200 protein-coding genes, 6 tRNA genes, 1 other RNA gene and 1 riboswitch (2 of these 208 cut by a window edge) are annotated in these 230686 nt (G+C 49.5%); of the genes, 61 read left to right on the top strand and 146 right to left on the bottom strand.

What is annotated here, in order from left to right; translation table 11 throughout:
• The 6 genes from CWE06_RS01630 to pspA form a co-directional block, all read right to left on the bottom strand.
• Positions 1-257 carry the 5' portion of a 4a-hydroxytetrahydrobiopterin dehydratase gene (locus CWE06_RS01630; protein WP_126790561.1) on the bottom strand. The gene continues 88 nt to the left of window position 1, outside the view, so 257 of the gene's 345 nt are visible here — the first part of the coding sequence; it begins with the start codon at positions 255-257; the stop codon falls past the left edge of the window.
• Positions 258-294: 37 nt separating this feature from the next.
• Complete coding sequence (gene phhA / locus CWE06_RS01625; protein ID WP_241972441.1) at positions 295-1092, bottom strand: phenylalanine 4-monooxygenase; 798 nt, start codon at positions 1090-1092, stop codon at positions 295-297.
• Positions 1089-2324 carry a methionine gamma-lyase gene (gene megL, locus CWE06_RS01620; protein WP_126790560.1) on the bottom strand — a complete coding sequence of 412 codons (1236 nt, stop codon included), beginning with the start codon at positions 2322-2324 and terminating at the stop codon, positions 1089-1091. The genes phhA and megL overlap by 4 nt, the downstream gene beginning before the upstream one ends.
• Positions 2325-2547: 223 nt before the next feature.
• Positions 2548-3012 carry an envelope stress response membrane protein PspC gene (gene pspC, locus CWE06_RS01615; protein ID WP_126790559.1) on the bottom strand — a complete coding sequence of 155 codons (465 nt, stop codon included), beginning with the start codon at positions 3010-3012 and terminating at the stop codon, positions 2548-2550.
• A 10-nt stretch (positions 3013-3022) separates the two neighbouring features.
• On the bottom strand, positions 3023-3265 hold the full coding sequence (gene pspB / locus CWE06_RS01610) for an envelope stress response membrane protein PspB (RefSeq protein ID WP_126791499.1): 243 nt from the start codon (positions 3263-3265) through the stop codon (positions 3023-3025).
• A gap of 144 nt (positions 3266-3409) precedes the next feature.
• A complete protein-coding gene (pspA, locus tag CWE06_RS01605; protein WP_126790558.1) occupies positions 3410-4093 on the bottom strand; it encodes a phage shock protein PspA in 684 nt (227 codons plus the stop codon).
• Between the two features lie 281 nt (positions 4094-4374).
• Here pspA and pspF point away from each other — a divergent pair, with 281 nt between their 5' ends.
• The 7 genes from pspF to putP all read left to right on the top strand — a co-directional run bounded on the left by pspF (position 4375) and on the right by putP (position 12576).
• Complete coding sequence (gene pspF, locus CWE06_RS01600) at positions 4375-5502, top strand: phage shock protein operon transcriptional activator (RefSeq protein ID WP_126790557.1); 1128 nt, start codon at positions 4375-4377, stop codon at positions 5500-5502.
• Positions 5489-7132, top strand: a complete 1644-nt coding sequence (locus CWE06_RS01595) for an ABC transporter substrate-binding protein (protein ID WP_126790556.1) — start codon at positions 5489-5491, stop codon at positions 7130-7132. Before pspF ends, CWE06_RS01595 begins: the two co-directional genes overlap by 14 nt.
• Positions 7129-8157: an ABC transporter permease gene (locus CWE06_RS01590; RefSeq protein WP_126790555.1), complete on the top strand. Its 1029-nt coding sequence runs from the start codon at positions 7129-7131 to the stop codon at positions 8155-8157. Before CWE06_RS01595 ends, CWE06_RS01590 begins: the two co-directional genes overlap by 4 nt.
• The gene (locus tag CWE06_RS01585) at positions 8144-9037 is read left to right on the top strand and encodes an ABC transporter permease subunit (RefSeq protein ID WP_126790554.1); all 894 of its coding nucleotides are present in this window, start codon (positions 8144-8146) and stop codon (positions 9035-9037) included. Before CWE06_RS01590 ends, CWE06_RS01585 begins: the two co-directional genes overlap by 14 nt.
• Positions 9038-9039: 2 nt before the next feature.
• Positions 9040-10026 carry an oligopeptide/dipeptide ABC transporter ATP-binding protein gene (locus CWE06_RS01580; protein ID WP_126790553.1) on the top strand — a complete coding sequence of 329 codons (987 nt, stop codon included), beginning with the start codon at positions 9040-9042 and terminating at the stop codon, positions 10024-10026.
• Position 10027: 1 nt separating this feature from the next.
• Complete coding sequence (locus CWE06_RS01575; protein ID WP_126790552.1) at positions 10028-10801, top strand: ATP-binding cassette domain-containing protein; 774 nt, start codon at positions 10028-10030, stop codon at positions 10799-10801.
• 218 nt (positions 10802-11019) lie between these two features.
• Positions 11020-12576 carry a sodium/proline symporter PutP gene (gene putP / locus CWE06_RS01570; RefSeq protein WP_126790551.1) on the top strand — a complete coding sequence of 519 codons (1557 nt, stop codon included), beginning with the start codon at positions 11020-11022 and terminating at the stop codon, positions 12574-12576.
• A gap of 147 nt (positions 12577-12723) precedes the next feature.
• Here putP and rssA read toward each other — a convergent pair whose 3' ends face one another.
• From rssA to CWE06_RS01550, 4 genes are all read right to left on the bottom strand, one after another.
• Positions 12724-13725 carry a patatin-like phospholipase RssA gene (rssA, locus tag CWE06_RS01565; protein ID WP_126790550.1) on the bottom strand — a complete coding sequence of 334 codons (1002 nt, stop codon included), beginning with the start codon at positions 13723-13725 and terminating at the stop codon, positions 12724-12726.
• Entirely contained in the window at positions 13712-15601 is a 1890-nt protein-coding gene (locus CWE06_RS01560) for a DUF885 domain-containing protein (protein ID WP_241972440.1), read from the bottom strand. Before CWE06_RS01560 ends, rssA begins: the two co-directional genes overlap by 14 nt.
• Before the next feature lie 178 nt (positions 15602-15779).
• On the bottom strand, positions 15780-16826 hold the full coding sequence (gene recA, locus CWE06_RS01555; RefSeq protein ID WP_126790549.1) for a recombinase RecA: 1047 nt from the start codon (positions 16824-16826) through the stop codon (positions 15780-15782).
• Between the two features lie 138 nt (positions 16827-16964).
• Positions 16965-17465 carry a CinA family protein gene (locus CWE06_RS01550; RefSeq protein WP_126790548.1) on the bottom strand — a complete coding sequence of 167 codons (501 nt, stop codon included), beginning with the start codon at positions 17463-17465 and terminating at the stop codon, positions 16965-16967.
• Between the two features lie 224 nt (positions 17466-17689).
• Here CWE06_RS01550 and mutS point away from each other — a divergent pair, with 224 nt between their 5' ends.
• Positions 17690-20284 carry a DNA mismatch repair protein MutS gene (gene mutS / locus CWE06_RS01545; RefSeq protein WP_126790547.1) on the top strand — a complete coding sequence of 865 codons (2595 nt, stop codon included), beginning with the start codon at positions 17690-17692 and terminating at the stop codon, positions 20282-20284.
• Positions 20285-20302: 18 nt separating this feature from the next.
• Here mutS and rpoS read toward each other — a convergent pair whose 3' ends face one another.
• The 25 genes from rpoS to rpoE all read right to left on the bottom strand — a co-directional run bounded on the left by rpoS (position 20303) and on the right by rpoE (position 43134).
• Positions 20303-21280 carry an RNA polymerase sigma factor RpoS gene (gene rpoS, locus CWE06_RS01540; protein ID WP_126790546.1) on the bottom strand — a complete coding sequence of 326 codons (978 nt, stop codon included), beginning with the start codon at positions 21278-21280 and terminating at the stop codon, positions 20303-20305.
• Between the two features lie 29 nt (positions 21281-21309).
• Positions 21310-22305 carry a peptidoglycan DD-metalloendopeptidase family protein gene (locus CWE06_RS01535; protein WP_241972439.1) on the bottom strand — a complete coding sequence of 332 codons (996 nt, stop codon included), beginning with the start codon at positions 22303-22305 and terminating at the stop codon, positions 21310-21312.
• 49 nt (positions 22306-22354) lie between these two features.
• Positions 22355-22933: a YqaA family protein gene (locus tag CWE06_RS01530; protein WP_126790545.1), complete on the bottom strand. Its 579-nt coding sequence runs from the start codon at positions 22931-22933 to the stop codon at positions 22355-22357.
• Positions 22930-23571 carry a protein-L-isoaspartate(D-aspartate) O-methyltransferase gene (locus CWE06_RS01525; RefSeq protein WP_126790544.1) on the bottom strand — a complete coding sequence of 214 codons (642 nt, stop codon included), beginning with the start codon at positions 23569-23571 and terminating at the stop codon, positions 22930-22932. The genes CWE06_RS01530 and CWE06_RS01525 overlap by 4 nt, the downstream gene beginning before the upstream one ends.
• Positions 23568-24317 (bottom strand): 5'/3'-nucleotidase SurE, encoded by a 750-nt coding sequence (gene surE / locus CWE06_RS01520; RefSeq protein ID WP_126790543.1) that lies wholly within the window; start codon positions 24315-24317, stop codon positions 23568-23570. Before surE ends, CWE06_RS01525 begins: the two co-directional genes overlap by 4 nt.
• 11 nt (positions 24318-24328) lie before the next feature.
• Entirely contained in the window at positions 24329-25453 is a 1125-nt protein-coding gene (gene truD, locus CWE06_RS01515) for a tRNA pseudouridine(13) synthase TruD (protein WP_126790542.1), read from the bottom strand.
• Positions 25450-25932 (bottom strand): 2-C-methyl-D-erythritol 2,4-cyclodiphosphate synthase, encoded by a 483-nt coding sequence (ispF, locus tag CWE06_RS01510; protein ID WP_126790541.1) that lies wholly within the window; start codon positions 25930-25932, stop codon positions 25450-25452. Before ispF ends, truD begins: the two co-directional genes overlap by 4 nt.
• A gap of 57 nt (positions 25933-25989) precedes the next feature.
• Positions 25990-26694, bottom strand: coding sequence for a 2-C-methyl-D-erythritol 4-phosphate cytidylyltransferase (ispD, locus tag CWE06_RS01505; protein ID WP_126790540.1), 705 nt, complete (start codon positions 26692-26694; stop codon positions 25990-25992).
• Positions 26691-26984: a cell division protein FtsB gene (gene ftsB / locus CWE06_RS01500; protein ID WP_126790539.1), complete on the bottom strand. Its 294-nt coding sequence runs from the start codon at positions 26982-26984 to the stop codon at positions 26691-26693. The genes ispD and ftsB overlap by 4 nt, the downstream gene beginning before the upstream one ends.
• Positions 26985-26991: 7 nt before the next feature.
• The gene (locus tag CWE06_RS01495; protein WP_126790538.1) at positions 26992-27660 is read right to left on the bottom strand and encodes a hypothetical protein; all 669 of its coding nucleotides are present in this window, start codon (positions 27658-27660) and stop codon (positions 26992-26994) included.
• 10 nt (positions 27661-27670) lie between these two features.
• Entirely contained in the window at positions 27671-28960 is a 1290-nt protein-coding gene (gene eno, locus CWE06_RS01490) for a phosphopyruvate hydratase (RefSeq protein ID WP_126790537.1), read from the bottom strand.
• Between the two features lie 11 nt (positions 28961-28971).
• A complete protein-coding gene (locus CWE06_RS01485; protein WP_126790536.1) occupies positions 28972-30642 on the bottom strand; it encodes a CTP synthase in 1671 nt (556 codons plus the stop codon).
• 88 nt (positions 30643-30730) lie between these two features.
• Positions 30731-31588, bottom strand: a complete 858-nt coding sequence (mazG, locus tag CWE06_RS01480) for a nucleoside triphosphate pyrophosphohydrolase (RefSeq protein WP_126790535.1) — start codon at positions 31586-31588, stop codon at positions 30731-30733.
• A gap of 50 nt (positions 31589-31638) precedes the next feature.
• Positions 31639-33828: a GTP diphosphokinase gene (relA, locus tag CWE06_RS01475; RefSeq protein ID WP_126790534.1), complete on the bottom strand. Its 2190-nt coding sequence runs from the start codon at positions 33826-33828 to the stop codon at positions 31639-31641.
• 100 nt (positions 33829-33928) lie between these two features.
• A complete protein-coding gene (gene acpS / locus CWE06_RS01470) occupies positions 33929-34309 on the bottom strand; it encodes a holo-ACP synthase (protein WP_126790533.1) in 381 nt (126 codons plus the stop codon).
• A gap of 5 nt (positions 34310-34314) precedes the next feature.
• Complete coding sequence (gene pdxJ / locus CWE06_RS01465) at positions 34315-35040, bottom strand: pyridoxine 5'-phosphate synthase (RefSeq protein WP_126790532.1); 726 nt, start codon at positions 35038-35040, stop codon at positions 34315-34317.
• A complete protein-coding gene (gene recO / locus CWE06_RS01460; protein ID WP_157981107.1) occupies positions 35037-35786 on the bottom strand; it encodes a DNA repair protein RecO in 750 nt (249 codons plus the stop codon). Before recO ends, pdxJ begins: the two co-directional genes overlap by 4 nt.
• Before the next feature lie 2 nt (positions 35787-35788).
• A complete protein-coding gene (gene era, locus CWE06_RS01455; protein WP_126790530.1) occupies positions 35789-36724 on the bottom strand; it encodes a GTPase Era in 936 nt (311 codons plus the stop codon).
• Positions 36721-37428, bottom strand: a complete 708-nt coding sequence (gene rnc / locus CWE06_RS01450; protein ID WP_126790529.1) for a ribonuclease III — start codon at positions 37426-37428, stop codon at positions 36721-36723. Before rnc ends, era begins: the two co-directional genes overlap by 4 nt.
• Positions 37425-38318, bottom strand: coding sequence for a signal peptidase I (lepB, locus tag CWE06_RS01445; RefSeq protein ID WP_126790528.1), 894 nt, complete (start codon positions 38316-38318; stop codon positions 37425-37427). Before lepB ends, rnc begins: the two co-directional genes overlap by 4 nt.
• Positions 38319-38372: 54 nt before the next feature.
• Positions 38373-40190, bottom strand: a complete 1818-nt coding sequence (gene lepA / locus CWE06_RS01440) for a translation elongation factor 4 (RefSeq protein ID WP_198679006.1) — start codon at positions 40188-40190, stop codon at positions 38373-38375.
• A gap of 135 nt (positions 40191-40325) precedes the next feature.
• Positions 40326-40772 carry a SoxR reducing system RseC family protein gene (locus CWE06_RS01435; RefSeq protein ID WP_157981106.1) on the bottom strand — a complete coding sequence of 149 codons (447 nt, stop codon included), beginning with the start codon at positions 40770-40772 and terminating at the stop codon, positions 40326-40328.
• Positions 40773-40799: 27 nt separating this feature from the next.
• Entirely contained in the window at positions 40800-41909 is a 1110-nt protein-coding gene (locus tag CWE06_RS01430) for a MucB/RseB C-terminal domain-containing protein (RefSeq protein ID WP_126790526.1), read from the bottom strand.
• A gap of 7 nt (positions 41910-41916) precedes the next feature.
• Positions 41917-42531 (bottom strand): sigma-E factor negative regulatory protein, encoded by a 615-nt coding sequence (locus tag CWE06_RS01425; protein WP_126790525.1) that lies wholly within the window; start codon positions 42529-42531, stop codon positions 41917-41919.
• Between the two features lie 21 nt (positions 42532-42552).
• Positions 42553-43134: an RNA polymerase sigma factor RpoE gene (gene rpoE / locus CWE06_RS01420; RefSeq protein ID WP_126790524.1), complete on the bottom strand. Its 582-nt coding sequence runs from the start codon at positions 43132-43134 to the stop codon at positions 42553-42555.
• 165 nt (positions 43135-43299) lie between these two features.
• Between rpoE and nadB the strand changes: the two genes are divergently transcribed.
• A complete protein-coding gene (nadB, locus tag CWE06_RS01415; RefSeq protein ID WP_126790523.1) occupies positions 43300-44910 on the top strand; it encodes an L-aspartate oxidase in 1611 nt (536 codons plus the stop codon).
• Positions 44911-44918: 8 nt separating this feature from the next.
• On the opposite strand, the gene CWE06_RS01410 is transcribed toward nadB, so the two are convergent.
• Positions 44919-45332 (bottom strand): hypothetical protein, encoded by a 414-nt coding sequence (locus CWE06_RS01410; protein ID WP_126790522.1) that lies wholly within the window; start codon positions 45330-45332, stop codon positions 44919-44921.
• Positions 45333-45382: 50 nt separating this feature from the next.
• Positions 45383-45655: an FAD assembly factor SdhE gene (locus CWE06_RS01405; protein WP_126790521.1), complete on the bottom strand. Its 273-nt coding sequence runs from the start codon at positions 45653-45655 to the stop codon at positions 45383-45385.
• A gap of 156 nt (positions 45656-45811) precedes the next feature.
• Between CWE06_RS01405 and ygfZ the strand changes: the two genes are divergently transcribed.
• The 3 genes from ygfZ to CWE06_RS01390 all read left to right on the top strand — a co-directional run bounded on the left by ygfZ (position 45812) and on the right by CWE06_RS01390 (position 48303).
• Positions 45812-46753 carry a tRNA-modifying protein YgfZ gene (gene ygfZ, locus CWE06_RS01400; protein ID WP_157981105.1) on the top strand — a complete coding sequence of 314 codons (942 nt, stop codon included), beginning with the start codon at positions 45812-45814 and terminating at the stop codon, positions 46751-46753.
• Complete coding sequence (locus tag CWE06_RS01395) at positions 46753-47238, top strand: FKBP-type peptidyl-prolyl cis-trans isomerase (protein WP_126790519.1); 486 nt, start codon at positions 46753-46755, stop codon at positions 47236-47238. Before ygfZ ends, CWE06_RS01395 begins: the two co-directional genes overlap by 1 nt.
• Before the next feature lie 240 nt (positions 47239-47478).
• Positions 47479-48303: an EAL domain-containing protein gene (locus CWE06_RS01390; RefSeq protein ID WP_126790518.1), complete on the top strand. Its 825-nt coding sequence runs from the start codon at positions 47479-47481 to the stop codon at positions 48301-48303.
• A 111-nt stretch (positions 48304-48414) separates the two neighbouring features.
• Here CWE06_RS01390 and lysS read toward each other — a convergent pair whose 3' ends face one another.
• The 20 genes from lysS to rpsB all read right to left on the bottom strand — a co-directional run bounded on the left by lysS (position 48415) and on the right by rpsB (position 70127).
• A complete protein-coding gene (gene lysS, locus CWE06_RS01385; RefSeq protein WP_126790517.1) occupies positions 48415-49929 on the bottom strand; it encodes a lysine--tRNA ligase in 1515 nt (504 codons plus the stop codon).
• A gap of 34 nt (positions 49930-49963) precedes the next feature.
• Positions 49964-51062 (bottom strand): peptide chain release factor 2 gene (prfB, locus tag CWE06_RS01380; protein ID WP_126790516.1). Its coding sequence is split into 2 segments (ribosomal slippage): positions 49964-50986 and positions 50988-51062, totalling 1098 coding nucleotides; the frame shifts between segments, so codons are not numbered across the junction.
• A gap of 170 nt (positions 51063-51232) precedes the next feature.
• Positions 51233-52966 (bottom strand): single-stranded-DNA-specific exonuclease RecJ, encoded by a 1734-nt coding sequence (gene recJ, locus CWE06_RS01375; protein WP_126790515.1) that lies wholly within the window; start codon positions 52964-52966, stop codon positions 51233-51235.
• Positions 52967-52972: 6 nt separating this feature from the next.
• A complete protein-coding gene (gene xerD / locus CWE06_RS01370) occupies positions 52973-53851 on the bottom strand; it encodes a site-specific tyrosine recombinase XerD (RefSeq protein WP_126790514.1) in 879 nt (292 codons plus the stop codon).
• Positions 53852-53937: 86 nt separating this feature from the next.
• Complete coding sequence (locus CWE06_RS01365; RefSeq protein WP_126790513.1) at positions 53938-54768, bottom strand: pirin family protein; 831 nt, start codon at positions 54766-54768, stop codon at positions 53938-53940.
• Between the two features lie 10 nt (positions 54769-54778).
• Entirely contained in the window at positions 54779-55768 is a 990-nt protein-coding gene (locus tag CWE06_RS01360; RefSeq protein ID WP_126790512.1) for a glutathione S-transferase family protein, read from the bottom strand.
• Positions 55769-55901: 133 nt separating this feature from the next.
• Complete coding sequence (gene lpxB, locus CWE06_RS01355; RefSeq protein ID WP_126791491.1) at positions 55902-57062, bottom strand: lipid-A-disaccharide synthase; 1161 nt, start codon at positions 57060-57062, stop codon at positions 55902-55904.
• An 83-nt stretch (positions 57063-57145) separates the two neighbouring features.
• Positions 57146-57913 carry an acyl-ACP--UDP-N-acetylglucosamine O-acyltransferase gene (gene lpxA, locus CWE06_RS01350; protein WP_126790511.1) on the bottom strand — a complete coding sequence of 256 codons (768 nt, stop codon included), beginning with the start codon at positions 57911-57913 and terminating at the stop codon, positions 57146-57148.
• Positions 57914-58339: a 3-hydroxyacyl-ACP dehydratase FabZ gene (gene fabZ, locus CWE06_RS01345; protein WP_241972468.1), complete on the bottom strand. Its 426-nt coding sequence runs from the start codon at positions 58337-58339 to the stop codon at positions 57914-57916.
• An 84-nt stretch (positions 58340-58423) separates the two neighbouring features.
• Positions 58424-59446, bottom strand: a complete 1023-nt coding sequence (gene lpxD, locus CWE06_RS01340) for a UDP-3-O-(3-hydroxymyristoyl)glucosamine N-acyltransferase (RefSeq protein ID WP_420808507.1) — start codon at positions 59444-59446, stop codon at positions 58424-58426.
• A gap of 34 nt (positions 59447-59480) precedes the next feature.
• Positions 59481-59993 (bottom strand): OmpH/Skp family outer membrane protein, encoded by a 513-nt coding sequence (locus CWE06_RS01335; RefSeq protein WP_126790508.1) that lies wholly within the window; start codon positions 59991-59993, stop codon positions 59481-59483.
• 117 nt (positions 59994-60110) lie between these two features.
• A complete protein-coding gene (bamA, locus tag CWE06_RS01330; protein ID WP_126790507.1) occupies positions 60111-62588 on the bottom strand; it encodes an outer membrane protein assembly factor BamA in 2478 nt (825 codons plus the stop codon).
• A gap of 29 nt (positions 62589-62617) precedes the next feature.
• Positions 62618-63964 (bottom strand): sigma E protease regulator RseP, encoded by a 1347-nt coding sequence (gene rseP / locus CWE06_RS01325; protein ID WP_126790506.1) that lies wholly within the window; start codon positions 63962-63964, stop codon positions 62618-62620.
• Entirely contained in the window at positions 63964-65187 is a 1224-nt protein-coding gene (ispC, locus tag CWE06_RS01320) for a 1-deoxy-D-xylulose-5-phosphate reductoisomerase (protein ID WP_126791489.1), read from the bottom strand. Before ispC ends, rseP begins: the two co-directional genes overlap by 1 nt.
• Positions 65188-65195: 8 nt before the next feature.
• Positions 65196-66059 (bottom strand): phosphatidate cytidylyltransferase, encoded by an 864-nt coding sequence (locus tag CWE06_RS01315; RefSeq protein WP_126790505.1) that lies wholly within the window; start codon positions 66057-66059, stop codon positions 65196-65198.
• A 2-nt stretch (positions 66060-66061) separates the two neighbouring features.
• A complete protein-coding gene (uppS, locus tag CWE06_RS01310) occupies positions 66062-66838 on the bottom strand; it encodes a polyprenyl diphosphate synthase (protein ID WP_126790504.1) in 777 nt (258 codons plus the stop codon).
• A gap of 80 nt (positions 66839-66918) precedes the next feature.
• Entirely contained in the window at positions 66919-67476 is a 558-nt protein-coding gene (frr, locus tag CWE06_RS01305; RefSeq protein ID WP_126790503.1) for a ribosome recycling factor, read from the bottom strand.
• Positions 67477-67542: 66 nt separating this feature from the next.
• Positions 67543-68286, bottom strand: a complete 744-nt coding sequence (gene pyrH / locus CWE06_RS01300; protein WP_126790502.1) for a UMP kinase — start codon at positions 68284-68286, stop codon at positions 67543-67545.
• 105 nt (positions 68287-68391) lie between these two features.
• On the bottom strand, positions 68392-69270 hold the full coding sequence (tsf, locus tag CWE06_RS01295) for a translation elongation factor Ts (protein ID WP_126790501.1): 879 nt from the start codon (positions 69268-69270) through the stop codon (positions 68392-68394).
• A gap of 113 nt (positions 69271-69383) precedes the next feature.
• A complete protein-coding gene (rpsB, locus tag CWE06_RS01290; RefSeq protein WP_126790500.1) occupies positions 69384-70127 on the bottom strand; it encodes a 30S ribosomal protein S2 in 744 nt (247 codons plus the stop codon).
• Between the two features lie 498 nt (positions 70128-70625).
• Here rpsB and map point away from each other — a divergent pair, with 498 nt between their 5' ends.
• From map to dapD, 3 genes are read left to right on the top strand one after another with little or no spacing between them, the layout of a single operon-like run.
• Positions 70626-71411, top strand: a complete 786-nt coding sequence (gene map / locus CWE06_RS01285; protein ID WP_126790499.1) for a type I methionyl aminopeptidase — start codon at positions 70626-70628, stop codon at positions 71409-71411.
• Positions 71408-74083: a [protein-PII] uridylyltransferase gene (glnD, locus tag CWE06_RS01280; RefSeq protein WP_126790498.1), complete on the top strand. Its 2676-nt coding sequence runs from the start codon at positions 71408-71410 to the stop codon at positions 74081-74083. The genes map and glnD overlap by 4 nt, the downstream gene beginning before the upstream one ends.
• 24 nt (positions 74084-74107) lie before the next feature.
• On the top strand, positions 74108-74932 hold the full coding sequence (dapD, locus tag CWE06_RS01275) for a 2,3,4,5-tetrahydropyridine-2,6-dicarboxylate N-succinyltransferase (protein ID WP_126790497.1): 825 nt from the start codon (positions 74108-74110) through the stop codon (positions 74930-74932).
• Positions 74933-75029: 97 nt separating this feature from the next.
• Here the strand turns inward: dapD and truC are convergent, their stop codons facing one another.
• Entirely contained in the window at positions 75030-75794 is a 765-nt protein-coding gene (gene truC / locus CWE06_RS01270; protein ID WP_126790496.1) for a tRNA pseudouridine(65) synthase TruC, read from the bottom strand.
• Positions 75781-76128: a YqcC family protein gene (locus tag CWE06_RS01265; RefSeq protein ID WP_126790495.1), complete on the bottom strand. Its 348-nt coding sequence runs from the start codon at positions 76126-76128 to the stop codon at positions 75781-75783. The genes truC and CWE06_RS01265 overlap by 14 nt, the downstream gene beginning before the upstream one ends.
• A gap of 77 nt (positions 76129-76205) precedes the next feature.
• Between CWE06_RS01265 and CWE06_RS01260 the strand changes: the two genes are divergently transcribed.
• Both CWE06_RS01260 and CWE06_RS01255 read left to right on the top strand, forming a co-directional pair.
• Positions 76206-77309, top strand: coding sequence for a DUF3549 family protein (locus CWE06_RS01260; RefSeq protein ID WP_126790494.1), 1104 nt, complete (start codon positions 76206-76208; stop codon positions 77307-77309).
• Positions 77306-77881, top strand: coding sequence for a DUF3301 domain-containing protein (locus tag CWE06_RS01255; protein ID WP_126790493.1), 576 nt, complete (start codon positions 77306-77308; stop codon positions 77879-77881). Before CWE06_RS01260 ends, CWE06_RS01255 begins: the two co-directional genes overlap by 4 nt.
• A 24-nt stretch (positions 77882-77905) precedes the next feature.
• Here CWE06_RS01255 and lysC read toward each other — a convergent pair whose 3' ends face one another.
• From lysC to syd, 3 genes are all read right to left on the bottom strand, one after another.
• On the bottom strand, positions 77906-79276 hold the full coding sequence (gene lysC, locus CWE06_RS01250; RefSeq protein ID WP_126790492.1) for a lysine-sensitive aspartokinase 3: 1371 nt from the start codon (positions 79274-79276) through the stop codon (positions 77906-77908).
• 68 nt (positions 79277-79344) lie between these two features.
• Positions 79345-79563, bottom strand: a riboswitch (Lysine riboswitch).
• A 77-nt stretch (positions 79564-79640) separates the two neighbouring features.
• Positions 79641-80288: a GNAT family N-acetyltransferase gene (locus CWE06_RS01245; protein WP_126790491.1), complete on the bottom strand. Its 648-nt coding sequence runs from the start codon at positions 80286-80288 to the stop codon at positions 79641-79643.
• A gap of 92 nt (positions 80289-80380) precedes the next feature.
• On the bottom strand, positions 80381-80947 hold the full coding sequence (gene syd, locus CWE06_RS01240; protein WP_126790490.1) for a SecY-interacting protein: 567 nt from the start codon (positions 80945-80947) through the stop codon (positions 80381-80383).
• A gap of 47 nt (positions 80948-80994) precedes the next feature.
• Here syd and queF point away from each other — a divergent pair, with 47 nt between their 5' ends.
• The 5 genes from queF to CWE06_RS01215 all read left to right on the top strand — a co-directional run bounded on the left by queF (position 80995) and on the right by CWE06_RS01215 (position 87707).
• On the top strand, positions 80995-81882 hold the full coding sequence (gene queF, locus CWE06_RS01235) for an NADPH-dependent 7-cyano-7-deazaguanine reductase QueF (protein ID WP_126790489.1): 888 nt from the start codon (positions 80995-80997) through the stop codon (positions 81880-81882).
• Between the two features lie 142 nt (positions 81883-82024).
• Positions 82025-83383: a nucleotide 5'-monophosphate nucleosidase PpnN gene (ppnN, locus tag CWE06_RS01230; protein ID WP_126790488.1), complete on the top strand. Its 1359-nt coding sequence runs from the start codon at positions 82025-82027 to the stop codon at positions 83381-83383.
• Positions 83384-83386: 3 nt separating this feature from the next.
• Entirely contained in the window at positions 83387-83767 is a 381-nt protein-coding gene (locus CWE06_RS01225) for a DUF3192 domain-containing protein (protein WP_126790487.1), read from the top strand.
• A 220-nt stretch (positions 83768-83987) separates the two neighbouring features.
• Positions 83988-84992, top strand: a complete 1005-nt coding sequence (locus tag CWE06_RS01220; protein ID WP_126790486.1) for an isocitrate dehydrogenase — start codon at positions 83988-83990, stop codon at positions 84990-84992.
• 180 nt (positions 84993-85172) lie between these two features.
• A complete protein-coding gene (locus CWE06_RS01215) occupies positions 85173-87707 on the top strand; it encodes a mechanosensitive ion channel domain-containing protein (RefSeq protein WP_126790485.1) in 2535 nt (844 codons plus the stop codon).
• Here CWE06_RS01215 and CWE06_RS01210 read toward each other — a convergent pair.
• The 10 genes from CWE06_RS01210 to CWE06_RS01165 all read right to left on the bottom strand — a co-directional run bounded on the left by CWE06_RS01210 (position 87704) and on the right by CWE06_RS01165 (position 94309).
• The gene (locus CWE06_RS01210) at positions 87704-88150 is read right to left on the bottom strand and encodes a YbjN domain-containing protein (RefSeq protein WP_157981104.1); all 447 of its coding nucleotides are present in this window, start codon (positions 88148-88150) and stop codon (positions 87704-87706) included. The two genes, CWE06_RS01215 and CWE06_RS01210, sit on opposite strands and share 4 nt — an antisense overlap.
• Before the next feature lie 152 nt (positions 88151-88302).
• Positions 88303-88707 carry a septal ring lytic transglycosylase RlpA family protein gene (locus CWE06_RS01205; RefSeq protein WP_126790483.1) on the bottom strand — a complete coding sequence of 135 codons (405 nt, stop codon included), beginning with the start codon at positions 88705-88707 and terminating at the stop codon, positions 88303-88305.
• Between the two features lie 130 nt (positions 88708-88837).
• Entirely contained in the window at positions 88838-89908 is a 1071-nt protein-coding gene (rlmM, locus tag CWE06_RS01200; RefSeq protein WP_126790482.1) for a 23S rRNA (cytidine(2498)-2'-O)-methyltransferase RlmM, read from the bottom strand.
• Positions 89909-89930: 22 nt separating this feature from the next.
• On the bottom strand, positions 89931-90530 hold the full coding sequence (locus tag CWE06_RS01195) for an alpha/beta family hydrolase (protein WP_126790481.1): 600 nt from the start codon (positions 90528-90530) through the stop codon (positions 89931-89933).
• Positions 90527-91450, bottom strand: a complete 924-nt coding sequence (locus CWE06_RS01190; protein ID WP_126790480.1) for a transcriptional regulator GcvA — start codon at positions 91448-91450, stop codon at positions 90527-90529. Before CWE06_RS01190 ends, CWE06_RS01195 begins: the two co-directional genes overlap by 4 nt.
• Before the next feature lie 20 nt (positions 91451-91470).
• Positions 91471-91761 carry a transcriptional regulator gene (locus CWE06_RS01185; RefSeq protein ID WP_126790479.1) on the bottom strand — a complete coding sequence of 97 codons (291 nt, stop codon included), beginning with the start codon at positions 91759-91761 and terminating at the stop codon, positions 91471-91473.
• Positions 91751-92281, bottom strand: coding sequence for a hypothetical protein (locus CWE06_RS01180; RefSeq protein ID WP_126790478.1), 531 nt, complete (start codon positions 92279-92281; stop codon positions 91751-91753). Before CWE06_RS01180 ends, CWE06_RS01185 begins: the two co-directional genes overlap by 11 nt.
• Before the next feature lie 109 nt (positions 92282-92390).
• Entirely contained in the window at positions 92391-92981 is a 591-nt protein-coding gene (locus CWE06_RS01175; RefSeq protein ID WP_126790477.1) for a hypothetical protein, read from the bottom strand.
• Between the two features lie 57 nt (positions 92982-93038).
• A complete protein-coding gene (locus tag CWE06_RS01170) occupies positions 93039-93728 on the bottom strand; it encodes a GOLPH3/VPS74 family protein (protein ID WP_126790476.1) in 690 nt (229 codons plus the stop codon).
• Positions 93725-94309: a DUF1415 domain-containing protein gene (locus CWE06_RS01165; protein WP_126790475.1), complete on the bottom strand. Its 585-nt coding sequence runs from the start codon at positions 94307-94309 to the stop codon at positions 93725-93727. The genes CWE06_RS01170 and CWE06_RS01165 overlap by 4 nt, the downstream gene beginning before the upstream one ends.
• 98 nt (positions 94310-94407) lie before the next feature.
• Between CWE06_RS01165 and CWE06_RS01160 the strand changes: the two genes are divergently transcribed.
• From CWE06_RS01160 to CWE06_RS01150, 3 genes are read left to right on the top strand one after another with little or no spacing between them, the layout of a single operon-like run.
• The gene (locus tag CWE06_RS01160) at positions 94408-97587 is read left to right on the top strand and encodes an intermembrane phospholipid transport YdbH family protein (RefSeq protein ID WP_126790474.1); all 3180 of its coding nucleotides are present in this window, start codon (positions 94408-94410) and stop codon (positions 97585-97587) included.
• Between the two features lie 25 nt (positions 97588-97612).
• On the top strand, positions 97613-97819 hold the full coding sequence (locus CWE06_RS01155) for a YnbE family lipoprotein (RefSeq protein ID WP_126790473.1): 207 nt from the start codon (positions 97613-97615) through the stop codon (positions 97817-97819).
• Between the two features lie 11 nt (positions 97820-97830).
• Entirely contained in the window at positions 97831-98229 is a 399-nt protein-coding gene (locus tag CWE06_RS01150) for a YdbL family probable chaperone protein (RefSeq protein ID WP_126790472.1), read from the top strand.
• A gap of 33 nt (positions 98230-98262) precedes the next feature.
• On the opposite strand, the gene CWE06_RS01145 is transcribed toward CWE06_RS01150, so the two are convergent.
• The 6 genes from CWE06_RS01145 to CWE06_RS01120 form a co-directional block, all read right to left on the bottom strand.
• Positions 98263-99138, bottom strand: coding sequence for a mechanosensitive ion channel domain-containing protein (locus CWE06_RS01145; protein WP_126790471.1), 876 nt, complete (start codon positions 99136-99138; stop codon positions 98263-98265).
• 63 nt (positions 99139-99201) lie between these two features.
• Positions 99202-99966, bottom strand: a complete 765-nt coding sequence (locus CWE06_RS01140) for an SDR family oxidoreductase (protein ID WP_126790470.1) — start codon at positions 99964-99966, stop codon at positions 99202-99204.
• 6 nt (positions 99967-99972) lie between these two features.
• Positions 99973-100866, bottom strand: a complete 894-nt coding sequence (mmsB, locus tag CWE06_RS01135; protein ID WP_126790469.1) for a 3-hydroxyisobutyrate dehydrogenase — start codon at positions 100864-100866, stop codon at positions 99973-99975.
• A 10-nt stretch (positions 100867-100876) separates the two neighbouring features.
• Positions 100877-102034 carry an enoyl-CoA hydratase/isomerase family protein gene (locus CWE06_RS01130; protein WP_126790468.1) on the bottom strand — a complete coding sequence of 386 codons (1158 nt, stop codon included), beginning with the start codon at positions 102032-102034 and terminating at the stop codon, positions 100877-100879.
• A gap of 56 nt (positions 102035-102090) precedes the next feature.
• Positions 102091-103248 (bottom strand): acyl-CoA dehydrogenase family protein, encoded by a 1158-nt coding sequence (locus tag CWE06_RS01125; protein WP_126790467.1) that lies wholly within the window; start codon positions 103246-103248, stop codon positions 102091-102093.
• A gap of 15 nt (positions 103249-103263) precedes the next feature.
• The gene (locus CWE06_RS01120) at positions 103264-104766 is read right to left on the bottom strand and encodes a CoA-acylating methylmalonate-semialdehyde dehydrogenase (RefSeq protein WP_126790466.1); all 1503 of its coding nucleotides are present in this window, start codon (positions 104764-104766) and stop codon (positions 103264-103266) included.
• A 146-nt stretch (positions 104767-104912) separates the two neighbouring features.
• On the opposite strand from CWE06_RS01120, the gene CWE06_RS01115 reads away from it, so the two are divergent.
• Positions 104913-105809: an AraC family transcriptional regulator gene (locus tag CWE06_RS01115; RefSeq protein WP_126790465.1), complete on the top strand. Its 897-nt coding sequence runs from the start codon at positions 104913-104915 to the stop codon at positions 105807-105809.
• Positions 105806-106108, top strand: a complete 303-nt coding sequence (locus tag CWE06_RS01110) for a DUF1289 domain-containing protein (protein ID WP_126790464.1) — start codon at positions 105806-105808, stop codon at positions 106106-106108. Before CWE06_RS01115 ends, CWE06_RS01110 begins: the two co-directional genes overlap by 4 nt.
• Before the next feature lie 44 nt (positions 106109-106152).
• On the opposite strand, the gene kdsB is transcribed toward CWE06_RS01110, so the two are convergent.
• The 5 genes from kdsB to CWE06_RS01085 are packed head-to-tail and all read right to left on the bottom strand — an operon-like array spanning position 106153 to position 112544.
• The gene (gene kdsB, locus CWE06_RS01105) at positions 106153-106914 is read right to left on the bottom strand and encodes a 3-deoxy-manno-octulosonate cytidylyltransferase (RefSeq protein ID WP_126790463.1); all 762 of its coding nucleotides are present in this window, start codon (positions 106912-106914) and stop codon (positions 106153-106155) included.
• Positions 106911-107108 (bottom strand): Trm112 family protein, encoded by a 198-nt coding sequence (locus CWE06_RS01100; RefSeq protein WP_126790462.1) that lies wholly within the window; start codon positions 107106-107108, stop codon positions 106911-106913. Before CWE06_RS01100 ends, kdsB begins: the two co-directional genes overlap by 4 nt.
• A gap of 4 nt (positions 107109-107112) precedes the next feature.
• Positions 107113-108231 (bottom strand): tetraacyldisaccharide 4'-kinase, encoded by a 1119-nt coding sequence (lpxK, locus tag CWE06_RS01095; protein WP_126790461.1) that lies wholly within the window; start codon positions 108229-108231, stop codon positions 107113-107115.
• A 23-nt stretch (positions 108232-108254) separates the two neighbouring features.
• Positions 108255-110018: a lipid A export permease/ATP-binding protein MsbA gene (gene msbA / locus CWE06_RS01090; protein ID WP_126790460.1), complete on the bottom strand. Its 1764-nt coding sequence runs from the start codon at positions 110016-110018 to the stop codon at positions 108255-108257.
• A 57-nt stretch (positions 110019-110075) separates the two neighbouring features.
• Positions 110076-112544, bottom strand: coding sequence for a DNA internalization-related competence protein ComEC/Rec2 (locus CWE06_RS01085; RefSeq protein ID WP_126790459.1), 2469 nt, complete (start codon positions 112542-112544; stop codon positions 110076-110078).
• Positions 112545-112606: 62 nt separating this feature from the next.
• Here CWE06_RS01085 and CWE06_RS01080 point away from each other — a divergent pair, with 62 nt between their 5' ends.
• Positions 112607-113188 (top strand): DUF2062 domain-containing protein, encoded by a 582-nt coding sequence (locus CWE06_RS01080; protein ID WP_126790458.1) that lies wholly within the window; start codon positions 112607-112609, stop codon positions 113186-113188.
• Here CWE06_RS01080 and CWE06_RS01075 read toward each other — a convergent pair whose 3' ends face one another.
• The 3 genes from CWE06_RS01075 to CWE06_RS01065 are packed head-to-tail and all read right to left on the bottom strand — an operon-like array spanning position 113189 to position 116356.
• The gene (locus CWE06_RS01075) at positions 113189-114427 is read right to left on the bottom strand and encodes a lipoprotein-releasing ABC transporter permease subunit (protein ID WP_126790457.1); all 1239 of its coding nucleotides are present in this window, start codon (positions 114425-114427) and stop codon (positions 113189-113191) included.
• Positions 114424-115116, bottom strand: a complete 693-nt coding sequence (gene lolD / locus CWE06_RS01070; RefSeq protein WP_126790456.1) for a lipoprotein-releasing ABC transporter ATP-binding protein LolD — start codon at positions 115114-115116, stop codon at positions 114424-114426. The genes CWE06_RS01075 and lolD overlap by 4 nt, the downstream gene beginning before the upstream one ends.
• Positions 115109-116356 carry a lipoprotein-releasing ABC transporter permease subunit gene (locus CWE06_RS01065; protein WP_126790455.1) on the bottom strand — a complete coding sequence of 416 codons (1248 nt, stop codon included), beginning with the start codon at positions 116354-116356 and terminating at the stop codon, positions 115109-115111. The genes lolD and CWE06_RS01065 overlap by 8 nt, the downstream gene beginning before the upstream one ends.
• Before the next feature lie 138 nt (positions 116357-116494).
• On the opposite strand from CWE06_RS01065, the gene mfd reads away from it, so the two are divergent.
• Positions 116495-119980 carry a transcription-repair coupling factor gene (mfd, locus tag CWE06_RS01060; RefSeq protein ID WP_126790454.1) on the top strand — a complete coding sequence of 1162 codons (3486 nt, stop codon included), beginning with the start codon at positions 116495-116497 and terminating at the stop codon, positions 119978-119980.
• A 4-nt stretch (positions 119981-119984) separates the two neighbouring features.
• On the top strand, positions 119985-121211 hold the full coding sequence (locus CWE06_RS01055; protein WP_126790453.1) for a CsiV family protein: 1227 nt from the start codon (positions 119985-119987) through the stop codon (positions 121209-121211).
• A gap of 111 nt (positions 121212-121322) precedes the next feature.
• On the opposite strand, the gene acnA is transcribed toward CWE06_RS01055, so the two are convergent.
• The gene (acnA, locus tag CWE06_RS01050; protein ID WP_126790452.1) at positions 121323-124040 is read right to left on the bottom strand and encodes an aconitate hydratase AcnA; all 2718 of its coding nucleotides are present in this window, start codon (positions 124038-124040) and stop codon (positions 121323-121325) included.
• A 374-nt stretch (positions 124041-124414) separates the two neighbouring features.
• Here acnA and tesB point away from each other — a divergent pair, with 374 nt between their 5' ends.
• The 5 genes from tesB to CWE06_RS01025 all read left to right on the top strand — a co-directional run bounded on the left by tesB (position 124415) and on the right by CWE06_RS01025 (position 130644).
• Positions 124415-125275, top strand: coding sequence for an acyl-CoA thioesterase II (tesB, locus tag CWE06_RS01045; protein ID WP_126790451.1), 861 nt, complete (start codon positions 124415-124417; stop codon positions 125273-125275).
• 63 nt (positions 125276-125338) lie between these two features.
• The gene (locus tag CWE06_RS01040) at positions 125339-126064 is read left to right on the top strand and encodes an ABC transporter ATP-binding protein (RefSeq protein WP_126790450.1); all 726 of its coding nucleotides are present in this window, start codon (positions 125339-125341) and stop codon (positions 126062-126064) included.
• On the top strand, positions 126061-128478 hold the full coding sequence (locus CWE06_RS01035; RefSeq protein ID WP_198679004.1) for an ABC transporter permease: 2418 nt from the start codon (positions 126061-126063) through the stop codon (positions 128476-128478). Before CWE06_RS01040 ends, CWE06_RS01035 begins: the two co-directional genes overlap by 4 nt.
• Positions 128479-128488: 10 nt before the next feature.
• A complete protein-coding gene (locus tag CWE06_RS01030) occupies positions 128489-129697 on the top strand; it encodes an efflux RND transporter periplasmic adaptor subunit (protein ID WP_126790449.1) in 1209 nt (402 codons plus the stop codon).
• A gap of 38 nt (positions 129698-129735) precedes the next feature.
• Complete coding sequence (locus CWE06_RS01025) at positions 129736-130644, top strand: DUF1028 domain-containing protein (protein ID WP_126790448.1); 909 nt, start codon at positions 129736-129738, stop codon at positions 130642-130644.
• 8 nt (positions 130645-130652) lie between these two features.
• Here CWE06_RS01025 and CWE06_RS01020 read toward each other — a convergent pair whose 3' ends face one another.
• Complete coding sequence (locus CWE06_RS01020) at positions 130653-131603, bottom strand: hypothetical protein (RefSeq protein WP_126790447.1); 951 nt, start codon at positions 131601-131603, stop codon at positions 130653-130655.
• 30 nt (positions 131604-131633) lie between these two features.
• On the opposite strand from CWE06_RS01020, the gene CWE06_RS01015 reads away from it, so the two are divergent.
• Positions 131634-132644 carry a phospholipase A gene (locus CWE06_RS01015; protein WP_241972438.1) on the top strand — a complete coding sequence of 337 codons (1011 nt, stop codon included), beginning with the start codon at positions 131634-131636 and terminating at the stop codon, positions 132642-132644.
• 28 nt (positions 132645-132672) lie between these two features.
• On the opposite strand, the gene CWE06_RS01010 is transcribed toward CWE06_RS01015, so the two are convergent.
• The 3 genes from CWE06_RS01010 to ppiC all read right to left on the bottom strand — a co-directional run bounded on the left by CWE06_RS01010 (position 132673) and on the right by ppiC (position 134869).
• Complete coding sequence (locus CWE06_RS01010; protein WP_126790446.1) at positions 132673-133602, bottom strand: M14 family metallopeptidase; 930 nt, start codon at positions 133600-133602, stop codon at positions 132673-132675.
• Between the two features lie 99 nt (positions 133603-133701).
• On the bottom strand, positions 133702-134469 hold the full coding sequence (locus tag CWE06_RS01005) for an SDR family NAD(P)-dependent oxidoreductase (protein ID WP_126790445.1): 768 nt from the start codon (positions 134467-134469) through the stop codon (positions 133702-133704).
• Positions 134470-134590: 121 nt separating this feature from the next.
• The gene (gene ppiC, locus CWE06_RS01000) at positions 134591-134869 is read right to left on the bottom strand and encodes a peptidylprolyl isomerase PpiC (RefSeq protein ID WP_126790444.1); all 279 of its coding nucleotides are present in this window, start codon (positions 134867-134869) and stop codon (positions 134591-134593) included.
• A gap of 214 nt (positions 134870-135083) precedes the next feature.
• On the opposite strand from ppiC, the gene CWE06_RS00995 reads away from it, so the two are divergent.
• On the top strand, positions 135084-136016 hold the full coding sequence (locus tag CWE06_RS00995) for an ATP-grasp domain-containing protein (protein ID WP_126790443.1): 933 nt from the start codon (positions 135084-135086) through the stop codon (positions 136014-136016).
• A gap of 68 nt (positions 136017-136084) precedes the next feature.
• Here the strand turns inward: CWE06_RS00995 and ssrA are convergent.
• The 5 genes from ssrA to CWE06_RS00970 all read right to left on the bottom strand — a co-directional run bounded on the left by ssrA (position 136085) and on the right by CWE06_RS00970 (position 141946).
• Positions 136085-136437, bottom strand: a transfer-messenger RNA (tmRNA) gene (gene ssrA, locus CWE06_RS00990).
• Between the two features lie 89 nt (positions 136438-136526).
• Positions 136527-136832 (bottom strand): YebG family protein, encoded by a 306-nt coding sequence (locus CWE06_RS00985; RefSeq protein WP_126790442.1) that lies wholly within the window; start codon positions 136830-136832, stop codon positions 136527-136529.
• 128 nt (positions 136833-136960) lie between these two features.
• Positions 136961-139978, bottom strand: coding sequence for an ExeM/NucH family extracellular endonuclease (locus CWE06_RS00980; RefSeq protein ID WP_126790441.1), 3018 nt, complete (start codon positions 139976-139978; stop codon positions 136961-136963).
• Between the two features lie 170 nt (positions 139979-140148).
• Positions 140149-140751: an NAD(P)H:quinone oxidoreductase gene (wrbA, locus tag CWE06_RS00975; RefSeq protein WP_126790440.1), complete on the bottom strand. Its 603-nt coding sequence runs from the start codon at positions 140749-140751 to the stop codon at positions 140149-140151.
• An 85-nt stretch (positions 140752-140836) separates the two neighbouring features.
• Positions 140837-141946: a GNAT family N-acetyltransferase/peptidase C39 family protein gene (locus tag CWE06_RS00970; protein ID WP_126790439.1), complete on the bottom strand. Its 1110-nt coding sequence runs from the start codon at positions 141944-141946 to the stop codon at positions 140837-140839.
• 195 nt (positions 141947-142141) lie between these two features.
• Here CWE06_RS00970 and purM point away from each other — a divergent pair, with 195 nt between their 5' ends.
• Together purM and purN are read left to right on the top strand one after the other, a co-directional pair.
• On the top strand, positions 142142-143182 hold the full coding sequence (gene purM, locus CWE06_RS00965) for a phosphoribosylformylglycinamidine cyclo-ligase (protein WP_126790438.1): 1041 nt from the start codon (positions 142142-142144) through the stop codon (positions 143180-143182).
• Entirely contained in the window at positions 143182-143838 is a 657-nt protein-coding gene (gene purN / locus CWE06_RS00960; RefSeq protein WP_126790437.1) for a phosphoribosylglycinamide formyltransferase, read from the top strand. The genes purM and purN overlap by 1 nt, the downstream gene beginning before the upstream one ends.
• Positions 143839-143914: 76 nt before the next feature.
• On the opposite strand, the gene CWE06_RS00955 is transcribed toward purN, so the two are convergent.
• A complete protein-coding gene (locus CWE06_RS00955; protein WP_157981102.1) occupies positions 143915-144751 on the bottom strand; it encodes a DUF3108 domain-containing protein in 837 nt (278 codons plus the stop codon).
• Positions 144752-144970: 219 nt separating this feature from the next.
• Between CWE06_RS00955 and fadE the strand changes: the two genes are divergently transcribed.
• Positions 144971-147427, top strand: coding sequence for an acyl-CoA dehydrogenase FadE (fadE, locus tag CWE06_RS00950; RefSeq protein ID WP_126790435.1), 2457 nt, complete (start codon positions 144971-144973; stop codon positions 147425-147427).
• Between the two features lie 289 nt (positions 147428-147716).
• Here the strand turns inward: fadE and CWE06_RS00945 are convergent, their stop codons facing one another.
• Together CWE06_RS00945 and CWE06_RS00940 are read right to left on the bottom strand one after the other, a co-directional pair.
• The gene (locus tag CWE06_RS00945) at positions 147717-148292 is read right to left on the bottom strand and encodes a thioesterase family protein (protein ID WP_126790434.1); all 576 of its coding nucleotides are present in this window, start codon (positions 148290-148292) and stop codon (positions 147717-147719) included.
• A 15-nt stretch (positions 148293-148307) separates the two neighbouring features.
• The gene (locus tag CWE06_RS00940) at positions 148308-149240 is read right to left on the bottom strand and encodes an isopenicillin N synthase family dioxygenase (protein ID WP_126790433.1); all 933 of its coding nucleotides are present in this window, start codon (positions 149238-149240) and stop codon (positions 148308-148310) included.
• Positions 149241-149506: 266 nt separating this feature from the next.
• Here CWE06_RS00940 and CWE06_RS12560 point away from each other — a divergent pair, with 266 nt between their 5' ends.
• The 3 genes from CWE06_RS12560 to CWE06_RS00925 all read left to right on the top strand — a co-directional run bounded on the left by CWE06_RS12560 (position 149507) and on the right by CWE06_RS00925 (position 154507).
• Positions 149507-153466, top strand: a complete 3960-nt coding sequence (locus CWE06_RS12560; RefSeq protein WP_126790432.1) for a S8 family serine peptidase — start codon at positions 149507-149509, stop codon at positions 153464-153466.
• Positions 153467-153569: 103 nt separating this feature from the next.
• Positions 153570-154013, top strand: coding sequence for a hypothetical protein (locus CWE06_RS00930; RefSeq protein WP_126790431.1), 444 nt, complete (start codon positions 153570-153572; stop codon positions 154011-154013).
• 23 nt (positions 154014-154036) lie between these two features.
• A complete protein-coding gene (locus tag CWE06_RS00925; protein ID WP_126790430.1) occupies positions 154037-154507 on the top strand; it encodes a hypothetical protein in 471 nt (156 codons plus the stop codon).
• Here CWE06_RS00925 and rrtA read toward each other — a convergent pair.
• A complete protein-coding gene (gene rrtA / locus CWE06_RS00920) occupies positions 154440-155045 on the bottom strand; it encodes a rhombosortase (RefSeq protein ID WP_126790429.1) in 606 nt (201 codons plus the stop codon). The two genes, CWE06_RS00925 and rrtA, sit on opposite strands and share 68 nt — an antisense overlap.
• A gap of 3 nt (positions 155046-155048) precedes the next feature.
• Complete coding sequence (locus CWE06_RS00915) at positions 155049-157505, bottom strand: S9 family peptidase (RefSeq protein WP_126790428.1); 2457 nt, start codon at positions 157503-157505, stop codon at positions 155049-155051.
• 315 nt (positions 157506-157820) lie between these two features.
• Between CWE06_RS00915 and CWE06_RS00910 the strand changes: the two genes are divergently transcribed.
• The 3 genes from CWE06_RS00910 (at position 157821) to rnhB (ending at position 161265) form a co-directional block, all read left to right on the top strand.
• Positions 157821-159377, top strand: a complete 1557-nt coding sequence (locus tag CWE06_RS00910) for an AbgT family transporter (RefSeq protein WP_126790427.1) — start codon at positions 157821-157823, stop codon at positions 159375-159377.
• Positions 159378-159501: 124 nt separating this feature from the next.
• Complete coding sequence (gene argE / locus CWE06_RS00905) at positions 159502-160668, top strand: acetylornithine deacetylase (protein WP_126790426.1); 1167 nt, start codon at positions 159502-159504, stop codon at positions 160666-160668.
• A gap of 18 nt (positions 160669-160686) precedes the next feature.
• A complete protein-coding gene (rnhB, locus tag CWE06_RS00900) occupies positions 160687-161265 on the top strand; it encodes a ribonuclease HII (protein WP_126790425.1) in 579 nt (192 codons plus the stop codon).
• An 80-nt stretch (positions 161266-161345) separates the two neighbouring features.
• Here rnhB and CWE06_RS00895 read toward each other — a convergent pair whose 3' ends face one another.
• The 15 genes from CWE06_RS00895 to dnaQ all read right to left on the bottom strand — a co-directional run bounded on the left by CWE06_RS00895 (position 161346) and on the right by dnaQ (position 181342).
• Positions 161346-163487 carry a prolyl oligopeptidase family serine peptidase gene (locus CWE06_RS00895; protein WP_126790424.1) on the bottom strand — a complete coding sequence of 714 codons (2142 nt, stop codon included), beginning with the start codon at positions 163485-163487 and terminating at the stop codon, positions 161346-161348.
• A gap of 236 nt (positions 163488-163723) precedes the next feature.
• Positions 163724-165340: a dihydrolipoyllysine-residue acetyltransferase gene (locus CWE06_RS00890; protein WP_126790423.1), complete on the bottom strand. Its 1617-nt coding sequence runs from the start codon at positions 165338-165340 to the stop codon at positions 163724-163726.
• Between the two features lie 11 nt (positions 165341-165351).
• On the bottom strand, positions 165352-166329 hold the full coding sequence (locus CWE06_RS00885; protein WP_126790422.1) for a transketolase C-terminal domain-containing protein: 978 nt from the start codon (positions 166327-166329) through the stop codon (positions 165352-165354).
• Entirely contained in the window at positions 166329-167522 is a 1194-nt protein-coding gene (locus CWE06_RS00880; RefSeq protein WP_420808506.1) for a thiamine pyrophosphate-dependent dehydrogenase E1 component subunit alpha, read from the bottom strand. The genes CWE06_RS00885 and CWE06_RS00880 overlap by 1 nt, the downstream gene beginning before the upstream one ends.
• A gap of 153 nt (positions 167523-167675) precedes the next feature.
• The gene (gene astE / locus CWE06_RS00875) at positions 167676-168716 is read right to left on the bottom strand and encodes a succinylglutamate desuccinylase (RefSeq protein ID WP_126790421.1); all 1041 of its coding nucleotides are present in this window, start codon (positions 168714-168716) and stop codon (positions 167676-167678) included.
• A 41-nt stretch (positions 168717-168757) separates the two neighbouring features.
• Positions 168758-169495: a DUF599 domain-containing protein gene (locus tag CWE06_RS00870; protein WP_241972437.1), complete on the bottom strand. Its 738-nt coding sequence runs from the start codon at positions 169493-169495 to the stop codon at positions 168758-168760.
• 127 nt (positions 169496-169622) lie between these two features.
• Complete coding sequence (locus CWE06_RS00865; protein ID WP_198679003.1) at positions 169623-172757, bottom strand: efflux RND transporter permease subunit; 3135 nt, start codon at positions 172755-172757, stop codon at positions 169623-169625.
• Positions 172758-172759: 2 nt separating this feature from the next.
• Positions 172760-173983 (bottom strand): efflux RND transporter periplasmic adaptor subunit, encoded by a 1224-nt coding sequence (locus tag CWE06_RS00860; RefSeq protein ID WP_126790419.1) that lies wholly within the window; start codon positions 173981-173983, stop codon positions 172760-172762.
• Positions 173984-174324: 341 nt separating this feature from the next.
• A complete protein-coding gene (tilS, locus tag CWE06_RS00855; protein WP_126790418.1) occupies positions 174325-175338 on the bottom strand; it encodes a tRNA lysidine(34) synthetase TilS in 1014 nt (337 codons plus the stop codon).
• Positions 175339-175353: 15 nt separating this feature from the next.
• On the bottom strand, positions 175354-176310 hold the full coding sequence (accA, locus tag CWE06_RS00850) for an acetyl-CoA carboxylase carboxyl transferase subunit alpha (RefSeq protein WP_126790417.1): 957 nt from the start codon (positions 176308-176310) through the stop codon (positions 175354-175356).
• A 16-nt stretch (positions 176311-176326) separates the two neighbouring features.
• Positions 176327-179875 (bottom strand): DNA polymerase III subunit alpha, encoded by a 3549-nt coding sequence (gene dnaE / locus CWE06_RS00845; RefSeq protein ID WP_126790416.1) that lies wholly within the window; start codon positions 179873-179875, stop codon positions 176327-176329.
• 172 nt (positions 179876-180047) lie between these two features.
• Positions 180048-180124, bottom strand: a tRNA-Asp gene (locus tag CWE06_RS00840).
• Between the two features lie 87 nt (positions 180125-180211).
• A tRNA-Asp gene (locus CWE06_RS00835) sits at positions 180212-180288 on the bottom strand.
• Between the two features lie 51 nt (positions 180289-180339).
• Positions 180340-180416 (bottom strand) — tRNA-Asp (locus tag CWE06_RS00830).
• Between the two features lie 173 nt (positions 180417-180589).
• Positions 180590-181342, bottom strand: coding sequence for a DNA polymerase III subunit epsilon (gene dnaQ, locus CWE06_RS00825; RefSeq protein ID WP_241972436.1), 753 nt, complete (start codon positions 181340-181342; stop codon positions 180590-180592).
• Between the two features lie 115 nt (positions 181343-181457).
• Here dnaQ and rnhA point away from each other — a divergent pair, with 115 nt between their 5' ends.
• Positions 181458-181937: a ribonuclease HI gene (gene rnhA / locus CWE06_RS00820; RefSeq protein ID WP_126790415.1), complete on the top strand. Its 480-nt coding sequence runs from the start codon at positions 181458-181460 to the stop codon at positions 181935-181937.
• Between the two features lie 10 nt (positions 181938-181947).
• Here rnhA and CWE06_RS00815 read toward each other — a convergent pair whose 3' ends face one another.
• Entirely contained in the window at positions 181948-182724 is a 777-nt protein-coding gene (locus tag CWE06_RS00815) for a class I SAM-dependent methyltransferase (protein WP_126790414.1), read from the bottom strand.
• Positions 182725-182777: 53 nt separating this feature from the next.
• Between CWE06_RS00815 and gloB the strand changes: the two genes are divergently transcribed.
• Together gloB and CWE06_RS00805 are read left to right on the top strand one after the other, a co-directional pair.
• On the top strand, positions 182778-183572 hold the full coding sequence (gloB, locus tag CWE06_RS00810; protein ID WP_126790413.1) for a hydroxyacylglutathione hydrolase: 795 nt from the start codon (positions 182778-182780) through the stop codon (positions 183570-183572).
• A 68-nt stretch (positions 183573-183640) separates the two neighbouring features.
• Positions 183641-185257: a lytic transglycosylase gene (locus tag CWE06_RS00805; RefSeq protein ID WP_126790412.1), complete on the top strand. Its 1617-nt coding sequence runs from the start codon at positions 183641-183643 to the stop codon at positions 185255-185257.
• A 60-nt stretch (positions 185258-185317) separates the two neighbouring features.
• Here CWE06_RS00805 and ligA read toward each other — a convergent pair whose 3' ends face one another.
• From ligA to smc, 3 genes are all read right to left on the bottom strand, one after another.
• Positions 185318-187399 carry an NAD-dependent DNA ligase LigA gene (gene ligA / locus CWE06_RS00800; protein ID WP_126790411.1) on the bottom strand — a complete coding sequence of 694 codons (2082 nt, stop codon included), beginning with the start codon at positions 187397-187399 and terminating at the stop codon, positions 185318-185320.
• A gap of 72 nt (positions 187400-187471) precedes the next feature.
• Complete coding sequence (zipA, locus tag CWE06_RS00795) at positions 187472-188431, bottom strand: cell division protein ZipA (RefSeq protein ID WP_126790410.1); 960 nt, start codon at positions 188429-188431, stop codon at positions 187472-187474.
• Positions 188432-188592: 161 nt separating this feature from the next.
• Positions 188593-192021 (bottom strand): chromosome segregation protein SMC, encoded by a 3429-nt coding sequence (smc, locus tag CWE06_RS00790; protein WP_126790409.1) that lies wholly within the window; start codon positions 192019-192021, stop codon positions 188593-188595.
• A 174-nt stretch (positions 192022-192195) separates the two neighbouring features.
• On the opposite strand from smc, the gene CWE06_RS00785 reads away from it, so the two are divergent.
• Positions 192196-192759, top strand: a complete 564-nt coding sequence (locus CWE06_RS00785) for a sn-glycerol-3-phosphate transporter (protein ID WP_241972435.1) — start codon at positions 192196-192198, stop codon at positions 192757-192759.
• Here CWE06_RS00785 and rmuC read toward each other — a convergent pair.
• Together rmuC and CWE06_RS00775 are read right to left on the bottom strand one after the other, a co-directional pair.
• Positions 192748-194088 (bottom strand): DNA recombination protein RmuC, encoded by a 1341-nt coding sequence (rmuC, locus tag CWE06_RS00780; protein ID WP_126790408.1) that lies wholly within the window; start codon positions 194086-194088, stop codon positions 192748-192750. The two genes, CWE06_RS00785 and rmuC, sit on opposite strands and share 12 nt — an antisense overlap.
• Positions 194089-194128: 40 nt before the next feature.
• Complete coding sequence (locus tag CWE06_RS00775) at positions 194129-195640, bottom strand: fumarate hydratase (RefSeq protein ID WP_126790407.1); 1512 nt, start codon at positions 195638-195640, stop codon at positions 194129-194131.
• A 130-nt stretch (positions 195641-195770) separates the two neighbouring features.
• On the opposite strand from CWE06_RS00775, the gene pabB reads away from it, so the two are divergent.
• From pabB to CWE06_RS00760, 3 genes are all read left to right on the top strand, one after another.
• Positions 195771-197150 (top strand): aminodeoxychorismate synthase component I, encoded by a 1380-nt coding sequence (gene pabB, locus CWE06_RS00770; protein ID WP_126790406.1) that lies wholly within the window; start codon positions 195771-195773, stop codon positions 197148-197150.
• Positions 197147-197743 (top strand): CoA pyrophosphatase, encoded by a 597-nt coding sequence (locus CWE06_RS00765; RefSeq protein WP_126790405.1) that lies wholly within the window; start codon positions 197147-197149, stop codon positions 197741-197743. Before pabB ends, CWE06_RS00765 begins: the two co-directional genes overlap by 4 nt.
• 101 nt (positions 197744-197844) lie before the next feature.
• Positions 197845-199218 carry an L-serine ammonia-lyase gene (locus CWE06_RS00760; RefSeq protein ID WP_126790404.1) on the top strand — a complete coding sequence of 458 codons (1374 nt, stop codon included), beginning with the start codon at positions 197845-197847 and terminating at the stop codon, positions 199216-199218.
• A 110-nt stretch (positions 199219-199328) separates the two neighbouring features.
• Here CWE06_RS00760 and cysB read toward each other — a convergent pair whose 3' ends face one another.
• Positions 199329-200303, bottom strand: coding sequence for an HTH-type transcriptional regulator CysB (gene cysB, locus CWE06_RS00755; protein WP_126790403.1), 975 nt, complete (start codon positions 200301-200303; stop codon positions 199329-199331).
• Positions 200304-200410: 107 nt separating this feature from the next.
• On the opposite strand from cysB, the gene yciH reads away from it, so the two are divergent.
• A complete protein-coding gene (yciH, locus tag CWE06_RS00750) occupies positions 200411-200743 on the top strand; it encodes a stress response translation initiation inhibitor YciH (protein ID WP_126790402.1) in 333 nt (110 codons plus the stop codon).
• Here the strand turns inward: yciH and CWE06_RS00745 are convergent.
• From CWE06_RS00745 to CWE06_RS00730, 4 genes are all read right to left on the bottom strand, one after another.
• Entirely contained in the window at positions 200718-202415 is a 1698-nt protein-coding gene (locus CWE06_RS00745) for an ATP-binding SpoIIE family protein phosphatase (protein WP_126790401.1), read from the bottom strand. The two genes, yciH and CWE06_RS00745, sit on opposite strands and share 26 nt — an antisense overlap.
• The gene (locus CWE06_RS00740; protein ID WP_126790400.1) at positions 202415-202720 is read right to left on the bottom strand and encodes an STAS domain-containing protein; all 306 of its coding nucleotides are present in this window, start codon (positions 202718-202720) and stop codon (positions 202415-202417) included. The genes CWE06_RS00745 and CWE06_RS00740 overlap by 1 nt, the downstream gene beginning before the upstream one ends.
• A 133-nt stretch (positions 202721-202853) precedes the next feature.
• Positions 202854-204146, bottom strand: coding sequence for an amidohydrolase family protein (locus CWE06_RS00735; RefSeq protein ID WP_126790399.1), 1293 nt, complete (start codon positions 204144-204146; stop codon positions 202854-202856).
• A complete protein-coding gene (locus CWE06_RS00730; protein ID WP_126790398.1) occupies positions 204146-207307 on the bottom strand; it encodes an amidohydrolase family protein in 3162 nt (1053 codons plus the stop codon). Before CWE06_RS00730 ends, CWE06_RS00735 begins: the two co-directional genes overlap by 1 nt.
• A 246-nt stretch (positions 207308-207553) precedes the next feature.
• Here CWE06_RS00730 and CWE06_RS00725 point away from each other — a divergent pair, with 246 nt between their 5' ends.
• The 3 genes from CWE06_RS00725 to CWE06_RS00715 all read left to right on the top strand — a co-directional run bounded on the left by CWE06_RS00725 (position 207554) and on the right by CWE06_RS00715 (position 209178).
• Entirely contained in the window at positions 207554-208024 is a 471-nt protein-coding gene (locus tag CWE06_RS00725; RefSeq protein ID WP_126790397.1) for a c-type cytochrome, read from the top strand.
• Positions 208025-208036: 12 nt separating this feature from the next.
• Positions 208037-208684 carry a cytochrome b/b6 domain-containing protein gene (locus CWE06_RS00720; RefSeq protein ID WP_126790396.1) on the top strand — a complete coding sequence of 216 codons (648 nt, stop codon included), beginning with the start codon at positions 208037-208039 and terminating at the stop codon, positions 208682-208684.
• Between the two features lie 125 nt (positions 208685-208809).
• Positions 208810-209178, top strand: a complete 369-nt coding sequence (locus CWE06_RS00715) for a response regulator (protein WP_126790395.1) — start codon at positions 208810-208812, stop codon at positions 209176-209178.
• A 20-nt stretch (positions 209179-209198) separates the two neighbouring features.
• Here the strand turns inward: CWE06_RS00715 and tyrA are convergent, their stop codons facing one another.
• The 6 genes from tyrA to ffh all read right to left on the bottom strand — a co-directional run bounded on the left by tyrA (position 209199) and on the right by ffh (position 213988).
• Positions 209199-210329, bottom strand: a complete 1131-nt coding sequence (gene tyrA, locus CWE06_RS00710) for a bifunctional chorismate mutase/prephenate dehydrogenase (protein ID WP_126790394.1) — start codon at positions 210327-210329, stop codon at positions 209199-209201.
• 178 nt (positions 210330-210507) lie between these two features.
• Positions 210508-210867, bottom strand: coding sequence for a 50S ribosomal protein L19 (rplS, locus tag CWE06_RS00705; RefSeq protein WP_126790393.1), 360 nt, complete (start codon positions 210865-210867; stop codon positions 210508-210510).
• Positions 210868-210898: 31 nt separating this feature from the next.
• The gene (gene trmD / locus CWE06_RS00700; protein WP_126790392.1) at positions 210899-211666 is read right to left on the bottom strand and encodes a tRNA (guanosine(37)-N1)-methyltransferase TrmD; all 768 of its coding nucleotides are present in this window, start codon (positions 211664-211666) and stop codon (positions 210899-210901) included.
• Entirely contained in the window at positions 211666-212208 is a 543-nt protein-coding gene (gene rimM, locus CWE06_RS00695) for a ribosome maturation factor RimM (RefSeq protein WP_126790391.1), read from the bottom strand. The genes trmD and rimM overlap by 1 nt, the downstream gene beginning before the upstream one ends.
• A gap of 46 nt (positions 212209-212254) precedes the next feature.
• On the bottom strand, positions 212255-212503 hold the full coding sequence (gene rpsP, locus CWE06_RS00690) for a 30S ribosomal protein S16 (protein ID WP_126790390.1): 249 nt from the start codon (positions 212501-212503) through the stop codon (positions 212255-212257).
• 120 nt (positions 212504-212623) lie between these two features.
• A complete protein-coding gene (gene ffh / locus CWE06_RS00685) occupies positions 212624-213988 on the bottom strand; it encodes a signal recognition particle protein (RefSeq protein WP_126790389.1) in 1365 nt (454 codons plus the stop codon).
• A 130-nt stretch (positions 213989-214118) separates the two neighbouring features.
• Here ffh and CWE06_RS00680 point away from each other — a divergent pair, with 130 nt between their 5' ends.
• Positions 214119-214910, top strand: a complete 792-nt coding sequence (locus CWE06_RS00680; protein WP_157981101.1) for a cytochrome C assembly family protein — start codon at positions 214119-214121, stop codon at positions 214908-214910.
• Between the two features lie 84 nt (positions 214911-214994).
• On the top strand, positions 214995-216272 hold the full coding sequence (locus CWE06_RS00675) for an HlyC/CorC family transporter (RefSeq protein WP_126790387.1): 1278 nt from the start codon (positions 214995-214997) through the stop codon (positions 216270-216272).
• Between the two features lie 40 nt (positions 216273-216312).
• Here CWE06_RS00675 and CWE06_RS00670 read toward each other — a convergent pair whose 3' ends face one another.
• Both CWE06_RS00670 and gshA read right to left on the bottom strand, forming a co-directional pair.
• Positions 216313-216990, bottom strand: coding sequence for a transglycosylase SLT domain-containing protein (locus tag CWE06_RS00670; RefSeq protein ID WP_241972434.1), 678 nt, complete (start codon positions 216988-216990; stop codon positions 216313-216315).
• Between the two features lie 36 nt (positions 216991-217026).
• A complete protein-coding gene (gene gshA / locus CWE06_RS00665; protein ID WP_126790386.1) occupies positions 217027-218625 on the bottom strand; it encodes a glutamate--cysteine ligase in 1599 nt (532 codons plus the stop codon).
• A gap of 84 nt (positions 218626-218709) precedes the next feature.
• Between gshA and CWE06_RS00660 the strand changes: the two genes are divergently transcribed.
• Both CWE06_RS00660 and CWE06_RS12425 read left to right on the top strand, forming a co-directional pair.
• The gene (locus CWE06_RS00660) at positions 218710-221370 is read left to right on the top strand and encodes a PAS domain-containing hybrid sensor histidine kinase/response regulator (protein WP_241972433.1); all 2661 of its coding nucleotides are present in this window, start codon (positions 218710-218712) and stop codon (positions 221368-221370) included.
• Positions 221367-221537 (top strand): hypothetical protein, encoded by a 171-nt coding sequence (locus tag CWE06_RS12425; RefSeq protein WP_198679002.1) that lies wholly within the window; start codon positions 221367-221369, stop codon positions 221535-221537. Before CWE06_RS00660 ends, CWE06_RS12425 begins: the two co-directional genes overlap by 4 nt.
• On the opposite strand, the gene CWE06_RS00655 is transcribed toward CWE06_RS12425, so the two are convergent.
• The 11 genes from CWE06_RS00655 to CWE06_RS00605 form a co-directional block, all read right to left on the bottom strand.
• Positions 221534-222664 carry a sodium ion-translocating decarboxylase subunit beta gene (locus CWE06_RS00655; RefSeq protein ID WP_126790385.1) on the bottom strand — a complete coding sequence of 377 codons (1131 nt, stop codon included), beginning with the start codon at positions 222662-222664 and terminating at the stop codon, positions 221534-221536. The two genes, CWE06_RS12425 and CWE06_RS00655, sit on opposite strands and share 4 nt — an antisense overlap.
• Positions 222665-222668: 4 nt before the next feature.
• Entirely contained in the window at positions 222669-224480 is a 1812-nt protein-coding gene (gene oadA, locus CWE06_RS00650) for a sodium-extruding oxaloacetate decarboxylase subunit alpha (RefSeq protein WP_126790384.1), read from the bottom strand.
• Positions 224481-224483: 3 nt separating this feature from the next.
• Entirely contained in the window at positions 224484-224756 is a 273-nt protein-coding gene (locus CWE06_RS00645) for an OadG family protein (protein ID WP_157981100.1), read from the bottom strand.
• A gap of 369 nt (positions 224757-225125) precedes the next feature.
• A tRNA-Arg gene (locus tag CWE06_RS00640) sits at positions 225126-225202 on the bottom strand.
• Positions 225203-225235: 33 nt separating this feature from the next.
• A tRNA-Arg gene (locus tag CWE06_RS00635) sits at positions 225236-225312 on the bottom strand.
• Positions 225313-225383: 71 nt separating this feature from the next.
• A tRNA-Ser gene (locus tag CWE06_RS00630) sits at positions 225384-225476 on the bottom strand.
• Positions 225477-225602: 126 nt separating this feature from the next.
• Complete coding sequence (csrA, locus tag CWE06_RS00625) at positions 225603-225794, bottom strand: carbon storage regulator CsrA (protein ID WP_126790382.1); 192 nt, start codon at positions 225792-225794, stop codon at positions 225603-225605.
• A gap of 210 nt (positions 225795-226004) precedes the next feature.
• A complete protein-coding gene (gene alaS, locus CWE06_RS00620) occupies positions 226005-228611 on the bottom strand; it encodes an alanine--tRNA ligase (RefSeq protein WP_126790381.1) in 2607 nt (868 codons plus the stop codon).
• A gap of 98 nt (positions 228612-228709) precedes the next feature.
• Positions 228710-229204: a regulatory protein RecX gene (locus CWE06_RS00615; RefSeq protein WP_126790380.1), complete on the bottom strand. Its 495-nt coding sequence runs from the start codon at positions 229202-229204 to the stop codon at positions 228710-228712.
• A 103-nt stretch (positions 229205-229307) separates the two neighbouring features.
• Complete coding sequence (locus tag CWE06_RS00610; protein WP_157981099.1) at positions 229308-230012, bottom strand: SIMPL domain-containing protein; 705 nt, start codon at positions 230010-230012, stop codon at positions 229308-229310.
• Between the two features lie 99 nt (positions 230013-230111).
• Positions 230112-230686, bottom strand: partial view of an agmatine deiminase family protein gene (locus tag CWE06_RS00605; protein ID WP_126790378.1) — the 3' portion only. It continues 505 nt past the right edge of the window; only the last 575 of its 1080 coding nucleotides appear in the window; its start codon lies off the right edge, out of view — the gene reads right to left on this strand; the stop codon is at positions 230112-230114.

Raw genomic sequence — 230686 nt, 5'->3', positions numbered from 1 at the left:
ACCGTTACTTTCCCCCACTCGAGGAAAATGCCTGGATGATGAAACTCAGCTTCGGCTAACTCAGCTAGCTTGTTAGTGAACGCCAGTGCCTGCTTAAAGTTCTTAAACTTATAGACACGCTCCAATTGCATAACGTCATCACGAACGATTGCAGCCCAATCCGGGATCTCACGAATTAACGCAGCAAGCTCGTCATCACTTACTTTTGGTGCATCGGCGCGACAAGCTTCACATTTCATATTTGATAATTCAGACATAACAACTTCCAGTTTCTTTATTTTCGTTAAGGGTCAATTAGGCTGCGTTTTTCGGTGGAAACTTGGGCTCAAATAAGCCAAGTTCCATTGCTTCTTGAACAAGTGCCATGATGTCCATATCGGCAATCGCAAATAAGTCGTCGACATTCTCGAGCGTATAGTAAATCGGTTGCATGATATCAATCCGATAGGGTGTACGCAGCGCATCGAGCGGCGTTAATGGCTGACGCTCAGGCTTGTCACTTTCCAGTGCATAGCGCGTTTCACCCGGTGAAGATAAAATCCCACCACCGTAAATTCGTAAACCTTCTGCCGTCTTCAGCAAGCCAAACTCAACGGTAAACCAATACAAACGCGCAAGGTAGACTCGCTCTTTCGGACTAGCTGCATACCCAAGTTTACCGTATTGGTGCGTAAAGTGCGCAAATGCCGGGTTGGTTAATAGTGGGCAGTGACCGAAAATCTCGTGAAAAATATCCGGCTCTTGTAAGTAGTCGAACTCTTCACGCGTACGAATAAAAGTTGCCACCGGGAACTGTTTGTTCGCCAACAACCGGAAAAACTCATCAAACGGAATTAACGCTGGTACCTGAGCCACTTGCCAGCCCGTGGTGGCTTGCAACACGTCATTAATTTCGTGTAATTGGGGAATGCGATCGCGCGGCATATCGAGTAGGCGCAAACCTTCCATATACTCATCACACGCTTTGCCCGGGATGATCTCAAGTTGCCGGGCAACAAGGTCATGCCAAATTTGGTTTTCTTCGTCAGTCCAAGCAATGATGCCATGCTCATCAGGTTGCTTAGAAACATACTTACTTGCTTTCTTACTCATACGTTCTCTACCTCCGTAACTTCGCTCTGCGGAGTATGCTTGGTGTGCGTTTCTAGTTGCTGTAGGCTCTGCGCTAAATCCGCAATGATATCGTCAACATGTTCGAGGCCAACGCTAATACGTATCAGACCATCGGTAATTCCAGCTTGTTCCCGCGCTTCTGGTGTAAGCGGTGAATGCGTCATCGACGCTGGGTGTTGAATTAAGGATTCGGCGTCCCCCAAACTCACAGCAACGCGAATCATTTCAAGCTGATTCAGAAGCTGCACACCAGCCTGATAACCACCCTTCAACTCAAACGCAATCACAGCGCCGGCTGATGCCATTTGACTGCCAATTAACCCATGCCCTTGATGACTTTTCAATCCTGGAAAATACACCTTCGCAACCGCATGGTGGGCAACTAGAAAATCCGCTACGACTGCAGCAGTCGCACAGTGTTTTTCCATACGCAACGCCAAGGTTTTTAGACCACGCGTAATTAACCACGCATCATGAGGCGACATAGTCGCGCCCATGTCTTTGAGCGTCGTCATTTTAATTAAATGAATATCCTCAAGGCTACCGGTAATGACACCAGCGACCACATCACCATGACCATTCAAATACTTAGTCGCGCTGTGCACCACTAGGTGTGCACCAAATTCGCCTGGACGCTGCAAAAGCGGTGTCATAAAGGTGTTATCGACAATCAACCGGACTTCCGGATGCTTTGCACACACCTGCCCCACTTTCTTGAGGTCAATAATCTTCAGGTGCGGGTTCGCTGGCGTTTCCACAAAAACGACTTTGGTATTGGCCTGAAAGGCAGAAGCAAGTGCCGCTGCATCGGTCATATCGACAAAACTAACGTGCACACCAAAGCGCTCAAATAAGTGCGAGAACAATGCGAAACTGCAACCGTAAATACAATCGGATGCAATCACATGGTCACCGGCTTTCAAAAACGCCATGGTCGCCGCTGCGACCGCGCCCATGCCTGTTGCTGCTGCAGCGCCGGCTTCCATACCTTCTAAAGCAGCAACTCGCTGTTCTAGCAAATTAACGGTCGGGTTGCCAAGGCGACTATAGATATAACCCGCTTCTTCACCAGCAAAACGTCGACCGCCTGTCTCCGCATCTGGAAAGACAAACGTTGAGGTTTGATACAACGGACTGACGAGCGCGCCGTGCGGGTCCGTTGGGCTTTCGCCGCCATGAATCACTAAAGATTCTCGATGTAATGACTTCACTGCCGCCTACCTTGTTGAACGAAGTATTTTGTTATTATTGTGTTGTCGCAAGCTTACGGCAGAGGCTGTGATCACAGCAATCTTCAGTAACTGTTCCTACCAGAAATGAGTGTAAGCTTTTCTTTCCAGACGGTAATTTGGCAGCCGCAAAAAGCACAGCCGTTAAAAACACAAAAAGCCGATACCTAAGTAGGTAATCGGCTTTATCGCAGGTGGTGCGGTGTTAGAGTTTTTTAAACTCTTGCAGCACTTGAAACTCTGAAGAAGTCACATACGTTTCCATATTGCGTAACGTTTTTTCCATCCGTGAAAACTCAAGCTCAATATCATCCATCGCTAAATGCGGTGCTTTTCCTGCTTCCCACACGCGGGTTTTAACTTCAATGGTGCGGCCATCCGAGGTGCGTTCTATCCGTGTTTCCTCGCGAATGGTCTGTTCATCCTCATCAAAGCCGGCCTTGCCATATGTCGATTTTGACTTCTTTGCTTTCGGTTCTTTATCGAGTACCACCCAAGCCACAATATAAGCGACAAAGGTCACTTTCGTTGCCAGAATCAAGGCAGTTACAGCAATAATGCGCACAACCCAGAGTTCCCAACCAAAGTAATTCGCAATACCGGCACATACACCGCCAATTTTGCCTTGCTTATCGTCGCGTAGTAATTCTCTTTTCTTCGCAGAGCTCATGATTAACTCCTTAACGGGATTCTTTCCGCCAGTTGCTGTGCTCAGCGTCGAGCAAACTTTCTAGAGTGCGAATACGATCACGCATCTCCTCGGCTTGACGAGCTAGGTCACGCACGCGATCCATATCTTCTTTGCTCATGCCTTCATTTAATTTGCGTTTACTGCGGTAATGCAAAATTACCCAAATTGGCGCAACGAAAATTAAAAAAAGCATTAACGGCGTCATTAACATGCCAACAATTGCAACGTCCATAAATGGTGCCACCTCATTCAAATCACCGAAGTGATGATTAATACTTGTCATGCTTGTCTCATTCTTATTCTTGTCTCAAGTCAGACTCTCAATGATTGTCGCTGCGGGTTGGCGTGCCCAACCCCGCCAGCGATTAACAGCATCTTATGCTTTGTCTTCTTTTTTCGCAGTATCTTTATTCAAGCGTGCTTTCAAAGCTTCTAATTCGGCATCCACTTTGTTTTCACTTTCTAATGCACGGAACTCATCTGCGAGCGTTTTCTTACCCAGGTCATAAGCTTCAACTTGTGACTCGAGATCATCAATTTTTGCTTCATAACGCTCAAACTTGTGCAGCGCATCATCAACTTTGCCGCTGTCTAGCGTCTTCTTCACATTTAAACGTGAACTGACAGTACGCTCACGCATGAGAATTGACTTCTGGCGCGCTTTTGCATCGGCAAGCTTCTCTTGTAACTGCGTAATTTCGCCGCTTAAACGCTCAACATGGTCGTCAACTCGGTCGATTTCTGCCTGTAAGCTTTCCAATGTGTCTTGAAGTTTGCTTTTTTCAAGCAATGCTTGACGAGCAAGATCTTCGCGCTCTTTGCCTAACGCGAGCTCAGCCCGACGTTCCCATTCAACAATCTCACCTTCAAGGCGGGTCAGTTGGCGAACTAAGTCTTTTTTCTCTGACAAAGTTTTAGCTGAAACTGAACGAACTTCCACTAAAGTGTCTTCCATTTCCTGAATAATCAGGCGAACCATCTTTTGTGGATCTTCGGCTTTATCAAGTAACGCATTTAAATTTGCATTTACGATATCGGTGAAGCGTGAAAAAATACCCATAACTTGTACCTCGTAACAAAAGTTTTCCTGTTTGCCCAATGCGGGCGGTATCCATTGCGGTTGGAAACAACCAAACTCTGGTCGACTGCCCCGCTACAAACTGCAAACAGTGGCGTCACTATCAATACATACAAAAACGATGCCAACTTTTTATTTTTTGTTAAACAGCTGAAAAAACGCACTTTTTGTAGTTTAATAAAAAAACGAACGAAAGTGCACTTTTGTGAAAATTAAATAATTAGACTAATAATTAGTGAAATTAGCCAACTGGGAACGCAACTATGTCTAGGTTTCGTGACAACGAAAACCTCATCGGTCAAGCCAATAGCTTCCTTGAAGTTCTTGAGCAAGTCTCACGTGCCGCACCGTTAAATAAACCGGTGTTAATTATTGGCGAGCGTGGAACTGGTAAAGAACTGATTGCCGCACGATTACATTATCTCTCCTCACGCTGGGAGCAGCCGTACTTAAAGCTCAATTGTGCCGCGCTCAACGACAATTTACTCGATAGCGAACTTTTTGGTCATGAGTCTGGTTCCTTTACCGGCGCCAGCAAACGCCACGAAGGCCGTTTCGAACGTGCGGACAAAGGTTCGCTGTTTCTCGACGAACTGGCTACTACCTCTGCTCTTGTCCAAGAAAAGCTCCTGCGGGTTATAGAATATGGTGAGTTTGAGCGTGTGGGTGGTACGCGGCCGGTAAAAGTCGATGTCCGTTTAATCGCTGCGACCAACGAAGATTTACCAACATTAGCAGCAGAAAATCGATTCCGTGCTGATCTTCTCGACCGGCTTGCCTTTGATGTCATTACACTGCCCCCTTTACGAGAGCGCCAAGAAGACATCTTATTACTTGCCGAGCACTTTGCTATTCAAATGGCCCGCGAACTAGAACTTGAGTGCTTTGCCGGCTTTACCAATAAAGCCAAAGAAACATTAATGAGCTATCACTGGCCTGGCAATGTCCGCGAACTTAAAAATGTGGTCGAACGCAGCTTATATCGCCATAACAGCGCGCATTTGCCCTTGCATGATATTATCTTGAATCCATTTAGCAGCCCTTGGCGACCGGTAAGTTCTAAGGCTGCTCATGGCCATGCGAATAAGGACACGTCGCCATCTGTGGCCGATGTTAGCGCCCAGCCAGAAGTTAACTGCGCAGATCCTGCTACAATGACAGTAACGAGCCGCCAACAAACTCAATCACCAGGCTTTGCGATTCATCTTCAACAATCGGTCGACTTTAAGCAGGTCAGCCAAGATTTTGAAATCGACTTAATTCAGCAAGCGCTGCAACACTGTCAGTTTAATCAGAAGAAAACCGCTGAGTTTTTGCAGCTGACCTATCATCAGTTGCGTGGTTATTTAAAAAAGTATCAATTACTCGAGGGCACTAATGGCGACGACTAAACGTTCGCTGATAAAGACATGCACGGCGGCGCTCTGCCTGCCCGTACTGATTGCCTGTGCGCCACAGTCGGAGCAAGAAGCAACCTTAGGGGTATTGTATTGTGCCGAAGGTAACCCGGAGTCTTTTAATCCACAACTCGTCACTTCCGGCACCACGTTAGACATGACGGCGGCACAACTTTACGATCGCCTCATCGAGTACAGTCATAAAGAAAATAACTATCAACCTGCGCTGGCTGAACGCTGGTCCATCGACGAACACGGACTTCGCTATACCTTTTATCTGCGCGACGATGTGCAGTTTCATACAACCGACTGGTTTCAGCCTTCGCGGCCATTGAACGCCAATGATGTCGTTTTTAGTTTTCGTCGCTGGTTCGACCCTAGTCACCCATTTCACTCGGTTTCAGGGCGCGGTTATCCATTTTTCACGGCCAGTGGCATTACCGAATTGATTGACTCGATGAAGGCTCTCGACGAACACACCGTCGAAATTCGCCTTAAACAGCAAGACAGTTCTTTTTTGGCAAATCTAGCCTCTGATTTTGCCATCATTCTATCTGCAGAATACGGCCATCAATTGCTTGCAGCCGGGACGCCCGAGCTCATCGATCAACGTCCCATTGGTACTGGCCCATTTCAATTTAGCGATTTTCGTAAAGACGTACTGGTGCGTTATCACCGACATCCAAACTACTGGCGTGAATTGGCAGCAAGCGAACAAATTGTGTTTCGCATTACCCAGAGCGACCATAAGCGCATGCTCATGTTACTCACCCAAGACTGCGATATTTCTCCCTATCCACCAGCGCGCGATGTCGAATGGCTTCGCCAAAAAGAAAGTATAGAATTACAAGCCACCGTTAGTCCAAATACTGCGTTTTGGGCATTCAATACCGAACGGCCACCTTTTGACGACCCGAGAGTGCGCCAAGCACTCGCCCATGCAATTGACCGGGATGCTTTATTAAGAGCCGTCTATTTTGAACATGCTGTGCGGGCGGACTCAATTCTGCCAAACACCTCGTGGGCCCATCACCCGATTCCGGACGCGTATCGTTTTGACCCGGAGCGAGCTCGCGAACTCTTAGCGGAAGCCGATTTAGCCGATGGGTTTAGCATGGATATCTGGGCCATTCCGGTGCAACGTGGCTACAACCCAAATGCCCGTCTGATGGCAGAACGCATGCAATCCGATCTCGCCCGAATTGGCGTTCGTGCGAATATCGTCAGCTATGAGTGGAGCACATTTCGTCGTCGTTTAGCCGAAGGATTGCACGACAGTGTTCTTATTGGTTGGTCCGCTGATCACGCTGACCCAGATAACTTCTTTCGGCCGTTACTAAGTTGTCGCGCTAAAGAATCTGGCAATAATCGCGCCCAATGGTGCGACCCGTTGTTTGATGACCTTCTTAATGCTGCAATTCGCACCGAACTCATGCCAACGCGGCAGAACTTTTATCAACAGGCACAAGAATACCTCGCTATTGAAGTGCCGTTACTGCCGATTGCTCATTCTGTGCGTTTCCAAGCCAGTCAGGCTGATATAGAAGGCTTGCAACTCGCTCCATTTGGTGGCATCGAGCTGCGTCGAGTCAAACATCGTGACACGCAGGAGCTACGGCCATGACACGTTACCTGCTGCGGCAAATCACCCTGCTGTTTTTTACCTTACTAGCACTCAGTTTATTCACATTCTGTTTAAGTTATTGGTTTGCTGGCTCCGCAGTCACCAATAGCAGCGGCATTTTTCCTGATGATCCAAGTTATGCCACCATTGCTACTGCACGCGGTTTTGATGGTGGCTATTTTGGGCAATATATTGCCTATTTGCGCCATCTTTTTGCCGGTGACTGGGGGCGCTCACTGTTAGACGGGGCACCTGTATTCGAGCAATTGATTGTTCGTTTTGGCGCGAGCCTCGAGATTATGCTCTTAGCGCTATTGGTCGCATGGTTTCCGGGCGTCGCTTTTGGCGTTCTTGCGGCTTTGAAACCAGGCCGGTCAGTGGACAATACCATTCTCGGCATGAGCATTTCCGGTTATTCAATTCCAGTTTTCTGGTTTGCCCAGCTCGCCATTCTTCTGGTCGCGGTGCAATGGGGACTGACACCCATTGCCGGCCAGATTAACCCTCTCTTTGACATCCCTGCCGTCACTGGTTCGATTCTCATTGATATTGCGCTAGCGCAACCAGCAAATCCGCAAGCTGCCTATTACAGCGCGTTCATGCATATGATTCTACCGGTTACTGTCTTAGCCATTATGCCGATGATGCTACTGATACGACTCACACGAAATAGCATGCTCGATGTCTTGAACAAAAACTATATTGTTTCGTCATACGCCAAGGGCATGTCGACCCGTCGTGTGCTCTGGTCACACGCCCTACCGAATGCCATGCAACAAGTTATTCGTCAACTCAGCAACCTGATCAGCTTGCTCATTGCCAATACCTTTATTTTGGAAGTTATATTTTCTTGGCCAGGTATTGGCAATTGGCTTGTACGCAGTATTTACGAACGCGACTACCCGGTCATTCAGGGCGGACTCTTAATTATTGGTAGCTTAATCTTAGTCACGCATGTTCTGCTCAATCTGTTTCATGCGTGGCGCTACCCGCAAGTCAGGAAAGACCTTTATGCCGCGCCCTAATTTATATTACGAAGAGCGAATGCCCTCACCGCTGCAACGCGTTTGGCTTGAGTTTCGACGCAATGCGTTTGCCATTGGGGCCTTGTATATTCTCATATTCATTGTCTTTATTAGCTTATTCGGTCCATTGCTAACCCCTTATGGACCGAATCAGCAGTTTATCGACGCAATCTCATTGCCGCCAGCTTGGTCAGTGAATGGCGATGTCCGATTTCTTTTAGGAACCGACGAGCTCGGTCGTGACATGATTACGCGCCTCATTTACGGTGCGCGCTATAGCTTTGCTTTACCCTTACTCGTGGTGATCATTTCTGCTCTGATTGGGGTAACATTAGGTGCTATCGCAGCAATGACGGTTGGGGTGAAAAGCTCAACGCTGAAGCATTTACTCGATGTTTTAATGTCAATTCCGTCACTGTTACTCGCCCTCGTCATTATTGCTTTAACTGGCCCGGGGCTAGGCAATGCGTTACTTGCTATTGGCCTTGTAATGATTCCTCAATTTTTGCACGTAACCCGCAACGCCATTCATGACGAACGGCGCAAACCCTATGTCACCGCTAGCCGGTTAAATGGCGTATCCGACTACTATTTATTGACGATGGTCTTTTTCCCTAACATCGTTCGCGTGCTCGTTATTCAATTTACTATTGGTTTGTCCGTTGCGATTTTTGACATCGCCGCGCTCGGCTTTCTGCGCCTCGGCGCTCAAGCACCAACGCCGGAATGGGGCTCGATGCTAGCGCAAAGCCTAGAAGTCGCTTACGTGACACCTTGGGTCATGGCACTACCCGGCTTAGCATTATTTATTACGCTGGTCAGCGTGAACTTAGTCGGTGAAACGTTGCGCCAAGCCATCCAAAAACAGTTGGAGCAATAACTATGCTCTTGGATATTCGCAATTTGACCATCCGAACCAAAACAAATATCGGCACCGTTAATGTTCTTGATAAGGTTAATTTGCAGATTCACGAAGGCGAAATTCACACCTTAGTCGGCGAATCTGGCTCAGGCAAAAGCCTAATTGCCCGCGCGATTATGGGCTTTTTAAGTGAACGCTGGGACGTCACTGCCGATCGAGTCTGGTTTGAAGGTAAAGATCTTTTAAGCCTCAGCGCTGCAGAACGACGAGACATTATCGGTGTCGACATTGCGATGATATTTCAGGATGCCAAGAGTTATCTCGACCCGAATTTAACCATCGGCGAGCAACTCAGTGAAGCCGTACTTGATCGTGACCTTGATGGGAGCTGGTGGCAACGCTCAAAACAGCGTAAAGAGCGCGTTATTTCTTTGCTTCATCGGGTTGGGATTAAAAACCACAAAGCCATGATGCAATCCTATGCGCATGAACTGTCCGAAGGTGCGGCACAGAAAATCATGATTGCTAGTGCGATTGCCCATCGGCCAAAGCTCTTGATTGCAGACGAACCGACGTCAACCATGGAGCCCGCAACGCGCCAACAAATTTATCGCCTGCTGGCACAGTTTCATGCTCGCTATGGCATGTCGATGCTGATGATCAGCCAGGATCTTGGCGCTATCATGCCGCAAACCGAACGTATCTCGATGATCTACAGTGGTCAGTTAATGGAAACCGGTCCTGCGGAACCGCTCTTACAAAAACCCTATCATCCTTATACTGAAGCGTTGTTGAATACTTCGCTCTATCGGCAAGCGGAGTCACAGCCACGCACCAAGTTACCAACGCTCCCAGGGGTTGAGCCTACTCTGCAGCATCTGCCGATTGGTTGCCGCTTGGGACCACGTTGTCCCTATGCTAAACCGGAATGCATTAAGACACCGAAGACATTGAAGCTCCGTGACCGCATGTACGCGTGCCATCACCCAGTGAACCTGGAGGATTAAGATGAAGCCATTATTAGTGGTCGAATCCTTGCGCAAGGTTTACCACAGCCGCACCGGCCTCTTTCAACAGCAAACCACAGTCGCCCTCGATGATGTCAGTTTTACCGTCAATGAAGGCCAAACCTTGGCCGTCATGGGTACTAATGGTTCTGGTAAATCGACTTTAGCGGCGCTCATCAGCGGCGCCGTTGCGCCGACTTCCGGTCGTTTAGTTTTCGCCGGAGAAGAACTAGAAGCTGGCAATTATCGGCAGCGCGCCCAAGTGATTCGGATGATTTTTCAAGACGCTGATGCGTCCTTAAATCCACATTTGACGCTAGGTCGGCAACTCGAAGAGCCTCTCCTGTTTAATACCAAGCTCAATGCCCGTCAACGCCATGAGCGGATTATGAAAACCTTACACCAAGTCGGTTTACTTGCTGAGCACATGGTGTTTTACCCGCATATGATGTCAACAGGACAAAAACAACGGGCAAGTATCGCCCGTGCAATCATTTTGCAGCCAAAATTATTGGTTGCTGACGAGGCACTCGCAACGCTTGATTCGTCGGTACGGGCTCAGATTATTAATCTGTTACTGGATCTCCAACGTGATCTTAAAATGTCCTATATCTTTATCTCGCAAAGCCCAGAAATCGTTCGGCATCTCGCTGACGAAGTGATGATTATGAAAGATGGCCAAGTCATCGAACATGGGGATGTTCAGGACGTATTTACAGCACCGAAAGAACAGTATACCGAGCTGATGTTGATGTCAGAGTTGCAGCGCAAATAGTTGAGTGAAAACTATACCAGACGTGCACCTCAGCTTGAGAACCCTGCTCGATTTTGTTAGCGTGTTGCAGTTTGTGAGACTGTGTTGAGGATTTAAAAAACGTTGTTCGGGCTGTTTAGCAAAAGTTTTGTCGCAATTCGCTTGCTAAACCTTCTGAGCTCCACATACTAACTTTAGCGATAACCATAATAAGAACGCCAAACAATAGGAGTATCATTTTGGAAACAGGAACCCTGATTTCTCTCGCCATTTATTTCATCGCCATGCTAGGGATTGGCGTCTATGGCTACTACAAGTCAACCAGTGATTTATCCGATTACATGCTCGGTGGTCGCCGCCTTGGGCCGGGCGTCACCGCTCTGTCTGCGGGTGCATCCGACATGAGTGGATGGATGCTGATGGGGTTACCAGGCGCATTCTTTGTCGCCGGCTTCTCCGAGGTTTGGATTGCCATTGGTTTAGTCGCTGGTGCCTATGTCAATTACCGCGTTGTGGCTCCAAGACTGCGTATGTATACCTACATGGCAAAAGACTCGATCACCATTCCCGACTTCTTTGAAAACCGCTTCAACGATAACTCACGTGTTCTGCGTTTAGTTTCCGCGATCGTTATTATCATCTTCTTCACACTATATACATCGTCCGGTTTAGTCGCCGGTGGCACACTGTTCGAAAATGCCTTTGGTATGGACTACCACTACGGGTTACTGTTAACCGCCGGTGTGGTTGTCGCATACACGCTCATTGGTGGCTTTTTGGCGGTCAGCATGACCGACTTTGTGCAGGGTTGTATCATGTTCATCGCTTTGGTGATGGTACCTCTGGTAGCCTTCTCGGTACTCGGTGGCAGCAGTGAAGTGGTGACCCAAGTTCGTGATTTAAACCCGGGCATGCTAAACCCATTCTACGGCGCGACATTCCTTGGTGTCGTTTCGTTACTCGCATGGGGCTTAGGTTATTTCGGTCAACCGCATATCATTGTGCGTTTTATGGCGATTAAATCGGTTCGTGACTTTAAAGTCGCGCGTCGAATTGGTATGACGTGGATGATTGTCGCGATTATTGGTGCCATGCTCACCGGTATCGCGGGCGCTGCGTATGTGCAAGTGTACGGTGGCGCACTGACCGGCAATGTCTATATGTCTGCTGATGGCTCGCTCGCTAATGCTGAGACGATTTTCATTGTCTTATCGCAGATTCTCTTCCACCCACTCGTTGGTGGTTTCCTCTTAGCCGCCATTCTCGCAGCAATTATGAGTACGATTTCGTCGCAATTGCTGGTGACGTCAAGTGCGCTAACTCAGGACTTCTATAAGAGTTTCTTGCACAAAGACGCGTCCGACAAAGTACAAGTATTAGCGGGTCGTTTATCAGTGTTAATCGTTGCCCTCATCGCCATTGCCCTTTCATGGGTTCCGCGCGACACCATTCTTGGCCTGGTCGGTAATGCTTGGGCTGGCTTCGGTGCTGCATTTGGACCACTGATTATCCTTAGCTTGTATTGGAAATATATGAATCGCTGGGGCGCCTTAGCCGGTATGGTTGTCGGGGCTGTCACCGTGTTGTTCTGGATTTACGTACCAATCAACGGTGCGCCGCTCAGCGCGCATTTATACGAAATGGTACCAGGCGTAATTCTGTCAACACTGGCGATTCTGATTGTCAGTAAGCTGACCCAAGATCCTGAAGCTGCTGTGCAAAAAACCTTTGACGACATGGAAGTTGAAATGAAGGAACATGCTGAGACGCCAGCTACAGCCGAGCAAAAAGGTTAAGCTGCTCTATTAGCAGTCATTGCAAGTCTTGCAATTAAAAAGGGGGACAACCTAGGATTGAAACTTGGTTGTCCCCCTTTGCTATTCGCTGTAAAAATAAACCGCAAACTCGCATTTCTGCCAATTTAATTTAAGTGCAAACAGTGCCTATCGAGTCGGACCGCCATTACGACGTTTCTTCATGATCCGTAATTCGTCCAGAATTAAATCCTTTAAACGAATTGTCGTCTCATAGCCGATATCAATCGCTTCGCTGCCATGGTCAAATTCAAGTAAGCCAATATCACCGAGTTTAGGTTGTAATAAAATATCTGGCGGATCCCCAGCCATTCGAGCCTTGGTTATCCGCTCTTGCATGATATCAATCGAACCCGCCATGACGCCAAGCATGCTTGGGGACTTCGGCTCCCGCGTGAATTTTTGCCGAACTTCCGCCATAAATTGCGAACTACGCGCTAAAAAGCTTTGAAAACCATTTTGCTCATCGTCAACTTTTTTACTGTCGCTCGAGGCTTTTGCCTGCTTCGCCGTCTTATCGCTATCACTTTGCGGTGCTTGAGAAGCCGCTGGTGCATGATCATCGACATGAACCTGCGAATTTAAATGCACCGCGATAACAAAGTCGGCTTCGAGTGCCCGTGCCAATGAGACTGGAACAGGGTTAACTAGGGCGCCGTCAACGAGCCAGCGACCGTCATAGGATTTAGGCGCTAACAAACCCGGCATTGCACAACTCGCTCGCGCAACAGAAAACAGATCGCCTTTCTTTAGCCAAATTTCTTTACCCGTATACAAGTCCGTCGCAATTGCGGCGTAACGGCGTTCAAGCGTACTTATTTCAAGCGCTCCAAAGCGTTCACGGGCGTGGTTAAAGACTTTTTCGCCGCCGACCATGCCACCGCTCGATAAACCAAAGTCGAGTAGATTGAACACTGCCCAGCGGTCCATGCCGCGCACCCATTTTTCTAATTCATCGAGTTTTCCAGCAGCGTATGCCCCACCGACGAGAGAACCAATGGAGGTGCCCGTGACTATTTGAATCTCGATCCCCATATCTTCCAACGCCCGAATCACGCCAATATGCGCCCAGCCGCGTGCAGCACCGGAACCTAGAGCTAGGCCGACCTTGAGCTTATTATTTGTCGCCATTGCCATCACCTCCCTCAGATAACACCCATGCATCGATTTGTTGGCTTAATAATTCGAGTGGTAATGCCCCGTGACGGAGCACTTGCCAATGAAACTCGCGGACATCGAAATCATCACCGAGTGCGGCTTCCGCCTTATCTCGCAGACCTTGAATGTGCAACTGTCCGATTTTATAAGCCAATGCTTGTCCGGGCAGCGCCATGAAGCGCTCGGCTTCGGAAACCGCTCGTGCTTCCTGCACCGGTGCATTAGCATACATATAGTCCAAGACGTCCTGACGCGACCAACCATAAGCATGAATACCCGTGTCGACGACTAACCGAATTGCCCGCCATAACTCAGCAATATACTGCCCGTAGCGGTCATAGGACTCGTAAACACCTAGCTCGTCACCCAGTGACTCAGCATACAAGCCCCAGCCTTCATTGAAAGCAGTTTCCACGCCGTAACGCCGAAATGGCGGCAGGTGTTCCATTTCCCGTTGTAACGCGAGTTGATAATGATGACCTGGAATCGCCTCATGCAAAGTCAACGCGCCTTTCGCCCACGTCGGTCGTGCCGGTAAGTCATAGGTATTGAGATAGAAAATACCGGGGCGACTGCCGTCTTCTGAAGGAACTGAATAGCTACCTGAACTTGCGCTGCGCTCACGAAACTCTTCCACTTTGCGAATTTCATATCCTGCTCTTGGTAAACGTTCAGCGAAAAATAATCGCTCGGTTCGTTCTTCAACCGCGGCTGCAAACGCTCGGTAATCCGCTAACATTTCTTCTCGTGTCGCATAATGAAACTGTGGATCATCGCGCGTGAAAGCGAAAAACTCGGCCAACGTTCCGGTAAAATCAACTTCATCCATCACTGTGCCGATAGCATCGTGCAAACGTGCAACTTCGGAGAGGCCAATGGCGTGAATCTCGTCAGCGGTTAAATTTGTCGTGGTATGGAAACGTACAGCAAATTCATACCATGCTTTCCCGTTGGGAAGAGTGCCGATCCCAAATTCATCGGTTCGCGCGGCCGGTAAATACTCAAATTCAAGAAAATCGGCAAGTGCCCTATAAGCAGGTAACACCGCTTCCTGCAACGCCGCTTGATAGCTAGCGGATAACTCGGTTCGCGACGCTTCAAGCGTCTCCGGTAATAGCAATAACGGCTGCCAAAAAATGCTCGACTGATAATCTTCTGTTGCAATGGCATGGGTTCGAACTTGGTCAATTAAGCGTTGGACAACAACCGCAGGCAGCACAACATCTTGCTCGATACCTTGGCGCATATTGCGCTCTATACCAGCGAAAAATTGCGGTATTTGCCGCATCCGCCGCTCCCATTGGGCATAATGCTCCAACTGACCAAATGGCTGAGCGCCGGTTCCCGAGCCTAGCACTGCCAATTGACTTGGCGCATTATAGAATTGATTCATCGGGATTAAATGCTCAGGAAATTGCATTTGTTCAAGAGCGACGCGGCGATCCCGTCGAAATAATTGATAGGTCAGGTAATCGGACTCACTCAGCTGCGCAGGATCGATTCGTTCGACTGCAGCTAAGTACTCTTCTTCCAACATCCGCTGGCGGTACCTATGTTCTTCACTATAGACATCCGGCAAACGGTCGTGTTGTTGCCCTTGTCCCATCAGCGTTGCTTGTAACGGATTTAGCTCTAAGTTGGCTTGAAAGTAAGCGTCATAGATTTTAGTTAAAGTAGCAGCGGTAGGACTACCTGCTGAACCGGACGGAGCCGAAGTATCTCGTGGGCTGCAGGCAACCACAAAGATCAGGGCAACAATAAAAGCAATTGGAATGAACCAAGTACTTTGGGTTGTTGTTAAACGAGAGAAACGTAATTTTTGCAACTGTAAATTTTGAACCATCGACATGTACTGTTATCCATTCCAAGCACAACGTTAATTGAGCTGAAATCATGCCATATTCACACACAACAAACTAGCAGGAAAAACCCCCATTATTGGCTCGCAACAATGGGGGTTTGAATCATCGTTCTGGAATTATGTCGGCAACAGTGTTCACGAATATACCTGCCAACTAAAACACGCTTTAATCTTCGAGTGCTTCCGGAGTTTCTGCAAGCGCTGGGTCATCAGCTGCAATGGTTGGCTTCAGTAACAACATGTCGCGTAGTTGCTTCTCAACTTCATTGGCAATCTTTGGATTATCTGCCAAGAATTTCATTGAGTTTGCTTTGCCTTGACCAATTTTATCGCCTTTATAGCTATACCAAGCACCGGCTTTATCAATCAGTTTGTGCTTCACACCTAAATCGATCAGTTCGCCTTCTTTAGAAATCCCAGCACCGTACATGATCTGGAAGTTAGCTTCTTTAAACGGCGGTGCAACTTTGTTCTTCACGACTTTCACACGCGTTTCGTTACCAACAACCTCATCGCCTTCTTTTAGCGAACCTGTCCGGCGAATGTCTAAACGTACAGACGCATAGAATTTCAGTGCATTACCACCGGTCGTTGTTTCTGGGTTACCAAACATGACACCGATTTTCATCCGAATCTGGTTAATGAAAATACACATGGTGTTTGATTTTTTAATGTTGGCGGTTAGCTTGCGCAATGCCTGTGACATTAGGCGTGCTTGCAAGCCCATGTGCGAGTCACCCATTTCACCTTCAATTTCGGCTTTCGGCGTTAATGCGGCAACCGAGTCAACGATAATCACATCAACGGCGGCGGAACGAACCAACATGTCACAGATTTCTAAGGCTTGTTCACCCGTATCTGGTTGCGACACTAATAACTCGTCAACCTTAACCCCTAATTTCTCCGCATAGACTGGATCGAGAGCGTGTTCCGCATCAACGAACGCACAAGTCTTCCCTTGCTTCTGCGCTTCGGCGATAACTTGCAACGTTAAGGTGGTTTTACCGCTTGATTCTGGACCGTAAATTTCAATCACACGTCCGCAAGGAAGACCGCCAATACCAAGAGCGATATCTAAACTTAATGAACCGGTTGAAATCGCTTCGATATCCATGGCTCGATTATCGCCTAAACGCATAATCGCACCTTTACCAAACTGCCGTTCGATCTGACCGAGCGCAGCAGCCAGCGCTTTTTGTTTGTTCTCGTTCATATTTATCGCTCCGCTATTCTTGCAAAACTGTTCGATTGGAAACTAACCTAATTGCTAACAAGTATACTGGTTATCTATACAGTATCAAGCCGATTTGGCGATTTCTTACAAAACTTTCTTAAATATTTTAATAACTACTTATTTTTCAGACAGATAAAACGACAACTTAGCTAATGCATGGGCACAAGCTTGGGCGCGAATCTGTTGGCGATCACCATTAAAGTACTGGATATCACTGTATAACTTTTTGCCAATGGCAAACCCAAAACACACCATGCCGACCGGCTTTGCTCGTGTTCCCCCATCTGGGCCAGCAACACCGGTTGTACTCACCGCCACTGCCGTTTGTAACAGCAGTTGTGCGCCGCGCGCCATGGCTTGAGCGCACTCAACAGAAACCGCGCCGTGTTGCTCCAATACAACATCGGCGACGCCAAGCACATCGGTCTTGACTTGATTACTATAACTAACCACGCTGCCCTGAAACCAAGCGGAACTACCCGGCCGATCGGTACATGCACATGCAACCCCGCCGCCAGTACAGGACTCTGCTGTGGCCAATAACCAGTCCTTGGCCTGGAGTTGTTCAGCAAGTTTTGCCACTGAATCGGTAATTGCGGGGATTTTTTGTGCAGTCATAAACGATCCTTTACGATTTAGGCTTGGATTTTTGCTGTGAAAACGTGATCATAGCGTATGCACCTGATGTGCTTCGCTCGGGTAACAAGGCACACACCGGAAAACACGAACAGTTGGTACTTGGTTTTATGTCGGCAAGCGCATCTTTCATTGAGCGATGACCTGACAAAGTACATACTAGCTCAAGCATTATTCACGTATCGACAAAATAATAACAGGGACTCATGGCAGATTCAGCAACTTCGCATACACCTATGATGCAACAGTACTTAGCGATCAAAGCACAGCATCCAGACATTTTGCTGTTTTATCGCATGGGCGATTTCTATGAGCTCTTCTACGACGACGCTGAGCGAGCCGCTGATCTACTCGACATTACCCTGACCCAACGTGGTCAATCGGCCGGTCGGCCGATCCCCATGGCCGGCGTACCCTACCATGCGGTCGAAGGCTACCTCGCGCGCCTAATCAAACTCGGCGAGTCTGTCGCAATTTGTGAACAAATCGGCGATCCGGCAACGAGCAAGGGTCCGGTGGAACGTCAAGTCGTCCGTATTATTACGCCTGGCACAGTCACTGACGAAGCCCTACTTGAACCGGCTCGGGAAAATCTCTTAGTTGCGGTCGTAGCCGGTGAGCGCACGCGTTGGGGCTTGGCCATTGTCGATATTGCCAGTGGTCGTTTTACCATCACGGAAGTTGAACATAACGACGCGTTACGCAGCGAGCTAGAACGCTTGCAACCGGCTGAACTACTTCATCCAGAATCATTATCTGTCAGCGAATTCGCACCCCATGGCAGCAAAACCCGTCGTCGACCCGACTGGGAATTTAGCCATGATAGTGCCTTTGAATTACTCTGCCGACAATTCCAAACGCAAGACCTACAAGGCTTCGGAATCGCTGCAGAACATCTTGGCATCGCTGCGGCCGGCTGCGTGCTGCAATATATTAAAGATACCCAACGCGCAAGCTTGCCGCACTTACGTGCGCTACGACAGGAGCAACGTAGTGAGGCGATTCAACTCGATGCGATTAGCCGCAAGAACCTTGAAATAAGTCAAAACTTACAAGGCGGTAAAACCCACACGCTTATCGCCGTGTTAGACCGCACCAAAACACCAATGGGCGCCCGATTATTGCAGCGTTGGCTCCATCGTCCATTACGCAGCCATGCACGGGTTAACGACCGCTTAAATAAAGTTTCGGCCCTGATCGAAACCGGTGCCTGGTTAAATTTACAGCCGCTCTTGCAGGACATCGGTGACATGGAACGCATCCTTGCACGGGTTGCCTTAGGTAGCGCACGACCGCGTGATTTAACTCGTTTACGCCAAGCCCTGACAATGCTGCCGCAGATCAATGACTATCTCCAGCAAGACGGCTTGGTGACCAACTTTGCCGCATTCGAGTGTTTTGATAATCTTGCGACTCTTCTAACAACCGCAATTGTCGACCAGCCTCCGGTATTAATCCGTGATGGTGGTGTGATTCGCTCCGGTTACCATGAAGAGCTTGATCGTTTTCGCGAACTTAGCGCCGGCGGTACCCAACAACTTGACGATCTCGAGCAACGCGAGCGTGAACGCACTGGTATCAGTAATCTTAAAATAGGCTTTAATAAAGTTCACGGCTATTACATTGAATTGAGTCGACTCGCTGCAGACAAAGTTCCGCCCGAATATCAACGTCGGCAAACACTGAAGAACGCTGAACGTTATATCATTCCTGAATTAAAAACCTTTGAAGACTTGGTCCTGCAAAGCCAGAGCCGAGCTCTGGCATTAGAAAAAGAGCTGTACCAAGACATTCTTGAGCGCTTACGTGAGCAGATAGCCAGCTTGCAGGAGACTGCTGCACAGCTTGCTCGCCTCGATGTTTTCTGTTGCTTTGCCGAACGTGCAGTGACTCTCAATTACACCCGTCCGAGCTTTCATGACGGTGAAGGTTTATCGATTCAACAAGGCCGCCACCCAGTGGTCGAAGCTGTCATTAGCCAGCCGTTTATCGCCAACGATACTGAATTCACAGACGCTCAGCGTTTACAGATAATTACCGGTCCAAATATGGGCGGTAAATCAACCTACATGCGGCAAACCGCGCTGATAGTCCTGCTCGCGCACACCGGCTGCTATGTACCGGCGCAAAGCGCTGACATCGGCTTAGTTGATCGGATCTTCACCCGCATTGGCGCCGCCGACGAACTAGCTTCCGGACGTTCGACCTTTATGGTTGAAATGACCGAAACTGCGAACATCCTACATAATGCTTCACGTCATTCGTTAGTGCTGATGGACGAAATAGGTCGCGGGACGTCAACTTACGATGGTTTATCGCTCGCATGGGCTTGTGCCGAGGCCTTAAATGACATTGGGGCAATGACGCTCTTTGCCACTCACTATTTCGAATTAACCAGCCTTGCCGACCAGCTGCCAGCAACCTGTAATCGTCACGTTGATGCTACCGAGACCAATGACCAAGTTGCGTTCTTGTATCATCTAAAAGCGGGTGCAGCGAGTCGTAGCTTTGGTATTCAAGTGGCTCGTTTAGCGGGTGTTCCGGAGCGAGTTTTAAGTCGAGCTAAGCACTACCTAGCAGAACTCGAAACACGCTATAAGCAAAGCGAGAACGACGCAACGGGTCTGCCGCAGCAGACTGCATCACCCTCAAGTCGTGGTGAACAGCAATTGGGCTTACAATTACCAATCGACACCGAACAGCACCCTTTGTGGCTGCATTTAGCGGCCATTGATCCAGACGAAGTTAGCCCAAAACAAGCTTTGGCGTTGCTGTATGAATTGAAGAAATTACAGAAATGAGACTAGCACCTTCAGGTGCTAGTCGTCTGAGAAAATAGATTCGTTTGACAGCCCTTGTTGACTCATGATGTCACGCAGCCGACGTAACGCTTCAACTTGAATTTGACGCACACGCTCGCGGGTTAAACCAATTTCACGCCCGACATCTTCAAGTGTTGCAGGTTCGTAACCCAGTAAACCAAAACGACGAGCTAAGACTTCTTTTTGTTTCGCGCTTAAGTTATCCAACCAAAGTAACAAACGCTCACGCAGGTCATCGTCTTCAAGAATGCCTTCTGGCCCGAGCTCACTCTCATCGGCAATTATATCGAGTAGACCTTTCTCGCCTTCACCAGATAGAGGTGTGTCAACCGACGCAATGCGCTCATTCAAACGCAGCATTTTGGTGACATCTTCTACCGGACATTGCAAACTACGCGCAATGTCTTCAGCGGTCGGCTCATGCTCGAGGCTCTGCGCTAATTCGCGAGCTGCGCGCAAGTAGATATTCAATTCTTTAACCACATGAATCGGTAAACGAATCGTTCGCGTTTGATTCATGATGGCACGTTCAATCGTTTGTCGAATCCACCAAGTAGCGTACGTTGAGAATCGGAAACCTCGCTCGGGGTCGAATTTCTCAACAGCTCTAATTAAACCAAGGTTGCCCTCTTCAATTAAATCGAGCAGCGCTAAACCACGGTTTTGATAACGTCGTGCAATTTTGACAACCAGACGTAAATTACTTTCGATCATGCGTTGGCGCGCTTTCATGTCGCCTTGCAATGCCTTGCGCGAGAAAAATACTTCTTCTTCGGCGGTTAACAATGGTGAGAACCCTATCTCATTGAGATACAGTTGTGTGGCATCTAACTTACGTTGATATTTAGAACTATTCGCTAATGCCTCTTCGAGCTCTGCATCGATTTCTTCGCGGCCTTCATCAACCGCGACATCGCCTGAAAACTCTAGGTCATCCGCTTCGTTGTCCTGCTCGTTCTCTGCTTCTTCTCGCATGCTCCACCCCTAAAAACGGCTGCGATTGACTATTTTTTCGGTAAGTAATTCTCTGGATTGACTGAGTTACCTCGAAAACGCAGTTCAAAGCGCAATCGTACATCTTCCCTACCACTGCTACCCATGGTTGCAATTTGCTGACCAGACTCCACCCACTGTTGCTCTTGGACGAGAATCTGATCATTGTGACCGTATGCGGTTATATAATCATCACTATGTTTCAAAATGATTAACTGTCCATAACCTCGCAGTGCAGTACCTACGTAAACCACACGTCCCGCTGCTGCGGCAAGCACTGGCTCACCCCGGCGACCGGCAAACTCCATGCCATTGCCGCCAGCTTGATTCGAAAAACGCCGCACCAACTGAGCTTGGGTCGGCCATTGCCAACGAATCTCCGCATTCGTCTGCTGACGTTGCGGTGGTGCCGACGGTCGCGATGTCGTTTGCGTTGTCGTCTGCGCTGCCGTCTGTGCTGCCGTGCCTTGAGTTGGTGAGCTAGTCCCAGTCGTCGTTGCAACCGGCGGCGCAGTAGCGACCGTTGTTGGCCGACTAGCTTCCTGTTTTGGCACTGTTTTTTGTTGGTTTACGTTACCACCATACTCGCTCTGCGAAGTTGTGGCAATAGGGTTTACTATAACATTTGACTGATTATTGTTATTTTCATTGGTGGTATTGCTGCGTGCCACGTTTTGTCGCGTATGCGCAGCAGAATCACGCAAACGTAAAGTTTGTCCAACAAAGATCGTATAGGGGTCTTGTAGATTGTTGAGACGGGCTAGCTCGCGTAAATCCATATTCGCTCGAAACGCAATGGAGTAAAGTGTTTCACCGCGCTGAACTTGATGGGTATCCCCGTGTAATGACGCTTTTTCATAATCGTGAACGCTAAAACCACGATAAACGTGGTCGACAGGAGCCGGTGTCGTGGTGCTCGAGCAACCACCGAGAGTGAAGACAAGTGCAATCACAACCACGAACTTAGCCCACACGCGTTGCGCATAAACGTGTGTGGGCTTGGTCATGATGAACATACCTGGTCGTCGCTGCACTTGGACTCCTGTCAGTGATGAGTTAGCGAACTATGAGGTAAACAATAACAGCTAACGCAACAATAGCCCAACCTATGGTGTCGAGATGTTGGCGTAAGTGTTTCTCCATAATCGGCCCACCCCAACGCATCAGCCAAGCAACTAAAAAGAACCGCATGCTGCGGCCAATAATGGAAGCAATCACGAAAGGTAAAAAGGCGATCGCTAAAACCCCCGCGGTCACGGTAAAGACCTTATAGGGTATAGGCGAGAAGCCTGCTAAAAATATGACCCAGAAACCCCACTCGGCAAACCAGTTTTGCGCAAGGACAAAGCTGTCTTGATAACCAAAATACTCAAGCGCTGGCAGCACCAGTGGTTCGAAGGCCAGCATGCCGAGGAAATAACCGGCAATGCCACCGAGAACGGAGAAAATGGATGTTAATAACGCGAAACGAAACGCTTTCTCGGGCTGAGCAATTGCCATTGGAGCCAACATCACGTCAACCGGAATCGGGAAAATGACCGATTCGGCAAAGCTAACCCCAGCTAAAATGGATGGTGCGCGACGATGCTGTGCCCAAACTAATGCTTTGTCGTATAGCGCGGTAAATACCTTCACGCTAAATCTCCCTGAATTAATGGTACAAACTTCACTGTTCCCTCACTTTTTTGTTGATAATCTTCGCCCTGGCGTTCGACCACAAGCAGTTCTTGCGACTGCCCGCCGACCGGAATAATTAATCGTCCACCAGCTGGATTGAGTTGTTCGAGTAACTTTTCTGGAATTCGTTCCGCGGCCGCAGTCACTAAAATCGCATCAAATGGCGCTTTACTCGGCCAACCTTGCCAACCGTCACCGTGGCGCAATTGCACATTATGTAAATCGAGGCGTTTCAATCGGCGCTGTGCTTGATATTGCAGAGAGCTAATGCGCTCCACCGAATAAACCTTAGTTACCAATTGTGCCAGAATCGAAGTTTGGTAACCGGATCCAGTACCAATTTCCAACACCGACTGCGGCGTTGTTTCCAGCACCAGTTCCGTCATTTTCGCAACCATATACGGTTGCGAAATGGTTTGTCCTTTACCAATTGGTAAAGCGGTATTGTCATAGGCTTGGTGGGCGAGTGATTCCGGCATAAACTCGTGACGCGGCGTGGTCGCAATTGCATTTAAAACGGCTTCATTGCTGATTCCGACACTTTGTAATTTTTGCGCGAGTTTACGCGCAACGCCTTGGAAATTACTGACTATCATAAAGGTTTATTTAACCACTCCTGAACTTGTTCTTGATCATCACGCGCTGTCATATCAACGGTTAGCGGTGTAATTGACACATAGCCATCACGGACTGCTGCGAAATCCGTCCCGGGGCCGTCATCGCGCTCCGGGCCAACAGGACCATACCAGAAGATTTCTCGGCCCCACGGGTCACTGCCACGCACCATATTTTCGGCGCGGTGGCGACGACCTAAGCGCGTGGTTTTCCACCCTTTAAGTTGCTCATAGGGCAAATACGGGACATTCACATTCAACACAAAGTCCGAACGCAACGGTTGTTTTTGTAATCGCTCTATTAAATCCGCAACAACTTGTGCCGCAGTTTCATAGTAATCATGACCATGTTCGGCCATCGATACCGCAATCGCCGGCAAGCCGACAAATCGCCCTTCCGTCGCTGCTGCAACAGTCCCCGAATAAATAACATCATCACCCATATTGGGCGCATCATTAATACCCGACACAACTAAATCGGGTTGATCACCTAACGGCGAATTAGTGCCAATATGCACACAATCAGTCGGCGTTCCATTGACCGAGAAAAAACCATTTTCAAGCTGTTCGACCCGCAACGGATTATGCAACGTCAACGAGTTACTCGCGCCTGAACAGTTGCGGTCAGGTGCGATCACGACCACCTCAGCAACTCGCACCAAAGCCTTATACAGTGCAGCTAAGCCGGGGGCGCGAACACCGTCATCATTACTCAAAAGGATTTTCATCGTCATCACCATTACTCATAACGTGGTGCAGAAAAATCACCAAGCTCTTGCAAAACACTGGTTGCGAAACTGCCCGCAGGCAACGAGAAGCGAATTTCCACTTCGTTATCGCTAATTTGTTGAAAATGAGCGTCTTGCAAGCGCAACCAAAGTTCGCGGCGATCGGGTTTCACTCGACTGGCAACTAGGCCTGCGTGTAACTCTGGAAACAGACTCGCAACTTCAGTTTCTAGAGCTAGCGCATCTGCTTGTGCCGCACTCTCGCCATCGCCAAACAATGGACCACTCGGGATGATGTCGCCACTGGCCACTCGTTGCTGAATTTCTTCATCGCAGTCAGTCGCAGTAAAAAATGAATGCGAGCCCGCTAGCAAAAACACATCACCTGCGAGTAATTTCGTTTGCACGTTCTGTATGCGTCGTTCCAGATAATGATTAAACAACCAAGAGCGTACCGATGACAACAAAATACTGCGCAGATTTCGATCTTTTATGCGCTTGCCCGCAAACATCGCCTCAGCTTGTTGAATGTTGCCCTGACCAAAACCAAAACGCTGTTCACCGTAGTAATTCGGAATCCAGCTGCTAATTGCACGAAAGCGCGCTTGCAAAGCTGCCGGATCGCTGACCGAGGTGAGACGTAAGCGAAAATGATTGCATTTGTGAACGCCGCGGCGCAGCTTTTTGCTCGACCGCACCGCATTTAATAAGGTCACTTGACCGCCAGCATAGCGCGGCGAAATCGAGCTTAACTCGACTGTGAAAATAGCCGCCCAATCGGGTTGAGTGAGCGCGGGTAGTTGCACTGAAAACCATTGTTCCGTCACCGCAAACTTATCTTTTAACCCGGAATACCCGACTTCACGAACCGGTACTCCAACCGCCTGAGCAATAAACTTTGCCACCTGCTCTGTGGTCAGTTGCGTTTTGCGAACGTGAAGCCAGTGGTGTTGACCTTTTTCGTCAGCTGTTGGCAGAAAGCCAAGCTCCTCAATGACCTCGAAATACTCAGGTTTTTCTTTGTATTGGCCACTGACTGACGTATCACCCGCTAGCCGCTGCCACTGCTTCATGGTCTTGCTTGCGGTTGCACTCGAATGCCCAGCTGATGCGTTATCTTGAATGCCTGCGCTCATGACGCTGCACCGAGCAGCACTACGGCCATCGCCGCAATGCCTTCTTTGCGGCCAGTAAAACCAAGTTCCTCAGTCGTTGTCGCTTTGATATTAATTTGCGTCGCGGCGACATCAAGTAGTTCAGCAATCCGCTGCTGAATCGCTTGCCGATGAGGATTGATCTTCGGTTTTTGACAAATGATCGTTGCATCAAGGTTGATTAAGCCGAAGCCTCGTTGCGTCACTTCCCGCCAAACTTGTTGCAGTAATACGCCACTATCGGCGCCAGCATAGGCTGGGTCATTATCTGGAAACCACACCCCAATATCACCCGCACCGATTGCCCCTAAAAGAGCATCGGCAATGGCATGTAGTAAAACGTCACCATCTGAGTGAGCCAACAGGCCTTGATCACATGGAATCACAATATTGCCGAGCGTTACCGGACCTTCCCCACCAAACTTATGGACGTCGAAGCCCTGGCCAATGCGAATATTCATCTCTTATTTCCTATCTTAACAACCATGGCAGCGCGGTATTCCTCGCGGCTTCGCTATTTAGAATGCCTGCGACGCGCGCTGCAAGTAATATTCAGCCAGTGCTAAATCTTCTGGATCAGTGACCTTAAAACCAGCACGATTACCGATAACGAGCGCCGGACTAATGCCCATGGACTCCATTGCTGAACTCTCATCAGTAACGGCAATCTTGTTGGCTTGCGCATGCGTAATCGCCGTTAATAACGGCTCTAATTGAAACACTTGTGGTGTTTGTGCCAGCCATAATTGTTCGCGGTCAACGGTTCTGGCTACATGACTACTGGCTTGTACATGGGCAAATTTCACTGTATCCCGCACGGGCAATGCCAGCAGTGCGCCGCGCTCGGGCTCACTCTCCGCAGCATCGATTACCCGAGCTAACGCATTCGTACTCAGGCCGGGACGAGCCGCATCATGAACCACCACGAGAGCATCCTTCTTGGCGTGTTGTTGCAGTAATGCGTTCAGAATTGCGACAACAGACTCGGCTCGCGTTCCGCCACCTTGGGTCGTGTGTACGCGTTGATCTTTGGCATAAAGTGATTGTGGCCACCAGCGGTCATGCTCATGCAGAGCGACCCAAACCTGTTCAATGCGGGGGTCATTAAACAATGCACAGATACTGTGATCGAGTAATGTTTTGCCGGCGACAACAAGATATTGCTTGGGGATTTCTGCTTCCATGCGCTGACCGATACCTGCAGCAGGTATAACGCCGATCATGAATCATTGTCCTCTTCTACTTTCGGTATGAGACGAAAAAAAGTCTCTTCTGGTCGAACGAAGCCGAGTTCATTGCGTGCGCGCTCTTCAACGGCTTCAAGCGCTGAACGCAAGTCACGAATGTCCGCTTCGATTAATTGATTGCGTTGGGTCAGCGTGTTGTTAATCTGTTCTTGGCGGGCCAGCTCCTGTTGCAGCTCGCGATAATCACGAACGCCATGCTGACCAAACCAAATGCGATACTGCAGAAGCAGCACAATCGCTATCATGATAACGGTTAATACACGCATGTTCGTCTCACTTTCTTAGAGTATGCACCCGTTGTGGTTGTTGCCAATCAATCGTGGTCGACAACAACAGACTTCGCAAGTCTAACTGCTGTGGTGCTAGTTTCCCACTTGGGCCCCAACGATGTCCAGCACAGGCCGCGGCTAAAATATCTTTGGTTGGTTTGAGTAACCAACACGGTTGTGTTTCAAGTGACTCACCAGCAAGCGAAAACCAACCATTATAGTTAAGATGCACTTTATCTTTCGCGAGCGCAAGCTGGTCAATGGTGTCTAGTTGCACATGGCAACATTGAGTCGCAGGCTCCAGCACTAATATCGGTAATGGCAACGCTAATTTAGCATGTTTTTCTAACCAGCTGCGCAATTGTTGTTGCGCCACTTCAGTTGCCGCTGCAGGGGCCTGTTTTTTCTGCTTATACAGCCAATTACCGCTCTGTATATCAAGCTGAAGAGGATTCTGAGGATTTTCTGCACTCTGCAGCAAAGCGTAAGCAGTCGACTTAACATAGTGTGGAATACTAGCAAGACGCCGCTGTAATGCAGCGGCGTCTTGTTGATAGCGTGGATCTTGGCTGCGCGCCAAACATGACAATTCCACCTCGTACAGCGCATTACAGAGCTCTGTATAGGATTGGCTCGCAGTCAATTGCGAGAAAATCGCCGTTTGGCTCGCCATAGGCCGAACCCTACTGCCCTTTTACTTCTTTCAAACCGCGATAAGCAACATCACCGAGTTGCGCTTCAATACGCAGCAACTGGTTATATTTTGCTACACGATCAGACCGACAAAGGCTACCGGTTTTAATCTGACCGGCAGCAGTGCCCACCGCTAAGTCTGCAATCGTGGCGTCTTCGGTTTCACCAGAACGATGTGAAATGACCGCCGTGAAGCCTGCTTCACGAGCCATGCGAATGGCATTCAAGGTCTCAGTTAAGCTGCCAATTTGATTGAACTTAATCAAAATTGAGTTACCAATACCTTCACTGATACCACGTTGCAAGATCTTGGTATTGGTGACAAACAAGTCATCGCCTACTAACTGCACGCGCTTACCAAGTTTGTCAGTTAACACTTTCCAACCTGCCCAATCACTTTCATCCAAGCCGTCTTCAATTGAAACGATCGGGTAACGATCACACAGCTCAGCTAAATAGTCAGCGAAACCTTCAGCGCTGAAGCTCTTACCTTCGCCGCTTAGGTGGTACTGCCCGTCACGGTAAAACTCAGATGCTGCGCAATCGAGCGCTAGCGTAACGTCTTTACCGAGCTGATAGCCAGCGTTTTCAACGGCTTCAGAAATAACCGCTAAGGCTTCTTCATTCGACGCTAAGTTTGGCGCAAAGCCACCTTCGTCGCCCACAGCAGTACTTAAACCGCGGGCTTTTAATACCGCTTTTAAAGCGTGGAAGATTTCGGCACCCACGCGCAAACCTTCAGCGAAGCTTTTCGCAGCCACCGGTTGCACCATAAATTCTTGAATGTCGACGTTGTTGTCTGCGTGCTCACCACCATTCAGGATGTTCATCATTGGCAATGGCATACTGTACTCACCTGAAGTACCATTCAGGTCAGCAATGTGCTCAAACAGTTCGACACCCTTGCTAACAGCCGCGGCTTTTGCCACCGCTAACGACACCGCCAAAATTGCATTAGCACCGAGTTTTTCTTTATTCTCCGTACCATCAAGCTTCAACATGGCATTATCAACAGCTTCTTGATTTAATGCCGACATACCGTTCAAAGCAGTCGCAATGGCGCCGTTAATATTCGCCACAGCGTTTAGTACACCTTTACCTAAATAACGACCAGCGTCCCCATCACGTAGTTCAAGCGCTTCACGACTACCGGTCGATGCGCCACTCGGTGCCGCGGCGCGACCCATACTGCCGTCTTCGAGGTAAACGTCTGCTTCAACCGTTGGGTTGCCGCGTGAATCCATAATTTCGCGGCCAATAATTTTAACAATCTTGCTCATTGGTTAATCCTTCAATTATTCGCTGATTGGCTATTGAGAACGTGCGCATTGCGATTTTGCTGCTGATATTCGCGCGCTGCTTCAATAAAGCTTTCAAATAAACGATGACCGTCACGCGGTGTCGACGTGAACTCCGGGTGGAATTGCACTGCAACAAACCATGGATGATCTGCAATTTCGATGGTTTCGACCAAGCGCTTATCGGCCGATAGTCCGGCAAACGTTAAGCCAGCTTCGGTCAATTGCTGCCGATAGTTGTTATTTACTTCGTAACGGTGACGATGACGCTCTTCAATGGTTTCAGCACCGTAAATTGCGCGAATTTTCGTATTTGGCAATAAATGACACTGTTGAGCGCCTAAACGCATTGTTCCACCGAGATCAGACCCAGAGTCTCGGATTTCCTTCTGACCGTTCTCGTCCATCCATTCGGTAATTAAACCAACAACTGGATGCGCTGTATGCTCGTCGAATTCGGTACTATTCGCACCTTCGAGGCCAGCGACATGACGCGCATATTCGATAAGAGCGACTTGCATACCAAGACAAATGCCCAAATAAGGGACGTTGTTTTCACGCGCCCATTGTGCGGCCATAATCTTACCTTCGATACCGCGGCCACCAAAACCACCAGGCACGAGGATGGCGTCGACACCGGCAAGTTTGGCAACACCTTTGGTTTCGACATCTTGTGAGTCGATATAACGGATATTGACGGTAACGCGATTGTGTAAACCCGCATGCGATAAGGCTTCATTAACCGATTTATACGCATCAGGTAGCTCAACATACTTACCGACAAAGCCGATCGTCACTTCACCAACAGGGTTAGATTCTAAATAAAGGACCTTTTCCCATTCGCTTAAGTCGGCTTCTGGACATTCCATGCCAAAGCGCTCAAGCACGAGGTCATCGATGCCTTGAGATTTCAATATCGCTGGAATTTTGTAAATGCTCGGCACGTCTTTCAGGGAAATAACGGCTCGCTCGGCGACATTAGTAAATAATGCGATTTTCGCCCGTTCATTCGCTGGAACAGTGCGATCGGAGCGACAGATGAGAATATCAGGTTGAATCCCCAACGAGCGTAGTTCTTTCACCGAGTGTTGTGTCGGCTTGGTTTTCACCTCGCCCGCAGCACCTAAGAAAGGCACTAAGGTTAAGTGAATAAACAATGTACGATGACGACCAACTTCTGCCGACAATTGACGAATTGCTTCGAGGAATGGTTGCGATTCAATGTCACCAACCGTGCCGCCGATCTCGATTAATGCAATATCATTGCCTTCGGCGCCGTCGATAATCCGACGTTTAATTTCGTTGGTAATGTGTGGAATAACTTGAATCGTCGCACCGAGATAGTCACCGCGGCGTTCGCGGCGAATCACGTCTTCGTAGACACGACCGGTGGTGAAATTGTTTTTCTTGGTCATACGGGCGCGAATGAAGCGTTCATAATGGCCAAGATCGAGGTCGGTTTCAGCGCCGTCAGAAGTGACGAACACTTCCCCGTGCTGAATGGGGCTCATGGTACCTGGGTCGACGTTAATGTACGGGTCCAGTTTCATGATGGTTACTTTGAGTCCGCGCGCTTCTAAAATAGAAGCTAACGAAGCCGCCGCAATACCTTTCCCCAGCGAAGAAACTACACCGCCGGTTACAAAAATATATTTAGTCGCCATGCAAAACCTGCTGCGTCAGGGTAAATGAATCGTGGAAAAGGAACTTAAGACGGGAAAACAGTATACCCGAGCATTGGCCCCGCGGCAATCACGAAAGTTCCTGTTTTGCTTGTTGCCACAGTAACTCAAGTTCATGCAACGGTTCGTTAGCAAGCTCGCGCTGCTGCGCTGCTGCGATGTGCTCAACGCGCCGAAAGCGCCGCATAAACTTCTGATTCGCGCGTCCTAGTGCAGTTTCGGGGTTAACCTTGGCATGCCGCGCAAGGTTAACGACAGCAAAAAGTAGGTCGCCGATTTCATCTTCGATGCAATCTTGCACCGCTGCTTGTTCGTCATTCAACTGTGCCTGCGGCAGTGCTTCGAGTTCAACGGCAACTTCGTCGAGCTCTTCATGGACTTTACCAATAACTTGCTCGGCATTGTCCCAGTCAAAACCAACTGCAGCGCAGCGCTTCTGAATTTTCAGTGCTTGCAATAAGCTCGGCAAATTTTGCGGAACATCGGCAAACACGCTGGTATCGGTTGCTTTCTCAGCTCGTTCTTGGCGTTTGATTTGTTCCCACTGGCGTAACACTTCACTCGCATCATCAGCCTGCCCATCGCCAAATACATGTGGATGCCGGCGCACTAATTTATCGCTCACAGCACCAGCTATGCTATCAAAGTCATAGTCACCGCTTTCTTCTGCGAGACGCGCATAAAAGACCACTTGAAAAAGTAAATCGCCGAGCTCATCACGAATCGCCTCAGAGTCCCCTGCTTGAATAGCCGCCGCGACTTCATAAGCTTCCTCAATGGTGTGCGGAATCAGGCTCTCCATGGTTTGCTCTAAGTCCCACGGGCAACCACCCTCAGGATTCCGCAGTGCTGCCATAATCGCTAACAGGCGTTGCATCTGGCTGAGCTCAGTTGCTGTATTTTGGTCATTCTCTGCTACGTCACTCATGCTTCGTCCTATTCTTACCCGTTCTACTCGATTCGCTTATTGCGCTAACCTTATTTACGCTTGGCACTGCGCACATGGCTGACCTGCTGTATTCGCGCCAGCAGACGCTGTACGTCATTGTTGTGACGAACCATAATCTCAAGCTCAATCACCACCTGCAAAGAGTCTTTGTCCATGCGCGTTGAAACCTGATTCACGTTAACCTTCTCGTGACTTAAAATGCTCGTAATGTCATGCAACAAACCGGAACGGTCATCGGCAACAATCACTAACTGTGCCGCGTAACGTGGCTGTTGTTGGTCGTCCACCCAATCCACTTCGATACCGCGAGCTGGATTTTGCTGCAGTAAGTGCTGCAATTGTTCGCAGTCTTGGTGGTGCACTGACACCCCTCGCCCCTGGGTAATGTAGCCCCGAATCGGGTCGCCAGGCAGCGGTTGACAACAGCGAGCATAGTTCATCATCAGGTTACCGATGCCAGCGACTTTTACGCCCTCACGTTGTTTACCGGCTTTGCTCGGCGAACGTTTTTTGCTGGTTAGTTTTTCCAGTTCATCCAGCGGTGTTTCGCTCGGACCGCGAACAAAATTCACCACTTGATGTAAACGCACATCGCCGGCGCCAATTGCGGCAAGCAGGTCGTCCATATGATTCATATTGAACCGCTCGACTGCACCTTGAGCGTCTTGCAGCGTTAACTTCTGCTTCTGCAGCTCTTGCTCGAGCAGTTCACGACCGGCCACAATGTTGTGTTCGCGATCAAACTTTTTAAAATAAGCGTGTACCTTACTGCGGGCGCGCGCTGATTTTAAGTAGCCCAATGCTGGGTTTACCCAATCGCGTTTCGGATTTGGTTCTTTCTGGGTCAGAATCTCAACGCGTTCACCATTTCCAAGCGCATAAGTAAATGGCACGATGCGGCCGTCGACTTTCGCACCAATACAGCGATGACCCACTTGGGAATGAATATAATAAGCAAAGTCGAGCGGTGTCGACCCCATTGGCAGGTCAATAACATCGCCTTTCGGGGTAAACACATAAACTCGATCTTCAAAGACTTGACTCCGAATTTCTTGCACCAATTCTTCGTTTTCGGCCATGTCTTCATGCCAGGCCAACAGCTTCCGCAACCACGAAATTTTCTCTTCGTAACCTTGCGAGCGCCCACTTGAGTGACCTTCCTTGTAAACCCAATGCGCGGCAACGCCGAGTTCGGCATCGTCATGCATTTGTTCTGAGCGAATTTGAATTTCGACGTTTTTTTGTTCTGGGCCAATCACGACCGTATGAATCGACTGATAGCCGTTGGCTTTCGGTGTTGCCACATAGTCATCAAACTCAGATGCTAAATGCCGCCACATGCTGTGCACTATGCCCAAAGCTGCATAACAGTCCTTTAATGACTGGGTAATAATCCGTACCGCTCGAATATCAAACAACTCGTCAAATTGCAGGTTCTTCTTCTGCATTTTCTTCCAAATGCTGAAGATATGCTTTGGCCGGCCATACACTTTTGCATTGACTTGTTGGGCGTCGAGCGCCTTTTGAAGATCACTAACAAAGGTTTCGATGTACTGTTCGCGTTGCCACCGTTTTTCGTCCAATTGGCGCGCAATTGCCATATAGATATCTGGGTGCAAATAACGAAAAGCGAGATCTTCAAGTTCCCATTTTAATTGACCAACCCCTAAACGGTTGGCTAAAGGCGCGTAAATTTCACTGCACTCTTTGGCTGTGAGCACTCGAGTTTCTTCGTCGAGGTTTTTTACCTGCCGTAAGTAGCACACCCGTTCAGCGAGCTTTAACAACACCGCTCGAACGTCTTCGACCATCGCCAAAAGCATGCGTCGAACGGCATCTATTTGCGCTTCACCCGGTTTACCATGGCGGAAGTGTTGCAGCTCACTAATGCTCTGCATTTGCTGCACGGTGACAACTAACTGCGCAATTTCGTCGTCAAGATGGCTTTGCAGCCACGCTTCATCAACCAAATTAGCTTCAAAGAAAGGAACAGCTAGAGCTGCGAGGAGGCCTTTGCGATCGAGTTTGAGTTCGGCAAGAATTTCGACCATTTCTTGCCCTTTGAGCAACAGCGTTTCACCATCGGCAGGGCACAAACTGGCCAATTGCGCTGCAAGTGATCCGAGTTCATTACGAATTTCAGGTTGCATAATGTCCTCAAGCCAATTGTCTGGCTGTGAGCCTTTACGATCGACATGTACGTTACGAACCTGAACCATAACTCCTCCCTACTATGGCTAACTCTCAATTTAGCAAGACGTTTAGGTTGCTGACGTGCCTGCTTGCATACTTTTGTATTTGTATATTTTCGTGCTGGTGCTAGCGGCCCTCTAAAATAACAAATGCTTGTGCATAATCGACTTCATCGCTCAATGACAAGTGTGTATTGATCACGCCGAGCTGGTCTGCCAGCGCCAAGGCTTGCCCACTGAAGTTCAGTTGCGGGCGTCCAAGGTCGTTGTTAGTTATTTCAATATGCTGCCAGCTTAACCCATTTTGCAACCCGGTACCGAGTGCTTTTAACGCGGCCTCTTTGGCAGCAAAGCGCTTGGCTAAGTAGCGCTCAGGCTGCTTAGCTGCCTGCATCAGCGCTTGTTCATTATGAGTCAATAAGCGCTTAGCCAATGCCGGCTGTCGCACTAGCGCTTGCCGTAAGCGTTCAATTTCAACGATATCCGTCCCAACGCCAATGATCGCCATCCGACCTAACGCGCTCCTTGCAGAATCAATTTCATTTCCCGCACTGCTTCCGCCAAGCCGCTAAAAACGGCTCGCGCAATAATCGCATGGCCAATATTCAACTCATAGATTTCCGGAATCGCAGCAATGGGCTGGGTGTTGTGATAATGCAAACCATGTCCGGCATTCACCGTTAGCCCAAGACTTGCCGCATAGGCTGCGCCTTCCTGTAACTGCTTCAATGCCTGTTGCTGCTCAGCACCACTAGTTTCTGCATAGTGACCTGTATGCAATTCAATAAACGGTGCACCGGCCGCATGCGCTGCATCAATTTGCCGTTTATCCGCATCGATAAATAAAGAAACAAGAATTCCAGCTTCGCTAAGCTCGGCGACAACGTCCTTACTGCGTGCCAGCTGGTCCGCAACGTTTAAGCCTCCCTCAGTGGTTAGCTCTTCGCGCTTTTCTGGCACCAAACAGACAAACTCCGGTTGCGTGGCTTTTGCAATCGCGATCATCTCAGAGGTCATGGCCATCTCTAAGTTCATCCGCGTTTGGATGGTTTCGGCTAACAAGCGAACGTCGCGATCCGTGATATGGCGGCGATCTTCGCGCAAGTGAATGGTAATGCCGTCCGCTCCTGCCTGCTCAGCAATAGCAGCTGCCTGCACGGGTTCTGGATACGCCACACCACGTGCATTACGCAGTGTCGCAATATGATCAATGTTCACACCTAAAAGAACAGGGTTCATTTGTCAGCCTCTTGCTTCGATGGATTGGCCTGTTGTTCAAGTACGGCGGCAATCAGTGCCCGACTCTGTAATGGCTTTGTACCTAGATAAGGTTGCAGTGCCAATCGCATTAATTTTTTCAGTTGTTGTAATAATGCCAGATCTAACTGCTGAAAGTCTGCTAATTGTCGAATTTCTTGACCAGAAAGTATCAGCTGCTGCTGTTGCTCGCTCATGCCATGCTCGCGCACAAAGCCATGCTCGCGGACAAAGCCAAGCGTTGGTACAAAGCGATAGGAATGCTGTGGTTGTATCGCTTCGCCGTATTCAGCATCTTCCCAAAAGGAAAAGTCATGACCAAGCTGTTCTAATAAAATCAGCTCAAACTTACGCAACACGGGTTCGACAAACGTTTCCCGTTGCAAAAGCTCGAGGGTATGCCGATAGGCAGCAAATAGTTCAGGCAGTTCCGTCTCACTCGGCAATAGACGCTGCAATAATTCATTCACGTATAAGCCGCTGTAGAGCGCAAGATGGGTTAACGGAATTGACTGTTGGAGGTCAGCGCGCTTGAGGGTTTTAACTTCACCACGGCCACTAATATCAATATCGATCAATTGGAATGGTTGTAAGACTGCTCGCAATTGACTTTTGCGACTGCGCGCAGAGCGGGCAATACAGCGAAATCGCCCAGCTTCTGCACTAAAAACGTCAATCAGTAATCCATGTTCCTGCCATGGCCAACGATGCAGGACAATGGCTTCCACGCTTATTCCTCGCCGTAGCCCAAGCTGCGCAATGCGCGTTCGTCGTCGGCCCAGCCAGATTTTACCTTCACCCACAATTGCAGGTTCACTTGTGCGTCGATTAGCTTTTCGATGTCGCGACGGGCATCAGCACCTATGGTTTTTAACTTACTACCTTTGTTACCAATCACCATGCGCTTTTGCCCTTCACGCTCAACTAAAATCAATGCATGAATGTGCACAATGCCGTTGTCGCCCGTTTCGTATTTTTCAATTTCAACTGTGGTGGAGTATGGTAATTCGTCACCGGTAAAGCGCATCAGTTTTTCACGGACAATTTCTGCGGCCATAAAACGTACTGACCGATCCGTCACATGATCCGCCGGATAGAAATGAATACCTGGGCTCAAATACGTCCGCACCATCTCTTTGAGCTTAGGCATTTGCTCCGGCGACAGCGCCGTTAATGGCATAATTTCTTTGAACGGGTATTCGCTATGCAAGCGTTGAATATGCGGTAACAGCTTGCCTTTGTCTTTGACTTGGTCAATTTTATTAATGATTAACATCGCTGGTCGATTCGCGCGTTTAATCTTGGTTAACACCATTTCGTCATCTTCGGTCCAGTGCGTGCCCTCAACCACAAACAAAACTAAATCAACGTCACCAATTGACGAACTTGCCGCACGATTCATTAAACGATTAATCGCGCGCTTCTCATCTTTATGTAAACCCGGGGTATCGACATAGATAGTTTGGTACGGGCCTTCGGTATCGATACCTAAAATCCGGTGACGAGTGGTCTGAGCTTTCTTGGACGTGATACTGACCTTTTGGCCAAGTAACTGATTCAACAAAGTTGATTTGCCCACGTTGGGGCGGCCGACAATGGCAACAAAGCCATTATAGGTATCATCGCTTCTACCGCTTTCTTGCGCTAAAAACTCTTCTAAATTCATCTTAATTCCTTGCCTTCTGGCAGTGCCGCAAGCTTCTGAATTGCCTCGGCTGCAGCGGCTTGTTCAGCTTTGCGGCGACTCGTTCCAACCGCCACAACGGGCTGTTCAAGCGGAGCGACCGAGCAACTCACTGAAAATTTTTGATTGTGTGCCTGACCGGTTGTGGCCAACACTTCATAAACGGGTAATTCGTATTGCCGTCCCTGCAGAAATTCTTGCAGACGGGTTTTCGGGTCTTTCTGATTATTACCCGGTTGAATCTCTTGTAGGAGCGGTTCAAACCACTCCCGAACGATGCGTTGCGCGACAGTGATATCACTGTCGAGAAAAATTGCACCGATAATGCCTTCGACGGCATCCGATAAAATCGAATCGCGACGGTAACCGCCACTTTTTAGCTCCCCTGGGCCCAATTGGAGAAATGGTCCCAGTTCAAACTGCCGCGCGATCTTTGCCAACATTTGACCACACACGAGCGTCGCTCGCATGCGGCTTAACTCGCCTTCCGGTGACTTTGGAAAGCGATGGTACAGGGCTTCTGCAATCACCACGGATAAAATCGAGTCACCCAAAAACTCAAGTCTTTCGTAGTGACTGTCGCTCGCGCTACGATGGGTTAAGGCTTGCACCAGTAAATCGCGATTTTGAAACGTATAGCCAATTCGCTTTTCAATCTTCTTAAAGTCAGTTGCGGTTAAACTCACTGAATTCTCCCTAAACGATCAAAGCGGACGCGGCTCGGCACCCAGCTCGGCAACCAACTTGTTGAACTCCGTTCAAACTCTAAACTTAACCAAACAAACACCGCTCGGCCGACTAACAAATCTTCATTCACCATGCCCCAATAACGCGAGTCCAATGAGTTGTCACGATTATCGCCAACAAAGAAATAATGTCCCTCTGGAACGTCCCATTGTATCCCCTGAGAAATAATATTCCGCGATGGGTCAACGAGAATCTCGTAGTCACCGTGACTACTGGTTTCCCGATAGCGCTGCAATGGTGTGTTCTGGCGATAAAAATCGCCACTCGTGATTAATTCCTGACTAAGTTCAATGCGTTCAACATCATCACACTGCTGATAGCACCCTGGCTGAACGTAAAACGTTTTGTCTTGATAAACAATTCGGTCGCCCGGCAAGCCGATGACACGCTTAATATAGTCAATCTCTGGATCCACTGGGTATTTAAATACCGCAACGTCACCACGATCAGGTCGTCCGGTCTGCAGAAACTCATGCCGTTTGATCGGGTCACGCAAGCCGTAACGGAATTTTTCCACCAGAATAAAGTCACCCACTAACAAAGTCGGTAGCATCGAGCCCGATGGAATACGGAATGGCTCATACACAAATGAACGTAGAATCAGAATGGCCAACAACACCGGAAAAGCGGCTTGCGAAAAGTCCGCTAGCGCCGATTGTGGCGCCAGACGTTGGGCCGCTTCTTCATCTAACTTCACCCCAGCCTGATGCTCGGCCGCCGCCACTTTTTCTTGGCGCTTTGGCTTCCAGAGCCAATGGTCTATTGCCCAAATAATGCCGGTTAGCACTGTCGCAATGACCAAAACTAAGGAGAAATAATATGTTGTCATCGACCCTTCCCTTTTTCGCGCAGCCCCAGCCAACCTTGACCGGGTAGAACGCCCTTATTTACCGGTTTTTAAAACTGCTAAAAACGCTTCTTGCGGAACTTCCACGTTGCCTAGCTGTTTCATCCGCTTCTTACCTTCTTTCTGTTTCTGTAATAGCTTTTTCTTACGGCTAACGTCACCACCGTAACACTTCGCAGTTACGTTTTTACGTAATTGTTTTACGGTACTACGCGCAATCACGTGGTTACCAATGGCTGCTTGAATCGCTATATCAAACATTTGGCGCGGAATGAGTTCACGCATTTTGTCGACCACATCACGGCCACGATACTGCGCTTGGCTGCGGTGCAGAATCATAGCTAACGCATCAACGCGCTCACCATTGATCATAATATCGACCCGCACCATGTCCGACTCTTCAAAACGTTTGAAGTGATAGTCCAGTGACGCATAACCACGGCTGGTCGACTTCAGACGGTCAAAAAAGTCCATCACCACTTCGGCCATCGGCAGCTCATAGGTCAATGCCACCTGCTTACCGTGATACACCATATTGGTTTGCACACCACGCTTTTCGATACACAGGGTAATGACATTGCCGACGTGTTCTTGCGGCACCAAAATGTGCGCTTCAACGATTGGCTCATAAATCGCTTTAATGTCGTTCACCGCCGGCAAATACGCCGGGTTGTCAACCATTCGCGTCTCGCCTTTGGTGGTTTCAACTTTGTAAACTACTGTAGGCGCCGTGGTGATCAGATCGATTCCATATTCGCGCTCTAGACGTTCCTGAACGATTTCCATGTGTAACATGCCCAAGAAACCACAGCGGAAACCAAAGCCGAGAGCACCGGAGTTTTCCGGCTCAAAGAATAACGATGCATCGTTCAAGCTCAGCTTATCGAGTGCATCACGGAAACTTTCGTAATCATCTGATGAAATTGGGAACATGCCCGCATAAACCTGCGGTTGCACCTTTTTAAAACCAGGTACAGGCTTCTCCGCCGGGCGCTTCGCGTGCGTTAAGGTATCGCCGACGGGAGCACCATGAATTTCTTTAATCCCAGCAATGACGTAACCAACTTCACCGGCACGTAATACCCCCGTGTCGACTTGTTTCGGTGTGAAGATCCCTACTTTATCAACAATATGGTCGAGACCCGTCGACATGACCCGCATTTTTTCGCCGGTACGCAACACGCCTTGCTTAATTCGAACTAACGAGACAACACCTTGGTAATTGTCAAACCAAGAATCCATAATCAAAGCTCGCAGTGGCGCCTCATCGTCTGCGTCTTCTGGTGGCGGTGGGATTTGCTTAACGATTTGTTCCAGCACATCCTCAATGCCCACGCCGGTTTTTGCTGAACAACGAACTGCGTCCATCGCTTGAATACCAACGATGTCTTCGATTTCTTGAGCGACCCGCTCAGGTTCAGCCTGCGGCAAGTCGATTTTATTGAGAACGGGTACAACTTCGAGATCCATATCGATCGCTGTGTAGCAGTTCGCTAGTGTTTGTGCTTCAACACCTTGGCCAGCGTCAACCACCAACAATGCACCTTCACAACCCGCGAGACTGCGAGAAACTTCATAAGAAAAATCCACATGACCGGGCGTATCGATAAAGTTCAACTGATAGCGTTCACCGTCTTTCGCATTGTAATAGAGTGTGACGCTTTGTGCCTTGATCGTAATCCCACGCTCACGCTCAATGTCCATGGAGTCAAGGACCTGAGCCGCCATTTCGCGATCGGCTAAGCCGCCACAGAATTGAATCAAGCGATCAGATAACGTTGATTTACCATGGTCAATGTGCGCAATAATAGAAAAGTTGCGAATATTCTTCTTCGGAATGCCAGCTTGGCTCATGTACACCTCAATTTCCGGTCAGCCAGCAACATGCTGTGACTATTTCCCGTTCATAAGCGGCGAATTTTACTTTTTTTAGCGCCGATTAACAATGAAAGCCGCTCGCTGGCGACAGAAAATAACCAAAGTGATGCGTTAACTCCCTGAATTTGGCGAAACGAGATTCACTTGTAGCAACTTTTGTACGCGCGTATCACGACCACGCAGCCAACGGCGCAACTGCCAAAAACTCAGGGCAAAGGCTAGCAACCCGAGTGCAATCGAGGCGCCTTCATGACTGGGTACGAGCCAATAACCGAACCAAGCGCCGATAAATAAGCTCAAGAGAGGAATAAGGTAAAGCAATACAGAGAACTGCATCATAGCCTTTTCAGGCAGGAGTAATTCAACTTGGCTACCTACCGTAGGCGGCTCTTGTAGCCAAACATCCAATAAGCCGCGACGATTGGGCAGCGCCTTTGCCAAGACCCCCGCTCCACAGACGTTTTGCTGCTTACAGCCGCCACAGCCAGTTTGCAGATGGGTCTGAATAGTCACCCAGTGGCCGTCAATTTTGACGACTTCGCCAAGCTCACGAATCATGATCATTCCTTCCTAGCGGTGCGAAACTTAGGGCCGCACCGACAGCGCAATACGTTGCAACATGGACATTGGCACACGCCCCACCACGGTGACAGTATAATTTTGATACTGATGACTATACAGCGAGTCAAGCCCTTCGTAGGCAAAGGAGTTAGAGGCCTTCGGATCTTCACTCACATAAATCGAGATCCGCGTCATGCCATCCGAGTACAAAAAATAGTCCGCCGGAATGCCGGTCATGGGTAGTTGATGATGGTTCGCGCGGATCTGTTTGAAGCCAACTGGCAACCAGTTCTTCTTCCACGCATGACGAACGGGATTAAGGCTGGGGTCATCGCGCACCAAAGGTGGTAAACCGATTGTTTTCACCTGCAGTAGATCCGGATTCATTTCGTCCGACAGTTCCATCGAGGTAATGTGAATTTGTTCGAGGATCTCGCCACTCGGCGATACAGTTGCGACCCGAAGTAACATCCCGCTTTCGCGGTCAATCCAAACCGAATAGCCGAATCGTTCTTGATCGCGTGGCACGAGGCGCACGTGCACGGCTGGTCGGTCAATTACTCGCGCACCGCCCATTGCCACCACATTATAGGAGTCTGCAAGTTCGGCGAAGCTATTGTAAAAACCTAATGGAATTGGGCCGAATAAACTATTTGCCCGAATGCTGTATGGCGCCATCATTGGATGGAAATACGAGACACGCTGGTTACGGCGAACGATATGAACTTCCGGACCATTTAAGCTATAGAGAATTTCTAAACTTTGGCCGTCGTCACTGACGCCATGCAGCCAGCGAAACAATTCTGTGCGTTGGCCCTGAATATGCACAAGCGACACACTAAAGTTTTGCGCTTGCAAAACCTGCTGCATGCGCTCAAACCACATCTGGCCGTCGCGGGCGACAATCTGAGCGGCAGTCATTGTGTCATCATCTTGGGCCGTTCTATTCGTGTCTTCGGTTAACGCACCAACCGTCGCAACGGTTCGCTGTTGAGTCGGTGCCACGCTATCTTCGGTCGTGGCGTCAACAGCGACTAGTAACAATCCTTGTAAGGGCATGATTGCTTGCGCAGGTATACTTACACCGACACCAATCACAACAACGAGGAACCATGCACTGACCCAATTTTTCATAATCGACTTACGGATCCTGCCTATCAATAATTTCAGTTGCTTCGACTTCTTCTTGCTGACTCAGCTTTAATTGCTGCTGATGATCAACCATAAAAGACTGTAAAAGCACTCGCTCAAAATCTGCATCGACTACACTTGTTGCCGCGCTGTCCTGCTGAGGCGTTTGCATTGTATTGAAGCTGACCGGATTGACAACACCGCCAAACGGCATCGTTTCAAACACTGGATTGGCACGGTTTTGCGTTTCCGCAGGCGTTACACCATCGTCAATTGGTTGCAGATTTTGCACGCCAATAATCGCAACAACCGCAACACTTGCCGCAACCGCAACGTTTGCTGCTGGCCGCAGCCAGTTGCCACCTGTCACCCACGCTGTCAAACGTGACCAGGCCGAACTTGGCTCTTGGGCAAACTGAGGCTCCGCTGCAATTGCAGCAGCAACTGCCGCTGAAATGTCGGCAGCATGACCAGACTGTGCCTCACCACGTATCACAGCGCTCACTAATTGGTAACGATACCAACGTTCGCGTTGTGCAGCATGCTCTACAAGACCCTCTACGGCATCCTTGTCAAGCTGTCCATCCATCAAAGCTGAGAGCTTCTCTTGCTGGTGTTCTGTCATCTGAGCGTATCCTCAATTTACTTAATATTGTTCCAAGAGCGGTTGAATAGCCTTATCAATGGCTTCCCGCGCTCGGAAAATTCGAGAACGAACTGTCCCTATGGGGCAGTCCATGGTAATTGCGATTTCTTCATACCCCATCCCGTCTAACTCACGCAGCGTAATTGCTTGCTTTAAGTCATCGGGCAGACCATCAATTGCCGCCATTACCGTTCGCTTCAACTCATCGGACAACAACATGCCTTCGGGCGAAGCTATATCCTTCAGACCATGTCCATTATCTAAAAATTCCGCATCTTGGGCATCAATATCTGCTGCCGGAGGTTTGCGTCCTTTTGCAACTAAATAATTCTTCGCGGTATTCACCGCAATGCGATACAGCCAGGTATAAAAAGCACTCTCGCCACGAAAGTTCGGTAAAGCTCGGTACGCTTTAATAAATGCTTCTTGCGCGACATCGGGTACATCGCCCGGATGCTTCACGTAGCGTGCAACAAGGCTTTGAATCTTATGCTGATATTTCTTAACCAAAATATCAAAAGCACGTTGATCGCCCTGTTGAACCCTTTCAACTAGCTGTTGATCTATATCCTGTTCGCTCATTCGAGCCCACTCTCCACTACCCTTTCTTTGCTGTAACCATGCGACTGTTTGCAGCTGGGCCCGTTGTCATTATGTAACTCTAGACCTAGCTATTTTTAAAAAGTTCGCAAATTGATAACAAACAAAGGTAAAATTCAGCAAATAATTTTACTACGATAAATGATCATGACTTCAGACGCTACGATTACCTGCGATGTATTAGTGATTGGCAGTGGAGCTGCAGGGCTCTCTTTAGCGCTACAATTGGCCAAAACCATGCGCGTGATTGTGCTCAGCAAAGGGCCTCTAGCCGAGGGCTCGACTTATTATGCACAAGGTGGCATTGCCGCAGTGTTTGATGAAAATGACAGTATTGACTCACACATCCAAGACACGCTTGTCGCAGGTGCTGGTCTGTGTGACAACGAAGTTGTCCGCTTTACCGCCGAGCATGCTAAAGCCAGTTTAAATTGGCTTATCGAACTCGGTGTTGCCTTTGATCAAGAAGCCGATAGTGATGGCAACACCCGTTTCCATCTTACCCGCGAAGGTGGTCATAGCCACCGCCGTATTCTGCATGCAGCCGATGCCACTGGCCGAGCAGTGCAAAGCACGCTCACATCACAGGCACTGAATCATCCAAACATTCAAGTTTTCGAACATTACAACGCGGTCGATTTAATCACCATGAAAACGCCTGCAGGCGAAACGCGCTGCCTTGGCGCCTACGTGTGGAGTCGATTAGATGGCAATGTCCATACCATTGGTGCGCGTTTTACCGCACTTTGTACCGGTGGTGCGAGCAAAGTATATCAATATACCTCGAATCCAGATGTCGCGAGTGGCGATGGCATCGCGATGGCATGGCGCGCCGGTTGTCGGGTGGCGAACATGGAGTTTAACCAATTCCATCCAACCTGTTTATTTCACCCCAAAGCCCACAACTTTTTGTTAACTGAAGCCTTACGTGGTGAAGGCGCCCTGCTGAAGCGGCCAGACGGTTCTCGCTTTATGCCGGACTTCCATCCCGACGCTGAACTCGCGCCTCGGGACGTTGTTGCCCGCGCCATCGATTTTGAAATGAAACGTCTCGGTGCCGACTGCATGTACCTTGATATTTCTCATCAGCCAAAAGAATTTATCATGCAGCACTTCCCAACGATCTATGAGAAGTGCTTAAGTCTAGGTATCGACATCTGCCAAGAGCCGATGCCCGTTGTTCCTGCAGCGCATTATACCTGTGGCGGCGTCATGACTAATTTGCAGGCGCAAACCGACCTACAAGGCTTATACGCAATTGGTGAAGTGGCCTACACAGGGCTCCATGGTGCCAACCGCATGGCAAGTAATTCCTTACTTGAATGCGTGGTTTTTGCTCGCGCCGCAGCTGCTGATATTCTCGCCAAGCTCGATCACATTGAGTTACCAGCAGAATTGCCGCTGTGGGACGACAGTCAAGTGACCGATTCCGATGAAGAGGTTGTGATTCAGCATAACTGGCACGAGCTGCGCTTATTTATGTGGGACTATGTCGGTATTGTGCGCACGACTAAACGCCTCGAGCGCGCGTTACGGCGAGTGGAGTTGCTGCAGCAGGAAATTCATGACTATTATGCTAACTTCCGGGTTAGTAATAATCTGCTCGAATTGCGCAACCTTGCACAAGTCGCCGAATTAATAATTCGTAGCGCCATGCAACGACGAGAAAGTCGCGGCTTGCATTATACGCTAGATTATCCAGACACCTTGCCGCAGTCAGCAGCAACGGTTTTAACGCCGGCACCAAAAGCAAAATAATCTCTCGCTCACTTAACTTGTGCTGATACGTTTGCGGCGATGCGTCGCAAACGTGACTGCTCCGCGGCATTAAACGCGTCAAGCCACCAGCAAACATGGTGTTGCTGACGCGTCTCACTCGCATACACATTGAGCACAAAGCGTTGACAGAGGCCGGTAAACTGCGGTTTTGTCAGCTGCCCTACCAAAACACCACGCTGCGTGCAGAAAACCGTGACTTCACCGAGTTCGGAACACTCGATGAGTGTCGGCTGTGGTTCGAGTAACCACCAACGCAAATAGAAGAACCATGCTGCCACCACCAGTGTTGTAAAGCCAAAATAGAGTGACAACAGAGCACAAAGCAAAGAACCAAAGGCTAGCCCATGGCAGCAGCTTGTCAGCCAAATCGATTGTCGTTGTTGAAAGGAATAAACGTCCATGTTTCCTCGGTCGTCTTACGGCCGCTAATCCATGCGGCATTGAATGGTAATTAGACTTTAACGCGCTTGAGCATCAGCTCAACCATGCCCGCTAGTTCTGGGTCTGGGCATGCTTGATGCCCCATAAACCAAGCAAAGAGATCGGGGTCATCACAGGTTAGCAGCCGCCGAAACACAGCTTGCTGTTCTGCTGTTAATTGGTCATAAGCTTCTTCAACGAAAGGCGCAAACAAAACATCAAGCTCGAGCATGCCGCGCCGACACGCCCAGCGCATTCTACGTTTATCTTTCAACGCGTCTTCCGATTGTTTCAGAAACTGCATAATCATTCCTCAGTCGATGAAATACTCCAATTCGCTAATTTTATCAGACTTAACCTTCATGGTAAGCTTTAATCTGACTTGAAATTGTTTCACGCTGTCCCCATTACTGGAAACATACGTGAAAACATAAGCATTTTCGCCATTGGAGAGGTATTTGTGTCAAAGTTTCTTCCTGACCTTGTTCAAAACGCAAGCCCTAGCACAGCAGTCGAAATTGAAGGCTTTGGTCTGATCCATGTGGCCGGCCCCGACGCCGACAAGTTTTTACAAGGGCAACTGACCTGCGATCTTAACGAGCTCAAACAGGATAACTGGTTATTCGGCGGACATTGCGACGCAAAAGGTAAGCTTTGGAGTGTTTTTCGCGCTTTACGCAGCGAACATGGCGTCTATCTTTTACAGCCAACGTCGACAATTGCTGCGAGCCTTGCCCAATTGCAAAAGTTTGGTGTTTTCAGCAAAGTCGAAATAACGGATGCCAGTTCATTGCACCGCTATATTCTCGTGCTTGGTCAGGACGCTGAAGAGCAAGTCAGTGCGATGACCGGGATAGAACCGAGCCAACAGCACGAGCAAGTTCAAGATATCCATGTTTTGCAAGTTGCCGAACATGCGTACCTATTAGTGCTGCCCGCAAGTTTTAAAGTTCAAGGCCAACTCAACCACCAAAGTTGGTGGCAAGCATTGCATATCGAGCAAGGTTGGCCATGGCTTGGTACTGAACACCAAGGCGAATTTGTCCCGCAAATGGTCAATCTTGACAAGATTGGCGGGATTAATTTCAAGAAAGGTTGTTACATTGGCCAAGAAACAGTCGCTCGTATGCATTACAAAGGCCAGAACAAACGTCGCCTCATGCGTCTTGAGGGACATACCGATTCGTTACCGACGGCAAGTGACCAACTAGAAGTCCAGATTGGCGAAAATTGGCGTCGTGCGGGTGCAGTTATCAGCGCAGTGCGTTATGATAACGAAGTCGTTGCAATTCAAGCAGTGCTTCCAGATGAGCTGGAACAGACTGCAAAATTGCGCATAAAGGGGCAGGAATCCAGTTCATTCACCCCCTGCTCACACACAGATGAAAACGGAACTAAATAATGAGTCATACCATTAGTCAAGATAAAGCAGTTACGATCCACTACGTTGTTAAAAATGGCGACGGTGTAACTTTAGATCAGTCTGCTGAAGAACGTCCACTCGCGTTTATTTTCGGTCGCGGCATGTTAATTCCAGGTCTTGAAAAAGCACTGGAAGGCAAGACAGCTGGCGAAGAGCTGAGCGCAGAAATCCCTGCTGCTGATGCTTACGGTGAGCGTCATGACGGTTTGATCCAAACTGTGCCGCGCAATCTTTTCGGTGACCAAGAAGTAAACCCGGGCATGCAGTTCCGTGCTAGCACCGACAACGGTGAACAGTCAGTGATGATCATTGAAGTGACCGACACTGAAGTGACTGTTGATGGCAACCACCCATTAGCTGGCGTTGACTTGAGCTTCGAAGTAAAAGTTGTTGACGTTCGTGATGCGACTGCTGAAGAGTTGTCACACGGCCACGTCCACGGTCCAGGCGGCGTTGAGCACTAAGCTAAAACGTTTCCAATCAGCACTTTAGCGGTTAACAACTGCCTAAAAATGCCCTCCTATCGAGGGCATTTTTTATGTCGCAACATTTACTGACATATCTCTTATTGGTGTCAGTAGAAAATTCAGTCTATATTAACAACAGTATTCAAAGCTTAGCGTGCGTTTTGTTCGTTACTGCTGATTGAATACATGGTGAATAGCCGACTGAAAACGGAATTTTCGACTAAGGAAGGATAAGCGATGAAAAGGTCACCGACCACGCCGTTCGCTGATAATGTTGTCACCTTACCGCAGACAGCCTCTCGGCTCTCAGAACATTTGTTACGAGAGCAGTTTTCAGCTGCCCTACAACCACGTATCGACCTGCATTCTAAGCTTCTTTATGGCTTCGAAGTATTCGCCCGTTGGCAGCATCCACAATATGGTTACATTGCCCCTGCGCAGTTTATTCATATTGCCGAGAAACAAGCCTTAATTGATCAACTGACCCTTCATGTCGTCGAGCAAGGCTTGCAGATGTTCCAGCCTTATAATCAACAGAACAACCTCAAGCTTTCCGTTAATATTAGTCCGGTAACGTTTTCCCATAGCGACTTTTTTATTGCTCTGCATAGTCTTTGTGAGCGCTACGGTATTCAGCCTCAGCAAATTATTCTCGATTTTTCTGAATCGGTTGTCCGCGAAGAATTCAGTCAATTCGAACCACTACTTCGACAAAGCCATGAACACGGTTTTCTGATGGCGTTAGACGACTTTGGTACTGCCGAATCGACCGCAGTTGATATTCAGCGGATGGAAATTCACGAACTGAAACTCGATCAAAGTATCGTTAAATATTTCACCGAGTCTCGCGAAGCGCGCATGCTTGCGCAAGCAGCCATCAAGATAGCCTCATCCCTGGACGCTCTCGTGACTGCAGAGTGTGTCGAAAATAAAGAGACTCTCGATCAAGCCGTTGCGCTAGGATGCGATCTCGCTCAGGGCTACTACCTCGGACCACCGATGTTTGCTGATGAATTAGCCCAGTGGTATCGCGATTATCAGAAGAATTTATTCGATTATTAGGCAGTTGCGAACAACGTTTCGCGACCCACAAAAAAAGCCCTCTGCGATCATCTTTTCGATGTGCTGAGGGCCTTTTTATAGGTCGACCAAAAATACGCCGACAAGAAACAACTAGTCTTGTTTACTTGGACGCATATGTGGGAACAAGAGCACGTCACGAATTGACGGTGAATCTGTCAACAACATAACCAAGCGGTCAATACCAATACCTTCGCCAGCGGTTGGCGGCAAACCATACTCTAATGCGGTGACATAGTCTGCGTCGTAGAACATGGCTTCAGCATCGCCCGCTTCTTTCTGTTCAACTTGGTCTTTAAAGCGCTGAGCTTGGTCTTCAGCGTCGTTCAACTCCGAGAAACCGTTGGCAATTTCACGACCACCGACAAAGAACTCGAAGCGGTCAGTCACAAACGGATTGTCGTCGTTGCGGCGCGCAAGTGGTGAAACTTCTGCTGGATAAGCCGTAATGAACGTCGGTTGCTTTAATTGATGTTCAGCCGTCTCTTCGAAAATCTCAATTTGAATCTTGCCAAGACCCCAGCTTTTCTGCACTTTTATGCCGAGCTTCTCTGCATACGCTGTCGCTTGAGCAATATCTTGCATCGCGTCTGCAGTTGTTTCAGGGTTATATTTCAGGATTGCTTCAACCACCGTCATTCGCTCAAACGGCGCACCAAAGTGGAAAACTTCTCCCTGATACGGTACATCAGTTGTCCCTAACAGCTCCATGCATAAGCCACGAATCATGTTCTCAGTGAGATCCATCAAGTCATGATAATCCGCATAACCCCAGTAGAACTCCAACATCGTGAACTCTGGATTATGCCGCGTTGACAGACCTTCGTTACGGAAGTTGCGGTTAATTTCAAAAACTTTCTCGAAGCCGCCAACCACCAAACGCTTTAAATACAGTTCTGGTGCGATACGCAGGTACAGATCCATGTCCAGAGCATTGTGATGAGTAATAAACGGACGCGCCGACGCACCACCAGGAATGGTCTGCATCATTGGCGTTTCCACTTCAAGGAATGCACGGTCATTCAGGAAACGACGAATATAATCGATCGCCTTGCTGCGCATAATAAACGTATCGCGTGACTGCTGATTCACAATCAAGTCAAGGTAACGCTGACGATAACGGGTTTCTTGATCTGCTAAACCATGGAACTTATCTGGCAACGGCCGTAAGGCTTTGGTTAACAGACGAATGTCGTCCACTTGAATGGTTAATTCACCGGTTTTAGTTTTAAACAAAGTGCCACTAGCGGCAATAATGTCGCCTAAATCCCACTTTTTAAATCCGTCATTGTAGACGCCTTCAGCAAGATTATCGCGCGCCACATACACTTGTATCTGACCGCTCATGTCCTGCAACGTCGCAAAGCTAGCCTTACCCATGATTCGGCGCAGCATCATTCGCCCGGCGACACTCACACGTACGCCTTCCGAGACTAAAGCCTCACCATCTTTATCGCCATGCGCCGCATGGAGATCCGCAGCTAAACTATCGCGACGAAAATCATTTGGAAACGGGTTACCCGCTTCGCGCAGTTGTTTCAGCTTTTGTTTACGCTCACGGATCTGTTGGTTCAAATCTTGGGCTTCTGGCTGCTGTTTATCAGTCATAGGTGTTCCTCAATTTTAATGCTTCGTGGCGTAATTACAGGCCTGATTTCAAACTGGCTTGAATAAATCGGTCTAGGTCACCGTCGAGAACCGCTTGGGTATTCCGCGTTTCTACGCCGGTACGTAAGTCTTTAATGCGCGAGTCGTCTAACACGTAAGAGCGAATCTGGCTGCCCCAACCAATGTCAGATTTGGTATCTTCAAGCGCTTGTTTCGCTTCATTTTGTTTCTGGAGCTCCATTTCATAGAGCTTCGCGCGCAGCTGCTTCATTGCTGCATCTTTGTTCTTGTGCTGCGAACGGTCGCTTTGGCATTGCACCACAATCCCTGACGGTTCATGGGTAATACGCACCGCTGAGTCAGTCCGGTTAACGTGCTGTCCACCTGCACCGGACGCCCGATACGTATCAATACGCAAATCAGCTGGATTAATATCGATTTCAATATCATCGTCGATTTCCGGATACACAAACGCTGAAGCAAACGACGTATGACGGCGATTACCTGAGTCGAAGGGTGATTTCCGTACTAAACGATGGACGCCTGTTTCAGTACGTAACCAACCAAATGCGTGATCGCCAGCAAACCGAATTGTTGCTGATTTAATCCCAGCCACTTCGCCCTCTGACAGCTCGGTAATTTCTGCTTTCATACCGTGCGCTTCACCCCACCGCAAATACATCCTTAACAGCATGCTGCACCAGTCTTGCGCTTCCGTACCACCTGAGCCTGCTTGCAGGTCTAGGTAGCAGTCGTTGGCATCATTCGGCCCCGAGAACATGCGACGGAACTCAAGTTGCTCAAGCGCTTTCCGCCACTTTGCAACTTCTTGGTCGGCTTCCACCAGCATGTCTTCGTCATCTTCTTCGCTGGCTAGCTCGAGAAAGCCAGCAGCGTCGTCTAGGCCTTGTCCAAGATCACGAAACGTATGCACAATCTCTTCGAGACTTGCTCGTTCTTTACCTAGGGCTTGGGCTTTTTCTGGTTGGTTCCAGACTGCAGGGTCTTCGAGCTCGCGCTCGACTTCTTCGAGACGTTCAGTTTTCGTCTCTAAGTCAAAGATACCCCCTAAGCTGCGCCATGCGCTGCTTGAGGTCGTCGATTTGATAAGCTATTGCGTTGCTTTCCAGCATCGTATTGAATCCTGATTCACTTGCAAATTGGATAGGACCGCTGTCAGCGCTGCCGGTTAAGGCTGCAAGCGCCCGCTTCTAATTCTGTCCGCTTCATGTTCTAAAAATAGCCGCGTATTCTAGCCGATTTCGGCCGAAAACAACAGAGCATTCCTTGGTTTTTCGGTCACTTAAAGAACGTATTCAATCATCAGTTGCGGGTTTTTCTGGCCGCGAAATTCATTCACATCGAGACGATAGACTAAATGAACCTGCTGCTGTTGCTGCCACTGCCAAGGAGCTTTCGGTACATTGAACGCAATGGCATCGACACTTGGCCCCCCTTGCAAGGGCTGTAAGACCAATTTTAAATGCACATCTTTCAGCCAACGCTGGTCAAGAACCCGAAATTCGCCATCGAATGTCGGCGCAGGGAAATCTTGCCCAAACGGTCCGGCAGTCTGCAAGGCCAGTGCTGACTCGAGTGACAATTCATTGCCGTTGAGCTCGCCGTCTGACCACAGTACCCGCGCCAGTTGATCGTCATCAACCCAGTCTTGCGCGACCGTTTGCAAAACCGCATTAAACTCAGACCAAGCCGCTTTCGGCACGGTCAAACCGGCCGCCATCGCATGACCACCAAAGCGACTAATCACCCCTGGTGCGATGCTCGCCACCTGCGCCAACAAATCACGAATATGTACACCTGCAACCGAACGACAGGAACCTTTTAGCTCGCCATCATCACCAGGCGCAAACACCATCACCGGCCGATAGAATTGCTCTTTCAGTCGCCCCGCTAAAATTCCGATCACGCCTTGATGAAAGCTCTCGTCGTGCAGAGACAGAACCGGCGGCAAGCCATCCTGCCCGAACTGCAAACGGCTAAGACATTGCTCTGCATCCGCTTGCATATCCCCTTCGATCTGCCGCCGCTGCCGATTCAATTCATCAAGTCGTAAGGCGAGCATTTTGGCTTGCTGCAGATCGGCAGCCAGCAAACAGTCGATGCCCATCTGAATATCGTCGAGGCGTCCAGCCGCATTAATTCGCGGTCCCACGGCAAAGCCAAGATCAGTCGCGGAAATGCCTTGCGGATCGCGCCCGGCCACCTGCAGTAACGCCATAATACCCGGTCGACAACGCCCTTCACGAATACGCTGCACACCTTGTTGCACTAAAATGCGATTATTAAAGTCGAGGGCAACGACATCCGCAACCGTACCAAGCGCAACTAGATCAAGGTAATCGGCAATTTGTATTTGTGCCGCGGGATGTTCGCTATGCTGTTGGCGAAACCACGAACGAATCGCCAATAAAAGATAAAACGCGACGCCAACCCCCGCCAAAGACTTGCTCGCAAACTGACAGTCGTCGCGGTTTGGGTTAACCACTGCAGCCGCAGGCGGCAAGGTGGCCGCTGGTAAATGGTGGTCGGTAATAATCACCTCTAGGCCTAACTGATTCGCACGCTCAACCCCAGCGTGACTGCTAATGCCATTATCCACGGTAATCAGCAGCTCTGCGCCCTGTTGCGCCGCATGGTCGACTAATGCCGGAGACAGGCCATAGCCATCGGCAAAGCGATTCGGCACTAAGTACATCAGCGACTTAGCGCCCATTGCAGCTAATGCAGACATCAGCAGTGCAACACTAGTAGCACCGTCGGCGTCGTAGTCACCACAAATACAAATCTTGCGTTGCGCTAAAATTGCCGCGGCCACCCGCTCGGCCGCCAATTCGCAGTCAACTAATTGATTAAAATGTAATAGCCCGCGTAGTGACAGGTCGAGCTCGGAACTATCGGTAATGCCGCGATTGGCATAAATACGCTGCAGAATTGCCGGCAGGTTGCCAGCGAACAGTGGCGTCTGACTCGCTTGGCGACGTTTAAGTAATGGCGCTGGTAGAACTGAGTTGGTCATGCTTAATTATCCGCGCGGATGGTGTTGTTCATGAAGTTGTTTAAGGCGCGCTTTAGCGACTTGTGTATAGATTTGCGTGGTCGCAATATCCGAATGTCCTAAAAGCATTTGCAGGGCGCGTAAATCCGCACCGTGATTCAGTAGATGCGTCGCAAATGCATGGCGCAGCCGATGTGGCGAAATATTTTCCGGTAATCCTGCTTGCAACGCATAAATTCGAATGCGATGCCAAAACGTTTGTCGGGTCATTTGCTGGCTACGCTGCGACAAGAACACGACATCCGTTGCATTTTGCATGAGTTCGGGACGGCCATAACGCAGGTATTGTTCGAGTGCATATAAGGCTTCTTCCCCCATTGGCACTAAGCGTTCTTTGTTACCTTTGCCAACCACGCGAACCACGCCCTGGCGCAAGCTGACTTCGCTCATTTTCAAGCCAACTAATTCACTAACCCGCAAGCCAGTTGCGTAGAGTAATTCCAGCATCGCTTTGTCACGTAAACCAAGCGCCGTGTTGGTCACCGGCGCTTGTAACAAGGCCGTCACATCGGCTTCACTAATGCTTTTCGGTAAGCTCGCTGGTAGCTTCGGACTTTGCAAATGGGCGGTCGGGTCGTCGGCGCGCAATTGGGTGCGCAACAAGTAACCAAAATACTTGCGTAAACTGCTCAGTAATCGCGCCTGTGAACGCGATTTAATGCCCTGCTCACGGCGGACGCCTAAATAGCTAACAATGTCCTCACGGCTTGCCTGTTCTAACCTTTGGTTGCGGCTAGCCAGCCAGTTTTGAAAATGGCTTAGGTCACTTTTATAGGCAGCGATGGTATGTTGGCTAACGCCCTGTTGCAGCCACAGTTTGTCGAGAAACTGATCGATATCGCTCATGTCGCGCCCTAAAAAAAACGTGCCTAGCCTTAGTATGCCAGACACGTTTCCAATTTTTTAGCTTTCTTTTTGATTGCGTGTATCGGTTAGTTCGTCAACGTACCATTTTGATAATCCATGAACGCCTGACGCAACTCGGCTTCCGTGTTCATGACAAAAGGACCATACTGTGCAATCGGCTCACCTATCGGCTTTGCAGCCATCAATAAAAAGCGACCTGCGTTAGCAATTTCGACGTTCACTTCGACGTCATCGGCTAACTCAATCAATTCGCCCGCTTGCGCAGTAATACCGGCGATGGTGACAGCACCTTGGTAAACATACAGCAATCGAGTTTCTTGTCCTTGCTGTGGCAAGATGACTTGCGTTGCTTGATCAAGCCGATAATCCAAATAAAGAAACTCACGGCCCGGTGCTTTAACCGGCCCCGTTTGACCGTTGAAATCACCCGACAGTACCCGCACTAAACCGCCATCAATAGTCACTTCCGGCACTTGTGATGCAGAGATATCTGCGTACTCCGGATCACTCATTTTCTCGGCGGCTGGTAAATTCAACCACAGTTGAAAACCCCACATCAGACCGTCTTTTTGCTTTGGCATTTCCGAGTGAATCATACCGCGAGCGGCTTTCATCCACTGTAAACCACCGGTGGTAATCTCACCCTTATTTCCTTTCGAGTCTTCGTGCGCCATATTGCCAGCCAACATGTAGGTTAGCGTGCAGAAACCACGGTGTGGGTGCGGTGGAAACCCAGCAATGTAGTCATTGGGATTATCCGACTTAAATTCGTCCAACATCAGAATTGGGTCACGGTGGCGAAATGCCGGTTGGTTAATCACCCGCTTCAATTTCACACCGGCACCGTCTTGCGCAGGCATACCCCGCACACGATGTTTAATAATCGACTGACTCATGGTCTACCTCCTATTGTGCATCCGCCGCCAGTTTGCGGCGATCATGCGGTGCTGTAAAATCCAATTCTGGCCCTTTCGGTACCACGCCGGTTGGATTAATCATGTCGTGGCTGACGTAATAATGCGTTTTAATGTGGTCCATGCGCACGGTTTCGGCGACGCCTGGTACTTGATAAAGCTCGCGGACAAAGTTCCACAAGTTTGGATAATCAACAATACGTTTCAAGTTACATTTAAAGTGACCCACATAAACCGCATCGAAACGAACTAACGTTGTAAACAAGCGCCAATCGGCTTCCGTTAACGCCGAACCGACCAAGTAACGCTGCCCAGCGAGTTTTTGTTCGAGTTGGTCCAGTGCTTTAAATAAACTATCAAACGCTTCTTCGTAAGCAGGCTGCGTGGTTGCAAAACCAGCTTTATAAACACCGTTATTCACGTTGTCGTAGACAACTTCATTAATCGCGTCGATGTCACTACGCAATTGCTCCGGGTAAAAGTCTAACGGATTGCCGGTCAGGTCGTTAAACGCTGAGTTGAACATGCGAATAATGTCGGCTGACTCATTCGAGACAATCGTATTTTGTTGCTTGTCCCAAAGAATCGGCACGGTCACCCGACCGCTATAATCGGCTGCCGCAGTCGTATAAATCTGATGCAAAAACTTTTTATTAAACAAAGGGTCGGCTAGCTCGGTACCAGGGCGAAATTCCCAACCATTGCTGAGCATTTCCGGTGCCACAGCAGACACGCTAATGTGCTCTTCTAAGCCTTTCAGTTTGCGGAATATTAAAGTGCGATGTGCCCAAGGACAGGCATAGGAAACGAAAAGGTGGTAACGGCCAGACTCTGCTTTAAAGCCGCTTTTGCCGGTTTCACCAGCGCTACCGTCCGCCGTGACCCAATTGCGAAATTGTGCTTCTGAGCGCTCAAAACGGCCACCCGATTTGCTCGTGTCGTACCATTTATCTTGCCACTGACCATCAACTAATAAACCCATGACTGCCTCCACTTAAAATGTGAAGCCAGTATAAAGGGACAGAAAATGTCAGACAAATCGCTGAGTGGAAAATCAATATGCACCAAGTGAATAGCCTTTTAGGAAGTCATTCACTTGGTGCATATTTGAGATTTTATTTTTCGACTAAGGCCAGCACTGCAGCCGCAGATTTAGCGCCTGCATCACAACGTAATTGTTGGTGTAATTCGTCGAAGCGTGCGATTAAACTGCTTTGGTCTTGCGTTAACAAAGGTAAGACTTCCGCCGCAATCCGCTCACCGTTTACTTCGTCTTGCAGGAGTTCTTTGACCAACTCACCGCCATGCAGCAAGTTCGGTAACGAAAAATACTCTAACGTCACAAAGTGCCGCAGAATGTGAAAGTTAAACCAACCAAAACGATAACAGACCACCATTGGACGCTTAATTAACATGGTCTCCAGCGACACCGTGCCCGATGCTAAAATCGTCGCATCACTGGCGGCGATGACATCTTGGCTTTGACCCGCAAACAATTGCACCGGTAGCGGCTGTTGCCAATGTTGTTCTGCTTCAGCCAGCGCGGCATTAAACTGGGCACGACGATTGGCATTAAACAAAGGCACTAAAAACTTTAACTCGGGCTGTTGCCGAGAAAGCTCGTAGGCCGCGTCAATAAACGGTCGCGCGAGCTGGCCGACTTCACTCCCGCGGCTTCCCGGTAATAAACCGATATAGCGAGCTTGAGGGGCCAAACCAAGTGTTTTTCGCGCATCTGCTTTGCTGGTTGCGAGCGCAAACTTGTCTGCTAAAGGATGACCAACAAAGGTATATGGCACTTGATAACGGGCGTAAAACTCGGCTTCAAAGGGCAATATACCCAACACCATATCGGTCGCTTTGGCGATCTTAAAAATTCGCTTCGGTCGCCATGCCCAGACTGACGGGCTAACGTAGTGCACGGTTTTAATGCCGCTGTCTTTCAGTTTCCGTTCAATTGGCAGCGTAAAATCGGGCGCATCAATACCGATAAAGACATCCGGTGCCGCTGCAAGCATGGTTGTGACCACCGTCTTGCGCGCTCGCAGCAAACTTGGAAGGTTTTTCAACACGTCCCACACCCCCATCACCGACAAAGTTTCCATCGGAAATAAGGAATGCAGTCCTTGCTCCTCCATTAAATCACCGCCAACACCGATAAACTCGACGTCATTGTGTGCTTCTTTCAAGCTAGCCATTAAACTAGCGCCGAGAATATCCCCCGACGCTTCGCCAGCGACAATGCCGATACGTAATGGGCGCTGATGAGCGCCCATTGAACTGTTCGTCGAGGTTGGTTGTTGGCGTGCTTCTGGTTCTTTCATCGCAGTGTCACTAGTGTTCGAACTCATGAGTTTATTTATGGACGAATAATGCCGCGCTCTGACTGCGTAATGAACTCAACGAAACCATCGAGCTTTGGCTCGGACAGCGCAGTGATTTGCTCCGCTGCCTCGGCAACGGTTAAACCAGAACGATAAAGTATTTTATAGGCACGTTTAATGTTAAGAATTTCGTCGCTGCTAAAGCCACGACGACGCAAACCTTCGCTATTAATGGTGCGTGGCACGGCATTGTGACCCTGCGCCATAATGAATGGGGGAATGTCTTGGACAACAACCGAATTAACTGCTGCAAACGCATGGGAGCCAATTTTGCAGAACTGGTGAACACCGGTAAAGCCGCCAAGAATGACATAGTCGCCAACGTGGACATGCCCAGCTAAGGTCGCATTGTTCGCTAAGATATTATGATCACCGAGCATGCAGTCGTGAGCAACATGCACATAGGCCATAAACAAATTATCACTACCGATTTGGGTCAAGCTATTGTCTTGAATGGTTCCGCGGTGAATGGTACACCCTTCGCGAAAGACGTTACGATCGCCGATCACTAACTCGGTGGGTTCACCCCGATACTTCTTGTCTTGGCACTCTTCACCAATCGAACAAAACTGGAAAAAGCGGTTTTCGCGGCCAATGCGAGTTGGCCCCTTAATCACCACATGTGACTCAACCACACAGTTGTCACCGATTTCGACATCTGCGCCAATCACAGAATAAGGGCCAATGCGAACATTGGCACCTAAACGAGCTGTTGGATCAACAATCGCTGTTTTGTGAATCAATTAACCATTCCTTCTTGCACACATAATTTCGGCGGTACAGGCGAGCTCTCCATCGACCCGTGCTTCGCCAGTAAACTTCCAAATACCGCGGCGTTCTTTGACAAAATGAACGTGAAAATCAACGCGATCACCTGGAATAACTTGACGTTTAAAACGAGCGTTATCAATACCGGCAAACAAGTAAATCTCGTTTTCGCCCACATTTTCCATCATTTTAAAACCAAGTAAACCGGTTGCTTGCGCCATCGCTTCTAGGAGTAAAACGCCTGGGAAGATTGGGTTGCCGGGAAAGTGCCCCATGAAAACCGGCTCATTCATGGTAATGTTTTTATACGCATGAAGTGACGTATTCGGCACATAGGACACGACACGATCAATCAATGCAAACGGATACCGATGGGGCAATATTTGCTGAATTTGATCAATGTTAAAACCTGTTTGTGCGTCTGCCGCCGCATTCGCCGCGTTAACGCTTTGTTCCTGTTGCTCGTTCAAAGCGGAACCTCCGTTTTACCCCTCAGGGTTTTCTAATTTTTTTTCTAGAGCACGAACACGCATAAATAATTCCGGTAATTGCCGCACTCGGGCGCCAGACTTGGCCCAAGTGGTTTGGTCGACCACCGGTAACGATGACGCATAGACGCCACGTTCTAAGTTTTTCGTGACCATGGTCATTCCATGCACTTGCACGCCATCTGCGATGGTAATGTGGCCATTGATCCCACTTGCACCGCCAATTAAACAATGTTTACCTATTTTAGCACTGCCTGCGATTCCTGTTTGACCAGCAATCGCCGTACCATCACCAATTTGGACATTGTGGGCAACCATCACAAGGTTGTCGATAATACAATTGGAACCAATTACGGTGTCGTCTAATGCTCCCCTATCGATGGTCGTATTGGCACCGATTTCAACATCATCACCTATTACAACAGCACCGAGCTGAGGGATTTTAACCCATTTTCCGCGATCACTGGCCCAACCAAAGCCATCCGCACCGACAACTGCGCCAGCGTGCAACGTACAGCGTTCGCCAATACGCACACCATAATAAACTTTCACGCCTGGCCACAAACGCGTCTGTGCACCAATTTCAGCCCCATGACCAACATAGCACTGCGCACCGATCACTGCGTGATCGCCAATTACAGCACCTGCTTCGATGACAACTTGCGGGCCAACGGCTACATGCTCACCAATTTTCGCTGTCGGGTCGATGACCGCACTTGGATGCACTTCAACCGCTTGTTGAGGCGCTTTATCGAAGGCTTGTGCAGCATACGCATAGGCTAAATAAGGATTGTCACTAATCAACGCATTTTTCACAACCTGCGCATCGTCGTGCTCTGGACGTAAAATAACCGCCCCTGCTTGGGTGGACTGTAATTGCGATTGGTACTTCTCATTAGCAAGAAAGCCGACCTCATGAGGGCCGGCATTCGCTAACGTCGCAAGTCCCGAAACGTTCAGAGCACCGTCGCCACGGACGGTCGCTCCGATTCTTTCCGCTAACTCACTGAGCGTCATCATTCTTCCTTTTGATCGTTTATCTCACACAAGCCGATTAACGATTAAGGCGAGCAATAATTGCGTCAGAAATATCTAGCGCGTCATTTGCATACAACATGCGGCCTTTATCCATAATCAGGTCGATGCCTTCTGCTTGCGCATAAGCGTCTACCACTTCAAACATTTTCTGAAGTAGCTGATTACGTTCTTCGTTTTCACGAACTTGCATATACTGGTTTAACTGCTCACCACCACGCTGCAACACCATAGCACGCTGACGCAATTCATCATTCGCTTGAGCTTTTTCTTCGTCGCTCATGATCGCTTCATCACGTTGTAAACGCTCACGAAGCTGTTCGAACTGAGCTTCAAGTTGCTCTAATTCCTGAATTGGCTCTGCGAACTCAGCTTCAAGGCGCTGAGACACGTCTTCACGCTCTGGCATAGCCTGGAACACGCGCTGCACGTCTAATACGGCAATTTTCGGCGAGTTCGCTTCGGCTTGAACCGAGAACATGCTGGCTGCTAATGCGATTAAAGCGGCAAAGCTAATGGTTACTGCTTTCAAAGTACTATCCTCTCTTGTTTTAGAACCGTTTTATACGGCAAGTTTATCGTTACATCTGCTTCGCCAGCGAAGGCCTAAGCAATGAACTACGATCATTCTACTTCACCCTGAGGGTGCTTAGAAAGATGTTCCAATATTAAAGGTAAAGCGGTCTTCCAATGAACGGTCTAATGATTTAATTGGGAAACCTAGACTAAACGTTAAAACACCCATCGGCGACAGCCATTGAACCGATACACCATATGACGCCTGATAATTCTTCGGACTACTATAATCCCAGAATGGCGTATCACCAACTTTTGTCAGGTTGCTATATTCAGAATAATTAAATTCTGTATCCCAAACCACCCCAACGTCAAGGAAGACACTCGTACGCACTGAGCGCGTTGCCTCTTCGCCGAGCAGCGGTGTTGGCACAATCAATTCGAGACCACCCGTCATTGACGCGTTACCGCCGACTGAAGCAAAACGCGCAACTTCAATTTGGTCGTTCTCTGGGCCCAGTACGATCTGTGTCGGGTTCCCATTGGCATCAGGTGGACCTGAAATTATCGTTGGTCGACGAATGATACCGCGCGGGCCTGAACGGTTCTGCTCAAAACCACGTAGGTTTTCAGAGCCACCACCGTAGAAGTTTTCCCAAAACGGTAAGGTATAATCAACGCCATTATCGCTACCGTAACCATTACCATAGCCTGCAGTAAAGCGGCTCAGCAACACGAAGTTATGATCGCGGTCGAGCGGCTTGTAATGACGGAAACGATAGTCCAGACGGAAATACTGTAATTCACTACCCGGAATTGTCACCTTACCTGATAAGGTATTGCTCGAACCAGCCGTTGGGAACATACCACGGTTCAGCGTGATCCGTGACCAGGCAGCAGAAACATGGAAATTACTGAAGTTCAGTGCTGAATTCGGGTCCTGCGGGTCACTATATTTCTCGTAGAAGGTCCGAATCTGTTCATATGGGTTAAGCTGGGTAATACCGGTACTGGTATAGCCAACCCCGAAGTTCAGTCGGTTGTACTCATTGACTGGGAAACCGAGGTCACTGGCAATACCCCACGAACGCTGGTTGTACTGTTGCAAGTTTGCTTGGCGAGCATCAAAATCTTGATAGAAAATGGAACCGCCTAAACTGACACCATCGTCGGTGAAATAATTATCGATATATTGCAACTGCACGTTACGCGAGTATTTATTGGTGTCGACACCAAATGACACGCGGTTACCCGAACCAAGGAAGTTGTCTTGCGAAATTGACGCATTCAAGCTCAAGCCAGCAAAGTCGCCATAACCGATACCGGCACTAATTTGCCCTGACGGTTGCTCTTTTACTTTGAATACCAGGTCAACTTGGTCTTCTTGGCCCGGAACCCGAACTGTGTCCACTTCAACCGTCTCAAAGTAACCTAAACGCTCGAGGCGAATTTTCGAGTTATCAACAGCCTGCTCGTTGAGCCAAGCGCCTTCGATTTGGCGCATCTCACGACGTAAAACTTCGTCGCGTGTGGCATCGTTGCCTTCAAACATAACCCGGCGTACATACACGCGTTGGCCTGGGTCAACGGCAAACGTCAATTTCACCATTAAGTTGTCATCGTTGATTTCCGGTACCGTGCGCACTTCCGTATAGGCATAACCTAAACGAGCGTAATAGCGTTTAATCCCTTCTTCAATTGAGGTGATTTCTGCTTGGCTATAACGGCGACCATCGAGTGCTCGAATAAACTCAGCTAAGAACTCTTCGTCGTCACGGATTTCTGAAATAACCGCGGTACCTTCGATGTCATACTGCGCGCCTTCAGCAAAGTTTAAGGTAATATAAATACCTTCAAGTTCTGGCGTAATGGCAACCTGCACCGAATCAATGTCAAAGCGCAAGTAACCTTGGTTGCGATAAAATGACTCGATTGTTTCAATGTCACCTTGCAACTGCTGTTGCTGATAGTTGCGTTTACCAAACAGGTTCCACCACGGCAATGCGTCACGTAAATCCATCAGGTCAACGATGTCTTCACGCTCAAACGCTTGGTTACCAACGACGTTGATCTGTTCGATCTGAGCAGCCTGCCCTTCAGTGAAATCAAAGCGCAGCTCTACGCGGTTACGTGGTAGGTTAACGACCCGAATACGTACCCGTGCATTGTATTTACCAACACTGTGATAGAAGTCTTCGAGGTTTTTCTCGAGTTGTTTGATCATCGTCCGATCAAGCGATTCACCAACCGCAATGCCACTCGTCCGTAAGCTATCAAGCAATTGGTCGTCTTTCAGGTCTTTGTTACCGTCAAGACGAATTTCACTGATAGTCGGACGCTCAGTAACGCGGATGATCAGCGAGTCACCGTCGCGATAAACACGAATATCGTCAAAGTGCGCAGATGAATAAAGCTCGTGGATAATCTGGCGAATGCGCATGGAGTTCGCTTCGTCTCCAGCGCGCAGCGGAACGTAGGTTAATGCAGCACCTAAGCCAACACGCTGAAGTCCACGAATTTGAATGTCATCTACAATGAAAGTATCTGCGGCTTGAACGGATAATCCAGTCCCTGCCAGTACCGCTCCAAAAAACAGCTTTTTAAATGTCATGCAACACGTCTTATTGTTAGAAAATTTCATTAAGCAAAGAGCCTGCCGATATCGTTAAAGAGTGTAATTACCAGCAACGTCATCAATATGAGAAGCCCTGCCCGAAAACTTAATTCTTGTATATGCTCTGGAACAGGCTTACCACGCACCCATTCCACTAGATAAAACAGTAAGTGACCACCATCGAGCATTGGAATTGGTAGCAAGTTTAAAATGCCTAAACTCACGCTAATTAAAGCCATGAAGCTTAAGAAGTACACCAAGCCATAACTGGCGTGAGCACCGGCACCTTGAGCAATTCCTACGGGTCCACTTAAATTGCTAACCGACACATCGCCGGTTACCAGTTTTTTCAGCATACTCATGGTTAAGCCCATGAGCTGCCACGTCCGTTCAACGCCTCCCTGCAGTGCCGCTATCGGCCCATACTGAAGGGTAAAACGATATTCGTCGGGGTAAGCCTCTTGATAAGGAACAATACCAAGGAAGCCAACACCGTCGTTGTCCCCTAACTGCACCGGAATTTGTTGTTCCCGGCCGTTTCTTAGAACAGTCACTGTCACCAATTGGTCAGGGTGAGCAGCGATAAAGCTTCTTATTTGTTCCCAATTTCCGCTTTGAGTTCCATTAATCGCAACAATTTTATCACCAACTTGCAAATCACTGTTTGCAGCTGGGCTAGCGTCGCTGATGAAAGCAATTTCATTGCTGATTGCGGGGCGAAAAACGTCCATGCCTAAACTAGCAATGGTTGAATCGCGATCGGGATCAAACTGCCATTGACCTAAGGGTAACGTAATTTGTTCTTCTATCCCATCTCTATTGCGTACTGTCAGCACAGTTTGCGCATCGCCAATCCGACGAACGAGGGCTAAATTGACATCTTGCCAGTCTTGTACGCGCCGCTGATCAACGGCGACAATTTGTGCCCCGCTCGGTACCCCAGCGCGTTCAGCGATTGAATCTGGTGTAATAGCGCCAATAATTGGTTTCACCGCTGGCATCCCGATCATCAACATGATCCACAGCGCAGCGATGGCAAAGACAAAATTCGCTAATGGCCCAGCCAAGACAATTGCAAACCGCTGGCCCACACTTTTCGCTCGGAAACTCTCACTCACTTGGTGTTCACTTTCGACCGCATCAACTTCATGGTCGAGCATACGAACATAGCCACCGAGAGGAACCGCAGCGATTTGATAATCGGTACCGTCTTTGCCGCGCCATTTGTACAGGGGTTTGCCAAAGCCAATTGAAAATGTGAGTACTTTTACGCCACAGCGGCGCGCGACCCAAAAGTGACCAAACTCATGGAATGTGACCACCAGCCCCAGCGCAACAATAAAACCGCCTATTGACCACAAAACTTGTTCCACTAATGACCTCGTCGCTGTATCCAAAGCGCAGCGGAACGCCGCGCTGCTTCATCACATGCTAATATCGCTTCGATAGTTGTCAACTCCGATAGTTCCGCCTGTTCTAGTACGGCCGCACAAACAACCGCGATATCCCCAAACGTGATTTGACCATGAAGAAACGCAGCGACTGCCATTTCATTGGCTGCGTTTAGCGTCGTGGTTGCCGCTTGGCCGGACCAACAGGCGTCAATCGCAAGTTGTAAACATGGATAACGCTGTGGATCTGGCGCGCTAAAGGTCAACGCTCCCATGGTGGTGAAGTCTAAAGCGGGCACACCACTGTTGATGCGTTCTGGGTAAGCCAAAGCGTAGGCAATCGGTGTGCGCATGTCGGGTTGGCCAAGCTGGGCAATCACTGAGCCGTCCGTATACTGTACCATCGAGTGCACCACTGATTGTGGGTGCACAATCACATCAAGTTGCCCAGGCGCGCAGTTAAATAGCCAACGCGCTTCAATATACTCAAGACCCTTATTTAACATCGTCGCCGAGTCAACGGAAATTTTCTGTCCCATTTCCCAATTCGGGTGGCGACAGGCAGCAGCCGGAGACTGAGCAGCAAGTTCGTTTAATGGCAGTTCTCGAAATGGGCCACCAGAACCGGTGAGTAAGATTTTCTCAATACCAAAGTCGGCATACTGCATACTATGACTAGCAACTTGCGCGGCTTGTGGTAATGCTTGAAATATTGCATTGTGCTCGCTATCAACCGGTAACAGTACCGCCCCGGACTCTCGCACGGCATCAATAAACAGCTGGCCACTCATGACCAAAGCTTCTTTGTTCGCAAGTAAAACGCGTTTGCCTGCTTGCACGGCAGCGAGCGTGGGTAACAAACCTGCAGCACCAACAATTGCCGCCATGACGATGTCCGTCTCTGCTGCGCTGCTGACTGCAGATAAGGCCTCGGTACCACTAAGTACTTCCGTTCGACAGCCCTGTGTACGTAATTGCTGTGTTAATTGCTGCGCGGCTGTAGGGTCGACCATAACCGCAAATTGTGGTTGAAACTGCACACAAATTGTCGCCAATGCGGTGACGTTGCTGTGCGCCGTCACCGCAAACAATGCGTACTGTTCTGGATGTGCAGCGATGACAGCTAAGGTGCTCTGCCCAATTGAGCCAGTTGCACCCAGCAATGTCACTTGCGTAGGACTTGTTTGTTGCGAGTTGACTACCATAACACCCATTAAATCATGAACCAGACGTAACCAAACAAGAACACTGGTAACGCTGAAGTTAACGAGTCGATGCGATCCAGAATACCACCATGTCCGGGTAACAAAGACCCACTGTCTTTTACACCAACACAGCGCTTAAACATACTTTCATTGAGGTCGCCAAACACCGACACCAATACAGTGACAATACCAACCGCATAATAGCCAACGCTATGTTCAATAAATAAGTTGGTGTATTCAGCAACGACGAACATGACTAAAATTGCCAGCGCTAAACCACCGACCAAACCTTCAAGGGTTTTGCCGGGCGATACTCGCGGCATGAGCTTGTGTTTACCAAATTTCTTGCCGCTAAAGTAGGCGCCAACGTCGGCTGCCCACACCAGTAAAAACACAAACAAAACTAAAAATGCACCGTGCAATGGCTCCTGCGCGTAGTGTTCAGAGCGTAAGGCGATAATGGCGGCCCATGCCGGCACTAACATCAATAAACCGATCAAGCCAACAAAAATACGGCTTCGCTGCCAAACGGCCTTACTGCGCGGGAAATTTAACACCAGAACGATGGCAATCAGCCACCACACTGCGCCGACGACAGTCAGCCAATAGACAATGGGGTGAAGACTAGGCGATTGCCAAATTTGTTCGAGCGGAATAAACCAAAAAAAGATGCCGATAAGGGCCATGCAAAGCAAGGTATAAGCTAGTTTACCGGCGCGATGACAGACACCCATAAGCGGTGCCCATTCCCATGCGGCTAACGCCATAACCAGTAAAACCACTAAGCCAAACCAAGGTAATGGCAGTAAGAAAATAGCCCCAAGTGCCAACGGAATGAGCACTATCGCAGTTAAAATACGTTGTTTAAGCAAAATCAATCCTCTTGCAAATCCCCTGACCCAGCTAATTGTTGTAGTTGTTCGCTGGTCAGCCCGAAGCGGCGTTCGCGTATCACGAATGAATTAACAGCGTCAACAAAAGTGACATCGTCAAAATCAGGCCACAAAACTTCGGTAAAATATAACTCTGCGTAGGCTAACTGCCAAAGCAAAAAGTTACTAATTCTGAGATCACCACCGGTCCGAATCAGTAGATCCGGCGCTGGACCGTCAGCAAGCTGGATAAACTGCCCTAACGTGTCCTCAGTGATCTCGTCGGGTGCAAGCGTTCCCTGTTGCACGGCATTCAACATGGCTTTGGCTGCGTTGGTTATGTCCCAACGACCACCGTAATTTGCCGCAATATTCAACGTCAGCGTTTGGCAATGTGCGGTTTTTGCTTCCGCTTGTTGAATTTGCTTTTGCAGGCGTGCACTAAAAGCAGCTTTGTCCCCTACGACTCGTAAACGAATATCGTTGGCAGCAAGCTCGTTTACTTCGCGCTTTAGCACGCCCATAAAGAGTTCCATCAGTACCGAAACTTCGGTTGCTGGGCGCCCCCAGTTTTCACTACTAAATGCAAACAGTGTCAGTGCCTCGATACCATTGCGGCGGGCAAACGTAATCGCTCGGCGCACAGCCTCGGCACCCGCACGATGACCATAAGTCCGGCGTTTGCCTCGTTGCGTTGCCCAACGACCATTGCCATCCATGATAATTGCAACATGGCGAGGTAACTTCACTGCTTGCATAACTGAAGAATTCCCTGTCATTTCGGCACCCTGAAAAAATTAACGCCGCGCAAGTATAACCGACACGGCGTTAACCTCCAATGAGATCAGTTGATGAGCGCTTAAACTTCCATCAACTCGGCTTCTTTAGCCGCCAACAATTCGTCGACTTTCTTGACGAACTCGTCAGTTAGCTTTTGAATATTCTCTTGTGCACGGCGATCATCATCTTCAGTGATTTCTTTTTCTTTCAGCAGCTCTTTAATGTCGCTGTTCGCATCACGACGAATATTGCGAATGGCCACTCGGCCTTGTTCTGCTTCATTGCGCACAACCTTGACCAAGTCACGACGACGCTCTTCCGTCAATGGCGGCAAAGGCACACGAATGACTGAGCCTGCCGCAGCTGGGTTTAAACCAAGGTCAGAAGTAAGAATCGCTTTTTCGACCGCACCAGAAGAGCTTTTGTCGAAAACCGTAATTGCTAACGTCCGTGCGTCTTCGATAGTAATATTCGCAAGCTGCTTAAGTGGCGTGTCAGCACCATAATATGGAACCATAACACCATCTAAAATACTTGGGTGAGCGCGGCCGGTACGAATTTTTGACATTTGCGCTGATAATGCTTCCACGCTTTTACTCATCCGTGCTTTGGCATCGGCAATTATTTCGTTGATCACGTGCTGATCCTCATTCAATTAATCGTTTGCTTATTCGTTTACTTACTTGGTGACTTCGACGGTAACTTATTCAGTCACATTGTCTAGATGGGTAATGAGTGTACCCTCATCTTCACCCATAATCACGGCTTTCAGTGCACCTGGTTTATTCATGTTAAACACACGAATTGGTAACTTATGGTCACGTGCCAAGGTAAATGCAGCTAAGTCCATGACTTTTAATTCTTTTTTCAGTACGTCAGAGTAATCTAACTGATCATACTTAGTTGCTTCTGGGTTCTTCACTGGGTCTTCCGTGTAAACACCGTCAACCTTGGTCGCTTTTAATACCACGTCAGCTTCGATTTCAATACCACGTAAACACGCAGCAGAGTCGGTGGTAAAGAACGGATTACCGGTTCCGGCCGAGAAAATCACAACCCGACCCGACTTCAGCAAGCTAATGGCTTCCGCCCAGTTATAGCTGTCACACACACCTGCCAGTTCAATGGCCGACATTAAGCGCGCATTGACATAAGTACGATGCAGCGCATCACGCATCGCCAAACCGTTCATCACGGTTGCAAGCATGCCCATGTGGTCACCGACCACGCGGTTCATACCAGCTTTGGCAAGGCCCTCGCCGCGGAATAAATTACCACCGCCAATGACAAGGCCAACCTGCACCCCAAGTTCGAGAATTTCCTTGATTTCTTGGGCCATGCGATCAAGCACTTTAGCGTCGATGCCGAAGGCTTCGTCACCCATTAATGCTTCACCACTCAGTTTCAATAAAATGCGTCGATAACTTGGTTTCGGATTTGTACTCATGTTTTGGCTTCCGTTCTGAGGTCAAAAAAAACCGCGCCTGCTGCACCAGCATAGCGCGGTCTATTTTAGCATGTGCTTCGTAAAGGCATAAGCGCCACAGCGAAATTAACCTTTTTTCGCCGCTGCTACCTGAGCCTGAACTTCTGCTGCGAAATCTTCAGACTTCTTCTCGATACCTTCGCCCACTTCGAAACGAACGAAAGTGATCACGTCAGCGCCTGCTTCTTTCAGCAATTCACCAACAGTTTTTGAAGGATCTTTAACAAACGGCTGACCAGTCAAGCTGATTTCGCCAGTGAATTTCTTCATCCGGCCTTCAACCATTTTCTCTGCGATTTCTTTCGGCTTACCTGATTGCATTGCGATATCGATTTGAATCTCACGCTCTTTTGCAATCACTTCTTCAGCAACGTCTTCAGGCTTAACGAATTGCGGGTTGCTTGCAGCAACGTGCATCGCAACGTCTTTACCAAGCTCTTCGTCGCCACCAGTCAACAGCACTAATACGCCGATACGGCCGCTGTGAACGTATGAAGCAGCAACGTCACCGCCTTCGATTGTGACAACGCGACGAACCGTCATGTTCTCACCGATTTTAGCAACTAACGCAGAACGAACTTCTTCAACAGTTCCACCGTCGATTGCACGATCGTTTAACGCTTCAACGTTGTTGTCTTTGTTTGCAAACGCAGCATTGATGATCTGGTCACCCATTGCTAAGAAGCTTGCGTCACGAGCAACGAAGTCAGTTTCACAGTTTAACTCAACTGCAGTTGCAACGTTACCTTCGGTTTTCACCAAAATCACACCTTCAGCAGCGATACGGCCAGCTTTCTTAGCAGCTTTCGCTTGACCGCTCTTACGCATGTTTTCGATCGCTAACTCAATGTCACCGTTCGCTTCTTCAAGTGCTTTTTTACAATCCATCATGCCTGCGCCAGTACGCTCACGCAGTTCTTTAACCATTGCGGCTGTAATTGCCATGATACTATCCTCTGTGTTCAGGATTCATGTCCGGCCCGGACAATTCCGGACCCCGCGAAAATATTCAAAAGGTCTTTCAAAAACGGCCTGTTGTCAGGCCGTTTTCGTGGGACTTACTCTGCGCTTTCGTCCGCAGCTTCAACAAAGTCGTCGGCTGGAGTGACGGCTGCGCCACCCTTTTGACGGCCTTCGTTAATTGCTGCAACCGCAGCGTTCAGGTAGCACTGAATCGCACGCATCGCGTCGTCGTTACCAGGAATCACATAATCAACACCGTCAGGTGAAGAGTTGGTATCAACAACAGCAACCACTGGAATACCAAGGTTGTTAGCTTCTTTGATAGCAATGTGTTCGTGATCGGCGTCGATTACGAAGATTGCATCAGGCAAGCCGCCCATATTCTTGATACCGCCAAGGCTCTTCTCAAGCTTTTCCATTTCGCGGGTGTTAACCAACGCTTCTTTCTTGGTTAGCTTTTCGAAAGTACCGTCTTGGCTTTGCACTTCAAGTTCTTTCAAACGCTTGATTGATTGACGAACTGTTTTCCAGTTAGTCAACATACCACCTAACCAACGGTGGTTTACGTAGAACTGGTTTGAAGCAACTGCGGCGATTTTAACTTGCTCTGAAGCTGCGCGCTTAGTACCAACAAACAGAATTTTGCCACCGTTCGCTGCAGTGTGCTGCAGGAAGTCCAACGCTTTGTTGAACATAGGAACAGTAGTTTCTAAGTTGATGATATGGATTTTGTTGCGAGCACCGAAGATGAAAGGCTTCATCTTAGGGTTCCAGAAACGAGTTTGGTGACCGAAGTGGACACCTGCTTTCAGCATGTCACGCATTGACACGTTTGCCATGATCTTTTTCCTTTTTAGGGGTTAGGCCTCCACATATCCCATATTGCGACCCGAGAAAACTCAAGCACCCCGCAATGATGTGTCGATATGTGTGTGTTATTTAAGTTAAGTTTACTTACAGCAACAACAGTCTCGGATTAACAAAGCCAAAACGAACCTGTGGCGATAAGCGGCGCGAATTATGCCACAGACCAGCTAACAAAGGCAAGGCAAAAGCAGTGTTTGATGAACACTTTATGTACACCGATGACTGACTTTCTTATTCACTTTAAGACACGCTTTATTTAAACAGCAAACGACCGCCGCACTTGCTGCCAGGAATACCCCTAATCTCACCAATAATCTCGACAAGAATAGAATCAATTCAACCACTTACCACAACGAGTATGTTTCTGTTAAACTATGCCCACATTTCAAGGCGTAACAACTTAGACTGCAAGGTTTTACCGCAGTCCCTAAGTGAGCGTAAAACTGCATTCAATCGTTTGGTGAATTTGCATGGCAATCAAGATAAAAACCCCCGAAGAAATTGAAAAAATGCGTGTCGCTGGCCAATTGGCTGCTGACGTTCTCGATATGATCACGCCGCATGTCCAAGCCGGTATCACCACCGATGAGTTAAATACCATCTGTCACGATTATATTCTTGCGCACGACGCCTACCCGGCACCGCTGAACTATCATGGCTTTCCAAAATCAATTTGCACCTCGGTGAATCACTGTGTTTGTCATGGCATACCGAATGACAAGCCTCTGAAAGACGGCGATATTATTAATATCGACGTCACCGTATTAAAAGACGGCTACCACGGCGACACCAGCAAAATGTTTATCGTTGGCGAAGGCTCCATTCTCGCTAAGCGCTTGGTAAAAGTCACCCAAGAAGCCCTTTACCGGGCCATCAAAATGGTTAAGCCCGGCGTTCGCCTCGGCGATATTGGTGCCGAAATTCAGCAGTACGGCGAAAGTTTTGGCTATTCGATTGTTCGTGAATTTTGTGGCCATGGCATTGGTGACGAATTCCATGAAGAGCCGCAAGTTTTGCATTACGGTCGCAAAGGCACCGGTGAAACCCTGCAAGCAGGCATGTGCTTAACCATCGAACCGATGATCAACGCGGGCAAACGGCACACTAAAATTCTCGGTGACGGTTGGACCGTTCTGACTAAAGATCGCAGCCTCAGTGCGCAATGGGAGCATACCCTGCTCGTTACCGAGGACGGTGTTGAAGTGCTGACCTTACGTAGCGACGAAGAGCTGCCCCGGGTGATTCATCATTCATGACCTTTACCCCCGTTTGGCCTGAGTCCATTTCAGCAACTGCTGCTTGGCGGCAGCAGTTGCACGACTTCAACCAATGGTCAAAAGAACAGTTTCTCCACGCCGATATTGAAACGTTAGTGAGCGCTCGGGCACAATTTTTTGACCAGATGCTCAGCGCCTTATGGCAGCGCTGTCAATTCGACCCAAGCGCAATCGCCTTGCTTGCTGTCGGCGGTTACGGTCGCGGCACATTGCACCCTGAATCGGACATCGACCTACTCTTTTTAGTGAGCGCAGATGTCGACGCCAACGACCAGCAACGAATCAGTCAATTTATTACCTTACTCTGGGACTTACGCCTACAAGTCGGTCATGCCGTGCGCACCATTGACGACTGCTTCGAGCATGCTGCGCAGGACATCACCATTGCCACCAGCTTGATTGAGCATCGGCTGTTAGCCGGCAGTGAGGCGCTAACGCAAAGCCTGGAACAACGGCTGCACTATCATTTCCCGTGGAGCAGCCGCGATTTTTACCAAGCCAAAAAAGCCGAACAAGTTGAACGCCACAAGCAATATCATGGTACCGCCTACAACTTGGAGCCGAACATTAAGGCCTCCCCTGGCGGCTTACGCGACATTCAAACCATTAGCTGGATCGCCAAACAACACTTTAATACGCGCAACGACGAAAGCTTGGTGGAATTCAATTTTATTACCGCCGAAGAGTTTGTTGAGCTCAAAGAATGTACCGAATTTCTTTGGCGGGTGCGTTTTGCCTTGCACTTAGTGGCTGGTAAAAGTGAAGACCGCTTACTCTTTGATTTTCAACCCGACGTTGCCCAAATGCTTGGTTATGCGCACAATCAGCAAGGCGAAAACTATTCAGCAAAGCATGCCGTCGAGCGCATGATGAAAGACTTTTTCAAAGTCGTTTTGCGCGTCGGTGAGCTCAACCGCATGCTTTTACAGTTCTTTGAGCAAGCAATTCTGGGGCCTATGACCTTGGCCCAGCCGACGCCGCTTAACGACCATTTCGCCTACTTACCGCTTGATTCAAATGCGAATCCATCATCAGATCAAGCTGTAGAGCAGCAAAATAATTGGCAAATCATGGCGCGCCATGACCATGCATTTTCGCAACCTGAAAACATCTTACAGTTCTTTTTATTGATTGCTGAACATCCACAAATTACCAGCGTTCACTCCCATAGCATTCGGTTACTGCGCAATGCACGGCGTGAGCTAGAAGCTTACTTGGTCGATTTTCCTGCCTGCCGCGAGTTGTTTATCGAATTTGTCCGCCACCCGCGCAGCTTTGACCTCGCCTTTGAACTCATGCATCGCTACGGCATTATGGCGCGTTACTTGCCGGCATGGGACCACATCGTTGGGCAAATGCAGTTCGACTTGTTTCATGCTTACACGGTCGACGAACATACCTTCCGCTTAGTTCGTAACATTTATCGATTACGCCACCAAGATCGCGAAGAGTTTCCGCTGGCAAGTCAGCTGATCGACAATATGGAACATCCTGAATGGCTATTTTTGGCAGGTATTTTTCATGATATCGCCAAAGGCCGCGGTGGTGACCATTCTCAGCTAGGCGCTGAAGATGCGCGCGTCTTTGCCGCCCAGCACCAGCTTGGTGAACATGCCAGCGACCTCATTGCTTGGCTTGTCGAACAACACTTATTAATGTCAGTTACTGCGCAAAAACGGGATATTTACGATCCCGACGTGATCGCTACGTTTGCTAAAGCCTGCGGCAGCCAAGAACGGCTCGATTATTTGTACTGTTTGACCGTCGCCGACATTCGGGCGACCAACTCGAACCTGTGGAATAACTGGAAAGCCACCCTGTTAGAGGAGCTGTATCGAGCCACCTCTGAGCTGATTCAGCAAAAAGACAAAAACACCTTCGACGTGCGTCAGCGTGTGCAGAATAACCGCCAACTTGCGATGGGGTTATTGCTCAGCGCCGGCTTTGAAGTCACCGCAATTAGTCAGCTCTGGGGCCGTTTTACCGCGGATTATTTCTTCCGCCATACGCCAGAACAAATCGCTTGGCATTCGCAGAATATTCTCGACACCCAAGAGCACCAATTGCCACTTATTCTGATTGGTGACGAAAACAATACCGGCACCACCGAACTCTTCATTTACCATCACGAAGAAAGCCATCTCTTCGCAAAAGTCGCCGCAGTACTCGATAGCGAACAGCTGAGTATTCATGACGCTCAAATCTTGAATACCCGCGATGGTTACGTCATGGACACCTTTATTGTCTTGCAACGCGATGGTCACCCATTAAGCGAGCCGCGCCGTATCGAGGAGTTACATCAGCATTTACACGATGTCCTGCGTAAGCGTCGCAAAGTACCGACAAGCCAGCGTGCAATCTCGCGACGGTTACGTAACTTTAACGTGCGCACGAAAGTGAAGTTTATTAATTTAAAAAATGCGCGTCGCACCACGTTCGAGCTCACAGCGCTTGACCGACCTGGATTAATTGCGCGCATTGCTCACGTGTTTCAAACCCTCGACATTAACCTCGTCGCAGCGAAAATCACCACCGTTGGCGAGCAAGCCGAAGATTTGTTCATTGTTGCGTCGAATCAACAACAAGCATTGACAGAATCCGAGCGCGAAGCGTTAAAAAAAGCTATGATTAGCGCCCTCGAACAGAATTGATGAATAGAAATTGGAAGGTAAGTCATGAGTGCATTACAAAACACTATCGAACAAGCATTTGAAAATCGCCAAAATCTGAGCCCAGCAAGCGCGCCAGCCGACGTCCGCGCAGCCGTTGAGGAAGTATTGGTCGGTCTCGATAACGGCAGTTTAAGAGTTGCCGAGAAAATCGACGGTGAATGGGTTGTGCACGAATGGGTTAAAAAGGCCGTATTACTGTCGTTTCGTTTAAACGACAATGAGCTCATGGACGGTGGCGAAACCAAGTTCTACGACAAAGTCCCGAGCAAATATGCCGACTACAGCGCGGCCGATTTTGCGGCTGACGGCGTCCGTATTGTGCCGCCTGCTATGGTTCGCCGTGGCGCGTTTGTTGGTAAAAACGTTGTGGTTATGCCGTCGTATGTGAATATCGGTGCTTTCGTCGATAGCGGCACCATGGTCGACACTTGGGCAACCGTTGGCTCTTGCGCACAAATTGGTAAAAACGTGCACTTGTCTGGCGGCGTCGGTATTGGTGGCGTGCTCGAGCCTCTGCAAGCAAACCCAACGATTATCGAAGACAACTGCTTTATCGGCGCTCGTTCAGAAATCGTCGAAGGCGTCATTGTCGAAGAAGGTGCCGTCATCTCGATGGGCGTCTATATTGGCCAAAGTACCCGTATTTTTGACCGTGAGACCGGCGAAGTTCACTACGGCCGCGTCCCCGCGGGCTCTGTCGTTGTGCCTGGCTCATTGCCAGCGAAAGACGGTACGCACTCGCTCTACGCCGCAATCATTGTGAAAAAAGTTGACGCGAAAACGCGTGCAAAAGTTGGCATTAACGAACTTTTGCGCGGTGCAGAATAAATAATCGAATGATGCTGCCGCAGTGCTAGTCTGCGTCGCTCAAAACAAAAAAGGGCCAGTTCACCACTGGCCCTTTTTGTTTTGCGCGTTTGTCGTCCTAGCGGAATGGTCGATAGAAAGATTCCGGAACAGCTATTTCGAACGTTTTCATCTCTCCCGTCACTGGGTGCGGAAAGCTAAGCTGCGTCGCGGCTAATAAAAGCCGATGAATATCAAAATGCTGACGGAAAAATTTATTGTGACGACCATCACCATGATTCGTATCGCCGATAATTGGATGGCGAATATGCGCCATGTGCCGGCGCAGTTGATGTTTGCGCCCTGTTTTTGGTGACAATTGCACCAACGAGTAACGTGACGTTGCATGCTTTTTACTCACCGCAAACGGCAACTCGACTTGCTCTAAACACAAATAATCAGTGACCGCTTCTTGTGCTGCTTTGTTTGGATCCGCCATCGCATCGGCGATCGCATCGAGCTCTTCTTTTAATGCATAATCGATGCGACCAAAATCGTGCACATAGCCACGCACTACTGCATGATAAATTTTTTGCACCTGACTACCGGCAAACAACTCGCCCATGCGGGTGGCAACCTCAGCACTCAAAGCAAAGACCATCAAGCCAGAAGTCGGTCGATCAAGGCGATGAACGGGAAACACATGCTGGCCAATTTGATCGCGCAGCAATTGCATCGCAAACCACTTCTCCCGGCGCGCTAATGCAGTGCGGTGCACGAGTAAACCCGCTGGCTTATTAATGACCACGATATCTTGGTCCTGGTAAACAATGTGCAATTGCGGACGTAATCGACCGTCACATGGGTCAACCCAGTCCGGCAGCGCTGCGTTAGTGTCGAGCATGATGTCCGTCCAACAGTTCGTCGAGTGCTTTCAGCTGCAGAATAATTTGTCGATGTTCCCGTAACTGCCCTCGCCAAACTTCGATGGCCATCGGACTTATTGCTATGGCGTTGGGTAAAGCAGCACGTTGTTCGACCAACTGATTCAAGGTCGGAATAAGAATAAACTGCAGCCACTGGTGAAAATCCAGTGTGTCACTTGCAAATGGCGCTGTGCTTTGCAGAGCTTGCAGACTCGGTGGCTGAGCTTGCCAGAGTTGTGCCGCTTTTAATTCCACTTCGAGTTGTTCGAGAATCTCAAGTGCTTGGGCAGCGATGCTTACGCGTTTTGTCATTGCTTTGATTGTACCTGCTAACGTGGAAAGGTATGATAACAACAGAATTCCTAAAGGTCATACTATAACGGAAAACCATGCAGTCTATCGACACTCTCAGCGATTTTCTTACGGTTGCCGGCTCCGGCCATGCAGCCACAACCGCCTATCGCATTTACGATTTAAGTCGTCGCGTTCAGCGCCTCGACAATCAGGAATTTGCCCGCATTGAACGAGGTGAGGCACCGTTCCCAACACCACGCCAGCAACATGCTTTCTTAGGCATTGTGTTTTGGAATACCGCCAAGGCAAACGACCCGTACATTTGGTTCATTAAATTACCGCTCGACGAACGTGGGTTATTTCAACATGCGGCGCGCCAACATTTTCTGAGCATTATTGTTGCCGCTCTCGACAGCCCAGAGCAGCAACTCAGCGCTGCCGAACAAGAGAAGATATTGGCGCAGAACCCTTATATTTTCACACCTGACGAGCCTCGCAGGGCCGCGTTCCATGCCCTCGTCAGTGCTGAATTAAGCCACCCGCCGTCCATTTACTATGAAGACGCCCAAGCCTGGCTCAGTGGCACCGGGCTCGACGATGACAACCAAAGCACAACCGGTGCGTGGGAAAACCTTGCCGTGCAAGGCATTCACGATGTCTGCACCCGTGATTTACATAAGAGTCAATTACAGCAGAATCTAATCCGTTCTTTTGCCCAATGGCCTGAGCCATTACAGCAAGCGATAGTTGAGGCCATCGAACATCAAGAGCTGCCAGCGACGCTGGCACAGCATTGGCGTAATGAACTCAAACAAGCTCTGCAGCAACAGTCTGTCGCAACCAATTTTGTCTTGACGCGACTGCGTCTACTGGCCTCTCATGCTGACCAGGCCGCCACACAAAACGTCGTCAAACAATTGCTCGCAGCGCTGCCAGCACAACAGCCCGATCGCCAAGATATTCTTTTAGCATTGAGCGCTCGATGCTGGCCGGCACTGGCCACCCCAGCCAACTGCGAAGCTTTCTTAACCGCTGCAGCAGCCGAGTCCCAAGAGGTGTTTACCACCCTCTTCCGTGACTTAGTCATGTTACCCTCGTTGCGGGGGCTATTACTCAACCTGCTGCGTCAACCGCAGCTTGCGCCGGAACTGCAAATGGCTGTCGCTAAACTGGTGCAACGCACTCGGAGCGGCTCATGAGCGCCAACTTAATCGATGTCCTTGCGCTGCTTGGCTTATTTCTGCTGGGCTATCTGTTTTGGCAATGGCGCTTGCAAGAAGAGCATGCGCGTCGTCATGCTGAACAAATATGTGCAAAAAACAAAGTTCAGTTTCTCGATATTGCTCGCACCGCTGGTAAGTTCGCTTTGAAGCCAAAGCTAGGTTGGCAAGCGCAGTTTACCTTTGGCTTTAGTAGCGACAGTAAATCGCGTTACGAAGGTAGTATTACGTTGATAAACCTGTTTCTCCAAACGTCGCAACTGCCGCCGTTTCGTTTTCACGCCAACCCGCACGATGACGATGTCGAAGCAGACTCTGTGACAACATCGCAGCAAACGCCTGCGCGGGCAGCGCCAGCTCCTTCAGCGGCCCCAGCAGCTACATCGCCCGAGCAAATTGCCTACCGCGTGCGCTATGGCGATCCACAGCCGTCTGTGCGCAGCCGTGCATCGGCTCACCAGATTCCAGCGGCAACCCACAGCAGTCGGCCCGATGACGAGCTCCCGCCCGTTATTGACGCCGTTTTCCCAAGTGACTTTCCATTGCAATAGCGCGAGCGCAACGTTACACCGCGGTTAGGCTTCTAAGAAACCGCGGTGCAGCGTTTGCAAAATATCGGTGGCGTCGTCTTCGCGCACGAGGAAACACAGGTTATTCGGACTCGCGCCCTGACTAATCATGCGAATATTTTTCTCACTAATGCAGGAGAAAATGCGACTTGCGACCCGCGGCGTATTCGACAGTTGGTGGCCAATCACAGCAATTAGCGCTAACCCCTCTTCAACGCTCACATCACAGAGAGCTTCTAATTCGGCCATCAATTTCGGCGTCACCAATTTTCTGCCTGACGAATGCGAACCTGTAGCATCGAGCGTCAGAGCCACCGAGACTTCCGACGTCGTAATCAAGTCGACTGAAATACGGTGGCGTGCAAGAATCGCAAACAACTCAGCCAAGAAGCCGCGCGCATGGAGCATATTCAAACTCCGCACGGTCAGAAGAACTTGTCCTCGGCGCACACTCAGTGCTCGACAGACCGGACGCTCCTGGGTTTGATTGCGAATCCACGTCCCGGGCTTCTCTGGCTCTCGTGTACAACCGACAAATACCGGTACTTGCGCCCGCTGAGCTGGCACTAAGGTTGCCGGATGCAGAATCTTGGCACCAAACGTCGCCATTTCCGCGGCTTCGGCAAAGGTGATTTCAGTAATCGGACGAGCGTTCGGAACTTGCCGCGGGTCGCAGCTGTAAATACCGTCAACATCGGTCCAAATTTGTAACGCATGTGCATTTAATGCTTCGGCAAATAAAGCCGCGCTGTAATCAGACCCACCACGTCCTAGGGTTGTCGTGCGCCCCGCAGCGTCAGCACCAATGAAGCCTTGAGTCACCACACAGTAGTTCTCGAGCAAACCCGACAAGTGCTCTTTAACTAACATTCCGATACGTTTTGGACGTGGATCGGCATGACCAAAGTGGCTGTCGGTACGAATCACTTCACAGGCATTAAAGTCGCGCGCGGTATGGCCTCTTTGGCGCAAAACTTCTGTGAGTAATAATGACGAGCAACGCTCACCGTAAGCCAACAATTCATCTTGTGCCGCTTCAAGGGTTTGTTCGGCAAGTTGAGCGCTTAGTTGCGCCATATTCACTAAATAATCACGAATTTGCGCCGCCACTTCGGGTGCCGGTTGCAGTTCCTGTTGAATATTGTGCTGGATGGTCATGATCTCAGTCAGCACTTGCTCTCGCGCTGCTGAATCGGCGATACCCGCTGCCAGTGCGGCTAAACGATTGGTGACGCCCGCTGCGGCACTGACAACGACCAAGCGAATGGCAGGATTATTGACGATGATATCTGCACAGCGTTGCAACGCGGCATAATCAGCAACAGATGTGCCGCCAAACTTGGCTACCACCATGGGGAAATTAGAATGTATTTGCATGCACTGTGAACCTTTTTGTTCGCAGAGCTTAGGAACGGTAATTCAATGACGCAGGACGGCAGGAATTTCGCTCCAGAAGCTCTCCACCGTATACAACTGTAGCTTCTTAACTTACACAGCTAAGTGTAGTCGCTACTTCGGGTGACAGCCTGAGGGATTCAGCCCCCATGACCGATTGTCAGACGCCCGTCGCATGACAACCTCGGCGTTACTCCCCCTCAAATACCTTCGCCGTGATAACGGGACACTCCGGTATTTTGCCTGGGTAACGCACCTCTTCTGGTTTCAGCTTGCTCATATCAGCAAGCTGAAGATGCGCGATTTGAACGAAATTTGCTGAAAAAGTCAACTATAAACGCGAATTTTATACTTGTAATGCTTGGTCATCGCGGGTTAAGAACATCAACTGACCCTTAATGTCGCCAACCTGAACGTCACGTAAAAAATGAAAACCGCGTTGCCCAAAAAACCGCGCATACTCTGGACGGGTTGCGAGTACGGCTATTCCAGCCGATTCTTGATCAGCTTCAAGGACATCACGAGCCGCGTGAATCAGCAAGTCACCGAGGCCTTGTTGACGATATTGTGCAGCCACAGCAATAAAAGTCAGCATATGGTATTGACTCACCGGCATGGTTTCCGCAATGAAACGCTCTTTTTCAAGCATTTGCCGGGTGCTGACAAAACCGGCAGTTAACAGCATTCGTAAACGCCAGTGCCAAAAGCGCTCGGGTGTGAATGCTTGACCCTGCCGAGTAATACACACCACACCTTCAAGTGTGTCGCCAGAAAACAAACCGATCATGGGTTGTTGATGCTGATAAAACGCATTGAGTTCTTCGCGAATTGCGGCACGCAGGCGTTGCTCATAACCCTCTTTTTCCGCTTTGAAAATCACCTCAAAGGTAGGGTCGTCACGATACGCTTGCAGGAGTAGCGAAGCTGCCGGTGCCAAGTGTTCTTCTGTGAGGTAGACCAGCTCACTTTGCTGTTCGATCTCAGTTGCCATCATAGTGTTCCATTCTCTGTGTAGGGCCAGAAAACGTCACTTTAAAACACTTGCGCAAACTTGTCGATAACAAGCTTTTAACATCTGCACGGAATCTAATCTGGGTCGACGACAATTGGCTCGAGGCGTTCCAGAAAAGCCTCGAGATCGCCGGCGAGGATGGCATGCTGCTCTTGGCCGACATACTCAAGCCCCACCGCCCCAGTCGTATTGTTCACGGTGACCAACAAGTCGTCTTCATCGGTAAGGCCAATAAATAATGTCACTGGTTGACGCAGGCGCTGCTTCATCAGCACGTGACCGACTAAGTTTTGCTGCAACCGCTCGCCATCTTCTGGGTGCATAACCTGCAGCAAGGTAACGAATTGCTCACGGAAGCGCAGCACCATATCACCGGCAAAAAAACTACTAAAAAACGCTTTTACTGAATCCTGAATGGGCATTTCTAATCCGTGCTCTAAACCGTCAAAATCAAGCGCTGGCTCCTGCGGCACAGCTTTCCAACCGATCTCTCCGGATTTTGGTTTGCCTTGATAACACGGTGCGTCCCAATTTGAAATATATTCAGTTTGCGGCAAGCATTGCGCTGCGGCATAGGCTTCTTGGTAACGCTGGTGCAAGTCTGCCAGGGCTTGGTAAACGCTTTGCATCTGGTGTAACACTCCAATTCTTCATACAATAGGCGCATTCTACGCAGAGGAAGTATGAAATGCCAACGTCGTCGCCAAAGCCTAAGTCCGCCGCCCTAGCGCACCTTAAACTCGGTCAAAACACGGATTATCCGCAGCATTTTGATGCCGGGTTATTACAACCCGTGCCACGGCAGCTCAATCGCGACGACTTAGGTATTGATGCAAGCACGTTGCCGTTCGTTGGCGTTGACGTGTGGACCTGCTATGAGCTCTCATGGCTGCAACCGAATGGTGTCCCTGCAGTTGTCATCGCGGAAGTAGCTGTTCCCGCAACTAGCCCCAACTTAATTGAATCAAAATCATTTAAGCTGTACTTAAATGGCTTTAATCAAAGCACATTTGCAAACCATGCAGCGGTACAGCAGCAGCTTGAACACGACTTAAGCGGCTGCGCCGGAGCACCAGTTAGCGTGGTTTTTTTTACTCTCGACGAATACAGTCAACGCGGTATTCAAGCGCTTCCCGGGCACTGTATCGATGGCGAAGACATTACCATTCAAGACTATGACTACCAACCGGATATTTTGCTAGAGATTCAAGCCCCGACAACCGCGGCTGAGCAAACCGCCAGTGAAACGGGTGAATTACACAGCCACGTCTTGAAGTCGAATTGCCTTATTACCAATCAACCGGATTGGGGTTCGGTGTATATTTACTACACAGGCAAGCCTATTCGGCGCGACGTTTTGTTGGCTTATCTGGTCTCTTTTCGTAATCACAATGAGTTTCATGAACAATGTGTTGAACGAATTTATTGTGACCTCCAGCGCTATGGCGAATTCAGTGACTTATTGGTGGTTGCTCGCTACACCCGCCGCGGCGGACTTGATATTAACCCGCTGCGCTGCAGTGACTCGGCGCTACTCGACCACCCCGTTCTGCGGAGTCGCTTAGCCCGCCAGTAAGAGACGCTGAGGGAGCCAAACGCCTCAATAAAAGTTGATTATTTGGCCCAAAGCTGCGTACTCTTACGTGTTAAATAAAAAAATGAATAGACAATGGAATGAACCACTCACTTTCAAGAGTGGCGAGGAGTAGAACGAGAATATGAGAATTTCATTATCACCCCAAGGCAGCATGTCGCTGCTTTCACAAATCGAGATTGATCGGTTACAACAATCAACCGACAGTCCGCTATATAAGTTATTTCGCAACTGTGTTCTTGCAGTTTTGAACGTGGGTAGCCACACCGACAACAGTGCGGAAATATTTGACCAGTTTCAAGACTTCGAAGTGAACGTATTACGCCGCGAACGAGGCGTCAAATTAGAACTCATTAATCCACCGGCATCGGCTTTTGTCGACGGTGAACTGATCGTTGGTATTCGTGAACACGTGGAAGCTGTGTTGCGCGATATTCTATTTGTCGGCGAACGTTACCCGCACGACGTGCTTGTCAATATGAGCACGCGTCACCTCACTCACGTCACCTTTGACATATTGCGCAATGCTGGCGTTGTGAAGTCAATTCAAGAACCTGACATGGTTGTCTGCTGGGGTGGTCACTCCATCTCAGAAAACGAATACAAATATACCAAAGTCGTTGGTTACGAGCTTGGATTACGCGCCTTCAATGTCTGTACAGGCTGTGGTCCTGGTGCGATGAAAGGCCCAATGAAAGGTGCCACCATCGGTCATGCCAAACAACGCATTAAAGATGCACGCTATTTTGGCCTCACTGAGCCAGGTATTATCGCTGCCGAGCCGCCGAACCCGATCGTGAATGAGCTGGTCATCATGCCAGACATCGAAAAGCGTCTCGAAGCGTTCGTTCGTTGTGCCCATAGCATCATTATTTTCCCAGGTGGTGCAGGCACCGCTGAAGAACTGTTGTATTTGCTGGGTATTCTCATGCACCCGAGCAATAAAGACCAAGAGCTGCCGGTCATTTTAACCGGCCCGGAAAGTGCTCGAGCTTACTTTGAGCATCTCGATACGTTTATTTCCAATACTCTTGGCGAAGCAGCGACCAAGTACTACAAAATCATTATCAATGACGCCCAAGCAGTTGCTCAGCATGTGCAAACCGGTATGGCTGCAGTGAAACGTTATCGTCAGGAAAGCGGTGACGCTTACCACTTCAACTGGACACTGCACATTGAAGAGCCGTTCCAGCAACCGTTTGAGCCAACTCATGAAAACGTTGCCAAGCTAAACTTGCACCGCAATCAACCGAAAGAGCAATTAGCCGCCGATTTACGACGGGCCTTCTCGGCCATTGTCGCAGGTAATGTGAAAGAGCCTGGATTACGCGAAATTCGTAAACACGGTCCGTATAAAATCTCTGGCGAGCCGGAATTTATGGCAGAACTCGACGAACTGCTGCAATCTTTCGTTAAGCAGGATCGCATGAAGCTTCCAGGTGGTACAAAATACCAACCTTGTTACGAAGTTATTAAAGGGTAAGCCGTGAAGAAAGGGTTTCTGATTGCTTTGATTGGGTTTGTCATCTACGCCGTTGTGGCCGGTGGCATTCTCCATTTTTATACCGCAAACCCAGAAACCATGACTTGGCGTGAGCGCGAGATCTTCAATCGTAAGTACATTGGCCGCTTAAAAATCGGTACCAGTCGCGATGAAGTCTTGCGCTTGCTCGGCCCGCCCGATATCAGTGAAGCACGGGCGGCCTCAGATGGCCGCAACGTGCTGATCTTATTTTACCGTACCCATCACGTGAAATCCGACGGTATTACCACACGCGATGAAACCACACCGTTATTGTTCACTGACAATGAGCTTTTCGCGTGGGGTGAAACCGCCTATGAAGTCGAATTTGGCCCACTGAAATAATCACCAAGTAACAACTCGTTAACCCTCATTTCGCGACGTTATACCGACTATAGTCGTACTGCTTTCGCTAGTTTGAGCAACGGAAAAATGGTATAAACTACGGCTAAATTTCTCGCCGATGGCAAGCATTGAATGCGCCCCAATCAGTGCGCCCCAATCAATGCAACCTCAGTGCGGTCGGCGTCGTCAGTCTATCTATGTTTTATAAAAGGGTTGTGGCATGAGCAGAACAATTACGGTTATCCCGGGTGATGGAATCGGACCGGACATTATCGAATCAGCAGTAAAAATTATGGATAAAGCCGGCTGTGACTTCACCTATGAGTATGCCGACGCAGGCCTCGTCGCGCTCGAAAAGCACGGCGAGTTGCTGCCAGCGACCACGCTTGATGCAATCAAGCGCAACGGCATAACCCTGAAAGGTCCACTTACGACCCCAGTTGGCGGTGGTTTCACCTCGATCAACGTCACCCTCCGTAAACAGTTTGGTTTGTATGCCAATGTCCGTCCGGTCAATAGCTTCAAAGGCACCAAAGCGCGCTACGAAAATATCGACATTATTACCGTGCGTGAAAATACCGAAGGCATGTATTCTGGCCTTGGGCAAACCACCAAGGAAGACGGCAGCGAAGCTGAAGCCATGAGCCGTGTTACTCGTTCAGGCTGTGAGCGTATTGTCCGTTTCGCATTTGAGCTCGCTCGTCGTGAAAACCGCAAGAAAGTCACCGCTGTGCATAAAGCCAATATCTTGAAGACCACGTCAGGCATGTTCTTGGCTGTCGCGCGTGAAGTTGCACAAAACTACCCTGACATTCAATTCGAAGAAATGATCGTTGATGCAACCTGCATGAAGCTCGTGATGACGCCTGAAATCTTTGACGTCATCGTGACAACCAACCTGTTTGGCGACATTATTTCTGACCTTTGTGCAGGTTTAGTGGGTGGCTTAGGCATGGCACCAGGTGCGAACATTGGCCCCGACTGTGCAATTTTCGAGGCGGTCCATGGCTCAGCGCCAGATATCGCAGGACAAAACCTCGCCAACCCAAGCTCAGTGATTCTTGCTTCAATTCAAATGCTTGAGCATTTAGGTATGCAAGAACAGGCACAAAAAATCTTAGCTGCACTGCGCGATGTGATTGAGTCTGGTGACCGCACAACACGTGATCTTGGCGGCAGCCACGGCACGACTGACTTTACCCAAGCGATTCTAGATCGCCTGTAAGTCTTGCTGCGCTCGTACCCCAAAGCCACAGTTCAATGCTGTGGCTTTTTTGTTTCCGCCCATCGACTAATAAGCACACAAATAAGCTTTGCCTCTGCTATTACGAGTAAAATCTAGCAATAGCGCCAGAATCGAAGTACTCTTTATGGGTGTATTCTGTTAGATAACGAGTTGATTTTTATGCAACAAACTTCCCGCGTTTGGGTCTTGTCTGGGCCTCGTTCCATCACTTGCTGGTCTCGGGTAATCCGTGTGGTTATGCTGGTCTTGGCGGCATCAGTCGCGCTAATCGCGACGTTATCAACTGCGGCAGCTCACACGACCACTGAACAAATAACAGCCCAACCACAGGCGATTACAAGCGCCCAGTTAAATACAGAAATTGAGCGGCTGCAATATCAGTTACAAGAGTTACGTGACAATCGAACTGACCTCTCAGCACAATACACCGCTCTGTCAGGTAGCCAATTACTTCACCGGGTACTGCAAGAACAGCGAGCAGCGCTACCACGAGTTGCAAGACAAGATTTTAACGATCAACTAGCGCAATTACGCCTCGATTCATTTTATTTACAGCGTGAAATTCGCACCGCATCGGCGCAAGCCATGCCTGCACTGATTGAACAACAGCAAGAACTACAGAGCCGTATCGACCAACTCGTCGCTTATATGCGCTTGCAACAAGAGCTGCAAATCGAGGTTCAAGCCTTCGCTCTAGAACTTGAAGAATTTCTTTTCTGGACACCGAGTAATCCGCGCTTAAATGCCGCTTGGTTTGCGACCATGCCTGATCAGTTGCAACGTCAAGGTCAACGCATGCAACAGTCGTTAACGACTATGCTGCATCATAGTGAACTACGTCCGAATTTAACAGCGCTCCTTTTACTCGTATTGCTCGTCGTACTTTTGAGCCAACGCGGGCGTATTCAAGTCTTGTTAAACAATCAACAAACACAAATACAAAGCACCGAACAAATAGCGCCACCATGGTTAATCGCAGCCGCCCTAATTAAGGTTGCTTTGTATGTGGCGCCAGCTTCCTTAGCGTTGCTACTGATTGGCCAGTTTATTGGCAGTGACGAGGCGACCGAGCATTTACAGCCACAAAAAGTATTTACCGCCCTTGCGTTCGCACTTTTTGCCATCAGTTTTTTACGCAAAATATTGCGCCCCGACGGTGTTGCCCAAGCATTTTTCCAATGGCCTGCGCCCACTTGCCTCCTGCTTAAGCGTTACATTGAACTATTCGCAGTCGCCTTATTACCGCTAACCGTCATTCTCGCTTTTGCCAACCAGCAGACCAGCCTGTATGCGCAAGACGTCGTTGGCTCGCTCAGTTTATTCATTGCGTCTGTGTATCTCGTTGCAATTAGCCTCTGGTTATTTAAACGCTTACCGACCTTGTACCATTCTGTGTTTGTGCACCGCCTCATTGCTGCTGCCGTCATCGTGTTACCGCTCAGTTTGGTGTGGATGGTATTCAGCGGCTACTACTACACCGCCCTGCGGTTAAGTGGCTATTATTTAGCCACTTTCTATGTCATGAGCAGCTGGGTTATCCTCGAGGCTAGCGTTCGGCGAGCCATTCAATTATCGAGTCAAAAGCTCATCCAACAGCGCGACATCGAGTTGGCTGAACTAGCCCAACAAGAAAACATTGCCGACCAAGATATTGAGAATGCAGAACCCGCTAAAACACCGGCACGGGATTACACAGATATTGAAGAAGCCCAAGCTCAGTCGCTGCGACTTGGCCGGTTCTTTTTACTCGTGCTCTTTAGCTTCATCCTCTTTGCCGTATGGTCAGATGCACTAAGCGCACTGCACTACCTCGATAGCCAGTACATCTGGGACAGCGAGCAAGGCATTGATTTTATTCCGGTGAGCATCGGTGCGTTAGTGTCCGCGTTCTTTATTATTATGGTGAGTATCGTCCTGATTCGTAACCTTCCCGGTCTACTTGAAGTTGTCTTCCTATCACGTTTAAAACTGGAAATGGGAACGTCTTACGCGGTGACCTCGCTCACGAACTATGTCCTTATTAGTATTGCGATTGTATCCGTGTTTGGCGTCTTAGGCGTGAAATGGGAGCAATTGCAGTGGTTGGCAGCAGGTTTAACTGTTGGTTTGGGTTTTGGCTTACAAGAGATCTTCGGGAACTTTATCAGTGGTTTAATTTTGTTTTTCGAGCGTCCTGTCCGGGTTGGTGACATCGTGACTCTGAATAACTTGTCGGGTCGAGTCTCAAAAATTAAGATTCGTGCAACCGTCATCACCGACTTTGACCGTCGCGATATTGTAGTACCTAACCGCAGTTTTATAACCGGTCAATTTGTGAACTGGTCACTCAGTAACACCATTACTCGCATTACCGTTAAAGTCGGTGTTGCCTATGGTTCTGATCTCGAGAAGACGCGTAAAATCCTACTCGAAATAGCCGACCAAGAGCCGCGAGTTCTGAAAGAGCCAGCGCCACAAGTGCTGTTCTTATCCTTTGGTGAAAGCACGTTAGATCACGAGTTGCGGATGCATGTCGGTGGTCTCTCTGACCGCAACCCAACGATTGATGCTGTCAATCGCGAAATTGACCGGCGCTTCCGTAAAGCTGGAATTGAAATCGCGTTTAATCAGATCGACGTGCATTTTCGTAATGAGCTAGGTGTCGAAGGCCTCATCCAACGGATTCAGCCTTCGCAAAATGAAGGTAAAAATTAAAGTAGAACTTCGTTAATCCAAGTCGCGAACGAGAGGCGCGCTGTCATTAAGTAGTCTTTGATGCGTGCCTCAGTAACGCCGCCAGCAAAATCAAGGTCGAGCTCTAACACCGGATGGCCGTCAACGGTCCAATACGAGCGTGAGTAGCTTTTTGAACGGTTCCACTGATTAATTTTTTCTGGGGTATTTTCATCACTATCGGTGAAAATCGCATAAAACTGAACCATTTCACCGTGTGCTGGAATCAGGATATACGTTGCAAACCCATCAATCCGCCACAAAATATCACCGTCTTCGTCGATCTCAACGGTATACCCTTCCGCTTGCATGATTTTCATCATTGACTCAACGTCAGTTTTCTTGTGAATTGTGTCGGCTTGAGCAAACGTCGAAAAACTCACCAAGGCAATGCTTAGCAGCAACATACTTAAAACTTTTTTCATGACCATTCCTTCGATAAATTTAAAAGCTGCTGGGTCGCGGTAAGTTCGACCAAAAATTGCCGCCCACTCAGAACACAGCGCACAGCGCACAGCATCGACAAGAGTATTTAGCTCTCGCCAAATTTAGTCAAGCATGTTGTTGTATCAAACTGTTACGGAACCACTTCAATACGAACCCGCGCAAGACCGGCGCTGGTGTCCGCAATTTCACTAAATGAGGAGCGCGACAAATCAATGATACGGCCTTCAATAAATGGGCCGCGATCGTTAATGCGCACAATGACCGACTTACCATTATCGAGATTGGTAACGCGCACCCGCGAGTTAAACGGAAGTGTTTTATGGGCTGCAGTGCTTGCGAACTGATTAAAACGTTCGCCATTGGCGGTCGTCCGAAATTGATATTTATTTGCGTAGAATGAAGCAATACCCTCTTCAACAAAGCCAACCTGAGTGGTATTCACTGGTTTGGACGAAGGCGCAGAAGCGCAGGCGCTCAACCAAGCGACCGCGAAACTGAGTAGAACAAAACGTAAAACAGAAGACTTTCGATTCATGCTGCATATCTCCAGAAAATTAACCGGAGATTGTAAGCATTGAGCGTGCCGCTGCGAGCAGGTTTACTGAATTTTTGCCTTTGTGGCAAACCCAGTCTATCGGCTTAGCAGCAGCGAGATAGACTTGTTGTTATGTTTTTAACTTCTTGCGCAAGTAAACAGTGATTTCCTCACGATCATGATACAAGTGCTTGGCTGTTAGCTCGTAACCACGTACTTCGGCTTCAGCCAAGCGCTCGTGAATGGCATCCATATATTGGCGAACAGCTGCGTAACGCTTCTTCATCGGCAGCTTTAAGTTAAACATGGCATCGTGACACCATTCACCAATGAACCAATCGGCCATTAAATGTGCCACGCGCACCGGTTTCTCGACCATATCGCAGACCAACCAACGCACATTGCGCTTTTTTGGTAAAAAGCTAAAACCATCTTCCCGAAAGTGTTTAACCTGGCCCGTTTCCATTAATCCTGCGTCCATTGCCCCATTGTCGACGGCACTAACCATCATGCCGTAATAAACCAACACTGAAGTCCATCCGCCGGGGCAAGCGCCTAAGTCGACCGCATTCATACCAGAACTCACGCGCGCCTCATATTCCGCCTCTGGGATCATCACCTTAAAGCCTTCAGCAAGCTTAGCCGCCGAGCGACTTGGTGCACCTTTTGGCGTCCGAATGCGTGGAATGCCCATTGGGAAAGGTGAATGATTGTACGAGTAGGAATAACCCAGCACAACTGAGTGGGTACTGCGGAACAAAACATGCAAAACTGGGCGATTGGTAATTTCTTTGGTCGCCAAAATGCCTTCTGTCTGCAACGCCACAGTCAATGGCTTGGTAATTGATTTGCATAACGCTGAGAGTGCCCGGCCATCATTAGTATCGGTCGTTTCAATCCACAAACGACCACACAATTGCGTGTCTTTTAAAGCCGCAACCATAGGCGCAACACGATCATCGACCGACAAGTCATTGAGGTCGGCAACGCGCGCAAAAAGCTGGCGAGCAAAAATTAGTGAACTCACAGGTATTTTACGAGCGATGTGATCGCCCTCTTCAGGCTTACATTCGTAAGTGACTAACCCAGAGTCTGGCTGCGCTTTACAATAGCCATACACACCAAGCGCACCTGCCCGTTCTTGAATTTCGGCAGCGCACTCGGCTTCAAAACCCGCACGACAATATAATAAAACCGCCATAATTAACTTTACCTTACTTGTTTTACAGCGCTTTGCGCTGCTGAATAAATTCGTCGACCCAATCGCTAACTTGCTGCCAACATTGGTCTGTCGTCATGCCCGTAGCCTTCGCCGCAACGAGATCATGATTGCCGCGCTCGAGCCATCTCAGCATTAATTGTGCTGGTAGCGACTTTGCATTCACCACCGCCTGTTTGCCAAACGGGTCTGCGGTACCTTGAATGACTAGATTCGCCATACGGGAGTTAAATAACTCGGCTGTTCGGTCCTTCTCTGGCTTACCTGGCGGATGAAATGGAAATCCCAAAGCAATGGCAGCTTGCGCTTGTACTGTATCCGCAATCCGAAACGCTGAACGCGACCCCATCGATTTGCCGAGTAAAAAGAGTGCTTCACCAGGAAAACGCGCTTGTGCCTTCTGCACTTCAGCAATGAAACTCTGATCCAGAACTGCCGCGCGATCAGGAGGGCGCTTTTTACCACTCTCGAGCACTTTTTGCCAGTAAGGAAAGGCAAATGTGTGTACTTTATGACCTTTTTCTTCTAGCTTCGCTAAAATTGCCTGCATAAAGTCACTTTCTGGCCCGGCTCCAGCACCGTGCGCGAAGACAATTAAGCTCATTGATACTGCCCTTGGTTTTCTGTTCGATCTAACTCTTCGTCGAGAGCTACCTCACTCAGCAACCAGTCGCGAAACCGTGCCACCTTGCCAATATCCGCTTGCGATTCACGACAGACCATGAAAAACGCATCATTCGTTGGCAAGGCTTGCGGAAAGACTTTTACTAAATGGCCACTGTCCAATTCGGGCTTCGCCAACACGCTATTGGCTAAGGCAATTCCCTGCCCATGCACTGCGGCTTTTAAAGCCAATGCAGAATGAGAAAACACTGGACCTGACTTTTTCGCTGGCGGCTCTTCTGCAACCAGTGCAAACCACTCGCGCCACGCATTGCGAGTTTCATCATGCAGCAACGTATGTTGTTTTAAATCCGCCGGCGTTTTTAAAGGTTTTGGCCCCTGTAATAACAGTGGTGAGCAGACTGGAATGAGAAACTCTTTATGTAACCGATACGATTTCACGCCTGGCCAACTGCCGCGGCCATAATAAATGGCAATATCAACATAATCGGTAAGCGACCCAGTAATCTCGTCAACTGCTTTTAAACGCACATCAATTTCCGGATGCTGTTCATGAAAACGACTCAGCCGCGGCACCAACCAGAGAATGGCAAAGCCTGGCGGCACACAAACAGTTAACGAACCTTGTTCACTCGCCAACATAATTTTCGACGTTGCCAGCGTTAACTGCTCAAACATCTGCCGAATCTCAAGGTAGTAACCTTGACCGGCTTCGGTCAGTAACAAAGCACGATTGCGTCTTAAAAATAAAGCGATACCGAGGTAATCCTCAAGCGCTTTGACCTGATGACTAACTGCCGCTTGGGTCACAAAGAGCTCTTCTGCTGCCTTAGTAAAGCTCAAATGTCGAGCTGCTGCCTCAAATGAGCGTAAAGCATTTAACGGTGGTAACTTACGCATACTTTTAATCCATTCCTCTGTTAAGTCGCCAGAGCCGCAATAATCCGCAACGCGTCAAGATGCTTTTGAAAGGCGCATTGCCCGTCTTTACTCAAGCTATACCAACTCCGTGGGCGTCCTGTGCTCGGGACTTTGCGAATGGTCAAATAGCCGGCATCATCTAAATACTTCAATTGCTTCGACAATACCGAGTCGGAAACACCCAGTTCGTCCCGCAGCAAGGCAAATTCCATTTCATCAGCATTGGCTAATAACGCACAGATTTGTAATCGATGCACCGGATGAATAACCGGATCAAGTTCAGCCGACATCTTCAGCCTCCATTTCCTTGCGCCAAGTTGACATCCACACGCGTCCATAGATCTGCGCAATCACAAAGATCGATACAGCGCTGACCGGAATGATCCATTGATGGCCTTGACTGTTCAACCACATACTCCCGAACAGATGAATAAGGTAAATCACAAAGAACGCATAAGACAACTTGCGGGTTTTACCGCGACGCCAGCCGGAAACCCACAGCGCTTGATTGGTGTAATGACGCAAGACCAGCACCATACCAATACACCCGACCGCAACGATAATAATGTCATACGGCATCGGCGCTGCATGGTGAATAACGAGCATAGCCATTAATAGCCCGATCACAGGGTCTTGCCACCACGGCAAATGTAAATGTTTAACGATACTTTTCTTTTTTTCTTTCACTAGGTTTAGTGCCGCAACAGCGGCTTCGCGCTGTGCCTGCAGATCACTGCTGCTGTTCGTCGTCGCTGAGTCAGATTGATCTGTGGCGTTGCGCTCATTCTGCTGATTCGATTGTTGATTCATGTGGGCTTCTCCAACTAAGTTTCGCCATTTAACTTTCCATAACGGAAAGTTATGAAACAATAGCGATTACTTTCCACTATGTCAACATATTATTTTCCAGTGCGGAAAATTAGTTTGAGCGAATTGCTTCAGCTCGCCATCCTAAGTCAGCTTTTTCATTACAAACCGGGTTACCTGCATCTACAAAGGCCTCGGCGAAAAACCACTCTTTAAACACCGACCACTGCCCCTCAATTGGCGAGTAGCACTGTCCGTTCGGCTGTTCGGCAACGAACTCCAGTGTACACAAGTCTAAGTTATCGGTTGGGCCAAACATGGCGTACGCATAGACCGCTTGGCAATGGTCGCTGAGATAATTACGAAACACCACGAGCCAGTTGTCCTCATAGCGCACAATACTGAAACTGGGAACATTATTGGCAACCGCCGCAGCAATCACGCCACCGGCATCACCGTCTTCAACGGTTCGAAATTCGCCCGCTTCACGCACGCGTAATTGAATTCGTTCACCGTGACGCCAGGTAAGCGAATCAAATTCAGTTTCCTCAGCGGCGGCAACTAAGGCGTTAAGTCCTCGACTATTACGTTTTACCTCTTGCTCGATATAGCGCGTCACTTGCTCTGCCTCGGTGAGCGGTGGCTGGCCGCCACAGGCCGACAAGAACAACGCAAATGCAGCGAGTCCAACTAATTTATGCATGACATCACCCTTTCATGAATCTTATTCACTTTTATAGCCAAGCAACATGAATCCTATTCATGTTGTAGCGACGGTAATTGCCGGAATCATGACCGCAACCATAATCGCTGCTTCAACCGCTTGTACCGCTTCGCGTGCCGCGTCACCGAGTACGTTCCCTTTCACGAGCTGTTTAATTCGGTCACGATGCTGGCGCAGTTCGCGTGCTGAAAACACCTGACTCAACAATCGAGCACCTTGACACAGGGCAATGATAATCACGGTGCGGGCGTCAATAGTACTGCTATCCTGCTCTTCTAGTACCGCCGCGCGCATGCGTTGCCGCAGCTCCTGTTCAGGTTGCGGATTGACTTCAGGATAGACACGACGGGTAAAGAGCCACATGACTTTTTCTTCATCGGCACTAACCACGCCATGTTCTGCGAGGTTGCGTGCCACTTTGTGTTGAATATCTTTGAGGTGAGCCAGTTCATTCACCCAAGTCCGCAGGACTTTCGGCCGTTTCGACGATTTAATTTTCTCCATACACTCGTTTAGTAAGGGATCATCACTCGCTGTCGAATCGATCAACTCAACATACTTCCGCCGTCCGTCAGCCACAGTAATCCGTTGTTGCAACATCAACTCAGCGATCACTGCTGCAGCAACCGCATACCCCACATAGCCACTGCTAATCGTTCCTTTTTGTTCACACAGGGCTAATAACATGATTTCTTCGTACAAATGCATATGAGCCGTGTCTGTCATGGTTTATCCTTAGGTGCTTGCCCATGGCTGGTGCCGTCCATAATCCGCTGTAAAATATTCATGAAAAAATCTGCACCTTTGCGCCGCGCAAACTCAATGTTGCGTTCTGGAATTGTCTCTGGATCTTTGTATTCAGCTAGAACTTTTTCGAGTGTTGCTTCCCGCAGTAAATGGAGAATAGGAAACGGCGCTCGGTTGGTATAATTCGCTGCATCATCCGCATCTGTGTCAGCGAAAACGTAGTCTGGGTGAAATGTCGCAAGCTGATACACGCCTTCATAACCCTGCACTTCCAGTAATTCATTGGCGTAATCAACAAGCTCTAAAAAGTCTTCAAAGCGCTGGAACCCATATGGCAATATCAGTAACGTTGTTTCCGTTTCTGGGTGCTGATCGAGCCACTCACATTCCTGAATACAAGCCATTAGCGCTTCATCAAGTTTATTTGATGCAACGACCTGATAGCGTATTTTTTCTTGCTCAACTTCGGGACGCGCAAAGGGACAAAAGTTGTACTTTACAATCACGTCCTGAACCCAAGTTGCAGTTTGCTGAATTGCTGCTTCCGTTGTCACTTTCATGCTGTTTATCACCAAAACATGTCCTTTACCGAAAAGCCGTTGCCGTTCACGAGTGAAGCAACTATTGTATACTACTCAATTGTTTGAGACTTAACATCATGACCCGTAAGGCCGATTCATCGCCGCCACAGCCCGAACAAACCAAGGTAAATAAACATCGTAAAACCCGTTTGCGTTGGCGTGTTGCCCGTGCAGCTGCGGCAGTCTTGGCTTTCTTTCTCACCTCAGCTTTTATTGGCTTTCTTTGGTTGCAACATACACTCCAAAGTCAGTTACAAGCCGCAGGCATTCAACATTTAACCTGGTCGGTGCGCGAGTTTTCGCAAAATACCCTAAGGCTTCAAGACGTTGCCTTTCAGGTCACAATCCAAGATTCATCTCAGTATACACTGCCTGCGCAAGCAATGGCGGTGAATTTGAATAGCCGCGAGATCAGCCTACAGTATCGTTGGCAAGGTCGCCCTTGGTTAAGTGCCCCACTTCTCCATGAAGTTGTTGTCGTCAACCCGCAGATCCATTTACCTGTGTCGCCTTTTGAACTTATCACCAGTCAACCTTCGTTCACAGCGAGTGATGACCACGATGCGAGCGCTTTTAGTGAGCTTGCTGGTAACCTAGCGGCAATCACAGATGTTGATGCTTGGCAGCATTGGTTGATGAATCCAGGCAGTACAGCTCCTATGAATCATGCGTCAGTTAAGGAAATGCTTGCACAGCTACCTTATGTGGACGCGAATTGGCGCTTCCAGCTTGACCACTTCCAGCTTACATTTCCCTGTCAAGCCGAGCAAACTGCAGCTCGAACACCAACCTTCTGCCATTTTGTGCTGAATGGTGTGCTGAATGTTGTACAAAATAGTCAGCTGCAACAGGCCGATACCCAGTCGTTCGATGCGCGGGTCCAACTTCAGCCTTACACCAGTAGTAATACCAACTCCCTTGCACTGGTATCACATGGGCCTTTGCTCGACGTCAAGTTAACAACTAGCCCTGAGCAAGATTTTGCTCTCGATATGCTCTGGCAACAGCCGCAGTTGCTAAGCAAACCCTTGCAGTTGCGATTGACACCAACAGCGATAGATCTCGACCTCGCCTTTGTCCACGAACTTAAACCGTGGCAACAAAAACGAACGCCGATTCATCAAGTTACCAAGGACTGGCATTTAGGCCACTTCACTACCTTTGCTTTATTTCAAGAGCCCTCAGCGCGGGCAAACGAGCCCTCAGCCCTGGCAAAAAAACCTACGGAAAGCACGGCAAGTTGGCAGCAACAACTGACTCAGCTGCCGACATGGCTCACCAACACCACAGTCGATGTTGCGTTAACCGCTCGCATCCCTTGGTTGAACCCCAATGCAGTTCCGGAACTGAACCTAGTCAGCTCGCTCCGTCAGCAGATCACCGAGTCGACTGAAACGCTCATTCAGATCAACTGGCGTGCGCCGTCTGCAATCACGCAAACAAACAGGCATAACGCCACCGACGGCGACGAGAGCTCTGCATTGGCGAGCTTGCACCCGCACTTGCAGCCGAATTGGCAGCCCTATTTGCAGCAACAGTACAAGTTACAGCTCCGAGCGTCCGCTGACGACGTGAATTCCGCACTCGATTTGCCGATTCAAGTATCAAGCCCCATCAACATCGATATGCTTGCTCGCAGCGAGTCGGTATTGTGGCAAAAATCCTGGCGGTCACTGACAGAACAATTGGTACAGTCACCCAGCATCCAGATTAACGAGTTAATCACGCGTGCCCTTGACGAGGCCAACCTCAGCGTGGCATTGAATATCCACCCCTTCGAATTTGCTGCTGAAATGATGAGTAATGCTTCCTTGTCTTCGGTCAGTGAGTGGTCCATGTCACTCGCTCAGTTATGGGCCATTGCGCAAGGTCAAGAAACCGCGATGCCATTGCAGTTTACGCAGCCATTACAAGTCGGTGTTGCCGCCGACAAGGTCAGCCTCGACAACGAAACGTACGCCGAGCATGTTGAAATGACCGCTGTGTTTGACCAGCTGACCGTACAGACTGACCAGCTCTTAAATAGTCTTTTCCACGGGCAGCTAAATATCACGAGTGCCAATCTCGAACACCCAGCATTGTTGCCACAAGCCTGGCAATTAGAGCTGGACATCGCCCGCCCTGCGCTCCAGTCGCAACATCAAAGTACACAGCACAGTCAACTACATAGCCGACAACAAGGTGAGCAACACACAAGTGTCAAAGGACTGGCCGAAACTCAAACTGGCTTTGGCGTCGAATTTGAATCTAGCTTTGATCTTGCCGCACTCATATCGTCACAGTCTGACCTAACCGTCGACTGGCGGCTGCAAGATATCTTTTTGATTGCGGGCAATCCGCTTACTGCAATCTTGCGCGACTGGCCAGAACTAATGACGCTCGAGCGCGGACGTCTGCAAGCCAGTGGGCAAGCACAGCTTCCCATTCGTGAAACGGACAATACGAGTATAGCGGGTAACCGTTTACAGATAGCCGCGACTGTGAATCTCGCCGATATTGTTGGTATCTATGACACAGCTGCCTTCCGAGGCTTAAATACAGCGCTGCAAGTTAATCTAAACGGTGACAACTTAAGCGTCAGCACCGATTCCTTGCGGCTATTGTCACTCCAGCAAGGTTTTAATATCGGGCCAATAGAAGCTAGTTTCGATTATCAGGCTCAGCTCGAGGCACCAACGACTGGCCTTTTGACCTTGCATGATAATCAAATTCATCTGTTTGACGGTATTGTTCGTTTAGCCAACCAAACCTATGACCTCAACGAAACAGCGCTCGTTTTACCGGTTGAATTGCATGCCGTGAATTTGGCGACATTGCTGACACAATATCCAGTATCCGATTTCAATGGTAGTGGGTTATTATCCGGTGTCGTTCCAGTTCGCTGGTCTGAACGTGGTTTTTCAGTTGCTAACGGTGTAATTAACGCATTGCCTCCAGGTGGAGCATTGCGTTACCAGAGTGAACAATTCACTGGTTTTGCTGCCACGAATCGCTCAATGCAAACTTTACTAGGTATCTTGGAAGATTTTCATTATGATTTACTTTCTGGCACAGTAAGTTACGACGAGGACGGAACTCTGGAACTTCAAATGAGTTTACGTGGTCAAAACCCCAGTGTCGAAGGCGGTCGTCCGGTTCACTTGAATGTGGTACTCCAAGAGAACTTGCCGGCATTGATTACGAGTATGCAATTGACGAACCAAGTGAATCAAATCATCGAGGAACGTCTGCAAAGACGACTGTTACGACAAAAGTAAAGTGAAGCTACACAAGGAGCCACGTATGCAACAACAAAGTACAACTCGACTCAGCGTAGGCGCGCTGATTTTGAGTTCCCTCATGCTCTCTGCATGTACCCCAACTGTTCAGGTTGCGGCACCACAAGAGCCAATTACGATTAATCTTAATGTAAAAATTGAGCATGAGATCTACATTCGAGTGGCGCGTGAACTTGATGAGCTATTCAGCGAATCGAGCGGATTATTTTAAGGAGATTGACGATGTCATTAAATACAGTTTTACGCACCGCGCTATTCAGTGTTGTCCTACTTAGTATAGGATTTACAACCAGTGCTGTGCTCAGTCAGCCAGTTTATGCACAAGCGAACAACATGACTTTGCAACAAGCCATGTCGGCTCTGCCAGATGCAAAACGTGACGGCTTAGTGGGCGAAACCGAAACCGGCTATCTCGGTGCTGTCAATGAAGAAAGCGATGCTCGCATTGAACAAATCGTGCGCCTGATTAACTCAGCCAGACGCGCGGAGTACACGTCAATTGCCCAGCGTAATAATATCGCAGTCGCAGAGGTTGAAGTCCTTGCTGGCCAACGCGCAATTGACCGCACTCCACCCGGACAATATGTTCACGTCAATGGACGCTGGTTGCGCAAACCTTAATGTAAAAAAGAGGGGGCTATTGCTCCCTCAAAACTATTCTTTTGTTGCCGGCGCGCTGTTGGCGGCTGCTGGGGCAAAATTATAATTGACGAATACGTCGGTCAGAATTGACTGCTCAATAAAGCTGCGCTGCCCTGCCTTTACCGGAATCCGTACCACGAGGTGAATTTCACCCGCGGTGGCAACTTGCAACGTCACACGCGGGTCAACCGAAGGTGATTCAAGGCCGCGTTGTTCACTTTTCTTCTTCATATAACGCCGCACGTCTTCGAGGTAGGGCGCGCAATATTGATTCGCGGTATCAAGAATCGCTTGCTTGGCTAGCTTCCAATTCTCTTCGCGCTTAAATGGCACAGTGAACACATGTAACACCCAATCGTGGGTATAACTCTCGTTAATTACCGCTTCTGACACAAACAACGCATTCGGAATAACCGTCATACGTCCGGTACGTTGGTGCGAGAGTTTGCCTGGCCCCACTTCGAGAATCGTCGTCGTCAGCAGGTTCTGATCGACCACGTCGCCACGAAAGTCTTTGACTTGAATGCGATCGCCAATATTAAACGAGCTTCCAGCTGACTTCACAATCGAGCCGGTCAGACAAAGAATTAACTCTTTCGTCGCCACCACGAAGGCGACGGCAATCGCAACAATCGACAACGCAAAGGTACGAAGCTCACTGGCCCAGATCATCATCAGGCCGAGCAGTAAAAACAGCAGTAAGCCGTTACGCGATTGTACTAACCAGCGTTGGCGAAGTTCAGACGAGTTAACGCTCTTGCGAATAAAGCGGCCGAGTAGAAAGCGCAGAATCGAGACACCAGCAATTAAAACAACCGAGCTGGCTAACAATCGTGCGGTGGAGCGGGAAATCTCGAAGCTTGCAAAGAAGTCGGTCCAAAATTCCATGAGTCACTCCGTGAAGGTGTAAGTGCGCCAATCACTTCTTGGTTGGCGCACTATAGTGAGGTTTTAGAGTCGAACGCCGCCATCAATTTCAATCACGCGACCACTGAAAAAGTCGTTTTCAATAATATAGCGTGCTGAGTGAGCAATTTCAGCCGGTTGTCCCCAACGGCGCAGCGGCACCATGGCCAATGCACGTTCAACCGCTTCCGGTTTCATTTGCGCAGTCATTGGCGTTTCAATAAAGCCCGGCGCAATGGCTGCACAACGGATACCAAAACGACCTAATTCGCGCGCCCAAGTGACCGTCATTGCCACAACACCTGCTTTAGTTGCTGCATAGTTGGTTTGACCAATGTTCCCTGCCCGAGCAACCGAAGAAATATTGATAATCACGCCCTTCTTCTCACGCTTCGCCATGACCGCCGAAGCTTCACGACCACACAAGAACGTACCGGTTAGGTTGACATCAATCACTGACTGCCACTGTTGTAATGGCATTTTATGCGTAATTTCACCGTCTTTGTATTTAATCAACATGCCGTCACGAAGAATACCCGCGTTGTTGATCAAAACATCAAGGCCATTAAAGTGCGCATCAATTGCGGCGAATGCAGTTTCAACTGCAGCTTCTTCAGTCACATTCACTTGATAGGTTTGAACGTCTGCGGCACCGAGCTTTTGGCACTCAGCAGCGGCATCCGCTAGCATATCAGCATTCATGTCAATCAACGCTAGCTTAGCGCCTTGGCGGGCAAAATCTTCCGCCATTGAACGCCCTAAACCTTGAGCGCCACCGGTTACAACAATTACAGAATCTTTAATTTGCATGATGAATTATTTTCCTTGCGGTTCGAACGACTGAAAAATGCTCGAGAAATCTTTGCTACCCCAACCTGCTTCGCTGTGCTGGCGGAAAAGTTCAGTCGCTAACTGTCCCATAGGTGTCGCTGAGTTCGTGTTTGCTGCCGTTTTCGCAGCTAATCCTAGATCTTTAAGCATTAAGTCCACCAAGAAACCACCATTGTAGTCATTGCTTGACGGCACGCTCGGCATGACCCTTGGGCACGGATTATACACTTCGAGTGTCCAATTACGACCCGAGCTTTGCAGCATAATATCCGATAGCACTTTCGGGTCAAGCCCATGGGCTCGGCCCAACTGCAGTGCTTCCGAAGTCCCCGCCATCAGCACAGCCAGCAGCATGTTGTTACAGATTTTCGCCACTTGGCCAGCACCATGACCGCCCGCGGTAAAGACATTCTTGCCCATTTTTTCAAGAACTGGCCGAGCTTCTTCAATATCGGCTGGCTCACCGCCACAAATAAACGTTAACGTGCCCGCTTTGGCACCGCCCACGCCACCTGAAACAGGTGCGTCAATGAAGCGACGACCCGCTGCCGTGATGCCTGCGGCAAGTTCACGTGCTGACTCAGCGGAAATAGTGCTCGAATCGACCACGAGCGCCCCTGCCGGAATAGAGTCCAGAATACCTTGCTCGCCAAAATACAAACCCAGTACGTGCTTGTCTGCAGGCAACATAGAAATGACTATGTCAGCTTGCTTAACGGCGTCTGCGGCGGTTGCCGCAACTTTAGCTCCGGCTGCTTGTAAACGTTCAAGCGCGTCGGCAGATAAATCAAAAACCGTCACAGCGAAGCCGGCGTTAACCAAGTTAGTCGCCATTGGCCCGCCCATATTTCCTAAACCGATAAAACCGATCTGAGCCATCATTCGCTCCTTAATCTAAGTCGTGTAATGGATGTTCGCCTTCGCCCCATGGCGCACTGAACATCACGTCAAGATCATCTGCATGCACATCAGCAATGCCATTATGGCTCCACTTCGGGTTGCGATCTTTATCAATGAGTAACGCTCGAACCCCTTCGCGGAAGTCACCTTTCGCGGCACAATTCACGGACAAGGTAAGCTCCAAACGGAACGCATCGGCTAAACTCAACTCGCCACCAAATTGCAGTTGTTGCCAAACGATATGCGCGGTAAGAGGACAACCGTTAGCAAGTGTTGCTTGGCCCCGAGAGAGCAGCTTGTCATCGCTTTCATAGGCTAAAAACTGGGCGGCAACCGTTTGGATATCCTCGCCCGTCATCAACTTGCTAATTAACTCCCGCCGGTCATATAAGTCCGCACTAGGCATTTTGTCGTCGCTAAGCTTACGTTGTAACAAGGTGTCGCTTAGCGTCGCTAAATTCAGCTCGACATCGTCACTCCAGCTTGCATTGGTCAGCGCTTGTAAGGTGTTGTCACGCATATCACTGGCAATTGCAAAGTCGGCCATACCGAGGTACAACGCGTCTGCTGCATTGACTTGCGCGGCAGTCAAACCGAGGAACAAGCCCATGTTGTCAGGCATTTTACTGAGGAAGTAAGTCGCGCCAACATCGGGATAAAGGCCAATGCTAACTTCCGGCATCGCCAACCGTGAACGTTCGGTGACTACCCGATGACTGGCACCATTCATTAAGCCCATACCACCGCCCATCACAAAGCCGTCACCCCAAACGAGCAGAGGTTTTTGATAGGTTTGAATCAAATAGTCGAGGCGGTATTCGGCGTGGAAAAAGTCCACGACTTCTTGCACCGGCTCTTCAGGCATGGCTGCCATGGCATGATACATAGCAACGATATCGCCACCAGCACAAAAGGCTTTTTCACCTGCACCTTCCAACCATACGCAAGCAATTGCATCATCGGCTTGCCATGCTTGCAGTTGTGGTGTCAGTAACAAAATCATATCGAGGCTTAACGCGTTCAGTGACTTTTCAGAGTTCAAACGGGCTAAACCGATTTTTTTCCCCGACACCGTGTCGATCTCTTCGAACACGACAGCGTCCGGGTTACCAATTTGGTAATTCTCGAACAAATTTGTTTTGGTCATAAGCATTCGTCTCCTTACTGGGCAATCTTGTTGGTCGTAGAACGCAAAAGAGCTACTTAAAGTAGCTCTGCTGCGCCATCCGCCAATAATCGCCGGGCGATAATTAGACGCATGATTTCATTCGTACCTTCTAGAATTTGATGCACACGAACATCGCGCACATGCCGTTCTAGTGGGTACTCTTTGATATAACCGTAACCACCATGAATTTGTAATGCTTCGTTACAAACTTGGAAACCAATGTCGGTAGCAAAACGTTTCGCCATCGCACAATAAGCGGTTTTATCCGCATCATTGCTGTCGACTTTAAACGCGGCTAATCGCACCATTTGCCTTGCTGCAACCAGCTCAGTCGCCATGTCTGCGAGCTTAAACTGCAGTGCTTGGAATGCGGCAATTGGCTTACCAAACTGGCTACGCTCGTTCATGTAGTCACGCGCAGTGTTCAGTGCCGCTTGCGCAGTACCGACCGAACAGACCGCAATGTTAATGCGACCGCCATCGAGGCCCATCATGGCAAACTTGAAACCTTCGCCTTCTTCACCAAGTAAATTCTCAGCAGGAATACGCACGTCTTCAAACGTCACCAAGCGAGTTGGCTGCGCGTTCCAGCCCATTTTCTCTTCGGCTTTGCCATAGTGAATGCCGGCTGCGTCCGCTGGAACAACAAAGGCGGAAACGCCTTTAGCACCTTCACCGCCGGTGCGCGCCATCACCACTAAGACATCGGTAGAGCCAGCACCCGAAATAAACATTTTCGAGCCGTTAATCACATAGCTGTCGCCGTCTTTCTTAGCGGTTGTGCGCAAGCTAGCAGCGTCAGAACCTGCACCTGGCTCAGTCAAGCAGTACGAACCAAGTTTTTCGCCGGTCACTAACTGACTACACCAGTGCTCTGCAACCTCTGGCTTGGCAAATGAGCCGATCATCCAGCTCACCATGTTATGAATGGTCATCATCGCTGTTGTTGCGGTACAACCCATGGCAAGTTGCTCAAAAATTAGCGCCGCATCTAAACGTGACATGCCGAAACCACCGGCACTTTCCGGGGTATACATGCCCATGAAACCCATTTCGCCAGCTTTGCGAAAAACTTCAATTGGGAAGTGATGGTATGCGTCCCATTGCCCTGCAAACGGTGCCATTTCCTTCTCAGCAAAGGCACGAGCTGTATCGACGTAGGCTTGTTGGTCTTCGGTTAGATTAAAATTCACAACCACGCTCCCGAATTATTGCAATTTAATTGTCATGTTCGGACCATTGTCGATTTCGCTTTCTGGCCACCGCGCCGTAATCGTTTTAGTTTCGGTGTAGAAACGAATCGCTTGCTTGCCGTAAGCATGCAGGTCACCAAAGAACGAATTCTTCCAACCGGTGAATGAGAAGAACGGTAATGGCACCGGAATTGGAATATTAATACCCACTTGACCGACTTCAATCTCATGCTGGTATTTACGCGCCGCAGCACCATTGGCAGTGAAAATTGAAGTACCGTTACCGAATGGGTTCGCATTCACTAACGCAATGGCTTCTTCGAGTGTTTCAACTTCGACCGCGCATAACACCGGGCCAAAGATCTCTTGTTGGTAAATTGTCATTTCTGGTGTGACTTTGCTAAAGAAGGTTGGGCCAACCCAGTTTCCGTCAGGATAACCTTCAACGACACAGTTCGTGCCGTCAACTAAGCACTCAGCACCTTCTTTCTTGCCTTGCTCAATCAGTGAAATAACCCGTTGTTTCGCTTGCGGGCTAATTAATGGGCCGTAGGCTGCGTCTTTGTTGTCCCATGCACCTGGCTGAACTTTTGCTAACTGCTCAGCAAGCTCTGGAATCCACTCTTTCGACTTACCAACAAACACGGCAACTGAAATCGCCATGCAACGCTGACCGGCTGCGCCCACAGAGGCACCTACCAAGTTATTAATGACAGTCTGCTTGTTAGCGTCTGGCATAATCACACTGTGGTTCTTCGCACCAGCAAACGCCTGTACGCGTTTCAGGTGTTCAGTACCGGTGCGGTAGATATACTCAGCAACCGGCACCGAACCAACAAATGACAAGGCTTTGACGTCTTTGTCTTTTAGCAAGATATCAACTTGCTCTTTACCACCGTGCACAACTTGCAGTACACCCTTTGGCGCACCGGCTTGCTCGAACAATTCAACCAAACGCGTTGGCGTCAATGGATCTTGCTCAGACGGTTTCAAAATAAAGGTGTTTCCGCATGCGATTGCCATTGGGAACATCCACAATGGAATCATCGCCGGGAAGTTAAATGGCGTAATACCCGCGCAAACGCCAAGTGGCTGAATATAGCTATAGGTGTCAATGCCGCGTGCTACGTTTTCAGCGGTTTCGCCCATCATCAGCGCTGGAATATTCGCTGCTTGTTCCACCACTTCAATACCACGCCAAACATCACCTTTTGCGTCGTCAAAGGTTTTGCCTGTTTCTAACGCTAAGATTTCGGCGATTTCATCATGATGTTCTTTTAACAATGCTTGATAACGCATCATGACGCGCGCACGCTCTGGTACTGGCACTTCGCGCCAAGTCTTAAATGCTGCTTTGGCGCTGGCAATGGCTTGCTCAACTTCAGCTTGCGTGGCGCAAGGAACTTCGGCAATCACTTCCTGAGTGGCCGGATTGGTCACAGGAATATATTGAGTGGCTTGTGACTCCACAAACTCACCATCGATAAATAACTTCACTTTCTTGCTGTTGCTAGCCATGTTGACCTCTTGCTACATGCATTTCTGATGTAAATAAATTGTAGTTTTACGTGTCCTGCATTAGACCAAATGCACTCGCACTTTAGAATCGATAAAATTGCCTGTATGATGGACAATATTGCTATTTTCGATGAGATGCTCACTTTATGAGTCAACCCTCTGATTGGCCCCTACTCGCTGGTAGTTCGCGTTTACTGCTGCCACCGAGTTTAATCGAACAACTTGCGCAGCATCCGCTGACCGCGGACTTGTTTCCCGTGGCTTATGGGCACTACTTAGAAGCGCTCGACCATCGAGTGCGACGGACCGTGCATACCGACCATTTATTGATCTTTTGTCACGCGGGTCGCGGTTTTTATCGCACCGAGAATCATCAAGGTAGTATTTCCGCCGGGCAAGTGCTGTTTTTAAAGCAAGGTGTTGCACATAGCTATCATAGTGACCGCGAGCAACCGTGGAGTATCTACTGGGCGCACTTCTCCGGTAAAAATGCGAGTCGCTTCATGGATTATATTGGGATTTCCACCACCGCTGAACGGCCGCCCGTGTTAACGTTACAGCGTTGGCAAACACTGTTACCCGACGTCAATACGTTGTTGAATCTGCAGCATCAACGTCTAACCTTCGAGCGAGCAGTGCTTGCTACGTCTTTGTTGCGTAAGCTAATTACTGACTTGCCCCTGTTGAATAAAGACAGTGCGCGCCACGAAGGTGGCTTTAATTTAACCGCGCTTGACCGTTTTATGCGCGACAACAGCCATCGCACCTTAGAGCTTGATGATCTCGCCAACTTTGCTGGCTTATCGCGTTACTATTTTAGTAAGAAGTTTCGCGAAGTAACCGGTGTGCCACCACTTCGCTACTTTAATGAGATGAAAATTCGCGGCGCCGAAACCATGTTAACCGAGAGTAATGCGTCGGTACGCCAAGTTGCACTTGCGTTTGGCTTCGAAGACCCCTACTATTTTTCGCGCTTATTCAAGAAAATAACGGGGTTTGCCCCACAGGTTTATCGCCAACAACAAACGGAGGAAACACGATGAGTCAGTCCGACCTCAATGACCTCCTTTACGCGCCAGCGACCTCTGAGCAGGCCGACCAGTTGGAGATGTTCGACCTTCCCAACCCATGCATCGGCGTTTGTGAGTCTGGTCCGCGCGGCTATTGTCGCGGCTGTTTGCGCTCCCGCGACGAACGCTTTCAATGGCACCATAAGCCTGCCGCTGAGCGAGCGCGGATTCTCAAGCTCCTCGCTCAACGCCAAAAACGTCGCGAGGCCTTCCTGCGCCAACAACAGCAGCAGGAACATCGCGACGATCAACAACAATTGGACTTACTATAAGGCCCAAACGCTAATGTCCAAGCTCAGTTCAAGCTCGCAAGCCCTTATTTAGCAACAAGCTGACGTGCGTATTCCAAGTCATCCGGCGTATCGATGCCACCTAGCGGCTCAATTAATGCCTCCGCCACATGAATACGTTCGCCGTACCACAGTACTCGTAACTGTTCGAGCGACTCAAGCTTTTCTAAGGGACTTGGTTTCCATTCCGCGTAACGCTCAATAAACCCAGCTCGATAGGCATAAATACCGATATGACGCCGATACATACCACTTTCTAGCTCGGCTTTATCGCGCGCTTGGTTAAATCGTTCGCGGTCCCACGGAATGGCTGCTCGGCTAAAATACAACGCGTAGTTCTGCGCGTCGGAAACGACTTTGACCACATTCGGATTAAACAAGTCGTCCGAGTTGCTCAGAGTCACCGCTAATGTTGCCATGGGAGCAACGCGCTGGCTTGCGAGATTTTCAGCAACTTGGCAAATGATTTCCGGCGGAATAAAAGGCTCGTCACCTTGGACATTGACCACCACTTGATCATCAGCAAGTGCGAGTCGGTCGACCACTTCAGCAAGACGCTCGGTACCTGACTGATGATCAGGCGAGGTTCGCATAGCACGGCCACCAAAACCTTTCACGACTTCAAGAATGCGCTCATCGTCAGTTGCGACTATGACTTCTGCCGCACCACTACGCACAGCACGCTCGTACACATGCTGAATCATCGATTTGCCACCGATATCGGCAAGTGGTTTTCCCGGTAAACGAGTGGACGCATAACGCGCTGGAATCACAACCGTGAAGCTCATGACTTTACTTGCTCCACTTCAGCTTGCGACAATTCCCGTGCGGCACTTGCCAACAATGCCGGAATACCATTTTGCACCGGATAGGCCAGTTGTTCACCACAACAGACCAACTCGGTCTTATCTTGATTCCAAATCAACTTGCCCTTGCATGACGGACACGCCAAAATTCCTAGCATATTTGCACCGAGACTCATTCTTTTACTCCTGCGCTGCACGAGCTTCCGCGTTAGTGTCATTGTTTGCCACCGACGCTGGTTTCACTCGTGCGCTCAATTGTTCTAAAAAATCACCACTAAAACGCGCTTTAACCTGCAAAAAGTACCAATGCGGACGCGCAAAACTCCGGCATTTCACGGCATCCTTTTCAGTCATTAATACCGGCACCTCATTACTGACATTGTAGAAGTCTTGGGTGCGGTATTGATAATGATCAGGATAGACCCGAGTTTCCAGTAAATCGATGTGTTGCGCTTTTAATAAATTGAAAAACCGTTCGGGATTGCCAATCCCGGCAATCGCAAGTGCACTTTCACCGTCGGGTACGTCAATCTCTTGGTTGTCACTGACCCGCCGCCATCCTGTCTGCTGCAATTGCATGGCAACAAGTTTGCGCGGGTGTTTGCGTAAACCGAGGCGCCGTGCGTAGTCATCGAGGTCATCCGGAACCGCTCCATTGACCACAACCCAATCCACTTTGCGTAAACGCCGTTTACTTTCTCGTAAGGGCCCCGCTGGTAATCGCCAACCATTGCCTAGGCCGCGTTCACCGTCAACAACGGCTATTTCAATTTGACGCCCAAGTGCATAGTGCTGCAGACCATCGTCGGCAATAATGATATCCACCGCATGCTCGGCCAACAGCAGTGACACGGCTTGCGGTCGTTTTGGAGCAACTGCAACCGGCACGCCGGTCAGCTGCGCTAACATGAGTGGTTCGTCACCCACATCACTGGCTTTACTATCAGGCTGCACCGCTTGCGGAAACGGCCCCTGGCCCCCATAGCCGCGACTGACGATCCCCGGCCGAAAGCCCTGCTCTTGTAACGCTTCAACCAGCGCCAGAACCAAAGGCGTTTTGCCGGTGCCGCCAACCGTGACATTGCCAACAATAATCACGGGCACGGGAAAATTATGCGTCTTTTTCAGGCGTATGAAGAACAACAATCGCCGTAGCCAAGCCATGCACGTAAACACCAAGCTGAGTGGCAGCATGGGTATCAGCGGCAATACCAAACGCCGGCGATACCACCATTGCACAATTTTTGGTGGTGACGTTTTCAGACTTTCTTTACTGCGTTTATTCTGATTCTTATTCACTGCTCGTCCCTAACCAAACTGGCTTAGTCTGCCGTCTTGCCGTTTTCCCCACCAACTTGCAAATTGTGCAATTGCGCGTAAACGCCGGATAACGCTAACAACTCCTGATGCGTTCCGCGCTCGACTATACGTCCGTGGTCCAAGACCAAAATTTCATCCGCTTTTTCGATGGTCGACAATCGATGGGCAATCACAATCGAGGTTCGATTCTGTTGTAAATTTTCAAGCGCAGCTTGGATATGCCGCTCTGACTCGGTGTCGAGCGCTGAAGTGGCTTCATCGAGGATCAATAATGGTGCGTCCCGCAACAGAGCTCGGGCAATGGCAATCCGCTGACGCTGACCGCCACTCAACATCACGCCATTCTCACCAACGATGGTCTCTAAACCAAGCGGCATTTCATTGATAAATTCGTCCGCATAGGCCAACTGAATCGCCCGCTCAATCGCTTCGCGCGACACTTGCTCTTGGGCTCCGTAAGCAATGTTATTGGCGATCGTATCGTTAAACAGAGTGACACTTTGCGAAACAACAGCAAACTGGCGGCGCAACGATTTCAATTCGTACTCGCGAATGTCGACGCCATCGAGTTCAATTGCACCAGTTTCATAGTCATAGAATCGGGTCAACAGATTCGAGATGGTCGATTTACCGCTTCCCGACCGTCCAACGAGCGCTAATGTCTTCCCTGCAGGCACGTGGAAACTTACATCGTTTAACGCTGGTGTGTCTTTGCGAGCATAACGGAAGGTTAAGTTCTTCACGGTCACGTCGCCTCTAACGCGCGCAACTTGATGACTTCCTGTGTCTTTTTCCTGCTCTTCGTCAAGCACCGCAAAAATACTCGCGGCCGCAGCGAGACCGCGTTGGAAGTCAGCGTTGACATTGGTGAGCTGTTTCAACGGTCGCAGCAACATGATCATCGCCGTCAACATGGTCGTAAAGGCTCCAGGCGTCAGCTGCTCAATCATACTAGGGAAGCTGGCAATGAATAACACCGCCGCAAGACTCAACGACGCGATAAACTGAATCACCGAGGTACTAACTGTACGAATATTAACCAACTTCATGTTTTGCTGTCGGGTCGCTTTATTCACCGCGCCGAACCGCTCAGCTTCATGCTTTTGGCCTTCGAACATCACGACAACTTGATGACCATTGATCATTTGCTCGGCAGTCGTAGTCACGTTGCCCATGGCGGTTTGAATTTTGCTACTCACTTCGCGGAACTTGCGCGAAACGACTGAAACGACTTTACCAATGACTGGACCAATGACAAGGAAGACCAGTGAGAGCTGCCAGCTGTGGTAGAACATCAAACCAAGCAAGCCAATCACAAACGCTCCCTCTTTTATCAGGGTCAGCACCGCTCGGCTGGTTGCTTCTGCTAACTGTTGAGTGTCATAAGTGATTTTCGAAATGAGATCGCCCGTTGACACTTTGTCATGATAAGCCACGGGTAAACGCATCAAGTGCTCAAATAGCTCTTGGCGCATTTTCGTTACAATTTGAAAGCCGACGTAACTTAAGAAGTAGGTGGAAATAAAATTAAATAATCCACGAATGACAAAAATCGCCGGTACAAAGATGGCTGCATAAACCAAAATTTGCGGGTTACCAGCACCCAAACCGTCGTCGATTAAGGTTTCAATATTGGCAAAGAAAAAGGTATCAATACCGGCATAGCCCAGCATGCCAAAGACGGCAAAGGCAAAAGCAAAACGGTAAGGTTTTATGTAACTTAATAAGCGCCGGAAATGCTTTTTTCGTTTTAGATTCGAATCCATTGGCAACCATAATGTTGAAAAGACCGCGCCATTGTAACCGGAAGTGAAACCGTTTTACTAGCGTTGCCACTCGGGCAGCCGCCTTGCATACCATCGGTTGCGCCAATCACGGTAGTAGGTCTGCACTTGCCAACCGGCTTCCTGCTCTGCTCTCAAAATAGAACGACCCGATTGCCACCGTAACGTCACCTGACCGTCTCGACCTGTATCATAGAGCGGAATACCCCGCTCTGCATAACGCGTTTGCACGTCTCTATGCGGCATCCGAAACTGATTCATAAAACCGCGACTGACCACCGCAACACGCGGCTGTACGACATCGAGAAACTCTGCTTGGCTGGAAGTTTGCGAGCCATGATGCGGGATCACCAAGACATCCGCACGTAACTGTTTGCCATAACGCCCAACCATGCGCAGTTCCGTGTGGCGCTGAATATCACCAGTGAGCAGCACACGTTGACCGCGGTACGTAAGCAAGAGCACACAACTGTCATTATTCGGTCCAAATGAAGGGCCTGGCATGGGTGCCAGTGCACGTATTTGCACGCCCTGCCACAGCCAGGTTTGCCCCCAACTGCACGGGAGGGTCGTAGCAGTTATCTCCTCGGGAAACGCCTGTGGCTGCCAGCCCCAATCGCTCGACGCTTGAAAAGCAAAGCGTGAGCGCATCGTTTGCAATTCTGAAAACGACGCCTGCAGAGCGTCTGCAGCGCCAGTATGGTCTTGATGTTCGTGAGAAATAACCAACCATTCAGGTCGTAATCGCCGCTGGCGTAAAAATGGGAAAATGACGTCATGACCGAGATTATGCCCTTGCCCAAAACCCGGACCCGCATCATAAATTAGTGCGGCACGGTCACGCTGAATCACAACTGCGCTGCCTTGGCCAACGTCGAGTACATGCACGGCAAACTCATCTTGCTGTGGCTGCAGTAGGACAACAATCACCGCTGCTGAGCTGAATCCAAAGAGCCAGCGTCTCTGCTTAACTTGCTGCCAATGCACAACTAAATAAACCAACGCCAGTAGTAATACCCACCTTAACTCCACCGTTTCTAGCCAAGCACTCGGCCACGATGCAGCGGTTGCTAAAAACTGAAATACCGTGTGCAAAATCGGATCCACCAATTGCAACAAGCCCCATGCGAGTTGTTCTGTAATGGCAAACGGCACCAACAATAAGCTAACGGCCAATAAACTCAGGGGTAAAATAGCAAAGGCAAACACGGGAATGACGAGCAAGTTCGTTAATGGCGTTAACCAAGCAATGCCGTGAAAGTAAAAAATCGTCAACGGTGCCAATAGCACCGTGAGCATGACTTCAAAACGCCACAGCAAGGACACCTTATTTGTTATCGGGCCAACATGACTTGCTGCATCGGTAATGCTTGTGACAGACCACCAATGCCAAAAGAAGATGACCGCAACGGCTCCCACCGATAGCCAAAAACCGACGTCTAACCACGCCAATGGATCAACCAGCAGAATCACCGCAACACCGCGCAAAAGCACTTGCATTGGTGTCAAACGCCACGCCCATATCCGGCTCATGACAAAAAGCCCCAGTAATGCCAATGCCCGCAACGTCGATACCGCAAAACCCGACAGTGCCGCATAGGCCAATGCACAAGCAAATCCGAGAGCGAGAGCTAGCCATTGCTGATTAGGTTGGCGCGACAGTTCTGGAACCCTTAAACGCGGAATCCACGCCAATAGCCGCCAACAAATATGCAAAGGTACACGCGCGAGCCACCAACTAACGGCAAAAACGAAGGTCACATGCAAACCGGAAATGGCCATCACGTGGGCCACACCCGTTTCAATCAGCAAACGACGACGTTCGGCGCTCAGCCATTGCCGCTCACCCAAGGTGAGCGCTAGAACAATGTCTAAATAGTGCAGTCCTTGCGGCTGTTCAGCGTTAGCTCGCCACGCTGCTAACTTATTCATGATCACGGAGCGTGGCGAAACACGTTGAGTCGCTTGCATCCGCTCACCCTTGATCACGGTTGCATTCAGCCAGATTCTCTGCCGTACCAAATGGCTTTGATAATCGAATCCCCCCTGATTGGCACGGCTAACGACTGGACGCAAGCGCGCCTGCAACCACCAAATGTCGCCCACTTGCGGTGGTTGCGCAAAGTCTGGCGGTGCAAACCAGCTTAACTGTATAAGTTGCGCCGGTTGTCGCTGTTGTTGCCACAGCCCTTGCAGCCGCAGCGTCGAACCACGTTGTTGCGGTAATTCCGTAATTTGTACTTGAATCCATTGTGCTTGTCTCGGTGTTGCGTCACTCGGTTGCGTATCGATAACGTTCTTCATGACGCCAAAGGCGTACAGAAATACCCACGCATACGCGCATAAAAATATTGCTAACGTAAAGATTTTTAGCCGGAAAAGCAGTACACTAATTAGCAAGACGAGCACAGGAAGTATTCGTGGGGCCAACGACTCAGGCTCTATCCACGCCATGCTGAGAACTGCAGCGATTGTGCCTGCAGCAATTGTATCGAGCTGTATTTTCATAGTCGCCGCGTCCTTGCGTTTGTTGCGGACCTTTTTGATGTTGATGGAATTTTGAAAACCGTATGCCAAGAAAGTTTTTGAAACGATTCATGCCAGACGTGCATAAACTGAACCAATACGGCGTTTTAAAGCCCTTCGGTGCGGTGGCTCACGATACCAATCTTTGGCACCTCAACCGCAAAACAGCTGCCGGTGGTTTTGCTATTGGTATTTTCTTTGCATTCATGCCGATGCCGTTTCAAATGATCGCGGCGGCGGCAGTTGCGATCTTTTTCCGCGTCAATCTCCCCTTGTCAGTCGCAATGGTCTGGATTAGCAACCCAATAACCATGCCAGCCATGCTCTACGGCTCTTATCGAGTGGGCAGCTTCCTGCTGCGACAACCCAGTGAGCCTTTTTTATTCGAGCTTTCTGTTGCATGGTTCCAAGCTAGTTTATCAACAATTGTGCCGGCATTGGTGTTAGGTTCTGTAGTCGTTGGCGGATTTTTCAGTGGCTTGGCGTACTTGCTCGTGCGCAAGATCTGGCGCCAGGCTGTGCAGAACGCATGGAATGAGCGTCTACGCAAACGCCGGGAGCGTTTGCGTGAGCTAAAAGAAGAGTTTCAAAAACGACGTACCGCGTCCTTCGACGAGCGCGATTAACTATTTTCCACGCAACGCCTCCGCAGGTTCAATCGCTGCCGCTTGCCAAGCTGGGTAAAGTGTCGCCACCACACTGGTGATCAACGCAACGCCGGCAACCAGCACCACGTCCAAGACCTGCAGATCACTTGGAATACTACTGATAAAATACAATTCAGCAGGTAGCACGGTGAAATTCAATGCCTGCTCGAGCGCTTGTAAGCCGCGTGGCAACAGAACGCTCGCAATTGCACCGATAACGGTACCAATACTGGCACCAATGACACCATTCAAACTGCCCTGCCAAACAAACGTTCGTAGTAACAACGAATGACTTGCACCCATGGTTTTCAAAATCGCAATACTCGCACGCTTTTCTTGCACCACCATCACCAAGGTCGACACGATGTTAAATGACGCCACCGCAAGCACGAGAACCAAAACCAGATACATCACGGTCCGCACCAGTTGAATGTCTCGATACAAATGTCCCTCGGTGCGTGTCCAGTCGTGGATATAGGCGTATTCGCGCAACGATTGGCCGACTTCCCGAGCAATTTGTGGCGCTGCATAAACGTCACGCACAGCCAACCGCACTGTACTCACGTTTTCGCCAAGCTGAGTAGCTTCTTGACCTTTCGCCAAGTGAATAAATGCTTGTTGATAATCCCGTTCACCGGCCATCGCGAACACGCCACTGACCTGCACGCGCACTCGGCGCGGCGCACGTAAGCTGTCACCACTATCGAGCTGAGGAATCATAAGCATAATCCAGTCACCCAGTGTGACATTGAGCTCTTGGGCAAGACCTTGACCCAGAATGGCCCCGTCGGCATTGGTCTGAAAGCTCTGCCAGTCTTCACTGCTCATAAAGCGCGTCAAATTAGACACGCCGACCTCACTTTCCGCGTCGATAGCACGTACCTGTAGACCACGAAAACGGCCAGGCTGCTGGATCATGGCATTTAACACGATAACCGGCGCTGCTGCGCTAACCTGCGGGTGTTGTTCAGCAACTCGCACGACTTCCTGCCAATTGTCGAGACCACCACGAACGGCGGTATATTCAACGTGTGGAACGAAAGCCAGAAAATCATCTTCGAGCGCCTTTTGAAAACCGTTCATAATCGACAACAGCAGAATCAAGATGGCGCAGCCGAGACCAATCCCGATCGTTGAGGAAGCGGAAATAAAGCTCAGGTAGCGACTTTTCTCGCGACTGCGGCGAAATCGACGAGCTAACAGGAACGCTAAGTTCATGCCTGTTCCTCAACCAAACGACCATGATCAAGTTGCAATTGTCGCGGTAGTTTCGCGGCCAATTGAATATCGTGAGTGACCACCACAAACGCTGTACCTAACTCGCTGTTGAGCTCAAGCATCAAATCGTAAATCACTTGTGCCGTGTCCTCATCGAGATTACCGGTTGGTTCATCAGCAAGCACTAAAGCCGGTTGGTTAACTAAAGCTCGGGCAATCGCAACACGTTGCCGCTCACCACCGGAAAGTTTCGCTGGTGCGTGCTCCAACCGATGTCCCAAGCCGACACGCTCAAGCATGGACTTGGCTTGCGCCAGCGCTTTCGGCATCGGTGCACCGGCAATCAGCAGCGGCATAGCAACGTTCTCTAATGCCGAAAATTCGCTCAATAAATGGTGAAACTGATAAATAAAACCCACATGCTGATTGCGCCACTGTGCCAGTTTATGTTGTGGTAATTGCAATGGCTGCTCACCGGCGATGGTCACTTGCCCAGAGTCGGCTTTATCAAGTCCGCCAAGAATATGTAGTAACGTGCTTTTACCCGAGCCTGAGGCACCGATAATCGCCAACATCTCACCGGCTTGCAGCTGCAAATCGACGCCTTCAAGCACAGTGACTATGCGCTCGCCGTCTTGATAGCTTTTATTTAAGTCGGATACGGAAACTAACAAGTCTTGCTTATTCATATCGAAGAATCTCTGCCGGTTGGAGTTGTGCAGCGCGCCACGCCGGGTACATAGTTGCAACAAAGGTTAGCGCCAACGCTGCAAGCACAATGGCGAACACTTGGCTGTATTGAATCACCACAGGTAATGCTACGCCTGCACTAAACACATGGATACCTAATGCGGTAAGAATGCCATTTAAATAGGCACTCAGTAACAGCCCGAGCGCCGCGCCAAGGATGACACCGACCACGCCGCTGTACATACCTTGGAGAATTAAGGTCAGGTAAATACGCCGAGGGCTTAACCCTAAGGTTTGTAAAATTGCAATATCACTGCGCTTGTCTTGGATGAGCATAATCAGGGCTGAAACCGCATTAAATGCAGCGACCACAATAATTAATCCGAGCATGATCATCATCATGCCCTTTTCCATCCGTACGGCGGCGAAAAGCTGGCCATAACGTTGTTGCCAGTCCGCGACAACTAAGCCCTGCGCAGCAAATTGCGGCGCTAAACGCTGGCTAACTTGGGCAGATTCGAAGGCATCATTGAGCCACAGCCGTAAACCGGTTACATGGTTTTCTGGATAGCGCAGTAAGCGCGCCAAATCGGCGCCATGCAGCAAGACCAATTGCTGATCAATATCGGCACCCACCTCAAATATGCCGCTGACGGTAAATTGTCGCTGTGCCGGCATAGTGCCAAGGGGCGTCTGTTGCTGCCCCGCCGCGGCCGTCACGCGTACTCGCTCACCAATCTGAATGTCGAGCATGTCCGCTAACGGACGACCAATAATAACGCGATACTCACCCACGCGCAGACTGTCCAGTTGACCGAACAACATGCGCTCACGAAGAATATTTTGGCTCGGTTCAAGGTGTGGGAAAATCCCTTGCACTAACACCGCTTGCAATTGCGCATGGCCTTGAATGATGCCCTCGGACTGCACATAAGGACTAACATGCCGCACCGCTGCTGGCCAAGTCACCGATTGCTGCACAGCTTGCCAATCGGCCAAAGGTTGTGGGCGCTGAGTACTTTGTTGTTGGGGACTCACAGTAACTTGCGGAACGACGCCAAGAATGCGTGTCTTCAATTCGTTTTCGAATCCGTTCATCACCGAAGTCACAACAATCAACGCCAAAACACCGAGAGTGATCCCAGCTGCCACAAAGTGACTAATAAAGCGCGTAAACGTCGAACGAGAGCGCGAGCGGCTATAACGCAACGCTAAATACAAAGGCAACGGCCTGTTCATGTGTGAGTCGGGTCCATTCAAGCAAGCATAATTGCGTAGCATAAAGACATCTGACTTCACAGACAACCTGTCGTTCGTCGCTCATTCAGTTATACTATCGTTTTTCAATCTGCGGCAGGTCATAGGAACAGTTCATCCATGAGTCAGATTTCGTTATTGCAACCGCCTTTTCCCACCAGCGCTGAAATGACTTGGCGCCATCTTGAAGGCAGTAGTTCAGCCCTTGCAATTAGCCAGTTGTATCGTCAACATCAAACGCCGTTGTTACTCATTACCGCTGATGCTCCGAGTGCTTACCGCTTTCAGGCCGAGCTGCAATTTTTCTTGCCTGAGTTTGCCAACGAAATCCAATTACTGCCAGACTGGGAAACGCTTGCATACGATAATTTCTCGCCCCATCAAGATATTATTTCCGAACGTTTGCGCGTGCTCGCACAATTGCCACAACAACAGCACGGCATTCTCATTGTTGCATTAAATACATTAATGCATCGCGTGGCCCCGGCTGAATTTATCACTGGCCACAGTTTGCACTTAGAAAAAGGCCAACGCGTTGTTCATGACAGCCTGCGTTTACAACTCGAAAAAGCCGGTTATCGCCATGTGAACCAAGTTATGGAGCACGGTGAATACAGTGTTCGCGGCTCAATCCTCGACTTATTCCCAATGGGCAGTGAAGCGCCGTATCGAATCGACTTTTTTGACGACGAAGTCGACTCCATTCGCCAGTTTGACGTTGAAAGCCAACGTTCAGAAGCGCCTATCGAAAAAATAGCCTTACTGCCTGCACACGAATTTCCAACTGACGAAGCCGGTATTGAGCGCTTTCGTCGTCAATTTCGTGAGGAATTCGCAGCTCTCACCGCCAAAGAGTCAATTTATCAGCAAGTTACGCAAGGTATTATGCCTGCTGGCATCGAGTATTATCAGCCACTGTTCTTCGAAACCATGGCAACGCTCTTCGACTACTTACCCAAGTCGTGTACCGTGCTTACTTACGGCCCATTGCAGTTGCAACTCGACAAACTGTGGACTGACATAGAGTACCGTTATGACGAGCGACGCTGGGACAAACAAAAGCCGATTCTGGCGCCACAAAAATTGTTCTTAACTCGCGACGAATTACTCGGGACCTTAAAGCAATACCCGCGCATTCGCGTTGGTGCTATCGACGGCGAACGTTCGCCAGGGCCGGTCGACTTTAAAACCAAAGCCCTGCCCGATGTCATTATTGATGGTAAGCAAAAACAACCGCTTGCGCTGTTGCAGGATACGATTGCCAAAGCACTCAAGAAAAACCAACAGGTACTGATTTGCGTCGAGTCTGCGGGCCGTCGTGAAAGTATGTTAGAGCTAATTGGTAAAGCGGGGTTACACCCCACTGAAGTCGACAGTTTTGCTGAATTTGTGCAACAGCCTGTGGATTTTGCGATTATTGTTAGTCCGCTCGAACATTCGTTTTATGCTCACATCAGCGACACCCAGGCCTTGTGGGTTTTCACTGAAAACGACTTGTTTGGCAACCGCGCACCACAACGCCGCCACCAAGACAAACGCGCAAGCCAAAACGCTGATGCACTAATTAAAAACCTTGCCGAGTTGTCACTCGGCCAACCTGTTGTGCACTTAGAGCATGGTATTGGTCGTTATCAAGGATTAACCTCGTTGGCCGCCGGTGGCATCGAGACTGAGTTTCTAACTCTGGAATATGCCAACAACACAAAGTTATTTGTTCCAGTTTCTTCATTGCATTTAATTAGTCGCTACAGCGGCGGTGACCAAGACAAAGTCCAGCTCAATAAATTGGGCAACGACCAATGGGAAAAAGCGCGCCGCAAAGCGGCCGAAAAAGTCCGTGACGTGGCAGCCGAGTTACTTGAAGTTTACGCTCAGCGTGAAGCGAAGCCAGGTTATGCGTTCCAAGTCAGTGCTGAGGATCATGACCGCTTTGCCGCGGGTTTCCCGTTTACCGAAACCGACGACCAACTCGATGCGATAGCCGCGGTGCTAGCCGACATGCAATTGCCGCGAGCCATGGACCGCTTAGTTTGTGGTGATGTTGGCTTTGGTAAAACTGAGGTGGCGATGCGAGCGGCCTTCACTGCCGTGAACGACAATAAGCAAGTCGCAGTATTGGTACCAACGACCCTTTTGGCACAGCAACATTTCGACAATTTCCGTGACCGTTTTGCCGACTGGCCGGTGCGCATCGAATTACTCTCGCGTTTTCGCAGTGCCAAACAAACCGAGCACGCCCTTGCTGACCTTGCTGCAGGCAAAGTCGACATAGTCATTGGCACCCACAAATTACTGCAACCAACGATTAAGTTTCACGATCTCGGATTACTGATCGTTGACGAGGAACATCGCTTCGGTGTTCGCCAAAAGGAGCAAATCAAGAAATTACGCACCGACGTCGACATTCTGACCCTCACCGCCACGCCGATTCCACGAACCTTAAATATGGCGATGAACAATATTCGAGATTTATCGATTATCGCCACGCCACCGGCACGTCGTTTGGCGGTCAAAACGTTCGTGCGTGAATATGACAAAGCCACCGTCCGCGAAGCTGTGCTGCGGGAAGTGTTGCGCGGTGGTCAGGTTTATTTCCTGCATAATGCCGTTGAAAGCATCGACCGCGTTGCCACAGAGTTGGCCGAGCTAATTCCGGAAGCGCGCGTGCAAACTGCCCACGGTCAAATGAGCGAACGCGAGCTTGAGCGCGTGATGGCAGATTTTTATCATCAACGGTTTAACGTCTTGGTCTGCACCACGATTATCGAAACCGGTATCGATGTTCCGACGGCCAATACCATTATTATTGACCGCGCTGATCACTTAGGTTTAGCGCAGCTCCACCAACTTCGGGGTCGTGTCGGCCGCTCCCATCACCAAGCTTATGCTTATCTACTCACGCCTCATCCGAAACGGATGACTAAAGATGCCGTAAAGCGGCTTGAAGCCATTAGTCATTTAGAGGATCTTGGTGCGGGCTTTGTTTTGGCAACCCATGATTTAGAGATTCGTGGCGCTGGCGAGCTACTTGGTGACGAACAAAGCGGACAAATTGAAAGCATTGGCTTTAGTTTATACATGGATATGCTGGAACAAGCCGTAACCGCTTTGCGTGAAGGCCGCGAACCGGCTCTCGACCAACTTATTCGTGCCCAAACCGAGATCGACTTGCGCATTCCGGCTCTCTTACCGGAAGCCTACATCAAGGATGTGAACGTGCGTCTGTCGCTGTATAAACGCATTGCGGGTGCCCGTGACCGGGGTGAATTAGACGACATTCAAGTGGAATTGATTGACCGTTTTGGGCTACTGCCCGACGCCGCCAAAAACCTATTCCGCTTAAGTGAATTGCGCTTAACGGCGGAACCTCTGGGCATTCGGAAAATCGAACTGGGGCCGCAAGGTGGGCATATTGAATTTAGTGAGCGCACAGTTGTGGAGCCAACCACCATTATTCGCATGTTGCAGCAAGCACCGGACCAGTTTGCCATGGAAGGTGCTCAACGATTAAAAATAAAACGCGCTGAGGCTGATACCCACGAACGCATAAAACTGGTACAGTCGTTGTTACAGCATTTCCAACAAGAACCTAGTGAGAGCCTATAACTCGATGACTTCGTTTGTTTTTTTGAAAACTCTTCTACGCCCGGCTAGCACCTTTGGTCTGCTTTGTTGTGTTGCCCTAGCAAGCGTGTTGGCGTTGCCGGCAAAAGCCAACGAAGAGCCGAATGATCGGGGGTATCGCTGGTTTGAAATCGAAGTTTTGGTTTTTCGTTACCTACAAGACGGTGGTGACGACGACGAGCAATTTCCCCTCACAGTACAGCCGATACCGACCGAAGGCAGTCGCGATATACTCACCCCACGACTACGCGCAGATGTGCGCGGCTTTATTTACGCATTGCCACAGTGTGAAGGAACCCGTGGCTACGTTCCGGTCGTCCGGCAATTACTTCTCAAGCCTGCAGATTTGCGCACAGAATTAAACAACTATTCTGCCGAAAACATTAGCTGTCGGCGCTTACCGCACTTACCCCTGGTTGACGCTTGGTATTTAGGACAAAACGAAATACACGACCGTTTGCCAGCGCGCGCACCGCTGCTATTTGCAGGTCATGCTGAGGGTTCCCGGGAAGAAATGCTCCGTGCTGAAATCCCCTTCCTCATTAGCCAAGAGGACTTCGAATATCATGCTCTGCGACGCCAACTAGAACGCCGTGCTGACACCCAGCCGATTCTGCACACCAGCTGGCGTCAGCCGGTGTTTACCCGCAATGTCGGCCGCAAAATGCGTTTGTTTGGTGGACGTAACTTTACCGATGAATTTGACTACTTTGGCTTTCCTATTTCACCAACGCCAAAACAGCAGGCCTTGTCATTCCGTGAAGAAGCCCGTTCCGTTCGCGGTATCGACGAAGACGCTTTTAGTCGCATGCAAGTCGCTCTCGCTGCAATTGACCGCGGTCAGTTTGCCTTTACGCCGTGGACGGCTGAACGCTCACAACAACCGAGCCGACCAGCACGGACACCGCGTGGATTACCATCCGAAGTGTGGGAGCTGGACGGCTTGCTTCATGTATACTTAGTCGGCAACTTCTTGCATATCGACCTCGACTTTAATTTACGCGATGTCATTCAACTTGAGCCGGAAGCCCGTCATTACGACGAACAAGTCGATGACTTCTTAAACGCCGACGCTCATCAGCTCGAGTTTCTGCGTGCTTATCCATTTAAACAGCTGCGGCGCGTCATTTCCCATCAAACCCATTATTTTGACCATCCAAAATATGGCATGGTGATTACCATTCGTCGCACCGACCTTTCGGCACGGCGCTAGCGCATAAGCAAACTCGAGCTCAAGCTCAAGTATACTCACAAAAAGAAAAGCTCAACGGCAGACACTGTTGAGCTTTTTAATTTCCAGCTGTGCAGCTAGCTTGACTGTGGTTTAAGCACTCACCAACTGGCGCAAGACATAATGCAAAATACCACCACTCAAGAAGTACTGAACTTCATTTTTGGTATCAATGCGACAAAGTAGATCAAACTTCACAACATCACCATTTGGCTTCTTCGCTTCCGCATGAATGGTTTGTCCCGGCTTAATATCTGCACTTAGACCACGTAGGCTAATTTCTTCCTCGCCCGTCAACCCTAAGCTTTGAGCACTATCGTCATTGGTGAATTGCAATGGCAAGACCCCCATACCGACAAGGTTCGAGCGGTGAATTCGTTCATAGCTTTCCGCAATCACGGCTTTGACACCGAGTAAACGGGTGCCTTTTGCTGCCCAGTCACGACTCGAGCCGGTGCCATATTCCTTGCCCGCCAGCACCACCAGTGGCGTTTCTTCCTCTTGGTAGCGCATCGCCGCGTCATAAATAGACATTTCTTTGCCTGATGGCACATGAATCGTAACACCACCCTCACTGCCTTTTATCATCAAGTTTTTAATGCGAATATTGGCAAACGTTCCGCGCATCATGACTTCATGGTTACCACGACGCGAACCGTAAGAGTTAAAGTCACGCACCGCCACACCTTGCTCCTGCAAATACTTACCTGCTGGAGAGTCTGGTTTAATCGCACCAGCTGGTGAGATGTGGTCGGTAGTAATAGTGTCACCAAAGACCGCAAGCACCCGCGCACCTTCAATATCTTTCGGTACTGGTGCCGGTTTATCAATTCCGGCAAAGAACGGCGGGTTGGCGACGTAAGTCGAATCTTCCTGCCACTCATAGGTTAATGAGTCTGGAATTTTCAGACTTTGCCAATGTTCATCACCGTCAAACACTTGCGCATACTGCTCGCGGAACATATCACTGACCACTTTCTCGACTTCCGTTTTAATTTCTTTAGTCGATGGCCAAATATCCTGCAGATACACGGGATTACCGTTGTGGTCTTCACCTAACGGCTCCTTCGCTAAATTGATCCGTGTAGTGCCCGCCAGAGCAAATGCCACCACTAAGGGCGGCGAAGCCAGCCAGTTCGCCTTTACCTGCGGATGAATTCGGCCTTCAAAGTTGCGGTTACCTGACAATACGGACGACACCACAAGGTCGCCTTTATCAATGGCCGTGCTGACATCGTCGGGCAGTGGCCCAGAGTTACCAATACAGGTTGTACAACCATAGCCGACTAAGTCAAAACCAAGCTGGTCGAGGTACTTATTTAATCCAGCCGCTGCCAAATAATCAGTGACCACTTTCGAACCAGGCGCTAACGAAGACTTCACCCACGGCTTGCGTTGTAGACCTTTCTCAATAGCCTTTTTCGCCACTAAGCCTGCCGCAAGCATGACGCTTGGGTTGGACGTGTTCGTACAAGATGTAATCGCAGCAATCACAACGTCACCGTGCTTTAAGTAGTGATCGGTGCCGCCTAGCGGTACACGCGTTTCGTCATTCAGTTCAGCTTTTGAGATCGACTCTTGTCCGCCCATCTCTGGATCTTCGGCAACCCCGAGTGACTCGAGCATGAGATCAAAACTCTCCTGTAGCCCAGTCAGCGAAACCCGATCTTGCGGACGTTTTGGCCCTGCCAATGACGGTTCAACTGTACTCATATCAAGCTCAAGTGTGTCGGTGAAAACAGGCTCGGCATCGTCACTGCGCCACATGCCCTGTGCTTTTGCATAAGCTTCGACAAGCTCGATGGTGTCTTGATCACGACCTGATAATTCTAAATAGGTCAGTGTTTCTTCGTCGACTGGGAAAAAGCCACAGGTTGCGCCGTATTCCGGTGCCATGTTGGCAATCGTGGCTCGGTCCGCAAGAGGTAAGTGGCGTAAGCCAGGACCATAAAACTCAACAAATTTACCAACCACGCCTTTTTTGCGCAGCATTTGCGTGACCGTTAAGACTAAATCTGTTGCTGTCACTCCTTCCGGCAACGCACCATCCAGACGGAAACCCACTACTTCAGGAATGAGCATCGACACCGGTTGCCCAAGCATCGCTGCTTCCGCTTCAATGCCGCCGACACCCCAACCTAAAACACCTAAACCATTAATCATGGTGGTATGTGAATCTGTTCCCACTAACGTATCGGGATAAGCGAACGTTTTACCATCTTCTTCCGAGGACCAGACCACCTTGGCTAAATACTCGAGGTTCACTTGGTGGCAAATACCCGTACCCGGTGGCACGACACGGAAGTTATTGAACGCTTTTTGCCCCCAACGCAAAAACTCATAGCGCTCTTTGTTCCGCTCCATTTCAATTTTAACGTTTTCGGCAAAGGCTTCTGGCGACGCAAACTTGTCGACCATGACCGAGTGGTCAATGACCAAGTCAACCGCAGACAATGGGTTAATCTTGTCCGCCGGTAAACCTGCTTTGGCCACTGCGTCCCGCATTGCCGCTAAATCAACCACTGCCGGTACACCGGTAAAGTCTTGCATTAACACGCGCGCTGGGCGGTATTCGATTTCTTTGTCTGACGTTCGTGTGTCAAGCCACTTAACCATGGCTTGAAAGTCGTCGCGCGTTACTGTTGCACCGTCTTCATGACGTAACAGGTTCTCGAGTAGGACTTTTAATGATATGGGTAAGCGATCAATATTTCCCAGCGACTCCGCTGCTTTCGGGAGGCTATAGTAATGGTAAGTTTTGCCATTGACTGCTAAGCGACTTAACGTTTGTAAACTGTCTTGCCCTGCCATGTGAGGCTCCTTTTACTTCTGCCAAAGTGACTGCGCACACTCATGTCAACGTGTCTGCGCATGACATCAATGGTCGACGCCGCCGACGTTTTTCTATTCAGCAACGTCAACTAGAATAAGCGAAACTCTTAACTTATTAAGCTTGGGCGTTTTTTCAGAAAATTCAAGCTATAGTGACTATCCATTTAGAGAATGACCGCGTAATCCTTGACCGAGCTGAATAAAGGGTAGCTTAAATGCCTTCGTTAACCACCCATAGGCCATGCAATTCACTGAAAATCTGGCTATAATTAGCCGCTTATTTTAATGCGTGCGCTGTCCCTTCTGCGCACAATTATCTGTTTCTGGAATTATCGTATCGCAAGGAGAAATCGATGAGCCAAGTTCTCGACGATTTGTTGAACCTGCTTCATTTAGAACCCATTGAGCAAGGAATTTACCGTGGCCAAAGCCAAGACTTAGGTTTTGCGGCTGTATTTGGTGGTCAGGTTATGGGCCAAGCGTTGTCGGCAGCGAAACAAACGATTCCGGAAGACCGCGCAGTACATTCATTTCACAGCTATTTTCTGCGCCCTGGCGATGCTCACAAGCCCATTGTCTACGACGTCGAAAATATTCGTGATGGCAAAAGCTTTTCGACCCGTCGCGTTAAAGCCATTCAGTATGGCAAACCAATTTTCCATATGACCGCGTCGTTTCATGCGCCCGAATCAGGGGCTGAGCATCAGTGCACCATGCCATCGGTACCCGGCCCAGAAGGGTTAGTCTCCGATCTCGATATTTACCGCGAACATGCCGAGCTGATTCCAGCACCCATTCGCAACAAATTTATCAGTGAAAAGCCGATCATGATGCGCTTTGTCACCGAGTATAATCCATTCAAACCAGAACCTTGTGAGCCCGTTCGCTATGTTTGGTTGAAGGCCAACGGTACCCTGCCGGACGATCAACGTGTTCATCAGTATTTGCTCGCTTACGCATCGGACTTTAACTTTTTGCCGACCTCGATGCAGCCGCATGGCAAAACCTTTGCCGACCCGAAAATACAAATGGCCACCATTGACCATGCAATGTGGTTTCACCGCCCGTTTCGCATGGATGATTGGCTACTCTACGCCATCGATAGCCCGACCGCCCAAGGCGCGCGCGGCTTAGTCCGCGGCCAAATCTTTACCCGCGACGGCACATTGATCGCCTCGACCATGCAAGAAGGTCTCATTCGCGAAAGAGATTGATCAATAACAAGAAAACTTCATAGAACTGTGCCAGACTGAGGAAAACACTGTCTGGCATTTTTTATGGTCGAAGATAAAAGTTCCCAAGCTGTCATTTTTAGCGCTCGCGCTTTAACCAAAACCTACCTCATGGGGGAAGTTGAGATACATGCCTTGCGCGGTGTCGATATTGACCTCTATGCGGGTGAGTTTGTCGTCCTGCTTGGCGCTTCAGGCTCAGGCAAGTCAACGTTATTTAATATTCTCGGTGGCTTAGACTCGGCGACTAGCGGCGATGTGCGCTATCAAAATCGCTTACTCACAGGTATTTCCGACCGTGAGCTGACGCTCTTTCGGCGCAGTCACGTTGGCTTCGTCTTTCAGTTTTATAATCTCATTCCTAGCTTAACCGCCCGTGAAAACATCGCGATCGTGACCGAGATCGCCGACAATCCAATGACGCCCGAAGAAGCCCTTGAGCGCGTTGGACTCGGTAACCGACTTGACCACCTCCCTGCTCAGCTCTCTGGCGGTGAGCAACAACGGGTCGCCATTGCTCGAGCCATTGCCAAACGTCCTGCCGTGCTGCTTTGTGATGAACCGACCGGCGCGCTCGACTCGAAAACCGGCATCCGGGTCCTTGAGGTGTTGCAGCAAATTAACCAAGAACTGGGCACCACCACGGCCGTGATTACTCATAACGAAGTCATTGGTGAAATGGCCGACCGTATTATTCGCCTTTCTGACGGCAAAATTGCCTCGATACATGGCAACGCGCAGCGCAAAGCACCGAAGGAGCTATTCTGGTGAACACGGTGCTGACTCACAAAGTGCTGACTTACAAAATATTGCGTGAGAGCAAGTCGATGCTGGGTCAGCTCATTGCGATTGCATTGGTGATCGCTGCCGGCGTTATGGTGCTTGTAATTAGTGTGAGTACGCGGCAATCCATTGAACAATCGCAGCAGCATTTTTATCAGCAGTATCATTTTGCCGATGTATTTGTCGAAGTGACTCGTGCGCCCGACGATCTCATCCGCACCATACGGCAACTCCCGGGCGTGAACGTCGCCGAAACCCGCATTCGCGCCGGCGCACGTTTTCAACTTGAAGGCCCTGTGAATGGCTTTTCCAATCGCTTTGCCGATGTCGGCTCCAAGAGCTTTGCCGAGCCGATACAAGGCGAAATCATTTCCCTACCCGAGCGCAGTCCTGAGCTGTTAAACCGTTTACATTATTTAGTCGGCGGGCCACCACAACTTGGCAGCCAACTCGAAGTTGTGGTCAGCGCTCCGTTTGCCCACGCTCACCAGTTAAGCGTTGGCGACAGTATTTCTGCCGTGCTCAATGGTCGACTTCAGCGCCTGACCATTAGTGGTGTTGCGCTATCACCGGAGTACATTTATCAATTGTCACCCAATTCAATCCTGCCCGATTATGAGCGTTTTGGGGTGTTTTGGATGAATCGACAAGCGCTGGCCTCGGCCTTTGACATGGATGGCGCGTTCAATAGTTTGAGTGTCACTGTGCAACATAACGCCAGTCGTGACGATGTCATGCTACAACTCGACAATATTCTGCGCCGTTATGGTAGTCGCGGCAGCTATGATCGGCACGAGCAAATTTCGCATCGCTTTATCTCCGAAGAACTCAGCCAGTTACGAGTGATGGCGATTGTGCTGCCGACCATTTTTATCGGTGTCGCCGCCTTTTTGTTACAGGTGCTGCTGACGCGCGTCATTCACACGCAAAAGCAGTCGATTGCGCTACTGAAAGCATTTGGCTATTCCAGTTGGCAGATCATTCGCCACTACTTGCAATTAACCAACATCATTTTAGTTCTAGGAATTGGCGGCGGTATTGCGCTGGGCTTGCTTGTTGCCGAACCCATGGCACAGATGTACGCCATGTACTTTCATTTTCCCGAGTTTCTTTTTGCGCTGCAGCGCGATGCATTGGTCACTGCAATACTAATTACCAGTGCGGTCGGTTATGCCGCTACTATTCGCGCAACAGCACATGCGGCAAATATGGCTCCTGCCGAAGCCATGCGCCCACCAACGCCAGCGCGTTACCAGCGCACCTGGCTTGACCATCCGCGGATTGCCCATTGGTGGCAACAGCCGACACGCATTATGCTCCGCAACATTCGTCGTCATCCATGGCGCGCCAGCGTTTCCGTTGTTGGCATCGGCCTCAGCGGCGGCCTGTTGTTGCTCGGCAGCTATCAATTTAACGCCATTGACCACATGCTCGACCAACAATACCGACAGCACTACCGCATGGATCTTGAGGTCACGTTTAATCAAGAACGTCCTCAGCATAGCCTTTCAACTTTACGGGCTATCCCAGGCGTTAGCTATGTTGAAGGCTTTCGCCAAGTTCCGGTTATTTTAACTCACGAGCGCAAACAATGGCGTTTAGCCTTACATGGTCTGCCACGAGAATCGCGCTTACGTCAGGTCGGCACCTCGTCACAACCTTTACCAACCGCTGGGGTTGTGCTTTCTCGCTACCTTGCTGATGATCTCAGCATCCAGCCTGGTGAGAACGTGAGCGTTACCCTCCTCGATGGTCGTCAGCAAAGCTTAACGTTGACCGTAGCTGCCGTTATCGACGAACCCATGGGGCTGGGCCTCTATATGGACTTTGATCACCTGAATCGCCTACTACTTGCAGATCAAACCGTAACGGGTGCTTGGTTACTTGTTGAACCAGATCGCCAAGCAGAGGTTTTTCGTCAACTGCAAGCGATGCCAGCAGTCGCGTCAATTGGCCAGATTAGTCGTGCCGAAGCAGAAATTCGCACCTATATTAATAACACGGTGCTTGGGGTAATGACCGTCATGTTTTTGCTCGCTGGCTCGATGACGTTTGCGGTCGTCTATAACAACGCGCGGATTATGTTCGCTGAACGCGCCCGAGAGCTTGCATCACTGCGAGTGCTTGGATTTAAAAAAAGCGAAGTGGCTTATATTCTGTTTGGTGAATTAGGTATTTTGGTTGTTCTTGCCATTCCGCTCGCTTGGGCCATTGGTGTGACATTTGCGTGGTTACTCACGACTGCAATGAGTATGGACTTATTTCGTATCCCATTTGTTTTAAGCCCGATAAGCTTCGCCATTAGCGCGCTTGGCGTGCTGCTAGCGGCAGCTTTGTCCATGCTATTGATGCTGCGAAGGGTTTGGCAGCTCGACATGATTCAAGCACTAAAAACCGAATAAGGAACTGGTTATGACCACATCGGCAAAGACATTGAAAACAAAACTCGCTTGGGGCTTCGTCATCGCCTGCGTGATTATCGCCCTTGCTTATGCGCTCAAACCAAAACCGGAAGCCGTTAATTTAACCACTGTCGAGCGCGGTTATTTTGCGGAAACCGTGCGCGAAGAAGGTCGTACCCATTTGCAGGATACTTATACCGTTGCAGTCCCCATTCAAGGCTTTTTACAGCGGGTTGCTTTGAATGTCGGCGACCCCGTCAATGCCGGCCAAGCACTATTTCATATTGAACCATTACCGACACCAGCTCTCGATGCCCGTAGCCGAGAACAAGCACGCGAAGCCCTGGTTGCTGCACGCTCTCGCGTCGCCGCCGCAGAAGCTGAGTTAGAAAACCGCCACGCAGATCTCGAATTCTCCCGCAACGAGCTCAACCGCTTTCGCCAGCTCGCCAATGAAGGCGTCATCTCAACCACGGAGCTTGAGCGTGTTGCCACCCAGGTACAACGTGCCGAAGCAGCTGAACGCGGAGCCCGCGCAAGCCTTGGCGCAGCCCAAGCTGAGCTCGAAAACGCGCGCATCGTTCTGGCGATTACTGAAGGCACACGAACTAGCGCTGATCATCAAGCTCTGGCCATTCCAGCACCGATTTCTGGTGTGGTTTTGCGTCGTTTTCGCTGCTGCGAAGGGGTCGTCAATGCCGGTGACGCAATCTTGGAACTGGGCAATTTAGAGCAACTAGAAGTCCGTATTGACCTACTGTCTCAAGAAGCTGTGCGCGTTGCGCCCGGCATGCGTGTTGAAATCGACCGTTGGGGTGGCGACGAGAGTCTGCATGCGCGCATACGGCTGGTTGATCCGGCTGGGTTTACCAAAGTTTCTGCACTTGGTATCGACGAGCAACGCGTTGCCGCCTATGCCACGCTAGAGTCTCCACCGGAGCAGTGGCAACGACTCGGTGAGGGGTTTCGGGTTGAGGCGGCAATTATTACCTGGGAAGCCGATGACGTGCTTTACCTGCCTGTCAGTGCGTTGTTTCGGGTTGCAGACCAATGGCACGTGTTTCGGGTCAACAATCAGCGTGCCGAGCTTGTAGCGGTGGAAGTCGGTCGCCGCAGCGGTATTCATGCGCAAATCATCCGTGGTGTTGCTGCCGGTGATGTTATTATTAACCACCCACCAGCACACCTCCAAGCAGGAACACGGGTTACTTCGTTGTGAATTCTTGCTAAGGTTACAACGTCGACTAAGGAGTTCTAATGTCCCAATTCGCTGTCAATGCCTCAAGTTCTATCGCGACATTTACGCTCGCCGCGCGCGAACCTGAAAGCAACACGCTCGCGATTGCGACTGCATCGAATTTCCTTGCAGTTGGCAGCCTTGTGCCTTGGATTCACAGCCAAACTGGTCTTATCGTGTCGCAGTCATTTGCCAACCCGAACGCGGCCGGTGCAGCTTTAGAGTCATTGCAACATGGCGATTCGGTGCAGCAAGCCATGCAAACATTCTTGAGTGATGACCCCATTGCCAAACAACGGCAAGTTGGCATTTTAGCCTTGAACGGCGATTGTGAGCTGTACACAGGTTCAGACTGTATTCCAGCAGTTGAAAGTGTTCAGGGCGATAACTACTTTGTGCTTGGGAACATGCTCAAACCGGGAACCTGCGAAGCCATTGCGCAAACATTTACGCATTGTCGACGCGAGGGCTATGACCTTGGCGATGCGATGCTGAAAGCCATGGTTGCAGGTCAGCAAGCCGGCGGTGACAAACGCGGTAAATTAGCTGCAGCGCTGCTCATGAAGCGCCCAAACGCTGGCTACTTAAACAGTTCCGATACCTTTGTCGACTTGCGCGTAGACGCGCACCCACGACCACTGTCGCAATTGCGTGACCTATACAGCTTATTTAAGCTCTATAACCCACAGCATTTTAACTTTCACATGATCAAGCTCGAGCAACTTAAAGCCCACCAACTACAACTTTTTAATGAAGTCATTCAGGCGCTCGCAGCAGGCAGTAAGACAGTGGAACGTCCCGAGGAGATAGCCGAGGTACTCCACGCTCACAACCTCGGCGCTAACTATGACGCCGACAATCAGCGCGTGAGTGAGCTATTTCTGCAAGAAGCCCACGCCCTCCTACGGCTATTAACGACAACCGTTTAGCGCCAATTTCAGGTTCGCTGCGCCCGTTTCTCGGCAGCACGGCGCTGACGCCGGTTTAATTTGCCATTTTCAAAGTCTTGCCAATTATCCACTTCAAACGAGTTGCGCTCACGAATAAAGCGTGTGTGCATTTGAGGTAATGGATCCGGCGAGAGATCTTCGGGGATTCGATAGCATTTTACTTCATAAAAACTCGACTGAATGTCTGGTACTTCACCGCGAGCAATGATGTACAACTCACAAAAATCACCGGCTTTCGGGTTCAAAGTGAATTTACGATCGGGTGCATGAATTTGCAAACGGCCATCGTCACCGATCACCACCGACGTCCCCTCGCTGCGCACGCCAGCCATGGGATTATCCTTTAACTTAATCCGAAAGCGGCTCGGCACATAGTTATATGGTAGTGGATAGAAAGCATCACCATTTAAATTCAACTCGAATGTATTCATCGGATATAGCTTACCCGATTCATCTTCTCGACATTTCTCGTAAGTACGTAAAAAAGCACTAAACTGTAGGTTAATGAGGCGTAAGGAAGAAGAAATATAAAAATGAATATTGATATACTGCTCGTGACCTTCAACAAAGGTGTCACAGCAGCTGCGAAAAACAATGTTGTCACGTTTTAAAACAAAGAATTTGTACACTACAATCCCAAGGAAAATCGACGGAGATAGCAGTGATAACGTGGCTAAAAACGCGCGAATATTTTGATACATAAAGCGGTCTGGTAGCGCCCATGTCGGCTCTTTACCAAACAGTTCTGTGTACAAATAATAAAAATAATTAACCGCTTCGGCCGGTTGTCGCGTAATAACAACGAGTGCAGCAGCGAGCAGCACGGCTATCGCGGCATTAATGCCAACATAAACCAATGTCAGGTGTAGAATAGATTTACTTGCGATATATTGGCGTATCTTAAAGTTCTTGCGCGGATGCAGCTGTTTCTTCTTCATCGTGTCGTTATCAACCGGGTCATTATTATTATGAGTTTTCTAACCCTAACTAATTTTCGCCGTCCTGACCACGATTACCGCCGATTCTTTTGGTTGTGCCCGCTTTTATTGCTTGGCATGAGCGCAAATGCAGCCGCAAATAGCGCCGCCGCAAATAGCAGTGACGAGGACGCTGACAACCACCCTACGTCCGCAACGACAATCACAACAATGACCGCCAAAGAAGCCCTGACGCAGTTTTGGGAATTAACACCGGAAACTAAGCGCGGCACCTTTCGGGTGAGCACATTCGAACCTAATTTTATTTTGCCGGTGCATTACACGTCGTCAATTAATAATGCGCCAGAAAGCCCAAGCCGAGGCTCGATGCCGGCCAATGACACCTATAAAACCAACGAAATTAAGCTACAGCTGTCACTGCGCACCAAGCTATTTGAAGACTTTTTACTGCCAAATGCCGATGTTTGGGCTGCTTACACGCAAGTGTCATTATGGCAGGCATATAACTCACAAGACTCGCGACCGTTTCGCAGTACCAATCACCGACCTGAAGTCTTCTATGTTGTGCCCATGGAAGAGCTTTGGAACCCCTTTCCTGGGGATTTGAATTTACAATTTGTTTCGGTCGGCTTAGCGCACGAGTCGAACGGTCAAAGTGATCCGCTCTCGCGCAGTTGGAACTACACCTATGCGAGCGCAACCGTGCAGTGGCGCAATTTGGTCATCGCCAATACTTGGAAACAGCGGATAAACGAAACGGGTGATGATGATGACAACCCAGATCTGATTCGTTATCGCGGTAATTTTGAAGTTCAGGTCTCGTGGTTACCCGGACGTTCAACGGCGAGTATCACCCGAATTTCACGGGAGTTTTCGGTCAATCGTGGATCTTGGCAGTTCGATTACACCTATCCGCTCACCAGCCAAGCTGACGGGCTGCGGTTATATGTGCAATTATTCTCGGGATATGGCGAATCATTAGTCGATTACAATCATCGCCAGAATCGCGTCGGACTTGGCTTCTTGCTGCTTAATTTTTAAACAGCAAGAAGCCTGTTCGAGCTAGCAATTAGGCCGATAAGGCAAATTTCAAAGCCCCTTCGACTGCAGCCACTTGCGCTTGAATACAAGACTCCGGTGTTGCATTCACGCTATCAGGGTAAACTTCGGTGGTTGTCACATATTGGGCGTTTGACAGCCCCATGCACAAGCCAGCGCCTTTGCCATCGTACAGGATCACCCCAGTCTCAGACAGCGGCACACCAATAATCTTGCCGTCTTCGTCGGCATCAGCTATATGCGTCACTTGGCTCACCTGAGTAATAATCGCTTTTTGAAATTCCAGTTCAGGTTTCTTTGCATCACCAACAAGATAGAAGCCATCCGGGATATTCCAATTATCATTCACTGTACCTTCGCGCGCAGCTAATGCCGGACGAAACTCACTGTTATCGGTATCGGTGGTTTCATGCAGGTCAATATGCAACAACAAATTATCGGCATAATCGGCAACTGCTTGCATCAACAAGCCTGACTCAGCAGCCGGCGCCACCGGATGGACAAAGGATCGGTTCGGGTCAACCGCATCAGGATTCCAACGATTAATCGTTTCATAACCCCAAGGACTTAAACAGGGTGCGACCAACAGATTACAGCGCGTTTGAAAATATTCGGCGTGAGTTTCGAGGAAGCGTAGCGCACCATGCACGCCACTTGTTTCATAGCCATGGACACCACCGGTAACCAAAATGGTCGGCAGTTCGGTGCGCCATTCTTTGCTTTTTACTAAGAATAAAGGGTACTTACGCCCTACTTTGCTGGTGTAGTCCAGTTCACCATATTGTTCAACGTCAAAGCGCTCACGTAACTGCTCGATACGGACCACCACATCGTCGAAATAACTGCGTTTGGGCGTTTGTTCTGCCAACCACTGCTGTTTTTCCGAATCACCCCAAGGTTGCCCCGGTGTGCCAATGTGATAGCGAGAAAATTCTGACATAGAAACCTCAAAGGTTGGTTAAACAATGTGTATTCTGCGAACACAAATCATAACAAACCCTTGAGGCATTGTGCGAATGCATTTCACATTCGCTGACAATTATCGAGCGACCATGCCACCGTCCACTGCCAGCGCTTGGCCAGTAATAAAGCTTGCTTGTGGCAACGACAGAAACACAATTGCGTCGGCAACTTCAGCAACCGTTCCCATTCGGTTCATCGGATGAAACGCTGCATACGCTGCTTCTGTTTCCGGATCTTGCTTCGTCACACGGTCAACCATGTCCGTTTTGATCACACCAGGGCAAATGGCGTTGACACGAATATTCCGCTCGGCATACTCAACTGCCACTGAACGCGTTATCTGCACCACCGCGCCTTTGGAAGCGCAATAAGCAACCATTTCTGGAAAGCCCACTAACCCTGCAATGGATGCGATATTCACAATTGCGCCTTGGCCATGTGGCAGCATTAATTTGATTTGCTCCTGCATGCAGACCACTAAACCACGCACATTGATGTTCATCACCCGGTCATAGTTGTCCATGCTCATTTCATGGGTTGCGCCCTGAGCACCTTCAATCCCAGCGTTATTACAGGCATAGTCGAGACGCCCCCACTTCGCTCCAATGCGTTGGTGAAACTTACGCACGGCTGCTTCGTCGCCCACATCATGCACGTCGGTTAATACTTCAACACCGAGTGCTTCAATTTCTTTGGCAACTGCAGTGAGTTTGTCCGCTTGCACATCGCTAATGGCAACATGACAACCGGATTTGGCATAGGCGAGAGCCGTCGCTTTACCGATACCTGCAGCGGCACCCGTGACCAATGCCACCGGCTTGTTTGATTTTTGTCCAGCAGTCATACCTTACCTCACTTGTGTGATTTTTAATCAGTATAACAAGTGCTCGACGTTTGCATTTGATTTGCCGCAAAGAAATGTGCGATCAATTGTCGCCATCAGAAATGCGCAGCTAGCGCACGGCTTAGCTGCGATAAAGGGTTTTGATAAGGTGGTAACCAAACTGAGTTTTTACTGGGCCGTGGACCGTTAAAATAGGCTTCTTAAACACCACATTGTCAAACGCTTTAACCATTTGCCCAGGACGAAACTCACCGAGGTCGCCACCTCGTTTGGCCGACGGGCAAATCGAATGTTTCTTGGCTAATTCATGAAAGTTAGCGCCAGCATCCAATTGCTTCTTGATTGCTTCGGCCTGCTCTTTGGTTTTGACTAAAATATGCACTGCTGCCGCTTTGGCCATGATCCTATCCCCTTATTAGCGCCGTTTGAACGTGGCGAGCATTCGCTATTCCGATGCTGCCCGCTTGCACTATTGTCACGCAAAGGATCGGGTATGCCAATTATTTTCCAGTGCTTAGCACTAAAAAGCCCAAGCTATAACGTTTTGCGATTGATCAAAGTGGCCACAAGCGCTGTAATAGTGACGAATCAGACATTAGACCCACGAGGCCGCTATGAAACCGATTGTTGTTATTCACGAGAATGAAGAATGGCTTGTACCATTGCGCGAAGCCTTTAAACAACGCGGTGTAACAGCCACCGAATGGTTTCTAGATACAGGTGTCGTGCCGTTTACCGAACAACCAGCCGATGCGGTGTATTACAACCGCATGAGCGCTTCGTCGCATACCCGCGGCCACCGTTTCGCCCCAGAACTCACTAAAGCGGTTTTGACTTGGCTGGAAAACACACAGCGCACCGTTGTTAATGGCACTGATGTTCTGGCCCTAGAAATCTGTAAATTGTCGCAATATGCAGCACTACAAAGAGCTGGACTACAAGTGCCAAAAACCCATGCAGTTGTGGGTAAACAACACCTTGTCCAAGCGGCTGTTGACTTTAACCATTGGCCTCTTATCGTCAAACCAAATCGGGGTGGTAAGGGATTAGGCGTGCAACGCTTTAACCATGCCGATGAATTAGCCACTTATGTTCAGCGCACTGATCTTGATGAACCGCTCGATGGCATCTGGTTATTACAAGAATACATTCTCGCCAAACAACCGGTTATCACGCGCGCAGAATTCGTTGGCCAGCGCTTTATTTACACGGTGCAAGTTAATACCGAAGAAGGTTTCGAGCTCTGCCCCGCCGACAGCTGTTCAATTGAAGATCAATTCTGCCCGACCGACCAAAAGTCGGAAAAGTTTAATATCACGCATCGCTTTGATGATCACCCAATCATCCCTGCCTTAGAAAAGTTCTTGCGTGACAATCAAATTGGCGTTGCCGGCATTGAGTTTATCGAAAATGCAGATGGTGATTTATTCGTTTATGACGTCAATACCAACACCAACTATAACCAAGGCGCTGAACAACGCGCCGGTGTTGCTGCCACAGGCATGGGTTCGTTGGCTGACTATTTGATTGGTTTAGCGCGCGAGTAACGCCGGCTCTGAAGCCAATCTAGCACAAATAAAAAAACCCGCACCTTTCGGTGCAGGGTTTGTTTATTTGGTGGAGCTGGCGGGATTTGAACCCGCGTCCGCAATATCGCCACCCTCGGTCCTACATGCTTAGCCGTCTCTTTTAGTTAACGTTTGAAGCGCCGAGGGGCAGGCTTTTCAAACGCGAGTCCGATTGGTTTTAACGTCTTGGCTCCGGACGAAGCCGCCACGCGAGTCTGTAAAGATGACCATCCGAATCCCGTCTTACAGACAAAGCGCGGGTGGATGGTTAGCGGGGATTAAGCCGCTAAAGCGTAGTTGTCGTCGTTTGCAACTATAAGTTTGAGGCTTTTTACGAGGCCAGCCTCACCTCGGCATGCACCTTGAGCTTTATATATCCCGTCGAATCCTAATCAGCCCCTGATGTTGAAAACAGTATAACCGTTCTACTGCTTAAACGCTATGTAAATTGCGTTCTTACCCCATTAGATATGGGTAAATCTAAATAATTCAAGCCGCCGCTGAATTCTTTTCCTCTGCAGGCTCTGCTTCTGCTTTCGGCGCTGCTTTTGCCTTTTTCGGCTTCGCTTTCTTCGCACCTAGCGCAACTAAAAGCTGCTCGCGTTCTTTCGCTAAAAACATCGCAAGGTCTTCAATTTGTTGGTCGTGACTGCACAGTTCGCTGCGTTCTAATAACGGCATGAGCTCTTCAGCCATATCCAACATTTTGTCGTAGGCGTCAGCTTCGGCCTTGGAGGTAAAGGTCATTTTCTGCTCCCCATTGCGAACTACGAGATATTGCGTGACAACTGCCATGCTTGCCCCTTTTGTTAATTTCTGAATACTGGCTATTTATACAGTATTCGTTGTCACAAGACAAGAAAAAAGCGAGGCATTTACGCCTCGCTCTTTCTTCACTACTTAGTTTTCACTACCGATATGACTTAACGGCGCTGGCCTTGGCCAACGCGGCAATTTGGCAATGGCAGTGCTTTACCACGCGGATGCGCTGGACGATTCGCCTGACCTGGTGCGCAAGCGAACGTGGTGTTCAACTCAATCACTAACGGATCATGGTCTGAGCTTGCAAACGCATCTGGGCTATAGAACTCAGTAGGCTGCCACAGTGAGCTCGACGGTAACCGTTCGCTGTAACCAAACGCTGGCGTTTCATCAGCATTGATTTTCCAAGAACGTGCATCGAGGACGTAACCAAGGAAGTCAGCGTTGGCAAACGCATGATCCAAGCTACCCGCTTCACCCATAAAGGTATAGCTATACACTTCTGGGCTATTGTCATTGGCATGAATAGCAAGGTTAGTCCAACCAGCAGCCATCAAGGTCGTCAGTGGATCTTCCATGGCATACGCATTAAAGTCACCAAGAATAATCTGCGCACTCACGCCCGTTGCCGTTGGATCCGTTGCTAACCAACGGTCTAATGCGCCAGCAGACTTCGTCCGCCATTCGTTCCAACAACCTTGACCATCGCCATTATCACTGTTGGCACTTGAGCCTGATGGGCACGAACTCTTCGCCCGCAGGTGCACCGCGACTGCAGTGAATGCAAAGCCATTCGGAGTCACAAACGTTTGCGCTAAGGCTGGACGCTGACGCGAGTCGTCAAAGTCGGGGTCGACCGCAGCTGTTAATACCGCATAATCACCGAGCAATTCCACCCGACTGCTGCGGAAAATAAATGCTGGCTTAATGGCGTCCGTACCAAGGTAGCCAGTTGCCAAATAAGCCCAGTCGTTGTGCGCATCAACAGCATTTAAACGCTCAACCAACATGGCTAAGGTCGCGTCAGTCGCATCGTTTTCAATTTCCGTTAAGGCAATCACGTCGGCCTGCAAACCAGAAATTGCAGCGCTGACTTTTGCCAATTGACGATCAAGCTCATTGGCGTTGGTTGCACCGCGACAGCCAAGTGCGTTCGGCCCACACACTGCGCCCGACTGGGTTAAGGTTGCGAACAGGTTTTCAACGTTGTAAGTGGCAACACGGAAATCACCTTGCGCATTCAGCTCTGGTGTTTCCAGACGCGGATTCGCATCAGTGATAAACCTCGGGGTGGTCTCGCTGCGTAAACGATACGCACCAAATGCATAACCCATCACCGCTTCGAAACCTGGCTCAATTAAGAAGCCGTTACGAATTGGGTTGGTTGCCGACAGTTCGCTCACGTTATCTGCGCCGGTCATGAACGGCGTGCGATACGAGCCACCACGGGCATTATCGATGATTAAACGGTTTAGCGTATTGGCTTGCGCTTGTGCACGCACGTCGTCACCCGGCACCGCGACTTGAGTCGGTGCAAATAAACGACCATTCGAAACCGTAAACTCACCGAACCGAGCCACGTTGAATACGTCAGAAACTGTTAATTCTTGGCTTGTTGTAACCAACATACCAGCGACTGACTCGAGATCAAGTAAGCCGTCCACCGGTAACTCAACAGCAACTGGCGTCACTTGCTCAAGCTGGTAAGAGCCACAAACCGCAACGTCAGTGACGTCTTGAATTTGCGTATGACCAAAGAACTCACTCACGGTACCAGCAACCCGCACGCGATCACCAACGCCGACATGCACACCGAAACCGTTGTCGTAAACAAACACACCTTCTGAGGTCAGCGGGTTATCGTCATGATGTTGATCCGCTTCCTGCAGATAGAATCCACCTAAACCACCATTAAAGGTGTCTTGGAAGTCAGCGATAACAATCGCTTCCACCTGTACAAATGCTCCTTGCATTGGGCTTTGGAAACCCGCGCCTTGAATTTGGTGAATGCGGTTTACTTCGCTACCACATTGGAACGTGGCAAAGTTGTTTTGAACGTCCGCTGTGACTTCGAAGTTCGCTAAGCGCCAAGTGCTGCAGTTACCTTCGTCAAACGCATAACGAAACGCAATATAAGCTTCACCTGATTCTTGCTGTAAGGCTTCAAAATCGCCAAAGCGAGTCGGCACATTGTTACTGGTGAAATCATCACGGGTAATTTCTGCTAGCAAGGTCCACTCGCCTTGGTCAATGACACCAGAGCCGTCGTATGAGGTTGAGTAGTACACTTCCAAACTATTGGTGCCACCGGCAAAGCCGCGGGCTACGTCGAATGCCACGCGCTCGCCCGTGGTGTTGTCGAGATTAAAGGCCGGTGAAATCATCCAGCTCTCGCTTTCACGGCAGCTGCCGCCGACAAACGAGCTCATGTTCACGTTGGCAAACGAACCGTCCCAGCTCCACTGATCGGTACCATTCAAAGTGACTGTGCTCCAACCGCGCGCAAACGGGTCATCGGCGAAGTCACGGTTGTACACGGTCATGCGCGTTAAGCTTTCAAAACTCACGCCTGAAATCAGGATATTGTCTAAACGATTATTCCCTGATGCGGCCGTTGCACCATCGAAGGTCACGCGAATATAAATCACGTCTTGATCGTTTAACTCGGTAACGTCAGACAAATCATACGACAGAGAAATAAAGCTGTTATTGCGTTCAACATGCTGTGCGAACTCTTGGTAGTTCACACCGTCAGTCGACCACTCGAGAATACGCGTGTCAAAACCTGTATTAGTCGACCGCCAACCGTAACTGAAACGAATATCTTGAAAGCCAACGGTGCTTGCTTCAAAAATGACTTGCGCACCGTTATTCGACAATCCACTACCGGCGACAATCGACAATGACTGTCCAGCAGGATAACCATCGAGGCGATTTTGCGTGCTGCCAGCAAAGCTTGCTAACGTGCGGTAAACACCATTGTCGTCAAGCTCTTGGTCAAAGTTTTGCAGGTACAACAAGCCTTCGCCAACATCCGCTTGCTGAGGGAACGAACTTGGCGTAAATCCATTCGTACCATTAGGAAGTTGATTCGAGTTTTGTGCCCAATAGGCGATGGGTGTTTCCGCCCACGAGGGCAACGTGAAACACAAAAGTACAACTGCGATGAGTAATCTCATGACAGGATTTTCCTTGTTTTTATGGTTGAAGTGTCGAGATAGTAACCGATCATGGTTACAAAAAGGTGACAATTCTATAGGGATCTTCCCTCTAAAACCTTATAACAAACGTCATGGTTTGATGATTTATTGTGCGGTTAACACACTGTGAGTGCAGTTGCTGTCAACATTTAAGGTTGACTCAGTTTCTTGGCGATCTTCGCTAAATGCTCGCCTTGGAAGCGCGCACCGGCAAGTTCTAACTCGGATGGTTGGCGTTTACCGTCACCACCCGCTATGGTACTTGCGCCATAAGGGCTGCAGCCAGTGACTTGGTCTAATGCCATTTGCCCGGTGAAGCTGTAGGGCAAACCAACGACAACAAAACCAAAGTGCAGAAGTACCGTGTGGAAATTCAGTAGTGTGCTTTCTTGGCCGCCGTGCTGAGTGGCACTGGAGGTAAAAACCCCAGCGGCTTTGCCAATAAGCTCGCCATTTGCCCACAAGCCACCACATTGATCGAGAAAGTTTTTCATTTGTGCGGCCATCATGCCAAACCGAGTTGGCGCACCGAACAAGATAGCATCGTACTTGCTTAACTCTTCTGGCTTAGCAATTGGGGCTTGCTGATCAAGGTGATAGCCCGAGCGTTCTGCAATCTCACTTGGTACCAGTTCCGGGACGCGTTTAATATCAACTTGCGCCCCTGCTGCTTGCGCGCCTTGGGCAGCGGCATAGGCCATTTGCTCAACATGTCCATAGCTTGAATAATACAGAACTAAAATTTTTGCCATGGCGCATGTCTCCCGTTAATTTTATTCCATAATCTGATACGACTGACGCTCGCATGATTAGACGAGCTTTGCAAGCCAGAGCTCGTTATCCGATTGCTTCATCACTGAGGACAATCGCCGTACGCAAACGCGAAGCGCCATATGCAAACGCCTTCTCGAAGGTACTTCGCGGAATCGGCAAATATTGGCGTTCAGTCATCGTTTGCCATGGCAATAAATCATCATCAGGATCGTTGATATACACGTACTCGTCGTCGATTGCAGTAATGAGCACCCAGTGTGGCGCTTTCGAACGGTCAAACTGATAGGTACTAATTAACGCGATAATCAATCGGCCGTTTTCTAAATCCTTGGCCAACAATTTCAAACTATAATCGCGCACTTTAATTTTTACGCCCGCAGCTTTCAGCGCCGCAATGTCGACTTCTTGCACCCGACTCATCACTTGACGCTTTTCTTCGTTGCGCACCGAGTCAAGTAACACAGGTCCCGCTTGACTACTCCAAACCGTGACTCCGAGACCACGTTTAAGTGCCGCTCGAGCTAACCCATGCGGCCCACAGCCACCGTGACCGGAAGTCATATAAATAGTCGTCGCTTCCCGCCAGATTTCAAGTTCTTCATGTTGAGGTTGTGTTACCGGCTCACGAAACCACGCTAATGCCATCAGCAAACTCGCCGGTCCGCAGGTAAACGGTGTGCTTTGTGTGAGGTGGGGAACAAGACGCGGGACGCGGGACGAGTCAAAGAAATGCAATTGCTTTTGTAACACCAAGGCGTCGGAGTGATCGTCGTAATAATCGCTACGCAAACCTAAGTGGACAAAGCCAAATGCATGAAAAAAGTCGAGGACGTCTTGTTGATCGGCTTTCACTTCGGTACGCAGAAACAAACAATGTTCATCTTGGCCACGTTGAATACACCAAGCCATGAGCGCACGCCCATGCCCCTGCCCTTGAAATTCAGGCGCGACAGCGAAAGAGTACAAACGACAAAGCTTCGTGGCTTGGCGAAATAGTAAAATGGCATAACCAATCACTTCGCCGGCGTTTTCTACCACCACAAAGTCAGCGTGCTCGTGCTGAATGAAGCGCCGAAAACTGCGTTTACTCATGGCATCATAAGGGAAACATGCCAAATCAATGGGTAGCAATGCAGCAATATCTTTGCTTTCGGCGGGGCGAATGACGGCCATTAATGTCCCTTGGGTGAAGTCAAAACAAGCGTTGAATGACTATTGGACGCTCTTTTTACGAGTGCGGCAAGAGGTCGGATGAAAAAATTTCTCTTTTCGATTCAAGTACTGCCCCGCTGCTGTTAAAATATGCGCCCGACACAGCCACTTGCCGCTTGGCATACCCGGCACACCCAGCCTTAAAGAGGACTCGTCGTGAACGAACAGAAACCTTCCCTCAGTTACAAAGACGCTGGCGTCGATATCGACGCAGGTAATGCATTAGTACAACGAATCAAAAACGTGACCCGGCGCACAACTCGCCCAGAAGTCATGGGTAGCATTGGTGGTTTTGGTGCATTATGTGAAATTCCAGCCGGTTACAAGCAGCCGGTACTGGTTTCCGGTACCGACGGCGTGGGAACCAAGCTCCGTTTAGCCATCGACCTCAAAAAGCACGATACCGTGGGTATTGATCTGGTCGCCATGTGCGTGAACGACCTCATTGTGCAAGGGGCTGAGCCATTATTCTTTCTCGACTACTACGCGACCGGCAAACTAGACGTTGACGTTGCCGCTGACGTCGTTGCTGGTATCGGGGAAGGCTGTGTGCAATCAGGTTGCGCGCTCATTGGTGGCGAAACCGCAGAAATGCCCGGTATGTACGAAGCCGGTGACTACGATTTAGCCGGTTTCTGCGTTGGTGTTGTCGAAAAAGCTGACATTATTGACGGTAGCAAAGTTGCTGCAGGCGACGCTTTAATTGCTGTTGCTTCAAGCGGTCCACACTCGAATGGCTATTCACTGATTCGCAAAGTGATTGAAGTTGCCAACGCCGACTTAACGGCTGATTTTCATGGCAAGCCACTCGCTGACCACCTGATGGCGCCAACACGCATCTATGTGAAGCCGGTCCTTGAACTGATCAAGCAAGTGAATGTGCACGCTATTTCACATATTACGGGTGGTGGTTTCCAAGAGAATATTCCACGCGTATTACCAGAACACTGCAAAGCCGTGGTTGAACGCAGCAGTTGGCAGTGGCCAGTGATTTTCAGCTGGTTACAAGAAAACGGCAATATCGCGCGCGAAGAAATGTTCCGCACCTTTAACTGTGGTGTCGGTTTGGTCATCGCCGTACCAGCTGAGCAAGCTGACCAAGCGGTAGCGATTTTAAATAGCCAAGGCGAAAACGCATGGGTTATTGGTACTGTCGCAGACCGCCAAGGTGACGAAGAACAAGTTGAGTTTGTTTAATGACCACACAACACAAAAAACGCATTGTCATTCTCATTTCTGGTTCTGGCAGCAACATGGTGAACCTTGTTGAACATTGCCAAGCCGGGCGAATCAATGCCGATGTCGTTGCCGTCATCGCCAATAAAGCTGACGCCGCTGGCCTAGCTAAAGCGGAAAAGCTTGGCGTGGTCACTGAATGTGTCCCCCACCACGGTTACGAAAGCCGCGAAGCATATGACCAAGTATTGGTTGAGCGAGTGCAAAGCTATCAGCCGGATCTGGTTATCCTTGCTGGCTTTATGCGTATTCTCACGCCGATTTTTGTCAGTGCCTTTGCCGACCGGACGTTGAATATTCACCCCAGTTTGTTACCGAAATACAAAGGTATGCACACGCACCAACGTGCCTTAGACGCGGGTGACACAGAGCACGGTGTAAGTGTCCACTTTGTCACTGAAGAGCTAGACGGTGGTCCGGTCATTTTACAGGCAAAAGTACCAATTTTCGAAGGCGATGAGGTCGAAGACTTGCAAGAACGGGTGCACGAGCAGGAGTATCGTATTTATCCGCTGGTCGTGCGTTGGTTCTGCAGTGACCGTTTGCGTTTACTGGATGGTAAAGCTCATCTTGATGGCGCAGGACTTAGTCCACAAGGCTATGCGTCGGACGAATAGGCATCGGACGAACAGGCCTCGGACACATTAACCAAGCTAATAAACCGCGCTCCGGCGCGGTTTTTCGTTTCACAGGCTAGCGTTCATCGCTAAAGCGCAACTTCGTCAGGTTCACTTGCGCTTGCTCTTTGCCACCTTCAATTTGCTGCATGCGTACCATGGTGTAGTTTAATTTTGGCGCGAACCAAAAGTAGGTTTGCCGACGATCATGATCACGAACCCGACTCACACGAATGACTTCCTGGTTTTCGCCGAGTACCCGAATCGACTCGCGGCCATCAACAGCAAACTCATAGGACGTGTCGCGGCCATCTTCGTCAATGAGAAAATATTCAAAATGGTCTTCCGCACCAATGGCGACATCAATTTGTAACTGATGGAGTACCGTATTGGCATCCAACAAATCATCCCGCCATTGGGCATGAATTGCGTCACCATTATCGTTGCGTAAATACTCATTCTCGCGATTAAACGTGACCGCATAGTAACGATTCGACCCAGTGCCACGCCGCTCATACACATAGTTCAGCGGTTGTACCTGGCTACCCGATAACTGAAAAACCGAATCGTTGTATCGACGGTCAGAGAGAAATAACAGCGACGCTTCGGTATTGGTGTGATATTGCCACATCCCCTCGTCGGTTTTCTTCAACTCTCGTAATGCGGTACCGTGGGTGCGCCCCCGGCGACTAAGATCATACTCTGCACGATAAGCTCGGGTAATTTGCTGCGCCAATTGCGCCGCATGGTGCGCATCCTGTTCTGCAGACGTGACCGATTCCATTCCAGCTTGCTCGCTCGCTGGCTCTTCCGCATAAACCACCATCAGCACCGAAAACACCAAGAGCAAGACGGCAACTGCAACCGCAATGATGCTGCGAATAATTGCGTGGCGAACTTTAAATTGATCCATATACACCCTTTCCTGACTATGGAAATTTAGAATGTCAGACTCAGAGCCTCGCCGCAAGTTCAACCGCGCTGACATTCGTTGACAAAGCAAGGAATGAATAAACAGCGCAACGATGTGTGAAATAGCGAACGAACTGCACCCTTTCACCACTTGCAAATTGTTGCGATTTGTTCTAATTTTAAGGATTACTGGTCAGACCTCAAACCTCAGGAGAATAACATGAGTGTCGCTATCTGGTGTATTGCTACCCTAATCGTGTTGGGAGCGCTGTTATATCACCGTGTATCGCTACGTACGTTCACGCTCGGTGTCATTGTTTTACTCGCCGTTGGCACCTTAGCCAACATTTTTTCGTGGGTACCTTGGCTGATCGCCGCAATTATTTTGCTGCCGCTTAATCTTACTTTCATTCGCAAAGGTGTCATCGCCAAGCGTATTCTTGCAGTTTTCCGTAAAATTATGCCAGAAATGTCGCAAACAGAGCGTGACGCGCTTGAAGCGGGCACAGTCTGGTGGGACGGCGAGATATTCTCAGGTAAACCAAACTGGAAGAAGCTGCACAGCATTCCAGCCGGCAAACTAACTGCCGAAGAGCAAGCTTTCCTTGATGGTCCGTGTGACGAAGTTTGTGCCATGTTGGATGACTGGAAAGCCACCCACGAATTGGCAGATATGCCTGAAGACGTATGGCAATACCTGAAAGACAACAAATTCTTCGCCATGATCATTAAGAAAGAATATGGCGGTCTTGAGTTTTCAGCCTATGCCCAGTCGCGCGTGCTGCAAAAACTGGCAGGCCATTCAACCATTTTGGCAAGTACCGTTGGTGTACCTAACTCGTTAGGCCCAGGTGAATTGCTCCAGCATTACGGCACCAAAGAACAACAGGACTACTATTTACCGCGCCTTGCAAGCGGTGAAGAAATTCCATGTTTTGCCCTCACCAGCCCAGAAGCTGGGTCCGACGCTGGTTCAATTCCAGACACAGGTATCGTTTGTAAAGGCGAGTGGGAAGGCAAAGAAGTTGTTGGTATTCGTCTGAATTTCAACAAGCGTTACATTACGCTGGCACCGATTGCCACCGTGGTTGGTTTAGCATTTAAAATGTACGACCCAGACGGCCTCATTGGTGACCAACAAGACATCGGTATTACCTGTGCCTTATTGCCGCGTGATATCGAAGGCATGACCATTGGTCGTCGCCACTTGCCACTGAACGTGCCATTCCATAATGGTCCAATTCAAGGTAAAGACGTCTTTATCCCAATGGACTTCATCATTGGTGGCCAAGCCATGGCCGGTAAAGGCTGGCGTATGCTCATGGAGTGTTTGTCGGTTGGCCGCGTGATTACCCTCCCGTCAAACAGTGCCGGTGGTGCGAAGTCATTAGCCTTGGTAACTGGTGCCTATGCGCGTATCCGTCGCCAGTTCAAGTTACCGATTGGTAAAATGGAAGGTGTTGAAGAAGCATTGGCACGCATTGGTGGTAATGCCTACTTAATGGATGCGGTGACCAAGTTCTCAACTGCTGGCTTAGACCAAGGCGAAAAGCCATCGGTTATTTCAGCAATTTCAAAATACCACATGACCGAAAAGCTGCGTCAATGCATGAACGACGCGATGGACGTGCATGGTGGTAAAGGTATCTGCTTAGGTCCAAACAACTACTTAGGTCGTGGCTACCAAGGTACGCCAGTTGCGATTACCGTTGAAGGCGCGAATATCCTGACTCGTAGCTTAATGATTTACGGTCAAGGTGCGATTCGTTGTCATCCATACGTATTGGAAGAAATGGAAGCAGCTGCCGTTCCAGGTAAAGAAGGTCTCGATCGCTTCGACAAAGCACTGTTCGGCCATATCGGTTTTGTGTTCAGTAACTTTGTTCGTTCACTTTGGTTAGGCTTAACCGGAGCACGCTTTACTGCGACCGCTGCAAACGACAGCACTGCTCATTACTATCGTCAAATGACCCGCTTCAGCTCGAACTTAGCGCTCATGTCTGACGTGGCCATGGGTGTGTTAGGTGGTGAGCTGAAACGCCGTGAGCGCTTGTCGGCGCGTTTAGGTGACATGCTCAGCTACTTGTTCATTGGTTCTGCAATTCTCAAGCGCTTCGAAGACGACGGCCGCCCTGCTGCGGATCTGCCACTCGTGCATTGGGCCATGCAAGATACCCTCAACAAACTGCAACAAAGCCAGCTTGAGTTCCTCGAGAACTTCGGTGGCATTGGTTCCGTGTTGAAAGGCATCATGTTCCCATTCGGTCGCATCGTGAAAGCACCAAGCGACAAACTTGGTCACAAAATCAGCCGCTTGCTGATGGAACCGAACGCAACTCGTGAGCGCTTGGGTGAAGGTCAATTCCTCTCTGAGCGCGGTCCATTTGGTTATGTTGAGCAAGTATTGCGTGACATTATCGCCATTGAGCCGTTACACGACAAAGTTCAGAAAGCTGCAGGTGAGCGTTTACCTTTCATGCGTTTACATGAAATTGGTTTGAAGGGTAAAGAGCTTGGCGTGCTGACCGACGAAGAAGTTGAACTGTTCAAGCGCGCTGAAGAAGGTCGCTTAAAAGTCATTAACGTCGACGACTTCGACCCGGCCGACTTACTTGCTGGCCAAGCTGCGCGTGACTATGCCCTAGCCCAAGTGGGTAAAGAAAAGTCCGTGGCTTAATGACCGGCGGTCATCGCGACCGCAGCAAGTCCAAAAAACAAAAACGCTGGCAGTGAAAACCGCCAGCGTTTTTTTATGCGCAAGGAGTATTGGTACGGATGATTGGCGCGGGTTATTGGCGCAGGCTATTGGCAGAGCTGATTAGAAAGTAAAGAAACCGTAAACCAAGTCGCATTAATACCAAATTACTTTAAAGTTAGTTCTGCCGATCGCAATCAATCGTGCAACCCTGATTCGCTTGTCCAGCAAGCGATTATTTACGCCCCAACCTTTGGGGCGTTTTTTTTATTTACGATTCGCGCGGTAATTCGCGTTGAATTTCGCGATCTTTGCGAGCCTGAGCAGACAAAGCGTCGAGCGTTTGGCGCCATGCTTCTACCCACTCTGGTAATGCTGGCGACTGCAAGTGTCCTTGCCCCGTTGCAGCAATCAAATCTTCTGGGCTTAATCCGCCCTTTTTCTTGCTCCAAAACATGCCGCGCACCACAATCAAAGCGGCAACACGGTTTTCATGGTCGAGAATCTTGTGCTCAAGAAACGCCCACTTTTCATCCCATCCTAACAACCGGGATTCCACATAAAAGCGATCGAATGCTTTCAACTGACGAATAAAGCGCGCGTTCACATCACCGATTACCGGAATAAAGCCTTGCTTACGCGCAACATCCCAAGCGCCACTGCGAAAAAACCAGTCGACACGACCAAGGTCTGCGAAGGTCAAATAGCGACCATTATTCACATGCATATTCAAGTCGAGATCGTTTGGAAACACCCTAGAACGAACACGGAGCGTATCAAACGCTCCGCATTGAGGCTGTTTCCGACGTTGGAATAGAATCCAAAACAATCGTAACAACAAATTCATGGCTGCAAACCTGCTTTATTTAATTAAACCGATTTCGCGTAAACGCTCCATCAAGTAGTCATCAGCAGTGATCGGTGGCCATTTCGCTGGGTTCTCGTCACTCACGCACTGTGGTAATGCTTCAATCATGACGTCTGGGTTAAAGTGCAAGAAAAACGGAATCGAGTAACGCGACACTTCATTGTATGGTGCCGGTGGGTTAACCACACGGTGCGTTGTTGACGGTAACAAGCCATTGGTCAAACGCTGCAACATGTCGCCGACGTTACAAATGATGGCGCCTTCGAGAATCGTCACTGGAATCCACGCACCCGATTTCGACATAACCTCTAAGCCCGGCTCGCGTGAACCAATAAGCAGTGTAATGACGTTAATGTCTTCGTGTGCTGCTGCCCGCACTGAAGGCGTACCTTTATCCACAATTGGTGGGTAATGGAGTGGGCGCAGAATTGAATTACCTTTGTTCACACGCTTACGGAAATAATCCCGCGGCTGCCCCAGGTAAACCGCAATCCCTTCCAGAACTTGGTTACCGAGCTCGTCTAAAGCACTGAACAGTTCTGTCATGGTCGCCTTAAATGACGGTAACTCTTTTGGCCAGACGTTCGCGACTAACTGTGGGTATTCATCGCTATTTTCAACTTCCCGACCCACATGCCAGAATTCTTTTAAATCGACGTGTTTCGCATCTTTAGCAATTTCCGTTCCGAATGGCGTATAACCACGTGCACCACCTAAACCCGGCTTATGATATTGCTTCTTCACATCTTCAGGTAAAGCAAACAAATCACGCGTGGCATCGAGTGCCTGATGAATCGTGCTCGCTGGAATTCCATGGTGTGTTAAAGCAACGAAACCGTTGACTTCATAACCTTCACCAATGCTTTGAACAAACTTATCGAAATCGGTTTTGAAAACCGACATATCTACATGTGGAATAGATTGCATTGACTCTGACCTAGTTAATTGACTCAAAACGAATGCTACAAAGATACTGTTCTTTAAGTTTAGTTACCTTAGCCGACTCGACTGAGAGTTAAACCCGTAATGAATCCGAATTTTTTGCACTAAAGTATCCAGACTTAGACGTTAATAATTTGTAACATTTTAGCTGCATAAGTTGTTTCGATTTTAACACAACTTCGATTAGTATCGGTATGAATGGAACAATTTTTTAATGTTCCATACTTCGCACCAACAACAGGAAAATAAAAATGACTATAAAGTTCAGACCAAATCTGAAACTGAGTCTCGTAACCGGAGCTGTGCTCTCGGTTGTTTCTGCTGGGGTATACGCAAGTGGTATTGAGCAAATCAAACCACGCGACGGCTTTATGCCGACTGAAATCGTAAGCCCAACAGTAGATAAAGCAAAAGCACTCAGTACTCAGGAATTCCGGGAAGCTAATTACCTGATTATCGAACTTGAGCACGCACCAATTGCGACCTATCGCGGCGGCGTTCAAGGTTACCCTGCTACTGCACCGCGCGCGGGCATGCGCCCAATCGACATCATGTCGTCTGCTGCAACCGCAAGCTATCAGGAATTTCTCCAACAGGAACAAGCAAACTTTGTCAGCCAACTTTCCGCTGCAATTCCTGGCGTAAGTTACGTTCAAAGTTTCCAAGGTATTACCAACTCCGTTGTGGTGGAAGTACCAAATTCTGCCAAGGCGCGCGCTCAAATCGCGAGTATGCCTGGCGTGAAACGCGTTTACCAAAACGAACGTTTCTTCCCGCAAATGGATGCATCAAACAGCTTGATTAATGCAGAATTTGCGTGGGAAATGGTCGGAAGTCGTGCCGAAGCCGGTCAAGGCGTGCGTGTTGCGATTATCGACAGCGGTATTATCCCAAATCACCCGATGTTTGCTGACGCTGGCTTTACCGCGCCGGAAACATTGCCTGGTAATGACTACTGTGCCACCACAGAACCAACGTTCTGTAACGACAAACTGATTGTCGCGCGCAGTTTCCCACCAAGCAACCCTGGTACATTGCACCCGCAAGAAACTGTAACGCCGCACGACCTTAGCGGTCACGGCACCCACGTTGCTGGTACCAGTTCTGGTAACTTGGTTAGCACCACTTATGAAGGTGCAGCGTTAAGCTTCTCTGGCGTTGCGCCGGGTTCGTACATTATGGCTTATAAAGCCTTGTTCGTCGGTGCTGATGGCCGCGCCAGTGGTTTCAGTAACCAGCTTGCGGCAGCTCTTGAGTATGCGTTCCTTGATGGCGCTGACGTCATTAACAACTCATGGGGCGGCGGCGCTGGTAACCACCCGTCTTCAAGTGTTTACACACCTATTTTTGAAGCACTTGAAAGCCTCAACGTGGTTGTTGTGACCTCAGCCGGTAACTCAGGTCCAGGCGATAAAACGATCGGCTGTCCAGCATGCGCTGAGTCAGGCTTAGCCGTTGCTAACACCCAAACAGGTCGTACGTTTGGTGCCGAGATGCAAGCTTCGGGCATGACCTACAGTGCCAATATCGCGAGTGGCAACTTCACCCTCGATCCACCAGTGACTGCACCATGGACACCGGTTTCTGCTGGCTTACCAGCGGAAAGCACCAACACTTTAGCGTGTGAAAGCTTTGGTGATGATGCGTTGTTTGACGGTCAAATCGTACTCGTTCAACGCGGCGAATGTACCTTCGAAATGAAAGCGACTAACGTCCAAAACGCTGGCGCAGTAGGTTTGATTCTATACAACAACACCGCTGGTGCCTTTGGCGTAACTATCAATGACGGTACATTACCGACTGTAGCTATCACCCAAGAAGCGGGTGAAGCACTCATTGATGTATGGGAAGAAGGCGATACTGCGACCTTGAATCCTGCTCAGGCCATCATTAATCAGAACAACGTCGATATCATGGCCGCTTCAAGCTCACGTGGTCCAAATGGCGACGCTTCGTTCCTGAAGCCTGATCTCGCTGCTCCAGGCACCAATATTCTGTCTGCTTACAATACAGCGTCAGGCTACGGTGCAATCTCTGGTACCAGTATGGCAAGCCCGCATGTTGCCGGTGCTGCTGCGTTATTGCGTCAGTTACGTCCAGAACTTGATGCTTACCAGATCAAGTCCGTATTAATGACGTCGAGCAACCCAAATGTACGCATGCAAAATGCTGTCGACCGCGCAACTCCGTTTGCTATGGGTGCAGGTCGCTTAGACATTCAAGCAGCGTTAGGTACAGCGATTGCGTTCGATACCGCATCATTGGCAGCAACTTCATGTTCGCCAACGTGCTCATTCGACCGCACTATCACTAACCTGATGGGTGAAACGACCGAATGGAGCTTCAGCTTTGTTCCTTACGACACCAACCTCGACGTTAGCTTTGACGTGGATAGCGTGACCATTGACGCCAACGGCGAAGCTGAAATCAGCATCACTGTTGACACCTTGTACGCACGCGAAGGTTGGAACTTCGGTCACGTCGTTGCTGAAGACCTGTCAGGTAACTATGCGACTGCCATCGTTCCGTTTGCTGTTCACGCAGTGAAATCTGACGATTCACAATTAGTCTCAACTGCGGTTACTTCTGGTGCCGTTGTAACGGGTGAAACAGTCTCTGTCAGCTCGCGCGTGAATCGTGAAAACCTCGAAGGCGAAGTCAGCATTACCGTTGAATTGCCAGAGAACGTGGTCTTGCTTGCTGACAGCATTGACGCTGTCGAAATCAATGCCAACCGTTCGAGCATGGAAGTTGCTGCCGACCAGCGTTCATTTACCTGGGTGGGTGAACTCGTTGAAGGTACTGCGTCAACTAACTTCACAGCCGCAACCTTACCTGCATCATTGAATGGTCTCTCGTTGACTGAGATCCTTGCAAGTCCACCGCAACGATTCAACTGTGACGCAGGTTGTGACGATCAGCGTTTAGGCCTGACGGTTAGCTCCGTTGGCGGCATTACCTACAACGGTGTCAACTATGGCCAAGTTCAAATAAGTCCAAATGGCTTCTTGAATTTCGGTGACCAAAATCATAATGGTTCGTTCATCCCACAAACCATGCCTGATGCAACGCCGCCAAACAACGTCGTCGCGCCGATGTGGGCTGACTTTGCCTTAGGTGGCGATTTAGGTGGTAACGTCTACTTTGCGGTATTTACGTTGAGTGGCCAATCGTGGTTAGTCGTCGAGTGGAATGAAATCCGTTATTGCGAAGGTTGGACACCAGAGACTGGCTGTATTCCTTCTGATGATAAGTACTCATTCGCATACTGGACAAATCTAGATACTGCCGAACATTACTTCAATTACATCAGTGTTCCGTCAAGCTTACCAAGCGAAGCGACCATTGGTTTTGAAGATGTCACTGGTACTGTCGGTTACACGCACACTGGTTCAGTAACGGCTGGTAATGCATTCCAGTTAAGCATTACGCCTGCTGACTCATATGTTGAACTTCACTATGACGGTACTGCTGGTCTAATGGGTGTTGCACCGACCTTAACTGCGGAAGGCACACCAAACAGCCCAGTCAGCATCGACTTTACTGAAGGCTTTACTGCAACGTCTGACCGTGGTCTAAGCACCGTCACGGTAGCCAACGCAGGTATTGAATACTCAGCGTTTGCGCCAGTCGTTAACAGTGCTGGTGAAACCCTGTCTGCGGAAGTCATTGCCCAAGCATCACAAGGTTCGGCAGCCGCAAGCAACGGTGAACTGACCTTCACTCCTGCTTCTGGCCGTAGTGGCGACTTCACCTTCAGCTATCGCATTGTCGATGAAGAAGGTCGTTTCACTATGCCTGGTCAGGTTACTGTCACTGTAACTAACTCAGCGCCGGTTGCAGCAGCGTCTGCTTCAGCAGCCACTGCAAGTGCTGGCGATCAAGTTAACCTCAGCGCAGCGGGTAGTTCAGACCCTGACGGTGATGCACTGACTTACACTTGGCGTCAAGTGAGCGGGCCTACAGCACAGATGAGCAATACGACTTCAGCAACTGCTAGCTTCATTGCGCCGAAGTCAAACTCAGCTGCAACTATGGTGTTTGAAGTCACTGTCTCTGATGGTGAACTTTCAAGCTCAGCGCAAACTTCGGTTGAACTAAACCGTTACAGCAGCAAGAAGTGGTACGAAGGTAGCTTCGGTGCTCTCATCGTCTTACTTGGCCTACCACTTGTTTGGTTACGCCGCCGTAAAATGGTGAAAGTTGCTTAAGTACACTTTAAGTACAATTTAAGTAAAGACGAATAAAGGGGCTTGCGAGCCCCTTTTTATTCAGGTAAACCTTGAACGAGACAATGACGACAAGGAAGAAATAATGATGAAAAATATCCTCCAACCTGCTCTAACGTTAGCCACCGCCATTCTTTTGTTAACTGCCTGCGCGCCTGCTCCGGAACAGGAAATTGCAACGGAACTCGAAGAACCGAGTTCGATCAATGCGGAAACAATTCAAGAGCAACGCAGTGCGCTCGCTGCAGAAATTTTCACCTTAGTGGCGACCCCATTTGCGGACCATCCCGACCAGTGTCGTGCACTTGAATTTGGTGTCAATGCATGCGGTGGCGCAGCAAGTTGGTTAGTTTATTCAACTGACGTCACCGACAGTCAGACACTCACACAACTTGTAAACGACTATAATGAAGTTGATGCCTTATACAAATCATCCGTTGCAGCGGTATCTGATTGCGCCGAATTACAACAGATCCAACTGACGGTGCGGGCAGGCATCTGTGCTGCAACCACGCTAGCAGTGGAGTAATTTACATCGGCAAGGAGAACATCATGCGTTGGAAAACTAGTTTTGGATTACTCATCAGTGCGACCGCTGCGCTCAATTTGATGGCGTGCAGCGACCAGATGCCGGTAAACGGACAGCAAGAAGAGGTGACCGAAGTGCACGAGGACTCCGAATTAAACAGAATTACGAGTGAGCAATTGCAACAGTTAAACGAAACGATCCAGCGTTTGGTTGCAACACCAACTGCCAGTTCAGAAGCGTCCTGCCAAGTTGTTGCTTTCGGCAGCAAACCCTGTGGTGGACCCAGTGCATGGCTTATTTATTCACGTGAAGTGACCGATGAAGCGCAGCTGTTACCCCTGGTAGACGAGTATAACCGGCTAACTGATCGCTATAATCAGCAGGAAGGTTTGATGTCAGACTGCGCCGTCTTACCCCCTATTCAACCTAAGTTGGAGAATGGCGTTTGTGTCGCCGATAGCGGCGCACCGCAATCCACGCTAGAGCGACAATAATCCCACTGACCACGCCCCAAAAGTGCGCCGCAACAGCTAGACCACTGGTGTCCGCGGCGCCAATGGCTATTGGTCCTTGCCACATTTCCCAGCTTACTTTCGCCACCATGCCGACGAGCAATAAGTAGCCAAGCCGTATCTTACGTTGGATATCAAGGCAAGCGCCCCAAGCAAAGATACCGTAGAGTACCGCCGAGAAACCAACGTAGTACTGCATAGACGGCGCAAAGTAATACATCGCTATGCCAATCAGTAGCGTTAACGTCCCGATCAAAATAGCATAGCGCCAGCTCGCAGCATGCTCAGCAAAAAGCAAATACATAACCCAAATACCGGCAACGTTAAGGCCTAAATGCGACAGTTCAAAGTGTAACAATTGACCACTAAATAAACGCCACCACTCTCCCGCTGCTATTAGGTCGCTTTGATAGCTAAGCAAGTCGTGAGCCCTGTCGGGTAAACTATAAAAAAGAACCAGCAGCAATGACATCATTGCTGCTGGTACTAGATACTGCCGCTCAAGAGGCAAATGAATCACAGTTTAATTCTTCTCAGGATACAAGTAGTCCCACCACTCTGGTTGGCCTTTCAAGTGCTTATCAAACCAAGCAATGTAGGTCGCCCACCAGTGGAAACGTGCGTCACGACCAATAATGTGGTGATCCTGCCCCTTGTACTCAACCAGTTCCACTTCTTTGTCCAAAAGCTTCAGCGCGGTATACATAATGTGACTTTCACCTGGCGGCACGTTCGTGTCCGCATCACCGTGAATCAGCAGCATTGGCGCTGTTACTTTGTCTGCATGGAAAACCGGGCTTTGTTGCGAGTAAAGCTCAGCGTTATTCCAAGGGAAGCTACCTTTGCTGGCTTCACCTGAATATAAAAAGCCCCACCAGCCATGGCCCCAATACGAGGTGATATTAGAAATACCTGCATGCGACATCGACGCAGAGAAGATATCGGTCATCGTCGCTAACAGCATGGTCATGAAACCACCGTAAGACGCGCCTAAGTGACCAACACGCTCAGCGTCAACAAACGGATGCGCAGCAAGGAACTCCTGTGTGCCCTGGATAATATCTTCGGCTGTATATTCACCCCAAGCGTTCACATGACGCGCTGAGAACTCTTGCCCGTAGCCGATTGCACCCGTCGGTTGTAGCACGTACACCACATAGCCTTGGTGAGCCCACAAATTAAACGGATAACGACCGGTAAAACCGCGTTGCACTGGCGTTGTGCCACCATAGTAATACACGAGCGCTGGATATTGTTGCTCCGGGTCGAAGTTATGCGGGTAATACACCCGACCGTGAATCTCATCGCCATGACGGTTGGTGAAATTCCACTCTTCAACCGGTGTTATATTGTGTGCTTGGAACGCTATTTCTGCACTGTCCCACAGAGTTTCTAAGCGACCTTCTTGCAAGTTCAAACTAACTACTTTTTGTGGTGAGGTTGCACCACTTCCAGCAATCACCAGGGTTGGTAAGGCAGACTGACTGTGCGTGACATTTGCGACCACTTCAATGTCCGTGCTCACGCGAATAAAGCGCGAGTTACGCGGATCGAAGCGGTACAGTTGTGTGCCATCACGCTCCGTCACACGTAGTAATAATTGGTTATTGCCGAGCACGCTAACACTGCTAATTGCAGGATCAAATTGACGACTCAAGGCGGTCACATTCAAGTTGGCATCTAAACGATAGAGTTGTCCGTCGTAATTGTTTGTCAGCAGGTCATCGCCTAAGCGCGGATCGCGTCCGGCATGGTCAGCAAATTCAGGACCAGCAACGACATAAATGCCCTCTTCCCCATACACTGCCTGGTTAAACGTTCTGTGAGTACCCAAGTCGCGTTGCTCGCCACTCACTGCGTTGACTTCCAAAAGCTTGACAGCAAAGTGCGGCGGTGCCGCGTAGTCGACTAAACGCGTACTGACCAACATCCGCTCACCATCGCGATGAGTATCGTTCAGACTATGACCCGAACCACCAAAGGTGTGCTGTTGAATGACACCCGTCGCAACATTGAGTGAATAAACTTGTGATACATTGCGGAAGGTTGACCAACGGTCTTCCAGCGCTTGATAACGCTTGCTCAGACCCGAGTCATTTTCGGCGGATTTAGTCCAGTTAAACACTAACGTACCATCGTTCAACCAACGCAAGCCCGACATACCGCGTTGTTCAGCAGTCAGGGTTTGCACGCTCAGATCTGTTAGGTCTAAAACTTCAATTTTATTGCCACTAATATAGGCCACTTGATGGCCCGTCGGATGCCAACTAAATTGGCCGGCATTAGCGTTCTGCCAGCGATACACCACACGGTTATTGCTTAAGTCTTTGATCACGAGTTCGTTCTGCGCCGTATTTCCGGTTGTCGGCGTATAAGCACTCTCACGCCAAACCAAATAACGACCGTCAGCAGACATATCTAAACTTCCAACGGTTGGCGCATCGAACATAGTTTGTTCGCTTAAACGCCAATCTGTTGGCCATTGAGTCTCAACTGCATCGTGTTCCGCTTTACCCTGCCACTTCAAACCAAAAGCAGACCAGTCTTCGACGCCCTCAACCAGAATGACTAACTTGTGGTCACCCGTTTGCAAGTTCAGCTCAACGCTATCGCGGCCACTTGCGACACGGCTGCCATTCAGGTACACGGACGCATGTTTCGCACCATTCACGGCGATAGTGCCACGCGTAAAACGGTCGACGCTGAGGGGTAAACGCAGGACACTACTTTCACCACTGACACCGTTCGCCAGTGTCGTTTCGCTCGCGCTATAGTTAGCCAGCCATGGTCTAACCAAGCTATCACGTAATGCATCGGCTTGGTCCGAGTCACTGACCTGGACTTGCACAGGATGCACGCGAACATCTTGCTGATTAATTTCGATATCCGCTGCTGACACTGCCGCCGACGTAAATAATCCAGTTGCGGCCAAAGCCAAGGCAACACCGCGCAATGAATAGTGTGAACCTGAAATTCGCATAGGGAACCCTTGTTGAAGAATCTATAATTTTTAATTCGCATTTATCTTACACATTTCTCGCCTCAAGGGCAGTTTTAAGCGCCTTGAATACGATAAAACAGCGCGCAAATACGACTATTTTAGGAAAAAAATTTGCTGATTCGTAATTTCACAAGCAACAAGGCTACCGATCCACGCTTTAAGGATGTATGCTAAATGCGATTTTTGCTCGATAAGCAGTCAAAACGTGCGCTAAGTCGTCATTTAAGCTGCTGAATTTCTCGAGCTCACGCCAATAAACACAACAAAAACAGTGGTTAACCACGGGGACATGTTATGAGCGCTGACGGTAAAGTCAAGGACACAGAAAACGGTCTGCTCAACCGTTTACTCAATAAAATCGAAGTCATCGGCAATAAACTTCCTGATCCAGCAGTTATGTTCGCTGGGTTGTTAGTGATTGTCTGGATTCTGAGCTTAATTTTTGCCCAATTTAGTTACAGCGAAATTGACCCACGTACTGGCAATGAGATTATTGTTAATAATCTGCTAGCACCGGGGGCACTTGCTAATTTCCTCGCCACTATGGTGACCACGTTCACCTCGTTCGCGCCATTAGGCGTGGTCTTGGTGGCTATGCTCGGTATCGGTGTTGCAGAACGCAGCGGCTTTATCAATGTCGGTATTAAACTGCTGTTGAATAACACTGCGAAGTTCCTCTTAACACCTATTCTGATCTTAGTTGCGATTGTCAGCCACACGGCAGTGGACGCGGGTTACGTCTTGGTTATTCCACTTGGTGGTATTATCTTCTACGCAGCCGGCCGCCATCCTCTTGCCGGTATCGCTGCTGCATTTGCTGGTGTGTCGGGTGGTTTCTCGGCGAACTTTGTACCGAGCGCCATCGACCCTATGCTACAAGGGATTACCCAAGAAGCTGCGCGGCTCTACGACTCCACCATTTTGTTGAACCCGTTAAATAACTGGTACTTCACGGCCGCTTCGAGCATCGTCGTTGTCCTAGTGGGTTGGTATCTAACCGATAAGGTCATCGAGCCACGCTTAAAAGGCACCCAAATCGACGGCGATCCTGAAGAAATGCCGAAGATCGAAGAAGTGTCACCGCAAGATCGCAAAGCATTTGGTTTTGGTGGCTTGACCATGATTGCCGGTATCGCTGCACTCGTTGCTGCAACTTGGCCGGAAACCTCAGCACTGCGCTCACCTGAGGGTGAAATTGCTGCGTTTGATGCACCGCTGATGCAATCGATCGTACCGATTATCTTCCTACTATTCTGGGTACCAGGTATCGTCCACGGCTTCGTTGCTGGAACGTTCAAAGAGTCAAAAGACGTCATTATGGCGATGTCGAAGACCATGGAAACCATGGCCTACTATCTCGTCATGGCATTCTTCTGTGCGCTCTTTATTAAGGCATTTGGCGACTCGAACCTTGGTATTCTGCTGGCCATGAAAGGTGCTAACTTCTTGCAAGCCATGGCCGTTCCGGGTCCAGTGACGCTAGTTGGTATTATTATATTGGTGGCGATTATTAACCTGTTCGTCGGTTCTGCCAGTGCGAAATGGTTATTGATTTCACCAATTTTCGTACCCATGCTGATGCAACTGGGCATCTCGCCAGACTTAACGCAGGCCGCTTACCGTGTTGGTGACTCGGTCAGTAATATCATTACACCACTGCTACCTTACTTCCCACTCGTCGTTGTTTACTGTCAACGCTATGTGAAGAGCACAGGTATCGGTACTCTTGTATCAATGATGTTGCCGTACAGTGTGGCCTTGGGTGTCATTTGGACTATCTTCCTCCTGCTCTACTGGATGATCGGTATCCCACTTGGTGTTCAAGCCAATTACATTTATCCAGCTGGTTAATTACTGCACCTTATAACCTCTGGTTAAAAGTTATACAAAAAGGAGCTGAACTCTTCGCGGAGTTTAGCTCCTTTCTTTTCTGCGCCATGGTAAGATGTACCCTTCGACTTGCTTAGGAGTTTTTATGCATCGCACTTTGCCTTCGTTCATGGACATGTACCGTGATTTAATTGCTGCGCCTTCTGTCAGCTGCTTGGAACCGACTTGGGATATTTCCAATCGCCAAGTCATCGAGTTGCTGGGTATGTGGCTCTCAAGCTTAGGCTTTCATGTCGAAATACAAGAGCTTGAGCGCCAAGCGGGCAAGTACAATCTATTAGCAAGTATCGGCCCTGAGCCAGTCGACAGCAGCGCTGCTGGCTTATTGTTATCGGGCCATACTGATACAGTACCCTGGGACGAAGGTCGCTGGACGCGCGATCCGTTCACCCTCACCGAAGCCGATGGCAAGCTTTTCGGCCTAGGTAGCGCAGATATGAAGGGCTTCTTTGCTTTTGTCATCGAAGCCGTTCGCGATCTTGACCTCAGCAAATTAAAAAAGCCGCTGCGAATTCTAGCCACAGCCGACGAAGAAACGTCTATGGCCGGTGCCCGTGAATTACATCGCTTTGCCAACTTAAAACCAGAATACGCGGTCATTGGCGAGCCGACGAATATGGTGCCAGTGCGCATGCACAAAGGTCACTCGACCGACTGTATTCGCATCACCGGTAAATCAGGCCACAGTTCTAACCCAGCCGCAGGTATCAACGCGATTAACATTATGCACGAAGTGCTTGGCTCCCTGAAAACTCTTGAGCAAAGCCTGAAAGACAAGTTTCATGAGCCCGCGTTTGAAGTCCCTTATCCAACCTTGAATTTCGGCCACATCCACGGCGGCGACGCAGCGAACCGTATTTGTGCCTGTTGTGAGCTCCACATGGACATGCGGCCATTACCGGGTATGCGTATCGATACACTCAATGACATGCTTCACGGCGCATTGGCGCCCATTCGAGAGCGTTATCCGAATGCACTCGACATTATCGCCATGCATGAACCAATTCCTGGCTATGAAACCAAGGCTGACGCTGCCTTAGTGCGGCTAGCTGAAGCAATTAGTGGCCAACAAGCAGAGCCAGCCAACTATTGTACCGAAGCACCATTTATTCATGACCTAGGTTGCGAAACGATTGTTATGGGTCCGGGTTCTATTCGCCAAGCCCACCAGCCGGACGAATACATTACCTTGGCGGAAATAAAACCAGCTCAGCAACAGTTGCGTGAACTGATTGTGAAAACCTGCTTTTAGAATAATAAGGACGAAAACGTGTCAGAAATACAACGCCCTCTGCTAACTTGTGGAGTCGACGAAGCGGGTCGCGGCCCAATCGCTGGGCCAGTTATTGCTGCGGCGGTCATTCTTGATCCAAACAACCCGATTACCGGGATTACTGACTCGAAAAAGCTCAGCGAGAAAAAGCGCAATGCACTGAACCTCGAAATTCGTGAAAAAGCGTTATGTTGGTCGATAGCCCACTGTAGCGTCGAAGAAATTGACGAGTTGAATATTCTGCATGCAACCATGTTAGCTATGAAACGTGCTGTCGAGTCCTTGCATCAACGTCCAGAGCTAGTGTTGATTGATGGCAATCGGCTGCCGAAACTTGCGGTGCCTGCCGAAGCCATTATTGGTGGTGACCTAAAAGAAGCCTGTATTGGTGCAGCCTCAATCTTAGCCAAAGTCGAGCGGGATCGACAAATGCTCGAGTGGCACGAACTTTACCCACACTACAATTTTGCCAAACACAAAGCCTACGGTACCGCCGAGCATTTAGCTGCATTGAAAGAACATGGTGTCAGCCCGATTCATCGCAAGAGTTTCCGCCCGGTTCGTGATCTTCTCTAGCCGCAGAGATTAAACACAGGACAACATAAAAAAAGGGCTATGCTGAATCAGCATAGCCCTTTTTCAATTAGCTTAGAAACTTAGCGTGGCAGTTCACTATAGCCCATGTTGTATAAGATAAACGAGAACACGTCGGCGGCTTGGTCAATAACCATTGACACCGGCATACCCGCACCGTGGCCAGCATTGACGTCAATCCGAATCAACTGTGGGTTTTCACCACCATCTTTCGCCTGTAACTCAGCGGCATACTTAAACGAATGCGCCGGTACAACGCGGTCATCGTGGTCAGCCGTGGTCACCATCGTTGCTGGGTGATTGACACCTTCACGGACGTTATGCACAGGTGAGTAGCCGAGCAAATACTCAAACATCTCTTCGCTTTGCTCAGATGTGCCGTAGTCATATGCCCAGCCTGCGCCCGCCGTAAAGGTGTGGTAACGCAACATGTCTAACACACCAACTGCTGGAATTGCGACTTGGAAAAGGTCTGGACGTTGGGTTGACACCGCAGCCACCAACAAGCCACCATTCGACCCACCACGAATCGCTAACTTATCGCTGCTGGTATAGTTTTCCTCAATGAGGTACTCGCCCGCAGCAATGAAGTCATCGAAGACGTTCTGACGGTTTAACTGGCGACCTGCATCATGCCAAGCTTTACCGTACTCGCCACCACCACGGATATTGGCAACGGCATAAATACCGCCCATGTCCATCCACACCGCGTTTGCAACGCTGAACGAAGGCGTCAGGCTGATATTAAAACCACCGTAGCCGTAGAGAATGGTTGGATTGGTGCCATCACGCTCAAGATCATTGCGATAGCTGATAATCATTGGAATCCGCGTGCCGTCTTGCGAAGTATAAAATACCTGCTCAGACGTATAGTTTGCCGGGTCGAAGTTAGTTTCCGGGCGATTAAACAGCTCACTCTCTCCAGTATGCGGATCGAAACGATAAATGCTGCTTGGCGTCGTGTAATTGGCAAAACTAAAGAACAGCTCCTCGGCGTCTGCCTTGCCACCGAAACCACCGGCACTACCAACACCAGGCAGCTCGATTTCACGGACCAAATTACCTTCTAAGTCGTATTGCTGCACTTGCGCGACCGCATCGACAATGTAATTAGCAAAGATGTAGCCAGCACCGGTACTCGCACGTAACACGTGATTAGTTTCCGGAATGACATCCTGCCAATGCTCAGGTTGCGGATTGGCCGCATTTGCCATGACCACACGACGGTTCGGTGCATCGCGGTTGGTTAGGAAATACAGGGTATCACCCTCAGCTGTGAGTAAACTGACATCGTGACTTGGCGTCTCAACAATTGCTGTAAAGCCAGCTTCTGGATTCTCGAGGTCTTTAATAAAGAGTTTATTACCTGAGGTCGATACCGATGCCGAGACCAATAAATACCTGTCATCACGGGTCACGCTAGCGCCCACGTAACGATGAATTTCCTCTGGCTTCTCACCAAATACAACTTGGTCTTCGGACTGCGGTGTACCCAAGCGATGGAAATAAAGCTTATGCTGCTCGGTCATCGCTGACAGCGCACTTCCGTCTGGCTTGTCATAGCTTGAATAATAAAAGCCTTCGTTACCGACCCAGTTAATGCCACTAAATTTGATGTCTTCGAGCACATCACCAATTTGTTCGCCAGTTTCGACATCAATCACGATGATCTTCCGCCAGTCACTGCCGCCCTCAGAAATCGCATAGGCCGCTAAACTGCCGTCACGCGAGAAGCTCAAAGAAGCCATTGACGTTGTGCCATCAGCACTAAACGTATTTGGGTCGAGGAACACCTCTGGCTCGCCGTCATCTTTCTGACGGTACAAAACAAACTGATTTTGCAGGCCATCGTTGCGATAGAAATAGGTGTAATCGCCTTCTTTAAACGGCGCACCTAAACGCTCGAAATTCCATGAGTCTTGTAACCGCTCACGAATAGAATCACGATATGGAATTTGCTCTAAGTAAGAAAATGTCAGTTCATTCTGAGCTTTAACCCAAGCGCCAGTTTCAGCGCTGCGATCGTCTTCTAACCAACGATATGGGTCTGCAACTTGGCGACCAAAATAGGTGTCGACCACATCGCCTTTACGCGTTTCTGGGTAGGTTAAATTTGATTGCGCGGCGTCTGTCTCTGCTGGCGCTGGGGCTTCAGCACAGGCAGTTAACAGGGCAACCGTCAGTAATGGAATGGCGTATTTCATGAAGCTAGGCTCTCCAAGTGTTGTTGTTATAGTTGTTTCAGATTAATTTTGTTACAGATTAACAAAGTCCTAAGCCAAAGCCTATGCTGTTTAGCTTAGTAATTAATCGCTATACCGAGCAGCTAGCGCTATTTCGCCGAAAGTAAGTTTTCAACAGCCATAAAAAAACTGCCTAAGTAATTCCCTTACTTAGGCAGTTTTAATTTGCTTCAAGCGCTAATTATTTAAAGAGACACTTAGCGCATCACGGTCAGCATTTGCATTGGATCTTCAAGGAACTGCTGCCAACGCTTATTGAAGTTTGCAATGGTCGCGCCATCAATAATCCGATGGTCACCTGACCAACTTGCAGTCATCATATCGCGACCAACAACGCTTCCGTCTGCTGCAAAGCGCGGTAAAGTCTGCACCTTACCTAGCGCAACAATCGCTGCTTCTGGCTTATTGATAATCGGTGTCGTCACCGTACCACCGACAACGCCAATGTTGGAAATGGTAATCGTGCCACCTTTCATGTCCGCTTGCGCAACTTTCCCTTCCCGCGCGTCAGCCGTTAAGCGGTTCACTTCTTCAGCGACTTCTAACAACGACTTCTGCTGTACCGCCTTAATGTTCGGCACCATTAAACCCACTTTGGTTGCAACGGCCATACCAATGTTATGGTCGTCGAAATAAGTGATTTCTGTGGCTTCGTCATTCAGCTGAGCATTCATAATTGGGAATTCGCTGAGTGCTAATGACATTGCTTTAATAAAGAATGGCATCAAGGTTAAGCGCACACCCTGCTCGGCATATTGTGCTTTGAGTTTCGCATGCAATGCACGTAACTCAGTGAGGTCAAACTCTTCAGCATACGTAAAATGCGGAATAGTTCGCACCGAATCGGCCATTTGCCGTGCCATCGCTGCACGCACACCGCGCATTGGCTCAGTCCGCTTGCCGCCCGTCGCTTGTGTTGCGGCCGGAGCACTGGTTGCTGCAGGTGCAGAGCTTGCTGGTGCAGCTTTAGTTGCAACAGAAGACGCTTTAGCAGCGCTCAGATCTTCTTTCAGAATCCGACCTTTCTTGCCACTCCCCTGCACCGCAGTTAAGTCAATTCCTGCTTCACGGGCACGTCGACGCACTGCAGGGCTTGCCAATACCTTACCGTCTGCAGCCGGTTGTGGAGCTTCAAACTGGCCACCTGCTGCGCGCGCTGGCTCTGCAGTTGCAGGCGTTGCAGTTGCAGACGCTGCCGCTGGTGCTGATTCGGATGCAGATGTTGTTGCATCTGCTGCGCCAGTTAATGCAAACAGCGGCGCACCAACTTTGGCAATGTCGCCTTTCGCGTAATACAACTTGCTCACCACGCCGTCAGATTTGGCCGGAATTTCAACCACCGCTTTATCGGTCATAACCTCGACGACAACTTGGTCTTCTTCAACTTGCTCGCCTTCGCTCACACGCCATTCAACGATCTCACACTCGACAATACCTTCACCAATATCTGGCAAAATAAAGTCATTCGCGCTGCCTGCAGCTGCTGCCGGAGCGGCTTTAATTTCTTCTGGTTGCGAGTCTGCCGGTGCAACTGGCGTCGGCTTACTTTCTGCTTGCGCAGGCGCTGAGTCATTGCCTCCTGCGTCAATTGCAAAGAGTGGCTCACCTACTTTGGCGATGTCGCCTTTGGCGTAGTAAAGCTTAGTGACCGTACCGTCAAATTTGGCAGGAATCTCGACCACTGCCTTATCTGTCATCACTTCGACAACGACCTGATCTTCTTGCACTGAATCGCCTTCCTGGACTTGCCATTCGACGATTTCACACTCAACGATACCTTCACCGATATCTGGTAAAATGAAATCCGTGCTCATGAAAGCTCCTGTTAGTAATTCAGTGAACGTTTAATCATTTCGTACGTCTTCAGATGATCTGAGAAGTACTCTTTTTCGTGCGCAAGCGGGTACGGTGTATCTAAACCTGAAGCACGCATAACCGGCGACTCCAAGTACAGGAAACATTTTTCCTGAATCGTTGCTGCCACTTCGCTACCAAATGCCATGGTATGCGGCGCTTCTTGGCTGACGACCATACGGCCGGTTTTCATCACCGACTGCGCAACTGTGTCGACATCCCACGGTAAAATACTGCGTAAGTCGATAATTTCGACGCTGACGCCGTCTTTCTTCGCCAATTCTGCTGCGCGCTCAATCACTTCAACTTGTGCGCCCCAGCCCACGACCGTGATATCAGTACCTTCCTGAACAACTTCAGCCTTACCGATAGGCAGGGTGTACTCTTCTTCTGGCACTTCGCCAACCGCAGCGCGATATAACCGCTTCGGCTCGAGGAATAAAACTGGGTTTGGATCAAAAATCGCACTCAGCAACAAGCCTTTGGCTTGATACGGGTTGCGTGGAACAACAATTTTTAAGCCTGGCGTGTGGGCAAAATAAGCTTCTGGTGATTGTGAGTGATAGTGACCACCATGAATACCACCGCCGTATGGGGTACGAATAGTTAAACCGCCGACATTGAACTCATTACCTGAGCGATAACGGAATTTGGCAGTTTCGTTCACGATCTGGTCAAATGCCGGGAAAATGTAATCACCGAACTGAATTTCCGCAACCGGAAAACTTCCTTGCGCCGCCAAACCGTTAGCAAAACCGATAATGCCCTGCTCAACCAGAGGGGTATTAAAACAACGGCTGCGGCCATATTTTTGCTGTAAACCGCTGGTCGCGCGGAAAACGCCACCAAAGTGGCCAACGTCTTCACCAAAAACACTAACTTTGTCGTTCTTTGCCATCGCCACATCAAGGGCGCTGTTGATGGCTTGGAGTAAATTCATTTTTGCCATTACTTAACGCCTCCTGAGGTAGCCGGGTACGCATCTGGATATTGCCGGATGTGTGCTTTTAACGCTTCAAGCTGATCTTTCAACGCTTGCGTCGGCTCGTCATAGACGTCAACAATAATTTCATCAACATGCGGCGCAGCAACGGTTTCAGCGCGTTTTAATGCCGCTAAAACTTCTTCTTTATGCTGTTGCATTTGCGCGTCAGCTTCTTCTTCGCTAATCCAGCCTTGCTTCACTAACCAATTGCGGAAGCGGATCATCGGCTCGCGTTTCCGGCGAGCTTCTTCCTCTTCCTTGCTGCGATAACCACTTGGGTCGTCCGATGTTGAGTGGCCGGCCATCCGATATGACATGGCTTCAATAAGCACGGGCTCATTCTCTTCAACCGCTAAGCGACGAGCTTCTTGCACCGCTTGGTAAACGGCAAAAATGTCATTACCGTCAACGCGAATGGCTTTCATGCCATAACCAACAGCGCGAGGGGCAATGCCATCGCCAGCAAATTGTTCATTGGCAGGCGTCGAAATTGCATAACCATTGTTCCGGCAGAAGAAGATAACTGGCACTTTAAACACAGCTGCCATATTTAAACCGGCGTGGAAGTCACCTTCTGAAGCGGCGCCTTCACCGAAATAACACAAGGTACAGGTTTTCTCGCCAGACTGCTTCTGACCATAAGCGTAACCCGTTGCTTGTGGGATTTGCGTGCCCAGTGGCGACGAAATCGTCATGAAGTTCAAGTCAGCACAGCCGTAATGCACTGGCATTTGCCGACCTTTACCCAGATCGAGTTCGTTCGAGAACAGTTGGTTCATGAACTGGTCAATGGTAAACCCGCGAAACGCCAAAGCGCCTTGCTCACGGTATTGACCCATGATCATGTCTTCAAACTTAAGCGCCGCAGCCGAACCAATTGCGGCAGCTTCTTCGCCCAATGACGACAGATAAAAACTAATCCGACCTTGGCGTTGAGCGGCAATCATGCGCTCATCTAAAATTCGAATAAACTGCATGGTACTGAACATTTTCAGTGCCAGCTCTTTGCCGATTTCTGGAAGTTTGACTCCTTTATGCACCGTGCCATCTTCTTTCAACAGCTGATACATAGGAATATCAAGGGCATTCCCGGAAATTACCTGCAGTTCTGTAGTCACTGCAGTTTTTTGAGGATCCTTTGCCATTTGCGTAGCCATAGCGTTCTCTTCAGTGTGTTAATACTTTGTGACAGACTTTACCTTTACGTCAACTGCGTTGCAAACTTTGTCGTTCAGTTCTGTCGTAAATGGTGTTCATTCTAGCGTACATTTGCCAAGTGCTTGCTCTGACCAGACTTAATTGGCGAAAGATTAGACAATATTGAGATGTTGTAGAGCGACCGGCATTACGGTCAAAAGCGCTCGCTGACCAATCGCCACTTTCGCATTTGGAAAAATAATTGCCTCGCCATCCTGTTCTGCATAAATCGGCTCAGAGCCATCGCGCGCAAGTAAGTCACCTTGTTTAAAGGGCGTGAAATTAGCCACATCATCGGGGAAATTCAACTGAAAGTCGTCTTGTGTGCGGTTAATACTGCGTTGTACTTGGTAAACCTGAACACCGCTCAGTTCTGGCGCTGCAGCAATATTTGCGCCTTGCGTAATTAGTGCGATCAGTTGTGATTTCGTTTTTGCAAATCGGCTCATGTCGTTTTCCCCAAACGGGCGTACCTTACCCAATTCAACCGTAAAACCGTGGGCTTGACATGAATTAACGGAAAAATACGAGAATGTTGTAGTTGGGCCTTCGTGGAGAAGTACGACAGGAACGTCTAACGCAGCCAATAAACGGAGTTGCTCAGCCGAATAAGGTTTGCCGTTCTGGTATGGATAAACAGCGAACTTTTCGTGTTTGGAATCACGAATAGCGGTATGCAAATCGTAATGCATGCGCGTGTGTGAGCTTGGCGTTGCCGCAAAGAAATCAGTTACAAAGCCTTCTAAAGCTTTCGCGCGCTTGCGTTCACGGTTAACTAAGCCAGCCCCTTGGCTATGTCCGCCGCTAAATAACCGGTTCATATTCTCTTCAACAAACCTGCGGCCAACGTTAATTGCTGCGGGGTTTGCAATTAAAAACAGCACACGACTTTGCGGCACGAGTTCCTCTCGCATGAGTGCGCTGATTAATTCATCGCATATTTCAATCGGTGCGGTTTCATCACCATGCACGGCACAGGAAAGCACTAAGTCGAGTTTCGCTATGTTCTCAGCAGGCTGGAATTCGATTACCCCACTGTCATGTTGAATCACCGTCACCCCATTGTTGAGGGTTGTTGATTGCGCAGTTAGCCCACCCCATTCATGTTGCCGAGAAAATGCTAAAAAATTGTCGTGTGGCCAAGAATGCAACATTGTGTTGAAAGCTCCTTGATAGAAAAATCGAACGAATGAATTTACTCGCTTGTGGTGCTCTTAGGACCCGGTTCGAGCCCTTGCGACGCCAATAATGCACGGAGGACGCGCGAGTTATACTCACGGCGATAGAGCACAGCAGTGACGATAATACTGGCAGTAATAAATAACCAAGGACTCACAAACCAGCACAAATAAGCCAAAGCAAAATAATAAGCGCGCAAGCCATAATTATATTCGTGACCGGCTTGGTCGAGTACTTTGGCAGCATTTAATGAAAACGCATCACGCTCCGCCTTTTCGACCGTTGGACGAGAAATCGATGGTGCCATGCCTAATAATATCGACACGAAGCCAAACTGACGCACCGCCCAGGTAAACTTAAAGAAGGCGAACACCATAATTCCAGCAATGCCAGCAAGCTTGAGCAGCACTAAACCGTGACTCTGCTGTGTTGTGAACGGAAGCTGCTCGAGAACCCGTACAAAAGCATCATTCGAGGCAATCACCGTCAACACACCGGCGAGCACGAATATGGTGGACGAGGCAAAGAATGTCACTGTACGCTCGACATTGCCAACCAACGCAGCATCGGCAATGTGGTGCTCTTTATGCACCACTGCGTTCATCCATTCCACGCGTAAAGTACAAAGAATATTCGATAACGAATAATAGGTTTTTGCTCGTTTGCGCGCAAAAAACGAATAGCCGACCCAGCAAAACATAAACCAACTTAAGGCAATGATGTCAATGAGTGGAATGGTGATCATCTTAAACATGCATCGTTCTCCCTGCAGTGTTTTTTGTCTGCGCTAGTTTAGGTCATCAGTGTAGCTTTTTTTGTGACAGAAAAAAGGGCAAATTCAACTTTGCCCTCTTAAAATTCATCAACCTAGCTTAATGAGCTCACATGGTTTTTAGGCTTTCTTCCATCACAACTGGACGGCCACGCCCAAACAGCTGTTTGATATCGTTCAATACCAAGTACAAACATGGAATCAAAATCAGGGTGATCACAGTGGCAAACAAAATACCGAATGCGAGCGAGATTGCCATTGGAATGACGAATTGCGCCTGCATACTGCGCTCTAGCACGATTGGTGTTAAGCCCATGAACGTGGTTAATGAGGTTAACACAATCGCACGGAACCGCGCACAACCGGCATTCACCACGACACTGCGCAAGTCGCGCAGTTTATCGCGTGTCTGATTGACGTAATCGACGAGAATCAAACTGTCGTTCACCACCACACCCGCAAGCGCAATAATCCCGAACAAACTCAGAATACTAACCGGCATTTGTAGCACCCAGTGGCCAAAAATCGCACCAATGACACCAAATGGAATGACCGACATAATAATCAGCGGTTGGCTGTAGGACTTTAATGGGATCGCCATCAGCGCGTAGATACCAAATAACGCCAGTAACGCACCAAAGGCCAATGAACCAATCGCTTCTGCTTCATCGAGACTCGCGCCTTCTAAACCAAAACGCACATTGGGATAACGCTCAAGAATGTCTGGGATATAATTCGCCCGTACATCTCTTACAATTGAACTCGGTTCAATGCGCTCCTTGTCCACTCGCGCACGCACATTCACTGAACGCACGCCGTTAACGCGGTTAATGGTGCTGTATCCATCGGCACTGTAGGCTTCAGCAATCTCTTGGAACGGAATTTCGCGGCCATCAGGCGTCCGAATCTTCATGTTTTCAAGGTTGCCGATCGACTGCCGTTCTGACAATGGATAGCGCACCATGACACGCACTTCTTCGTCGTTTCTTGGCAAACGCTGTGCTTCCGCACCATAGAAGGCATAACGCACTTGGGTCGCTAAATCTTGCATCGTCACACCGACGGCATCAGCAGCCGGCTTTAAGCGTAACTGAATTTCCTCACGTGGCGTGCCGAAGGTGTCAGAAATATCAAAAACACCACCATACTCAGCAAGGACTAAGCGCAGGTCGCTCGCAGCTGCCGACAGCTCATCAAGATTACGGCCACTCAATTGGAATTCAAGGTCAAATGATGGCCCACCGCCAATACTGCCTTGGAAGTTCAGCTCTTTAACGCCAGCTAGTTCCGGTACCCGCTCACGCCAACGATTAACCACCGCCAAACCGTCAATTTCGAGCTGCTCTCCTTTCTCTAGCTCAACCATGACTTGCCCTGCTTCGGCGCTATTCAAGAACACGTTAACGTGGCGCACCATCGACTGGTTATGCTCTGCTTGATATTCGCCATTCAGCTCATACAGAGCTTGTCGAATTTGTCGCAAGGTATCGGCTGTGCGTTCTTCATTCGTACCTGGCTGCATTTGTACTTGCGCAAAAATAAAGTCACTCGGGATATTCGGGAAGAATACCCAGCGCACAAAACCACCTTGCACTAAGCCGATCATGATGATCATAAGGGCTAAAAACGATGCAATCGTGGTGTAACGATAACGCACGCATTTTTCTGCAAAAGGCCGGTAACGTTTTTCAACGAAAACTTTGAGACCATCGGAAAAACGATTACGAAAGCGCTGAAAGGCATTCTGTTTTTGATCTGCAGTGCGGCTGAATTTCATGCCGTTAATGTGCGCAGGTAAAATCCACTTTGATTCAATGAGCGAGAAGATTAAACAGAAAATAACCACATAAGCAATGGACTCCCAGAGCCCCGCCATGGTGCCACCAACCATTAGCATGGGTAAAAACGCGACAATGGTCGTTAACACCCCGAAGGTTGCCGGTAAGGCGACTTTCTTCGCCCCGCGAATAACATTCTCTTCGGACTTTCCGTGCGCCTCGATTTCGGAATAGGCACTTTCACCGATAATTATCGCATCATCGACCACGATCCCGAGCACCAGAATAAAGCCAAACAAGGAAATCATATTGATCGAAACATCGAACATCGGCAGGTTCATCAGTGCCAATGCACCAAGGAAACACACCGGTAAGCCGACCATGACCCAGAACGCCAAGCGTAACTGCAAAAACAACGTAAGCGCTAAGAATACCAACGCAATCCCGAAATACATGTTCTTCAACATGAGATCGAGGCGGCCTTGCAGATAGTAAGAACTATCACCCCAATGATCTAAATAAACGCCCGCAGGCAAGCTATCTTGCTTTTGTTCCACATAGCGTTTCACCGAACGAGCGATTTGCAGGTCGTTTTGATCACCCACTGAGTCGACGCGAACAAAGGTCGCTCGACCACCGTCGAACTCAGCAAACGCTCGCGTTTCCACAAAGTCATCTCGAACAATGGCAATATCGCCAATGGTAATCCGCGTACCATCAGGCCGACGCAGCAAAACGATGTCTTCGAACTCGCGGCCACTGTAACTTTGGCCTTTTGCGCGCAGCAAAATATCGCCATTTGGCGTGCGAATGGTACCGCCGGGAATATCAATCGAGGTGCCGCGAACCGCTTGCACGATATCTTGGAACGTTAAACCGAACTGACGGAGGTCATGTTCGGAAATTTCAATCGAAATTTCATCATTACGTGCACCAACCACCGTGGCTCGGGTGATACCGGAAATTGAGCGCACTTCGTCACGGATCTCGCGGGCTAAATTTTTCCGCGAACGCTCGTCCAGGTCGCCATACACCGACATCCAAATGATCTGACGCTGTGGCCGCATCCGATAAACTAACGGGGGTTCAATCTGCGCAGGGAAACTCGAAATACCATCGACGTTCATTCGAATTTCGTCCATGACTTCTTGAACTTCGTAATTCGACTCGACCTCGATGGTCACCGTGCCCATGCCTTCACGGGCATTACTGGTGATGCGCTTAATACCTTCAACTTCGTCAATGGCGTCTTCAATTCGAATAATAACGCCCTGCTCAACTTCTTGTGGTGCCGCTCCGGGGTAAACCACCCGCACCATAATGGTGTTCGGCTCAATGGTTGGAAACATTTGCTTGCGAATTGAAAATACAGCTGCAATGCCGGCAACAATAATCAAGAACATGAGCAAGTTAGCGGCGACGCGATTGCGCGTAAACCAAGCAATAATCCCCGTTTCCCGTTGCATGATTATTCTCCGTCTGCCGCTGAGCTATTAGCGTCTGTAGCGTCTGCGTCCGCGCTACTATGTTGATTTGCTTCGCCGGGAATCCGTACGCGCAAACCATTTAACGGGTTTTCGAGTTGAGTCAGCATCACCAGTTCACCGTCCGCAAGACCGTCGCGAATGTAAACCGCATTGCGATCACGGCGAAATACTTCAACCGTGCGCAATTCAAGCGTCCGCTCTGGGGTAATCACCCACACCTGCTGATTACTATTGACTGCATAACGCGGTAGCTCAATCAGTTGTTCGACTTCAATGCCCTGAATATACAAACGCACAAAACGACCGAATGGCAATGCCGTGCGCTCGTCTTCGCTACGCAAATTGTACGGGTCTTGGACGGCAATGACGGCATAGGTCACACGACTGTCGGCGTCAATGACACCTTCAGTACGAATCAAATGGCCTCGCCACTCCTGAGTGTTGCCGGCAACTTCAGCGCGCAACAGCGCTTCTGGCCGTTTGTCATCGTCATTGAGTAGGGTCAGATCCGGCAGCAAGGATAAATCAAACTCTGACAAAGCCACCCTAATTTCCGCTACATCAGTGCCAAAGAATGCACCAATGTTGGCATTTGCTGGAATGAACTGACCAAGGTTGACATTGCGGCTTTGTAAAACGCCATTAAACGGCGCTTTCACTTGCGTGCGTTCGAGATTCCGTTCCGCCTGCGCTAAACGCGCTTGCGCCGATTGTAGGTTGGCTAATTCACTAGCGAGCTGCGGACGACGTAAACCCAGCTCAGGAATTTCACCGGCTTGAATTGAACGCCATTCTGCTTCTGCGACTTGCCCACGTGCCCGCTCTTCGGCCACCATGGCTTGCGCACGCGCTAAGTTGGCTTTCGCTTCTTCGACGGCAGTTCGATAGTCAAAATCATCAATGCGCAGCAAGACCTCATCTTTACTAAAGAAACCACCGGCGACAAACTTAGGCGAGACCCATTGAATGCGGCCTCCGACTTCGGCGGTAAGTTGCGTGGCAAAGCGCGGCATCACGTTCCCTTGGGTTGGCACTTGAAACTGCACCGAACCGAATTGTACTTGCGTATATTCCACCAACACAGGTAGCCGTTCAGCTGCTTGTCGAGGCGGAGCCTGGCGCATATTGGCCAAAATGTTGTACGCAAAAACCGCCACAATTAAGATGGAAACCGGTATGAGAATGAGTCGTTTTTTAATCGCCATGGATTGTGTAACCGTGATTAGAATGGAGTCCCTAACGCTGCATGGAATTCACAGCCGCTGCCGTTGGTCGCTGACCTATTATTTTTCTACGCTATAAGTTGTGCGTCTATGGTGTACATATATGTTGTACAAATTAGTCTTGCGCTATCTATTTTTATAACGGATCTGATCGTTCTGTCATCAATATGTGTCTATTACGACCGAAACCGAAGTGATAGTTCACAAAAAACTAATAAATTAATAATAAAGTTAAATAGCTTGCGTAAGTATAAACCATGCAAGCGAAAATTTATTCCAAAGAATGTGCAGTCGGTCGCTGAAAGTCGTTTTTCTAGCGAAAACTAGGCAGACTTAAATAACTGGTTAATTTTTAACCACCTCTGTTGGCGATAAACTTCGACTCCACTCCAGCGCACGCGAACTTGCTTACCACTATGGCTGCGCTGAATTTGGGTTTGTAATTCATGGAGAATCGCTGCGCTCGGCAACGTCACTGCATGACCATCGAGCCAAGCACGGAGCATAGCGCGTTGCATCTTCTCATCCCACGACCACCAATCACGAAGCTCTAACCAACCATCGGCTGTTTGATAGCTTGCAAGCTTGTCAGCGAGTAATTGATCGAGCAATTCAGTTTGCTCACCACAAAAAGCAGCTGAGCGCGCGGCAGTCGCTTGAAAGGCAGGAAACCGAGCTTCAATTTGCGGAATAATCACATGGCGGAAAAAGTTTCGCTCAATTCGCGTGTCCTGATTGGTATCATCTTCAATCCAACCAACACCATGTGCATGCGCATAGTCATAGATCTGGGCTTTCGTCACCGTCAACAAGGGTCGGACTAACCGTCGCTGACCTCGAAACGGCGCTACTGCCTGCATTCCTGCGAGTCCTTTCGGCCCGGCGCCCCGTTTCAGCTGTAAGAATAAGGTTTCAACTTGGTCCGTGCGATGTTGTCCGAGCAGAATAATTGCATTTTCGTCCGTGAGTTCCGCTAAGCGTTGATAGCGCGCATTGCGCCCTTGCTCTTCTTTGCTCAGTCGTTTCCCGGTCGGCACATCAATGGCTTCAACAATGTGGTCTATTTCAGCTTGTTGGCAATAATTTCGCAAAAACTCAGCCCACTGCGGCGAGTCCGGATGAAAGTAATGATCGAGATGAATGGCGAGGTACTGGTAATCGGGAAAGTCTTGGCGAAAACGCAGCGTTAAGTCGAACACCGTTTGCGAATCGGCACCGCCACCTAACGCCACAACAATTTGCTGACCCGCTGGTAAATCCAACGACGTCAGCAATTGCACATAGAGTGGGTATAAATCCGCAGGCGTTACCCCTGTCGGTGACGCAGTTTGCGCCATGCGAGATCCCTTTTTTTAAACGTAACCGAAGGACATCAGCTTTTGATAACGTTGCTCGAGTAGCTCATCGGCAGATAAACCCGACAAGCTCGCTAAGTCATCGCGAATGCGCTGCTGTAAACGGGCAGCAATGGTTTTGTAGTCGCGGTGCGCACCACCGAGTGGCTCTTCGACAATTTTGTCAATTAAGCCAAGCTCCAATGAGCGCTGGGCGGTTACACCCATGGCCTCAGCGGCCAATTCGGCTTTGGTTGCGCTTTTCCACAAAATTGAAGCACAACCTTCTGGAGAAATAACCGAGTAAGTACTGTATTGCAGCATGTTCACACGGTCACCCACGCCAATTGCCAATGCGCCACCCGAACCACCTTCACCAATCACAGTACAGACAATCGGCACACGCAAACGCGCCATAACTTTTAAGTTACGCGCAATAGCTTCACTTTGACCACGCTCTTCAGCACCGATACCCGGATATGCACCTGGCGTGTCAATAAAGGTCACAATTGGCATTTTAAAACGTTCAGCCATTTCCATCAGACGTAGCGCTTTGCGGTACCCTTCTGGCTTCGGCATGCCGAAGTTGCGGCGAACCTTTTCTTTAGTTTCCCGGCCTTTTTGCTGACCAATCACCATCACCGGCTTGCCATCGAGGCGCGCAACGCCGCCGACAATGGCTTTGTCGTCCGCAAACGCTCGGTCACCTGCAAGCTCATCAAATTCGGTGAACATTAGGTTGATGTAATCGAGTGTGTATGGGCGCAACGGATGACGCGCTAGCTGGGCAACTTGCCAAGCGCCGAGGTCACTAAAAATTTTCTCAATGAGCTCGCCACGCTTCTTCTGCAGTTGCGTGACTTCCTTCTCTAAATCGATATCCAGACCACCTTTAGCGCCCACTGCGCGAAGTTCATCAATTTGTGCTTCTAACTCAGCAATGGGCTTTTCAAACTCTAAGAAATTTAGATTCATGCGTGGTTTCCAGTACTTATTCAAAGCACAGTCGGACGTTTTCACTGCCCAACTGCAAATTTAATTCATAGATGACATCGTCACTTGGTTCAATAAACCAGTCACTGCCAACTTCGAGTCGTGCTTCCGCGCCGGCAATCCGGCAATACAAGTGCACAGGACAGGTTCCTCGCGGAGCTTCGCGTAAAACCCTAATTATTTCAGTAAGCTGCCGTTCACTCAAGCTGCCATTCGGCGGCTGATATGCAATCTTAGTGCGACTTCCTCCAGCATTTTCTTCACGTTCAACTGGGCTACTGAAGTCGAGTGTTAACGCCAATGCACGCACATATTGTGCCCGCGCTTGTTCGAGCGTCATCACTTCGCTTGCGGTCATTGTATTGCCACCGCTGAAAGAATCAAATCGTACCTCTCCTTTTATCCAGAGAATTTGGTCTTTTTCTAACAGCGCTTCATATTGTTCAAACTCACGATTAAACAAACGCACCTCTAAACGTGCGCTTTTATCGTCGATGGTCAACAAGCCCCAGCGTTGGCCTTTTTTATTGACCATTGAGCGAGCGTCCAGAACTAAGCCAGCTACGGCAACCTGCTCACCTTTGCGGGTTTTATCCACCTCAGCCAAGCGGCTATTGGTGTAATGGGCGAGCTCTTTGCGATAACGATTCACCGGATGTCCGGTTAAGTATAGCCCTAATGTATCACGTTCACCTTCAAGCCAGACCGCTTCTGGCCATTCAGGCACTTGCTCAAATTCGTGTTCAATGTTCTCAGGCTCATTTGCCAACACCCCGAACAGATCAGCTTGGCCGACCGCTTCCGCTTGTGCGTGCTGTTCCGCTTGGCGCATTGCTTTGTCCAGTGACGCCATCAATGCGGCCCGGTGCGGCCCAAGGCGATCCATTGCTCCGGCCCGAATTAAACGTTCAAGCACGCGACGATTGAGTTTCTTCAAGTCCACGCGGTTACAGAAGTCGAACAAGTCGCTAAATGGACCGCCTTCATCTCGGGCGGCGATAATCGATTCAATCGGGCCTTCACCAACGCCTTTAATCGCGCCAATGCCATAGATAATACGTCGTTCGTCATCCACCGAGAACTTGTGCTGACCGACGTTGACATCCGGCGGCAAAATTTTCAGCCCCATGCGCTCGCATTCGTCAACTAAGGTGACGATTTTGTCGGTATTGTCCATGTCGGCAGACATCACCGCCGCCATAAATTCGGCAGGATAATGCACTTTCATCCACAACGTTTGATACGACACCAACGCGTAGGCTGCCGAGTGTGACTTGTTAAAGCCGTAGCCAGCAAACTTTTCTACGAGGTCAAAGATTTTAATTGCTAGTGTCGGGTCAATGCCATTGTCGGCGGCACCTTGCTCAAAGACACTACGCTGTTTTTCCATCTCTTCAGGTTTTTTCTTACCCATCGCTCGGCGCAACAAGTCAGCGCCACCGAGGGTATAGCCAGCCAGTACCTGAGCAATTTGCATGACCTGTTCTTGATAAAGAATGACACCGTAGGTTGGTTCCAGAATCGGCTTCAAACTCTCGTGTTGATAGGTGGAGTCAGGATAGGAAATTTCTTCGCGACCATGCTTACGGTCAATAAAGTTGTCAACCATGCCGGATTGCAGCGGACCCGGTCGGAATAAGGCCACTAGTGCGATAATGTCTTCGAAGCTATCCGGCAAAAGACGCTTGATCAGCTCTTTCATCCCGCGCGATTCGAGCTGGAATACCGCGGTGGTCTCTGCCCGTTTCAAAACGTCGAAACAACGCGAATCCGTTAATGGAATCGATTCAATGTGAATGGCAGGTTGGTTTTTCTCTTGGCGTCGAGCATTAACCATGTCCAACGCCCACTGAATGATCGTCAGGGTACGTAAGCCAAGGAAGTCGAACTTGACCAAGCCAGCCGTTTCGACATCGTTTTTATCAAACTGGGTAACCGGGAACTTACCTTCAGAGTCACAATAAAGCGGCGTGAAATCGGTAATCTTGGTTGGTGCAATGACCACCCCACCGGCGTGTTTCCCCGCGTTACGGGTAACCCCTTCAAGCCGACGCGCCATGTCAATAACTTCACGCACTTCGTCGTCGCTGTCGTACAGCTCAGGTAATCGCGGCTCTTCTTCAAAAGCCTGCGCCAAGGTCATACCCGGCGTCGGCGGAATCAGCTTAGATATCCGATCAACGAATCCGTAGGGGTGTCCCAATACCCGGCCAACGTCACGCACCACGGCCTTCGCTGCCATGGTTCCAAAGGTAATAATCTGTGATACCGCTTCGCGACCGTATAGCTCGGCGACGTGATCGATGACTTCATCACGGCGATCCATACAAAAGTCGACGTCGAAGTCCGGCATCGAAACCCGTTCAGGGTTCAAGAAACGTTCGAAAAGTAGGTCAAATTCCAGCGGGTCGAGATCGGTAATTTTCAGCGCATAAGCCACTAATGAACCGGCCCCCGAACCACGTCCTGGACCGACCGGAATACCGTTGTCTTTACTCCACTGAATAAATTCCATAACGATTAAGAAATAACCGGGGAAACCCATGTTATTAATAACTTCTAACTCAATCGCTAAACGCTCATCGTACTCGCCGCGCTTCGCCGCACGCACTTCCGGGTCAGGAAACAGAAACTCCAGCCGCTCCTCGAGACCCTCTTGCGACTTTTTCACCAAATATTCGTCTTCGGTTAAACCACCGGTCGGGAAGTTCGGCAAAAAATATTCATTCAGACGCACAGTCACATTACAGCGACGGGCAATTTCCACCGTGTTCGCTAACGCTTGGGGAATATCGGCAAACAGGGCTTGCATCTCGTCGCTGCTGCGCAAGTATTGCTGGCGGCTATAGCGTTGCGGACGACGCGGGTCTGCTAATGTGTAACTGTCATGAATCGCGACACGAATTTCATGGGCTTCAAAGTCGTCCGCCTCAAGAAATACCACTGCGTTGGTCGCTACAACAGGTAAGTCAGACTCTGCAGCAAGCTCGACCGCCGCATGCACATAACGCTCTTCATCCGCGCGCCCTGTTCGGGTCAGCTCTAGATAAAATCGGTCAGGGAAATGTTGCTGATAAAATTCTACACTTTGCTGTAATGGCTTGCGCTGATTACGCAAAATGGCACGCCCTATATCGCCGTCTTTGCTGCCAGATAGCAACAAGATACCTTCGCCCCAAGTAGCAAGCCATTCTTGGTCAATACAGGGTTTTCCGGCGCGATGGCCACGTTGATAGGCAGCAGAAATGAGCTCAGTTAAATGCTTGTAGCCCTGCTCATTCATAGCTAATGCGGTAAGGCGAAATGGCTCTTCTGGCCAACTGTCCGAGAGGACATTCAAGTCACAACCAATAATTGGCTTAATGCCGAGCCCGCGTGCGGTTTGATAGTAACGCACTAAACCACACAGGTTCATTTCGTCGGTTAATGCCATAGCAGGCATTTCTAAAGCAGCCACACGTTGGCATATCGGCTTCACTTTCGCTAAGCCGTCAACCATGGAAAAGTCGCTATGAATGCGTAAATGTACAAACGCCGGAGAGCTCATGATGTCCTAATTCGTCGTTTTTATTTTACTGTTTTAGTTTTAACCGAAGACTTTGCATTGTGCCTCAAAGCAACACAGGTGTCACCCGCAATGACAGCTTGCAGACAAGAAAAATAATAAACCACCGAGCGGCGTTTAATGCTTTGAAAATAAAAGGAAATAACAAAAGAAATGGCGGAGCGGACGGGACTCGAACCCGCGACCCCCGGCGTGACAGGCCGGTATTCTAACCAACTGAACTACCGCTCCATTGTCACAAAGTGTAAATACACTCAGTGTGGTGACCATGACAGAAAGAGGCAGTTCAGATTTTCTATCATGGGTGTCTTGTCTAAATGGCGGAGCGGACGGGACTCGAACCCGCGACCCCCGGCGTGACAGGCCGGTATTCTAACCAACTGAACTACCGCTCCACGACAAGACTGCTTGAAGAGATGAAAAAGGTACACAACGAAACTTGAAAATGGCGGAGCGGACGGGACTCGAACCCGCGACCCCCGGCGTGACAGGCCGGTATTCTAACCAACTGAACTACCGCTCCATCCGTCAAGTAACGTTGTAGAAACTGCTTTTTGCTGTTCCCCTCAACGCGGCGAGGATAATACGAGGGAGACACTTCTGAGTCAACCCCTTTTTTCACACTTTTTGGCTCGTTTGCTCACGTTTAAGCCAATTGCAGAAAAAAGCAGCGCGAAGTGGCGCTCGTTTAACCAATCACCAATGTTTTTCTGGCGCGTCAGCGAGAATCCCCTGCAAATACTGCTGGTGAGCTTGTAACTCTGCCGGCGATGCTGGAATGACTTTTAAGCCTGCTGCGGCGCCATCAACCCGTTTAATTTGCTCACCGCCTGACTGCTGTTGTTGCTGTTGACTCGCTTGGAACAACTTCCGTTGCCCACCGGTCATCAGCAAATAAACATCGGCAAGAATTTCCGCATCGAGCAAAGCACCGTGCAATGTTCGGTGTCCGTTTTCAACATCGAAGCGTTTACACAACGCATCAAGACTATTGCGCTGACCCGGGAATTGCTCGCGGGCAAAACTCAGGGTATCGAAAACACTCGCGTAGTCTTCTAGCTTGCCTTTGTGACTACCGATGAGTTGCAACTCATGATTCAAGAAACCGACGTCAAACGGTGCATTGTGAATGACGAGTTCGGCATCTCGGATAAATTCAAGGAAATCGTCAACGACCTGGGCAAAGACCGGTTTGTCGGCAAGAAATTCATTGGTGATACCGTGAACGCGAATGGCTTCTTCTTCAACAAAACGTTGCGGATTCAGATAGACATGAAAATGATTACCAGTCAGCTTGCGGCCGACCATTTCCACACAGCCAATCTCAATCACCCGGTGCCCTTCCGCAGGGTTAATCCCGGTTGTTTCTGTATCTAAAACAATTTGGCGTTTCCCCGGAATAAAATGTTCCGCGAATTGATCCATTGTTGCTGGCTGCACCTGTGTCATTGTTATTTTGCCCTTGCGGTCGAAACCTTATACTCTTGCACTAATTCTGTAGAGGCATATTAGCGGGTCGCTAGCAAAAAACAAAGCACCGTAGCCATAACCATAAGTTATTTCCATGACTCAAAAGACACTCGTAACTATCTATACCGATGGCTCTTGCCTTGGTAATCCGGGCCCTGGCGGCTACGGCATTGTTTTACAAGCCGGCAAAAACGAAAAAGAACTGGCAGCCGGTTATCGGCTCACCACCAATAACCGCATGGAGCTATTAGCAGCAGCTATTGCCTTAGAGTCGTTAAAACGCCCTTGCTCAGTTGACCTCTGGACCGACAGTGAATATGTCCGTCAAGGCATCACCCGTTGGCTTGCGGGTTGGAAACGAAACAATTTTCGCACCAGCCAAAAGAAACCCGTCAAAAATGTCGACTTGTGGCAACGCCTTGACGCCGCACAAGCGCGCCACGAAGTGCGTTGGCATTGGGTGAAAGGCCACGCTGGCCACCCAGAGAATGAACGTTGTGATGTCTTGGCTCGGGACGCAGCCATGGGGAACGAATTACTTGAAGATCATGGCTATCAGCCTGAGCCTTCTTAAAAATGCCGCGTTAATCGGTCGACGAAGCGCTCATGCCACGCCCTACCGCCATGGCACCGGAACGCACCGGTGCTTGGCGTTGCTGACGCAAACGAACCGGTGTTAATGGCCATTCGCGCTTGCGAGCGACAATAAAATAACCACTCTGCAGCCATGGACAAACTTGCATGATGCGTCCCCAACCACGCTCGGGACTGCCCTCTTGCCGCCATGGTACACCCGCACCGAAATACTCTGCGGCTAACACATCGTAGTGCAATAACGACAGCCAATCGCAAACCCGCTGTTGGCTAAACAACCGGCCATTCCAAAACGGTTTGTCGCGCATACTGGGCAATAAGCGAGCAAGTTGCACTGGATTAAAGGGATTAGTTAACGCCAGAATCAAATGACCATCGGCTCGCAAAACTCGATTAACTTCCCGTAACAACGCATGCGGATCATCGTGATATTGCAGCACAAATGGCAAGAACACCGCATCCACCGAGTCTGACTGCAAGGGTAAGGCCGACAGCTCTGCTTGAATCAGCGGATGGTGATAGTTTTTTTGCGGGTCTTGAGAATTCTGAATGCGCGGACAAAGAACATATTGCTCGCGAATCCGACAAGGCGTTTGAATCGTGTCGCTTAAGCTGCCTAGCTTCAATAAATAATGGCCGAAGACCGTTTCCCAATGCGGCGCCAAACCCTGTTGCAAGGCATCGCGCAGCCAATCACCTTGGCGGATGTCCCGCCAAAATTCTGGTAAAGGTTGCGAATATTCCCGCATTGCAGGTTTAAACCACATAGCAGATCCTTTTATACTGTCTAGCTAATGAGCATAACAGGTTGGGAGGAACGATGCGTATTGATGCAATTTCCGCGTTTCGGGACAATTACATCTGGGTCATTCGTGCCCCACAAGAAACCAGTGCAACCACAGACGCTACAACTGAGTCGTGTGTGATTGTCGACCCGGGTGATGCTAAGCCGGTCTTAGCTTGGTTGCAAGCACATCAGTGCCAGCCCGAGGCAATTCTTCTCACCCACCACCATTGGGATCACAGTGGTGGCGTTACCGACATTCTTGCTCACTATCCTTGTCCAGTCTACAGCGGTCAAGCCAGCGACGTTGATAGCGTCAGTGAACGCCTCGAGGAAGGCGAACGGCTTAGTTTGCTCGGCGGTGACCTCGTCCTTGAAGTCGTTGAATGCCCCGGCCATACCCTTGACCACATCGCGTTTGTGAATCCTGCGTTGGCATTTGTTGGCGACACCTTGTTTGCCGCTGGCTGTGGACGCATGTTTGAAGGTGAAGCCCAACAGTTTTACCGCTCTTTACAGAAAATCGCGCAACTTCCCGCCGATTGTAAAATCTATTGTGCCCATGAGTATACCGCTGCTAACCTTGCCTTCGCAGCTGCTGTTGAACCCGATAACTTAGCCATTCAACAACGTATTGCCACCGTTCAAGAACAACGTCAACAAGGCCAAGCAACGGTACCGAGTGAATTAGCGTGTGAGCACGCAACCAATCCATTTTTGCGTTGTCATTTACCATCCGTTCAGCGCGCTGCTGAACAGTATAGTCAAAAATCGCTGACAACCCCTGCGGACGTATTCGCCGTTATTCGGCACTGGAAAGACAACTTTTAAATTTAATGATTGATTTTCAGCTGTAAATACGGCTAAATTTCGACCAATTTTAATGAGATTGCATTGCTATGAAAAAAATCCTAATCACGAGTGCAGCAGTTCTCGTTCTCAGCGGCTGTCAGTTAACCGACAATCGTTCTGCCGACGGCTACCCGACCCAGCCAGTTGAACCACCGCAGATGGAACGCGAGCAAGGTATTCAAAAGTACGCCTTAATCCACCCTGGCTTTCAGCAGCTGCCAACCATCGACCGTCAATTGCCGGCCGATATGCAAGCTGATCTCTGGGACCGCATTCGTTTACAAATGCAATTAGAAATTCCTGAGCATCCACTGATCGACACCCATCGTGACTGGTACTTGCGCCACCCGAACTATATCGACCGCGTCGCCCAACGGGCAGCGCCATTTTTGCATTTAATTGTGCAGGAAATTGAAAAGCGCGACTTACCGCTTGAGCTGGTTCTCGTGCCTGTTGTTGAAAGTGCCTATGACACGTTCGCCTACTCCCATGGCCGCGCCAGCGGTATTTGGCAGTTTATCCCAAGTACCGCCCGTCACTATGGCTTAGAGATTGATTGGTGGTACGACGGCCGTCGCGATGTGATGGCCGCAACCCATACGGCGCTCGATTACTTCGATCGCTTAGCGAAAACGTTTGACGGAGATTGGTTATTAGCAATGGCTGCCTATAACGGTGGTCAAGGCCGTGTTCTCGGAGCCATCCGTCGTAACGAACGGGAAGGCAAGCCGACCGATTTCTGGAACTTGCAGTTACCACGTGAAACCCGCAACTATGTGCCAAAAATCTTAGCACTTGCCGAATTGCTGCGTGACAGTGAACAATGGGAAGTCACTTGGACGCATATTCCAAACCAACCCGTCACCGAAATTGTGGATGTCGGACACCAAATTGACCTCGCCCTCGCCGCTGAAATGGCCGGCATGAGTCTTGAGGAACTACACCGTTTTAACTCCGGTTACAATCGCTGGGCGACCGCACCGAACGGACCGCATAAACTACTGTTACCGATTGAGCGCGCTCAACAGTTTAAGCTAGCTTTAGCGGACTCGGATCCGAGCGACTGGCTGAGCTGGCAGCGCCACCAAGTTCGTCCAGGCGAAAGTTTGGGCCTCATCGCTCAGCGCTACAATACAACGGTGCGTGCGATCCAGCAGATCAACAATCTGTCGGGCACCATGATTCGACAAGGCGATCACCTCTTAATTCCGGTCGCTAGCCAAGACCTGGAACAGTACACCTTGTCTGCCGAGCAACGCTTAGCAAGTACGCAAAACCGTGCGCAAGGTCAGCAGCGCATTGAGCATCGAGTCAGTCGCGGTGACACCTTGTGGGACATTGCACGCAAATACCGAGTGTCGGTGGCGAACCTTTCTCGTTGGAACAACATGGCGCCTGGCGACACGTTGCGCATTGGCCAAACCTTAGTTGTCTGGCAAAACCACACCTCGAGTGCCAGCAGCACACAAACAGCCGGCACCACACCGGTCATGCGCACCATTCAATACAATGTCCGAAGTGGTGACTCATTGGCACGTATAGCCAGCCGTTTCCGCGTGACCGTTGCCGACATTGAGCGTTGGAACTCGATCTCGCGCGACCGTTTCTTGCAACCGGGACAGCGACTCACGCTGCATGTGGATGTGACCAAAGTTTCACTGTAACTTGGCTGCTAAAACAAAATAAGCGCCTTATGGCGCTTATTTTTTATTAACGTTGTGAGGTTATTCATGTTGTTGCAATAGCGACAGCAGTTCCTCTTCGCTGTGCACCGGCACACCTAAGCTTTCGGCTTTCGTTAACTTTGAGCCTGCAGCTTCACCAGCAAACACTGCAGTGGTCTTCGCTGAAACACTGCCACTTACTTTTGCCCCAAGTGCTTGTAAACGCGCTTTGGCTTCATCGCGGGTCATGGTCGTTAAGCTACCAGTAAGAACATAGGTATGCCCTTTAAACGGCTGCTCTTCAGCACTTTTAACTGCGACATTGTCCCAAGTAACAGCTTGTTCGCCGCTGATCAATCGCGTAATCACATCACGGTTGTGGGCTTCGCGGAAGAAGTTATACACATGCGCCGCCACGACTTGACCGATATCTGGAACTTCTTGCAAAGCTGGTTCGTCTGCGGCCATCAAGGCTTCAAGTGAGCCAAAGTGGTTGGCCAAGTTCTGCGCCGTCGCTTCCCCCACTTCGCGAATACCGAGACTATAAAGAAATCGTGCCAATGTGGTTTGCCGGCTTTTCGCCAAGGCATTGACAAGGTTCTCGGCCGACTTGTCGCCCATCCGCGGTAACGAGGCAAAGTCTTTTGTGGTTAAGGTGAATAGGTCGGCTGGATCTTTCACCCACTCGCGCTCAACTAACAGCTCGACTAATTTATCACCGAGGCCGTCAATGTCCATCGCCTTACGCGAGGCAAAGTGCTTAATCGCTTCTTTACGCTGCGCAGCACAGAATAGCCCACCCGTACAACGCGCCACCGCTTCACCAGCTACGCGCTCAACAGCCGACTGACAAATTGGGCATTCACTGGGAAATGCAACTGGTCGCGCATCATCGGGGCGCTGTTCAAGCACCACACCGACCACTTGCGGTATCACATCACCGGCGCGACGAATAATCACTTGATCGCCAACCATCACGCCAAGGCGCTCTATTTCGTCAGCGTTATGTAGTGTTGCGTTGGACACCACCACACCAGCCACTTCGACGGGCTGCAGGCGCGCCACCGGTGTAATGGCGCCAGTACGACCAACTTGGAAATCAACATCCAGCAGTGTGGTCATTTTTTCTTGGGCAGGAAACTTAAAGGCAATCGCCCAGCGTGGCGCCCGCGAGACAAAACCAAGCTCTTCCTGCTGATCAATATTGTCGAGCTTAAACACCACACCATCGATTTCATAAGGCAGTTCATCACGGCGAGCAAGAATGTCGTCATAGTAATCAAAACACGCCTGACTCGAGGTTAACCGCTGGGTCTCCGGTGACACCGGTAAGCCCCATTGGCGCAACTGTTGCAAACGTTGATAGTGACTATCGTCATCGAGTTGCCGTGCCGGCTGCACTGTCCCCATCGCGTAAGCATAAAACGCCAATGGACGGGTGGCGGTAACCCGCGAATCAAGTTGGCGCAAGCTACCAGCTGCGGCATTACGTGGGTTAGCAAAGACTTTGTCACCACTGGCCAATGCCTTTTCATTCAACGCAGCAAACCCTGCCCGGGTCATATACACTTCCCCGCGCACCTCTAGACGCTCCGGGAAGTCGCCGCGAAGCTGCAGCGGCACTGCTCGAATGGTTTTCACATTGGCAGTAATTTCTTCACCACGGTAACCATCGCCACGCGTCGCTGCGCGCACCAACTGGCCGTTCTCGTATAACAAGCTTACCGCTAAGCCGTCGAGCTTTGGCTCGGCGCACCACGTCAACTCACTAGTATTTGCCAGTCGATCTTGCACACGACGAATAAAGCTGTTCATCTCGTCCGCTGCAAAGGCGTTATCGAGCGACAACATGGGTACCTCGTGCTCAACTTCCGCAAAGGCACCTGAGGGTGCTGCTCCTACCCGTTGAGTGGGCGAATTGGGCGAGAAGTACTCCGGGAATTCTTTCTCCAGAGCCTGCAACTGGCGAAATAAGCGGTCGTACTCCGCATCGGGAACCGTCGGATGGTCTTCCACATAGTATTCGTAATTATATTGGTCGAGTTTACTTCGCAACTCTTGGATTTGAGCTTCCGCTTGCTGAGCCGCAGATTGGTTGTCTGTCGTCGACTCAGAAAATAGATCGGGTTGCTTCGTGGACATCGAAGGGCTCCATCTCACTGGCTATGTTCGAAACGGCAACGAAGGAATCCGCGGGACTCCTTCGCCTAATGCTTACTGTTGGCGCAAGCCGGCAATTTTTTGCCGCCGCTCAAACTCGCGAATTTTCTGATAGGTATGCTGTACTGATTGCTTCGTCATCGGGTTACGATTGGCATCGAGCACCGCAGCACGAGGCATCGCCTCAGCAATTTTATTGGCGGCATTGTACATCATGGTAAAGGCTTTGTGGCCGTCATACTTCAACGGCAAGGTCATAAACAGCACGACGCCTCGGGCGGTAAAGTTTTCCAAATTATCAAGGTCAAACGTGCCTGGGTTGTACATATTGGCCATACGGAACAGCAGAGGCCCACGACCTGACGGCTGCTCGTAGCGATGGAAAATATCTAATTCACCAAACTTCATACCGAGTTCAGTGACGGTTTGTAGCAGCACTTGTCCTTTGATGTCACCAGACACATACAAGGTAATCACTTCTTCTTTTGGTGGCTCTGGAATTTCTTCGCCTTCGTGCGCATCAGGCAAGCCAATGGCTAGTTGTTCGGCTTCATTGGGTTGGTCGTCACGCTGGGCACGAATCGACGGCACTGCTTCTGGAGCTGCTTCCGACATTCCCACATCGTGGCTTGCACGCAAAGTCGGTGCAGGTTCTTCTGACAGGGATTCATCAGCTTGTGCAGCGCTGGTTGCGGCGACGACCTCGTCTGCTGAGTCGACCGTCGGGTTTTGTCCGTCAGCTGCTTGCGGATACTCGCGCTCGCCACGCTTGCGAGTTTTTACTTTGCCAACGCCGAGGTCGTCAAAATCTCGTTCAGATTGCGCCCGTTCGCCTTCTGGTTGATCAAGCAAATCTGCTTGCTCGCCCGCATAGTTTTGACGTTTGCGGTGTAAAGACTCGCGACTCGCCCGCCCTTGCCGACTGTTCTTTTGCAAGGTCCACAGTCCGTGCACGACTAAGCCGATAATCAATGCGATGCCAACTAGAATAAGAACGACCCGTAAGTTATCCATTGCTGCCTTTACCTATTTATCTGCTTTGCCCATCTTCGGGCTTTATTGTTCTCATGCGAGTATCGCACAAATTCCCCTGCCCGCGCATCCCTAAACTGTGAGCGCCCGCAAACCGCTAGAACCCTGACCATCCCCAAGTACAATCACGGGGTTAGCTTGCCTTAGGCTTCAGCTAAAGCAAGCGCTTCTTCGACATCAACTGCTACCAAGCGCGAAACGCCTGGCTCTTGCATGGTGACCCCAGCCAAATGCAGGGCCATTTCCATCGCAATTTTATTATGGCTAATGTAAATAAATTGCACCGACTGTGACATTTCCTGCACTAAGCGACAAAAACGCCCAACGTTAACATCGTCCAACGGTGCATCGACTTCGTCCAATAAACAAAACGGAGCTGGGTTCAGTCTGAAAATCGCAAACACCAGCGCCAACGCGGTTAATGCCTTCTCTCCACCAGACAACAAATGAATCGTTGAGTTCTTTTTCCCCGGCGGCCGCGCCATAATAGTGACACCCGTTTCTAATAAATCGTCTTCGGTTAAATCAAGATAAGCCTGACCTCCACCAAAGACTTTCGGAAACAGTTGCTGTAAATCGCTATTAACTTGATCAAAAGTCGCTTTGAAGCGTTGTCGGGTCTCTCGATCAATTTTCTTAATCGCATCTTCGAGGGTTGTTAACGACGCCGTTAAGTCTTCATGCTGGGCATCAAGATACGCTTTCCGTTCTGCCTGTACCTCAACTTCTTCGAGCGCGGCTAAGTTAATCGCGCCAAGCTGTTGAATCTTCCGCGAGGTGTCTTCTAACCGCTGCTGCCAGAGTTTCTCTTCTGCGTCCTCAGGCAAGGTTTCCAAGACACTTTTTAGCGCAATGTCCATCTCTTGCAGCGCGTCGAGTAACGCATGTCCGCGCTCGCGCGCGGTTGCTAGCTCAAGTTTCCCAGCCTGTACACGTTCTTGCTGACGGGCAATGCGCTCCAGCACCGCACTCTGACCTTGATTGAGCACCTGCAACTCTTCACTGACGCCCGCTAAGCGCTCGCGAGCCTCTTGTAGCTGCATTTCGACTTCTTCTCGCGCCAACAGCTTTTGCGCCAGCTCTTCACCTAGCAGTTCTAAATCGGCTTGTTCTTGCTCGCTGTCTTCTAAACTACGCAAATGCTCAGTTAACTGTTCCTGTTGCTGTTGGTGGCGGCGAATACCTTGCTCAAGGTGCTGCATTCGTGATGACAACTGTGAATGCTGCAATTGTGTTTGATGAAACGCTTGCTGTGCTTCTTGCAGCGCCTGCTTGTGTTGTTGTAATGCACGCTTGAGGTCTTCACCGCGCAGTTGCAATCGCTCTAGCTCTGGCTCGTCCTCAAACGAACGCTCGGCAAACGTCAGCAGCTTAATCTCTGCTTGTTCAATACGTTCTTGTTGCGCCAATAACTGCAGTGCTGTCTCGTCCTGCTCCGCTCGTAAACGCTCACGCCGACTTGCCGTCGCTTGCTGTTGTTCCGTGAAGGCTGCTAGCCGTTCCCGCTTTTGTGCTAACTGGGCGCCTGCAGCATGCAAACGTTGCTGTTGCTGTTCATGCATGGTCGCGGTTTGCTGCAGTAACTGCTCAATTTCGGCACGGGCGGCTTGCTCATCATCGAGCCGTTCTAACACCTCGTCGCGCTCGGCAAGAGTCGCTTGCAGTTGTTGCTGCCATTGTAATGCGCCTTCTCGCGCACTCGCCCCTAACCACCAGGCTCGCCCACGGACTTCCCCGTTCGGTAACAACACCGCCAATAAGACTGTATGCGCGGCCAGTAATGCCGACGCTGCTTCTGCATTTGCGGCCAGCGCAAAATGACCAAGCAGCGGCAATTGCGCACAAACACCCTGCTGTTGTGCTGCAAGTGAATAATCTGGCGCCCGGAATTCAGAACTTGCTTGCAATGTATTTGCAACCAAGTCACTGCCACTGCTGAGTACAGGTAACGCGAGGAACTGCGCTAAGGCCTGTTCCGCTGCTGCTTGATAATCCGGAGGAAGCTGTAGGAGTTCATGGAGTAGTCCTTCTGCTCCTGCGACTTCTGCAGAACTGACTTCACCTTGACTCTCGAGTAAGGTCTGTAGCGAGCTAATCCGCCCGGCTAATTCTTGTCCATGCTGGCGTTCGGCATCAATTCGTTGTTGTCCCTGGCGCAACTGCTCTTGCGTTTTAACTTTCTCAGCATCCAGGCGTTGAAGTTCAGTTTGAGCCGCTTGTTGTTCTTGCTCTAATTGCTCAACTTCGGCTGCCAACGCTTGCTGTTGTGCTGGCTCTAACGTTGGAATTTCCGCCAATTCATGGGTAATCGCTTGGCTTCGCGCTTCCAGTCGGGCTATCAGTTGCTGTGCAGCATTAATCTCAGCTTGCTGCAAAGCATGCTCGCGCTGGCTTTCATGTTGTCGTTGCTGCCATTGATGCCAGGCATCTTGCCAGTTCTGAAGCTCTTCTTCGGCACTTTCTACACGCGCTTCCGCGAGCAATTTTAACTCGCCTTGCTCTTGTAACAGCGCATCAAGCTCTTCGCGCCCAAAGGCTAACTGTTCGAGTTCTTCTTGGTCTGCGGTTAAGCTGTCAGCCAAATCATTAAGTTGCCGCTGTTGGTGGGCAATTTGCTGCTGTCGCTGTTGTTGCATCGTTCGACTATGCTGGATTTGTTGCTCGATGCGCGTTGTTTCCGTATTCAAGCGGAAAAACTGCTGCTGAATATCATCCACCGCTTGCTTAAATGCCGCTTCCTGTTCACGCAATTCAGTTTGCCCACGCTCACTACCGCGTTGTTCAGCAACCCAACGCTGCAATTCCGTTTCTTCTGTTTGTACGCGCAATTCCAGTTGGTCGCACTGCGCTTGATAGTGTAGCCAACGCAGCGCCTGCAACTGCGCTTTTAACTCCCGCTCTTGGGCTTTTAACGTTTTATAGCGTTGTGCAGCCGCGGCCTGCCGTTGCAGTTTGGCTAACTGCTGACCGAGCTCATCACGAACATCGGTTAAGCGCTCAAGGTTATCACGAGTCCGATTCATCCGGCTTTCGGTCTCTTTGCGCCGCTCTTTATACTTCGAAATCCCCGCGGCTTCTTCGATAAACACGCGCAACTCTTGCGGGCGCGACTCAATTAAACGCGAAATCATACCTTGTTCGATAATCGCGTAACTACGCGGCCCAAGGCCGGTACCTAAAAAGAGATCGGTGATATCACGGCGCCGACACTTGGCGCCATTGAGGAGATAAATCGATTGACCGTCGCGGGTGACCACACGTTTCACTGAAATTTCGTTAAACGCAGCGAATTCACCTTGGATACGGCCAGAGCTGTTATCAAACACGAGCTCAACACTGGCTTGTGACACCGGTTTCCGCGCCTGCGAGCCGTTGAAAATAACATCCGTCATGGCGTCGCCACGGAGGTTCTTCGCTGAACTTTCTCCCAAGACCCAACGTACTGCATCAATAACATTTGATTTGCCGCAGCCGTTTGGCCCAACAATACAAGTCATCTGCTCCGGAAAAGCGACTTTGGTTGGGTCGACGAATGATTTAAAGCCCGCAAGCTTAATGTGTTTTAAACGCATGATGCCACAGCTAATTTATTGTTATTGGTTCATACTGTTACGAGTGCATAAGGTCAGTGTAAAGCGAAGTTTCGCAACCGGCAACAATTGTACAAATACTTACAATCAATTTCTTGCTTCGCGTCAGTGAGTTTACGTATGATCTGGTCGGATGTTTAAGGAAATCGAGTTGTAATGAACTGGAAAAAAGTCGTATTCGCAAGTGTGTTGTTGTTCTCAAGCGTCTCTGCGCAAGCGGCCTCGCTCGATTTTTCATGGCTCGACTTTAGCCAAGACGGCAGCGAAGATTATTACTACAAAGTGCAAACCTCGGTTTGGACCACGCATTTCAACCCCAAGCCAGAGCACAACAATCACCAGAACTTAGTGGGCTTTGAAGTCTATGGCAAACGCCTGCCAGAAGAGCGCACACAGCGCTTTCACGACGCTTTTGATTATGCCCGGCCGCTCGTTGGTGTGGCTTTTTTTCGTAACTCGTTTCACCAGAACACCACCTATTTATACGGTGGCGTCCGCCAGAACCTCGTCAGTAACGAGTATATTCAAACCTATCTCAAGGTCACGGGCGGGTTTATTCATGGCTATCGTGGCCAATACCAACATAAGATTCCGTTTAATCAACTCGGTATTGCGCCAGCGATTATTCCGATGTTAGGTGCTCAATATAAGCAAGTGAGTGCGGAGATGACGCTTTTCGGTGCCTCTGGAATTATGCTCACAGTCGGTTTAACGTTCTGATTCGTCAGGACTCGTTGTATCGTCGTCAGCCAAGAGATTGCGGTCAATTTGCTTGGCTGGCTGCACGCCGAGTTCACGAAACTTCTCAACCCGTCCTAATAAGTTACCGCGACCCGTGCTCAGTTTATTCATAGCCGCGTCCCAATGTTTACGGGTACCTTCCAGCGCTTGCCCGATCTTTTGTAAGTCGTCGACAAAATTCGCAAATTTGTCGTATAAGCGAGCCGCATCCTGAGCAATCCGTTGTGCATTTTGGTTCTGCTGCTCATACTGCCAGATATTATTCACGGTACGCAGCGCCACTAACAAATTGGTCGGACTCACCAACATGATGTGTTGATCAAGGGCGAGCTTGATGAGCTCTGGATCACGATCAACGGCGAGTAAAAAAGCCGGCTCAATGGGCACAAATAACAACACATAATCGAGTGTGCGAACCCCATCCAGTTGTTGATAGCTTTTTTTGCCAAGCTCTCGAATATGATTACGTAGTGACTGGACATGTTCGTTTAAAGCCTGTGCGCGAACACTGTCATCATCGCTGTTAAAATAACGCTCGTACGCCGACAGCGATACTTTTGAGTCAATGATCACGTCTTTTTCTTTCGGCAAATGGACAATGACGTCTGGCCGATAACGCTTGCCGTCATCGTTGCGGTGCTGGCTTTGAATGGTATATTCACGCCCTTCACGCAATCCCGATTGCTGCAAAATACGCTCAAGTACGACTTCTCCCCAGGTTCCCTGCTGGCGTGTGTCGCCTTTTAACGCACGGGTCAGCGCTTCTGCTTCAGCACTCATTTGCTGATTCAACTGACGCAAACTCGAAATTTCTTGCTGCAAACCCGCTCGTTGCTTCGTTTCGTCACTAAACTGCTGGGCGATTTGCTGACGAAAACCTTCGAGCTGTTTTTGCAGAGGACTTAACGTTGACGCAAGCGACTTTTCTTGTCGCTGCTCAAGTGCGGCGGTTTTCTGTTCAAAGATGCGATTCGCGAGATTCTCGAACTCTTTCTCAAGACGCGCTTCGCTCTTCTCCAGTAACTGAATTTTTTCTTGTAAATGCTGCTGCTCACGCTGATGCGCAACCAGCAGCTTTTCATGCTCGGTATACCAGTGCTGCGTTTCTTTTTGCTCTTGCTCGAGGCGCTCTTGCAGCTTTTGCTCAGCATTGCGTAGCTGCTCAACCTGCTCTAAATCACGCTCACGTTCACGCGCACGCTCTTGTAGCAAGGCTCGGTGGCTCAACCACCAGGGTAGACTAACCAGCACCGCAGTAACCGCGATGCTGGCCAACACTAGCAAAAACAAATCGTCGTTCAGCGACATAGGTTTCCGTTCGTTGTTGTTATTGTTATGGGTTCTGAACTTAGCTTTCCATTTCGGCGATCTTCACCGCCCAAATTGCCGGACCTGCTTGGTGTGCGTTGTTACCTTCACTGTCCACCGCAACCGTCACCGGCATATCTTCGACTTCAAATTCGTAGATAGCTTCCATACCGAGGTCTTCAAACGCCACAACTTTTGCTTGTTTAATTGCTTTCGCCACCAAATAAGCTGCACCACCCACTGCCATCAAGTACACCGCTTTGTGCTTGGCGATACTTTCGACCGTTTGTGGACCACGTTCAGCTTTGCCTATCATGCCAATAATACCGGTTTGCTCAAGCATCAGGTCGGTAAACTTGTCCATGCGTGTTGCAGTTGTTGGGCCTGCTGGGCCAACCACTTCGTCACCCACTGGATCAACGGGGCCAACGTAATAAATAAACTTGTTACTGAAGTCGACCGGCAACTCTTCGCCTTTATCTAGCATGTCTTTAATGCGCTTGTGAGCAGCATCGCGACCGGTTAAGAGCTTGCCCGAAAGCAAAACGGTTTCACCCATTTTCCAATCTTTAACGTCGGCAGCAGTTAAGGTGTCTAAATTCACCCGACGCGCATTGTCGCCAACTTCAAAGGTAATGTCCGGCCAGTCCTCTAATTTTGGTGGTTGCAAATTAGCTGGACCACTGCCGTCTAAATGGAAATGCACATGCCGAGTCGCCGCGCAGTTTGGAATCATAGTAACTGGCTTTGAGGCTGCGTGAGTCGGCATCGACTTAATTTTGACGTCAACCACAGTTGTTAAACCGCCTAAACCCTGAGCACCAATGCCCAATTGATTCACCCGGTTGTAAATCTCTAAGCGCAACTCTTCTTCAGCGGTCTCCGGACCACGCGCAATCAGCTCTTGAATGTCCACAGGGTCCATTAAGGACTCTTTCGCCAGCACTGCCGATTTTTCTGCGGTACCACCGATACCAATACCAAGCATACCCGGCGGACACCAGCCTGCACCCATTTTGGGTAATGTTTCTACAACCCAATCTGCAATCGAGTCGCTTGGGTTTAGCATGGCCATTTTCGTTTTGTTTTCCGACCCGCCACCTTTCGCCGCAATGGCCACTTCGATTTCACCACCTGGCACCATATCGATATGCACTACCGCTGGGGTGTTGTCTTTGGTGTTTTTACGACCACCTGCTGGGTCTGCAACAATCGATGCACGTAATGGGTTATCTGGATTCAAGTACGCGCGACGCGTGCCTTCATCAACCATTTGTTGCACGGTCAGGTCAGTTTTGTCCCACTGCACGTCCATACCCACTTTAACAAAGCAGGTCACAATGCCGGTGTCTTGACACAATGGACGATGTCCTTGGGCCGACATGCGCGAGTTAACAAGCATTTGAGCAATTGCATTTTTTGCAGCTTCGCTTTGCTCTTTCGCATGCGCTTCGGCAAGCGCATTCACGAAATCGAGAGGGTGATAATAGGAGATAAATTGCAGTGCATCTTCGATGCTATCGATAAAATCTTGTTGTCGAATAAGTGCCATGCCAAACCTCTTTTTCGGCGGTGATAGACTGTGCTGGATAATCGCCTTTATGATACTCTGTTATGCAAAGAGCTGCCAGTATTGCAACCGCTTATAACTGGCATTCGACTTATCCGGAGAAGACCTTTTCATGCAATCAAATGTTGAGCTAGCCATTGTTGAGTTACCCTACGCAGACTGGCATGACACCTTGGCGATTTTTCAACACTTTGCCCATGAGCCATGGGCAATACTGCTCGATTCTGCCGATGCTAAACACCCAAATAGTCGTTTCGATATTTTACTCCGTCACCCGCAACAAACCTTTTGTTGGCCTGAGTCTGACGGCAGTTCGAGCCAACAACCATTCGCCCAATTGCGTGATTTTTTAACCAACAAGCAACTCAAACCGCTGCCGGCAGAGTACCAACATCTGCCCTTTCAAGGTGGCTTAGCCGGCCTCTTTGGCTACGACCTAGGCCGCACCCTCGAACAGCTACCAAACATGGCGGAACAAGACATCGACCTACCCGATTTAGCGGTCGGCTATTATCTGCACGCCTTGATTATCGACCACCAAGAGCAGCGTTGTTTTGCGCTGCAACCGAGTGACTCTGCTGATTCACCGACAGCGTTCTGGCGTCCGAACGGCGTTCGCTCAGAAAACCCAGAGTTCCGTTTAACCTCCGACTGGCAAAGTAACGTCAGTGCCGACCAATACATGCAACGCATCGGTCAAATCCATGAGTTTTTGCGTGCCGGCGATTGTTACCAAATCAATTTTGCGCAGCGCTTTCAAGCTGACTTTAGTGGTGACCCGTGGCAGGCATATGTGCACTTGCGCAGAGCCAATCACGCGCCCTTTTCCGCTTGGATTAAGCTACCACAAGGCGTAATTTTAAGTTTATCGCCTGAGCGCTTTTTACAGGTGGACGCGAACGGCCGCGTCGAAACCAAACCAATTAAAGGCACTTTGCCGCGGCGCGAAGATCCAACTGACGATCAGGCACAAATAAATGCGCTCCGTCACTCCAGTAAGGATCAGGCGGAAAACTTAATGATTGTCGACCTGCTGCGTAACGATTTAAGTCGCGTCTGCTTGCCGGGCTCAGTCCAAGTCCGCAAACTTTTTGCAATTGAAAGCTTTAATGCCGTGCATCATTTAGTCAGCACTGTGGTGGGTCAATTACCTGCCGACGCGCAGTCACTCGATTTACTCAGCGCTGCATTTCCTGGCGGCTCAATTACCGGTGCGCCGAAAATTCGAGCAATGGAAATTATTGATCAGCTTGAGCCTCATCGTCGATCGGTCTATTGCGGCAGCATTGGTTACTTTAGTTTGCATGGCCACAGCGACACCAGCATTACCATTCGCACCCTGTGTTGCGTACACAACAAAATTTACTGCTGGGCCGGCGGCGGGATAGTAATTGATTCGGTCGCCGAGCGCGAATACCAAGAAACATTCGACAAAGTGGCTAAAATTCTGCCGGTACTCACTTCATTGTCGCAGTCACAGAGGTCCGCATGAATCGAGCCGAGTTCTTGCAGCGTTTTGCCCTCAGCAGCCGGCCTGAAGTCAACTGGCAATCACATCCGCTAAAGCCATCAGCGGTACTTGTTGCCTTGCAAGAGCAAGACAACGGTTTGCACTTTGTGTTAACCCGGCGCCCTGCACATATGCGCCAACACGCTCATCAAATTTGCTTTGCCGGTGGCCGTCATGAACGCGCTGACGTCGATTTACTCGCAACGGCATTACGCGAAGCTGAAGAAGAACTCGGCATTCATGCCCAACAAATTGAAATTATCGGTGATCTTCCAACGCAACCGGTTTTATCCCGCTCGCTGATTCACCCTTATATTGGCATATTACCGAGTGACCTCATGTTTCAGCCCGACCCTGGTGAAGTAGCCGAAATTCTGCGGGTACCGCTCGTAACCCTACTCAACCATGAGCACTACTATACCCAACGGGTAAAACGCCTGCTTTACCATGAGCTGGTATTTATCCCTTATCAAGGGCAACTAATCTGGGGCGCCACCGCCGCCATTATTCGTCGCCTTGCTGATCAAATTTATCCAGAGCGCCAACATCTGGTTCGGCAATTGCCCGATTTATGAACACTTGCCAGTAACGAGGTGACCGACCAGTTGCTTGGTACTTGCAGAAATCTGTTTTTATCCCCACACTATCGCTCTATAAAGAAAGGGAGTATGAAGTAATGATTAGCGTGTTCGACATTTATAAAGTAGGTATTGGTCCTTCAAGTTCTCATACTGTTGGTCCTATGCGTGCTGCTCGCGAGTTTTTAGAGCACGTGAAAACCAACATAGGCCTGGATAAAGTAACGGCTGTTGAAGTTGAGCTATTTGGTTCATTGGGTCAAACCGGTGTCGGCCACGGCACTGGCAAAGCGGTCATTCTCGGACTGGCTGGGGAAAGCCCAGAAACCGTCGACACCAGCAAAGTCGACGCATTTCTTGCCGACGTCGCCAAACATGAGCGACTAACATTACTTGGCGAGCATGAAATAACGTTCCCAGCCAAAGGCGCAATTACCTTTCATCGCCGCAAAACCATGCCCAAGCATGCCAACGCGATGGAATTGCGGGTTTACCAAGGCGACGACGTACTTTTTAAAGACCTTTATTATTCGATTGGCGGCGGCTTCATTGTCCGCGATGCAGATTTCGATGAAAGCCTCGAAGAGGCCATTGAGCAAAGCTCAAAACCGATTCCCTATTCATTTGACAGTGCCAATGAACTCATTCAGAAATGCAAAGAGCACGGCATGCGCATCAGCACACTGATGATGCACAATGAACTGGTGTTTCGCAGCAAGAAAGAGATTAACGATGGCCTGCTGCATATTTGGCAGGTCATGGACGAATGTATTTCCAACGGTATTCAGACCGAAGGTATTCTGCCTGGCGGTTTGAAAGTTCGTCGCCGTGCGCCTGACCTGTATCAGCGTTTAAAAACAGAAAAATCTGCTGACCCCATGCAAGTCATGGACTGGGTGAATCTGTTCGCACTTGCAGTGAACGAAGAGAACGCTGCCGGTGGACGCGTTGTCACCGCACCAACGAATGGTGCAGCAGGTATTATCCCCGCGGTCATGAAATATGCAGACAAGTTTATCCAACCACTCGACTGCGATGCCATCACTCGGTTCTTATTAACCTCTGCAGCCATCGGTATTCTCTACAAAAAGAATGCGTCAATTTCCGGTGCTGAAGTTGGTTGCCAAGGTGAAGTTGGGGTTGCCTGTTCAATGGCTGCGGGTGCGCTAGCCGAGCTGATGGGCGGTGATATCGGTCAGGTTGAAAATGCCGCCGAAATCGGTATGGAACATAACCTCGGACTCACCTGTGATCCGGTTGGCGGTCTCGTTCAAGTGCCATGCATTGAGCGCAATGCCATGGGAGCCGTCAAAGCAATTAATGCCGCACGCTTGGCCCTACGCGGCAGTGGCGAGCACAAGGTCTCCCTCGACAAGGTGATTAAAACCATGTGGGACACAGGCAACGATATGAAGAGTAAATACAAAGAAACCGCCCGCGGTGGTTTAGCGGTGAACATTATCGAGTGTTAAAACGCTCATCTGCGTATTAAAAAATAGTAAGAAGGCATTAAAAAAATGCCGTGTTTGCAACTCTGCGAACGCGGCATTTTTATTGCTTATCAGCGCTAGCCTCGAGGCAATTAATAGGTTGGTAGCTGGTGGTTCTTAAAGTATTTTTCGATGGCATCGTTGTCGCGTAACGAAACCGCATGATCAACCACCTGACGCTGCAAATGTGGTGCAAAGCGCTCAATAAAATCATACATGTACCCGCGTAAAAATACCCCGCGGCGAAAACCAATTTTCGTCGTACTCGGCGCAAACAAGTGATCCGCAGGCAAAGCAATCAGGTCATTATCCTTGTTCGGCTCGTAAGCCATCGTGGCTATTACGCCAATACCAAGCCCCATCCGCACGTAGGTTTTAATCACGTCGGCGTCGGTGGCCGTAAACACAATTTTTGGCTTTAATCCGGCCTGATTAAATGCTTGGTCAAGGCGTGAGCGGCCAGTAAAACCATGCACATAGGTTACTAACGGATAATCGGCAAGTTGTTCAATAGTCACTTTTTTCAACTCGCTCAGCGGATGTCCAGGCGGCACCAAAATACTGCGATTCCAGTGATAACACGGCAGCATAATTAAATCTTGATACAAATGCAGTGCTTCTGTGGCGATGGCAAAATCCGCCTTGCCCGACGCCGCAAACCCGCTAATTTGTTCGGGTGACCCCTGATGCATGTGTAATGACACATCCGGATATTTGCTCATAAAGCCGCGAATCACATCTGGCAACGCATAACGCGCTTGCGTATGGGTTGTGGCGATATTCAAATGGCCTTGATCCGGTCGCGTGTGTTCAGCGGCAACGGCTTTAATTCCTTCGACGCGCGTCAGGATTTCCCGCGCGATCTGAATAACATCTTCACCAGCTGGTGTTACATGGGTTAAATGCTTGCCGCTGCGTCCAAATATCTGCACACCAAGTTCGTCTTCGAGCATGCGCACTTGCTTACTAATACCAGGCTGAGAGGTGTAAAGAGCCTCTGCTGTTGCAGATACATTGAGCTTATTGTTCAGGACTTCAACGATATAACGCAGTTGTTGTAATTTCATAACGTTATCTTTCTTGGCATGGCCGGTATATTCTATAATGACCTAAGAGTGTCAGTATCTATAAGATCTGTCAAATAAATCCGCAAGCTGTGAACTCGGAGTAAACCATGTCCTTACGCGACCAACTTTCCACCCTCGTCTATAGCACTGACGCGGGTCGAATTGAACCAGAGAAGGAAAACCAACAGCCGCCCAAAGGCGACGGCATTGTTCGCATCCAACGTGAAACCAAAGGGCGAAAAGGTAAAGGTGTCACTGTTATTCGCGGTCTTGAACTTGACCCTGAGGCCTTAAAAACGCTCGCTAAAGCGCTGAAGCAACGCTGCGGCGTCGGCGGTAGTGTCAAAGAATTTACGATTGAAATTCAGGGTGACCAACGCGACGCATGTAAGGCCTATTTGGAACAACAAGGCTTTAAGGTAAAACTGGCTGGTGGTTAGTTGGTGCCACTTGCTCGTCATCAAACAGTGGAAAATCAAATTCGATGCCGCGGCCTTGGTCGAACCAGCGAATATTATTCGCCAGTTCTTTAATTAAGAGCAGTCCACGACCAAAACTATAGGTGCTACGCTGGGTAAATTGTGTTTGCGCTGCAAAACCTGGGCCGGTGTCTTTGACCGCCACGCGTAAATAGCGATGTGGCGGTTGATAGCTTAGGGTAATATCAATAGCGCCGCTATGTAAGCTACTGAGTCGCCGGTTGCGTTCTTCATAGTATTGCTCGAAGCCGTCTGGCGTGTCTTTTAGCTCAGACGAAAGCCGCAGTAAGCCGTGATCAAGGGCATTATTATAAGCTTCCGAGAGCGCCGTGTATAAGCGCGCTTTGAAATGTGGAAAACCTTCTAGCTGCGAGAGTCCCCGTAATAATTGCGCAACAGGGTCAACATGACGAATATCGTTCGGTGTCAAATGCACCCGTATTTCAAATGGCAATGACGGTAGCTTTTCTTCCGTCGAGCGCGGCGCATAGCCGGTCGGTACGCAATGGAGCAGCATCACCGAGAGATCATCATTAATTCCCCGCTGCATCACCTCTAAGGCCAAGCGTTGCTTAATCTCGGCCATATTCCAACGGCTTTGTTGGCAAATTTGATAGAAGTCTTCGTAATCGAGTGGTTTACCTTGGCCGATACCCATCTCAATGACACCGTCGGTAAATAGCATCACCCGCGCACCCTCTTCCAAACGCGTCATGGTAATACCGGCTTCGAAATCTTGCGGTGGTAAAATGCCCAGCGGTAAGTGCTGCGGCGTCAGTTCCTGACTGATACTATCGTCCGCATCAATCACCAACGCCGGCGGCATACCGCCACTCCACCAACTCACACGGTTCCCCGATGCCGACAATTCCATTAGGGTCGCACACAAGAACATATTTTCCGGTAATAATTTGTGCAGCTGTTGGTTTATCTCATGGGCAATCTGACCAATCGGAGCGCCGCGTTTGGCCATCGCAAAAAAAGTCTGCGAAGTCGGTAACGTGCCGATCGCTGCCGGTAAGCCATGGCCAGTGAAATCACCAAGCAGTAAATAAATACTCCCAAGCGGCCCTTTGGCTAGTAAATAGAGGTCGCCATTGAATGAAGAAAGCGGTAACAGCAAGGTTTCCACTTGCTGACAGTCTTGCAGGTTGCGACTTAACGCATTATTGAACATGTTACGGACAATTAAATGTTCATGCCGCAGGCGCTCTTGATACCAAGCTAGGTTTTCTTTCTTTTCAATAAGTCGCTGACTTAAGTGCCGAGTTCGCAAATGAGTTTCGAGCTTGGCGAAGAGCAATGCCGAGCTAAATGGCGGAACCAGAAAGTCATCCGCGCCAGCATACAGTGCATTTTGTTGTACCACCTCGTCGAACGCATTGGCAATAACAATAAACGGTAAATACAATGGGCTAGTGCTTTGCTTCAGCGAGGATAAAAAGGAAAAGTCGGTGTCGCGGGTCAAGGCAAAGTTAAATAGCACAAGATCGGGTTCTACACGCTCTAGCGCATCAAACGCATGCTCAAGATGGTAAGTATGAAGCTCATACTGAAGCGACTGCTGAAGTTTCTCCAGCAGTGCTTCATTGGGACGCTCGTCACATTGCACGAGCAAAATCTGTGCTAGCATCAGTCAATCACAAAAAGTTTATCAAAACGCGATATGTCGAGAACTTTGCGGACACTCGCCGTGCAATTGATTAAGTAATAACTGCGCCCATCAACGCCAAGCGACTTCCGCATGTTCAACAACATACCAAGCCCAGAACTGTCGATATATTCTGTTTTGCGAAAATCGATGACCACCTGCCGAACTGATTCTTTCATGCCGTCGTACGATTTACGAAATTCCTGTACTCGGGAAAAATCAAATCGGCCACTGACATGAATGATAAACTGCTTGCCCTCATTGGCGTATTCGGTTGTCAATGACATGCGTCAAACTCCCTGTCGAAAACTAATTCTCAGTTATCAGCATAACGACACAACCGTATATTTGCCAGAAATAACAAAAAAAAGCAGTGGCAACACCCATTGCTGCCACTGCTGTCATGTTCAAACGCTTTAATTACTCAGCGTTTATCCGTTCTTGATACTTCTGATACAGTTGCCAATGGCGGTTGCTTAAATCAACCAAACGACCATCAATAAACATGTACTGAATGTCTTGGCCAAGGTGGTCTAAAACATCCCCTTTCGAGACAATCAAAGTCGCTTGTTTACCGGCTTCAAGGCTACCGAGACGATCCTCAACACCAAGGATTTTCGCCGGACCGTATGTTACCGCCGCAACCGCTTGGTCGTAGTCTAAGCCATAAGCAACCGCATTGCCGGCAGCAAATGCGAGGTTACGTACATCCCAAAAGCCCGGATAAGCAATGGCAAAATCCACGCCTGCTGCTGCCAACACTTTAGGCGTACTAAATGCCGTGTCATAGGCCTCATCAACCCGCGCTGGTAAACCATATGCAGCACCAAAAATTACAGGGATATCGGCAGCCGCCAGTTGGTCGGCAATCATCCACGAATCACGACCGCCAACAATCACTAACTCGAAGCCATACGCTTCGTTAAATGCTAGCACTTGTTCAATTTGGCGCCGATCATCGGCATGCACAAACAGCTTCTGTTCGCCTTTGAACAAGCTGCGCATGGCTTCCCAACGTTGGTCAACCCGCTGTTGAGCACCACTTTCCCGCGCTTGATGATAGACCTTGGCGGTTTCAAACAAGGTTTTTAATTGCTCACGCTGTTCTTGTTGTGCTTGGCGTTGTTGTTCCGGCGAACGACGCTCCCAAGGTGAGTTGTTCAAACCCACCCGTGGCCAAGTGACGTGCATGCCATTCGGGCTTACTTCAATTGCGTCACGCCAGTTCCAGCTATCCAGCTTCATTAAACTCGATTGCCCACGCACCAGCGGCCCCTGCGGTACAACTTGGGCATGAGTCACGCCGTTATAGCGAATCGTAGGAATAATTTCGGAGTCCGAATTAAACGCGTGATGAGCCATAACTTCAGGCGTGAAATTACCAACTTCGTTGGTATCGACTGTGGCCCGAATCGCCGGAATCTCGATAATTCCTAACGTGGTATCAAGGGCAATCAACCCTGGATACACTTGTTGACCAGAAACGTCGATCACTGTTGTGCCGGCCGGAAGTTCAAGATTCTGACCAACCGCCACAATTTTGCCGTCCACGAATAACAAATCGGCATTCTCAAGACGACCCTGCGTGACCGTGTGTACGGTTCCGCCTTGCAATAAAATAGGACCTGCTTGCGGCGCACCCGGCACGACATTATGTGCTTGGCTAGCGAACGCAACGAGACCTAGGCTGAATAAAAATGATTTAAGTTTCATTAGTGCGCTCCTCCGAAGCCGTGCTGATGTCCATGGCTATGGCCATGGGCATGTTCTTCGTGATACCAGTCGTTCCATACGTCGTAATGGTCTTCACAGTGCCACGTTGGCTGCTGTTCGCGATAACCATTGCGATGACCACGCTGGGCTTCTTCACCGGCACCTAAAACCTTCTGAATCAACGCCGTGCGTTCCGCTGCGAGTTCAGCACGCAGCTGCTGATCGCGCTCGCGATCGAAGTATTTACGGCCTTCAATCCAAGTTTGTTGTACCTGCGCATACGCCGACAATGGATGATGATTCCAGAACACCAAATCAGCATGTTTCCCGACCGTGATGCTGCCGACATACTCAGCAATTTCTAACTGTTCAGCGGGGTGTAGCGTGATCATTTTTAACGCATCATTCTCGCTCATGCCGCAATAGCGAACTGACTTCGCTGCCTCAGTATTCAAACGACGCTGTAAGTCGTTACTATCCGAGTTAATACTTGTGTGCACGCCTTGCTCCATCATCAAGCAGGCATTTTGCGGAATCGCATCAAAGGCTTCAATCTTAAATGCCCACCAGTCAGCAAAGCTTGACGCCCGCGCACCATGCTCAGCAATTTCTTTGGCAACTTTGTAACCTTCCAAAATATGCGTGAAGGTATGAATTCGGAAGCCTTGCTGTTCCACCACATCCATCAGCGCCAATACTTCTGAGGCAACATACGAGTGAACATGGGTGTGACGCTCGCTTTCAAGAATCTGCAGCAAGGTTTCCATCCGGTAGTCACGGCGTGGAGGCGCAGTGCGGCGCTTTTCAGCGCGACTTAAACGCTCATAGGCACGGTGCTGTTCGGCGTATTCACGCGCTTGTTGGAAGCCGTCTTGAATAATTTTCGCCACACCCATACGCGTTTGTGGGTAGCGAACCGTGTAATGCTCGCCCCAGTTGCTTTGTTTCACGTTCTCACCCAACGCCATTTTAATCGTCGGTGGTGTTTCTTTGAACTTCAGCCCTTCCGCATTGGCACCCCAACGCAGTTTAATCGCCTGCCCTTGACCACCGATAGGGTTTGCCGAACCATGCAACAAGTGAGCAATGGTCGTGCCGCCTGCCAGTGAGCGGTAAATGTGAATGTCGTCTGGGTTGACGACATCGCCGATCCGCACCTCTGCAGTGATTGCTTCGGTGCCTTCGTTCACGCCCTGAGCGATCGCAATATGCGAATGTTCGTCAATAATACCCGGCGTAATATGCAGACCGGTTGCATCAATAACGTCATAACCACGTGGTGTCGACAGGTTCTGACCGATCCGATGAATTAAGCCATTCCGGACAATAATGTCGGTATTCTCCAACACGCCCTGGTCATCTGCCGTCCACACAGTCGCATTGCGAATATGCAGGTTTTGCTGCTGTGGTAACGCGGCTTGTCCAAAGGCAATATTCGGGAAGGTCAGCTGGCTGACATACTCTGGCTTGGCCGCCGTTTCACCATTTTCACGCGCCGCTGAATTCGCTTCTTCCGTACGCTCAGCAGTCACCGTCATAACCTGATTGTCGGCCGTTTGCACTGAGCCACCTAATCGACCCAAGGCCAAATGACGTAAAGCAAAGCGATAAACACCCTGACCACCAAATGCTTCTAGGTTCACTGTAAAGCGCAATTGATCGTCGTCCTGCGCAACACGACTTGCACGCACTGACTGCTCACCATGACTCAGCTCAACTTGTAAACGGCTATTACCATTCACTTTCACAGTAAACTCTTGCATCTCCGCGTTTGGCACAAAACCAGTGAGGGTCCAAGTACCTTTGAAATCCACCGGGTGCATCGGCTTAAACGAATGCTCTTGGCCTTGCGTCCAGACCGATACAATTTCGCCGTCGCTAAACAAATCACCACGACTAACCACTAAGTCAGCACGAAAACCGCTCGCGATTTTACCGCTTTGGTCCGCCACCCCAGCAATTTCTGCCGCGGTTGTGGTTAGTGCAGCTAAAGCACGATCTTTACTCAGACCATGGGTTACTGCGGTGCGTACATTGGTCCAAAACTCCTGCGGTTTATCAACGCCGTTTAAAGTAAAAGCAAAGTCGATATTCGCTTGCGCAAGCGCTGCAGGGTTACCAGGCGCGCGCTCCCAATGGCGCAAATGCGCCAAAGACACGTCCAGTTCCGCAAATTGCTCATCGAGCGCTGGTGCGGCTGGGAAGGTCATTGGCAGAATGAGCTTGGCGCCAGTCGCTTTCACATCGTCTAAACGCACATACTCATATCCAGAACCAACAAAGGTCACTGGCACAGAGAATTCTTGAAACAATTGTTGCGCGCGTAACAAGTTTTGCTCGTTACTCGCATGAAAGATCATGCCCGTACTTTGCAGGTTTTGCAGTGCCGCTAACGCCGCATTAAATTCAACTTGGCCGTTACTCGCAACTTTACCCGCTGCTTCTTGATACCAAGCAACGTCGGCTAATGTTTGCCGCACCAGAGCAATCGAACCCATTAATGACGATGGGTATTGCTGTGGTGAACTACCTTTGTCAAACGAACCAAAGTGGCGCGTTTGCGCTTGGTAAATAGCGGTATTCGGCAAGGTGTCCGCTAAGGAAACGGTTGTTGCACGACCGCGGAAAATACCATCGAGACGGGCACTCTGCACAGTCGTAAAGCCCTGTTGTAAATAGCTTTTCGCAGCACTTGCGTCTGGCTTAAACGTTTCGTACCAGTCTCGCTGCGCATGAATTGCAGCATTGGCGGCATTGCCACCTTCGCGCTGATTGCTGTACACCGGTGGCGCAGAACGTCCACGATTCGTCGAGCGTGCAGGTTGCTCGACACCATAGTTACTAAATGGGTCAATAAAACCTGGGTAAATTGTGTAGCCCGTTGCATCGACAACACGCGCACCCGCAGGTGCGCGATTATTGCGCTCGATAGAACGAATTTTGCCATTCTCGATGACAAGCGTTGCGTTCTCAATTTGGGTACCCGGTTCAGTCACTAACGTTGCATTGGTAAACGCAACCAAACTAGGATTATGATGATGTAAGCCTTGCACTGGAGTAGTTTGGTCTTGACCAACGCCAGCAGCGCCTGTAGCGGCAACTGAAAACGCAAATAAACTACTACCAGCCAGCAAAAGCGATTGCACGGTAGTTTTTCTCATTCGATGAAATTCCCTTGTTGACTTAACGCAGATGCCTTAAAGCAACTGACTTAACGCACGCTGACAATTTTTCGTTAAAAGTCTGCGACAATTCGCATATTGTTATATTGTTGTAAAGAATGTTATTAAAACTGTTATTGTCGAGTAGCACAATGCGCACTCGATGAATAGACCTGATTTAGGGGTAAACGATTTAGGGCGATCCGAGCCCGTCTGTCGCCCATATCAATAATAAAGGAGTACACCATGCGTTTGATCACTACATTAACAGCAGCAGCCCTGACCATCGGCTTGGCAACCTTTGCAGCCCCAGCACTCAGCAGTGCATTTACCAAAGCCGAAGACGCCGTTGAATATCGCCAAGGCGCATTTAAGTTAATTCGTGAAAACTTCGGTTATATGTCCGGTATGGTGCGTGGGGAAATTGACTTTGATGCCGACCAATTTAAGCAACGTTCAAAAGCGCTTGTCCACTTAAGTAACATCCCATTTGATGCCTTTACCGGTGCTGGTGAAAATGCCACCAACAACAGTGACGCTCTGCCGGCTATTTGGCAGAACTGGAGTGACTTCGAGAGTAAACGCGACGCTTTCCAAAGCGCTGCTGTCGAACTTGCAGAGGCTGCTGAAAGTGGCAATATTCGTGACATCCGTCCGAAATTTATGGCCACTGCACGGACTTGTCAGCAGTGTCACGAAGGTTACCGCGCAGACTAGGATAAAGCGACCATGAGTACTGTCACCATTCACCTTTGGGACGGCTTTGTCCGTGGTTTTCATTGGCTGCTCGTCTTGGTTTTTGCAGGCCTCTGGTACACCGGTGGTAACATTGACTATATCGACCAACATCATCAGCTTGGGCTGGTGATGTTGGCGTTAGTGTTAACCCGTATAATATGGGGCTTTATTGGCAGCCAACCGGCGCGCTTTACAACCTTTATGCAATCACCATTTGCGATCTTTCGTTATTTTCGCAGGCCGACACAGCATGAGTACTTAACCCACAATCCTGCGGGTGCGTACATGGTCGTGATTATGCTTGGTTTACTGTTGGCGCAGGCAATCAGTGGCTTGTTTACTGATGATGCGATTTTCTTTCGCGGCCCGCTAGCTCAATATGTAAGCAATGACACCGTGCGTGCGTTAACGCGCTATCACAAGCAAGCATTTGACTTCATTCTCATTGCGATTGCGCTCCACCTGGTTGCTGTGGCCATCTATACCATTTTGAAAAAGAAACTGATTAAACCGATGATCACGGGTAAAAAAGAAGTTGCCAGTGCTGCGGTGGCGAATGCACCCGCTCAACGTCACGGTGGCTGGGGCTTCTTAATTCTAGTGGTCAACCTCGCTTGGATTTTCTATTTTCTTAGTTAAATGGCCTATTATTGCACTTTAATTGACTGCCACGGACGACCGTGGCAGTCTTAAAGCTCAATGCACCACACCGGTAAGCCAAGCGACTAAGGCAAACTGGTACCAAGGGTTGTAACAACAGACTCATGAAAACAATCTTAATTGCAGATGATGACTTTATTAGTCTCGAAGTGCTCAAAGCAATGCTCAGCCGCTTTCCGGTTGAAGTCATTACCGCCACAAACGGCACCGACGCGTTGAGCCACGCCCAACAACATCAACCGCAGCTACTCATTCTCGATTATGAAATGGCCGACTACACCGGCGCTGAAGTATGTCAGCAACTGCGGCAAATCCCTGCTTTTAGCGACATCCCTATCATTGCTTTAACCGGCCATCAAAGCCCGAATGAATTAGAAGCATGCCGGCAAGCAGGTATGAATCAAACCTTACACAAGCCCGTTGCTCCCGATGCCATTGAGCAATTGCTCACTGAGCACGGGTTAATCGACTAATCGGTTAATCGGTTAACACCTTACGATTCAACGTGTTTCACATCGTCGGCATGCTGTAAGAGCTGTGCCGACTCTTGCAGGAACTGTCGGGCATACGGCCCGAACCACTGCGCAACATCGGCAAACTCGCGAATAAACGCTTCGCGCCCTTCTGTCTCGATCAGCGTCAATAAGTCTTGAAAACGCTGCAAGTAGCGGCGAATCATGCGGTGCTGGTCACGGTCTGACAAGATAATATCGGCATACAACTCTGGGCTTTGGGCAAATAATCGCCCAACCATCATTAACTCTAAGCGGTAAATTGGTGAGCTTAAGGCGACAAGCTCGTCAAGTTCGACATCTTCGTGGACTAAATGGTACCCATAGACAAACGTCGATAAGTGGCGCATCACCTGAATCACTGACATCGCGCGATCATGCCGTTCTGCCGACAGTTCATGCAGACGCACCCCCCAAATCTCGAACTGACGCAACAACCATTGGCTCGCCTGCGCATCGCGGCCTGGGGTGACTAAAATCGTTTGTTTAGCAAAGGTCGGAATGCTTGGACCGAACATCGGGTGCAAGCCGAGCACCGGGCCGCTGTGGTGAGCCATCATGGCAGCTAACGGTGCATTTTTAACACTGGTTAAATCAGCAAGGATACAATCATCGGGCATGTTTGGCAGGGCTTGTATGACATCAATCGTCTTCGCAACCGGAACACTCACTAGCACCAGTGCGGCGTCCATAACGGCCGCCGGCAACTCGGCGAGATTGTCTTGGTCAATGACAATCACACGGTATTGGGATAATTCAAACCAGCGCACAAAGAGCGAACCAAGTTGCCCTTTACCACCAATAACCACCACGGGGCGCTCAGCCACGCCAGTGCGCTGGAAGCCTTGATTGCGCTGGCGTAAATAAGACTCGCGCATGGTGCGGCGCAGGACATCTTCAACGAGATCGCCACTCAGGCCCGCATTTTCTGCTTCCTCGCGCCGAGCGCTGATCAGAGCTGCTTCCCTCGCAGGCACATAAAGAGGTTGACCAAGCTCTTGCTTCACTTCACCAATTTGACGCGAGAGTTCCATCCGTTTCGCCAACACCTGCACGAGTTCGGAGTCAGTCGCATCAATCTGATCGCGCAATGTTTTTAAGCGTTCATCCACTTTAATACCGCCTTTTCTATTTATTTCTTCAGGCGGTTATTGTTGCAGAATTTCTACTGAAAGTCCCAAATCTGAATGTAGCGGAAGTGACAATTTTCACCGCTGTAATGGCGCTTAAATATATTCAGCCATAAAAAAAGGTCCCGAAGGACCTTTTTTCAAGCTCGTAAAGAAATGCTTAGTTAAGCTTTTCTTTGATACGTGCTGATTTACCGCTACGCTCGCGAAGATAGTAAAGCTTCGCACGACGTACCGCACCGCGACGCTTAACAGTAATGCCAGCGATTAGTGGGCTATGAGTCTGGAACGTACGCTCAACACCTTCGCTGTTCGAGATTTTACGAACAGTAAATGCGCTGTGCAAGCCACGGTTGCGCTTACGAATAACCACACCTTCAAAGGCCTGGATACGCTCACGCTCACCTTCTTTAACCTTTACATTGACGATAACAGTGTCACCCGGAGCAAATGCCGGGAGATCTTGCTTGAGCTGCTCGTCTTCGAGCTGCTTCAAGATACTTTTATTTACTTTAGCCATGATTTTCTCCGCCTAGAATATACTACCCAAGCTACTGGTCTTGTTGCGCTGCGATAAACGCTGCCAACAACGTTTGCTGCTCGTCAGTCAGAGCTAGGTTATTAAGTAATTCAGGTCGCCGTTGCCAAGTTCGCCCGAGAGCTTGTTGTAACCGCCACCGCCTAATTTCTTCATGATTTCCACTCAGTAACACTGGTGGAACTTGCTTGCCATCGAGAACTTCTGGACGCGTATAGTGCGGACAATCGAGTAATCCATTCGCGAAAGAATCTTCCACGGCTGAATCTTGATGTCCTAATACTCCCGGGACTTCACGCGCGAGTGCATCAATCATCACCATTGCCGGAAGTTCGCCACCACTGAGAACAAAGTCTCCGATGGACCACTCTTCGTCAATATCTGACTCAATAACACGCTCGTCAATTCCCTCGTAACGACCGGCCACTAGCACCAACGCTGAGTATTGTGAAAGTTCACGAACACCTTGTTGGTCCAATTTACGGCCTTGCGGTGACAAATAAATCACTTTCGGTACCTGTCCTGACTGCGCTTCAATACCTGCTTTCGCTTCTTGAATTGCAGCCCGTAAAGGCGCCACCATCATCAACATTCCTGGGCCACCGCCGTAAGGACGGTCATCCACAGTCCGATGACGATCAGTTGCATAATCACGCGGGTTCCAAGTCTGAACAGTTAAACGTTCATCATTGACAGCCCGACGCGTCACACCGAACTCAGTAATCGCATTGAACATGTCCGGAAACAGGGTGACAACCCCGACGTGTAAACGTTCAGCCATTAGAAATCAGCTGGCCAGTCTACCGTAATCCGGCCTGCTTCCTGATCAACACTCACAACATACTGTGACTGAATGAAAGGAATCAGACGCTCGCGCTTACCAAACGCATCGTTAGCGTTTGCTTTCACCACCAACACATCGTTGGCGACGGTCGAAAGCAAGTGACTGACTTTCCCCATGTTGTAATTCTCAGAATTAACAACATCAAGGCCAACCAAGTCACGCCAGTAATATTCATCTTCAGGCAATTCCGGTAACTCTGTTGCCGGAACTGCGATATCGAGCCCTGTGTACTGTTGTGCAGTATCACGATCTTCGACACCTGCAAGCTTGGCGACAAGATCTTTATTATGCCAGCGCCATTGGCTGACTTCGATCTCACGCCATTGTCCGTTACGGCCAATCAGCCACGGACGATAGTCAAAAATGCCTTCTTGCTCATCCGTAAATGCATTAATTCGCACCCAGCCTTTGATCCCATACACGGCTCCAATGTTGCCTAGTACGACAGCGTCAGCATTTTTATGGGCGTCTTTTTGCATACGTTTCGCTTCTTCCATTTTTAACTGTAGTTTTTAACCGGGTTGATTAAGCCGCTTTACGCGCGTCTTTGATCAACTTAGCTACGCGGTCAGACACTTGCGCGCCTTGGCCGACCCAGTGTTCAATCCGATCCAGATCGATACGAACTTTCTCTTCTTGACCACGAGCTACCGGGTTAAAGAAACCGACATTTTCGATGAAACGACCATCACGGGCGTTCCGGCTGTCGGTAACTACCATTTGGTAGAATGGACGCTTCTTAGCGCCACCCCGTTGTAAACGAATGGTTACCATTACCGTTATCCTATGTTTTTCAATGTTTTCAAAGGTTAAAGAACCCCTTCCGACGGCTAGCCGGAAGGGTCGCAATATTCTACGGAATTTCTCTGCAAATGCAAGTAATATCGAGGTTTGTTAACGTCCGGGGAACATTCCTGGTGGCATTTTACCGCCGAGCTGACGCATCATTTTCGCCATCCCGCCGCCTTTCATTTTCTTCATCATCTTTTGCATTTGACTAAATTGCTTCAGCAATTTATTCACGTCTTGCACCTGCACACCAGAGCCAGTGGCGATTCGACGTTTACGAGAGCCCTTAATAATATCTGGATGCTCGCGCTCTTGCGGGGTCATCGAATTAATAATCGCTTCCATCCGCACGGTCACTTTGTCGTCCATTTGGCCTTGTAATTTACCGGCCATTTGTCCCATGCCAGGCAATTTGTCCATCAAGCCCATCATACCGCCCATGTTGCGCATCTGTTGGAGCTGGTCACGGAAATCTTCCAAACTAAATTTGCCGCTCTTCATGACCTTTTTGGCCACTTGTTCGGCTTTTTCGCGGTCAACTTTCGACTCGACTTGTTCAATCAGGGACAGCACGTCACCCATGCCGAGAATACGTGACGCAATCCGATCCGGATGAAACGGTTCGAGCGCATCATTCTTTTCACCGACACCCAAGAATTTAATTGGCTTACCAGTTATGTATCGAATCGAAAGCGCGGCACCACCACGTGCATCACCATCGACCTTAGTCAGAATCACCCCAGTTAATGGCAGCGCTTCGTTAAAGGCTTTGGCGGTGTTGGCGGCGTCCTGACCTGTCATGGCATCCACAACAAACAGCGTTTCGATCGGCTGAATGGCTGCATGCAGGTCTTTAATTTCCGTCATCATGGCTTCGTCAACCGCAAGACGACCGGCGGTATCCACTAACACGACGTCAATAAATTTCTTCCGCGCGTGGTCAATCGCCGCAGTGGCAATCGCCACCGGCTTCTGGTCGACCGACGACGGGAAGAATTCAACGTCGACATCCGCTGCTAGGCGCTCTAACTGAGCTATCGCCGCTGGACGATAAACGTCAGCACTGACCACGAGCACTTTTTTCTTTTGCTTTTCTTTTAAGAAGCGCGCCAGCTTGCCCACACTGGTGGTTTTACCTGCGCCCTGTAAACCCGCCATCATGATGACTGCCGGTGGCTGAGTGGCTAAATTCAGTGGTACATTAGCCTCACCCATCGCCGCTTCAAGCTCAGTGCGGACAATTTTAACGAACACCTGACCTGGGTTTAGGTTCTTGTTCACCTCCACGCCAAGCGCACGCTCTTTTACTTTGCCGATAAATTCTTTGACCACAGGCAAAGCGACGTCAGCTTCAAGCAACGCCATGCGCACTTCGCGCAGCGTGTCTTTGATATTGTCTTCAGTAAGGCGACCACGCCCACTAATATTGCGCAAACTCTGGGATAAACGTTCGCTCAGGTTTTCAAACATACTCTCTTCCTGTCTGCCGAGTTTCGGGTATTATACGGAATGAGGTTGGGTTTGGCGATGGACAGGCTTATACTCTGCCAAATAACCATGTAAAATCACGACGAATCAATCAATAAGGATGACCTTCGCTATGTACACGCCATTGGTCGGCATCAGTATTCTCGCCTACGTTCTGAGTGCATTTATTCTCAGTGCCCGACTAGGCGACCCGAACCGTATGCGTCGTCGCGCTTTAATTCTCAGTCTTGTCGCCTTAGTCACCCACGTCGCGGCGCTCATTGGCGTGTTCACCGAAACCTCATTCGTGAAAGTAAATTTATTTATCTCGCTGACCATCATCACGTTTATTTTAAGTTTTCTCAACACGATTCGTGGTGATCATCCAGCAAGCTTATTGATTCGACCTGCAATTTATGGACTTGCGGCCCTCAGCTTAGTGACAGTGCTCTTAGTCCCTGCTGAAGTCGGGCGCCCCATTTATATGACCCCTATTTTTGCCTTACACATGAGTTTAGCCCTAATCGCGTCAGCTATTCTTACCCTAGCTACCTTTTATGGGGTTCAACTTTTATATGTCAACCGCTTGCTCAAACAAAGAAGCGCAAAAGCAGTCTCACACCGTATTCCACCGTTAATGTCGATCGAGCAATATTTCTTCCGCTTATTAACCACTGGTACGATTGTCTTACTGCTTGCCATGATTGTCGGCTTTATTTATCTGGAAGATTTATTCGCCCGCGGTCAACTGCATAAAACCATTTTCTCGATCATGGCGCTACTTGCTTTCGGCGGCATTGTCATTATTCACTACTGGCGTGGATTACGCGGCCGCATTGCGGTCTATCTCACTCTTTTAGCGAGTAGTTTGCTCATCCTCGGTTACTTCGGCAGCCGCTTTGTGCGCGATATCATTATTTCTTAATCGACAGAAACGTCTTTAAATCACTTGACTTGTGCGCATACGCCCCTAAATTAGGGACATTGACTTTACTAACAGGAACTTCCTTTGGACGACATATCTACCGGTACGTTATTTATTGTACTTGCGGTGTTAATTTTCATCTCGGCTTACTTCTCAGGCTCCGAAACCGGCATGATGTCGGTCAACCGCTACAAGCTACGTCACCTTGCACAATCTGGTAATAAGTCAGCCCGCCGTGTTACTCAGTTACTCGACCGCCCAGACCGACTGATCGGCCTGATCTTAATTGGCAACAACTTGGTGAATATCCTAGCCTCGGCCATTGCGACCATTATCGGTATGCGCCTTTACGGTGATTATGGAATTGCCATAGCCACTATTGTGCTGACGTTAATTATTCTGATCTTTGCCGAAGTGACACCTAAAACCATTGCTGCCTTACATCCGGAACGGGTCGCCTTCCCGACCTCATTCGTTTTGTCGCCCTTGTTAAAAGTCTTCTATCCCTTAGTCGCCGCGGTTAATTTTATCACCAACAACATGATGCGCCTGCTAGGTATCAACCCCAGTGCCGCGGGGAAAGACACCCTCAGCGCCGAAGAGCTGCGCACGATAGTGCATGAAGCTGGCTCACTCATTCCATCACGCCACCAAGAAATGCTCCTCAGCATCCTCGACCTTGAGAAGGTCACCGTTGACGACATTATGATTCCGCGCAATGAAATCACCGCGCTCGATATCAATGACGATCTTCAAAGCATCGTCCGGCAACTGAACAACATGCCGCACACCCTAATCTTGCTCTATCGCGGTGAAATTGACGACGCCATCGGCTTTTTACATGCACGCGATATGCTGCGGTTACTCACCCGTAGCCACGAGCCCGACAAAGCATCGATTGTCCGCGCCGCCCGCGATATCTATTTTATTCCTGAAGGTACACCGCTATCAGTACAGTTAGTGAAGTTCCAACACAACAAAGAGCGCATTGGCCTAGTGGTCGATGAGTATGGCGACATTCAGGGCATGGTCACACTAGAGGACTTGCTCGAAGAGATCGTCGGCGACTTTACCACTTCGATTACCGGACAGACGCAAGAGCATATTCATCGTCAAGCGGATGGTACCTACCTTGTTGAAGGCACCATGAACTTGCGTGACTTGAATAAAGAGTTAAAGGTGAACTTGCCAATCGATGGGCCAAAAACCCTCAATGGCCTGATTATCGAAGAGTTCGGTGATATTCCTCAATACCCTATGTGTATTCGTATTGCCGGTTATGTGATTGAAATATTAGAAGTCACCGACAACCGCGTCGAGCAAGTACGAATTCAACCGAAGCGGAAACGAAAAAGCCGCTAAACAGCGGCTTTGTTCTGCAACCTTTCAACCAAGACTTACACTAGCTAAATAAGCGGCGGAACCAGCCGCGATTCAGCTTAGCTTCACACTGGTTCAACTGCTGCGCATAGCGTGTCGCACGACTATCAACATTCCGTGACACTTGAACTAACCACTGTTTCTGCAAGTAGGTTTGTCGCTGATAACCACCCCAGCCTTCATGGTAGTTCAAGTATTGCGCATAGGCGTCGTACTTGGAAACACCATTAATCCGGTAGGTTTTATCCATATACCAACCAACAAAATCGATTGCATCGGCAAAGTTGTCGCGACGTGCACGGCGGTTGCCGGTCTCGCGAATGTAATCATCCCAGGTTCCAGTTTTTGCTTGTGCGTAACCGTAGGCGTCGCTGAGGCGTTTCCAGGGAATAAAGCCGAGAATATATCGGCGTGGCGGCGCAGCATTATGGCGGAATGAGCTTTCCTGATACATAATCGCCATCGGCACATGAATCGGTGCGCCCCACTCTTTGTTCATTGACTTCGCAGCTCGCCACCAATCCCGGCGTTCTTCGAAGATATTACAGATGTTCTCGGCATCACGAGGTGGCGAGGTGCTACAGCCGGTGACAAAAACTGTTGCTAAAACAATCAGTAAAGCAGCCTTTTGAATCTTTTTTGCACACCTAGGGAACTTATGCCCTGAATCCTGTTCCAAATTTCCGTGTAGAGTTTTCATTTTGTTTGTCCCCTGGAATAATACTTACGCGCCTTTTTACCGAGGCGCGTTTTTTTTGTCCAGGGCACGCTGGAAGTAGTTCTCTAAATATTCTGCAAAGGTGCCCTGATCTGCTGCTTCAATCTCTGCTTGTTCAGTCAGCGACTCTTCAGCCCATTGCTTGAAGTCAGCCGCTGTATAGTATTCAAAATCAGAATTCATCAGTTGTTCTTTGTAACTCACCGCGAGTCCTAGCCCCACCTGCCGATAAGCCTGCACTGCGGCGCGATACTCGTTCAGCAACTGCGCTGAAAGAGTTAGTTCTGGATCATCAATCGCTGGGGCAAAGCTGGCCAGTGCTTGCTGATAATCACCACTGGCGCCGTCATCAAGCCATTTGGCAATTTTTTCTAACTGAGCAAAAAGCGCTTGTAAACGCTCACTGACCGTCAGTTCACCTTGCTCATCAACGAGTCGTAGCCCTGGCTCACGACCGCGCAACACAACTGTATTGACGTTTTTCTCAGTTTGGTGCTGTTGCTCAAGGCTGAGTTGCGGGCTGTCCGACCACAAACAATACAACAAGAACAAATCAAGAAAATGCATTTGCTCAGCAGTAATTCCAACCGGACTAAACGGGTTCACGTCAATTGCACGAACCTCGATATACTGTACCCCACCGCGTTCCAGTGCTTGCGTTGGAGTTTCACCCGACTCGGCAACTCGTTTTGGCCGAATCGGTGAATAAAATTCGTTTTCGATTTGCAGAATATTCGCATTCAGTTGGCGCCAATGATCACCATCGCGCACCCCAATTTCCGCAAAAGCTTCCGAACGGGTGAACACCGCACGCCGCAAACCACTGACGTAGTCAGAAAGCGAGTTATAAGTAATTTTCAGTGCAGCTTGCTCTTTATTGGTGTAACCCAAGTCACTCATACGCAGCGACGTTGCATTGGGAACATGCACCATGCCGCTGCCAAGCTCATGAAAATCTAAATCGGCAAAGCTGTGGCGCAAGAACGACTTGCACAAAACCGGGGACGCACCAAAGAAATAAGGAATGACCCAAGCCCAACGTTTAAAGTTGCGCAGCAATGCAAAGTATTGCTCAGACCGATAGTCCTCGTTATCTTCGACGCCGTCTTCCGCAGCCATCTCTTGCCACATGGCTGTATTCACCGACCAATTAAAGTGCACCCCTGCAATCGTTTGCATAACAGCGCCGTAACGGTGCGTCAGACCTTGACGATAAGTAGTCTTCATGCGTCCAACGTGGGAATCACCATATTGAGCCAAACGAATGTCACTGACGTCATTCACATAACAGGGCATACTCAACGGCCAAAGTAACTCGTCGCCAAGTGCCTGATAAGTGGCACGGTGAACATCTCGTAATTGCGCGAGTGTGGTTTGAATTGACGTTGCCACTGGCGTGATAAATTCTAGCAAAGCTTCCGCATAATCAGTGGTAATAAGCGGGTGGGTCAGGGTCGAGCCAAGCGCTCGCGGATGCAAAGTCGTAGCGAGCTCCCCGGCGGGGGTAATACGCAAAGTTTCGCGTTCGAGGCCTCGATTCATTTGTTTCAAGGCAGCTTGTTGGGCGCTAGGACAGGCCTGCAAGCGCGCCAATCGGTCCGAGAATTGAATTGACAAAGCAACTTCCTGAAATTGTCTGATATGATGAACGCTAGTGTGCCACAATAATTCAGAAAATGCAGCGACAGGAATTCACTTTCTATGATGAATAACAACCCGTCCAATTGGTTTATTCGCTCGCCAATCCTTTGGCTTGTGAATGCCATTGGTTTTCTCTTGGTTATCTTAATGCCGGGCTGGGGCGACACGCTGGTAGCCGTATTCCTGTTACTCTTTAATCTCCTTGTTGGCGTTCGCTACTGGTTACAAAAACGTCAAATTGAGGTCGTTACAGCAACTGCTAGCCCAGAATTTTTCTCTTCGGCCAGCACCCGCCTGCTGCAGCAAATATTTAATGATCTACCCAACCGGGTGTATTGGCGTGATCATCAATTGCGTTTCGTTGGCGCGAACCCTGGGTTCTTACGCGACTTCGGTTTGCAATCAGTCCAAGAGCTGAGCGGCAAAACCGATGCTGACCTGCCCCGTTTAGCCGCCAACCCAAGCTTGCTTGAGCGTGATCGGCAAGCTTTCTTTGCGCAATTGCCCGCCTGTAATCAAGAACTCGAGATTCGCTTACAAGCTGACAATGCAAGTCAAGATAGCCGCTGGATCGAGCACTCCAGCGTGCCCTTGTATGACGAACAAGGCAATATCAGCGGCATTCTTGGCAGTTACTATGATATATCGACCATCAAGCGCGCGGCCGAAGAAATGTCACAAGCGCGCGAGCATGCTGAACAAGCGCGGGAAGCCGCGGAAATGGCGAATCAGTCAAAAAGTGAATTTTTGGCCAATATGTCTCATGAAATTCGAACGCCGATTAATGCTATTGTCGGCATGGCTAACCTCGCTTTAAAAACGGAGTTAAGTGACAAGCAAAAACGTTATTTGCGGGTGATCGACTCGTCGTCGCAGGCGTTACTCGGGGTTATCAACGATATTCTCGACTTTTCGAAAATCGAAGCTAATAAACTGGTTATCGAACGAATTCCTTTTGACCTCGATGAAGTCCTTGGCACGCTAGCGGACATGTTCGCGTATAAAGCCTATGACAAAGGCCTTGAGTTCATTATTAATCTACCTGCGAATATCCCCACGATGCTCGTTGGTGACCCGCTACGCTTGCAGCAAGTTCTGATTAATTTGGTGAGTAATGCCATTAAGTTTACCGAAGACGGTGAAATTAGTGTCGCCTGTACCCTACTCGATCGCAGCGACGACAAAATTTGGTTACGCATTGAAGTTCGTGACACCGGTATTGGTATGAGCGAGGAGCAACGCGCACAGCTCTTTAATGCATTTACGCAGGCGGACAGCTCGACTACTCGTAAATATGGCGGCACCGGTCTTGGTCTCGCGATTTCCCATCGGTTAATTAAACTGATGAATGGTGATATGGCGGTGACGAGCTCACCGAACCAGGGTTCGAATTTCTTTATCGAACTCACCTTACCATTGCAAGACAGTCAAGACAGTTCACACCATCACCTGCTCATGCAGCGATTAGCCGGTACGCGGGTACTGGCTATCGACGACAACACCAGCACTCGTGAAATGTTAAAGGAAACTCTGCGTTCCTATGGTATGGACGCCCACACGTGTCACAGCGGCGAGCAAGCCATCCAGCTAGTGAAACAAGCAATTCAAGAAGACAAACCCTTCCAATTACTGATCATCGACTGGCGTTTACCCGGTATGGACGGCCTCGAGCTCGTCGAGCGCTTAAAGAAAAAGCTGTCGTCAGAGCAACTACCGAAGCTCATTTTAGCAACTGGCTACTATGCTGAAGAACTTGCCGAGAAAGCCCGTGCTGCTGGTACCCATGACTTTATTACCAAGCCCTACACAACCGCAACGCTGGCACGTGCAATGCACACCGCACTCTCAGGCAATACCACTCATGCAGAGCATTCAGTAACGAACACCAAGCGCGTGAACGACAGCATTGCTGGGGCACCGATTCTCTTGGTCGAAGACAACGAAATTAACCAGCACGTGGCGCGAGAAATGCTCTCCGGCCATGGATTTAAAATTGATATTGCCGAAAACGGCGCCGTTGCGGTCGAAAAAGTTAAACAGAAACAATACGCCCTTGTGCTGATGGATATTCAAATGCCAGTCATGGACGGCTATCGCGCTGCTGAGACCATTCGTCAGTTCTTTAGCTACCAGCAATTGCCAATACTAGCCATGACCGCGAATGCCATGAGTGGCGACGCTGAAAAATCACTTGCTGCGGGTATGCAGGGTCATATTCCGAAGCCAATTGACGAAGCGTTATTGCTCAGCCAAATTGAAAAATGGGCGATTCCCGGTCCTTATGACAACAGTCAAGAAGCGCCAGAGCCTCAGCCTGAACCGACTATTGTGCAGAAGCCGAAATATCCACAAATTAAAGGCATCGACATTGAACAGGCGCTGCAACGTTTGAACAATAATGCGGACTTGTACGTCAAGTTACTCACCCACTTAGTCAGCAGCTATCGTGGCTCGGCCATGAAGGTGTCGGAATTTATTACCCGCGGGCAAAGTGAAGAGGCGCGGCGTTATTTCCACTCGTTAAAAGGCGCTGCCGCTAACCTTGGGTTAGTTGCACTTGCTGAAAAAGCCTCAAATTTAGAGCACGCTGTGGTTGAAAGGAATATCGCTGCGGTTGCCGATCAAATTAGTGGTTTAGAAGCGCTACTTGATCATGCCGAGCAAGCAGCGCAAGATGTCTCTAGTCTTACCAACGAGTCAATGACGGACGAAACACTATGATTCGATTACTCTTTATGATCCCACTCCTGCTGTGCTTGTTATGGACCATTTATTTACAAATGAACGGTTACAAGCTCCAGCAGGGTAAGCAAGGTTATCTCTATATCTTAATTATTAGTGCCGTTATCGCCGGCTTTTATAGCCTCATGCTCATTCTGACGAATTAGCCGGCGAGCGCGAGTAAAATACCCGCAGCAACAGCCGAACCGAGCACTCCAGCAACGTTCGGCCCCATCGCATGCATCAACAAGAAGTTATGTTGGTCCGCTTTCAAACCTTCCTTGTTAACAACCCGAGCGGCCATTGGCACGGCCGAAACACCTGCAGCACCAACGAGCGGATTAATCGCCTGTTTGCTCACTAAGTTCATCAACTTCGCCATTAACACGCCGGCAGCAGTACCAATGGTGAAGGCCACTGCGCCAAGCAACAGAATGCCAAGCGTTTGTGTGGTCAAGAACGCCGACGCAGTCAGCTGCGCACCCACGGCCAGACCCAAGAAAATCGTGACCAAGTTGATCAACTCGTTCTGTGCAGTTTTACTCAAACGGTCAACCACACCACTTTCGCGCATTAAGTTACCAAGACAGAACATCCCCACTAACGGTGCTGCGGTTGGCAGCAGCAAGAGCGTCATCACTAAGACCATCAATGGAAAAAGGATCTTCGCCTTCTTTGACACCGGCTTGAGCTGAGTCATGCGAATTTGTCGTTCTTTTTTGGTCGTCAATAAGCGCATAACCGGCGGCTGCAACACTGGTACGAGAGCCATATACGAGTATGCTGCCACAGCAATCGCACCAAGCAGTTCAGGCGCTAACTGCGACGCGAGGTAAATGGCTGTTGGACCATCCGCACCACCAATAATCGCAATGGCAGCAGCTTGTTGAATGGTAAATTCAATACCCGGCACCCAATTCAAGGCAACCGCGCCCAACAACGTCGCAAAAATACCAAACTGCGCCGCCGCACCAAGCAACAACATTCTTGGATTGGCGAGCAAGGCACTGAAATCCGTCATTGCCCCCACACCTAAAAAGATCAGGAGCGGGAACAGGCCGGTGGCAATGCCCATCTCATACAACAAGTACAGCACCCCACCTGGTTCATTCATGCCGGCCAGAGGTATGTTGGCAAGTACGGCACCAAAGCCAATCGGTAATAAAAGAAGTGGCTCAAATTTGTGGACGATGGCCAAGTAGACCAACAACAAACCGACCACAATCATGAGAATTGCGCCCCACGACAAGCTAGCTAAGCCGGTGGTCTGCCACAAGGTTACCAATGTCTCCATAAATTTATGCGTTCCCTTCAATGGTTAAGAGCACGTCACCAGAGATTACGCTGTCACCTTCTCGGGCATTTAACTCAACAATGGTACCGTCACGATCGGCACGGACTTCGGTTTCCATTTTCATCGCTTCGAGAATCACCACCACATCACCCGCCTTGACGGTGTCACCTGCTTTGACTTGGTACTTCCATAAGTTACCCGACAATGGCGCATGTAAAGCGTGCGCATTGCCACTGGCAGGCTTCGCAGCCGGTGCCTGTGCTGGCACTGCATCCGCAGCAGGTTGTGGCTTCTGCGTTGCGCTCGAGGCTTGCAAGCTGCCATCTGGCCCTACTTCCACCGAGAAGCACTCACCTGAGATACACACATCGTAGCGTTCGATGCTGTTATCTCCGGTTTCTGCTTTGCGCACCGGTGTTGCGTTTTCAATGCTTGGTGCAGGTTCAAAAGCGTCTGGGTTGTCGCGGTTTTTTAAGAACTTTAAGCCGATTTGCGGAAACAACGCATAGGTCAGTACGTCGTCTATCTTGTCGGTTGCCAAGCGGATTTTGTCTTTCTTCGCTTTTTCTTCGAGGTCTTTGGTGAGTTCGTCCATTTCATCGGCAATTAAGTCAGCCGGACGACAGGTAATGGCCTCTGCATCGCCCAGAACCGTCTTCTGCAGCTCTGCATTCACTGGCGCTGCGGTTGCTCCATACTCGCCTTTTAAAACGCCTGCTGTCTCTTTCGAGACCGATTTATAGCGTTCACCGGTTAAGACATTCAGAACAGCTTGTGTCCCGACAATTTGCGACGTGGGTGTGACTAAGGGAATGAAGCCAAGATCTTCACGTACCCGCGGAATTTCTTCCAAGACTTGGTCGAACTTGTCTAATGCTTTTTGCTCGCGTAACTGGTTTTCCATGTTGGTGAGCATGCCACCCGGTACCTGCGCCGTTAAAATTCGAGCATCGATGCCTTTGAGTGAGCCTTCATAGCGCGCATACTTTTTCCGTACATGACGGAAATAGGCAGCGATTTCTTCTAAACTTACTAAGTCCAAGCCAGTGTCACGTTCCGTTCCTTCTACCATCGCCACAATCGTTTCAGTTGCGCTATGGCCATAGGTCATACTCATCGACGAAATCGCCGTATCGAGCATGTCGATGCCGGCATCAATGGCTTTTTGATAGGTTGCAGTACTAAGCCCAGTCGTGGCGTGACATTGCATGGCAATCGGTACCGACACATTGGCTTTCAAGTCACGAATTAGTGCTTCGGCTTCGTAAGGACGCAATAAACCAGCCATATCTTTAATGCAGATAGAATGACAGCCTAAGTCTTCCAACTCTTTCGCCATGTCGACCCATTTTTCGCGGGTATGCACTGGGCTAACCGTATAAGCCAAGGTGCCTTGTGCGTGGCCATCGTTGGCAATTGTCGCTTCAATTGCTGTTTTTAAGTTACGGACGTCATTCATGGCATCGAAAATACGAAACACGTCAACGCCATTGGTGCGAGCCCGCTCAACAAAACGGCGCACGACATCATCCGCATAGTGACGATAGCCCAGTAAATTCTGACCACGCAGGAGCATTTGTTGACGGGTATTCGGCATTGCTTTTTTCAACTCCCGTAAACGCTCCCATGGGTCTTCACCCAGATAACGAATACAAGCGTCAAACGTTGCGCCACCCCATGTTTCTAGAGACCAAAACCCAGCTTGATCGAGTTTTTCTGCCATGGGCAGCATGTCATCCAAGCGCAAACGTGTTGCTAGTAACGACTGGTGCGCATCACGCAGCACCAGCTCGGTGAGCAATAAAGGTTTGGTCATAACTTACTCCTTGTGACTCGAATCGGGGGATTGCGCTTTTCGATAGCGCTGCACGGCAACCGCAATGGCGGCAAGTTTCTTAGCTTGCGAACCATCCTCTGCGGACGATTGGGAGGCTGTCGCTGGCGGAGCGGACGTCGTTGGCGTCGCTGCTGCATCGACCGGGCATAGCTGTGTAAGCAAGGCCACGGCTCCAGTCAGGACAATGAGAAATACAAATACCACGCCCATACCGGCAAGCATTAACTCCGCAGCTTGCACAAATAAATCTGACATAACCATCCTTGCCATTTGAAGTGTCTAACGAGAATTTGTTACCTAATTGTAAATAAACTCGGCAAGAAAGAAAAGCAAAGGTTTATTGACCGTGGTTATAGTCGCTATATGGAGGATTGGCTTGCCGAACGGATTGTCGAATGGATTTCCGAACGGCTTGCCCAACGGATTGATGTAAGAATTTTAAGCGCTGAAAGAGCAGAAAATAGCAAACCGACGTCAGGCGTCTGTTGTTAAAGTGCAGGGGCGAATAGTCATTCTTGGAGGTTATATCGGCGTGTCAGCGTTGAGCTGCTTTACATGTTGCGATGGTGATTAACTGCTGAATAGCAAAAGAAAGATGATGCATTGTTTGAAAGCAGAGAAAAATGGCGCGCTCGGGAGGATTCGAACCTCCGACCGCCTGGTTCGTAGCCAGGTACTCTATCCAGCTGAGCTACGAGCGCGCTGTATTCCGATTGGAATTCATTTTAGGAGAATGGCGCGCTCGGGAGGATTCGAACCTCCGACCGCCTGGTTCGTAGCCAGGTACTCTATCCAGCTGAGCTACGAGCGCGTCGATTAACCTAAAACTTTCTCTGTTTCTTGCGGACGTTTGCAACCGAGGTTGGACGTACTTTAAGAAACTGGCGGTGAGGGAGGGATTCGAACCCTCGATAGGGCTACAAACCCTATACTCCCTTAGCAGGGGAGCGCCTTCAGCCTCTCGGCCACCTCACCGCGTCTTGATGGGCACGAATGATAGCGATTTGAGCGAGCATGTCAAACGCTTTTTTAAAACTAATGGTTCAAATGCGTTTTATTTAATCACTCTGCCGTTTTTTACGGCAAAACCGATAGGTTGAACTATTCGTTTCCTGGCGATTTGTTATCTTTCTCGGCCTGAATCCGCATATAAATTTCTTCACGGTGAACAGACACGTCTTTCGGTGCATTCACACCAATTCGTACCTGGTTTCCTTTCACACCCAACACAGTCACAGTGACATCGTCACCGATCATGAGGGTTTCACCAACACGTCTCGTTAATATTAACATTTACCCGCTCCTTTGAATTCGTCCCTATTCCATAACAGTCACTTGTCCAAGTGAGATGTTAAGTTTATCAATAATAAAAATAAGGCGATAGCACTTTCGTTTAATTCTCACGCAAAATACGGACAACTCGTCTAGTTAGCTCACCGCAAAGACTAAAAATTCCTGCAAGAATTAGAAAAAAGCTGAACCAGAGGCTCAGCTTTTATGCAATTAACTTAATTTTTCATGCAGCCACGGCGTCACGCTCGCCAACGCTGCATCTAACTGACTTGCGTCAGTACCACCAGCCTGAGCCATGTCAGGACGACCACCGCCCTTACCGCCCACTTGGTTGGCGATAAAATTCACCAACTCACCGGCTTTTACCTGCTTGGTGAGGTCATTGGTTACGCCAACAATTAAGCTAACTTTATCGCCTTGGCGTAAACCAAGACAGACAATACCTGAACCTAACCGGTTTTTCAGGTCGTCGACCATTTCCCGTAAGGCTTTTGCTTCAGTATTGGTCACTTCGGCAATAATCGCTTTCACACCAGCAACCTCTTGCGCACTGTCAATCAATGACGCGCCAGCTTGCTGTGACATCTGCCGTTGCAGCTCAGCCAATTCTTTCTCCAACTGCTTTTGGCGGGCGAGCATTTGTTCAATGCGTTCGCTCACTGCGGCTGGATCGGCTTTAAATAAACCTGCAACCTTTTGTAACTGTTGTTGCTGTGCTTGCGTATAGGCCACTGCGCCAGCGCCGGTTACCGCTTCAATACGACGCACACCAGAAGCAATACCTGCCTCCGTGGTAACCCGGAAACTACCAATATCGCCGGTGCGATTAACATGCGTACCGCCGCACAGCTCGAGCGAATAATCACCCATTTGCACCACGCGCACTTCGTCGTCGTATTTCTCGCCAAACAACGCCATGGCACCACGAGCTTTCGCTTCTTCAATCGGCAACAAATCGGTCGTCAGTGGCAAGTTCAAACGAATCTGTTCGTTCACTTGTGCTTCAATTGCCCGCAGTTCGTCGTTGCTTACCGCTTGTGGATGGGCAAAATCGAAACGCAAACGTTGTTCATCAACCAACGAGCCTTTCTGAGCAACGTGGTCACCCAAAATATTCCGCAGCGCCGCGTGAATTAAATGCGTTGCTGAGTGGTTGCGGCGAATCGCCCAACGGCGCTCATCGTCAACAACCGCCGTCAAAGACTGCCCTACTGTCAGTTCAACATCGCTCACACCGTGATGCGCGATTGCCTTGCCAATATACTGCGTGTCATTGACGGTAAACACTGGCTCACCATCAATTTCAAAGACACCAACGTCACCGACCTGACCACCACTTTCCGCGTAGAAAGGCGTTTGGTCTAAGACCACAATACCGGCTTCACCCGCCGCTAAAGTTTGCACCGCTTCGCCATCGCGGAAAATTTCGGTAATCGTCGCTTGGCCTTCGTATTCACTGTAACCAGAGAACGAACTTGTCGTTTCGGCACTTAAACGCGCATTGTAGTCTTCACCAAACTGCGACGCTTGTTGCGCACGTGCACGCTGCTCGGCCATGGCGGCTTCAAAGCCGGCTTGGTCGAGGCCAAAGCCACGCTCACGCAAAATATCTGCAGTTAAGTCATATGGGAAGCCATAGGTGTCATACAGTTTAAACACGACGTCACCGGCGAGCACGCCGCCTTCGGGGAGGTCGGCAACTGCATCTTCAAGCAAGCTCATGCCACGCTGTAAGGTGCGCGCGAACTGTTGCTCTTCTTGCAAGAGTGCTTTCTCAATTCGCCCTTGTGCACTGACTAACTCTGGATAAGCGTCGCCCATCAAGCGCACCAGTTCAGCTACTAAGCTATGGAAGAATGGGCCTTCAGCGCCCAGTTTCGAGCCATGTCGGACAGCTCGGCGAATAATCCGCCGCAGCACATAACCGCGGCCTTCATTGGAAGGCAACACGCCATCAGCAATCAAGAACGAACACGAGCGAATATGGTCGGCAATGACACGTAATGATTGCGCTTGCAAATCTTCCGTACCGACCGCTGCTGCGGCCGCTTTAATTAGGGCAACAAACGTGTCGGTTTCGTAGTTTGAATGCACATGTTGTAATACCGCAGCAATCCGCTCTAACCCCATACCGGTGTCGACTGACGGCTTCGGCAGTGGATCGAGCGTCCCGTCTGCTTGACGGTTGTACTGCATGAATACGAGGTTCCAAATTTCAATGTAACGGTCACCGTCTTCTTCCGGAGTACCCGGAGGGCCGCCCCACACGTCTTCACCGTGGTCATAGAAAATCTCCGAGCACGGACCACATGGGCCCGTATCGCCCATTTGCCAAAAGTTATCTTTGGCACCAATGCGGCTAATCCGATCTTCCGGCACGCCGATTTCTTTTGCCCAAATCTCGTAAGCTTCGTCATCTTCTTCGAACACAGTCACCCAAAGCTTTTCCTTCGGTAACTGCAAGGTCTCGGTTAAGAACGTCCATGCATAACCAATGGCTTCACGTTTGAAATAATCACCGAAACTGAAATTTCCAAGCATTTCAAAGAAAGTATGATGGCGTGCTGTATAACCAACGTTCTCGAGATCGTTATGCTTACCACCTGCGCGCACGCAACGCTGTGAGCTTGTTGCTCGCGTATAGTCACGCTTATCAGTGCCTAAAAACACGTCTTTAAACGGCACCATGCCGGCGTTGGTGAATAACAACGTCGCATCGTTACCTGGAATTAGGGACGAACTTGGCACGATTTGGTGGCCGCGCTCTTTGAAGAACTCTAAAAACGCCGTTCGAATTTCGGCACTACTCATACTCATAAAACGTGTTTCCTGCTCTCGGTTAGCATTGATTTACGTTGGTTTGTATTTTATCAGGGGGTAAAGATTAGCATAGCGGCGAGCGAGAAAACAGCCGCTTAGTCGGCATTCTCGAGGCTTTCCTGAACGGCTGCTTCAGCTGCATACACGTGATTTGCGCTAAAGCCACGTTGCGCCAAAAAACGTTGGCGTTTTGCTCGCTCTTTTGGTTCCAGCTGGCTCAGTTTAGCCGCTCCGAATTTACGTAAATAGCGGTCAGTCGCCAACGCCACCCAGTCCGTTTCAGCACTGCTAAATATCTTGTCGATGGTTGCTGCCGCAATTCCCCGCTGTTGCATTTCTGCTTTAATTTTTATCGGCCCATGGCCTTGTTCGACACGACTGCGATAAAACATCTCAGCAAAACGTTGATCAGACTGCCAACGGCGCTCTTGCAGTTTCGCCACCACACGCTGCACGGCTTCTTTTGCAAAGCCGCGTTGGCAGAGCTTTTGCACCAACTCATACTCACTCTGCTCGCGCCGACTCAACAGCTGCACAGCCCGCTGTTCAATAACTGTTTCGTCTTCCGGATCTTTCGGCTGTCTGATCATACGCAACACTTCATTCTCAACACCGCCTAAGCATAGATTTGGCGGCCATTCTCGTTTGCAGCTATTCGCGGCAGTGATTCGCAGCAACGCGTCCTAACAGAAATCAATCAACAAGTGCAAAGCGAATAAACACTTGCGCGCGAATCTCTTGCTCACCCGCTTCTGTCGCACTTGTATCCGCCGCCATCATCCGTGAACCCGTCACTAAAATGCGCTCAGCATGACCGCCTTGTTCGCGAACTTGCACCGCTGGGCCTAACTTGCGACCCGCTAGCGTCGCCATTTGTTCGGCTTTCGAGCGTGCATGTTCAATGGCAGCAGCGCGTGCTTCAGCATGCAATGGCGCTGGTTCAGAGACGGAAAAATTCACTCGGCTCAGATTGCCAATACCCGCTTGCAAGGCAGTGTCGAGAATCTCATCAAAGCGGTCTACTTCGTCGAACGTGACTTGTAGGTCGCGTGAAACCGAATAGCCCGCAAACACCCGTTCCCGTTCGAGGTAGTGGTATTGCGGTTGTACGCTCACTTGCCACGAGCGAATTTGCTGACGCGGAATATCCATGGCGGTAAACAAATCAAGCATGCTCACAGTCGTGCGATCCACTTGTTGCTTCAGTGCCACCAGGTCATCACCTTCGGCTTCAATAACGAAGACCATGCTGACCCGATCCGGAACCGCTAATGCCACACCCGTTCCTTGCACTTCAATATACGCTGTTTCACTCGTCGTTTCGGACTGAGAGACCGGCTGACACGCTGCTAATAAAGGTAAAGCAAGGCCTAATAAAACCACCAAACGTTGTTTCATGACTTTTCTCCTCGTTATCGACACAGCTGCCGACAAACATTCCATTGCCCGAAAGGACTCAATATGAGTGAACAGTTTTCCTAATATCGGCCCCTGAACTTAAATCGGCGCAACAAAACTTGCGCAGTGCCAAGCGCCACCGCCAACAACTAATGCCCGAGCTGGCAGCACCAACACTTCGTGATCAGGCATGATTGCCTGCATTTGTCGTTGTGCTTGCTCATCGGTTGGTAAACCAAAACCTGGCAAAATAATCAGCTTCTGGTCAGGCAATTCAACCCGTAAAAAGTTCACGTAGGTCGCCATCAAGGCCATACCGGCAATACGTTTGCGAATTCCATGGCGGTGTTCGATGCTGGCACCTTCCGCCGCCGACAAACGCGGTGAACGCGGTAAAGGCAACGTATGAATTTTCAGTGGCCGGCCTTGTGCATCACGAGCTTCCTGTAAATAGTCATACACTCGCCGACAGGTTGCGTAATCTGGATGCGAGGCGTCTTGAGTCATCGCCATCACCACTTCACCGGGGCGAACAAAGCAAGCCAAATTATCAACGTGGCCACCGGTTTCATCGGCATTTAGGCGTCCAGGGAGGGTTAAAATCGTACTCAAGCCGAGCGACTCTTTTAACTCTTCTGCCAACACTTTCGCTGTTAGGCCTTGGTTACCCTGAC

Source organism: Aliidiomarina haloalkalitolerans (assembly GCF_003987315.1).
Classification (GTDB): domain Bacteria; phylum Pseudomonadota; class Gammaproteobacteria; order Enterobacterales; family Alteromonadaceae; genus Aliidiomarina; species Aliidiomarina haloalkalitolerans.
This window is presented reverse-complemented; position numbering and strand designations above follow the sequence as displayed.

What these genes read in the sequence shown, in the direction of transcription:
- CWE06_RS01025 (WP_126790448.1), top strand. Translation starts at nt 129,736, where the DNA reads ATGTCCCAATTCGCTGTCAATGCCTCAAGTTCTATCGCGACATTTACG.
- acpS (WP_126790533.1), bottom strand. Translation starts at nt 34,309, where the DNA reads ATGGCGATCATTGGCGTTGGGACGGATATCGTTGAAATTGAACGCTTA.
- CWE06_RS00785 (WP_241972435.1), top strand. Translation starts at nt 192,196, where the DNA reads ATGAACTGGAAAAAAGTCGTATTCGCAAGTGTGTTGTTGTTCTCAAGC.
- CWE06_RS00765 (WP_126790405.1), top strand. Translation starts at nt 197,147, where the DNA reads ATGAATCGAGCCGAGTTCTTGCAGCGTTTTGCCCTCAGCAGCCGGCCT.
- CWE06_RS00745 (WP_126790401.1), bottom strand. Translation starts at nt 202,415, where the DNA reads ATGCTAGCACAGATTTTGCTCGTGCAATGTGACGAGCGTCCCAATGAA.
- CWE06_RS01390 (WP_126790518.1), top strand. Translation starts at nt 47,479, where the DNA reads ATGAAAAGGTCACCGACCACGCCGTTCGCTGATAATGTTGTCACCTTA.
- wrbA (WP_126790440.1), bottom strand. Translation starts at nt 140,751, where the DNA reads ATGGCAAAAATTTTAGTTCTGTATTATTCAAGCTATGGACATGTTGAG.
- surE (WP_126790543.1), bottom strand. Translation starts at nt 24,317, where the DNA reads ATGAAAATCCTTTTGAGTAATGATGACGGTGTTCGCGCCCCCGGCTTA.
- CWE06_RS00715 (WP_126790395.1), top strand. Translation starts at nt 208,810, where the DNA reads ATGAAAACAATCTTAATTGCAGATGATGACTTTATTAGTCTCGAAGTG.
- CWE06_RS01015 (WP_241972438.1), top strand. Translation starts at nt 131,634, where the DNA reads ATGAGTTTTCTAACCCTAACTAATTTTCGCCGTCCTGACCACGATTAC.
- CWE06_RS00860 (WP_126790419.1), bottom strand. Translation starts at nt 173,983, where the DNA reads ATGGCGATTAAAAAACGACTCATTCTCATACCGGTTTCCATCTTAATT.
- dnaE (WP_126790416.1), bottom strand. Translation starts at nt 179,875, where the DNA reads ATGAGCTCTCCGGCGTTTGTACATTTACGCATTCATAGCGACTTTTCC.
- rpoE (WP_126790524.1), bottom strand. Translation starts at nt 43,134, where the DNA reads ATGAGCGAACAGGATATAGATCAACAGCTAGTTGAAAGGGTTCAACAG.
- pdxJ (WP_126790532.1), bottom strand. Translation starts at nt 35,040, where the DNA reads ATGAACCCTGTTCTTTTAGGTGTGAACATTGATCATATTGCGACACTG.
- CWE06_RS00995 (WP_126790443.1), top strand. Translation starts at nt 135,084, where the DNA reads ATGAAACCGATTGTTGTTATTCACGAGAATGAAGAATGGCTTGTACCA.
- zipA (WP_126790410.1), bottom strand. Translation starts at nt 188,431, where the DNA reads ATGGATAACTTACGGGTCGTTCTTATTCTAGTTGGCATCGCATTGATT.
- ispC (WP_126791489.1), bottom strand. Translation starts at nt 65,187, where the DNA reads ATGGTAGTCAACTCGCAACAAACAAGTCCTACGCAAGTGACATTGCTG.
- CWE06_RS01130 (WP_126790468.1), bottom strand. Translation starts at nt 102,034, where the DNA reads ATGACCAAAACAAATTTGTTCGAGAATTACCAAATTGGTAACCCGGAC.
- lpxB (WP_126791491.1), bottom strand. Translation starts at nt 57,062, where the DNA reads ATGGGCGCTCATCAGCGCCCATTACGTATCGGCATTGTCGCTGGCGAA.
- CWE06_RS12425 (WP_198679002.1), top strand. Translation starts at nt 221,367, where the DNA reads ATGATTCGATTACTCTTTATGATCCCACTCCTGCTGTGCTTGTTATGG.
- alaS (WP_126790381.1), bottom strand. Translation starts at nt 228,611, where the DNA reads ATGAGTATGAGTAGTGCCGAAATTCGAACGGCGTTTTTAGAGTTCTTC.
- smc (WP_126790409.1), bottom strand. Translation starts at nt 192,021, where the DNA reads ATGCGTTTAAAACACATTAAGCTTGCGGGCTTTAAATCATTCGTCGAC.
- CWE06_RS01080 (WP_126790458.1), top strand. Translation starts at nt 112,607, where the DNA reads ATGCCAAGAAAGTTTTTGAAACGATTCATGCCAGACGTGCATAAACTG.
- lepA (WP_198679006.1), bottom strand. Translation starts at nt 40,190, where the DNA reads ATGAGCCAAGCTGGCATTCCGAAGAAGAATATTCGCAACTTTTCTATT.
- glnD (WP_126790498.1), top strand. Translation starts at nt 71,408, where the DNA reads ATGACCTTTACCCCCGTTTGGCCTGAGTCCATTTCAGCAACTGCTGCT.
- CWE06_RS01175 (WP_126790477.1), bottom strand. Translation starts at nt 92,981, where the DNA reads ATGCATAAATTAGTTGGACTCGCTGCATTTGCGTTGTTCTTGTCGGCC.
- CWE06_RS01525 (WP_126790544.1), bottom strand. Translation starts at nt 23,571, where the DNA reads ATGATAGTCAGTAATTTCCAAGGCGTTGCGCGTAAACTCGCGCAAAAA.
- CWE06_RS01580 (WP_126790553.1), top strand. Translation starts at nt 9,040, where the DNA reads ATGCTCTTGGATATTCGCAATTTGACCATCCGAACCAAAACAAATATC.
- map (WP_126790499.1), top strand. Translation starts at nt 70,626, where the DNA reads ATGGCAATCAAGATAAAAACCCCCGAAGAAATTGAAAAAATGCGTGTC.
- recJ (WP_126790515.1), bottom strand. Translation starts at nt 52,966, where the DNA reads ATGACCAACTCAGTTCTACCAGCGCCATTACTTAAACGTCGCCAAGCG.
- CWE06_RS00655 (WP_126790385.1), bottom strand. Translation starts at nt 222,664, where the DNA reads ATGGAGACATTGGTAACCTTGTGGCAGACCACCGGCTTAGCTAGCTTG.
- CWE06_RS01005 (WP_126790445.1), bottom strand. Translation starts at nt 134,469, where the DNA reads ATGACTGCTGGACAAAAATCAAACAAGCCGGTGGCATTGGTCACGGGT.
- CWE06_RS01100 (WP_126790462.1), bottom strand. Translation starts at nt 107,108, where the DNA reads ATGAGTCTCGGTGCAAATATGCTAGGAATTTTGGCGTGTCCGTCATGC.
- phhA (WP_241972441.1), bottom strand. Translation starts at nt 1,092, where the DNA reads ATGAGTAAGAAAGCAAGTAAGTATGTTTCTAAGCAACCTGATGAGCAT.
- CWE06_RS00670 (WP_241972434.1), bottom strand. Translation starts at nt 216,990, where the DNA reads ATGAAAACTCTACACGGAAATTTGGAACAGGATTCAGGGCATAAGTTC.
- CWE06_RS00955 (WP_157981102.1), bottom strand. Translation starts at nt 144,751, where the DNA reads ATGGATCAATTTAAAGTTCGCCACGCAATTATTCGCAGCATCATTGCG.
- CWE06_RS01040 (WP_126790450.1), top strand. Translation starts at nt 125,339, where the DNA reads ATGGTCGAAGATAAAAGTTCCCAAGCTGTCATTTTTAGCGCTCGCGCT.
- ffh (WP_126790389.1), bottom strand. Translation starts at nt 213,988, where the DNA reads ATGTTTGAAAACCTGAGCGAACGTTTATCCCAGAGTTTGCGCAATATT.
- CWE06_RS01150 (WP_126790472.1), top strand. Translation starts at nt 97,831, where the DNA reads ATGTCATTAAATACAGTTTTACGCACCGCGCTATTCAGTGTTGTCCTA.
- fadE (WP_126790435.1), top strand. Translation starts at nt 144,971, where the DNA reads ATGAGTGTCGCTATCTGGTGTATTGCTACCCTAATCGTGTTGGGAGCG.
- CWE06_RS00815 (WP_126790414.1), bottom strand. Translation starts at nt 182,724, where the DNA reads ATGTGGTTTAAACCTGCAATGCGGGAATATTCGCAACCTTTACCAGAA.
- lysC (WP_126790492.1), bottom strand. Translation starts at nt 79,276, where the DNA reads ATGCAAATACATTCTAATTTCCCCATGGTGGTAGCCAAGTTTGGCGGC.
- purN (WP_126790437.1), top strand. Translation starts at nt 143,182, where the DNA reads ATGACCACACAACACAAAAAACGCATTGTCATTCTCATTTCTGGTTCT.
- CWE06_RS01190 (WP_126790480.1), bottom strand. Translation starts at nt 91,450, where the DNA reads ATGCGTAAGTTACCACCGTTAAATGCTTTACGCTCATTTGAGGCAGCA.
- pyrH (WP_126790502.1), bottom strand. Translation starts at nt 68,286, where the DNA reads ATGAGTACAAATCCGAAACCAAGTTATCGACGCATTTTATTGAAACTG.
- CWE06_RS01165 (WP_126790475.1), bottom strand. Translation starts at nt 94,309, where the DNA reads ATGAAAGTGACAACGGAAGCAGCAATTCAGCAAACTGCAACTTGGGTT.
- CWE06_RS00610 (WP_157981099.1), bottom strand. Translation starts at nt 230,012, where the DNA reads ATGAAACAACGTTTGGTGGTTTTATTAGGCCTTGCTTTACCTTTATTA.
- CWE06_RS01430 (WP_126790526.1), bottom strand. Translation starts at nt 41,909, where the DNA reads ATGAAAAATTGGGTCAGTGCATGGTTCCTCGTTGTTGTGATTGGTGTC.
- CWE06_RS00925 (WP_126790430.1), top strand. Translation starts at nt 154,037, where the DNA reads ATGCGTTGGAAAACTAGTTTTGGATTACTCATCAGTGCGACCGCTGCG.
- CWE06_RS00725 (WP_126790397.1), top strand. Translation starts at nt 207,554, where the DNA reads ATGCGTTTGATCACTACATTAACAGCAGCAGCCCTGACCATCGGCTTG.
- CWE06_RS00915 (WP_126790428.1), bottom strand. Translation starts at nt 157,505, where the DNA reads ATGCGAATTTCAGGTTCACACTATTCATTGCGCGGTGTTGCCTTGGCT.
- CWE06_RS00645 (WP_157981100.1), bottom strand. Translation starts at nt 224,756, where the DNA reads ATGTCAGATTTATTTGTGCAAGCTGCGGAGTTAATGCTTGCCGGTATG.
- CWE06_RS00985 (WP_126790442.1), bottom strand. Translation starts at nt 136,832, where the DNA reads ATGGCAGTTGTCACGCAATATCTCGTAGTTCGCAATGGGGAGCAGAAA.
- CWE06_RS00880 (WP_420808506.1), bottom strand. Translation starts at nt 167,522, where the DNA reads ATGGCTACGCAAATGGCAAAGGATCCTCAAAAAACTGCAGTGACTACA.
- rimM (WP_126790391.1), bottom strand. Translation starts at nt 212,208, where the DNA reads ATGCAAAAAGACGCCCATAAAAATGCTGACGCTGTCGTACTAGGCAAC.
- CWE06_RS00740 (WP_126790400.1), bottom strand. Translation starts at nt 202,720, where the DNA reads ATGTCATTGACAACCGAATACGCCAATGAGGGCAAGCAGTTTATCATT.
- mmsB (WP_126790469.1), bottom strand. Translation starts at nt 100,866, where the DNA reads ATGGCTCAGATCGGTTTTATCGGTTTAGGAAATATGGGCGGGCCAATG.
- mfd (WP_126790454.1), top strand. Translation starts at nt 116,495, where the DNA reads ATGAGTCAGATTTCGTTATTGCAACCGCCTTTTCCCACCAGCGCTGAA.
- CWE06_RS01210 (WP_157981104.1), bottom strand. Translation starts at nt 88,150, where the DNA reads ATGAAAAAAGTTTTAAGTATGTTGCTGCTAAGCATTGCCTTGGTGAGT.
- truD (WP_126790542.1), bottom strand. Translation starts at nt 25,453, where the DNA reads ATGAGCGCAGGCATTCAAGATAACGCATCAGCTGGGCATTCGAGTGCA.
- pspF (WP_126790557.1), top strand. Translation starts at nt 4,375, where the DNA reads ATGTCTAGGTTTCGTGACAACGAAAACCTCATCGGTCAAGCCAATAGC.
- CWE06_RS01360 (WP_126790512.1), bottom strand. Translation starts at nt 55,768, where the DNA reads ATGGGTTTATTAGTTGATGGTCAGTGGCAAGATAAATGGTACGACACG.
- CWE06_RS01395 (WP_126790519.1), top strand. Translation starts at nt 46,753, where the DNA reads ATGAGTCATACCATTAGTCAAGATAAAGCAGTTACGATCCACTACGTT.
- lysS (WP_126790517.1), bottom strand. Translation starts at nt 49,929, where the DNA reads ATGACTGATAAACAGCAGCCAGAAGCCCAAGATTTGAACCAACAGATC.
- gloB (WP_126790413.1), top strand. Translation starts at nt 182,778, where the DNA reads ATGCGTATTGATGCAATTTCCGCGTTTCGGGACAATTACATCTGGGTC.
- rpsP (WP_126790390.1), bottom strand. Translation starts at nt 212,503, where the DNA reads ATGGTAACCATTCGTTTACAACGGGGTGGCGCTAAGAAGCGTCCATTC.
- CWE06_RS00865 (WP_198679003.1), bottom strand. Translation starts at nt 172,757, where the DNA reads ATGCAACGGGAAACGGGGATTATTGCTTGGTTTACGCGCAATCGCGTC.
- CWE06_RS01550 (WP_126790548.1), bottom strand. Translation starts at nt 17,465, where the DNA reads ATGACTGCACAAAAAATCCCCGCAATTACCGATTCAGTGGCAAAACTT.
- astE (WP_126790421.1), bottom strand. Translation starts at nt 168,716, where the DNA reads ATGTTGCATTCTTGGCCACACGACAATTTTTTAGCATTTTCTCGGCAA.
- ispD (WP_126790540.1), bottom strand. Translation starts at nt 26,694, where the DNA reads ATGATCGGCGTTATACCTGCTGCAGGTATCGGTCAGCGCATGGAAGCA.
- CWE06_RS01560 (WP_241972440.1), bottom strand. Translation starts at nt 15,601, where the DNA reads ATGTCGATGGTTCAAAATTTACAGTTGCAAAAATTACGTTTCTCTCGT.
- yciH (WP_126790402.1), top strand. Translation starts at nt 200,411, where the DNA reads ATGTCCTTACGCGACCAACTTTCCACCCTCGTCTATAGCACTGACGCG.
- ppiC (WP_126790444.1), bottom strand. Translation starts at nt 134,869, where the DNA reads ATGGCCAAAGCGGCAGCAGTGCATATTTTAGTCAAAACCAAAGAGCAG.
- CWE06_RS01245 (WP_126790491.1), bottom strand. Translation starts at nt 80,288, where the DNA reads ATGATGGCAACTGAGATCGAACAGCAAAGTGAGCTGGTCTACCTCACA.
- CWE06_RS00940 (WP_126790433.1), bottom strand. Translation starts at nt 149,240, where the DNA reads ATGCAATCTATTCCACATGTAGATATGTCGGTTTTCAAAACCGATTTC.
- era (WP_126790530.1), bottom strand. Translation starts at nt 36,724, where the DNA reads ATGAATTTAGAAGAGTTTTTAGCGCAAGAAAGCGGTAGAAGCGATGAT.
- lepB (WP_126790528.1), bottom strand. Translation starts at nt 38,318, where the DNA reads ATGACAACATATTATTTCTCCTTAGTTTTGGTCATTGCGACAGTGCTA.
- ppnN (WP_126790488.1), top strand. Translation starts at nt 82,025, where the DNA reads ATGAGAATTTCATTATCACCCCAAGGCAGCATGTCGCTGCTTTCACAA.
- acnA (WP_126790452.1), bottom strand. Translation starts at nt 124,040, where the DNA reads ATGGCAGGGCAAGACAGTTTACAAACGTTAAGTCGCTTAGCAGTCAAT.
- rlmM (WP_126790482.1), bottom strand. Translation starts at nt 89,908, where the DNA reads ATGGCGGTTTTATTATATTGTCGTGCGGGTTTTGAAGCCGAGTGCGCT.
- CWE06_RS01205 (WP_126790483.1), bottom strand. Translation starts at nt 88,707, where the DNA reads ATGAATCGAAAGTCTTCTGTTTTACGTTTTGTTCTACTCAGTTTCGCG.
- oadA (WP_126790384.1), bottom strand. Translation starts at nt 224,480, where the DNA reads ATGACCAAACCTTTATTGCTCACCGAGCTGGTGCTGCGTGATGCGCAC.
- CWE06_RS01020 (WP_126790447.1), bottom strand. Translation starts at nt 131,603, where the DNA reads ATGAAGAAGAAACAGCTGCATCCGCGCAAGAACTTTAAGATACGCCAA.
- msbA (WP_126790460.1), bottom strand. Translation starts at nt 110,018, where the DNA reads ATGGATTCGAATCTAAAACGAAAAAAGCATTTCCGGCGCTTATTAAGT.
- CWE06_RS00680 (WP_157981101.1), top strand. Translation starts at nt 214,119, where the DNA reads ATGTACACGCCATTGGTCGGCATCAGTATTCTCGCCTACGTTCTGAGT.
- relA (WP_126790534.1), bottom strand. Translation starts at nt 33,828, where the DNA reads ATGGTTCAGGTTCGTAACGTACATGTCGATCGTAAAGGCTCACAGCCA.
- CWE06_RS01010 (WP_126790446.1), bottom strand. Translation starts at nt 133,602, where the DNA reads ATGTCAGAATTTTCTCGCTATCACATTGGCACACCGGGGCAACCTTGG.
- mazG (WP_126790535.1), bottom strand. Translation starts at nt 31,588, where the DNA reads ATGAGTGACGTAGCAGAGAATGACCAAAATACAGCAACTGAGCTCAGC.
- dnaQ (WP_241972436.1), bottom strand. Translation starts at nt 181,342, where the DNA reads ATGACACAGGTGCAGCCAGCAACAATGGATCAATTCGCGGAACATTTT.
- rnhA (WP_126790415.1), top strand. Translation starts at nt 181,458, where the DNA reads ATGACTCAAAAGACACTCGTAACTATCTATACCGATGGCTCTTGCCTT.
- recA (WP_126790549.1), bottom strand. Translation starts at nt 16,826, where the DNA reads ATGAACGAGAACAAACAAAAAGCGCTGGCTGCTGCGCTCGGTCAGATC.
- CWE06_RS01085 (WP_126790459.1), bottom strand. Translation starts at nt 112,544, where the DNA reads ATGAAAATACAGCTCGATACAATTGCTGCAGGCACAATCGCTGCAGTT.
- pspB (WP_126791499.1), bottom strand. Translation starts at nt 3,265, where the DNA reads ATGGACGTTGCAATTGTTGGCATGTTAATGACGCCGTTAATGCTTTTT.
- CWE06_RS00615 (WP_126790380.1), bottom strand. Translation starts at nt 229,204, where the DNA reads ATGATCAGACAGCCGAAAGATCCGGAAGACGAAACAGTTATTGAACAG.
- CWE06_RS01195 (WP_126790481.1), bottom strand. Translation starts at nt 90,530, where the DNA reads ATGAGCTTAATTGTCTTCGCGCACGGTGCTGGAGCCGGGCCAGAAAGT.
- truC (WP_126790496.1), bottom strand. Translation starts at nt 75,794, where the DNA reads ATGCTCGACACTAACGCAGCGCTGCCGGACTGGGTTGACCCATGTGAC.
- CWE06_RS01120 (WP_126790466.1), bottom strand. Translation starts at nt 104,766, where the DNA reads ATGGCTAGCAACAGCAAGAAAGTGAAGTTATTTATCGATGGTGAGTTT.
- kdsB (WP_126790463.1), bottom strand. Translation starts at nt 106,914, where the DNA reads ATGAGCTTCACGGTTGTGATTCCAGCGCGTTATGCGTCCACTCGTTTA.
- CWE06_RS00970 (WP_126790439.1), bottom strand. Translation starts at nt 141,946, where the DNA reads ATGGCCGTCATTCGCCCCGCCGAAAGCAAAGATATTGCTGCATTGCTA.
- CWE06_RS00895 (WP_126790424.1), bottom strand. Translation starts at nt 163,487, where the DNA reads ATGAAATACGCCATTCCATTACTGACGGTTGCCCTGTTAACTGCCTGT.
- nadB (WP_126790523.1), top strand. Translation starts at nt 43,300, where the DNA reads ATGACTTCAGACGCTACGATTACCTGCGATGTATTAGTGATTGGCAGT.
- pspA (WP_126790558.1), bottom strand. Translation starts at nt 4,093, where the DNA reads ATGGGTATTTTTTCACGCTTCACCGATATCGTAAATGCAAATTTAAAT.
- CWE06_RS01265 (WP_126790495.1), bottom strand. Translation starts at nt 76,128, where the DNA reads ATGACAAAACGCGTAAGCATCGCTGCCCAAGCACTTGAGATTCTCGAA.
- CWE06_RS01590 (WP_126790555.1), top strand. Translation starts at nt 7,129, where the DNA reads ATGACACGTTACCTGCTGCGGCAAATCACCCTGCTGTTTTTTACCTTA.
- CWE06_RS01180 (WP_126790478.1), bottom strand. Translation starts at nt 92,281, where the DNA reads ATGAATCAACAATCGAATCAGCAGAATGAGCGCAACGCCACAGATCAA.
- CWE06_RS01220 (WP_126790486.1), top strand. Translation starts at nt 83,988, where the DNA reads ATGAGCAGAACAATTACGGTTATCCCGGGTGATGGAATCGGACCGGAC.
- csrA (WP_126790382.1), bottom strand. Translation starts at nt 225,794, where the DNA reads ATGTTAATATTAACGAGACGTGTTGGTGAAACCCTCATGATCGGTGAC.
- lpxD (WP_420808507.1), bottom strand. Translation starts at nt 59,446, where the DNA reads ATGATGACGCTCAGTGAGTTAGCGGAAAGAATCGGAGCGACCGTCCGT.
- CWE06_RS01485 (WP_126790536.1), bottom strand. Translation starts at nt 30,642, where the DNA reads ATGGCGACTAAATATATTTTTGTAACCGGCGGTGTAGTTTCTTCGCTG.
- lolD (WP_126790456.1), bottom strand. Translation starts at nt 115,116, where the DNA reads ATGAATAAGCAAGACTTGTTAGTTTCCGTATCCGACTTAAATAAAAGC.
- CWE06_RS00730 (WP_126790398.1), bottom strand. Translation starts at nt 207,307, where the DNA reads ATGAGAAAAACTACCGTGCAATCGCTTTTGCTGGCTGGTAGTAGTTTA.
- CWE06_RS01185 (WP_126790479.1), bottom strand. Translation starts at nt 91,761, where the DNA reads ATGTCGGCTGAACTTGATCCGGTTATTCATCCGGTGCATCGATTACAA.
- tilS (WP_126790418.1), bottom strand. Translation starts at nt 175,338, where the DNA reads ATGGCGCAAACTGCGTCACCGACAGGGGTAACGCCTGCGGATTTATAC.
- eno (WP_126790537.1), bottom strand. Translation starts at nt 28,960, where the DNA reads ATGAGCAAGATTGTTAAAATTATTGGCCGCGAAATTATGGATTCACGC.
- tsf (WP_126790501.1), bottom strand. Translation starts at nt 69,270, where the DNA reads ATGGCAATTACAGCCGCAATGGTTAAAGAACTGCGTGAGCGTACTGGC.
- CWE06_RS01065 (WP_126790455.1), bottom strand. Translation starts at nt 116,356, where the DNA reads ATGAACAGGCCGTTGCCTTTGTATTTAGCGTTGCGTTATAGCCGCTCG.
- rplS (WP_126790393.1), bottom strand. Translation starts at nt 210,867, where the DNA reads ATGGCTAAAGTAAATAAAAGTATCTTGAAGCAGCTCGAAGACGAGCAG.
- trmD (WP_126790392.1), bottom strand. Translation starts at nt 211,666, where the DNA reads ATGGCTGAACGTTTACACGTCGGGGTTGTCACCCTGTTTCCGGACATG.
- CWE06_RS00775 (WP_126790407.1), bottom strand. Translation starts at nt 195,640, where the DNA reads ATGGCACTTATTCGACAACAAGATTTTATCGATAGCATCGAAGATGCA.
- CWE06_RS01255 (WP_126790493.1), top strand. Translation starts at nt 77,306, where the DNA reads ATGAGCGCCAACTTAATCGATGTCCTTGCGCTGCTTGGCTTATTTCTG.
- CWE06_RS12560 (WP_126790432.1), top strand. Translation starts at nt 149,507, where the DNA reads ATGACTATAAAGTTCAGACCAAATCTGAAACTGAGTCTCGTAACCGGA.
- uppS (WP_126790504.1), bottom strand. Translation starts at nt 66,838, where the DNA reads ATGACAGGGAATTCTTCAGTTATGCAAGCAGTGAAGTTACCTCGCCAT.
- CWE06_RS01535 (WP_241972439.1), bottom strand. Translation starts at nt 22,305, where the DNA reads ATGACCAAGCCCACACACGTTTATGCGCAACGCGTGTGGGCTAAGTTC.
- pabB (WP_126790406.1), top strand. Translation starts at nt 195,771, where the DNA reads ATGCAATCAAATGTTGAGCTAGCCATTGTTGAGTTACCCTACGCAGAC.
- ligA (WP_126790411.1), bottom strand. Translation starts at nt 187,399, where the DNA reads ATGTCCACGAAGCAACCCGATCTATTTTCTGAGTCGACGACAGACAAC.
- CWE06_RS00720 (WP_126790396.1), top strand. Translation starts at nt 208,037, where the DNA reads ATGAGTACTGTCACCATTCACCTTTGGGACGGCTTTGTCCGTGGTTTT.
- CWE06_RS01055 (WP_126790453.1), top strand. Translation starts at nt 119,985, where the DNA reads ATGACTTCGTTTGTTTTTTTGAAAACTCTTCTACGCCCGGCTAGCACC.
- CWE06_RS01405 (WP_126790521.1), bottom strand. Translation starts at nt 45,655, where the DNA reads ATGCAGTTTCTGAAACAATCGGAAGACGCGTTGAAAGATAAACGTAGA.
- CWE06_RS01140 (WP_126790470.1), bottom strand. Translation starts at nt 99,966, where the DNA reads ATGCAAATTAAAGATTCTGTAATTGTTGTAACCGGTGGCGCTCAAGGT.
- CWE06_RS01155 (WP_126790473.1), top strand. Translation starts at nt 97,613, where the DNA reads ATGCAACAACAAAGTACAACTCGACTCAGCGTAGGCGCGCTGATTTTG.
- ispF (WP_126790541.1), bottom strand. Translation starts at nt 25,932, where the DNA reads ATGAATATTCGCATTGGCCAGGGCTTCGACGTCCATAAGTTTGGTGGG.
- CWE06_RS01110 (WP_126790464.1), top strand. Translation starts at nt 105,806, where the DNA reads ATGAGTCAGTCCGACCTCAATGACCTCCTTTACGCGCCAGCGACCTCT.
- CWE06_RS00870 (WP_241972437.1), bottom strand. Translation starts at nt 169,495, where the DNA reads ATGTTTAAGATGATCACCATTCCACTCATTGACATCATTGCCTTAAGT.
- CWE06_RS00945 (WP_126790434.1), bottom strand. Translation starts at nt 148,292, where the DNA reads ATGAATTTGTTGTTACGATTGTTTTGGATTCTATTCCAACGTCGGAAA.
- rmuC (WP_126790408.1), bottom strand. Translation starts at nt 194,088, where the DNA reads ATGTCGCTGAACGACGATTTGTTTTTGCTAGTGTTGGCCAGCATCGCG.
- CWE06_RS01585 (WP_126790554.1), top strand. Translation starts at nt 8,144, where the DNA reads ATGCCGCGCCCTAATTTATATTACGAAGAGCGAATGCCCTCACCGCTG.
- CWE06_RS00930 (WP_126790431.1), top strand. Translation starts at nt 153,570, where the DNA reads ATGATGAAAAATATCCTCCAACCTGCTCTAACGTTAGCCACCGCCATT.
- xerD (WP_126790514.1), bottom strand. Translation starts at nt 53,851, where the DNA reads ATGAGCGATATCGATCAGTTTCTCGACAAACTGTGGCTGCAACAGGGC.
- CWE06_RS01075 (WP_126790457.1), bottom strand. Translation starts at nt 114,427, where the DNA reads ATGAACTTAGCGTTCCTGTTAGCTCGTCGATTTCGCCGCAGTCGCGAG.
- CWE06_RS00885 (WP_126790422.1), bottom strand. Translation starts at nt 166,329, where the DNA reads ATGGCAAAAATGAATTTACTCCAAGCCATCAACAGCGCCCTTGATGTG.
- CWE06_RS01495 (WP_126790538.1), bottom strand. Translation starts at nt 27,660, where the DNA reads ATGGCGAGCCAAACGGCGATTTTCTCGCAATTGACTGCGAGCCAATCC.
- CWE06_RS00980 (WP_126790441.1), bottom strand. Translation starts at nt 139,978, where the DNA reads ATGAGATTACTCATCGCAGTTGTACTTTTGTGTTTCACGTTGCCCTCG.
- argE (WP_126790426.1), top strand. Translation starts at nt 159,502, where the DNA reads ATGCATCGCACTTTGCCTTCGTTCATGGACATGTACCGTGATTTAATT.
- CWE06_RS01260 (WP_126790494.1), top strand. Translation starts at nt 76,206, where the DNA reads ATGCAGTCTATCGACACTCTCAGCGATTTTCTTACGGTTGCCGGCTCC.
- CWE06_RS00805 (WP_126790412.1), top strand. Translation starts at nt 183,641, where the DNA reads ATGAAAAAAATCCTAATCACGAGTGCAGCAGTTCTCGTTCTCAGCGGC.
- rpsB (WP_126790500.1), bottom strand. Translation starts at nt 70,127, where the DNA reads ATGGCAAACGTGTCAATGCGTGACATGCTGAAAGCAGGTGTCCACTTC.
- CWE06_RS01435 (WP_157981106.1), bottom strand. Translation starts at nt 40,772, where the DNA reads ATGATTCGTGAGCTTGGCGAAGTCGTCAAAATTGACGGCCACTGGGTG.
- CWE06_RS01170 (WP_126790476.1), bottom strand. Translation starts at nt 93,728, where the DNA reads ATGACAGACACGGCTCATATGCATTTGTACGAAGAAATCATGTTATTA.
- CWE06_RS00660 (WP_241972433.1), top strand. Translation starts at nt 218,710, where the DNA reads ATGATGAATAACAACCCGTCCAATTGGTTTATTCGCTCGCCAATCCTT.
- CWE06_RS01030 (WP_126790449.1), top strand. Translation starts at nt 128,489, where the DNA reads ATGACCACATCGGCAAAGACATTGAAAACAAAACTCGCTTGGGGCTTC.
- CWE06_RS01145 (WP_126790471.1), bottom strand. Translation starts at nt 99,138, where the DNA reads ATGGAATTTTGGACCGACTTCTTTGCAAGCTTCGAGATTTCCCGCTCC.
- CWE06_RS01410 (WP_126790522.1), bottom strand. Translation starts at nt 45,332, where the DNA reads ATGGACGTTTATTCCTTTCAACAACGACAATCGATTTGGCTGACAAGC.
- CWE06_RS01365 (WP_126790513.1), bottom strand. Translation starts at nt 54,768, where the DNA reads ATGAGTCAGTCGATTATTAAACATCGTGTGCGGGGTATGCCTGCGCAA.
- CWE06_RS00760 (WP_126790404.1), top strand. Translation starts at nt 197,845, where the DNA reads ATGATTAGCGTGTTCGACATTTATAAAGTAGGTATTGGTCCTTCAAGT.
- CWE06_RS00910 (WP_126790427.1), top strand. Translation starts at nt 157,821, where the DNA reads ATGAGCGCTGACGGTAAAGTCAAGGACACAGAAAACGGTCTGCTCAAC.
- bamA (WP_126790507.1), bottom strand. Translation starts at nt 62,588, where the DNA reads ATGACATTTAAAAAGCTGTTTTTTGGAGCGGTACTGGCAGGGACTGGA.
- tesB (WP_126790451.1), top strand. Translation starts at nt 124,415, where the DNA reads ATGAGCCAAGTTCTCGACGATTTGTTGAACCTGCTTCATTTAGAACCC.
- rpoS (WP_126790546.1), bottom strand. Translation starts at nt 21,280, where the DNA reads ATGCGAGAAGAAGCAGAGAACGAGCAGGACAACGAAGCGGATGACCTA.
- ftsB (WP_126790539.1), bottom strand. Translation starts at nt 26,984, where the DNA reads ATGCGTGTATTAACCGTTATCATGATAGCGATTGTGCTGCTTCTGCAG.
- pspC (WP_126790559.1), bottom strand. Translation starts at nt 3,012, where the DNA reads ATGAGCTCTGCGAAGAAAAGAGAATTACTACGCGACGATAAGCAAGGC.
- CWE06_RS01575 (WP_126790552.1), top strand. Translation starts at nt 10,028, where the DNA reads ATGAAGCCATTATTAGTGGTCGAATCCTTGCGCAAGGTTTACCACAGC.
- queF (WP_126790489.1), top strand. Translation starts at nt 80,995, where the DNA reads ATGCCAACGTCGTCGCCAAAGCCTAAGTCCGCCGCCCTAGCGCACCTT.
- dapD (WP_126790497.1), top strand. Translation starts at nt 74,108, where the DNA reads ATGAGTGCATTACAAAACACTATCGAACAAGCATTTGAAAATCGCCAA.
- mutS (WP_126790547.1), top strand. Translation starts at nt 17,690, where the DNA reads ATGGCAGATTCAGCAACTTCGCATACACCTATGATGCAACAGTACTTA.
- CWE06_RS01160 (WP_126790474.1), top strand. Translation starts at nt 94,408, where the DNA reads ATGACCCGTAAGGCCGATTCATCGCCGCCACAGCCCGAACAAACCAAG.
- rssA (WP_126790550.1), bottom strand. Translation starts at nt 13,725, where the DNA reads ATGGCGACAAATAATAAGCTCAAGGTCGGCCTAGCTCTAGGTTCCGGT.
- accA (WP_126790417.1), bottom strand. Translation starts at nt 176,310, where the DNA reads ATGAATCTAAATTTCTTAGAGTTTGAAAAGCCCATTGCTGAGTTAGAA.
- CWE06_RS00890 (WP_126790423.1), bottom strand. Translation starts at nt 165,340, where the DNA reads ATGAGCACGGATTTCATTTTACCAGATATCGGTGAAGGTATCGTTGAG.
- CWE06_RS00735 (WP_126790399.1), bottom strand. Translation starts at nt 204,146, where the DNA reads ATGAAACTTAAATCATTTTTATTCAGCCTAGGTCTCGTTGCGTTCGCT.
- CWE06_RS01595 (WP_126790556.1), top strand. Translation starts at nt 5,489, where the DNA reads ATGGCGACGACTAAACGTTCGCTGATAAAGACATGCACGGCGGCGCTC.
- CWE06_RS01115 (WP_126790465.1), top strand. Translation starts at nt 104,913, where the DNA reads ATGAGTCAACCCTCTGATTGGCCCCTACTCGCTGGTAGTTCGCGTTTA.
- CWE06_RS01215 (WP_126790485.1), top strand. Translation starts at nt 85,173, where the DNA reads ATGCAACAAACTTCCCGCGTTTGGGTCTTGTCTGGGCCTCGTTCCATC.
- cysB (WP_126790403.1), bottom strand. Translation starts at nt 200,303, where the DNA reads ATGAAATTACAACAACTGCGTTATATCGTTGAAGTCCTGAACAATAAG.
- CWE06_RS01425 (WP_126790525.1), bottom strand. Translation starts at nt 42,531, where the DNA reads ATGACAGAACACCAGCAAGAGAAGCTCTCAGCTTTGATGGATGGACAG.